The organism is Paracoccus sp. IB05 (assembly GCF_016405985.1).
Lineage (GTDB): Bacteria > Pseudomonadota > Alphaproteobacteria > Rhodobacterales > Rhodobacteraceae > Pseudogemmobacter.
The window spans coordinates 57,284-242,938 of the sequence record NZ_JAEFCF010000002.1; the positions used below are offsets into that span (position 1 = coordinate 57,284).

Consider the following 185,655-nt stretch of genomic DNA (forward strand, 5'->3'; position numbering starts at 1 on the left):
CGCGATGCTGGATCAGAGGCTGAAAAAGGGAAGCGTCAGGACCGGACGGTCCCGCATTGCCTGCAGATAGGGGGACTGGCGCTGTAAGTCAATCTTTCTGAGCAGAAAGGCTTCTCAGAGGGCGAAAGACCTCCTGTCAGGCACAGATCTGTGCAGGGTTCATAATATAATTAAGAGAAAGATATGAAGATTGATGATGTAGTAGGCCCTGAGGATAACAGGATAGCGGCAGTTCCGGGGCATTTTCCCTTGAGTTTTCCACCTGTGGACAGAAGTGGTAAAGATTGGGAAAAAATGCATGGTGTTTTGATTTATCTATTTATATCATGTTCTTAGAACAGCGTTTCCAGACATCTGCCTGTGGAGGAGAAATGTCACAGCCCGCGCAAAACCCCCGCGCGGATGGATGGTGGAAAACAGCATGCGCAGTGGGATAACCGGGGGTCGCGTGCCGGCGCTTTTTGAGGATATCCCGACCCAGGCCCTGAGGCATGGGATAACCGGCCGAGTCTTCCCCCGAACAAAACAGGATTATCCACAAGTGGCCTCTGATTTTTCCGAAGACGTTGCAGGCAAGAAAATGCCGGCTTTGGTGCTGGCTTCTGCCTCGGAGACGAGAATCGCCATGTTGCGGGCGGCGGGCCTGGAGTTTGAAAGCCTTGCCGCGCGGGTGGATGAAGACAGCATTCGCCGCGCTTTGGAGGCTGAGAGGGCAAAGCCGCGCGACATCGCCGATGCGCTCGCGGAAACCAAGGCGCTGAAAATCTCGGGCAAGCGGCCAGAGGCGCTGGTGATCGGCTCGGACCAGCTGCTCGAGCTGAATGGCCGGATCTTTGCCAAGCCTGCAAGCCCGGAGGCGGCGCGCGCCCAGCTGATGGATTTGCGCGGCAAAACCCACCACCTGATCTCGGCGGTGGTGGTTTGTCAGGGCGGTCAGCCGCTCTGGCGCCATGTCGGCGAGGCGCGGCTTACGATGCGGGAATTCGGGGATCTGTGGCTTGACGGCTATATCTCGCGCAACTGGGATAAAATCCGTCATTCCGTCGGTGGATACCGGCTTGAAGAGGAAGGCGTTCGGCTGTTCTCCTCGGTCCAGGGGGATCATTTCACGATTCTGGGGCTGCCCTTGCTTCCCCTTCTGAACTGGCTTTCGCTGAGAGGGGATATTCCCGCATGACTGACCATCCGCGTATTCCGCTGGCCGGTGTGATCGGCCATCCGATCGCGCATAGCCGCAGCCCGGCGCTGCATGGCTATTGGCTGAAGCGCTATGGTCTGGCGGGGCATTATATCCCGATGGATGTGGCGCCTCAGGATCTGGCGCATGTCCTGCGCACCCTGCCGCAGATGGGGTTTGTCGGGGCCAATGTCACCATTCCCCATAAAGAGGCGATCCTGAAGATCGCGGATATCATCACCGATCGCGCGGCGCTGATCGGTGCCGCTAACACATTGATTTTCCGTAAAGATGGCAAGATCCATGCGGATAATACCGATGGGTCCGGCTTTATTTCCAACCTGCGGCAGAACGCGCCTTTCTGGGATCCGACCGCCGGCCCGGCTGCGGTGCTGGGCGCCGGGGGTGCGGCCCGTGCGGTTGTCGCGGCGCTGATCGAGGTTGGCGCGCCCGAGATACGCATCGTCAACCGCACCCGCCCCAGGGCCGAAGCCATGCGTTCGGATTTCGGGGCGAAAGTGGTGGTCTGGGACTGGACACATGTCGGCGCGATGATCGAAGGTTGTGCCACGCTGGTGAATACGACCTCGCTCGGAATGACCGGCAAGCCGGACCTTGTCATTGACCTCGACCGGATCAGCCAGCGCTGCCTTGTGACCGACATTGTCTATGCGCCATTGAAAACCGGCCTGCTGATCGAGGCCGAAGAACGCGGCTGCACCGTCGTTGACGGGCTCGGCATGTTGCTGCACCAGGCCGTGCCCGGGTTCGAGCGCTGGTTCGGCAGGCGTCCCGTGGTGGATGAGGAGACCCGCCTCGCGGTTTTAAACGCATGAAAGCTATCTGCCTTGGCCTGACCGGCTCCATCGGCATGGGGAAATCGACCACGGCCGCGATGTTCCTCGATGCGGGTATCCCGGTCTGGGATGCGGATGCGGCGGTGCACCGGCTTTACGCGCCCGGCGCCAGGGGCACGGCAGCCCTGGCGGGGCCCTTTCCCGAGGCGGTTTCCGATCAGGGTGTTTCACGGGAAACATTAAAGGCGCTGCTGGCCGCCGATCCCTCGCGTCTGAAACAGCTGGAACAGCTGATCCATCCGCTTGTTGCGGAAGATCGGGCCGGGTTTCTGGCCCATACCGGCTCCGATATCCTGCTTCTCGATGTGCCGCTTCTGTTTGAGAAAGGCATCGACCGGGAATGTGACGCGACGCTGCTGGTCACCGCGCCCGCTGCTTTGCAACGCGCCCGCGTCCTTGCGCGGCCCGGCATGACCGCGGCGCAGCTTGATCTGATCCTCTCGCGCCAGATGCCCGACCAGGACAAGCGCGCCCGCGCCACCCATATCGTCGAAACCCTGTCAATCGACAGCACCCGGGCTTATGTACAGGCGCTGATCGCGCATCTGCGCGCAGGAATGGCGGGCCAGAATGCGTGAAATTGTCCTTGATACCGAGACCACCGGCTTTGACCCGGAACAGGGCGACCGCATCGTCGAGATCGGCGCGGTCGAGCTGTTCAACCACCTGCCCACCGGCAAGGTTTATCACCAATATATCAACCCCGAACGCGACATGCCGCAGGGCGCTTTCGAAGTGCACGGGCTCAGCAGCGAATTCCTCAGCGACAAGCCGGTTTTCGCGAAAATCGGCCAGGCATTTGTGGATTTCGTCGGTGATGCGAAACTGGTGATCCATAACGCTGCCTTTGATATGAAGTTTCTGAACTTCGAACTGAAGCGTATGGGGCTGGCCGATATTCCCTGGGCGCGCGCCATAGACACGCTGGCCATCGCGCGGCAGCGCTTTCCCGGCTCGCCAGCCTCGCTGGATGCGCTTTGCCGCCGTTTTGGCGTCGATAATTCCCGGCGTGAAAAACACGGCGCGCTGCTCGACAGCGAAATCCTAGCCGAGGTTTACCTTGAACTGGTCGGCGGTCGTCAGCCCGACCTCGTGCTGGCGCCGGTACAAAGCAACAGCCCCGCAAATGCTGGGCAGACGGACGGAGACTGGCGCCCCCGTCCCCGTCCGACCGCATTGCCTGCGCGGATCACCGCGGCGGAAACCGCCGCGCATGAGGCATTTGTTGCGAAACTGGGCGATGCCGCCATCTGGCTGAAGCGGAGCTGAGTCGCCGCAGATCTGGGCGTTTTCTGGACTATTCCCTAAAAATCATAACTTTAAGCCGTTCTTCACTCAGACCTGTGATCCTGGCCCCGGGTGAGCGAAAAGGGTGACGGGAATGGCCGGGCCAGGCAATGCGCCGCCAGTCATCATCAAGCGGAAGAAAGTGGTTTCGGGCGGCGGCCATCATGGCGGCGCCTGGAAAGTGGCCTATGCGGATTTCGTGACCGCAATGATGGCCTTCTTCCTGCTGATGTGGCTGCTGAATGCGACGACAGAAAAACAACGCAAGGGATTGTCGGATTACTTCAATCCGTCGATCCCGCTCAGCAAGGTTTCAGGTGGCGGTGACGGCACGCTGGGCGGTGAATCCATTTTCTCCGAGGAGGACCGGACCGCCATGGGCCGCGGCGGCCTCGCCAGCCAGACAGGTGCCGGCGAGGCCGAGGAAAAGGCCCAGGCCGAGATGGTGAAAACCGTCCAAGAAGCCCTGTTCGACCGTGGCGGCGAAAGCCGCACCATGGAACAACTGATGCGCCATGTTGTCACCCGGGTCACCGATGAGGGCCTTGTGATCGAACTGTTCGATCTTGAAGACGCCAGCCTGTTCAAAGGCCATACTGCCGAGCCGCAGGAGGTTACCGTTCATCTGGCTCGGATGCTGGCCGAGGTGCTCAATCTGACGGCGAATGGTCTTGCGGTGAACGCCTATGTGCAAAGCTATCCGGTGACGCTGGTTGAAAATCCGGGCTGGGAACTGACGGCCGGCCGCGCCCGTGCCATGCGCAGTCTGCTTCAGGGCGCCGGCATTCAGGCGACCCGGTTCAGCCGCATCGGGGGCTTTGCCGACCGTAAGCCCGCCGTGGCCGATCCGGCTTCACGGCGCAACAACCGGATCGAGATCGTGCTGCTGCGGCGTGACCGGTAATCCCGATAATTTTATCTGTTAGCGGAAAATTCAGCCCTCGGGGCCAAACCTGTCGCAAGCTCATTCAGAAGAAAGGTGCGACTGATGACGATTTCCTCCGCGCTCAATGCCGGCGTAGCCGGGCTCAGCGCCAACGCGACGCGGCTTGCGACGATCTCAGACAATATCGCGAATTCAGGCACTTTCGGCTATAAACGCGCCCATGCTGAATTCTCCAGCATGGTGATCACGAACAATCGCGGCTCTGGCACCTATTCGGCAGGCGGGGTTCGCGCCTCGACCATGCGGCTGATCGAAGAACGCGGCGGCCTTGTCGGCACTTCGCATCCGCTGGATATCGCGGTTTCCGGGCGCGGCATGCTGCCGGTGATCACCGAAGTATCTCTGGGGGTCAATTCCGTAGACCGCGCGCTTTTGATGACAACGACCGGCTCTTTCCGAACCGATGCGAATGGTGTGCTGAAAACCCAGTCCGGTCTGGTGCTGATGGGCTGGCCTGCCACGTCGGATGGCAGCATTCCGGTCTTCCCGCGGGATACGATCACCGGCCTGGTACCGGTAGTGATCAATGCGAACCAGACCGCCGGCGATCCGACCACCCAGATCACGGCGGGGGTCAACCTGCCGGCCACGGGTACCGAAGCCGGCGCCACCGGCGATCCGCTGCCCTTCGCGATCGAATATTTCGGCAATCTCGGCACCTCGGAATCTCTGGATTTCAACTTCACGCCGACCGTACCGGCCGCAGGCAGCCCGCCATCGAACACCTGGACCATGGTGATCCGCGATTCTGCCAGCAATAATGCGATCATCGGGGAATATGTTCTGACCTTCGACGATTCCCGCGCGGCTGGCGGCACACTCGCGACAGTTGTTGCGGTTCCGGCGGTTCCGGCCTGGCCGGCTTATGACGGTGCCACCGGAACTCTGCCGCTGACCGTGGCCGGCGGCCCGATGAGTGTCGCCATCGGCCGCGTCGGTGATCCGAACGGTCTGACCCAGCTATCCGATGATTTTGCGCCGGTGCAGATCACCAAGGACGGATCCCCGGTCGGCAATCTCACCACGGTCGAGATCAATCCGAACGGCTATATCATCGCGACCTATGATACCGGGTTCAACCGCGTGCTCTACCAGATCCCGCTGGTCGATGTGCCGAACCCCAATGGGCTGATCTCGCTGCATAACCAGACCTATCAGGTCTCGCCGCAATCGGGCTCCTTCTTCCTCTGGGATGCCGGTGACGGCCCGACCGGCTCGATTGAAGGTTATGCCCGTGAGGGATCGACCACAGATGTTGCGGCAGAACTGACCTCGCTGATTCAGACCCAGCGGGCCTATTCGTCGAATGCCAAGGTCATCCAGACCGTCGACGAAATGTTGCAGGAAACCACCAATATCAAACGGTAACGCAAAATGAGCATCACCTCGGCCCTCAATTCCGCGCTGACCGGACTGACCGCCACCTCGCGACAGGCCGAGGTGGTGTCCAACAATGTCGCCAATGCAACGACCTCGGGCTACGCGCGCCGTTCCGTCTCGCTTTCGGCTCTTAACCTCGGAGGATCGGGTCAGGGTGTGCGCGTGGTGGGCATCACCAGACATGCAGATCTCTATCTGATCAACGACCGCAGGGGCGCTCAGGCCGCTGCGGGTGACAGCGCGACCAAGGCAGGCTTTCTCAACCGGCTTGAAACCATTCTCGGCACAACCGAATCTTCGGGATCTCTGGTTTCCCGCGTCAGCACGCTGGACACCACTTTGCTTGAGGCCGCAAGCCATCCCGAATCCGAGGCAAGGCTTTCTGCCGCGGTTTCGGCAGCAAGATCCCTTGCCACCGGGTTGAATCAGGCGAGTGACGCCATTCAGGCTGAACGTCTCAAGGCCGAGAAAGGCATCGCTTCGGCTGTGGAAAGTCTGAACAGCAGCCTGCGCCAGGTTCAGGAGCTGAACCGGATGATCGCCTCTCACAGCGGCTCCGGTCGGGATGCCTCGGCATTGATGGATCAGCGTCAGCAGGTGATCGACAGCATTGCCAGCATCATTCCGCTGAAGGAAATGCCACGGGACGGCAATCAGGTAGCGCTGATCTCTGCCGGGGGCGCCCTTCTGCTGGACGGGAACCCCGTGAGCTTCGGTTTCACCGAAGTCCATACAATCGTGCCTGAAATGACCCAGGCCAGCGGAGGCCTCTATGGTCTGACCATCAATGGCAAACCGATGGCAACCACGGGCAGCAGCAGCATGATCCTTGGCGGAGAGCTCGGGGCGCTTTTCGCGGTCCGCGACGAACTGGCTGTTGAAGGCCAATCTATGCTCGACGCAATGGCGCGTGACATGATTGAAAGGTTCAGCGCAGCAGGTCTCGATCCCACTTTGCCCGCTGGCGCGCCCGGATTGTTCACCGATGGCGGCCTGGCCTTTGATCCCGCGGATGAGGTGGGCCTGGCTTCACGCATAGCATTGAATTTCTCTGCAGATCCTTTGAAAGGCGGAGAGGTCACGAGGCTGCGCGACGGGCTCGGCGCGCTCACGCCGGGCCCAGTTGGAAACTCCACGCTCCTCAATTCACTCTCCTCAGCGCTGAATACCAACCGCGCCATTGCATCACCGATCCCCGGCGGCACCAGAAGTCTCGCAGGCCTGGCCTCGGCCATTCTGTCCCGAACCTCCTCCCAGCGCGTCACACAAGAGACGGAACAAAGCTATACCGCCGCGAGATACACGGCATTGTCCGACATTGAGGCCGCATCGGGCGTGAACACCGATGAAGAACTGCAGTCACTGCTGGTGATCGAGAAGAACTACGCGGCCAATGCGCGGGTCATTCAGGTCGTGGACGAAATGATCAAAACTCTGTTGGGACTTTGACAATGGAACGCATTAGCTCAAACCCGTTTCTGACCCCGGCACTTCTGCGACAGTCGTCTGACCTTCGCGCGGGCCTGCAAAAGGCCACGCAAGAGATGACGACCGGTAAATTCTTTGATCAGGGTACAGCCTTGCGTGGCGACTTTTCAGCTCTGGCCGCGACAGATCATGCCCTTGCCCGGCTTTCCGGCTTTACCGCAGCCACCACCGAACTCACCCTGATGGGTGAAACGATGCAGCGCGCTTTATCCGTTATCTCTGACGCGACCACAGAGCTTGCAGCCAATCTGCTGCGAGTAACCAGTGGCGCGTCTGACACCCTGCTTTCCTCGATCCTGTCCACCGGTTCGCGCGATTTCAACACTGCCATTTCAGCGCTTAACACCCGCCTTGCCGACAAATCGGCTTTTTGGCGGCGATGCTTCTGACCAATCGGCTTTGCCCAATGCCGGGACGTTGCTTACTGCGCTCGAGACCGCGATCGCCGGTCTGGCGGCTGTTGACGATATTTCCAACGGGATAGATGACTGGTTCAACGGGACCGCCGGATATGAGGCATTATACACCGGAGGCCAGGGTCGGGCTGGCCTCACTGTGGCACCCGGCGAGACGGCGTCGCTTCCCTTCACCGCCCTTGACCCTGCAATCCGCACAACACTGGCGGGCCTCGCTAAGGCGGCCTTGCTTGACCGCGGCCTCCTGACAGGAGATCACGCCTCGCGGTCAGCGCTTGCGCTCAGGGCGGGTGAGACCCTGTTCAGCTCTTCCGAAGCGAGGACTGTCCTCGCCGGCAGGATTGGTACAGTTGAACAACAACTGTTCCAGGCACAAAGCCGGAATTCTGCGGAGAAATCGGCACTTGCCCTGACACGCAACAGCCTGACCGAAGCAGACCCTTATGAGGCTACGGTGCGCCTTAAGGATCTGGAAAGCAGACTGGACGCATTTTACACAATCACAGCGCGGCTTTCGCAACTCAGCCTGACGGGATATCTCCGGTGAAACCGAATATCTTTGCTAACGCCTTCTGTCGTCTGTTCCTGCTTCTTGTCTTGGGTCTCGCCCTGTCGATCCCGGCCATCGCGCAACCGGTTCGTATCAAGGACCTGGTCGAAATCGACGGGGTCAGGGGCAATGATCTCGTGGGATATGGTCTCGTTGTAGGGCTGAACGGAACTGGTGACGGCATCCGGAATTCACCGTTCACGGAAGAGATTATGGCAAATCTTCTGGAGAGGCTTGGTGTCAACGTCGTTGGTGAAGCATCGCGTCCAAAAAATGTTGCGGCCGTTTTCGTCACCGCAACTCTGCCGCCGTTTTCCCGGGCCGGCGCACGGATTGACATAACGGTTTCGGCCATTGGTGATGCGAAAAGCCTGCTTGGTGGAACGCTTGTGATGACACCTCTGAATGGGGCGGACGGCCAGATCTATGCGGTGGCTCAGGGGACCATCATTGCAGGTGGGATCTCTGCCGAAGGCGATGCCGCTCGGGTTGTCCTGGGCGTGCCAACGGCGGGGTCGATCCCCTCCGGCGCACGGGTAGAGCGTGAGGTTCCGTTCGATTTTAACCAGGTTTCAGTTTTGCGGCTTGCGCTGAAATCAGCAGATTTTACAACAGCCGCCAGAATTGAACGGGCCATCAATCAGGAATTTGGCTCACGTTCGGCGACGATGCTGGACGGGGGCACGGTTGCGCTCGATCTCGGCCGGATCGGTGGTGGTTCTCCGGCACATGCCATAGCCAGGATTGAAAGCCTGCGGATCGATCCCGCGACCAGGGCCAGGGTGGTGGTCGACCAGCGATCAGGTACAATCGTGATTGGCGCCGATGTCCGGATCAGCCGTGTTGCGGTGGCACAGGGAAATCTCACCTTGCGTGTGGAAGAGTATCCTATCGCGATCCAGCCCAACCCTTTCGCCGAGGGTGAAACCGTTGTGGTGCCCAGAAGCAATGCTGAAATAACCACTGAAGGCAGCGCTCTGGCGGAAGTCGCGGGCGGCACCAGCCTGTCCGAAGTGGTTTCCGGCCTTAACGCGCTGGGTGTTCAGCCACATGACATGATCGATATTCTCAAAAGCATCCATGCGGCTGGCGCCTTGCACGCAGAATTTGTCATCCAGTAGGAAGATGTTCGAAATTTCTCATAATATTCCTCGGTATTATGAGTTTCACAACAGGCTTCTGGTCTCATAAGGTCCGCGCGAACCAGGAACGCCGGATATATGCAAAACTTCATTCTCCCCCCCACCCCGGCGCTCGCCGCCCTGGAAGCCGCCGCCAGGCAGCGGATACTTATACTCGATGGGGCAATGGGTACCCAGATCCAGGGTCTTGGACTGACAGAAGAAGATTATTCGGGCCATGGCTCCGGTTGTGCCTGCCGGCACCATTCCGACCATCCGCAAAAGGGCAATAACGATCTTCTGATCCTGACCCAGCCAGAGGCCATCGAAGAAATTCACTTCAATTATGCCATGGCTGGTGCCGATATCGTTGAGACAAATACTTTCTCGGCGACGACCATCGCGCAGGCCGATTATGCTTTGGAAGCAGCGGTAGACGATCTGAACGTCCAGGGCGCGCGCATTGTTCGCCGCGCTCTGGACCGCGCCACCGCCATTGACGGCAAGCCGCGCTTTGTGGCCGGTGCGGTCGGCCCCACCAACCGGACGGCGTCGATCAGCCCCGACGTCAACAATCCGGGCTATCGCGCGGTGAGCTTCGACGACCTCCACAAGGCCTATGCCCAACAGATCCGGGGCCTGATCAGGGGCGGCGCCGATATCATTCTGATCGAAACGATTTTCGACACGCTGAACGCCAAAGCCGCGATCTTCGCCTGTCTCAGCGCCTTTGCCGAACATGGAAGCCGGCTGCCCGTGATGATTTCGGGCACCATAACCGATGCTTCGGGCCGCACCCTGTCCGGGCAAACGCCGACGGCTTTCTGGCATTCGGTGCGCCACGCGAAACCCTTCACCATCGGGCTGAACTGTGCGCTCGGGGCGAGCGCGATGCGTCCGCATCTGGTGGAACTCTCCACTGTGGCTGAAACCTTCACCTGCGCCTATCCGAATGCCGGCTTGCCCAATGCCTTTGGTCAATATGACGAGGGGCCCGAGGACACCGCCGCCCAGGTGGCGACCTTTGCCCGCGACGGGCTGGTCAATGTGGTTGGCGGGTGCTGCGGCACCACGCCCGGCCATATCCAGGCCATTGCAGAAGCTGTCCGCCCCCATAAACCGCGCGAGATCCAAAAATGAGCCGCTATCTTCGTCTCTCGGGGCTGGAACCCTTCATCCTCACGCCCGACATCCCGTTTGTGAATGTCGGCGAGCGCACCAACGTCACCGGCTCGGCCAAATTCCGCAAGCTGATCACCAATCGCGACTATGCCGCTGCGCTGGACGTGGCGCGTGACCAGGTGGAAAACGGCGCCCAGATCATCGACATCAACATGGATGAGGGGCTGATAGACAGTAAGGCCGCGATGGTCGAGTTCCTCAACCTCGTCGCGTCCGAGCCCGACATCGCCCGCGTGCCGGTGATGATCGACAGTTCGAAATGGGAGGTGATCGAGGCCGGGCTGAAATGCGTTCAGGGCAAGCCGATCGTCAATTCGATCAGCCTGAAAGAGGGTGAGGATCAGTTCCGCCATCATGCCGGTCTGTGCCTGGCTTACGGCGCGGCAGTGGTGGTCATGGCCTTTGACGAGACCGGCCAGGCCGATACGTTCCAGCGCAAGACCGAGATCTGTGCCCGGGCCTACCGCATCCTGACCGAGGAAATCGGCTTCCCGCCGGAAGATATTATCTTTGATCCCAATGTCTTCGCGGTCGCGACCGGCATTGAGGAACACAATAATTACGGTGTCGATTTTATCGAGGCGACGCGCTGGATCCGCCAGAACCTGCCGCATTGTCACATCTCGGGTGGTGTTTCGAACCTTTCGTTCAGCTTCCGCGGCAATGAACCTGTGCGCGAGGCCATGCATTGCGTCTTTCTCTACCATGCCATTCAGGCCGGTATGGATATGGGCATCGTCAATGCGGGCCAGCTCGCCGTTTATGACCAGATCGAGCCCGAGCTGCGCGAGGCCTGCGAGGATGTCGTCCTCAACCGCCGTGACGATGCGACCGAACGGATGCTGGAAATCGCGGAAAGGTACCGCGGTGGTGCGCGTGAGGAAAAGGTCCGCGATCTGCAATGGCGCGACTGGCCGGTGGAAAAACGTCTCGAACATGCGCTTGTAAATGGCATCACCGAGTTCATCGAAGAGGATACCGAGGTTGCGCGCCAGCAGGCCACCCGCCCGCTGCATGTGATTGAGGGCCCGCTGATGGCGGGGATGAATGTCGTCGGTGATCTGTTCGGTGCCGGCAAAATGTTCCTGCCGCAGGTCGTGAAATCGGCGCGGGTGATGAAACAGGCGGTCGCCGTGCTCCTTCCCTATATGGAGGAGGAGAAGGCGGCGCAGGGCGGCGAGATGCGCCGTTCCGCCGGCCGGGTGCTGATGGCGACGGTGAAAGGCGATGTGCATGACATCGGCAAGAACATCGTCGGTGTCGTACTGGCCTGCAACAATTACGAGATCATTGACCTTGGTGTGATGGTGCCGCCGCAGAAGATCCTTGAGATCGCGCGCGAACAACAGGTTGATGTGATTGGGCTTTCCGGCCTGATCACCCCCAGCCTTGACGAAATGGTGCATCTGGCCTCCGAGATGGAGCGCGAAGGGTTCAACATTCCGCTGCTGATCGGCGGCGCGACGACGTCCAAGGTGCATACGGCGGTGAAAATCGCGCCGCGCTACCATAAGGGCCAGGCGATCTATGTCCTTGATGCCAGCCGCGCGGTGGGCGTGGTCAGCCAGCTGCTCAGTGAAACGCAGAAAGAGCCCTATATCGCGTCAATCCAGGCCGAATATGTCGAGGTGGCCGAGCGTCACGAACGCGCCGAACTGGCGAAAAAACGTCTGCCTTTGGAAGCCGCCCGCGCCAATGCGCTGAAAATCGACTGGTCCGGCTATGCGCCCCCTGCCCCGCAATTCACCGGCCCACGGGTGATTGAGGACTGGGATCTTGCGGATATCGCGCGCTATATCGACTGGACCCCCTTCTTCCAGACCTGGGAGCTGAAAGGCGTTTATCCCCGGATTCTCGAAGATGAAAAGCAGGGCGAGGCCGCGCGCCAGCTGTTCGAAGACGCCCGGGCCATGTTGCAGCGCATCATCACTGAGAAATGGTTCCGCCCGCGCGCGGTGATCGGCTTCTGGCCCGCCAATGCGACCGGCGACGATATTCGTCTCTATACTGATGACGGCCGCGCAGAAACGCTGGCCATGCTGCACACGCTGCGTCAGCAGACGACCAAGCGGGATGGGCGTCCGAATGTGGCGCTTTCGGATTTTGTCGCCCCGGACGGCACGCCGGATTATGTCGGGGGGTTTGTGGTGACGGCCGGCCCGGAAGAGGCCGAGATCGCCGCGCGCTACGAGCGGGCAAATGACGATTACGGCTCGATCATGGTTAAGGCGCTGGCGGATCGTTATGCCGAAGCCATGGCCGAGATGCTGCATGAACGGGTGCGCAAAGAGTATTGGGGATACGGCGCGGCAGAGACCTTCCAGCCGCATGAACTGATCGGCGAGCCCTATGCCGGCATCCGCCCTGCCCCGGGCTATCCGGCGCAGCCGGATCATACCGAGAAACTTACCCTCTTCCGTCTGCTGGATGCCGAAAACAATACCGGCGTCACGCTGACCGAAAGCATGGCGATGTGGCCGGGCTCCTCGGTGTCTGGCTTCTATATCGGCCATCCCTCCAGCTATTATTTCGGCGTGGCCAGGGTAGAGCGGGATCAGGTGCTGGATTACGCGGCCCGCAAGGGGATGGATCTTACCGAGGCCGAACGCTGGCTGGCGCCGATCCTGAATTACACCCCTGATAATGGCGTAAAACTGGCGGCGGAATAGGCCCGACCTTGACCAGGGGTCAGGCATCGGCTAGCCCGCTGCCGACCCCATTCAAACGGAGCGCCCCGATGGCCAACCCCTCCCTCCTGATCCTTGCCGGTGACGGTATCGGCCCCGAAGTCATGGATGAGGTGAAAAAAGTCATCTCCTGGATGGGCACCGCCCGCGGCATCCATTTCGATGTCTCGGAGGATCTGGTGGGCGGCTGCGCCTATGACGCGCATGGCACGCCGCTGACCGATGCGACCATGGCAAAGGCGCAAGAGGTGGATGCGGTTCTGCTCGGCGCGGTGGGCGGCCCGAAATATGACAAGCTTGATTTCAGCGTAAAGCCCGAGCGGGGCCTGCTGCGGCTTCGCAAAGAGATGGACCTGTTTTCCAACCTGCGCCCGGCGCAATGCTTTGACGCGCTGGCCGATTTCTCGTCGCTGAAGCGTGACGTGGTGGCCGGTCTCGACATCATGATCGTGCGCGAGCTGACCTCCGGCGTCTATTTCGGCGAACCGCGCGGGATCTTCAAAGAGGGCAATGAGCGCGTCGGCATCAATACGCAGCGCTATACCGAGAGCGAAATCGCCCGTGTCGCGAAATCGGCTTTTGAACTGGCGCGGCGCCGGGGCAACAAGGTCTGCTCGATGGAGAAGGCCAATGTGATGGAATCCGGCATCCTGTGGCGCGATGTGGTGACCGAGGTGCATCAGCGCGATTACCAGGATGTCGAGCTCAGCCATATGTATGCCGATGCCGGCGCGATGCAGCTGACCCGCTGGCCGAAGCAGTTCGACGTCATCGTGACCGACAACCTGTTCGGCGATCTTCTGTCGGATCTGGCCGCGATGCTGACCGGTTCCCTGGGTATGTTGCCCTCGGCCAGCCTCGGCGCGCCGATGGCCAATGGCCGCCCGAAAGCGATGTATGAGCCGGTGCATGGTTCCGCCCCCGATATCGCGGGCCAGGGCAAGGCGAACCCGATCGCCTGTATCCTCAGCTTTGCGATGGCGCTGCGCTACAGCTTTGATCTTGGCGACGAGGCCACCCGCGTCGAACAGGCGGTTGAAAAAGTGCTCGCCGACGGGCTGCGCACCGCTGACCTTCTTGGCCCGGAGGGCGGATCGCCCATCGGCACCGCCGCTATGGGCGATGCGATCATCGCGGCGCTGAACGCTTCGGTCTGATCTGATTTGTCCCCACCTGATTTGTCCCCGGAGCCTTTGGGTCCGGGGACAACTGCTTCGGGCCTTTAGTCCCAGCCCATCTGCTTCAGATAGCCCTCGATCAAAGGCACGTCCGAGGGGTTGTTCAGCTCCCAGAATTTCGCGCCGGGGGCCGAGACCTCGACCACATCGACCGGATGGCCGTTTTCCAGAAAACGCAGCTGTTCCAGCCCTTCCAGCGTCTCAAGGGGTCCAGGCTGCCAGCTGCCATAGGCGGTCAGCGCGGCGGGGCGATAGGCGTAAAGCCCGACATGGTGGAAGACCGGCACCTGACCATCGACCACGCCTTTGCCATTGGTAAAGGGGATCACCTCTTTCGAGAAGTAAAGCGCCTGTCCCAGCCGGTTCGCCACCACGGTCGTCGCGCCCACCCGGCCCGCCGCGCGGTCGGCGATGAAATTCTGCACCGCTTCGGCGTCGCAGCGCAGGATTGGCGTGGCGATGCCGGTGGCCGGTTTCTCGCGCATATGCCGGATCAGCGCGGTGACGAAAGACGGCGGCGTCAGCGGCGCATCGCCTTGTAAATTCACCACGATCTCGGGCGAGAGCCCGGCGTTCTTCACTGCCTCGGCCACACGCTCGGTGCCGTTCCGCGCTGTCTCCGAGGTCATGATCACCTCGGCCCCGATCCGCTGTGCTTCCTCCGCGATGCGCGTATCATCGGTCGCAACATAAAGCCCGATAGCGCCGCCCGCCTCTTCAACCGCGCGGCGACCGGCAGTAACGGATCGCTCCAGCAGGCTGCGCCCTATGCCACCTGCGCCCTTCAACAGCGCCAGCGGCTTGGCCGGATAGCGGGTCGAGGCATAGCGTGCCGGGATGATGATGACCGTATCCATCGCGGGTTCCCTCACAGGCCTTTGGCCAGCGCGTCAAAGCTGCGCAACGTGCCGATCAGGGCTTTCAGCTGATCGACCGGCACCATATTCGGCCCATCTGAGGGCGCATTATCGGGGTCCTGATGCGTCTCGATAAAGAGGCCCGAGACCCCGACGGCACAAGCCGCCCGCGCCAGAACCGGCACATATTCGCGCTGCCCGCCCGAGGAATTCCCCTGCCCGCCCGGCTGCTGCACCGAATGGGTGGCGTCGAAAATCACCGGCCAGCCGGTCTCGGCCATACGCGGCAGGCCCCGAAAATCGGTGACCAGTGTGTTATAGCCAAAGGACGTCCCGCGCTCGCAGAGCATGATATTGCGGTTGCCGGTCGAGGCGACCTTGGCCGCGACATTGTCCATATCCCAGGGCGCAAGGAACTGGCCCTTTTTGATATTCACGGCTTTGCCCGTGGCGCCCGCCGCCAGCAAAAGATCGGTCTGACGGCTGAGAAAAGCCGGGATCTGCAGCACATCGCAAACCTCGGCGGCAGGTGCGCAATGGCCCGGCTCATGCACATCGGTCAGAACCGGCACGCCGAATTCGTCGCGGATCAGCCCGAGGATCTCGAGCCCCTTTTCCATCCCGAGGCCGCGCTTGCCGCCCAGCGAAGAGCGGTTTGCCTTGTCATAGCTGGCCTTGAAGATGAACCGCGTGCCGGTGGGCGCGCAGGCCTCAAGGATAAGGTTGGCCATCATCCGCGCATGGTCATGGCTTTCCAGCTGGCAGGGGCCGCAGATCAGCGCAATCGGGTTCTTTCCGCCGATGGCAATATCGCCGATGGTGACAATGTTCTGGCTCATCTGTGCTTCTCCGGCGCTGCGATCCGACAGAGTTATGGCATGAAATCCCGTCTTACTGCCAGATAGACCTGGACCGCGCGGGTGCAAGAGCGGGCCGCCGCTTGCCGCGTGACAAAGGCATGTTACCTCATTATACCAGTTGCATCGAGGAGGAGCCTACCATGACCCAGACGCTGAAGATCGCGCTGATCGGCGCCGGTTTCTTTGCCCGCAACCAGTTGTTTGCCTGGGCGGGGATCGAAGGCGCCGAGGTCGTGGCGATCTGTGACCGCGACCCGGCGCGGCTGGCGGCAGCGGGCGATGAATTCGGGATCGCGCGGCGCTATACCGACGCGGCAGAGCTGTTTGCCGATGGCGGATTCGACCTGGCCGATATCGCGACCACGGTGGCCTCACACCGGGCGCTGGTCGAAATGGCGGCCCACGCTGGCGTGCATGTGATCTGCCAGAAGCCCTTTGCGCCGACCCTCGCGGATGCGAAAGCCATGGTTGCCGCCGTGGCCGAGACCGGCAAAACATTGATGATCCACGAGAATTTTCGCTGGCAATCCGCCGTGCGTCATACGATCGACGCGTTGCGCGCGGGCGCGATCGGCGAGCCGTTCTTTGGCCGCGTCTCCTTCCGCTCGGGCTATGATGTATTCTCGGGCCAGCCTTACCTGGCCGAAGGTGAGCGGTTCATCATCGAAGATCTCGGGATCCATATCCTCGACATTGCGCGCGCTTTGTTCGGTGATGTGGCCCGGATCGCGGCGACCACGCGGCGGGTCAATCCCAAGATCAAAGGCGAAGATGTCGCCACGATGCAGCTTTTGCACAAATCGGGCGTGACCTCGGTGGTGGATTGTTCCTACGCGACCAAACGCTTCCCCGAGACCTTCCCCGAAAGTCTGATCGAGATTGACGGGACCGAGGGCACCCTGCGCCTTGATGCCGGATACAAGCTGACGATCCAGCGCGATGGCGGATCGAAGACCCAGGATGTCAGCCCGCCGCTTCTGCCCTGGGCAGAACGTCCCTGGCACAATATCCAGGAGAGCGTGCTGATCATCCAACAGCATTTCGTGGATTGTCTGCGCGAAGGTCGCCAGCCGGAAACCTCGGGCGCTGACAATCTTGAGACCTTTGCCCTGGTCGAGGCCGCTTACCTTTCCGCCGCTGAAGGCCGCTCGGTTGATCCGGGGTCCCTGTGATGGGCGCCCTTGCGCTTTATGGTACGGCCGAGCCGGTGGTTGAGGCGGAAGTCATCCGCCATGTCGATGTCAGCCTCGGGTTTCAGGATGGCGCCCTTCGCCATATCCGCGTCGGCGGCACCGAAATCATTCGCCAGATCGCCTTTCTGGTGCGCGACCGTGACTGGGGCACGGTGCGCCCTGAGATCGGCGCGGTGGGGCGTGAAACCAGGGGGGGTGACCTGCTGCTCCGCTTCCCGATGATCTTCCGCTCGAACGGCGCGGAACAGCATGTGAGCCTTTCGTTGACCATCGGCGCGACCAGCCTCACCTTTGCTGCTGAATCGAGAATTTCAGGCATGTTCGAGACGAATCGGACCGGTTTTACCGTGTTGCATCCGATCACCGGGGTCGCCGATGCGCCGGTCAGGGTGACCCATAGCGACGGGTCGGTGGACCACAGCCGCTTTCCTGATCTGATCGAACCATGGCAACCCTTCATGGACATCGCCCAACTGGAACATGAGGCAAATGGGCTGACGATCAGCTGCGCTTTTGCGGGCGATACGTTCGAAATGGAGGATCAGCGCCAATGGGGCGATGCCTCTTACAAGACCTATAACCGCCCGCTGGCCCTGCCCTGGCCCTATCAGTTGACCGGCGCCGATAGGCTGCGTCAGTCGGTCACGCTCCGCTGGAGCGGCGCGGGCATTGCCGCCAGAGCCAGGCCGGCTGTGATCCCGGCGGGCACCGTCTTCCCGGATCTGGCGCTGGTCGTGACCCCGGACGAGGCGCGCAACCCCGAGGCTGCTCAGATGCTGGCTCTGGTCGCGCCGCAACGCGTTCTCGCCCATGTCGATGCGACGCTCCCCGAACCGGTTTCAGGTCAGCTCGCCGCTTTTGCCGCTTTGCAGGTTGCTTACCCGGCGGCGCTTTATGATCTGGAACTGATCTGCCGTTTCCGCGGCGATCCCGCGCCGGAACTCACCTCGCATGCCAGGGATCTTGGCGCATCGGGCCTGGCTGTGGCGTCGGTTTTCGTCTGCCCCTCGGTTGACCGCCAATCGACGCCGCCGGGGTCGGCCTGGCCCGATTGCCCGCCGCTGGACGAGATCCATGCCGCCGCCGCCCGCGCCTTTCCCGGCATCAAACTTGGCGGCGGCATGGCCAGCTTCTTCCCCGAGCTGAACCGCAAACGCCCGCCTGCCGGGCTCGATTTCATCAGTCATGGCTTTTGTCCGATCGTCCACGCCTCCGACGATCTCGCAGTGATGGAGACGCTGGAGGCGGTGCCGCATATCGCGCGCTCGGCCCGTGCGATCATCGGGGCGGCGGAATACCGGATCGGACCGTCAACCATTGCGATGCGGCAGAACCCCTATGGTTCGCGCACCATTCCGAACCCCGAGGGCGGGCGCGTGGCAATGACCGATGACGACCCCCGCCACCGGGCGGCGTTCGGCGCGGCCTGGACCCTTGGCATGGCGACGGCGCTCGCACCTTTCGCGCCTGCGGTCTGGACCCCTGCGGCGCTTTTCGGCCCGCGTGGCCTTGGCGATGGCTCCTGGCCGGTTGCGGTTTTGCTGCGTGAACTCGCGGCCAGCGCCGGGCAGCCGGTCATTGCGGCACAGATCGAGGGCGGTGAGGCGCGGCTCCGGCTTGGCGCCCGGCTTTTCCGCGCCAATCTGACCGCTCTTCAGACCGGCGATCTGCCGCCCTTCGGCTGGGTCGTGACACCGGCATGAGCCGCACCATGGACGCGCGCGCCGTCTCTGCCTAAGAAGGGTTATGCGCCCAATGGACAGTCCCCCGATGAAGCCAGAGAAAGCACGCAGTCTGCATGAGACGCTGCTGACGAAATTTCATGGTTTCATCGTCAGCCAGGAATGGCCGCCGGGTTTTCAGCTGCCGTTCGAGACCGATCTGGCCGAGGCGCATGGCGTCTCGCGGATGACGATGAACAAGGTGCTGACGCAACTGACGCGCGAGGGCTATCTGGTGCGGCGACGCAAGCTGGGCACCTTTGTCGCGCAGCCGCGCGCGCAATCTGCGGTGATGGAGATCACCGATATCGAGGCCGAAGTGCGGGCGCTCGGCCTGGCCTGGCGGTTCCAGCTGATGTCACGGGCGCTGCGCCCTGCGGTGGAAGGCGAGATGCGTGAAGCGCGGATTTCTGACGCTGCGGCGCCGGTTCTGGCGCTGCGCGGGCTGCATTTCGCGGGCGATCTGCCCTTTTGTCTGGAAGAGCGGATCATCAATCCCACAGCCGCTCCGGCCGCGCTGGACCAGGATTTCAGCCATGAGGCGCCGGGCCACTGGCTGCGGCTGGAGATCCCCTGGACCTCGGCGGAAAACCGGATCCGGGCGGTCAATGCCTCGGAGGCGCTGGCGCGGGATCTGCGATTGCCCGCAGGCGAGGCCTGTCTGGAGCTGACACGGCGGACGGAACTCTCAGGCCAATGGGTGACGCTGGTGCGGCAAAGTTACCCCGGAGAGCGCCACCAGTTGATGGCTCAGTTCGAGCCGCGCGCCGAAGACTCCCGTCCTGCCTGAGTAAAGCGGACCGCGATGGCCAGGGTTCCGGCCAGGGCGCGGATCAGACCCGGCTGCTGCGTGAAATCGACAAGGTCGAGCCGCTGCAATCCGCCCCCGGGCGCCAGCAGCAGGGCAAGGTCGAAGGCATGTTCTTCCGGCAGCGCGCCCTTGCTGACGCTGGCCGCCAGCGGGCGGCGACACATTACGTTGAAATCGAGGAGCGCGGGGCCCAGCAGTCGCGCCGAAACCGGGGCCTCACCCGCAAAGGCGAAGGGGGGGCTGCTTTCATCGAGCTGCCGCGCCCCGTCTGGTGTGGTCAGCACCATCGGCCCGCCTTCGATCACGGTGAGCACGCGGTCGATGCCGGGAAATTCGGAAAACGGACCGTCAGATGCCACCCAGGCGGTGGAGACGCGCCAGAAAAACGTCTCTGACCCGGCGGAAACCGGCGAAATGGCGATCTCCGCCGTCTGCCCGCCGCCATTCTTCCAGGGCCGGAAAATCCGGCCTTCAGCGGGGTAAACGCCCCTCACTTCAATATGCCGGGCAGGCGCAGACCATGCAGGCGGGCGCAGTCTTTCGCCAGCTCATACCCGGCATCGGCATGGCGCATCACGCCCGAGGCCGGATCATTCCACAACACGCGCTCCAGCCGTTTCGCGGCCTCGGGCGTGCCGTCAGCGACGATGACCACGCCCGCATGCTGGCTGAACCCCATTCCCACGCCACCGCCGTGATGGATCGACACCCAGGTCGCGCCCGAAGCCGTATTGGTCAGCGCATTCAGCAGCGGCCAGTCAGAGACGGCGTCCGAGCCATCCATCATGCCTTCTGTCTCGCGGTTCGGGCTGGCGACCGAGCCGCTGTCAAGATGGTCGCGCCCGATCACGATGGGCGCCTTCAGCTCACCGCTGGCCACCATTTCGTTGAACATCAGCCCGGCGCGATGCCGGTCGCCAAGGCCGATCCAGCAGATCCGGGCGGGGAGGCCCTGAAATGCGATCCGCTCAGACGCCATATCCAGCCAGCGATGCAGGTGCGTGTTCTCGGGGAAGAGGCGCTTCATCGCCGCATCGGTTTTGGCGATATCCTCGGGGTCGCCCGAAAGCGCCGCCCAGCGGAAGGGGCCGATACCTTCGCAGAACAAAGGCCTGATACAGGCGGGGACGAAACCGGGGAAGGCGAAGGCACGCTCAAAACCTTCTTCTTTGGCCATCTGCCTGATATTATTGCCATAGTCGACCGTGGGCACACCGGCATCATGGAAACCGACCATTGCCTCGACATGGGCCCGCATCGAGGCCCGCGCGGCGCGCCCGACGCCTGCCGGATCGCTTTCCTGCCGCGCACGCCATTCGCCAACGCTCCAGCCGGCGGGGCAATAGCCATGCACGGGATCATGGGCCGAAGTCTGGTCGGTCACGATATCGGGGCCACCATTCGGCAGCGCCTCCCCGGCCAGCTGGCGGCGCAGCAGTTCGGGGAAGATCTCGGCGGCATTGCCCAGAAGACCCACCGATTTCGCCTCGCCCTTCGCCGTCCAGTCCGCGATCAGGGCCAGCGCCTCGTCCAGCGTCCGCGCTTTCGCATCGACATATTTCGTGCGGATGCGGAAATCGATCCGCGTCTCATCCACCTCGACCGCAAGGCAGGAGGCGCCCGCGAAAACCGCCGCCAGCGGCTGTGCGCCGCCCATACCGCCAAGCCCGCCGGTCAGCACCCATTTGCCGGTCAGATCGCCCTTGTAATGCTGGCGCCCCATCTCGGCAAAGGTCTCATAGGTGCCCTGAACGATGCCCTGCGCGCCGATATAGATCCAGGATCCGGCCGTCATCTGGCCATACATCATCAGGCCCTTGCGATCGAGCTCGTTGAAATGCTCCCAGGTGGCCCAGCGGGGGACGAGGTTGGAATTCGCGATCAGCACGCGCGGCGCGTCCGGATGGGTACGCACGATGGAAACCGGCTTGCCCGACTGCACCAGCAGCGTCTCATCCGCTTCCAGATCGCGCAGCGCGTCGACGATCAGGTCGAAATCCTCCCAGCTGCGGGCCGCCCGCCCAATGCCGCCATAGACCACCAGCTCATGCGGGTTCTCGGCCACATCGGGATGCAGGTTGTTCATCAGCATGCGCAGCGCGGCTTCGGCGCCCCAGGTCTTGCAGCTGATCTCCGGCCCGGTCGGCGGGTAGATGTCGCGGGTGTTGTGGCGGGTCATGGTCATGGCGGGAACCTCTCAGCGATTGGCCAAAGCGGGCGCGAGTTCGGCAAGTTTTTTGAGTATTTGTGCCAGGGTGAGACGCAAATGGGCGGCTTTCTGCGGATCCGTTGCGAAGGGGGGCGTTTCGGTCGCGAGATAGCTGCTTTGCGCCAGCTCCATCTGGATCGCGTGAACGCCTGACGCGGGCTCGCCATAATGCCGCGTGGTCCAGCCGCCGCGAAAGCGCCCGTTCTGCACCCAGGAATGGCCCGAGGCCCGGGCGATATCGACCACTGCCGCCTCAAGTTCCGGCGCACAGGTCACGCCGCCATCGGTGCCGATGTTCAGATCGGGCAGAACGCCCTCGAAAAGCCAGGGGATTTGCGACCGGATCGAGTGGCAGTCATAGACAATCGCCACGCCATGCAGCGCCTTCACCCGGGTGATTTCAGCCTGAAGCGCGGCGTGATAGGGGCGATGCACGGTTTCCAGCCAATGGGCGGTGTCGGTGGCGGTCGGACCGGCCCCTTCGCGCCAGATCGGGGTGTTGTCAAAGGTGGTCTCGGGGATAAGCCCGGTTGTGGTCTTGCCGGGATAGAGGCTGTTGCCATCAGGATCACGGTTCAGATCAATCACATAGCGCGAATGATTGCCGGTGATCGTGGTCAGACCCGGGATCAGATCGAAATAGAGATGCTGAATATGCCAGTCGGTATCGCGGCTGAGCCGACCCTCGTCATTCAGGCGCTGACCAACCTCATGCGGGTAGGAAAACCCGGCATGGGGAAAGCCGAGAATGATCGGGCTGTTGCCCTGCCGGAGGGTGAACGGGTCCATCAGCCCACCTCCGGCAAGAGGCCGGCCCCGGCAAGGTCGAGCGCGCCGGTGGCGATCAGCTCGCCCGCCGCCTCCATATCGGTTCCCATGAATCGGTCGGTTTCAAGCACCGGAATGCGCGCCCGGATCGCCTCGATTGCGGCTTCAAGCCGGGGAGAGGATTTCAGCGGCCCGCGCAGATGCACGCCCTGGGCTGCGATCATCGCCTCGGTGCCGATGATCCAGAACAGGTTCTGCGTCATGGCGAGCAACCTGCGCGCGCCGTGGCAGGCCATCGAGACGTGATCCTCCTGATTGGCGGAGGTGGGGGTGGAATCGACGCTCGCCGGATGTGCCATCTGCTTGTTTTCGCTCATCAAAGCGGCGGTTGTGACTTCGGCGATCATCATGCCGGAATTCAGCCCCGGCTTTGGCGTCAGAAAGCCCGGCAGCCCGTAAGACAGCGCGGGGTCAACCAGCAATGCGACGCGGCGCTGCGCGATTGCACCGATCTCGGCCACGGTCAGCGCGATCATATCGGCGGCGAAGGCCACCGGTTCCGCGTGGAAATTGCCGCCCGAGACCACCTGGCCATCCGAAAGGATCAGCGGGTTGTCGGTGGCGGCATTGGCCTCGATCTCTAGCGTCCGCGCCGCCTGGCGCAGCACATCAAGCGCGGCACCCGCGACCTGGGGATGACAGCGGATGCAATAGGGGTCCTGCACCCGTTCATCCCCCTCGACATGGCTGTTGCGGATCTGACTGCCTTCAAGCAATTCGCGCAGCGCACGGGCGACATCGATCTGGCCCTGATGGCCGCGCAGCGTGTGGATTTCCGCGGCAAAAGGCGCGGTCGATCCCATCGCGGCATCGGTCGACAGCGCGCCGGTGATGATCGCGGCCCGAAGCGCGCGCTCGGCCCGGAAGAGCCCCGCCAGCGCGAGCGCGGTCGACACTTGCGTGCCGTTGATCAGGGCAAGCCCCTCTTTCGCGGCAAGCGTGACCGGTCTCAGCCCGGCACGGGCGAGGGCCTCGGCGCCGGAAAGGCGGGTGCCCCGGTAAAACGCCTCACCCTCGCCGATCATCACCGCGGCCATATGCGCCAGCGGCGCCAGATCGCCCGAGGCCCCGACCGAACCCTTTTCAGGGATCACCGGAATCACGTTTTCAGCCAGCATAGAGCCTAAAAGGGCCACAACTTCGGGCCGCGTACCCGAGGCTCCGCGCCCCAGCGACATCAGTTTCAGCGTCATGATCAGCCGCACCACGGGCTCGGTCAAAGGCGCACCTACCCCACAGCAATGCGACAGGATCAGGTTCCTTTGCAGCGTGGCGACATCGCGGGCCTCAATGCGGATCGAGGCCAGTTTGCCAAAGCCCGTATTGACGCCGTAGACCGCCTCATTGCCGGCGGCGACTTCGGCGATCCGCGCAGCCGCGCGTTTGATGCCGGCATCGGCGACCAGATCGAGGCGGGGGGTGATCCCGTCCCACCAGATCCGGCGCAGGAGGGAGAGCGGCACCGCGCCCGGAATCAGGCTTTGGGGGATGAGGGTCTCGGTCATTGCAGGTCTCCCTGGAAGATGCGGGCGTGAAGCGGGTTAAAGCCGATCCGCGCCACCAGCTGCGCGGGGCGCGTGACATCCCAAAGCGCCAGATCGGCGGAAAGCCCGGGTCTGAGGCGCCCGGTCTCGGCGCTCAGACCAAGCGCGCTTGCGGCATTGGCGGTCACCGCCAGCAGGCATTCGGCGACGGTGAGGCGGAACAGCGTCGCGCCCATATTCATGACCATCAGGATCGAGGTCAGCGGTGAAGTGCCCGGATTGCAATCGGTCGAAAGCGCCATCGGGACGCCATGGTCGCGAAAAGCCTGGACCGGCGGCATCACCGTTTCGCGCAACATGTAAAAGGCACCCGGCAGCAAGGTGGCCACCATGCCCGATTCCGCCATAAGCCGCGCATCTTCCGCCGTCGCATGTTCCAGATGGTCGGCGGAAAGGGCATTGTAGCGCGCGGCTAAAGCGGTGCCGCCCTGATGGCTGAGCTGTTCCGAATGAATCTTAACCGGCAAGTCGAGGGCGCGGGCTGCATCAAAAAGCGGCTCTAACTCGGCCTGACTGAAGGCAATCCCCTCGCAAAAGGCGTCGACGGCATCAACCAGCCCTTCGGCAAAGGCGGCCTTCAGCCCGCCAATCGCGACCTCGTCAATATAGGCACCGGCCCTGCCCGCATATTCGGGCGGAAGGGCATGGGCGGCGAGCCAGGTCGTCCTGATCCGCACCGGCCGGATCTGCCCCAGCCGCCGCGCGGCACGCAGCATGTTCAGCTCGGCCCCGACCGACAGGCCATAGCCGGATTTGATCTCGACAGTTGAGACCCCCTCGGCCAGCAGATGATCGAGGCGCGGCAGGCTGGCCGTGACCAGCGCCTCGACGGACAGGGCGCGGGTGGCCGCCATCGAGGCTTTGATCCCGCCGCCCTGGCGCGCGATCTCTTCGTAAGGAACCCCGTCGAGCCGCATCTCGAATTCATTGGCGCGGTCGCCGCCGAAGACCAGATGCGTGTGGCAGTCAATCGGTGCCGGCGTCAGCAACCGCCCGCCACAATCGACGATCCGCCGCCCGTCACGCGGCAGCGCCCGGCCAAGCGCAGTGATGCGGGTGCCGGTCACTTCCAGCTCGAGCGCGCCGGGGTCAGGCTCGCGCGCAACCTCGCCGTCGCAGGTGACGATCCGCGCATTGGTGTAGAGCGTGGCGCCCATCTGTGTCTCCCTGTGCAAAGGGCGGGGCCGTTATGGGCTTTTCCCTTCCCCTGGATCTCTTTCAGGTATATACATAAAGAGATAAAAAGGGAAGCGGATTCTCGGATCGGGCAGGAGGGGTGAATGGCGATCCATGCAAAACAGGCGTTGCTGCCGGGCGGCTGGACCGAGGATGTCCGGCTGACGACAGCGGCAGGTCGTATCGTATCGGTCGAAAGCCAGGTGGCGGCGCGGCCAGGCGATCACTGTGCCGGGATTCTGTTGCCCGGCATGCCCAACCTCCACAGCCATGCGTTTCAGCGAGGGTTTTCGGGGCTAACGGAACTTCGGGGCGCCGGTCCGGACAGTTTCTGGACCTGGCGCGAGATGATGTACCGTTTCGCCCTCAGCCTGACACCGGATCAGATGCAGGCCATCGCAGCCATGGCCTGTGTCGAGATGCTCGAGGCGGGCTATACAAGGCTGGGAGAGTTCCACTACCTGCATCATGCGCCGGATGGCCGCCCCTATGCCGATCCGGCCGAGATGTCGGGCCGTATCTTCGCGGCGGCTCGGGATACCGGAATCGCGCTGACACATCTGCCGGTCTTTTACGCGCATGGGGGCTTTGGCCCGACCCCGGCGGGTGACGGGCAGCGGCGCTTTCTGCACAGCTATGACGCCTTCGCGCATCTGGTTGAACATTGCGCCCCCCTGAGACGCGAGCAGGATCGGGTGGGGATCGCGCCACATAGCCTGCGCGCGGCGAACATGGCTGAAATCCGGCGGCTGGCGGCCGATTTTCCGGATCGCCCCTTCCATATCCATATCGCTGAACAGGTGAAGGAAGTTGAGGATTGCCTTGGCTTTTGCGGCGCGCGCCCGGTGGAATATCTGCTGGCACAGGCGCCGGTTGATCCCTCCTGGTGCCTTATTCACGCGACACATCTGACCAGGGCCGAGACCAGTGCGATTGCGGCTTCAGGTGCGGTTGTTGGACTTTGCCCGCTGACCGAGGCCAATCTGGGCGATGGGATCTTTCCGGGATCGGACTATCTGACCGCGGGGGGGGCCTGGGGGATCGGCACTGACAGCAATGTCGAGATCACTGTCGCGGGGGAGCTGAAGCAGCTGGAATACTCGCAAAGACTGGCCTCGCGGGCACGCAATGTTATGACCCCTGGCGGCTCTGTGGGGACTGCCCTGTTTGCAGCGGCATTAAAGGGAGGGGCGCAGGCCCTGTCAGTTCCGGAGCCGCAGATCGCGCCGGGTGCAGATGCGGATCTTGTGGCTCTGACAGACCCGCTGGGCTCGGGTTTTGCCACGGGGCAAATCGTCGATCGCTGGATCTTTGGTCGCGACCTGAAGGTCGCCGATGTCTGGGCTTTTGGCGCTCATGTGGTGCAGGGCGGAGAACATATTTTGCGCGCCCCGGTTGCGGCGGCATATGCATCAGCGCTGCGCGCGGTCCTGGCCTGACCCTGTCACAGGGTGCTGTGAAGCGGGTCACGGGATGAACAGCGACTGCCGGCTGATTGTTCCGATGCTCAGCCCCAGCGTCCGGCCAACGGATTGCACGAAACTGCCCGCGAAATCATAGCTGGCTGTGATGACAATAATCCTGTCCGGGCCCTGAGGCGGACTGCACGAGATAAGCGTGAAATTCTCGGGATGCAGAAGCAGGCTGGCATTGACGAGAATTGGGACCGCGTCGCGTTCAAGGGTCGCGCAGAGCTGGTTCGCTTCGGGCCGGCCTGCATAGCGGTAGGAATAACGGGCAAGCTCATGCACGACCTGCTGCAGATCGCTGGCTGCAGAAATATACATGCTGATAAAGACGATAAGGAAAATCAGCGCCAGCACGAGTGGAAAGACAATCACGAATTCCGCCGTCACCGCAGCATCTGAGCGGGTGAGAAATCTTTGCAAGGGGCGCCAGGTCATAACACATCCCCCGGAATTGCCAGCGCCATCAAGGCTTTCTGCGGGGCAGAGATATATCGGCTGCCCCTGGTTGGGGGCATAACACCCTCCGGGCCTGCGATCATTTGTGCCAGGTTGCGGGCATTTACGCAGCTTATCTCCCTCCACCGGGCCCTGCAGATGGATATCGCGGAGAGCATGCGGACGACCCTGATAATGCCCTGACCCGAAAGCATCCCGGATCCCGGCAAACCCACATCAGCGACAAGGTCCAGGCGCGCGGGGCGGGACGCGGGCAAAGGCCGCATTTCTTTCCGGCATCCCGCCGTTACAGTCCTGCGGGCGGTTGGCACCAAGAAAACCAGGACGTCCTGGGGGCTCAATCCCGGCGTGGCAAGGAAATTGCGGGTCCCGTCGCGATTGGCGTCGTCGAGATGGTGGCTGCCCGGAGCGACGCGACAGGGCAGCATTGCCCCGACCGCTTCGCCCACCTGGCGTTCCGATAGCTCCGTAAGCCGCGGGTTGGCATATCTGGCCAGTACTGCAAAGGCGAGGTCCAGCGGTTTCCACATGATCCATCCCACCTTACTGCAGACTGAAGCCGCCACGGCGGCTGCGTAAGCTGATCCTGGTACCGGGCCTGATTCTGCGGATCATTTTTCCGGTCACCGCCTGTTCGATCCCGCTGCCCGGCCCGGACGTGGTGGTTGCGCTCCTCTGGTTCAGCGCGGGCGCATCGGCATTGCCGGCGCCGGCACGGTCGGTATCGCGCATATTGCTGGCGGGTTCCGGCCTGATCTGGGCCGTCTGCACGAACTCCAGCTTTACCCCGATTGGCTCAGGCTGACAGGCATCCAGATTGCTATAGGCCCGAACCGGAAAGAGTAATCGCCCGCCGGCAGGAAATTTCGCGGCTTCACCCGATCGCGTCGTCAGGTCCGGCGCTGAGAGAATGGCAGCAAACCTGTTTTGCGACCATGCATCCGGCAGGCGGTTGAAATCGCCAAAACCGCAGCCGCTGCCGAGGCAACTGCCGCCGCTCCTCTGGGGCGCAGTAAAGTCGCCGGTGCTGGCGCTCAGGCCGTTGCCGGGATCCTCGCTGATGCTGCGAGAGACCGTCGCGATCCGGACCTGAAGACTGACCTGCGCACGGGCCCCGGTATCGCGCTGGTTCACGATGCTGGAATTGTCGCCCAACAACACCGCGACAATGTCGCCCGGCCTGGCCGCCCCGCTTTTTGACCTGGCCTTTCTGTTCCGGACCACCGCGCCATTAAATGTCGAAACCGAAGCGTTGCCGCCCGATACCGCATGGCGTGCTACGGCCGAAAGCGCTGCCGCATCGACATCAGCCGCGATGGTCGCGCTGACGATCCTCTCATGATCCTCGCCCGGCATGAAGAGACTGGCGGCTCTGACCTCGCGACCGTCCGCATAAAGACGACGCGCCGACATCAGGTCGGGTTCGGCAATCGGAGGGTCTGACAGGAAAACTGCCGAGGCGGGCTTTTCAGGCTTTATGAATTTCGCCACGGCAACATTGGGGGTCAGCCAGCCGGACCCGACCGGCTCGGCATCCTGGCCAATCCCGGCAATGGGAGCCGGCACCGTCTGGAGATCGGCCGGCACATTTGCTGATAAAAAAGGCAACATCGGAATCGCTTTCCTGCACCTGGGACAGCCCCCATTCTGCGCGGCACAGCTTTACAGAATCTCAACGTCGCCAGGGTCATTGGCGGTCCGGTCTGGCAAAAAACGCGTCAACTTTTGTGAAAGGTGTTTAGCTTAAGGTCTCTTCAGCCGGCTGTGGCGCGCCGGAAAAGGGTGCCGGGCGGGATCGGGTGCAACGCGGAGAGAGAAGCTTTCATGACCAGATCGCATTACCTGCACATTATGTCTTCTGTTTTGCTGCCGGTACCAGTGTCACGCGCGCCCCCGAGACCGCGCAGCTGGCACAGACGGCCTGGTCGGTAGAGGAATACGACGAAGCGGGCCACTTCGAGCGCGCGGCAGCGGGGGGCTGCTTTGCTCAACGCTTTGTTGCGCATAGAAACATCCTATGAAGATCCGGGTAAGGGGGATGCCGGGACAAGGCTGGCCGAATTCCACGCCGCCCTGAAGCCACAGCGCGGCTGTCTCATCTTTCAGCAGCTGGCCGCACCCGGGCAAGGGCAGTCAGGCAAGCAGCGCGCCAAGCGCCGCCAGCACCTGGTCTCCATCTTCCGCAGTCCCGGTCGAAACCCGCAGCCAGTTCTCGTAACCCTTCTGTTTCCAGGGCTTTACGATGATACCGCGATCCAGCAGCCCCTCAGCAACCTGACCGGCAGGCCGCCCGCAATCGACAAAGAGAAAATTGCCGCGCGAGGCCAGGACCCGCAGTTCCAGTGACCGCAGCGCCTTTGCCATACGGTCGCGTTCCTGCACAGCGAGGCCAACGGCCTGGTGCATCGACGCGGTATGATCCAGCGCGGACCTTGCCGCGACCTGCGCCAGGAGATTCGTATTGAATGGCGTGCGGGCAAGATCAAAGCCGCGCTTCAGGTCTGCTGAGTTGGTCATGGCATAGCCAATCCGCAGACCCGCAAGACCCCAGGCCTTGGAGAAGGTCCGCAGGATCACCAGCGGGCCGGGATGGGTGGCAAGCCAGGGCGCGCCGCTGGCATAATCCGGCCCGTCACCGGGGGCCGAGGCATATTCGTGATAGGCCTCATCCAGACAGGTGATCGCGTCGGGATGAACAGCCGCAAGCACCGACCGCAGCCCGTCCGCATCAAGCCAGAGGCCGGCCGGGTTCATCGGATTGGCGAAAAGCACAAGGCGTACCGGCCTCGACACGGCCGCGAGCAAGGCCGGCAGGTCGATCTCTCCCGCAGCGGTCAGCCCGATTCGCGTGACTTTCGCGCCCATGGTCTGCGCATAATCCTCATGCAGCGGGAAGGAGGGAAACAGCGTCACCACCTCGTCCCCGGGCCGCAGAACCGCGCGGGCCAGCACTGCCAGCAGATCCTCAGAGCCGTTTCCAAGCGTGAAATGCGGGGGATCGAGCCCGTGAAACGCGGCCAGCGCGGCGATCAGATCGCGCCCCTCCGGATCGGGATAGGCCCCGATGCGACCCGCCGCTTCACGTACGGCCGCAATCACCCCGGGTGCCGGGCCGGCGGGATTTTCATTCGACCCCAGCTTTGCCACCCGTGTCACACCGGGGCGTGACGCGACTGCCGCCGGCGTCAGCCCGGCATTATAGGGGCTGAGCGCAGCCAGCTCGGGGCGCAAAAGTGAGACAGATCCGGTCATGGGTCCCTCAGGAAAGAGCGGTGGGCAAGGGCGGTTGACAGCCGGGTCGAAGCTATGTCTCTTGTATATACATGTAAAGAGTGCCGTCTGCTGTTCTCTCTTCCGGCCGGGATCGTTAATCTCACCGGCAATGAAAGGAAGCCTGCCATGCATACCGCGTCCAGTGTCACCGCGCTCTTCTCTCTTTCCGGCCGCCGTGCCCTTGTGACTGGCGCCAGCCGGGGTCTTGGCCAGGCCATGGCACTGGGTCTGGCGCAAGCCGGGGCGGATCTGGTGATTTCCGCCCGCAGCATCACTGCGCTTGAGGAGACCGCCGGGCTGATCCGCGACGCTGGCGGCAGGGTCACAGCGCTTGCACTGGATCAGCGTGAGGTCGGCGGCATCGAAGCCGCGCTTGCAGGCCTGGGGGATATCGACATCCTGGTGAACAATGCCGGGGTGGAAGAAATCCGTCCCTCGACCGAAGTGACCGAGGCGCTTTGGGACAAGATCGTCGACACCAATCTTAAGGGTGCGTTTTTCACCACCCAGGCGGTGGCAAAGGGCATGCTGGATCGCGGGCGCGGTGCGGTCATCAATCTTTGTTCGCTGACCTCTTATGTCGGCGTGCCCACCGCCACGCCTTACGGGTCGTCGAAATCGGGGCTTTTGGGCATGACGCGGGCGCTGTCAGCCGAATGGGCGGCGCGCGGCGTTAGGGTCAACGCCATCGCGCCGGGCTATTTCCGCACCGAGATGACGGAAGTGTTCTACCAGAATGAGGCCTGGGCGGGGGCGATGCTCGACAAGATCCCGCAGCGCCGCTTTGGCGAGGGTGCCGATCTGATTGGCGCGGTGATTTTCCTCGCCTCGGACGCTTCGGCCTATATCACCGGGCAATGTATCGGTATTGACGGCGGGTATCTGGCCTCGATCTGAGCCATCTGCCTGAAATACAGGCGTGATGCTGTAAAATCCGGGCCAAAACCCTTCTCAGGTATATACATTATGCCGGTTAAGGGGAAGAAAGACAGCGGAAGGCGCGATGCGATGGGTGAGGATCTACGGAAATGTCAGGCAGGAGCAACGCAGATATGAGCGGGACGGGCTCGTCTGACGCCGTGGTGGCGCGGAATGTGGATATGGATTTCGGCACCGGCGCGATGGCGGTGAAACAGGCCGGGTTCAGCCTCGCGCGCGGGCGGTTCCTGACCATTCTCGGCCCGTCGGGATCGGGGAAGACCACGCTTTTGCGGATGATCGCGGGCTTTCAGACGCCGACGCGCGGCGAGATCCTGATCGGCGGCAAGCCTGCGGATGCGGTGGCGCCGCATCGCCGCTCGGTGGGGATGGTGTTTCAGAAACTGGCGCTGTTCCCGCATATGAGTGTCGAGGAAAATGTTGCCTTCCCGCTGAAGATGCGGCGCTTCAACCCGCGTGAGATCCCGGGAAGGGTGGCGCAATATCTGGATCTGGTGCGGCTGGGCGGCTTTGCGAAACGGCGGATCAATGAGCTTTCGGGCGGCCAGCAACAGCGGGTGGCGATTGCGCGGGCGCTGGTATTCGAGCCCGAGCTTTTGCTGCTGGATGAGCCGCTGGCGGCGCTGGACCGCAAGCTGCGCGAAGAGATGCAGCTGGAATTTCGCCGCATTCAGAAAGAGTTGGGCGTCACCACGATCAATGTGACCCATGACCAGCGCGAGGCGCTGGTGGTCTCGGATGAGATCATCGTGATGGACCAGGGCGAGATTCAGCAACATGCTTCGCCGGTCGAGATGTATCGCCGCCCCGCGAACCCGTTCGTGGCGCATTTCATCGGCGTGTCGAGTTTTCTGGCGGGCCGGCGGACAGAAACGGGCCTGACCGTGAATGGCAGTGATTGCGCGGGCCAGGCGGTGGCGGATATTGCGCCGGGCGCTGAGGCGCGGGGTGCGATCCGGGCCGAACAGGTGCGGATCGCGGCGCCGGGGGACGCGCTTTCCGGTTGCGATACTGTGCTGGAGGGCCAGGTCAGTGACACGATTTTCGAAGGCGAGCGGCTTTTGTACTTTGTCACCCTGCCGGCGCTTGCGACGACAATTCAGGTTTTTCACCACGATCCGGCAGAACATGCGCCCTATGCGCGGGGCGCGACAGTTTCGGTCGGCTGGACTGCAAGAGACCTGCTGATCTTTCCCGCAAAAGACCGCTAAACAGGCGGCGAGCCATATCAACAAGGAGACCTGAGACATGTCGAACCCTGTTTATCGTCCCAATCGCCGTGCGCTCTTGCGCGGAACGGCTGCTGCAGGGGCAGCGGCGCTGATCGGATCGCTGCCGGCGCGCCGGCTGATGGCGCAGGACGCGCCGGCAAAACCTGCCGAGATCATCGTGCGGGCCTGGGGCGGATCCTGGGTTGAGGCGCTGAAGAAAGGCGTCTCGGACCCGTTCACCGCTGCGACCGGCATCCAGGTGCGTCACGATCTGACCGAAGATAACGAGATCCAGCCGAAGGTCTGGGCATCGGTCGCGCAAGGCCGCGTGCCGCCGATCCATATCAACTGGGACACCACCACCAATGCGACGAAATCGGCGCTGCGCGGTGTGACCGAGGATCTGTCAGATCTGGCGAATCTTGCGAATACGACCGATCTGGCAAAGCCCGTGGGGCTCGACGGCTATCCGATCGTGAATACCTATGGCTATGTCTATGTGCTGGCCTACCGGCCGGGGGCGTTCCCGGATGGTGCGCCGACCTCGTGGAAGGTGCTGCTGGATCCGAAATTCAAGGGGCGGATTGCGCTTTACAATGACGGGATCGGCTTCCACTTCCCGGCTCAGGTGGCGGGCGGCGGCAATCTCGAGGATATTCCGGGCAATATGCAACCGGCCTGGGATTTCATCACGCAGGTGAAACAGCAGCAGCCGCTGCTGGGCGAGGACCCCGATTTCACCGCCTGGTTCCAGAATGGTGAGATCGACATCGCCTGTACCATTTCGACCAATGCGCGCGAAGCGAAGAAGAACGGTGTCGATCTGGCCTGGACCGTGCCGGAAGAGGGCGCGAAGTTTGACACGGATGGGCTCTGGATCCCGAAAGGTCTGCCGGAGAATGAGCTCTACTGGGCGAAGGAATATATCAACTTCGCCATCAGCCAGGACGCGCAGCAGGTCTGGTGTGACGGGCTGGGACTTCCGGGCGTGGTGCCGGGGCTGACGCCGCCGGAGGATCTGGTGGGCGACCCGTCCTACCCGGATACGCCGGAAGAGATGGCGCATCTGATCCGCATCTCGACCAAGGTACAGGTCGAGAATGAGAGCGAATGGTTCTCGAAGTTCAAAGAGATCATGCAGGGATAACGAGGGGGGCTGACGGCTTTCCCCAGGCCTGAAGGCCCGGGGGCACCGTCAGCGCAGGCCGGGGGGCAAGCCCCCCGGACCCCCCATCCCGCGCCTGCCCGCCGGTGGTTCACCCGGCGGGTGGGGTGACCCTTCCGGATAGAACCGATGCCGAACCCCTCTCCCGAGTTTCGCTACCCGCTGCACTGGCGCCTGATGGATGCGGTGGAGCGGATCGCCGACCTGGTCTGGCCGCGCCGTCTGTCGCGCCATACCGGCTGGCTGTTTATCGCGCCTGCGCTTTTGCTGGTCGGGCTTCTGGTGCTGGGGCTGATCCAGATCGCGGATGCCTCGCTCAGGACGCTGGACACCTCGACCTTTCTGATGTCGGAGGACTGGTCGACAGAGAATTACCGCAAGGCGCTTTCGTCTTCCACCTATCTGACGGTGGCCTGGCGGTCGCTGTCGGCCGCGGTTCTGACCACGGTTCTGACGCTGATCCTCGCGTTTCCCTATGCCTGGGCGCTGGTGCGGGTGAAAAAGGCCTGGATCCGCAAGGCGCTGCTGATCACGCTGTTTTTGCCGTTTTTCATCGGCCAGGTGGTGCGCGCCTATGGCTGGCTGATCATCCTCGGGAATTCCGGCATGGTGAATGAGGCGCTTTCGCTGGTCGGCGTGACCCCGATGCGGCTTTTGTTCAATTACGGCGCGGTGGTCTTCGGCCTTGTGCAATATATGCTGCCCTTCGCCGTGCTGCTGCTGGTGCCGGCGCTGACCGCAATCCCGGAAGAAACCGAGACCGCCGCCGGGTCGCTGGGCGCGAGCTGGCCGCGCATTCTGTGGCATGTGCTGCTGCCGATGGCGAAGCCCGGGCTGATCGGGGCGGGGCTCGTGGTATTTACGCTGACGCTCACCGATTTCGCGGTGCCGGCGATGCTGGGCGGCGGCGGTCAGGATTTCATCGCCAATGCGATCTATGACCAGTTCTTTCGCACCGCCGATCAGGGGCTTGGCTCGGCGCTGGCGCTGATACTGGTGGCGGCAGGGTCGGTGCTGGTGGGGCTGGTGTTCATGATCTTCGGCGCCGGGACGCTGGCGATGGGAGGCCGCAAATGATGTCTTTCAGCCAGAAAATCACCGTCTGGAGCCTCGTCTGGTTCTCGATCATCACCCTGTCTTTGCCGACGCTGGTGGTGCTGGGGGCGAGCCTGACCGCCGGCAATATGGTCGCCTTTCCGCCGCAGGGGCTTTCGCTGCAATGGTATGAGAAGATCGCGCTGGCCCGCGATCTGCAGCAGGCCTTTCTGCGCTCGCTGATCGTCGCCGGGATCTGCACCCTCGTTGCGGTGCCGGTGGGGACGCTGGCGGGCCTTGCGCTGTCGCGGTTCCGCCTGCGCTTTACCACGGCGATCCAGGTCTATCTGCTCTTGCCCTTTACCGTGCCACTGATCGGATCGGGGATCGGGCTGATGCTGGTGTTCGGTGAATGGCATGTGCTGGGCAGCCTCTGGCCGGTGGGCATGGCCTGCGCGGTCATCAATCTGCCCTTCATCATCTGGTCGGTCTCGTCTTCGGCGGTGCTGCTGGACCCGGATCTTGAGCTTGCGGCGCAGAATTGCGGGGCAGGGCGGGTGCAGACCTTCCTTCATGTCACGCTGCCTGCCGTGATGCCGGGCGTGATCACCGGGGGGCTTCTGATGTTCATCCTCGCGATGAACGAATTCCTTGTGAGCCTCCTTCTCACGGATGCCCGCATCGTCACTTTGCCGGTGCTGATCTACAACTCGATCCGCTCGATCATCACGCCTGATCTGGCTGCCGTCTCGGTGGTGTTCATCGCGATTGCGCTGGCGGCGATCTGGTTGCTCGACAAGCTCGTCGGGCTGGAAATCTTTCTTAAATCCAAATGACTATGCGAGAGGGCCTGTCCATGGCTGAGGTCAATTTCAAAATCCTGGCCGATCTGTCGGCGGTCGAGCGCGAGGCGCTGTTCGCCCGGTCAGAGACCGATCTGTCGATGTTTCTGGAAAAAGTTCCGGCGATCATTGAGGCAGTGAAAACCCGTGGCGATGCCGCGCTGGTCGAGTTCGGGGTGAATTTCGACAAGGCCGAGGGGCTGACGGCGGACAAGCTGAAAGTGACCGAGGCCGAATTCGACGAGGCCTTTACCCTGGTCGAGCCCGAGGTGATCCGCGCGATTGAGCTAGGGATCGCGAACATCCGCTCTTTCCACGAAGAACAGGTCCCGGAGCCGATGACGCTGAAGGAGATCCGCCCCGGTGCCTTTGCCGGGGATCGGTTCATCCCCATCGATTCGGTTGCGCTTTATGTGCCGCGCGGCAAGGGGTCGTTTCCGTCCGTGACCATGATGACCGGCGTGCCGGCAGTGGTGGCGGGGGTGCCGAATATCGCCATCTTCACGCCGCCGATCCCGGGCGGCAAGGTCGATGCGGCGACCCTGGTGGCGGCACGACTCGCGGGCGTCAAGACGGTCTATAAGGCCGGTGGCGCCCAGGCGGTGGCTGCGGCGGCCTATGGCACGGAAACCGTGCGGCCCTGCCATAAGATCGTTGGCCCGGGCAGCCCCTGGGTGGTGGCGGCAAAGCGCCTCCTGTCGGGCGTGATCGACCCCGGCCTGCCCGCTGGCCCGTCGGAATCGATCATCTTCGCCGATGAAACCGTGCGTGGCGGCCTCGCCGCGCTTGATCTGCTGATCGAGGCCGAACATGGGCCTGACAGTTCCGCCTGGCTCGTGACCAATTCCCGCCGCGTCGCGGATGAGGCGCTGGCCGCGCTGCCGGACCACTGGTCGCGGATGAGCGAGCAGCGGGTTGGTTTCTCGAAAGCGGTGCTGTGCGGCAGCCATGGCGGCATCCTCGTGACCGGGACCCTGGCCGAGGCCTATGCCTTCATCAATGATTACGCGCCGGAACATCTCCAGCTCCTTTCGGAAAAACCCTTCGAGCATCTGGGCGAGATCACCGCCGCCGCCGAGATCCTGATGGGGCCATATACGCCGGTCTCGATCGGCAATTTCTGCCTTGGCCCGAATGCGGTGCTGCCGACCTCGCGCGGTGCGCGCACTTATGGGCCGCTTTCCGTGACCGATTTCATCCGCCGGTCCTCGGTCGGCTACGTCACTGCAAAGGGTTTCCCGGAACTGGCCGAGGCTGCCGGAACGCTGGCGCGCTATGAGGGGTTCGACAATCACGCCAATGCGGTCTCAGACATCCGCAAGCAGTATCTGAAGGGCTGAGATATGCGCGCCGTCCGCCTTTATGGCGCAAAGGATCTGCGGGTCGAAGACGTGGCTTTGCCGGAGCCTCCCGGCCCGGCAGAGGTGACGCTCAGGGTAACGGCGGCGGGGATCTGTGGATCGGATCTGCATAATTTTGCAACCGGGGCCTGGATCTCGCGCAGCCCTTCGGTTGCGGGGCATGAGTTTACCGGCGTGGTCACGGCAGTCGGGGCAGGGGTGCACCATGTTGCCCGGGGCGACACCGTTGCGGTGGACAGCCGCGTGACCTGCGGCAGCTGTGACAACTGCCAGGAGGGCCTCAGCCAGATCTGCGAAAAGCTTGGGTTTCTGGGCGAGGTGATCGATGGCGGCTTCGCGGAATACGTCACTATTCCGGCGAAAAACGTGGTTAAAGCCCCCGCCGGTCTGCCGCCGCGCCTGCTTGCCATGGCCGAGCCTCTGGCTGTGGCACTCCATGCCGCGCATCTTCTGAACGCACCATCCGGCGCGCCGGTTCTGGTCACGGGCGCCGGTGCCATTGGTGCCCTTTCGGCGCTTGTCCTGGCGCATAAAGGCCACCCGGTCAGCATCGTTGATCGCAACCGGATCCGCGCCACCCGTGCTGCGGCGGCCTTCGGCGGCGAGGTCGTGCAGCCTGATGACCTCGGCCCGAAACCGCCCCGCTATGCCATTGACGCGACCGGCAGCCCGGAGGTGATCGACAATCTGATCCGCTCCCTGCGCGGCGGCGGGGCGATTGCGCTGGTGGGGATCGGCGCGCGCCCGCTCAGCCTGAACCCGACGCTGCTGGTGGAACGCGAGATCCGGCTGTCCGGTTGTCATGCGTTCGGGGGGGAACTGCCCGAGGCCGTGGCGCTGTTCGACCTGCTTGGCCCACAGCTGGAACAGCTGATCGACGCCGAGATCCCGCTCGACGCGGTTCCCGATGCCTATGCGCGCCATCTTGCAGGCGAAGTGATGGGCGCCAAGACGATTATTCTGCCGGAGATGCAGCCATGACGCTGTCGCGCACCGCCGAAATCCGCGCCACTGCCGCCACCGATCCGGCCCGTGCCGAAGCGATGCTCGCGGCTTTTCTGGGCGAGACTTTTGCGATCACGGCCAGCGATGTCCGGATCAATCACGACCAGTATTCGCTGAACTCGCTGAACGGGTTTTTCACCTGCGAGCAGGGCGAGTGTTTCTTTAAATTCCACCAGGAGGAAGGCGAAGAGGATATGCGCGGCGAATATTACCGCGCCGATATCCTTGCCCGCGCCGGTCTGCCGGTGGACCAGCCGATCCTGTCCTCGACGCTCCCGGGCGAGCAGATCCTCGTCTATCGCCGCCGCAGTGACCCGCGGTTTTCAGATGTGCTGCGCGCGCTGGACCTCGCGCCCGATGCGCCCGCGATGGCCCGCGCGCTGGCGGCAGAAGGCGCGCTGAACGACCACCTGCTCGCGGTGGCAAAGGCCAGCCTGCATGAGATCACGCCGGATCAATCCGCCGCCGAACCGATCCACCGTCTGTTTTCCGAACGCCTGATCGACCCCGCAACCGGGCATTACCCCGGCGGGCGGCTGGCCTCTTTCTATATCGGCCAGGCCTTTGACCTTGCCGGCCAGAGCGCCTCCTGGGATGAGATCGCGCTGGCCCGTCCGGTGATCAATGGCGTTGAATATGACCGCCCCCTCGCCGTTCTGTTCGACGCGGCCCGGACCCGGCTCGCCCCCGCGCGGCTGGCGGATGCGGGCGGCATCGTGGCGCATGGTGACGCCCATAACGCCAATGTCTGGTATGAGCGCGGCGAAACCGCTGATCATCTTGCGTTTTTCGATCCGGCTTTCGCCGGCGAACATGTGCCCGCGCTGCTGGCCGAGGTGAAATCAACCTTCCACAATATCCTCGCCCATCCGCTCTGGCTTTATGACAGCGATATGGTGCCGGGGCGCTGGCAGGTCACGGCGCAGCTGGCGGAGGGCTGCCTTTTTATCGACAGCGACTGGGCGCCGGGCGTTCTGCGTGACGCGTTGCTGGCGGTAAAGGCCGAGAGCTTCTGGAAGCCCTGGCTCGCCCATCTGGCAGAGCGCGGCATCTTGCCCGCGGATTGGGAGGAGGTCCTGCGGCTTGCGCTGTTCCTGTGCCCGACTTTGGTGATGAACCTGCGCGCCGGCGCCGGGCGGCATAACCCGCAAAGCTCGGCCATCGGGCTGTCCCAGGCGATCCTCTGCGGTGCAAGGCCGCTGGCGGGCGAGGACCGGATGGTGCGGTTCTTCGAGTCCATCCGTCCGGAGCCGTAAGATGTCACGCGACCGCCGCTACCAGAATGTCGAGGATTTCCGCCGCGCCGCCTGTCGCCGCCTGCCGAAGATCTTCGCCGATTATATCGAGGGTGGTGCTTTTTCGGAAACCACGCTGGCCCGCAACCGGATGGGTTTTGACCGCTATGCCCTGTCGCAGCGGGTGCTGCAGGACCTTGCGCCGCAGCCGGATCTGAGCACGACCTATCTCGGCCGGCGCTGGTCCTTGCCGTTCTTTCCCGGGCCAGTCGGGTTTCTCGGGCTTTATCGCCGCGACGGAGATCTGCTGGTCGGGCTCTCGGCAAAGGCGGCGGGGGTGCCGTTCGGGCTCTCGACCTTCTCGATCAAAGGGGTCGCCAGCCTTGCGCCGCAGCTGGGCGAGAACCTGGCGTTTCAGCTTTATCTCGACCGCGATCCGGCGGTGAATGAAAGCTATCTGGCGGCCTGTCGTGCGGCGGGGGTGGAGACGATCTTCCTGACCGTCGATACCGCCATCACCTCGGTGCGGGAACGCGATAACCGCAACGGCTTTCGCGCGGTGAAACACATCACGCCGGGTCTGGCCTGGCAATTCGCGAAACGCCCGCGCTGGTCGCTGGATCTGTTGCGCAACGGCTTTCCGGGGGTGGAACTGGTCGATGGGCGGCCCGAATTCGGGCGTGGCGCGCTGGCCCAGGCCTCGGCCCTGTCATCACGGCTCGACAAGCACCTGACCTGGGACAAGGTGAAAGCCCTGCGCGATCGCTGGCCGGGGCGGCTGGTGATTAAGGGGGTTTCTGACCCGCGCGATGGCGAGATCGCGCGGCAAAGCGGGGTCGATGGCGTGGTGCTGTCGAACCATGGCGGGCGGCAGCTCGATCACGGCCATGCGACGATTGCCCAGGTCGCCGCGATGCGCGCGGCACTTGGCCCGGGCTGCGAGCTTATGGTGGACAGCGGCTTCCGGCGCGGCAGCGATGTGGTGAAGGCGCTGGCTCTGGGCGCGGATGCGGTGATGATGGGGCGGCCCTTTGCCTGGGCGGTCGCGGCCGAGGGCGCCTGGGGCACCGGGCGCCTGTTTGCGCTGCTGGCCGCGGAAGTCGGCATCACGCTGCAATTGATGGGGCTGAATTCCGTCGATCAGCTGAAGGCGGGGCCAGCGGGCGACTATATTACCGGCGGCCAGATCGGCGAGACCTGATCAGCCCGCGCCGCGCCGCGCCTCTTCGCGGCCGATCTCGACGGCCTTTTGCTGCAACCAGGCATTCGCGGCTGCGTCACCATCTTTCGAGCGCCGCGTCCAGAATTCCGGCTCCAGCTCCTGCAGGCGTGCCGTGACCCGGGCCTGACCGGCGGCATCAAGCGGGCGCGCGGCCGGCGCAGCAGGGGCCGCTGCCGCGACCGCCGCAGGGGCGGCGGGCTTTGCAGCCTGGCTTTCCACGCAGCCGGCAGCGCCGATGACACCGGCGCCAAGCAGGCTGACAATTGCGGTTCTGGTCGGGATCAGGGTCATTGAACCATCTCGCTTCACACTACATTCAACCGGTCGGGCCGGAGCGCGGCCTTCCGGCATTTGCCCGAAGGGCCGCCATGAAAGCCGCATCGAAAGCGGCGCAACCTGCCGTCAGACTGTCATGACGCGGCCTGTCCCGCAATGCGAGCACGCCGCATCGGCCTCACAGTGCCGTCAACAGATTTGTGAGCTGGCAAAGATATTCTCACCGTCCGCGCCGGGGCCTTTGCGATTGTGGCCCGAATGGGGCGTGAATGGGGCAGGGGGCAACATCGGCTGGTAGCCCGGGCGACCAGGGACACAACAGTTGGCGGGCGAAGGCATATTTCGCGTTCTTCCAGGGGTTGAAAGGCCGGATCTGAGGGTTGCCGAAAAGACCCACTTTGGGGCGAAAGTTGGGAAAAATTGCGGCCATGCATGTGAAGGACGCCTGATACCTACTGGAAATGAAAGTGAAACCCGGTTATTCAGATCGGCAATAGACGCCGGAAGTGCGTCAATAAAAACATGTCGGGCCAACGAGTCCGGCGGTATGAGGCGGAGTAGTAAAATGGCTAAGGCGATTCAATTCGTCGTCCGCGATTCTGCGGGCGGTACCTCGCGCGGTGCGGTTGCGGGTGATGCAGGCAATAATTTCATCCAGATGGGTTCGGGCGACGCGGTTTCGCTGAATCTTTCCCGGCAGAGTGTCGCCGGTTATGCGCGCCAGGGCGATGACCTTGTTCTGACGCTGATCGACGGCCGCACGGTAGTGCTTGACGGGTATTTCACCGCCGGCGCCGCCAACGAGCTGTATCTGTCGCAAAATGGCGAAGTGATCGCGGTTCAGCTTTCGAATTCCGCTGATGGCGGGCTTTACGCCAGCTACGGTCCGGTCGATGGCTGGGACAAATACTCCAATCTCGATGCGCTGCGTTTCTCGGAAGGCGATGATGTCGCTCTTGCCGGCGGTGCGGTGGATGAACCGGCTGGCATGGCCATGTTTGCGCCGGGCCTCGTGGGTCTGGGCGGGCTTGGTGCCGGGGCTGCGGGCCTCGGTCTCGTCGGCCTGGCCGCAGGCGGTGGCGGTGGCGGTGATGGTGGCGGCACCACGGGCCCGACCGGTCCCGTTGATCCGACCGGCCCGACCGGCCCTGTTGATCCGACCGGCCCGACTGGCCCCGTTGATCCGACCGGTCCCACCGGCCCCGTTGATCCGACCGGCCCGACCGGCCCCGTTGATCCGACCGGCCCGACTGGCCCCGTTGATCCGACCGGCCCGACTGGCCCCATTGATCCGACCGGCCCCACCGGCCCGGTTGAGCCCGAGCGCCGTCCGCCGACCGTTGACCCGAAAGACACCACCACGGTCATCATCGACACGCCCGACAAGGAGCTCGACGTCTCCGGCACGGGTGAGCCGGGCGATACCGTGACCGTCACCATCGGCACTGTCACCGAGACCACGGTGATCGGGCCGGATGGCACCTGGCATGTCACTTTCCCGGAAACCAACCTGCCGCCTGACGGCAGCTATGAGGCCGTGGTCGTTTTCGATCAGACCGATGGCGTGACCACCACGCTGCCGGGCCCGGATTTCATCCTCGACCTGACGCCGCCGGATGTGGATATCACGGAAGGATCGGAATCGGTCGGCCATGTCGAAAACGCAGCCGATTACACCGACGGCGTGCGGATCGGCGGCACGGGTGAGCCCGGCGCCTCGGTGACGGTTGTGATCGAAGGCCACAGCCATTCCACCGTGATTGCGGGTGACGGCACCTGGTCGGTGGTTTTCACCACCACCGAGATCCGTACCGGCGAATACACCACCGACATCACCGTGACCGCCCGCGATCCGCTGGGCAATACCACGGTGATCACCGACCGTCTCGTGGTGGATACGGTGCCGAACCCGATCGATTTCGACGCTGTGACCCGCGACAATGTGGTCAATAATGGCGAAAACACCCTCGGTTTCGCCGTGACCGGGACTTCGGTTGCCGGAGCGGTGCTGGTGGTGACGGTTCAGGCCGGCGCGACCAGCTACAGCCAGACCGTGACCACCCGTGCGGATGGCACCTGGACGCTGAACATTCCCGCCGGCACCCTGCCGGGCGGCGAGTATAACGCGACCGTCACCGCGACCTCGACCGATGCCGCCGGCAATGGCAGCAGCGAGACCCATACCTTCCGCGTCGACACCCAGGCCTCGGTTGCCTTCACCGGCACCGTGGCGGGCGACAATATCGTCAACGCCTCGGAATCGCGCAATGTGGTGCTGACCGGCACCGCAGAGCCGGGCTCGGTGGTCTCGGTCTCGTGGCAGGGCTCGACCCTTCCGGCAACGGTCGCCGCGAATGGCACCTGGTCGGTGATCTTCCCGGCCGTCTCGGGCAGCGCTGTGCTGACCGCCACCACCGCAACCGTCACCGCGACCGACGCCTACGGCAATACCGCGACCGACAGCCGCGTGATCTCGATCGACCTAGGCACTTCGGTGGCCTTTGATCCGGTCCAGGCCGGCGACAACGTGGTCTCGGGGGCCGAGCGTGGCGCCGGCGTCAGCCTTACCGGCACCGCGGAAGCCGGCGCAACCGTGGTGGTCCAGTTCGGTTCGGGCACCCGTACCGTGACGGTTGGCGCATCGGGCACCTGGTCGGCGAGCTTTACTTCCGCCGAGATCCCGACCGGCAACGGCCTGTCGCAAACTGCCACCGTCACTTCGACCGATGTGGCCGGCAATGTGGCAACCGCGAGCCATCTGGTGACCATCGATACCCTGGTCAGCCCCTTCGCCATCACCGGCAACTCGACCGGCGCTGACCATGTTCTCAACAATGCCGAGGCGGCCTCTGGCCTGACCATCACCGGCAGCGTCGAGGCGGGTTCGCAGGTTCAGGTCAGCTTTGGCGGCCATGGCCCTTATCCGGCAACCGTCACAGGCACCACCTGGACCGTGGTGATCCCGGCGGGCGTGATCCCGCCCGGCGAGACCACCGCCAATGTCGTCGCAGTGGCGGTTGACCGCTACGGCAATACGGCGACCCTGCCGACCGAGACCATCGTGATCGACCGCGTCGTGACCAATTTCGGGGCGGATGCCCGGATCAGCGGCGACGGCATGATCAACGCCCATGAACGCCTGAGCGGCGTGCCCTTCGGCGGCACGGCAGAGGCCTTCTCGCAGATCGAGGTTGTTCTCTCGAATGGTCAGGTTCTGCGCACCGCCTCGGATGCCAGCGGCCATTGGTCGGTCATCATCCCGGCAAGCTATCTGCCGGTTGGCGATGGCGTGTCGATGACGGCGACGGTCACCGCAACCGACCGCGCCGGCAATACGGCTGAACTGACACGCGAAGTGACGGTGGACACCGTGGCCCCGACCGCGGTTGATCCGCTCAAGATCGTGCGCGACGAGGGGGCGCTGACGGGTATCTTCACCGATACCAATGGCGAACAGGTCTCGATTTACCGGGTCGACAACACCGGAAAGCCAGTCGATCTGCACGCCACAGTCACCGAGGATATGCCCACCAGGGTCAATGGGTCGACGGTTGTCTCCGACTACTATGACCTGCAGGAAGGCGTTCCGGATGGCAGCTATCTGGTGATCCAGAATACCGATGCTGCGGGTAACGAGGCATCGACGCTGTTCATCGTCAACAACCGCTCGGATGTGGTCGTGAACCTGGATCGTGAGGGTCTGCAAAGCTTCGATTTCGCCTCCATCGATCTGACCATGTCCCAGGCAAAGCTGACCCTCAGCAACCATGACCTGCTGGCACTGACCGGAGGCGACAACGAGCTGATGATCCGCGGTGACAGCCTGGATCAGGTCCGTCTGCAGCTGACCAACACCACCCCGGTGGAGGTTCGCGAAATCGACGGTCAGCATTACAACGTCTATGCGATGGATGGTGGGACCGTCCTGGTGGATCAGGACATCAACACCACCTTCTTCTGATCCAGCATCCCGGAAACCACCCGGAGAACCGGAAATGGAAGCCCGCACCTGCAAGGCAGGCCAGGCAGAGCGACTTCGCTCTGCCGCTGCCCCCCTCATCTCTGGCGCTCTGGTCCTGGCGCTTGCGGGCTGCTTCGGCGGCCCCCAGGCAACCAGGTCCTCCGCATCGCCGGGTGATCCGGCAACAGCCGGAGAAACCGCTGCCCATCTCGACAGGAAGGGCGAGGTTGTGTCGGAAAAGATCGACCAGCTGAAGCTCAGACAGTCGATCCTGCCCGCCAACAGCAGCTTTGGCCGGGTCGGGGCTGCGGTCCTGAAAAGCAGCCAGGCCTCGGCTGAATCCCAGCTGCGCGTCAAACGCCTGAGCGCGCGGGCAAGATCGAAGAACTGGCTGCCGAAACTGGGGCCGGATGTCAGCCTCAGCTCGCTGTCGTCGATTGCGGCCAGCCTCGTGCTGGATACCGCGATTTTCGACCGCGGCCGACGCCAGGCCGAGCGCGATTTCGCGGCGGCCGATGTCGAGATGGCAGCGATTGGCCTTGTCCAGGACCTGAACAAAAAGGTCTATGACGGGCTGAAGCTGTATATCGAGGCGCAGCGCGCCGCCGATCTTGCGCAGATCACCGATGGTGCCCTGACGCAGATGGCGGAGTTCGAACGTATCACGAAGATCCGCGTCAGCGGGGGGCTGTCGGACGGCTCGGAATACCGGCTGGTCAGCCAGCGCCGCGCCGAGATCGAAGCGACCCTGATGTCTTACCGGCAGGGCGAGAAAAGCGCCTGGGCCGAGCTTGCGGTCATTGCAGGTGGCCCGATGGAAGCCGAGCGGGGTCTGACCTCGCTGCCGCCGGACAATGGAACGCCGGAACCTTTGACGGTGGTCTATGCCAAAGGCGAGGCCGCGCGCACCCTGGCCGAGGTGGCCGTGGCGAAATCGGGGCTGCTCGCAGGGATCGGGGCCGGGGCATCGGTCGGCAAGGATGGCGGCATCGACGGCGGGTTGTCGTTGAGTGGTGACATTCTCGGCTTTGGTCGTGCCGACAATCTGGCCTCGCTGGACGAAGCGATCGAAGTGACGCGGCGCAAGGTTGACGAGGCCGACCGCGAGGCAAATCGCAAGATCGTCTCGCTGACCCAGGAGATCAACATGCTGGCGCTGCGCGAGCAGGCCGATGGCGCGGTGATCGCCCAGATGGAAGGCAATATGGGTCTTTATACCGAACAGTATAAAGCCGGCCGCCGCAGCCTGATCGAGCTGACCGGCCAGTTCGAGACCCTGACCTCGATGAAGCGGGACCATGCTTCGCTGAAATACCAGATCGCGCTCGCGCGGCTGGATATCGCGCTGATGCGCGGAGTTCTGGTAGATGGAGGCGCAATGTGACCGGAAACAGGGTTATCGCTTTCGAGATGAATGCGGGCCAGGTGGCAACGGGCGCGCGCCCGGTCATCGCCGCCAGGCCGGCAAGCCAGCGCTTTACCAACCGTGCCAGGAACCGGGCCACGCTGGCCTCGGTCTATGCCGGGCTGATCGGGTCCGAATTGTCAGTCCCTGACCTGCTGGAACGGATCCAGAGCGCTTCCGATGTCTCGGGCACCGCGCCCGGGCTCGACGAGATGGGCCAGGCCCTGACGCAGGGCGGTCTCTCGACCCGCATCCTGCGTTCGGTCCAACTGCCGGTCGACGGCTATCCGGCTTTGGCCGAGACCACCAATGGCCAGGTCGTTCTGGTGCTGGGCGTCGATGGCGAGGGCGCCACGATCTATGACAAGACCGCGCATGACAACCGCGCGGAATTGCTGCTTTCCGACCTGAACAGTCTCTATGCAGGCCGGATCCTGCAGGCGCGCGCGCCGCTGAGCGAGCTGGAAGCCCGCCATATCGAGGTCAAGGCAAAGCCGCATTGGTTCTGGGGCGAGTTCCGCCATTTCCGCCGCCCCTTTGGAGAAGTCTCGGCCGCGTCGATGGTCGCGAATATCCTTGCCGTTGCGATCTCGCTCTTTTCGATGCAGATCTATGACCGCGTCATCCCCTATCAGTCGCAGCCGACGCTCTGGGTGCTGGGGATCGGTGTGCTTCTGGCGGTCTGCCTTGAAGCCACGCTGAAAATCGCCCGCGCGCTGTTGATGGACAATACCGGCCGCAAGGTCGAAATCGCCGTGCAGAAACGGCTGATGAAAAAGCTCCTCGGCATGAAAATGGGCCCCGGAGAGCGCAAACCATCGGAAGTCTTTGCAGCGATGCGGGAATTCGGATCGGTGCGCGAATTTTTCACCTCGGCCACGGTTGGCACCCTGGCCGATCTGCCCTTCCTTCTGCTGTTCCTGGCACTCGTGGCGACCATTGCCGGCAATCTGGTCTGGCTGCTGGTCATCGGCGGCATCCTGATGGTGCTGCCCGGGTTCCTGATGCGCAAAAAGATGATCCGCATTGCCGGGGAAACCCAGGGCGCCTCGATCAAACAGGCGAAACTGCTTTATGAGGCGGTGTTCGAGCATGAAACCCTGACCACGCAGCGCGGCGAGGACCGGGTCAACCGCATCTGGTCAGAGCTGGTCGCGGTCAATGCCGTGCAAAGCGCCGAACAGCGCAAGCTGACGACCTTTCTGTCCACCTGGTCGCAGGCGGTGCAGCAAATCACCTATGTCGCCACCGTGATCGCCGGCACCTATCTGGTCTTTGCCGGCCAGTTCACCGTCGGCACCATCATTGCGACCGGCATTCTGACCGGCCGCACCCTTGGGCCGCTGTCGCAGGTCTCGACCATGATGGCGCGCTGGAGCCAGGTGAAAATCTCGCTGAAAGCGCTGGAACAGGTGGCTGAATCGCGTCAGTCCGAAGAAGAGGGCCGCCGCTATCTGCGCCGCGACCGTATGGCCGGCAGTTTCGAGCTCCGGAACCTCGAATTCCGCTATGACGAGCAAAGCGCGCCGGTGGTCGAGATCAACGGCCTCTCCATTCCGCAGGGGCAGCATGTTGCGGTTCTCGGTTCGAACGGCTCGGGGAAATCGACGCTTCTGCGGCTTTTGGCCGGGCTTTACGAGCCGGGCAAGGGGCGGGTGCTGGTGGATGGGATCGACCTGAACCAGATCCATCCGCGCGACCTGCGCCGCGGCATCGGCTATCTCGGCCAGGAGGTGCGGCTGATCCAGGGCACCATCCGCGACAATCTCAATATGAACCAGCTGGAGCGCGACGACGACCGGTTGCTGCAGGCGCTGGATTTCGCAGGCCTCGGGCCGTTTGTCCGCAATCATCCGCGCGGTCTCGATCTTGAGGTCCGCGAGCTGGGCGAGGGGCTTTCCGTCGGGCAGCGCCAGTCGATCGGCTGGGCGCGGCTCTGGCTCCAGGATCCGCAGATCGTGCTGCTGGACGAGCCGACCGCCGCGCTGGATCAGACGCTGGAAACCACGCTGGTCAGCCGTCTGGGCGGCTGGCTCAAGGGTCGCACGGCGGTGGTCGCGACCCATCGTGTGCCGATCCTGCAACTGACCGAACGCACGCTGATCCTGCAAAACGGCAAGCTGGCGGTGGACGGGCCGAAAGAAGCGGTGCTGGCGCATCTGGCGAAAGCCCAGGGCGTGAAACTGGCAGGAGCGGGCGCATGACGGCAGTTTGGTCTGACGAATTCGAGAGCCGTTCGAAAAGCCCGTCGATGGTGATCTGGGCCATCGGGGCGGTAATCGCGGTCTTTGTCATCTGGTCGGCTTTCGCCTGGCTGGACGAGATCGTCAGCGCCGAGGGCACAGTCGTGTCCTCGTCGCGGCCGCAGATTATCCAGAACCTGGAAGGCGGCATCCTGGCCGAGCTGAACGTCGCCGAAGGCGATGTGGTCGAGCCGGGAGAACTGCTCGGCCGGTTGCAATCGACGCAATATCACGCGGCGGTGGATGATTACACCGATCAGCTGGCGGGCCTGTCGATCCGCCGCGCCCGGATCGAAGCCGAGATGCGCGGTGAGATCACCTTTACCGTGTCCGAAGACCTCGCGGCGCGGGTGCCTGATATTTTCGCTTCGGAATCCTCGCTGCTGAAGGCGCGGATCGACGATTTCACCGCCCGCAAGGAAGGGGCAGAGGCGATCCTTGAACAGGCGAAACGCGAACTGGATATCATGGAACGGATGCTGGCCCAGGAGGTCGCGCCCGCCATCGAGGTGACGCGGGCCAAGAAGGCGCATCGCGATGCCGAGAACCAGCTGTCTGACACGGTAACCAAGACGGAACTGGAGCGCGCCCGGGAATATGCCGATACCCTGGCCGAAGTGGCGACGCTGGAGCAGAAGCTGAAAGTGGCGCAGGATCAGCTGGGCCGCACCACTCTGGTCTCGCCCATGCGAGGTGTGGTGAACAAGATCGGCATCACCACTATCGGTGGTGTTGTGCGCCCGGGCGAAGAGATCCTGCAGATCATCCCGCTGGATGAGGAACTCTATATCGACGCCAAGGTAAAGCCGCGCGACATCGCTTCCGTGCGCGAGGGGCAGACGGCGGTGATCAAGCTCTCGGCCTATGATTACACGATCTATGGCTCGCTGAAGGGCGAAGTCACCTTTGTCTCGGCCGACACTTTCATCGACGAACGGTCACGATCGGCAGATGGTGACCCGCATTACATCGTGACGCTGAAAGTCGATATGGCGCAGCTGACCGAGCGGCAGAAGGATCTCGAGATCCGCCCCGGGATGCAGGCCAGTGTCGAGCTGGAAACCGGCGCCAAGACGGTGATGACCTATCTGCTGAAGCCACTTTATAAATCCAACGAGGCCCTGCGCGAGCGCTGAGGACCCGGCAATGTGACTGGCCCGCGCCCTTATCCGGCGCGGGCGGTTTCGTCTCTAACGCAGCGCTTTTGGCGGGTTTTGCGGCACGCCCGGCAACACGCAGAGCATCTCGTAAAGCAGGTTCGCCCCGATCAGCGCGGTATTGCCTGAAGGGTCATAGGGCGGCGAAACCTCGACCAGATCACCGCCGACAAGGTTCAGCCCGGCGCAGCCACGCACGATCTCCAGCCCCTGCCAGATCGTGAGCCCGCCCGGCTCTACCGTGCCGGTGCCTGGCGCGAAGGCGGGGTCCAGACTGTCGATGTCGTAAGACAGGTACACCGGCGTATCGCCGATCTGCGCCCGGATCTCTGCCATCAGCGGTTTCAGCGATTTATGCCAGCATTCCTCGGCCTGGATCACCGTCCAGCCATTCTTACGGCCCCAGTCGAAATCGTCGGGACTATAGCCGGTGCCGCGCAGCCCGATCTGGAAGACCTTGTCGTTCTGCAGGCAGCCATCCTCGAAAGCGCGGCGGAAGGGGCAGCCATGTGCGACCTTTTCTCCGAACATCGTATCGTTGATATCGGCATGGGCATCGACATGGATCAGCGCCACCGGCCCGTGCTTTTTGCGGATCGCGCGCAGGATCGGCCAGGTCAGGGTATGATCGCCCCCCAGCGTCAGCGGCAGCGCACCGGCGGCGAGGATCTGATCATAATGCGCCTCGATAATGCCGACGGATTTCTTCAGATCAAAGGTATTGATCGGCACATCTCCGATATCGGCGCATTGCAGATGGTCAAAGGGCGCGGCGCCGGTCGCCATGTTAAAGGGCCTGAGCATCCGGCTTTCGTCGCGGATCTGCCGCGGCCCCAGCCTTGTGCCGGGCCGGTTCGATGTGCCGATATCCATCGGAATGCCGCAAAATGCGACATCCAGCCCCTCGGCGGATGGCGCCGCGGGCAAGCGCATGAAGGTGACCGGCCCGCCGAAGCGCGGCATTTCATTGCCGCCGAGCGGTTGGTTGAACGGCATCACAGACCTCCTTGTTTTCCGGAAAGAGGCCACAGCTGCGCGGGTCAGGCAAGGGCTGCTTTCATCAGGTATAACTTCGGACAAGGGAGGCGGCGAGCAGGCTCCAGCCATCGGCCACCACGAAGAAGGCCAGTTTGAACGGCAGCGAGACCACGGCCGGCGGCACCATCATCATCCCCATCGACATCAGGATCGCCGCCACCACGAGGTCGATGATCAGGAAGGGCAGGAAGATCAGGAAGCCGATCTCAAAAGCGCGCTGGATTTCCGACAGCAGGAAGGAAGGAACCAGGACCGACAGCGGCGCCTCGGTGATCGCGGCAGGCGCGCGCGGCCGCAAGGCGTCGAGACGGGCGAATGTCTCCGGGTCCATCCGGGCCGCCATGAAGCGACGGAAGGGGGCCGATGCCTCGGAAAAGGCGGTGGGAAGGTCGATTTCATTGCGCGTGAAGGGGCCGATGCCGCGTGCCCAGGCCTCGGTGAAGACCGGGTCCATCACGAACCAGGTCAGGAACATCGCAAGCGTGATGATCAGCATATTGGGCGGGGCCTGCTGAAGCCCGAGGCCCTGGCGCAGAATAGACAGCACGGTCACGATGAAGGGAAAGCAGGTCACCATGATTGCCAGACCCGGCAGGACCGACAACACGGTGATCATCAGCAAAAGCTGCACCGAACGCGAGGCCAGCGTTTCTTCGCCGCCCAGATCCAGGGTGATCCCCTGGGCCAGCGCCGGCGGGGCCGAGAGCAGGCAAACCACCAGAACGGCAGCGATCAGGGCGGCGCATTTCCAGGCGGGGGCAGGGAAAAAAACGGTCACAATCCGCTCTTGAGATTGGCGACCTCGGTCAGGCGGACGGCAAGCTGCCCGGCCTTGTCGCCTTCCAGCTCGGTCAGCTCACCCCGTGCGATCAGCCGGTCACCGACATAAAGCTCGACCGGATCATCCACGCGGCGATCCAGTGGCAGGACGGTATCCTTGCCCAGACGCAGCAGCTCCTGCACCCTGGGGCGGGCGCGGCCCACCGAGATGGTGATCTCGATCGGGACCTGGGCAAAGGGGCTGGAGCTTGCGGGTTCATCCATCGGGGTTCTCCTGCGACAGGGTGAAAAAATCCTGAACGGACCTGATAATGCTCTCGGTGACACGGCTCAGATTGATGCTGACTTCCCGCGCTCCGAGGCGGAGGAAGACCTGGGCCTCGCCGAGACCCGGATCTTCGGAAATCTCGAAAAGCAGGCCCGGCCTGCGCGAAAGAAGCGCCTCAACCTGCGGGCGGGCGGCCGGGTGAAGGGTCAGATTTGCCGGTTGTTCGGCAGTTTCGGCCACCATTGGCATCAGTTGCCCGACGAGGATCGGGCCGAGCGTCTCGCGTGCCAGATCCGGCAGCAGCCGGTTGACGATCTCTTGCAACAGCGGCTCCATCGCGCCAAGGATATGTGCCCGTGCCTCTTGCCAGGTGAAGGCAAGTGTCATGAGGTTGCGCTCCAGCTCGGCCCTGACCCGGTCACCATTCTGCATATGGGCGGCCTCTGAATCGTCCCAGCCGGCGCGGTACCCCTGTTCCCAGGCGGCGGCACGGTTTTCTTCCACCGAAGCGGTGTCGGTGACGACCACGTCCCGCCCCGGACTGCGCCCGGCCTCGAAGACCTCAAGCTGCGGCAGTGGCATCAACTGCGCTCCTCATCCGGACCAAGCCAGCCGCGCAGGATCTCGATCGATTCCGCCTGACGTTCGCGGATCAGCCGCTGCAGCCGTTCCACCGGGTCCTCCTGCAGGGCGTCAGAGCCGCTGAAATCCACCATCGGGAGGTCAGGCAGGCTGAACCCATTGTCGATTTCCCCGTTCAGTACCGCGTCAGCCGAGCCGGCCAAGGCCATCCCGGGCAATTGCAACGGCAAAGGCGGCGCCGGCAGCGCCACTGCGCGGCCAGAGGCAAGGATCGGACGCAGCACGAAGAGCATGAGGATGAGAGCCACAATGGTAAGCGCGGCAATCTGGATCAGCGATATCGTGTCCAGCGGGCCAAAGCCTGAGAGGAAACCAGAGGAAGCCTCGGTGCCATCGGTCACAAGCGGCTGAAACTCAAGAGATTTAAGCGTAAGGCTGTCACCGCGTGCCGTGTCTATTCCCGCAGCCGCAGTCACCAGCTCATGCAGCGCAGAGAGTTCGCTTTCGCTGCGGGGCTCCCAGCTCTGGGTCCCGTCGGGCGCGGTCACGGTCTGGCCGTCGATCAACACAGCCACCGTCATCCGGCGAATGCCACCCGGCCCGCGCAACAGTTCGCGCTGCGTCTCGGAAATCTCGTAATTCACCCTTTCGCGGGTTTCATTCGTCTGCGACTGGCCGCCGGCGCCGGCACCCGTATCCCCTTCGGGCAGGTTGGACGCGACGGTGACATCACCGCCAGGCTCGCTGTTCTGACTGCTTTTCTCTTCGGTATCGGTTGAAATGGCGACCCGACCCTCCGGATCGAACCGCCTTTCCGTGATCTGTTCACGCTCGGTCTGCAGGTCCAGCGAGACCTCGACGACTGCCTTTCCGGGGCCGACCCGGGCGGCAAGCAGCCGCTCGACGCTTTGGCGGATTTCTTTCGCACGATCACTGGCGGAACCGCTGGCGCCGTCTTCTGCCGGAGACACCAGCCCGCCGGTGGTGTCGATCACCTGGACATCAGCCGGCGTCATCCCGCTGACCGCCGAGGCGACCAGATGTTTCAGGGACCGCGCCTGATCATCCGATATGCGCCCCGAGGCGGTTGTCACCGTGACGCTTGCCGTCGGGTTTGTTCCGCGCCGGAATGGGTCTGACGGGCCCTGAGATATATGGACCCGCGCTGCCCGCACATCCGGAACTGCCAGGATTGTGCGGGCGAGTTCGCCTTCTTTTGCCCGCCAATAGGCGGCATCGAACATCTGCGCGGTGGTGCCAAAGCCCGAAAGCGTATCCAGCAATTCATATCCGGCGCCACCGGCCGTGGGCAGACCTTCTCCGGCCAGTGACATCCGCAGCGAGTCGCGACTGGCGGAATCGACCCAGATCGAATCGCCCCGTACCTCGTAAGGGACGCCGCGCTGATCCAGTGCGGTGACCACTTCGCCCGCCGCCCGCCCATCCAGACCGGCATAAAGCAGAACCGATGGCCCGCCGCCCGAGAGGCGTGAAAGGGCCAGAACCGCAAGAAACACTGCGATTGTCGCGCCCGCAAGGATAAGCTTGCGCCGCAACTCCAGCCCATTCCAGATCGAGATCACATTCTGCACTTTTCTCTCCGCCGGAATTCTTTCCTGACGAGACCAGAAATGAAGGGTCTGGATTAACAATCGGTTAGTGCCCTTCGATCTATCTTCGTTCTCAAGACGAAACGGAGGCTGGCGTGTCGGATACTGCGATTCCTGAAGAGGCTGCCGTGGAGGGGGCTGGAAAAAAACGCCCGAAGCTGCCGCTGCTGATTGGCCTTTTATTGGCCACCGGCGCGGGTGGCGCGGGATTTTATGTCATGAAATCGGGCCTGTTGCCGGGCGGGGGGCACGATGCTCTGGCCGGGTCGCAGGTGCAGGGGCTCTCGGATATCGCCTATGTTCCGGTCGAGCAGATCCTGATTTCGCTGCCCCCGGGGGCGCCGGGGCGGCATTTGCGATTCGCGGCCCAGATCGAGGTGGCAAAGCCCCATGCGGCCGAGGTCACATTGCTGATGCCGCGCGTGCTTGATGTCCTGAACAGCTATCTGCGCGCGGTCGATCCCGCAGGTTTTGATGATCCGGGCGCGATGACGCGGCTCCGGGCCCAGATGCTGCGCCGTATCCAGATTGTCACCGGCGAAGGCCGGGTGCGCGATCTTCTGATCACCGAATTTGTCATGAACTGAGGGGCTGAAATGACCTTGATCGCCGATATTCTGCTGCTGGCCGCGACGCTCGGGGCGGCGGTCTATTGCTATGTTCTGGCGGGCCGCCTGCGGCGCTTTACCGCGCTGGAAACCGGGATGGGGGGCGCGATTGCCGTGCTCTCCGGCCAGGTTGATGAAATGACGCGGGCGCTGGAAAAGGCGCAGCAGGTGGCGGGTCAGTCCGGCCAGCGGCTTGCGGTGCTGACCAGCCGCGCGGAAGAGCTCTCGACCAGGCTCGAGCTTATGGTGGCCTCGATGCATGATATCCCGGCGGCTTCGCCTGGCGGCCTTGCGCTGCAACCATATGCCGTGGCCAAAACAGCGGAGGACAGCGAGGATCTGCGTCGCGTGCGGCTGGTGCGTCGACGCGGCAGCGTGATGGAAGCCGCCGAATGAGCCGTCGCGCCGGGCGCGGTACGTTGGTGCTGATCGCCTTTCTGTTCGCGGCATCCGGGGCGGTGAGGTTTGGCGATGGCCTTGGATCTTCGCTTGCCTGGGCGGCAGGCGCCGATTCCGTGCCGGAAGCCGTGTCTGCCGAAAGCTGTGATCCGCTGCCACAGGAGCTTGCCACTGCCCTCTCGGCGCGGGAGGCCAGGGTGACCGCCCAGGAAGCGGCGCTGGCGGATCGCGCAGCGGCTCTGGATCTAGCGAGTGAGGTCCTCGACGGCAGAATGGAAGCCCTTCGTCAGACTGAGACGGACCTGCGTGCGGCCCTCGCGCTCGCGGATGGTGCGGCGGAGGCGGATCTTGCGCGGCTGACCACTGTCTACGAAGCGATGAAGCCAAAAGATGCCGCCCTTCTTTTCACTGCGATGGAGTCGCAATTTGCCGCCGGGTTTCTGGGGCGCATGCGCCCCGATGCCGCTGCGGCGATCCTGACCGGTATGGCGCCGGACAAGGCCTATGCGGTCAGTGCCATTCTCGCGGGCAGGAATGCGGGTGCGCCGCGCGAATAGCTGCGGATCGTCGGGCTGACGGCTGGCAACCCTGGCGCTTTTTTAACGGCTTGCGTCCAGGCTGGCGTGAACCAAGGCAGGAATATCTCCCATGATCGGACTGATCGGCATTGCAGTGATCTTTATCATGGTCTTCGGCGGCTATGCTGCGGCTGGCGGCAAACTCGGGATCATTCTGAAAGCCCTGCCGTTCGAGCTGGCCATGATTGGTGGTGCGGCCGTCGGAGCCTTCCTGATTTCGAATGGTATGTCCGGTGTGAAACAGGCCATGCGGGACATTGGCAAAGTCTTCAAAGGCCCCAGGTGGAGGCCGGAAGATTACCGCGATCTGCTCTGCCTGTTGTTCGAGCTGGTGCGGCTGGCCAGGGCGAACCCTGTCGCCCTGGAGGAGCATGTAGAGAATCCCGGCGCTTCGGCCATCTTTGGCAAATATCCCCGCATTCAGGCGGATCACGACGCCGTTGATCTGATCTGCGACACGTTGCGTGCGGCCTCGATGAACTACGACGACCCCCATCAGGTGGAGGAAGTTCTCGACAAACGCATGGAGGTCCAGATGAACCACGCTCTGCACTCCAGTCATGCGATGCAGACCATGGCCGATGGCTTGCCTGCGCTTGGGATTGTCGCCGCGGTTCTTGGGGTCATCAAGACGATGTCCTCGATTGATCAGCCGCCCGAAATACTTGGCAAAATGATCGGTGGCGCATTGGTGGGCACCTTTCTCGGCGTGTTCCTGGCCTATGGGCTCATGGGGCCCTTCGCGGCGCGTGTCCGCGCGGTGGTCGAGGAGGATGGCCATTTCTACAATCTGATACGGGAGGTTCTGATCGCCAACCTGCATCGCCATCCGGCGAATATCTGTATCGAGGTCGGACGTCAGAACACCCCGCATCACATGCGCCCGGAATTCGGCGATCTTGAAGAAGCGCTGCGTGCTCTTAAGCAAGAGGCAGCATGATGCGCGCGTTTCGGATTGCGGCTGCGGTCTTCACCCTCCTGCTGCCGTCTGATTCTCAGGCCGAAATTGCCCGGATCCGTGGGGGCGAACATGATGAATTTACACGGATTGTGATCGAAACATCGTCGCTCGGCCAATGGAAGCTTGGCAAGGAGGAGCGGGGCTACGCCTTCAGGACTGAAGATCAGCCTGACGGGTATGATCTGAGCAAAGCCTTCGATAAAATCCCGAAATCCCGCATCCGGTCTCTTTGGCAGGACAAAGAGACCGGGGCGCTGCGGATGGATATTGGCTGCACCTGTCATGCAATCGCTTTCGAGGTCAGGCCGGGCATTGTTGCGATAGATGTCAGAAACGGACCCGCGCCTCCCGGATCTGAATTCGAGCGGCCCCTTGATCCCGGTGACCCTGCCCAAGGACGTCAGCCGTCGCAAAACCCTGAGGCCCTGATTATTTCTGCCCCGATTATCAAGCCGCCGAAAGCCTCTCCGGCGTCAGGAGTGGAGCAGAAACCCTCCTACAACTGGCTTGAAATCGCAGGTTTCGGTCTCCCATCAGAGCCTTCAATCCGCGATGAAGACGCCAGCGATGAAGTGCGTTTTCTGCTGAATCCCTTGCGCGATGCGCTCTTGCGGCAGATCAGTGTGGGCATCGTCGAAGGGGTTGTCGTGCCCGGCTCTCTCGCGGAGTTGCCGGCGGCGGCGAAATCCCCCCTGGCCGAAGCGCCTGGCGTGCGGATTGCGAATGGTGAGATGCCGGGAATACGCGCCGGAACCGACAGATCCCCGGGGCCAAACCTGACGGCTGACGGCAAACCCTGTCTTCCCGATCGCATGACAGATATTGGGGCATGGCTTCCGGACGAAGCGCCGCTTGCCGCGTTGAGTAAACTGCGTACGAATCTCCTGACAGAGTTCGACCAGCCAGTGGTCGAAAATCTGCTCGAGGCGGCCCAGGTTAATATTGCACTCGGCTTCGGCGCTGAGGCGAGGCAAATTTTCACACTTTTACCTGTGGAAGAGGCGGCTCAACGGGCAGCGCTTTACGATCTCAGTTATCTGGTGGATCTGGAACCTGGGCCTCGCGGAGCTTTTTCGGGGATGGAAAGCTGCGATTCCTATGCTGCTCTCTGGGCAATTCTTGCGCTTGCGACTGCAGGATCTGAGCGAATTGCGACTGCGCCAGATACGGCCGCGGTAACGCGCAGTTTCTCAGCGCTTTCTCAGGATCTGCGTTGCCACCTCGCACCTGTTCTGGTCAGCTATTTCATGGCGCAGGGCGACGAAACCACCGCCCGGCGATTGCGGGATGCTGTTCTGCGTGTGCCTGGACCGACAGGGCAGCAGGTCCAGTTAATGGATGCCGGAATTGAACTGGCAACCGGCAATGCCTACGCGGCCGCGGATATTGCGGAAGAAGTGCTCGCCGATCCGGGAGTTTCGGCTGCGGAGGCGGCAATTTTGCGTGCGGAATCTGCTTTCGGCGGGGATCGTCTGGTTCCGCCGGATCTGGCGGCGCAGCTCTCTGCATTGACAGCAGAACTGCGAGGGACAGACGGTTATCCACGCATCCGGCGGGCAGAAGTTCTTACTCTTGCCATGGCGGGCGATTTTCGGGCTGCGTTCGATCTCCTGCCGGAAGCCACAGACACAGTCGCAGACCTTTGGGAACTCGCCTCAGTTGCGGCTCCGGATGAAATCTTATTGGCAGAGGCGCTGAAGGTTTCTGTCCCACCGCGCGGAAAACCAGAAGTCAGCAGACAGGTTGCTCAACGGTTGCTGCGTTTCGGCTTTGCTCAGGAAGCGCTGCACTGGCTTGGGCCTGCCGATGGCCTGGAGGCGGAGGCCGACCGAATGCTGGCTGCTGAGGCCGCACTTGCGATCCGCGATGCCCGGCTTGCGGTTCGGACCCTTGCAGGCCTTGGCGGTACCGAAGCGGATGCCTTGCGGGCGCGGGCCGCGATACAACTGGGAAACGCAAATGCTGCCGCTGCTATTTTCCTGGCAAGCGGCGACAAGCGCAGAGCCCTGCGGGCGGAGTTCTGGGCCGGCGACTGGAGCTACATTGCCGATCAGGATGCGGCGGGCCTCAGTCCGGCGGCGGCGATGGTGCTCTCATCTCCGGCGGGCGGAGATTCCGAGGGGATTCTCGCGCGCGGCACAAGACTGGCAGGCGAAAGCGAGACTGCACGCGAGGCCATAGTCGAACTGATGCAGGCTGTTCCGGGGCAATTTCCGTAACCCTTTGGCAACCACCAATGCGCAATAGTCGAATTGTACCCTTCATCCGGAAATGATCCGGCTCCTGTGGATCAGACAGAATGTCACGATACAGCTTTTTGACTGGCCTTCCCCTTATCATGATCTGCGCATTTGGCATTCCGGCAACAGGTCAAAGTGTTGACTATGCCCGGCAATGTCTGGACGCAATTCACCGTGCGTCTCAGGTTTCCGGTGTGCCGCGTGACATATTGCTGGCAGTCGCAATGACTGAAAGCGGCCGTCAGGGCGTGAACGGACCGGAGCCCTGGCCCTGGGCGCTGAACCAGGCGGGCGACAGTAAATGGTTCGACAGCCGGGAGCAGGCGCTGCAATGGCTCAACACTGTCATCGCCCGGGGCGAGACCAATATAGATATAGGCTGTTTTCAGTTAAACTGGCGCTGGCATGGCGAAGCCTTTGCATCACCTGATGCGATGATAGACCCGCAGAAAAATGCCGATTATGCCGCCGGATTTCTGTCAGACCTGATGCACCAGACCGGTAGCTGGGAAAAAGCAGTTGCGGCCTATCACTCTTTCACTCCGGAACTTGCAGAGCGCTATATGAAGCGCTTCAGACCGATCCATGCATCCGTTCAGGGCCAGCCTTTCGACAGTGTTCTGCTGGCCGCCGATACCCCCCGCGAGAACAATTACCCCTTGTTGCAAACGGGAAAAGTTCTGAGCCCGGGTTCGCTTGTGACGGTTTCGGGCTCTGCGCGCCCGCTCTTTGGGGCACCGTGAGGAGGCCGAAATGGAGACTTTGAAAGCGCGCAACCTGTTCCATCCGACCGTCCTGATGGCCGTTGCCCTGATGTCTGTCATCGGCATGATGATCCTGCCGATACCTCCTGCATTGCTGGATATCGGCCTGGCATTGTCCTTCTCGCTGGCGATCCTGATGCTGACCGTCACGCTGTTTGTCGAACGGCCGCTGGACTTTTCGTCTTTCCCGACGATCCTTCTTGCATCCCTCCTGCTGCGGCTTGCGCTGAATGTCTCTTCGACCCGGCTGATCATCAGCCAGGGCCATACCGGCACGGCTGCGGCCGGCCATGTGATCGAGGGCTTCGCGAGCTTTATCATGGGCGGCAATATCGTGCTCGGCCTCGTGGTATTCACCGTCATCATGATCGTGAATTTTATCGTCATTACAAAAGGCGCGGGGCGAATGGCAGAGGTGGGCGCGCGCTTCGCGCTCGACGGGATGCCGGGGCGCCAGCTTGCGATTGATGCAGATATGTCCGCCGGCGCCATCACACATGATGAGGCGCGCCAGAGGCGTGAAACCGAGCTGGCGGAAACCACATTCTTCGGCTCCCTTGACGGTGCTTCGAAATTTGTGAAGGGCGATGCGATCGCCGGCCTGATGATCACCGCGCTGAACTTTGTGGTGGGCCTGGCCGTCGGTATCGGGATGCACGATATGGATGCCGCCCGCGCCTTCTCGACCTACGCGATTCTCACGGTTGGGGATGGTCTGGTGGGTCAGATCCCTGCGGTGATTATCTCGGTTGCAGCAGCTCTCCTTCTCGCGCGCGGCGGGACAAAAGGCGCCGTCAATATCAGCCTGGTCGAGCAGCTTGGGCGCTATCCCGCAGCCCTTGCAACCGTTGCCGGGCTGATGGCGGTTCTCGCGGTTTTGCCGGGCATGCCCTTCCTTCCGTTCATCTGCACGGCGGCAGGGCTTGCAGGGCTTGCCCGCCTGGTCTGGAAAAAGCCTGTCGAAAAGGCCGAGCCAGAGCTCAGCAATAGCCAGACCGCTGCAAAACACCATATCGGGGATGTGCTTGATTTTGACGAAATTCATATCGAGTTCTCGCCAAATCTCGTGGATATGGCGCTGGATCCTGCGACCGGTCTGGATGGGCGGATTGCCAGTATGCGCAATCATATCGCCTCGACCTATGGGCTTATTCTCCCCGAAATTCGCCTCACGGATGAGGCCATGCTGCCGGGCGGACACTACCGGATCCGCATTCAGGGAGTCGCGAAGGTGACCGACCGGCTGATTCCGGATTGCGTGCTGGTGCTGATGTCTGATGGTGCCAGCGCGCCTGAGGGTGAGGATGTCAAAGAGCCCGTCTATGGCGCGCCCGCCCGCTGGATCCGGCCGGAATATCAGGAGGATGCGGTTTTCTCGGGTCTGACGGTGGTGTCGCCGGCCGAAGTCCTCGCCACCCATTTGCTTGAAGTTCTGAAATCCAGCCTTTCGCGTCTGCTCTCGCTGCGTGGCCTGCGCCGTCTGCTCGATGAATTCACCGATCTCTCGGACCGGGGCAGGGCAGAGGCGAACCGCCGGCTGCTCGACGACATGATCCCTGAAAAAGTGCCGATGGATCTGCTCCATGCGGTGATGCGCCTGCTGCTGGAGGAGCGGGTTTCGGTCAGAAACCTGCCGCTGATTTTGGAAGCGGTCGCCGAGGCGCGCAGTTTCGGATCCCCCGAAGCGGTCTGCGAACATGTCCGTCAGCGTCTCGGTTTCCAGATCGTTGCCGAATTCCGCCGCGAAGACGGAACCGTGCCCCTGATCCAGCTTGCCCCCGAATGGGAGCGGACCTTCCAGGCCCATCAAACCGACGGGGATCGCGGATTGCGCGATGTCGCCCTCCCGCCGGATATTTTCGCAAAACTTGCCAATGGGATAGCGGAAAGAATCGGTCAGGCCGGAGAGAGTGGCGCCTCGCCGGCGATCGTCACCTCGGCGGCAAGGCGACGGTTCCTGCGGACCGTCATTCAGGCGCGGGGGCTCAGGGTTCCTGTCCTCTCCTATGAGGAAATCGGCGCTGACAATCGCCCTGCGCTTTTCGGTCAGGTCGCGGCATGACCGGTCTGATCGCGCAGCTCAGCAGCGTTTTCGGCATCGCGGAGGGGTTGATCTGGCAGGCGGCCCTCGTGTTTCCGCGCGTCGGCGCGGCGGTCGCATTGCTCCCCGGTTTCGGCGAAAGCTTCCTGCCACAAAAGATTAAAATCACCGCCGTAATGGTCATGACGGCGATTGTGTTTCCTGCCGTCATTGAGGCGCCCGCTGGCCTGCCCGGCGCTGACCCGCAAAGCGCGGTCATTACGCCCCTCACCGTGGCGGCCGAGGTTGTCGCGGGCCTGCTCCTTGGTTTCACGCTGCGCCTGATGATCCTTTGCCTGCAAACCGCAGGAACGATGATCGGTCAGTCGATTTCCCTGGCCCAGATGTTCAACGGAACCGGGCCTGAGCCCCAGCCCATCGTCTCCAATCTGCTGACACTTGGAGGGCTCGTGCTGTTTTGCTCTATGGGCGGGCTGGCACGATCTGTGGAATTGCTGGTCTATTCCTATGAGGTTCTGCCGCCAGGGCAGCTGCCTGATCCGGGCGAGATCTCGCGCTGGGCGCTGGGGCTGATTGCGCGGGCCTTCTCCCTCGCCTTCACGCTTTCTGCACCGTTCATCCTGGCGGCGTTGCTTTATAATCTTGCGCTCGGGGCGATCAACCGCGCCATGCCCTCTCTGATGGTGACCTTTATCGGCGCGCCGGCCCTGACCCTTGGCGGTCTGATCCTGCTTGCCCTGGCCAGTCCTTTCCTGCTGCAAAGCTGGCAGGATGCCCTGGGCCTCCGCCTGCTTGACCCGTTCGGACCCTGGTGATGTCAGGCTCCGACAGCGATCAGGATGAAAAGCAGTTCGACCCGACCCCCCGCCGGCTGGAAAGGGCGCGGGAAGAGGGCGATGCGATCAGATCCGAAGATATCCACGCCGCGCTTGCAGGTGCGGGCATTCTGCTGGCCGTCGCCATTTTTGGCAAAGCTGCCATCACCCGGGCCGGAGAGGTGGCGGCGGCCTTTTTTGATCAGGCCGACCGCCTGCCGGGGCCCGGTGATCAGGGGGCGGCGGCGGTGATCGGCAGGGCTGCCCTGGCGATGGCGGGGCCGGTCATCGCGCTGCTGCTGGTGCCGGCGGCATTGATCCTGATCTGGCTGATTGCGTCAAAAGGGTTCGTATTTGCGCCGTCGAAACTGAATATGAAGATGTCCCGCATTTCGATCATCAGCAATTTCGGGCAGAAATTCGGCCGCGGCGGCCTGGTCGATTTCCTGAAGAAATCAGCGAAAATGGTCCTGATTTCGCTGGCCCTGGCGCTGTTTCTGACCAGCCGCGCCGATCAGATCATTGGCAGCACCCGGCTCGAGGCCGGGCAGGTGGCCCTTTTGCTGGTCGGTCTGCTTGCCGGGTTCCTCCTGCTGGTGATTGCGCTCAACGCAGTTATCGGCGCGGTGGATTACCTCTGGCAACGGGCCGAATTCATGCGACGCAATCGGATGACACGGAAAGAGCTGACCGATGAGATGAAAGACAGCGAGGGCGATCCGCATATGAAGGCCGATCGCCGGCGTCGGGCGCAGGAGATTGCGACGCGGCAGATGCTTGCCGATGTGCCGGGCGCGGATGTGGTGATCGTCAACCCGACCCATTACGCCGTCGCGCTGAAATGGGACCGGATCAGGGGCGGTGCGCCGGTTTGTGTTGCCAAAGGCATCGATGAAATCGCGGCGCGGATAAGGGAACGCGCGCAGGAGGCCGGGGTGCCGATCCGGCGCGATCCTGCCACCGCGCGCGCGATCTACGGGATCACCGAGATCGGCCAGGAGATCCGGCGCGAGCATTATGCCGCGGTGGCCGCCGCGATCCGGTTTGCGGCCATGATGCGGGAGAAAGCCAGAAAGCGGAGGTGAGTGATGAAACGGGTCGAAAAACTGCATCGGCTGCGCAGGATGGCCGGCATGGTGCTTGACCTTCGGGCGGCCAGCCTCGCCAAAGCTGCGGCGGAGCGGGAGGCAATCAGGGAAAGGCTGGCGGCGCTGAACCGGGTTCCGGATGAGGCGGCGATGGCGGATATGACCGAGGCGCAGAGATTTCTGGTCTATGAGGGATGGGCGGCCGGGCGCAGGACAAAACTGAACCAGCACCTGGCGCGGCAAGAGGTGATCTGGCGCACAGAGCTCGCGGCGGCACGACAGGCCTTCGGAAGAGATCAGGTTCTCGCCCGGCTGCAAGATGGCAAGAAGAGATCCTGAACCGGCTGACTCCGGGAAGCGAGGCGCGCGATATAGCGCTCCGAGGCGGCCTGGTGCTGCCGGGCAAAAGCAATGGCCTGTCCAGGCGAAACCGGCAGGAAGGCGACCCTCTGACCCGGCGCCACCTGCGCAAAGGCGTCAAGGTCGCAATCGAGCACCGTCGCAATCCTGGGATAGCCGCCCGTCGTCTGATGATCGGCGGTGAGGATCGTGGCGACCCCGTCCCCCGCCACCTGGATCGAGCCGCGCGTGAGCGGCTCCGAGGCCATATCAAGCGGCGCAAGCGGTGCAATTGCGGGGCCGTTGAGCCGGGTTCCCATCCGATCCGCCGCAGTCGTCACCTTCCAGGGGCCGGCATAGAGCGCCTCGATGGATCTTTCGGGAAAGTAACGCTCCTGCGGGCCGGGCGTGACACGCAATATATGGCGGGGGCGCGCCAGGATCGGGCAGGGGATATGCGGCGACAAAGGCAGGCGCGGTTCGACAGGGGCAAAATGCAGCTTTGAGCCCGTGGCAAGTTTGCCGCCCCCGAAGCCAGAGGCCCCATGGGTCGCGGCGCTCCCCAGCCAGGTGGGTACCAGGCTTTGCCCGGCAAAGGCCAGGTAGCACCAGTTGCCCCATGTGCCTGGCCGGATCACCAGGGTTTCCCCGGCCCGCAGCAGCCCGCGTGACCAGGATCCCAGGCGCTTGCCGGCATGTTCCAGGATGAAGCCACCGCCGGTGAGGGCAAAGGCGATCTCACCCGCGTCACAACCGATCTGAACGCCGCCGCGCGAAATCTCGATCACCGGTGTGCCGGGCGCATTCCCGATGGCCGCATTCGCGGCCCGCATGGCGAGCCGGTCCATCGCGCCCGATTGCGGCACACCAAAACGCGCCCAGCCTGGTCTGCCCTCGTCCTGGATCGAGACATGCGGGCCGGCAAAGCGCAGGCAGAGTTCGGCCTCAGACATCGGTCAGTTCCGGGGCCATTTCCGGATCGTCATGGCGAATGCGGCGAAACTGCACCCGGTCGCCGGGATCGAAGAGAAAGGGGCGGGCCGTGTCAGCCGTGAGGATGCTTGTGGCCGAACGGCCAATGATCCACCATCCGGTCGGCATTTTAAGTGTCGAAACAATGCATTGCGACCCGGCAATCAGAACGGACCCGGCCGGGATGTCGCGGATGGCAGCGGATTTGCGAGGCAGGCGGATCGAATCTGGAACGCCGGTCAGATAGGCATAGCCCGGTGCAAAGCCGTACAGGCTGACCTGATACGCACCGCCAAGATGGGCGGCGATCACCGCCTCCGGGCTCTGCCCCGTCATCGCCGCAACCGAAGCGAGATCCGGAGAAAAGGGCGCGTCATAGCACACTGTAACCTCATGCAGCCGGCCTTCCGGCGCCTGCGGTCGCCCGGTGTCGAGCCGCTGGCGGATGTCTGCCTCGACCCTGGCATGATCGGTTGCCAGACAATCGAAACGCACCAGCAGACAGGCATTCCCGGGCACGGTTTCGATCATGGCCTGCGGTGGCGCGGCGTTCAGCGCGGCATCCAGCGCCATCACACGGTCATGCAGCGCCGCATTCACGCCCTCGCCGAATTCCACCAGCAGGCCATGTTCAGCGACGGGACGAAAGCGGGGCGCGTCATTCATCAGGGGTCAGCCGGGCAGGAAGGGGCGGATCGCGACGCCCGCCGCGCTCAGCCGCTGGCGCAGATCAGTGGCGAGATCGACGGCGCCCGGCGTATCACCATGGATGCAGACGGACTGCGCATCGAGCGCAATCGGCGCCGCGCCCGCAACCGGCATCATCCCGCTGTCGAGGAACCCGATCAGGCGTTCGGCAATCTCATCAGCGTCATGCAGCACGGCGCCGTCCTGGCTGCGTGGCATCAGCTGGCCATTGGGCAGATAGGCCCGATCCGCGAAAATCTCGGAATAAACGGTAAGGCCACGCGCGCGCGCTGTGCTTTCCAGCGCCGTTCCCGAGATCGCCAGCAATGCAAGGCGGCCCGGCAAAGCCGCAATCGCATCCGCGATGGCGCCGGCGATCACCGGATCCGCCGCGGCCAGGCCAGACAGCGCGCCATGGGGTTTGAGATAACGGATCTCGGCCCCGGCCAGCGCGGCCAGACCCTGCAAAGCGGCGGTCTGGGCCACCACCATCCGGGTGATTTCGGCCGGCTGCATCGGGATCACCCTTCGGCCAAACCCCTCGCGGTCGGCATAACCGGGATGGGCGCCGATCACGACATCGCGGGAAACCGCCAGCGACAGCGCGGTGAACATGGTTTCGGGATCACCGGCATGGCCGCCACAGGCCAGATTTGCTGAAGTCACAAGCTCAAGCATCCGGGCATCTTCGCCCATCGTCCAGGGCCCATAGCTTTCGCCGAGATCGGAATTGAGGTCGATCTGCCCCATGTTCAGCCCTTTGCGAGGAAATGCTGCGCCATCGAGATCAGCTCGGCCACCGAGCGGATTTGCAGTTTTTCCAGGATCCGCGCCCGGTGGTGATCGACGGTGCGCGGGCTGATCCCGAGCCTCGCGCCCACCTCTTTGCTGGAGGTCTCGGACGGGTTTGACACCATATGGCTGACGATTTCCATCTCGCGGCTGGTAAGCCGGTCGAATTTCGCCCTGAGCCGCTCGGTCCCGGCGCGGGCGGCGTGATGTTCGGCAACCAGCGCGAAAGCGGTCTCGATCCGTTCGATCAGCACCGACTGACGGAAGGGTTTCTCAAGGAAATCCAGCGCGCCCGCCTTAATCGCCTGCACCGATTCCGGCACGCCGCCATGGCCGGTGATGAAGATGATCGGCAGGTCATGGCCGGCCCTGGCCAGCCAGGCCTGCAATTCCAGCCCGTTCATCCCCGGCATCCCGTAATCGAGGATCAGGCAGCCGGGGGTCTCTCCATCATAGCGGAGCAGGAAATCTGCCGCCGAGGGGAATGTCTCGACCCGATAATCGCGCTTTTGCAGCGCACGGGCGAGCGAATTGCGGATCGCTTCGTCATCATCGACCAGAAAGACCGTCAGCCCGGCCACGGGGTCTTGCTGTGCAATCGACTGCTCTTTCATACCGCCTCCGCAGCTGTGTTCAGCGTGAAACAGAATCTTGCCCCCCGCGCCCCCGGCTTTTCATGCCAGAGCGTGCCGCCATTGGCCTCGATGATCGACCGGCAGATCGAGAGACCAAGGCCCATGCCTTCGGGTTTCGATGTGTCGAACTGGGTAAAAAGCGTGATGGAGTCGCTGACGCCAGGCCCGGTATCCTCGACCGTGACGAGCAGCATTTCGCGGCTGTCCTGCAGCAAAGGCCGCACGGTCACGGTCACCTGGCGCGTGTTTTCGCTGTCAGAGGCAATGGCTTCGATGGCATTGCGCAAAAGATTGACCAGCACCTGCGCCACCTGGATCCGGTTGCCCAGAACCGGCGGCAGCACGCCGAGATCCTCGACGATCCGCACGCCGGAATCGCTGGCCTCGGCATGGACGAGGCGCAGCGTCTGACCCAGAAGTTCAGCGAAATCAAAGGGCGAAAGCGTTCCTTCGTCCTTGCGGATAAAGCCCCGCAGCGCGCGGATGATGTCTCCGGCACGCAGTGACTGGCTTTCGATTTCGGTCAGAAGCTCGCGCAGCTCGATGTCGGTCCATTTGCCCAGTTGCAATGCGAGCAAGGCGGTATCGGCATTTTGCGAGATCGCGGTCAGCGGCTGGTTCAGCTCATGTGCGAGGCCGGCCGCCATCTGCCCCATCGTATTGCCGCGCGCCATATGTGAGAGGTCGCGGTTCAGCTGCTCGATCTTGCCGGCGCGGGCCTTTTCTTCGGTGATGTCATCGACGGTCAGCACGCCATGCAGGGGCTTGCCCGCCTCATCGCGAATGATGATCGAATTCAGCTTGACCCAGATCAGCGAGCCATCGCGCCGGAACCAGCGCATTTCCTGGCTGGACTCGGCTCCGCCGGTCTCATTCAGCTGCGAGCCATCGCCGCAGGCATAGGCGGCAACATCGTCAGGATGCGCGACATCCGTCACCTTGCGTCCGATCACCGCCCCGGTCGATGGGGCACCGACCAGTTCGGCGAACTTCGCATTGGCGCGGATGATCGAACCATCCACCGGCGAGATCTGCGCCATCGCACGGGTCGAAAGCTCGAAGGTCTGGCCATATTCGCGCTCTGCTTCGCGGCGGGCCACGATTTGCTGCATCAGGGTGGAATTGGCCTTTTCCAGCTCTTTATAGGTGCGCGGCGGCGGTTTTGTGGGGTCGACTTCACCCTGAGAAATCAAGGCATTGCGAACTGCAAAGGCGCGAACAGGGCGGTAGATGTAATCGGCCAGCAAAAGCCCGACGATGCCGGTGGTCGCGGCAACCAGCACCGCGATCCAGATATTCTGGGTCCGGTTGTCCTTAATCGAGGCCGTAAAATCGCTCTCGGGCGCATAGACGCCGATGGTCCAGGGCAGTTTGCCACTGATCGTCGGCATAACGGTCGAGACATAGGATTCACCTTCATAGGTGAATTGTGAGCGGGTGAGCTGGGCGATCTTCAACTCGCCGCTGCGTGCCAGCGGCGCAAAGGCGGCGCGCGCGATGGGGTCGTCGATCTCGCTGATACTGGCGAAGCGCAACGAGCCATCCTCGGCAGTGATCCGCAACAGGTCCATATCCGGATGCGCGATAACATCTCCGTTCTTGTGTATAATCAGTGCTTTGCCAGAAACTCCGATCTGCAGCCGCGACAGGAAATCCGAGATGCGGCTGATCTCGATATCGACACCGACCACGCCCCAGATGGATCTGCGCGCACCGCTGGCCCCGCGTTTGCCATTGACCGGACGCAGCACCGGCGCTGCCAGGGTGATGCCCGGCTGTTGCGATGAGAAAAAGATATAGGGGTCGGTCCAGACCGTGCCGAGACTGTTCTTTGCGAGGATAAACCAGGAGCGCAGGCGTGGGTCATAGGGATCGTCCGGGGTCAGCCGCCGCGCCATGATCGAGAAGTCATCGCGGCGCCAGATCAGCTCGATCCGGCGGACGCCGTTTTCAATGGTGATCAGCTTGGTGCGGAAAGGCCCTGCCTCATCTGGCGTGCGTGAGACCATGACGAAATTGCCATCCTCGCCGCCGAAATAGAGACCGGCAAATTGCGGCGAGATCTGCAATTGCTGGAACAGGAGCTGTTCAAGCCGCGCATGGTCATCGCTGGCAACCACCTGGTTCTGCGCCAGCCGTGCCGCGAGTTCAGCGGCGCCCTGGGCGGGGTTCAGGAAGCCCTTGGAATGTTCGATCGCATTGGTGCCGACATCGCGCAACAGGTGGCGCGCATGGGCGATCAGCGCCTTTTCAGAGGTGAAATATGACGAGAACACCACCGCCAGAACAGCGATGAGCTGCAGGCCGGCAAGGCAGAGTGCCAGAAGGATCCGCAGCGAATACCGCATCACCGGCCTCCGCAGGCCAGGCGCGGGCTGACGCAACGGAAGGCTGTCCCGGCGGGGCGGGGACAGCATAGGGGTGACGCAATTCTCGGGCCTGATTGCAAAATTTCTGCCTGTTATTGCAAGCTTCCGGGGCTGAGCCGGATCCGGGGCAGGTTAAGGGCTATGGTCGGTGAATGCCAGTGGCCCCGTAAATGGATATAGGCAGTTCTGCCTAGGCAACCACGCGAATTTAACTTTTACCGGACCCGTGGAATAAGCCTGTATGCCGGATCCGTAGAGTTCCAGTTTCAGACCACCGGCGGTCTGGGCCTTGGGCGGTCGTTGTGCACGAACGTTGCCAATGCACTTAACGAGTTGACGTGTCAGTCAGTAACCTGTCAGGCCGTCGGTTGGTGGTTGCCCGATATTGGCAATGTACCGGCGGACCAGTTGTCGGTGATCTCACCCCCGAAGTCCCCCTCGGCCTCGGGGGTGCTTTTATTTGGGGTTCTTTTGTTTTCGGGTCACTTCGCGCAGCCTGACCGACGACCGCCTGGCTTGATTTTATCTGCGATTTTATGTAGATAGGGCCGGATGCATCCCCCGATGGACCTGAACCCCCAGACCATGCTCGCCGCCGCAGACCAGGCGGGCGCGCTTCTGAAGGCGCTTGGCAACCGGCACCGGCTTTTGATCCTCTGCCACCTGGTCGAGGGCGAGAAATCGGTCGGCCAGCTGGCCGGGTATCTGGGGCTCCGCGATTCGACTGTCTCGCAGCATCTGGCGCTTTTGCGGCGCGACAGGATCATTGTCGGCCGCCGCGATGGCCAGACGATCTGGTACAAGATCGCAAGCGCGCCGGCATTGCGGGTGATGTCGGCGCTTTATGAGAGCTTTTGCCGCGATAAACCGGATCAACCCGGCTGAAATTGCGCGTCCGGATTGCGGACGCGCCAGGCTGTGGCGGATCAATCGCGCAGCATATAGCCGAAATCCCGCAGGCAGGCTGCGGAAAACAGCCGGTCGCGCTGCCCGAAAACGCGGGCCGCAGTGCCGCAGTCCCGCGGCAGCTTTTCGCGCAGCCCCTGATTTCGCAGGCAGTTTTCGGAATAGCCGCTGTACCCGCGGCGCCCGTCGATCTGCAGCGCGCAGACCCCGGGCAGGCGCAGGCGATGCGGTTTGTCCCAGCCGGGGCGCATGCCGCGTTTGCTGTCCACGTTCAGCACCTCCGGCAGAATGCCCGGACGGGCCGGCTCGCTCAGCTGATCGGGATAGCGCTGCCAGGCGGCTTCTGCCTTCGCGCCGACCGGCATGAACATCGACACCGCAAAAGCAAAGCCAATCAGACCTGCGGTGAGGCCGGGGCGTGCTGTTTTCCGCGGCTTGCCCGTCGCGCGGGCCTGGCCGAAATCGAAATCAGCGGGATGCGACTGGTTGCTTTGCCGGGCCGGAGCCGCTTCTGTCCTGTGATGCTGCATGAATGCCTCCTTGGGTCTTGTTGCGCCACTGTCCGTCGCTGCCGGCGACCTTGACCCCGATCTGAGTTCGGGAGGGCCGTCAGCGTCCTGCAGCGGATGACCCGACCTGGCTCGCAGCGGCCAGGTCGCGCAATAACGGCGCATGGCCAGGCCATAACAGCCGCATCTGATGCGCGTGATATGGGATATCACCGCCCTGAGACCTTGCTCGTTATTGAATATCCAGGCGGATTTCCGCAGATTGAGCGGAGAAATATAACGCCCCGTTAAGGGACGGGCAGTATTCCGACGATGGAGCCGGAGATGATCAGAACCATGCTTGCTGCCATATTGGCGCTGGCCCTTGCCGGGCCTGCGGCGGCTGATTGCTACGCAGATTACAAGGCCAAGAAAGATGACCCCTTGCAGCTCCACTATGGGGTGGCGCAGGTTTCCGATGGCAATTGCTCTCCGGGCAAGGCCGGAGCCGAGCTGAAACCCCGTCTTGCCGCCGGCGGCTGGACTTTGCTGAATGTCCTGTCCACTTTCGGGCCGGAGGGGCTGGATGAGAGGAAAGCGAATGCCGGGGCCTGGTTCCTTCGTTACTGACAGCCTGAAACAGGGCAACCGGGTTGTGACCTTCGGAATCGCCGGGATCGTGCTGATCCTGTTCGCGGCTGCCTTGCTTTTGTTCCTGAACCTGCCCGACGCCAACGCGTTCAATGCAAGGGTTGAGCGGATCTTTATCGAGAATGACGATCTGCGCAGCGGGGCCGAGATCCGGCTTCTTGAGATTCTGGCAGGGTCCGGAACCACCTTTTCCGAGGTTCTGACCAGCTATCGGATGGTGATTTTCGTGCTGCTGGTCTTTTCGTCTGCACTTCTGGTCGCGGCGCTGGTTTTCCTTGTGATGATCATCGTGCTGAACAAGAAGATCGGTGCGATCCAGCGGTCAGGCATCCAGGTCTCGTCGCTGATGATCTCGCGCGAGGCGAGGGCGGTCTATATCAACGATCTGGAATTCACCCTGACCGAGGCCGCGCTGGAGACGCTCTCTGTGCTGGCCGAGGCGCGGATGGATGATGAGGTGCTGACCGGGGTGCAGATCGAAGCGGTGATCTCGGGCCGGTCCGAGGCGGATTGCGAAGAGGCGGCAGGGGCCACGCGGGTCAAACGGCTCCGCGACGCGCTTGGCAATCAACTGGTGAGCGAGCTTCTGGTGAAGACCATTGCCCGGCGCGGTTATGTTTTGGCCGTTGGAAAGGAAACGATCCGTATGATCTGACCCGGGATTGTTGCCGTTTCCCGAGAGTTGGACCCAACAAATCACCTTGACGCCTTCTGGTTGTCTCAATCGGGCAGCAATCAGGAGGCGAACTATGTCAAAAGATACTGAAAATTGCCCGGAATGAAACGCTACCTGAACACGCTCCTCTCTTTCGTTTTTTTCACGCTTTTGGGCGGTGCGTTTCTGCTTGCCGCGCCGCGCTTCATCCCGGACTGGCAGCCAGCCACGGGACTGTCTCCGGTTCCTGGCCCCTCGGGCGGGGCGGATTTCACCGAAACCGTCAACGCGACGCTTGCCGCGCCACGCCAGAGCGCGGCGCCGGCCATCCCCGGCCCGGGCGTCAGCGCGCATATCCTCGAGGTGAATGGCGTAAGCCGGACATGGTACGGCTATGACGGGGCGAAATCCGGCCAGACCGCGCCTGTCGTGATCCTGTTCCACGGCTCGGGCCGCAACGGGCGCGATATGCTGGCGCCCTGGCAGGCGATTGCAAAGCGCGAAGGCCTGATGCTGATCGCACTGGATGCCGCCGACAGCCAGGCCTGGTCGGCCAGCCGCGATGGTGTCGAATTCCTTGAGGCGGTTCTGGCCGATGCCGCCGATCTCTATGCGATTGATCGCAGCCGGATTTATCTTTTCGGACATTCGGCGGGTGCCAATATGGCGCTTGCGCTTTCCGTCCGGCCGCCTTCGGGTGTGCGGGCGGTCGTGGCGCATGCAGGGTCACTTTTCGCGACCAGTCTGCCGGAGAATCCGGTGCCGGTCCGGATCTATGTCGGCGACCAGGATCGCCTGTTTCCGCTTGCCGAGGTGCGGCGTTCGGCGCAGCTTCTGGCCTCTGCCGGGCATCCGACCGACCTGGTGGTGATCCCCGGTCACGATCACTGGTTCTACGACGCGGCGCCCGCCATTGCCGCCGATGCCTGGGCCTGGTTCGCGGCAAAGTGACAGCTTTCTGTCATCCCGCCGTCATGGCCGGCGGGCTAAGCAGCACCGATGATGCTTGCATCAGAGGGCCTGCGGCCCTACATGGCCGTTCTGGCCGTGTGGCCGTTGGTTCTCTGCTGCAACCCGGGGGGATTCGATGATCCAGACGCCCTATTACCTGATCGATTGTGCCGCGCTGGCGCGGAATATGGCGATCATGGATGAGATTCGCAGCCTTTCGGGCGCGAAATGCCTGCTGGCGCTGAAATGTTTTGCGACCTGGCCGGTGTTTGACCAGATGGCGCGCCATATGGATGGCACGACCTCTTCCTCGCTTTACGAGCTGCGCCTGGGGCGTGAGAAGTTCGGCAAAGAAACCCATGCCTATTCCGTGGGTTGGGCCGATCACGAGATTGAAGAGGCGGTTGGTTACGCCGACAAGATCATCTTCAACTCGATCAGCCAGATGGAGCGGTTCGACAATCAATCGGCCCAGATCCAGCGTGGATTGCGGCTGAATCCACGGTTTTCGACGAGCGGCTTTGATCTTGCGGACCCCGCGCGGCCGTTTTCGCGGCTGGGCGAATGGGACCCGGCGAAGATCGAGCGGGTGATGGACCGGATTTCCGGCTTCATGATCCATTACAATTGCGAGAATCGCGATTTTGATCTGTTTGACCGCCAGCTCTCGCGGATCGAAGAAGAATTCGGCCCGCTTTTGCGTCGTCTGAACTGGATCAGCCTGGGTGGCGGTATTCATTTCACCGGCGAACGTTACCCGCTGAAAGCCCTGGCCGAGCGGCTTCGGGTCTTTCAGGACCGGTTCGGGGTCCAGGTGTTTCTTGAGCCGGGCGAAGCCTCGATCACCAACACGACCACGCTGGAAGTGACGGTGCTCGACGTGCTGAACAATGGCAAGGATCTCGCCATCGTGGATTCCTCGGTCGAGGCGCATATGCTTGACCTCTTGATCTACCGCGAAAGCGCCCGGATGGACGATACCGGGCCGCATCGCTTCATGGTTTGCGGCAAGAGCTGTCTCGCTGGCGATATTTATGGCGAGTATGGGTTCAAAGCGCCTTTGCAGATCGGCGACCGGATCTCGATCCCGGATGCCGCAGGCTATACCATGGTCAAGAAGAACTGGTTCAACGGCGTGAAAATGCCGTCCATCGTGGTGAAAGAGCTGGATGGCTCGCTCACCGTCGCACGCGAATTCGGCTATGCCGATTACCGGGACAGTCTCGGCTGAGGCCCAGACAGTCCCCCCTTCCCCAGCACTCAAGAGGAGGCGGTTTCCCCATGAAACGCAACGTGTTGATCATTGGCGCCGGTGGCGTCGCTCAGGTGGTGGCGCATAAGGCGGCGCAGCTGAATGACCGCCTTGGGGAGCTGCATATCGCCAGCCGCACGAAGTCCAAGGCTGAGGCGATCATTGCCTCAGTCCATGAGAAAAGCGCGATGAAAGTAGCAGGTCGCTTTGACGCCCATTCGGTCGACGCGATGGACAGCAAGGCGGTGGCGGCACTGATCCGCGAGACTGGCTCTCAGATTGTCATCAATGTGGGCTCTCCTTTCGTGAATATGACGGTGCTGGACGCCTGTATCGAGACCGGCGTCGCTTATATTGACACCGCAATTCATGAAGATCCGACTAAGATCTGCGAGACGCCGCCCTGGTATGGCAATTATGAATGGAAAAAGCGCGACGCCTGCAAAGCGGCGGGCGTGACGGCCGTTCTGGGCATCGGTTTCGACCCGGGCGTGGTTAACGTCTGGGCGCGTGCTGCAGCCGATATGATGGATAGGGTTACCGAGATCGACATCGTCGACATCAATGCCGGCTCCCATGGCAAGTATTTCGCGACCAATTTCGACCCTGAGATCAATTTCCGCGAGTTCACCGGCACGGTCTATTCCTGGCAGGGCGGTGCCTGGCAGGAAAACCAGATGTTCGAGATCGGGAAGACCTGGGATCTGCCGGTTGTCGGCCCGCAAAAGGCCTATATGTCGGGCCATGACGAGGTCCACAGCCTTGCCGCAAACTATCCCCAGGCCGATGTGCGGTTCTGGATGGGCTTTGGCGACCATTACATCAACGTCTTTACCGTATTGAAAAACCTCGGGCTTTTGTCCGAGCAGCCGGTAAAGACCGCCGAAGGTCAGGAAGTCATCCCGCTGAAAGTGGTTAAGGCCGTGCTGCCCGATCCGGCAACCCTGGCGCCCGGCTATACCGGCAAGACGCTGATCGCGGATTTCGTCAAAGGCGAAAAAGACGGTCAGCCGGTCGAGGTGATGATCTACAACACCGCCGACCACAAGGAAGCGTTTGAAGAGGTTGGCAGCCAGGGCATCAGCTATACCGCAGGTGTTCCGCCGGTTGCGGCTGCGGTTCTGATTGCCGAAGGGCTTTGGGATGTCGGCACGATGGTTAATGCCGAAGAGCTGGATCCGAAGCCTTTTATCAATCTTCTTAACGAAATCGGCCTGCCGACGCGCATCATCGACAAGGATGGTGACCGATTGCTCAGCTACTGACAGCCAAAGAAAAACCCCCGCGAAGCGCCTGCTTCGCGGGGGTTTTTCTTTATGCTTCGTTCAGAAATCGAGGTTCTCGACCGTCAGCGCGTTTTGCTGGATGAACTCGCGACGCGGTTCCACCACATCGCCCATCAGCTTGGTGAAGATGTCGTCGGCCTCGGCCACATCGTCGATCTTCACCTGCAGCAGCGTGCGGGCCTCGGGGTCCAGCGTGGTTTCCCACAGCTGTTCGGGGTTCATTTCGCCCAGACCCTTATAGCGTTGCAGCGAAAGGCCTTTCTCGCCTTCTGCGAGGATGGCTTTCAGCAGATCGCCGGGCCCATGGATCATCTGCTCGCGATCCTTGCGCACGAGGCGGGCCGGATTGCGATAGACATCGCGATGGGTGGCGGCGGATTGCGCCAGCCTGCGCGCTTCGCCCGAGCGCAGCACGGCGCCATCGAGCGTCCGCAGCTCTTCGACGCCGCGCAGAATACGCGACAGGCGAATGCCCTGGTCCTGGGTGATACGCCCCGACCAGCCACGCTCATATTCCAGCGCAACGAGGTCGAGCCGCCGCGCCACCTGATCCGCCACGGACTGGAGGTCACGATCTGCCGCGCCGGCCTCAAACGCCCCTGCCAGCGCCGCCTGTTCAAGGATCGGTCGCGGGTAGTGGGACGGGAAGGCATCAAGGATCCGGCGGAACTGACGGGCGCCGTCAAGCACCCGCGCCAGATCGGCGCCGGCGATTTCTTCGCCCGTTGCCAGACGCAGGACAGCGCCTTCAAGTCCTTGTTCCACAAGATAATCATCCAGCGCGGCCTGGTCTTTCAGATAGACCTCGGACTTGCCACGCGCGACCTTATAAAGCGGCGGCTGCGCGATATAGAGGTAGCCGCCCTCGATCAGCTCCGGCATCTGGCGGAAGAAGAAGGTCAGAAGAAGCGTCCGGATATGCGCGCCGTCCACATCGGCATCGGTCATGATGACGACTTTGTGGTAGCGCAGTTTGGCGATGTTGAATTCGTCACGACCGATGCCGGTGCCAAGAGCCATCACCAGGTTGCCGATTTCCTGGCTGCCCAGCATCTTGTCAAACCGCGCCCGTTCGACGTTCAGGATCTTGCCGCGCAACGGCAGGATCGCCTGGTTCTTCCGGTCGCGCCCGGTCTGGGCCGAGCCGCCTGCCGAGTCACCCTCGACGAGGAAGACTTCGGATTTCGACGGGTCTTTCTCGGTGCAGTCCTTCAGCTTGGCCGCGTTGAAATTCACATCCATCGCCGTTTTGCGCCGGGTCAGCTCGCGCGCTTTGCGCGCCGCTTCGCGGGCCAGCGCCGCTTCGAGGATCTTGCCAACGATCACCTTTGCAACGGCCGGGTTCTCTTCAAACCACTCGCTCAGCTTTTCATTCACCAGGTTCTCGACCGCAGGCCGCACCTCGGAGGAGACCAGCTTATCCTTGGTCTGGCTGGAGAATTTCGGATCCGGCACTTTCACGGAAAGCACGCAGGTCAGGCCTTCACGCGCATCATCGCCGGTAAAGTCGATCTTTTCCTTTTTCGCGATACCCGAGCTTTGCGCATAAGAAGTGATCGTCCGCGTCAGCGCGCCGCGGAAGCCCGCCATATGGGTGCCGCCATCGCGCTGCGGGATATTGTTGGTAAAGGGCAGGACGTTTTCGTGATAGGTGTCGTTCCACCACATCGCGACCTCAACGCCGATCCCGTTGCGCTCGCCGACGATATAGATCGGCTCGGCCATCACCGATTGTTTGGAGCGGTCGAGATATTTCACGAATTCCCGCACACCACCGTCGTAATACAGCTCGACATGCTGCGGCTCGGCGGTGCGCAGGTCATTCAGCTCGATCCGGACACCCGAATTCAGGAAGGCAAGTTCGCGCAGCCGGTGTTCCAGCGTTTTGAAGCTGTATTCGAGGTTGGAAAACGTCCCATCCGGGCGATTGACCTTGGCCGAGGCGAGAAACCGCACCTGAGTGCCACGTTTGCCGGGCGCCGGGCCCGCCTCATAGACATGCGTGGTGCATTCGCCGAATTCGAACCGGCCCCTATATTCCTTGTCGTCGCGCCAGACGGTCAGGTCGAGCCATTCCGACAGCGCGTTCACCACGGAAACGCCGACCCCGTGCAGGCCGCCCGAGACCTTATAGGCATTGCCGCTGTCATCGGTATTGTTGAATTTCCCGCCGGCATGAAGCTGGGTCATGATGACCTCGGCTGCCGAAACGCCTTCTTCCGCGTGGATGCCGACCGGGATGCCGCGCCCATTGTCGCGCACCGAGACGGAGTCGTCTTCGTGGATCGTCACCACCACTTCGGTGGCGTGACCGGCCAGCGCCTCGTCAATGCCGTTATCGACGACCTCATAGACCATGTGATGCAGGCCCGAGCCGTCATCGGTATCGCCGATATACATGCCGGGCCGCTTGCGAACGGCTTCCAACCCTTTGAGAACTTTGATGGAATCGGCACCGTATTCGGTGGTCTTACGGGCTTCGTCAGCCATACTCTCGTAACCCCTCAGATTGCACGCGAGTTATAGCGGTTCAGGCCGGGAATGTCACGCATATGCCACAAGATTTTGTAGTCAGAGAAAGGGGATAAGCAGGGCCACAAGGATCAGCATAACCCCTGCCGCGATGTTGAGCCGCCGCAGCGCGGACGGGCTTTGCAACAGCGCCCGCGCCCGGTCGAGAAACAGCGCAAGGGCAAGATTTCCGAGCATCGGCACGAAGGCGGAAATCGAGATGATCGCCAGAATGTCCCAGCGGTTCAGCTGATCAAGCGAGAAGAACCCTGGCAGCGCCCCCATGTAAAACAGGATCGCCTTGGGGTTGCCGATCACCGCCGCAAGGCCGACGGTAAAGCCTGCGATCAGCCCGGGCCGCGTGAGCCGGCTGTCGGCGGTAACGGCACCGCCGGGCGCGCGCAGCAGCATGATCCCCATCAGGAGGAAAATCGCCGCCGCCAGCCAGCGCAGGATCTCGAGAAACCCGCCATATTGGCTGAGGATCCAGCTCATCCCCATGATTGCGGCGAAGGGCCAGGCCAGATCGCCAAGCGCCACCCCCACCGCCAGCGGCCAGGCCGCCGCAAAGCCGCCCGAAAGCGCCCGCGCGAGCAATGCGACCCAGACCGGTCCCGGCACCGCCCAAAGTGCTGCCATCGCGCCGGCATAGACCAGCAATTGCCACAGGGTCACGGTCATGGGGTCATTCCGGTAAGGTCAGGCTGCCATCGGCATTCAGCGGCCAGAAAGGGTTCATCGCCACTTCCCAGACATGGCCATCCGCATCGGCCCAATAGCCGGAATAGCCGCCCCAGAACACACCTTCAGGCGCTTTCAGCGCGGTTGCGCCCGCCGCCAGCGCCGCAGCATAGGCCGCGTCAACTTCGGCCTCTGTGGCGAAATTCTGCGCCAGCGTCACCGCGCCGCTGCCAAGCGCGGCGCCGGGCCGCCCCTGATCTGCGGCCAGCGCCGCGCGCCCGAACAGCGCCAGCGCCAGACCGTTGATCTGGAAAAAGGCCACCCCCTCCTGGCTCTCGCCATGTTCCTGCCAGCCCAGCCGTGCATAAAAGGCCCGTGCTGCGGTCAGATCGGCCACGCCGAGGGTGATCAGGGTAACGCGTTGTGGTGTCATTGGCTCACTCTCGACCGGGTGCCGTCTGCGGCGACAACCAGTGTCTGCGCCCTTCCGTCAAGGCTGTCAAACAAGGATGCATCTGTCCCGGTCATCAGCGCCTGGGCGCCCAGTGCACAGATCTCGTCATAAAGCGCCGCGCGCCGGCCCGGGTCGAGATGCGCCGCCACCTCATCCAGCAGCAAAACCGGCGCGAAACCGGTCTCGGCCGCCAGAGCACGCGCATTGGCGAGGATCAGCGAGATCAGGAGCGCCTTCTGCTCGCCGGTAGAGCACATCGCGACCGGCACGCCCTTATCGCTGTAGACCGCCTCGAGATCGGCACGATGCGGCCCCGCCAGCGCCCGCCCTGCAGCCATATCCCGCCGCCGGCCCAATGCCAGGGCGGTGGCAAGATTGCCCTTGTCGTCTTCCGGGTGGCTCAGGCTGAGATCGGCTCGGGGAAAGGCCGAAACCGCCCCGGCCTGGGCCGCTTTGATCCGCTCCAGCACTGCGCTCCGGTTGGCGGCGATGATCGTGCCGGTCTCGGCCATCCGCGCCTCAAGCGCGGAATACCAGTGCGGGTCGCTGACATCGTCGCGAAACAGACGATTGCGCTGCCGCATCGCCTTTTCATAGGCCAGCGTGGCCTCGGCATGGTCGGGAAAAAACGACAAAGCCATGCGGTCGAGGAATTTGCGCCGCCCCTCGGCGCCTTCCAGCCAGAGCCGGTCCATCGCCGGCACCAGCCACAGAACCCGCATCACCTGACCAAGCGCCAGCTGGGTCGAGGTCTTGTCATCAAGCCGGACCTGCCGCGTCCCGCCCGGTTCGGCCCAGGTTTCCAGCCGGTGCAACCCGCCCGGGCCCGAAACATCCGCAGTGATTTTCCAGCCGATCGCTTCGGGCCGGCGGATGAATTCCTCAGACGTCGCCCCACGCAAACCGCGCCCCGGCGACAGGAGCGACACCGCTTCCAGAATATTGGTCTTTCCGGCGCCATTCGCGCCGGAAAGCGCCACCGGTCTTCCGTCAAATTCCAGCCGCAAAGCCTGGTGGCTGCGAAAATGCGACAGGCTCAGCGCAGTGACCCAAAGCCCGCTCATTTTCTGTCCCTAAATATCCCGGGGGTGTGGGGGCTGGCCCCCACGTTGCGGCCCGAAATCAGACGCGCATCGGCATCACAACATAGACCGCCGATGTATCATTGCCTTCGCGCATCAGCGTCGGATCGCCTGAAGAATTGAACAGGAACACCGCATTCTCACGATCCACCTGGCTGGCAATCTCCAGCAGGTATTTCGCGTTGAAACCGATTTCCAGCCGCTCATCGGCATAGGCGACGGCGAGCTCTTCCTCCGCCGCACCGCTGTCCGGCGCATTGACCGAAAGCACCAGCCGATCCTCGTCAAGCGACAGCTTCACCGCGCGCGAGCGTTCCGACGACACGGTTGCCACCCGGTCAACCGCCTTGGCGAATTCGCTGGCGTCAACCTCAAGCCGGCGGGTATTATGCTGCGGGATCACGCGGGTATAATCCGGGAAAGTGCCGTCGATCACTTTCGAGGTCAGCGTGATCGCCGGGGTCGCGAAGCGGATCTTGGTCTCGGAAACCGAAACCGCGATTTTCGCCTCATCATCATCAAGCAGCTTGCGCAGCTCGTTGACGGTTTTGCGCGGCACGATCACGCCAGCCATCTCTTCGGCGCCCGCCGGCAGCGGCGCATCGATCCGTGCGAGGCGGTGACCATCGGTCGCTACCGCGCGCAAGACCGGGCCATCATCGCCGGTCGAGACATGCAGATAGACGCCGTTCAGATAATAGCGTGTCTCTTCCGTCGAAATCGCGAATTTCGCCTTGTCGAACAGCCGGCGCAGATCGGTTGCGGGGGCCGAAAAATTCGTGCTGTATTCAGATGACGCCATCACCGGGAAATCTTCTTTCGGCAGCGTCGCCAGGCTGAAGGTCGAGCGCCCTGCCGTGATCGTCAGCCGCCCCGAGGCGCCATCCTCTGACAGGTTGACCAGCGCGCCATCCGGCAGTTTCCGCACGATCTCATGCAGCATGACCGCCGAGACCGTGGTTGCTCCGGCGCGTTCGACCATTGCATCGGTCCGGTCGACCACTTCGATATCCAGATCGGTCGCGCGGAAAGACACCTGGGCGCCTTCAGCCTCGATCAGCACATTGGCAAGGATCGGGATCGTATTGCGCCGCTCGACAACGGATTGAGCCTGAGCCAGCGCCTTGAGAAGCGATGCGCGTTCGATCGAGAGTTTCATTCGTCCAAATCCTCTTGCCCGCATTCAGGGCGCACGAAGCGGGCCGGGAAGCCCGGCTGCCTGTTTTGCCTGACTTTGCGAAGCTTTGCCAGTCTCGTCAAGACCGTGCCGTATCCATCTGGCGTAACCCGGAGTTTTTAAAAACTCCGGGCCGATTTCTTGCAAGAAATCGGGCGGTCAGCCTTGCAACAGTCGCTTGAGCAACTGGATGTCATCAGCAAGCTGGCTGTCGATGGCCGCCAGTTCCTCGATTTTCCTCACGCCATGCATGATCGTTGTATGATCACGCCCGCCAAAACGGCGGCCAATTTCCGGCAAAGAGCGCGAGGTCAGCTGTTTCGACAGATACATCGCCACCTGACGCGGGCGCGCGATGGTGCGCAGGCGCTTTGGCCCGATCATATCCGAGAGCCTGATATTGTAATGCTCGGCGACCTTGCGCTGGATCTCCTCGATCGACAGTTTGCGATCCGAGGCGCGCAGAATGTCGGCGAGACAGTCCTGCGCCAGTTCCAGGGTGATTTCACGCCCAACCAGCGAGGCGAAGGCGTAAAGCCGGGTCAGCGCGCCTTCCAGCACCCGCACATTGGTCGTGATACGATGCGCGAGGAACTCCAGCACGCCCTGGCTGATCGCAAGCCCGCCATATTGGCCACGGTAGAATTCGGCTTTCTGCTGCAGAATGCCGAGACGCAGCTCGTAATCGGTCGGATGCAGGTCAACCACCAGACCGCATTGCAGGCGTGATTTGATCCGGTCTTCCAGATCCTTGATCTCGCCCGGGGCGCGGTCGGCCGAGATGATGATCTGCTTGTTCTGATCCACCAGCGCGTTGAAAGTATGGAAGAACTCCTCCTGGGTGGAATCCTTGCCGGCGATGAATTGCACATCATCCACCATCAGCACATCGACCGAGCGGAACAGCGATTTGAAATCCATCACCTGTTTGTCGCGCAGCGCCTGGATGAAGCGATACATGAACTGCTCGGCCGAGAGGTAGAGCACCTTCAGATCGGGCTTCTGCTCGCGCAGCTCATGCGCGATGGCATGCATCAGGTGGGTTTTGCCGAGACCGACGCCACCATAAAGAAACAGCGGGTTGAAGGTGACTGGTCCGCCTTCGGCCACGCGGCGCGCGGCAGCATGGGCGAGCTCGTTCGGCTTGCCGACCACAAAACTGTCAAAGGTGAAGCGACCGTCCAGCGGAGCGCCCGGCAGATCATCGTCCTGGGTCGCACGGCCGCGGGTCTGTGGTGCAGGGGCCGCGACTGCCGGTCTGGTGCCCGCAGCACGCTGGGAAGACGCGGTCGCGGCAGAGCGCGGGGCATCAGTGCCGACAAGGAATTCAAGCCGCTCGACCAGAGCGCCGGAGGTCAGCAGCTGATTGCGGATATGGTCGCCATAGTTGCGTTGCACCCAGTCTCCGAAAAACGGGGTGGGGACCTCGAACAGCGCGACGCCGCCCTCCAGCTGTGACAGCCGCAGGGGTTCGATCCAGGTTGTATAATTATTTCGTCCGACCCGGCTGATGAGACCTTCGCGGATCTGCCCCCAAGTTTCATTCGTCATTCTAACCAGACCTGCCCAATCACCTCACCGCTCCGCCCGATGCGGCACGGTCGAATTCGCGAGACCCGACCTTTTGACCGCCGCACCGGAAAGGCTGCGAAGGTCAGAGGGTCATCCTCCGCCGCAGGGCAAAACATAAGACATGCCGGGCAGACCTGCTGCACCGGCCGGGCACCAGACAAAAGCCAGAGTGCTGGCTCTATCCGGTTGAACACAAACTGAAATCCCCGATCTTATTGGCTGGCAGCCCAAGGTGTCGGTTGTGATTTCAGGTTTGCGACATTTCCCTGTCCCCCAGGGCGAAGTGAATCGCCTGGTCAAAGTAGCAAGCCGCGCGCGCGCTCTGCAACTGAACAACTCGCTTGACACAGAGTCCGTCGGGGCGAATCCTGAAGAGGCGGCAGAAGCGCTACGTTCTCTGGCTGTCTGAGGCCATGTCAGCGGCAAAATCCCGCCCGAAATCCGACAGTGCGGATATTTTTCCCGCGCGGGATTGACCCCTGTACGGCGCCTGGGGAATCGCTTTGTTAACGCGGCATGGCGGGGTCTTCTCGCCGCGCCTGCGCCGGACTGGTTCCAGACTGGTTCCAGACTGGTTCCAGACTGGCTCCGGACCGGGAGGCAGGGCACGGAAAAGGGCGCGATCCCTGCGGATCGCGCCCTCAGATTTCCCCGATACGCCGGGACGGTGAACCGAATTCAGGCGGTTGCGCCGGTGGTTTTCACACGGGCCGAGAGGCGCGACATTTTGCGCGCAACGGTGTTCTTGTGCAGAACGCCCTTGGTCACGCCACGTGCCAGCTCGGGCTGAGCGGCTTTCAGAGCGGCGGCCGCAGCAGCCTGGTCGCCCGAAGCGATGGCTTCTTCAACTTTGCGCAGGAAGGTGCGGATGCGCGAGCGGCGGGCTTTATTCACGTCATGACGTGCTTCGGCCTGGCGGGCGCGTTTTTTCGACTGGGCGGTATTTGCCATGGGCTTTGTCCTTCGGATATCAAACTTTAAATGCACGAAACCCGATGGCCCCGCCCATATGGCCAAAACTGGCCCGGAGGACGGGAATCACAAATGCCTAAGCGGGCCCACGCGCATGTCTGACGGGGCCTATACGCGAAAGGCCCCGGCTTTGCAAACGGGAATCAGCGGTCGCGGAATTGCGGCTGGCGCTTTTCCAGGAAGGCGGCCATGCCCTCTTTCTGGTCTTCGGTCGCGAAGGCGGCATGGAACATGCGGCGCTCGAACAGGAGCCCTTCGGAAAGGCTGGTCTCTTCGGCGCGGTTCACGGTTTCTTTCACGATCATCGCGGTGATCATCGACTTTTCGGAAATCTTTGCCGCAATTTTCAGCGCCTCTTCCAGCAGGGTTTTCGCCGGGAAGATGCGGCTCACAAGGCCCGAACGCTCCGCCTCGGCAGCCTCCATGAAGCGCCCGGTCAGATGCATATCCATTGATTTCGACTTGCCCACGAGGCGCGTCAGACGCTGGGTGCCGCCCATGCCGGCGCAGATGCCCAGATTGATCTCGGGCTGGCCGAACTTCGCGGTATCCGCGGCGATGATGAAATCGCTCAGCATCGCCAGCTCGCAGCCGCCGCCCAGGCAATAGCCCGACACGGCCGCGATGACAGGGGTGCGGCAGCGCATGATCGCCTCGGCCTCGGGGCCGAAGAGATTGTCGAAAAATACATCGGTAAAGCCTTTGGAGGCCATTTCCTTCACATCGGCGCCGGCCGCAAAGGCCTTTTCGCTGCCGGTGATCACGATGCAGCGCACCTTGTCATTCTTGTCTGCGGCGGTGACCGCCTGCGCCAGCTCTTTCATCAGCTGCGAATTCAGCGCGTTCAGCGCATCGGGGCGGTTGAGACGGATGAGGCAGGTATAATCCTCGATCTCGACGATCAGGGTTTCATAGGCCATCGCGGGGTCTCCGGTTAACAGGTCCGTGACTCCTGCCACCTGAGGGTCAGGAAGGCAAGCTGAGCCCTTATCGCTGGCAGTCCGGACAGAAGAAGGACGATCTGCCTGCCTGCACGATCCGCGCAATGCTGCCTTTGCAGCCAGGTGTGGTGCAGGCACCGCCCTCGCGGCCATAGACGCGGAAACTGTGCTGGAAATAGCCAAGCTCGCCATCGGCCTGGCGGTAATCTTTCAGAGAAGATCCTCCGGCCTCAATCGCCTCTGACAGCACTTCGCGGATCAGCGGCACAAGGCCCTGGGCCTGTTTACCGGTCAGATCGCCCGCAAGCCGGTCGGGGGCGATACCGGCGCGAAACAACACCTCACAGACATAGATATTGCCCAGACCCGCGACGATCCGCTGATCCAGCAGCGCCGATTTCACCGGCGTCTTCCGCCCCGCAAGCCGCGCCGCCAGGTACGCGCCGTCAAACGCATTCCCCAGCGGCTCCGGCCCGATCACGGCGAGGAGCGGATGCGCCTCGGCACTCACGGTGTCCAGAAGATCCATCGCGCCAAAGCGGCGGGGATCGTTGAAGGTCACACGCGCGCCGCCCGCCATATCGAAGACGACATGGTCATGTTTAGCAGGCGCCGGATGGTTGTGATGAAAACCGCCAACCTGGGCACCCGAAATCAGCATCCGCCCCGACATGCCAAGATGGATCAGCAGCGTCTCGCCGGTTGAAAGATCCGCAAGGATGTATTTCGACCGCCGCCGCAGCGCGTTGATGCGCGCGCCGGTCAGCCGTTCTGCCATGCGCGGCGGAAAGGGCCAGCGCAGATCGGGGCGGTTCACCTGCGCGGCGAGGATCTGCTGCCCCTCCATCACCGGCTCAAGCCCGCGGCGCACGGTTTCCACTTCGGGCAGTTCCGGCATGATCATCTTCCCCTGGATTCGCAGGCGAAACCTAAGCGCAAGACCGCCCCGCTCCAAGAGGCTGCGCGGTTTGACTGGTTTCCCTTTGCGCTCTTGCGGTATATCCCCGGTGCAGAGCCGTTATCCGCGGCACAATCCGGGCGAAAACCATGTCAGATCAGGACAAAACCACTCATTTCGGCTTTCGCGACGTGCGGGAGGAAGAAAAAGCGGGCCTGGTTCATGGCGTGTTTTCCTCGGTCGCCTCGAAATATGACGTGATGAATGACCTGATGTCGGTTGGCATCCATCGGATCTGGAAGGATGCGATGATGGACTGGCTGGCGCCAAGGCCAGGGACGCGGCTGCTGGATGTCGCGGGCGGCACCGGCGATGTGGCGTTTCGCTATCTGAAGCGCGCGCCGGGTGCCTCGGCCGTGGTCTGCGACATGACCGAGAACATGCTGATCGCGGGCCGTGAGCGGGCCGAGGCCAGCAGCATGGCCGATCATCTCGACTGGGTGGTCGGCGATGCGATGGCGCTGCCTTTTGCGTCGAACAGCTTTGACACCTATACGATCAGTTTCGGCATCCGGAATGTGACGCGGGTCCAGGACGCTTTGTCCGAGGCTTACCGCGTGCTGCGCCCTGGCGGGCGGCTCATGGTGCTGGAATTCAGCCAGATCCCGAATGATCTGATGCAAAAGGTTTACGACCTTTATTCGTTCAACATCATCCCGCCGATGGGCCAGATGGTGACGGGCGACCGCGATTCCTATCAATATCTGGTGGAATCGATCCGCAAATTCCCCGAACAAGAGGTCTTTGCCGAGATGATCCGCAAGGCCGGGTTCGATCTGGTGAAATATCGCAACCTCTCGCTTGGGATTGCGGCGCTGCATTCCGGCTGGAAGGTCTGAGATGCGCGGCCCGCATAATATCTGGCGGCTGATCCGCACCGGCGCGACCTTCGAGCGCACCGGCGCAATGGTCGTGGCGCTCGAGGCGATGGAGGTCTCGCCGCGGCTGCGTTTTGCGGCGCGGCTGCTGGGGCGGCCGTTCCGCTTTCTCGGGCTGAAGGGCGATCCGGCGCTGCCGCCGGTGACGCGCGCGATCACCGCGCTTGGGCCTGCCTATATCAAGCTGGGCCAGGTGCTCTCCACCCGCCCCGATATTGTTGGCGCCGAGCTGTCCGAGCAGTTAAAATATCTGCAGGACAAGCTGCCGCCCTTCCCGATGGAGGAGGCGCGCCAGATCATTGCCGCAGAATTCGGCGCCCCCGCCGATGCGCTTTTTTCCGAGCTTTCCGAGCCGGTTGCGGCGGCCTCAATCGCCCAGGTTCACCATGCGCGCCTGCGAGACACAGGTGCCGAAGTTGCGGTGAAGGTCCTTCGCCCGGGGATCGAGCGCGCCTTCCGCAGGGATATCGACGCCTTTTACTATGCGGCGAAATGGATGGAGCGACTGGCGCCGTTTTCGCGCAGGCTGCGGCCTTCCGATGTGGTCGCGCATTTCGATGGCGTGGTCCAGGGCGAGCTGGATCTGCGGCTGGAATGTGCCGAAGCCGCTGAATTTGCAGAACATACGGCCAAAGATGACCGGCTTGTCGTGCCGCGCCCGCATTGGGGGCTCTCGGGCCGGACGGTGCTGACAATCGACTGGGCCGAGGGGATCGGGCTGAACGAAATTGCCGCAATTGACGCCGCCGGGATCGACCGGGCGGAGCTTGGCCGGCGGGTGCTGGTGCTCTTCCTGTCGCATGCGCTGCGGGACGGCTTTTTCCATGCCGATATGCATCAGGGCAATCTGAAGGTCGCCCCGAATGGTGATCTGATCGTCTATGATTTCGGGATCATGGGGCGGATCGACGAATATACCCGCCGTGTCTATGCCGAGATCCTGATGGGCTTCATCCAGAAGGATTATCGCCGCGTTGCCGAAGTGCATTTCGAGGCCGGCTATGTGCCGCCCGACCGCAATATCGACGAATTCGCCCGGGCCCTGCGCGCGGTCGGAGAGCCGATTTTCGGTATGGAGGCGAACCGGATCTCGATGGCAAAGCTGCTGGCCTATCTGTTCGAGGTGACCGAGCGCTTTGGCATGGAAACCCGGACCGAGCTGATCCTGTTGCAGCGCACCATGGTCGTGGTTGAAGGCGTGGCACGAAGCCTCGACCCACATCTGAACATGTGGGAGGTCGCACGGCCGGTGGTCGAATCCTATATCCGCACCAGCATCGGGCCCAAAGCGGTGCTGCGTGATCTCTGGCGCACCAGTCGCGTTCTGGCGCGGTTTCTGCCCCGGCTTCCGGCTTTGGCAGAGGCAAGGCTGGTTGCCCTGGACGAGCGCAGCCAGATGCAGCGCCCGGTTCAGGGGTTTGGCTGGGGGACTGTCCTGCTGCTCGCGGCCGCGATGACGCTGGGGTCGCTGGGGGCGGCGGTGCTGATTGCGAAACTGTTCTGAGGGGTCAGTTCCGGGCAAGGCGCAAAGCGGTGACCGAACCGGAGGGGACCTCGATCCCGCCTTCGAAAACCAGAACCGTCCCATTGGCTCCGCCCCTGGCCTCCACGACGCGGCCATAATATTCGACAGACTCTTCGGCAAGCAGCGATCCCTCCCGCCAGCTTTCAAGCGTCAGGATATAGCGGCCATCCGGTAGCCGGTTGCCGGCTGCATCGCCCCCAAGCCACTGATAGGGCTCGGCCGCAACGGGCAATTCCTCGCGCGACACCAGATTGCCATCTGAGTCATGTACAACCAGCACAACCTGATCCGCCGTCGAGGCCGGATTGGGTGAGAGTGTCACCGGGTTGCCAGAGAACCAGACGACATCTGCCGCGGCCCTCGCCTCCTGGCCGACCCAGCCCGCCAGCTGTGCCATCCCCATCAGCGCAAACTCACCCGACATTGCGCTGAGCAGCTGATTGGTGCGCACCTGTTGTTCCACGCCGGAAAAAGTCGCGAGCTGGACCGCGAAATCCGTGGATTCCATCGGGTTCATCGGGTCCTGGTTTTGCATCTGAACGGTGAGCATCTTCAGGAATGTCGTGAAATCCGACGAGAGGGCCGAAGTTTCAGACGACGCCTGAGAGGCTCCGTAGGCGGAATTCACCGCATTGACCTGCATGTTTTCTCCTACAATCTGAGATAAAGTGAAGCTTGCGGACCGGACCTTGTATCCGGCGCCGAAATGGGGGTCGCGGCTGGAATTGCCGCCTCGGACACCTCCCGGACTGGGGTTTCCGGGCCGGGTTGTGGGCCGCCCTGATCACCGGCGGAAAGGTTCCCGAAGCCCAGGTTCATCTCGCTGAACCCGGCTGCCCTGAATTCCGCCACCAGGCGATCCGCATGGCGGCGGAGGAGATCCAGCGTCTCGGGACGTTCAGCCAGCAAGGTGACCGTCACCTTTTCGCGTTCGGTTTTCACTTCGATCCGGACCGTCCCGAGCTCTTCCGGCGAAAGCCGCAGCTCGGTCACCGGACCGCTGGCACTTATGACGGCCTGACTGATCTGCGCCGGTACCTGTGCCGGCATTTCGGGGCGTGTGGCCGGTGCCATATGATGCGGCGAAATCTCGCGTCCCGTGGGCATATGATGCGCGCCGGGCGGCGCCGTGTCAGGGTCGAACTGGCTTGTGCCGGCGGGCAGCGGAACTTCAACGGGGAGGGGGTTGATCCGGGTTCTGGCCAGGGCGGATGCCGCCGGTTGACCCGAAATTTTTCCAGTATTTGCGGCGTTTCTGACGTATTCGGGACCATCCGGTTCAGCCGGCCCGGCTTGGCGCCCGGGAACCGCAGATCGCGCTGCAACGGCTTTGACCGGCATGACACGAGGTGGCGCTTCTGGCCTGGTGCCCCGCGATGGGGCGAGGTTGTCCGGCTGCACCACTGGCGGGGACGGCTCGGAACCGCCCTGCAGTGGCGTATCTGCTGCATCTGCGGGGCGGAACTGACCGGTCAGGGAGGTGAAGGGTATGCCGCCGGTTGCGGTCCCCGCAATTTGCGACTGTTGTGAGGCTGCGAGATGGGCAGGTTCAGGCCCGATCCGGGGAGGGGGTTCCTCTGTGTTCACGTTTGGACCAAGCGGAGACAAGGCCTGACGACCAGGCTCTGACCCCGGCAGTGGCGGCGGATATCGCTGCTCGGGCAAGGCCCGCGAGCTTTCAGCACGGGGCATGCGGGCAGATGGTGGTATCGCGATTGCCTGGGGATCACCCGGTGCGAGGCGCCGCTCGGGGAAACTATTGGCAGGTCTGAATGGTTCGATCGGGAAGGGGGCCGGCGCCGCGGCGGCCCGATCCGGAATGCGGGGCTGCGCCTCGCTTTCAGGACTTGCTTCAGAGGTCACGTCGGGAGAAGGATTTGCGGGTTGCAAAAGGCTCTGACCGCGCTGCGCCAATGGAAGGTTGCCGGCGCCGTTAACCTGCCCGTCAGGCCCATTTGGCACTGCGGGCGAGATCGGTTCGGGTAACTTACCGGAAGCGTTCGTCGCCGCCGCGAAGATGGCCCGCGGTCCAGGCTCATCCGGCAGGGATATGGGTGCGGGTGTTGCGAGACCTCCGACCCGCGCGAAATCACATACTGCAGCCTGCTTCGTCTCGGTCGGATGCGGCGGCGCCGGAGCCGGCTTGTCGTCCGGCGGCAACTCTTCGGCTTCAGGATCACTGCCGGAATGGGCCAGGCTAAATTGCGGTGTGAGCGCGAAGGCGAAGCCGCTATTCCGCTTCGTCTGATCCGCCTCATGCCCGCCTGTGGCGAGGGGCAGGTCACAAGTCTCTTCGCTGTCGGCCAGATCGGGACCCTCAGGCGCTTCTTCCGAAAGCGCGACCGTTGGCGCGGAGACCTGCGGCGGCGCGTCTGTACCATCAGAGACAAGGTCGAGCGAGAACAGATCCGCCGCTGGCGGATCACCGGCACCGGGGCCCGGTTTCGTCCCCGCCAGGCTTACGCCGGCAGAGATTGGCAGGCGGAGAAGTGGCAGGCTGATCTGAACATTCTGCATATGCGGGAATCTCTTCTGAGTCCCGTCGTTTTTGCCAGCATCGGGTTACCGGATGTTTACCGACATCGCGCCAAAGTCGAAAAATTCAACATAAAAGGACTCGATCTGATGACAGAAATCCAGATCCGGCCGGCCCATATACCGGCGATGAATCGGGCGCCCGATCCGCATCTCCTGATGGAGAAAGCGCAGGAGATGGAGGCGGTTTTCCTGACGGAGATGCTTGCGCAAAGCGGGCTTGGCACGACCTCCGGGAGTTTTGGCGGAGGGATCGGCGAAGAGCAGTTCGGGTCTTTTCTGCGCGCCGAACAGGCGAAACTGATGGTGGCGCGCGGGGGAATCGGTCTCGCTGAAACGCTGTTTCGGGCGATGGGAGGAGATGTGAATGAGCTCTGAGACCCTGATTGATCTGCTGGAGCAGACACGTCGCGCCCTGCTGGAAGGTGATTTCGCAACACTTGATGAGCTGGCCCGGCACACCGGGGCGGCCCTGGCGGCCCTGCCTGGCGCAGATCCCGAATCGCTGGATCTCATCCGAGAGATGGCCGCGGCGAATACGGCGCTTTTCGAGGCCGCAGCGCGGGGGATCGCGGCGGCAAAAGGCCGGCTGAACCGTCGGGCATCGTTTTCCACCTATGATTCCCACGGTCAGCGCGGCGCTGTGCAGGCTGACGAACCGGGTAAAGCGAGGCGGCTTTGAATTTCACCAGGAAAAGCGGGCCGGTCCGAAACCCGGCGGCATCGGGGATGATCGGAAGCAATCTCGTAAAATCCGCTTATTTTCGTGGCAAAACTGACCTGTCGCATTAACAAATTGGCAGGGATGAACTGCAAAGCTGTACCTGCATCCCGATGTGGGGATGGCGCTGAGGGTTGATCCCCGGCAGCGGCCAGAACGCCGGAATTGCCGCCTGCAAGGGCGGCGCTTTCGCCCCCGTGCAAAGCACCCAGGGCAGCCAGAGGAAAACAAAATGTCGTCCATTCTGACGAATTCCAGCGCAATGGTCGCGCTGCAGACCCTCAAAACCATCAACGGCAATATGAACAAGGTCCAGTCGGAGATTTCCACCGGCAAGACTGTCGCCACCGCGCGGGATAACGCTGCTGTCTGGTCGATCTCGAAGGTGATGGAATCCGACGTCAAAGGGTTCAAGGGGATTTCCGACAGCCTCGCGCTTGGCTCCTCTTCGCTCTCGGTCGCGCGCGAGGCATCTGAGAAGATCCAGGGCCTGCTCAACAATATGAAAGAAAAGATCGTTTCGGCGCAAAGCGAGAATGTGCCGCGCGAAAAGCTTCAGACCGATATCGACGCATTGCGCAATCAGATCGCCGGCATCGTCAGCGGCGCGCAGTTCAGCGGGCTGAACCTCGTCTCCGGCACCGATGATGTGAAATTCCTTGCCTCGCTGGACCGCTCGGATTCTGGTGTCACCACGTCGGACATCACGGTTGCGCGTCAGGATCTCAGCGCGGGCAACGGGACTTTGGGCGTTGCTACCGGCTCGCCCCAGATCCTCGCAGGTGTTGCGGTGATCACCGGAAACATCACAGCGCCGGTCGATATGGCCGGGGCTGCGGTGACCAGCATCACGAATGGCGCGAATGCGGCGCGGCTGGCCGGTGCTGCCCTGGCGATCGGGGCCTCTGCAACGCTGAAGATCAACGGTCAAACCGTCACCTTCACCAATGACAGTGGTGTTGCGATGACGGCGGCAGAATCGGCAACCCGCATGATCAGCGAGGTCAACAAGCTTGGCCTCGACGGGGTGACGGCGGTTCTGAACGGCACTGCTAACGTTGATATCCAGTCGAGCCGGGCTTTCGAACAGGTCACCGTCGAACATGTCGCCGGTTTTGCGGCCCCGACCATTCCGACCGCGGGTCAGGGTACGGTCACCGGTTCGGTTGCCACGATTGCCCAACGTGCCGAAACCTATGTCTTCGGCGGCAATGCGGTCAAGGATGGCGACGGCTATACGCTCAGTGTCGGAGGCGTGGCTTACAGCTATATCGCCGGCAAAGGCGAAACCACTGAGGATGTGGTGCGCGGCCTGAAAATCTCCATCGACGCCGGCAATGTGCCCGGACTGTCCACCAGGGTCACCCAGAGTTCGACCGGCGCATGGCAGCTCAATATTGACAACTCCTCCGATACCACCCGCGCAATTGCGGCCAGCTCCGGCACTGTCAATGGCAAGGCTTCGGGGGGCCTCTTCGGGCTCGATGCTATCGACGTTACCACCGTCGCCGGCGCGCGCTCCGCGCTGACCAATATCGAAACCATGATCAACAAGGCCATTGATGCCGCTGCCGAATTCGGCTCGGCTCAGGGCCGGATCGATACCCAGACCAGCTTTGTGTCATCTCTGACCGATGCAATGACGGCGGGTATCGGTACGCTTGTCGACGCCGATATGGAGGAAGCTTCGGCCCGCCTCCAGGCGCTTCAGGTCCAGCAACAGCTGGGCATCCAGGCGCTTTCCATCGCCAACCAGCAGCCACAGAATCTGCTGTCCCTGTTCCGTTAAGGCCCGAGGCCGGGGCCTCCGGGCTCCGGCCAGCTTTTTAAACTATCTCAGCTACGGAACATGTCAGAATGACTCTCAGCTCCAGCCTTGCCTATGCGCAACCGACAGCGCCAATTCGCACCCCGCGCATGGCCGAATACGAGGTTATCGCACGGATCACGCAACGTCTTGTCGCCGCAGATCAGCGGCGCAACGAAGATCGCAGCGGATTTCTCGAGGCGGTTTTCCACAACGAAAAACTGTGGTCGACACTCGCAGCCGATGTAGCGGAACCCGGAAATGGGCTGCCTGAAGCGCTTCGTGCGCGGTTGTTCTACCTTTATCGCTTCACTGCAGACCATAGCCGGAAGATTCGCCAGAAAACCGCCGATGCCGGCGTTCTCATCGAAATCAACAAGGCGGTCCTGAAAGGATTGCGTGGCGAAGGAGCGGCCACATGACGGGGCTGGTTCTGAAACTCGGCCCGCATGAAAGGGTCCTGATCAATGGTGCGGTGATCGAAAACGGCGACAAGCGGTCACGGCTTGCGGTTATGACGCCCAATGCGAATATTCTCCGGCTGCGCGATGCTCTGCATCCGGATGAAGCCAATACGCCGGTGCGGCGGGTTTGCTATATCGCCCAGCTGGTCCTTTCCGGTGATGCCGCCCCGGGCGATACCAGGTCGCAACTGCTGCGCGGGATTGAACAGCTCAGCCAGGTTCTGACGGATCCCGACAGTCGTCGCCTGCTGACGCTTGCCAGCCAGGCTGTCCTGGAGGATCAGCATTATCAGGTTCTTAAGGCGCTTCGCGGCCTTCTTCCCCGCGAGACACGCCTTATGGCAGCGGGAGGAAACTGAGATGAGTTTTCAGCCAGTCCTCCCTGCTAGTGGCTATGGCGGCTGGCTTTTGCTGAAGCGAACAATGCCGGCGCAAGAGAAAGCTTTTCAGCAGGCGCCGGTAAATCAGCGAGACGCGCAGTATTTTCGCGATAAAATCGGGACCGTGACCTCGGCCGAGGACCTTGTATCTGATCGCAGGTTGCTAAAGGTCGCGTTGAGTGCGTTTGGCCTGGAACAGGACATAAATGCGAAGGCTTTCGTAAAAAAAGTCCTGTCAGATGGAGTCGATTCCCCAGAAGATCTCTCCAATCGACTTGCGGATAAAAGCTACCGGGCGTTTGCGGCAAGCTTTGGTCTGGATGGAACTCAGCTGCCAAAGACCCTTGGCGAGGGGTTCGCTGATGCTCTGCTTGATCAATATTACGCGCGTCAGTTCGAGGCGGCAGTCGGAGAGCAAAATGACTCTTTCCGGTTCGCTTTGAACGCGGAAAGAGAGATCGGGAAACTGGCGGCCTCCCCGGCAAGCGAGGATACGAAATGGTTTACCATCATGGGAAACAAGCCATTGCGGCAGGTCTTTGAAAAATCCTTCGGACTGCCGAGCGGGTTTAGCAATCTTGACATTGACCAACAGCTTCGTGTGCTGAAATCCAGGGCGCAAAGCCAGTTTGGCGCCCCGACGGTGCGCCAGTTCAGCGAAAGTGCAAAGATGGAGAAGCTGGTCAGAAACTACATCGTGCGGGATTCTCTGACAACCATGAGCAACTCCCCGGCACAGAATGCCCTTATGTTGCTGGCAGCACGTCGCGGCACCGCAAAATAGAAACCGAGTTCTGGCCTGGCCAGGATCGCGCTTCGGTTTGGTCCTGACCTCGGACGGGTCCGCGGCGGGCAGGCGGATCGCGGAGGAGGTGGCAGGTCTATCGATCCCAGCGGCATCCGCTCAGATTAAGCTTCTGATCTGAATTGCTCTTCTGGCCTGCACATGGCAAGTGGCTGATACGGGTGTCGGGTTTTGTGGAACAGGATCCAGTCGCCGATGGCGCGGGCAGCAAGCTGGCTACTCTCAACGCGGCGGCGATGAACGCATTTCTCCTTCAGCATTCGGATGACCCGTTCCATCATTCCATTCTGGTATGCGGGCGATGCACCGTGATGACCTCCTGCCGGAGGCAGTTGCTTTGGACCAGGGCAGTATAGTCGACCTGGTGAGGAGTGAGCCGGCGAGGGCGACACCAGTTCAGGCCTGGTTGCCAACGCCATTTGCGGCTCGCGGCAGGAACGCGTGGCAAACGCGTCCAGGCGTGCCGAAGCGGCTGATCGCTAAAAGTTCCATGGCGCGGAAGGCGGTTGTTGCCGTTGCGGTGCGTGACAGGTGCCAGCCGCGAAGTTTGTTTATGTGACAATCGACGACGAAGACACGCGAAGCTCATCCCTCCCTGCCCTCCCGGATCCGGCAGATGTAGGTGGTGCAGCGCGCGTTTGGCGCCATGGCGATGGATGGCATCTCCTGGATGCGGGGGCGCATGCCGACTGCGCGTGCTCGTATGAACCGGGCGCTTTCGCCGGGGGAGACCCAGGAAACGATCCGGGGATAGTAGTCCCGACGAAGCGGCCAGCGCTTCGGTTGGATCGAAGCCCTGAACTGTCCCTGATCCGACGACCATCGCTCAGGCCGCCGCATCGTGTTCCTTTTGAAGCCCGGCAGCGGCGCCACCATGCGGCAGCCGAACGATGGGGTCTCTCCGATCATGGTCTTAACAAGGGCTGCGACTTGGGGATCAATCTTCGGCGCAGCCCTGATCGGTTTGTAACAAACCGTCCGGAGCGGCATCCCGATATGCGATTCCGAAGGGGGCAAAGACCTTGATGCATCCCCCTTCGACCGGCCTTTTCACGGATGTGGACGACATGCCAGAATTCGACCTTTCCACGCTTATCCCCGCAATGGTGGTGGCAGAGGGCATCCACAATCCGCCGCTGTCGCCGCCGCATTTGCGGGTGGCGCAACAGATCGGCAGCCTTGTCGAGGACGGGTTGCGGCTGCTGGTGTTCAGGGCGTGATTTGGATCAGATACCGGAGCGGCCCTGACGCGATCCGGCGGAGATGTGGCAGGCGCTCATGAACGCGAAGCCGCGTTCTCAGCCGGTCGCGGAAAAGTCGTTTCAGGGGCATCCCTTGTTGTCATATCGGTATGTGTATTTTTCAACATTTTTTACAATTATGGTAAAAAATGAAGAAATTTCTGTAGACAAGCCCGGCGTCACACAGCAGGCTGATCGCGAATTCACTGCGAAAGGGCGCGAGTCATGGCTGTCAGGGACCTGCTTTTGCGCGGTGATCTCGGGCTGACGCCCTCCGAGGAAAAGATCGTCCGCCAGATCCTCGCGGAGTTCCCGGCGGCGGCGCTTGGCACGGTCTCGGGACTGGCGCGCAAAAGCGGGGTCAGCGATCCGACCGTGGTGCGGCTGGTCGCGAAACTGGGCTATGATAGCTTTGCCGCCTTTCAGGCCGCCGTGCTGGCCGAGATCGAGGCGCGACTGCATTCGCCCTTGCAGATGCTGGAATCGCGGCGCGGCCAGAGCGAGCGGGGCGATGCCTTTTCGGACTATATCTCTTCTGCCGCCTTCGCGCTGAGCCGAAGCGGCGAGGGCACCCCGGCGCAGAGTTTCGAGCGCGCCTGCCGCATGCTGGCCGAAACGAAGGGCCGCATCCATGTCATCGGTGGCCGCTTCAGCCGCAATATCGCGCTGATCCTCGCGGGTTACCTCGCGCATCTGCGCCCGGGCGTTGTCGCGCTGCCACCGCTTTCGGCGCAGGAATTTGACCTTCTTGCCGATATTGGCCGCAATGACGTGATCGTTGCCTTTGATTACCGCCGCTATCAGCTCGACGTGATGTCTTTCGTGCGCGATGGCGTGGCGGCCGGCGCGCGACTGATTCTCTTTACCGATCAATGGCTTTCGCCACTGGAGGATAGCGCCGATGTCGCCCTTGTCAGCCAGACCGAGGTGAATTCGCCCTTTGACACCCTGGTGCCGGCGCTCGCCCAGGTCGAGGCCATCGTGACCCGGATGCTCGACATCATGGGCGAAGGCGCCGCCAGCCGGATGGAGCGGATCGAAGAGCTTCGCGACCGCCGCCAGATCACCCTCAACCAGAGTTCCGGCGCGGCCGGAACCGGATCACCCCTGCCCGAGGACCGTTCCCTATGACCGCTGACCGCCTGCCCGCCCGCGATGCCCCGTTTCGCAAAGGCGAGACCGCTCTCCTGATCGTCGATATGCAGCGCATCTGGCTGGAGCCGGGGCTTGACCCGCATCACCCCGAGCGCGGGCCGGATCACCATTTCTACAAAACCACGCGCGAAATCGCGATCCCGAACACCGAGCGCCTGCTGAAAGCCGCGCGGGGCAATGGTGCCGAGGTGCTGCACACCATCATCCAGAGCCTGACCGAGGATGGCCGCGACCGCTCGCTTGACCATAAGCTGACGCCGATTCATGTCCCCCCGAGCCTGCCCGAGGGCCTGCCCCCGGCCAATCTGGCGCCGCTGGGCGATGAGATCATGCTGCCGAAAACCTCGTCCGGGGTCTTTAACTCGACCAATATCGACTATGTGCTGAAAAACCTCGGGATCCGGCAGCTGATCGTCTCCGGCTGCCTGACCGATCAATGTGTCGATATGACGGTGCGCGATGCCGCCGATCGCGGCTATCTGGTGACCTGTGTCGCGGATGCCTGCGCCACCATCACGCCCGAACGGCAACAAAATGCGCTGAACGCCTTTGGCGGCTATTGCTGGCTTACCGATACCGCGACCGTTGTGGCCCGCCTCGAAGAAATGGGGCGGCAAGCATGAACGAACGCCCGAAAGGCCAGTCGCTGGTCGGCCTTGTCACCACCGATTTCTCTTCGATCACCCGGGGCCGTTTCGTCACCGCCGCGCGGCTGGAAAAGACCAGCCAGACCGGCGTGGGCTGGGTGAACGCCAATATCTCGCTCGGCCCGTTCAACGCGATTGTCGGCGAAAGCCCCTGGGGGTCTTCGGGCGATCTGCGGCTGATCCCGGATATGGCAGCGCGCTACACCACGCATCTGACGGGCCGCGCCACGCCATTTGATGTGGTGATGTCGGATATCACCACGCTTGAGGGCGAAGCCTGGTCCTGCTGTTCGCGTACGATGCTGCGCGAGGCAGTGGCGGATTTCACCCGCGAGACCGGGCTGACCGTCACCGGGGCGTTTGAGCATGAGTTTCACCTTGATGCCCCCGATCTGCCGCCGGCGCATTCCTTCGGGCTCAGCGCGCTGCGCCGCACCGAGCCCTTTGCCACCAACCTGGTGCAGGCGCTGGAAGAGGCCGGGATCGAGCCCGAGGTGATCATCGCCGAATATGGCGAGGATCAGTTCGAGTTGGCAAATGGCCCGGCGGACGCGCTGACCGCCGCCGACCGTGCCGTGGCCTTGCGCGAAATCACCCGCGAGATGGCCGAGGCCCTGGGCTGGAAGGCAAGCTTCGCGCCCAAGGTCTCGCCCGATGGGGTCGGCAACGGGGTGCATATCCATTTCAGTTTCACCGCGCCGGATGGTGGTGCGGCGGCCTATGATGCCGACGCGCCGGGGCGGCTCTCAAAGGTTGCGGGCGCGTTTTGCGCCGGTATTCTACGCCATATGCGGGCGCTGACCGCGCTGACCGCGCCTTCGGTGCCGTCTTATTATCGTCTTCAGCCGCATCACTGGTCGGCGGCCTGGACCTGGCTCGGCGACAAAGACCGCGAGGCCAGCCTCAGGATCTGCCCGACCGTGACGATCGGCGGCAAAGACCCGGGCCGCCAGTTCAACGTCGAATACCGCGCCGCCGATGCCTGTGCGAACCCCTATCTTGCCTTTGCCGCGATTATCCGCGCGGGGCTGGAAGGCATCCGCGCCGGCCTGCCGACGCCGCCCTTGTTCACTGGTGACCCGGAGCTGCTGACGCCCCGCGAACGTGAGGCGCTGGGGCTGTACCGCCTGCCGCAGACCCTCCCCGAGGCGCTGGAGGCGCTGGAGGAAGACAAGACCGTCTGCGGCTGGTTCGCGCCGGAATTCCTTGCGACCTATCTGGGGCTCAAGCGCGACGAGGTGGCGAAATTCGCCGCGACCGATCCGAAAGAGATCTGCGAAACCTGGGCGAGGGTGATCTGATGACCGCCGCCCCGGGTTTTCATACCGCCGCTTATGACTGGCCTGTCTCGCAGGACTGGCCAGAGCCGGTCTCGCTGATCAACCCCGAAGGCGCGTCGGATGTGGTCCTGATCTGCGAACATGCCTCGAACCATATGCCGGCGGAATATCAGGGGCTTGGCCTCGAAGAGCCGGATCTGACCCGCCATATCGCCTGGGATATCGGCGCCGAGGATGTGGCGCGCCGCCTCTCGGCCCGGCTCGATGCGCCCTTGTTTGTGGCGCATTACTCGCGGCTGCTGATTGACCTCAACCGACCGCATGCGGCGATGAGCGCGTTCCCGGAGCTTTCGGAAAGCACCGTGATCCCCGGCAATGTTGCACTGGATATGGCCGAACGAACCCGCCGCATCGCCCGGATCTTCACGCCGTTCCATGCCCGTATCGCGGGGGTTCTGAACCAGCGCCAGGCCACCGGCCGTCCCACGCTGCTGATCTCGATCCACAGCTTCACGCCGGTCTATAAAGGCGTGACGCGGCCCTGGCATATCGGCATTCTCTATGGCGAGGCCGCGCGCGCGGGCGAGGCGATGGTCGCACAGCTGGCCGCCGATCCGGCGCTGTGTGTCGGCACCAATGAACCCTATCAGATCGAGACCGACAGCGATTACGCGATCCCGGTCCATGGCGATCAGCGCGGCATTCCGGCGCTGCTGGTAGAGCTGCGCAATGATCTGATTGCGACCTCTGCCGGGGCCGAGGAATGGGCCGACCGCCTCGCCGCCGTTATCCCGGCGCTGGCAGCGGAGGCACGGTCATGACCGGGAGCCTCAACGCACGCGACGCAAGGGTGATTGCCGAAATCGGCAGGCTCCGGTTTTCACCGCTGAGCCTGATCGGCGGGCGTGGCAATCGGCTGATCGAAGAGGGCGGGCGCGAGCTGCTTGATCTCTCCGGCTCGGCCGGGGCGGCGATCCTCGGCTACAGCCATCCGGCGGTGGCGGCGGCAGTGGCAAAGGCTGCGGGAGATATGGCGGGGGCGAGCCTGCTGCTTTACCCCAATGAACCCGCGGTATCGCTGGCGGAAAAGCTGCTGGCGATCACGCCCGGATCCGGAGAGCGCCGCGTCTGGTTCGGCCATTCCGGCTCCGACGCCAATGACTGTGCGCTGCGCGTGCTGACAGCGGCGACCGGGCGCAAGCGGTTCATCTCTTTCGTCGGCTCCTATCACGGCAATCTCACCGGCTCGATGGGGATCTCCGGCCATACCGCGATGACCCATACCCTGCCGCGCCCCGGCGTGCTTTTGCTGCCTTACCCCGACCCCTACCGCCCCGAATTCAGCGCCGACGAGGTGCTGAAGCTGATGGATTTCCAATTCGCCACCACCTGCCCCCCGGACCAGGTCGCCGCCATGTTTCTGGAGCCGATGATGTCCGATGGCGGCATCATCACCCCGCCGCCGGGATTTCTGAAAGCCGTGCAGGACCGCTGCCGCGCGCATGGGATCCGGGTCGTGGTCGATGAGGTCAAGGTTGGCCTTGCCCGCACCGGGCGGATGCATTGCTTTGAACATGAAGGGCTGGAGCCGGATCTGGTGATCTTCGGCAAGGGCCTGGGTGGCGGGCTGCCGCTTTCGGCCGTGATAGGCCCGGCGGAGATCATGGACCACGCGCCTGCTTTTGCCCTGTTGACCACCGCAGGCAATCCGGTGGTGACGGCGGCGGGGAATGCGGTGCTTGACACCATCGCCGCTGACGGTCTGGTGGCGCGGTCTGCCGCGATGGGCGACGAGCTTGCGGGGCGGTTCCGCGCGCTGGCGGAAAAGCATGAGATCATCGGCGATGTGCGGGGCCGCGGCCTTGCGATCGGCATCGACCTTGTGAGCGACCGCGAAACCCGCGCGCCGGTTCCGGCGGCGACCACCGCGAAGATCATCTATCGCGGCTGGCAGCTGGGCGCGGCCTTCACCTATGTCGGTCTCAGCGCCAATGTGCTGGAATTCATGCCGCCTTTGACCCTGACGCCAGGCGAGGCCGAAGAGGGCGCGGCCATCGTCGGTCAGGCCATCAGCGATGTGGCGGCGGGCAAGGTCTCCGACGCCGATATCGCCCGTTACATGATGTGGTGAGAGGACAGCAAAAATGAGCACCGGCTGGACGTCTATCCCCGAAAAATTCCAAGCTTTCATCAAGGAACAGCCGATGTTCTTCGTCGCCACGGCGCCGATGGACGGGCGGGTGAATGTCTCGCCCAAAGGGCATGACACTTTGCGGATCCTGGATGCGAAAACGGTGGCCTATCTCGACCTGACCGGCAGCGGCAACGAGACCGCCGCGCATGTCACCGAAAACGGCCGCATGACGATGATGTTCTGCGCCTTTACCGGCGAGGCGGTGACGCTGCGCCTTTATGGCCAGGCCGAGCTGATCCGCCCCGACCATCCCGAATGGGATACTCTGCTGCCCTTGTTCCCGGTGCTGCCGGGGCGGCGTCAGATCTACCGGCTGAATGTGGCGCAGGTGATGACCTCCTGCGGCTGGACGGTGCCGGATATGAGCGGCGCGACCGAACGCGACGAGCTGCTGAAATGGTCTGCCGCCAAATCGGATGACGAGATCGAGGCCTACCGGCTTGCCAATAATGTGGTCAGCATCGACGGGCTGCCGACCGGCTATGTCTCGGACGATTTCTGATGGCGGGGGATGCGATCAGGATCACGTTTGCCGATGGGGAGCCGGTGGAATTCCTGCCGCTGCCGGGCGATTCTGTGTTGGTGGCGGCCGAAAAAGCCGGTGTGAAACTCGCAAGCAATTGCCGCGCCGGCACCTGCGGCACCTGTCACGCGACCGGTCCGGGCGGGGCCGAGACCGCGCTTTGCGTCACGCCCTGCGCGCCGGGGCAGGAGTTTGCGCTCAGCTATAACCGCGCCGATCTGGTGCCGGCGAGCCTGCGCCGCGCCAAGATCAACAGTTTCTCGCGCATCTCGGCCGGGGTCTGGGAAATCCGATACCGGATGCAGTTCCCGCTGCCGTTCCTGCCCGGCCAATATGTCGATTTCACCTTTCCGGGCATCGATGATCCGCGCCATTTCTCGATGTCGAATCCGGAGGGCCAGGGCGAACAGGTGATCCATGTCCGCGACCTTCCCGGCGGCGCGATGGCCGAATTTCTGGAGACCCGCGCCAGGCCCGAACTTGCCTTCAGCCTGCGCGGCCCTTTCGGGATTTTCTATCTGCGCCGCAACCCGCGCCCCAAGCTGTTTGTGACCGGCGGCACCGGTCTGGCGCCGGTCCTCTCTATGCTGTCCTCGCTGACGGCAGAGACGGCGGCGCCGATGATCCTGATCGCGGGCTTTTCACGAGAGGCCGATGTCTATGGCCGCGCGCAGCTTTCGGATCTCGCCGCCCGGCTGCCTTTGCGGGTGATTTTCGCCTGCAGCCGGGCCGCGCCAGGCTTTGACGGCGTGGCGCAGAATCCGGTTCGTCTGCTGGAGGATCCTGAAATCGCCGGTTTTGCCGCCGGGGCCGAGGCCTATCTCTGCGGTGCCCCCGCCATGGTCACCGCCATCCGCGCGCGGTTGCAGGAGATCGGCACCGATATGCGCGCCGTTTATCATGAAGAGTTCAGCCATGTGGTGCCCGTGTGATGGGCAAAACCTGAGAAATCTGACCCTGGCTCCTGGTCATTCAAGAAATAAGATTGACTTTTTTAACATATGTAACGGTTACTGTAATAAAATAAACAAACGCTTCTTCGCAATCTGACCCACCTATCTGACCCACGTAAAGGCCCAGTTCCCGCCATGACAAAGTGCCTGCCATGAACGCGCGGATCCTTCCAGGTTCGTTCCGCACCGCCGCTTTTGACAGCCTCGCGATGATCGCAGTGCTGGTCGTGATCGCGGTGCTGGTGGCGGCATTCGGCTCGAACGGAATGCAGCGGGTGGTGACCGGCGCCGCGATCACCCTTACGGCGGTGATGGGGTTGCAGGTGTTCTGCGGCAATACCGGGATCGTGTCCTTCGGCCATTCCGCCTTTGTCGGCATCGGTGCCTATGTGACCGGCATTCTGACGCTGCCGCTGGCGGTGCAGAAGACTGCGCTGGGCCAGTTGCCGGCTTTTCTGGCGGGGTGGGAGCTTTCGCTGCACGCAGCGCTCATCGCCGTTATCCTCGTGCTGCTGGTCATGGGGTTCCTGAGCGGGCTGCCCTTGCTGCGGCTGAACGGATCGGGCGCGGCGATCATGACGCTGGCTTTCCTGATCATCATCTATACCTGCCTTGTCGCCACCCGCGACATTACCCGGGGGGCGCAGCCATTCTACGGGGTGCCGCGCAATGTCGGGCTCTGGGGCGCGGTGGCGCTTGGCGCGGCCTCGATCGCGGTTGCGCGGTTCTGGCGCGACAGCCGCCAGGGCCTCAGCGCCCGCGCCTGCGCCGAGGATGAGCGCGGCGCCAATGCCGCCGGCATCGATCAGCGCGGCCCGAGGATCTCTGCCTGGGTGCTGAGCGCGGTGCTCTGCGGCCTTGCGGGCGGCATGAAGGCGCAGTTTATCGGGGCATTTTCGCCGGCGGATTTCTATTTCAGCCTCAGCTTTACCCTGCTTGCCATGCTGATCGTTGGCGGCATGGGGTCGGTTCTCGGCGCGTTTTCCGGCGTCATCCTCACCACGCTGATCATCGAGATCGTGCGCCGGTTCGAGGGCGGGTTCGAGGCCTTTGGCCTGAAGATCCCGGCAATGTTCGGCCTGACCGAAGGCGCGCTGGCCATTGCGATGCTTCTTGTGATCCTGCGCAGACCTTCGGGGCTTTTCGGCGCGCGCGAGCTGTTCCTCGGCCGCCCGCAAGACCCGGCTCTGCCCCCCGCCACCCCCGCCCCCGCCGCCCGCCCGCGTGAGGTGGAGGGCGAGATTGTGGTGAAAGATCTGCACCGCCACTATGCCGGGGTCGCGGCGGTTGATGGCATTGATCTGCGCTTTGATGCGCGCCAGATCACCGGGATCATCGGCCCGAATGGCGCCGGCAAGACCACGCTTCTCAACCTGATTTCGGGCGACGCGATCCCCAGCCAGGGCAGCGTTTCGCCCGGCGTCCCGATCTCGGCGCATAGCGCCTGCGCCTTTGCCCGCGCCGGTATCGCGCGCACCTTCCAGAATCTGCGCATCTTCCCGTCGATGACGCTGCTGGAAAATGTCATGGTCGCGGCCCTGACCGTCGAGCCGACCCTCGCCGCCGCAGAAGCGGCCGCTTTGCGCGAGCTGGACCGTATGGGCCTGCGCGCCGATGCGAGCCGCATTGCCTCGACGCTCGCTTATGGCCCGCGCCGCCGGCTTGAGATCGCCCGGGCCCTGGCGCTGAAGCCGCGCTTTCTGTTGCTGGATGAACCCGCCGCCGGCATGAACGCGGTCGAGACGGCGGAGCTGGTCGCGATCCTGTCGCAGGTCCGGGCCGAGCGCGGCATCGGCATCATCCTGATCGAGCATGATATGCGCCTCGTGATGACGCTTTGCGAACGCATCATCGTCGTCGCAAGGGGCCGGGTCATCGCCGATGGCGTCCCCGCAGATATTCAATCCGACCCGGCGGTGATCGAGGCCTATCTCGGCAGCCGTCGCAAAAGAAAAACACAAGAAATCCAACAACAGGGAGTTTGAAAATGACCGGAAGAAAGACGCTTCTCGGGATTGGCACCGTGGTCGCCATGATTGGTTTCAACACCGCAGCCCAGGCCGAAGAGATCCTGATCGGGGTCGCAACCGCGCAGACCGGCGGCCTCGCGCCCTTTGACCAGCCCTCACTGAAGGGCTTTGAAATGGCGATTGAAGAGCTGAATGCCAAAGGCGGGCTTGGCGGTAAATATACCGCGAAGCTTCTGATCAAGGACACCCGCACCGATATGGCGCAGACCGCGACCGTTGCGCAGGAACTGGTCGATGCCGGCGTGAAAATCATGATCACGCCCTGCGACGCAGATTCGACGATTGCCGCCAGCCAGATCACCGCACCGCTCTCGATCCCGACGCTGACCTTCTGCGGCACCGCACCGATCCTGACCGTGGCCGTGCCGGAACATGCCTATGGAACCTATCCCGCCGACAATCTCGCCGCGACCGCCGTGGCGGATTTCGCGCTGTCGGAAGGCAAGAAGACCGCCTATCTGCTGATCTCGCCGGATGCGGCCTATACCGCCAACCTCCCGGAATATTTCGCGAAAGTCTTCGAGGCCAAGGGCGGTAAGATCGTCGGTCGCGGCAGCTTTACCATGGGCCAGCCGGATTTCTCGGCCGAGGTGACGAATATCCGCGGCCTGGCGGAAAAGCCCGATATGATCATGACCGGCGCCTATGAGCCTGACTTCCCCGCCTTCCTGCAACAGCTGCGCGCGGCGGGTGTCGACACGCCGGTCTATGGCGCAGATGCGCTTGGCACACCGACCATCCGCGATCTGGGCAAGCTGGTGGACGGCGTCGTCTACACCGCTTCGGGCTATGCGGAGCCGGGGTCCAAACTGGCGAGTTTTGACGAGGCCTTCACCAAATATGCCGGTCACGCACCGGAATCGACCTATGAGGTGAATGGCTATGAGATCGGCCTGATCCTGGATGAGGCGGTCCGTGTGGCGGATTCGGATGACAGCGCCGCCATCAGCGCCGCGATCAAGGGCCTTGATCATTTCGAAGGCATCACCGGCGAAATCACCTATGCCGGCACCACGGGCATGCCCGCCCGCGCGCTTGCGCTGATGCGCTACGAGAATGGCGAGGCTAAGCACATCGCCACGCTGACGCCCGACGCCGCTGACGTTCCGGCACCGTAACCCATGCTCAGCGTCAGCTCCCTTTCCGTGGTCTATGGCGAAGTTGAAGCGGTCTCCCGCGTCGATTTCGCGCTGGAAAAAGGCCAGGTCCTGGCCCTTGTCGGTGCGAATGGCGCCGGCAAGAGCTCGACCCTTGGTGCCATTGCGGGTCTCGTGCGGCCGGCGGGCGGCGCCATCCGGCTGGACGGGCGCGATATTGCCGGCCTTCCGGCCGAGCAGATCGCGCGGATGGGGGTGGCGCTGGTCCCTGAGGGGCGGCGTATTTTCCAGAGCCTGACCGTCGCCGAGAACCTGCGGCTCGGCGGCGCGGTCCATCAAAGCGCCGCCGATCTGAAAGAGCGCATGGCCGAGATGCTGGATCTTTTCCCGATCCTGCGGCGCTATTTCCAGAACAAGGGCGGCAATCTTTCGGGTGGCGAGCAGCAGATGCTGGCCATTGCCCGCGCGCTAATGTCACGGCCCCGGCTTTTGCTGCTGGACGAGCCCTCACTCGGGCTGGCGCCGCAGGTGATCGACGCGGTTTTTGACCTGATCGAGCAACTGAAACACAGCGGCCTTACGATCCTGCTGGTCGAGCAGAATGTCTCGCTGGCGCTGGATGTGGCCGAACATGCGGTGGTGCTCGCGAATGGGGCGGTGGCGCTGACCGGGCCTGCCGCAGAGCTGGCCAATTCGGACCTGGTGCGCCAGGCCTATCTGGGGGGATGAGGCAGCTATGATTGCGCAACAGATCATCAACGCGATCTCGCTGGGCGGTGTCTATGCGCTACTGGCCCTCGGCCTTGCCATTGTCTTCTCGATCATCGGTCTGATCAATTTCGCCCATGGCGAGCTGATGACCGCCACCGGCTACGCGCTTCTGGGCAGCCTTCTGATGGGCGTGCCCTTTCCGCTGGCCGTGATCGTGGCGATCTGCTGCGGCGGCCTCGCCGCAATGGCGATGGAACGCGTGGCCTTTCGCCCGATGCGGGGGGCGAGTGTCACCAGTCTGCTCTTGACCAGCTTCGCGGTCTCAAGCCTGCTGAAAGTTCTGTTCCAGAACGGGGTTTCCGCCCGACCGCAAACCATCCTGATGCCCGACTGGATGACCAGCGCCGTGACCATCGGCGACATCACGCTGCGGGTCGGCCCGGCGATCTCCATCGCGATTTCCCTTCTCGCGCTTTTGGGGCTGGAGCTGTTCCTGCGCCGCACCGTGATGGGCACCGCCATGCGCGCCGCCTCGGAGGATTTCGCGGTGGTGCGGCTGATGGGGATCCCGGCCAACCGGGTGATCGCCACCGCCTTCTTCATCTCGGGGATCTTCGCCGCGCTGGCAGCGCTGTTGTGGATCGCGAACCGTGCCTCGGTCGATCCGCTGATGGGCTTCACCCCGGTGCTGAAAGCCTTTATCGCCGCGGTGATCGGCGGCCTCGGGAGCCTGCCGGGCGCTGTGGTCGGGGGCTTCCTTCTCGGCGTGACCGAGGTGCTGTTGCAGGCCGTCTTGCCGCCCGAACTTGCGCCCTACCGGGATGCGATTGTGCTCTCGGCGGTGATCCTTGTCCTTCTGATCCGCCCGCAGGGCCTGATCCCCGCGCGCCGGGTTCAGCGCAGCTGAGCGCAGAAAGGCCTCCCATGCCCAATGCTCCTTTGTCCGTCTCCGCAGAACCCTCGGCCCTCGCCCGGGACCCCTGCGTCTCAGATGCGGCTTTATGACAGCGACCCGGCGGCGCGGACGAAATGCGCCGCCAATCTGCGCAGCTTCGGGCTGGATGTGACCGATTGCGCCACGGCGGAAGAGGCGATCCCCGGCGCGCATGTGATCACGACCTGCACCTGATTGTCCGTCCAGAATTGTCGTTAGCTGTTCGGTCCCGGCCTCTGGTGGATCGGGTTCAGGATCACTCTGTCGGGCTCTGATGTCCATATCTTGCAGATGTATTCGCAAGGCGTGAGGCCGCCGGGTGTCTTGAGCCTTTGCGCCAGGTTGTCGGCTGCCATGAACTCTGCGAGGCGCTTTCGCAGCTGGTCGTGGCTGTCGCAATGGCAGCGCCTGACGGTGGCCTCTTTGATCCTGCCGTTCATCCGTTCGCCCTGGCCGTTCGACCTGACCCTTGGCCCAGGGATGGTCGGGCCAGGTCAGCCTGTGCTCAATCCCGCCTCGCCACGCTCGCCCGGACCGGTGGCGCGACCATGGCCCGATCTCACAGATCATGTCGAGGCGCATCGGGCGGGAGGTGATGGTGTTCCGGTTCCGGGGCTGTTCCGCAAATTGAATACCGTTGTCGGTGAGAATGGTGTGAGCCCGGGTCAAGGTACGGCTTCAGGCATGGCGACCGGAATTCCCAGGCGGTCTTCCGGTCGGCTCTGTCGACGAGCTGGGTTGCGGCGAACTTGCTCGTGCGGTCGATGCCGGTGAACAAATAGAGCCATTCGTCAGGAAAACCTATTCGCAGGGCATTCGATCCCCCGGATCGAATCCTGACCCTGCTTATAACCGGAGCGTTTTCTGATCCTCCTCATAATTCAGCGATCTGCACCCCGGCGATGTCGATGTGGATGTGGATGTGGATCGGGATGGCGAGGGCCGATCGGGTAGCGTTTGAATTTCGACCGCTTCGGCTTGTCCCCTTCGATATCAGGCAGGCGCGAGATGCCATGCCGCCGCAAACACCGATGCAGCGCGGATCGCGTCAGGTGGGGGATGGACGGCTGCAGGGCATAAAGGCACTCGTCCAGTGGCAGCTGCAGGCAGAGCCTCCTGCGGCCGTGCAAGCCCTGCCAAAGGGGCGCAGGCGGCAGTCTCTGCCGCCACCCCGATCCGATGGAGACAATGGCTTCGACCCGGGATCCCGGCATCCGGATCTCCGTGTTCCGCGATCGGAGGATCTCTTCCTCCACCGCTGGCTTTTTGCCAGAGCACGCCCGTATCCACCACCAGCGCTGCACAAATCGTCGGGGGCGCATTCCTGGCGCATGTGCGGCCCCGAAAGCGAATTCCGGTTCCGCTCATTCCCGGAACGTTTTCTGTTCTGCCTCATACCTGTGGCCCGCCTCATTGCTCTGGCGGTTCGCGCTCCTGATCGCCGCGTTCACCAAGATCAGCAAATGCCGGGCTGTGGCGGCCCGATTTTGCGGCGGCGAGGTCAGGGGGGGGGGAGGTACACAAACACGCAGGCCGGGCAGGGGGTTGACCGCCTGGCAATGTCACCCGTCAGCCGCGTTCCGACGCTGGTCTGGGGCGATGCACCTGGAATTACGCCCGGCCGGATCCAGCCTATCTGTTCATATCTTCAGGTTGAGTGAATTTAAAGTTAATGCAATCGCAAAGAGATTTCCGGGTGACGAACCGGACAAACGATATGAGGCAGATCCATGAAATATCCGGCGGTATGGCTCCTTGCTTTGACCATGCTCGCGGGCTGCGGCGGCGGCGGCGGCGGCAAGGATTTGCCACCAGGCAAAGGTGTCGATGTTGCAGCATTTGAAACTTATCAGACACAGCATAACGGGCGGAACCGTGTGCGCTCGCGCATCAGTGTGACCGAGGCCGAGCAGAAGGCTCTCGACGCGTTCGATTCTCCCGCCGGCGGCCCCGCAGGCTATCTCAGCCTGATCGACCTTACTGACAGCCCCTATGCGCAGCATATGACGATAGAGGTGATTGCCGAGGTCGGATCCGGCACCGGGAAAGCGACGCGCCTCTTGCGTCTCACCGCTGACCAGTCGCAATTCGACAATGAACGCAATGGCAGGCTGATCGAGGCCACGGGGAAATATTACTTCCGGGGGCAATCCTATTCCTGGGTCACCATCGATGACGGCGCGCTGCTGTCGGGTCACCACGCTCAGGGGCTGGAGAATCTCGTGCTTGATTTCGATGCTCAGACAGCGTCGATCAGCCTGCGCACCGGCACCGATAACGGGTCAGAAACATGGATCGAGCTGAGGGGCGAAAACCTGCCCTTCAATATCCGCAGCGGGGCCTATGGCGGGGATGTCAGCATCGAGCTGCGTCACCCGGCGCTGGAGGGGACGATTGCGGGTTCCCTGCGCGGCAATGTCGGCGGCACGCCGGGCTATAGCAACAGCCAGCATGGCATGACGACCTCGGGGCTTTATACCGGCAGCGGCACCCTGACCAGTAACCAGGGCAGCCATGATGTTTCGGTGGACGGGGTCTTCTTTGGCCGCGATCCGAATGCCACGCCGTAAATCGCTGCGGGGCCGGATCCGCGCGGCTTTCGTCGGGATCTGCCTTGCGGGTCTCGCAGCGGGGCAGGCGGCAGCCGATTCTTCCGATCTGATGCGCAACGCTTTTCTCAGCGGCTCTGAACGTCTTCGCCTGCGGGCCTTTGGCACCGCATTTGAGGCCGGGCACCTGGGGGCGACGGAAACCCTGTTCATGCGCCGCGAGCTTCTGGCTCAGGGCTATGGGGTCGGGCCGGGGCAGCTGGCTCTGACGGCGCGGCGTCTGAGCTTTGCGCCGGTGCTGGGCTGGGACGGCAATATCAATGGCGGCGTTTTGCAGGACCGGCTGACCATTGGCGGCCTGGTGCTTGAGGCGGACCCGGCGTTTCGCGCGAAGGCCGGGCTGGTCTTAGGTGGCGCGGGCGGGGCGATGGCCCGCTTTGCCTGGGGGCCGGGGCGGGTGATCGAGCTTACTGCCGGCGGGGAACTGGCCTGGTCGCCCCGTCATGAGATCGTCCGCGCAGATGCTGCATTCAGCCTCTGTTCGCGCAACCATGTGCAGGACTGGGTGTTTCTCGACCTCTGCGCGCTTGGCACCCGCAGCTGGCGCGAGCTTGATACCAGCAACGCCCATCGTCTTTCAGCAGAGCTGTCCAAGGTCTTTGCCACAGGCAGGAGCGTCCAGGAGGCCGGGTTGAGATATGAAGCTGTCTCGACCTCCGGCGGAATGCAGGACCGGCTCCGCCTGTCGCTGGAGCGGATCGGACGCGCCGGTGTCAGCGATATCGCGCTGACCCTGGGGGCCAGAGTCGAAGGGACAACCGTCCTGCGCCAGCGCATCGAGGCGGGCTATTCCTGGGCCCGGGCGGGGCGCGACTGGCGGGTTGATCTCTGGCATCAGCGGGCGGAGGGCGGCGCCTTCCTTGGTCAGCCGCGCGCAGATCGCAGCCATGGCTTTGGTGTTTCGGCCTCGCTGCGCCCCGGGGTAATGCTGCGGCTCGGGGTGATGTCCAGCCGCTCTACCGCTGCAATTGCGGATTACGACCAGATCACCTTTGACATCCGCTTCAGCAATCTGCTGCGTTAACCGGCGTTACTCTGCCACGATGCAGCGGTTACGGCCAGTCGTCTTGGCGGCGTAAAGCGCGTGATCCGCGCGCGCCAGCCAGGCGTCACGGCTCTCGCCCGCCCGGTGGTCGGCGATCCCGATGCTGAGCGTCACATTTGCGCCGGCGATCTCTGCCAGCTTGCGGGTGGCGATCTCGTTGCGCAGCCGGTCGGCAAAGGCCAGCGCGCCAGTGGCATCGGCGCCAGGCAGCAGCACGGCAAATTCCTCGCCCCCAAGCCGCCCGAGCGCATCGCTTTTGCGCAGGCTGGACTGGATCGTGGTCGCCACGGTTTTCAGCACGATGTCACCCACCGGATGGCCGAATGTGTCATTGACCAGTTTAAAGCGATCAAGGTCGATCATCAGCAGGGAAACCGGCTCTTCGTGACCGGCCAGGCGGTCCATGCGCTCCATAAAGGCGCGGCGGGTGAGACTGCCGGTCAGACTGTCCTGACGGGCGATCAGCCGCAGCTCGAATTGCGACATCACCACTTTGGCGAAATTCTCCAGCACCGTCTCATCGGCATCGCTGAACTTGCGCAATCCGGTGTCAAAAACACAAATCGCGCCGATATTGTATCCGTCGGGGCTGGTCAGCGGCACACCGAGGTAAGATCGGATACTCGCCTCGCCGGTCACGAAAGGATTGTCGGCAAACCGGCTGTCGGCGGAAGCATCTTCGACCGCCAGCGCGCTGGTGCCGCGAATCGTATGATCGCAAAAGGCATCGCCCCGGCCACATTCCAAAGGCTCCAGCCCGGCGGCGGCTTTCATCCATTGCCGCTCGCTGTCGATCAGATTGATCGCGGCATATTTCGTGTTGAAGATGGATTTAACCAGCGCGACGATATCGGCAAATTCCGTCTCGGGCGCGCTGTCGAGAATCTCATAGCGGCGCAGCGCGGCGAGGCGCCCGGCCTCGTCATCCAGCCTGAACACTGGCTTAATCGTCATTTTTGGTCTCCAGGGCCGCAATGAGATCTGCGCCATAGCTGCGCAAAAGCTCTGCCACAAGCTCGCGGATATCGTTGCTCTCCCGGCCTGCGGCGCGCAAAGAGGCGGCGAGGCCGACAAGATTAGCACAGTGGCGTTCAAGCGCCGGGCGAAGGGCGTCAGGCAGATCTTTCCAATGCGGCAGGCCACGATCCAGCTCTTCGGCCACCATCTCGCTTGCTTCCATGGATAATCTCCTGTCCTGCGCGTTATTGTTGATTAATTTCCTGAATAGCTCAACCCTGCGATGCAATCGACAAAGATTTCTGGTCTTGTCCGCCGGCCAGGTGCCACACCTTCCGGCAAAAGTTAACCAGTGCGTTGCCTTTTCGGTTGAAATCAGATCATCCTGAGGTTGTGGGATCGTGGGGGCGATCCTGAAAACGATAATAATGTCCTGATCCGGCCCGGAAGCATGACGAAGAGAGCAGACTATCCCCGCATCGGCAAAATGATCGCCGGAGCATTCCTCTGCGCCCTGTTGACGGGCTGCGGATATGAAACTGATACCTTCGGTCTGACGCAAAAGCAGATCGAGGATCGTGAGTTATTTCATCCGGTTCCGGCCAGGCAGGCATGGGCCAACCCGCAGGGGATGACCTTTGTGATGCAGCGCGGCTTGCTGGGCGGGTCTGAGCAGCGGATCGGGCTGCCAAACAACGTGGCGGTGCCCGGCGATAACCTTTTGATTCTGCGCACGCGGTTGGGCCATCTGGCGGCGGCGCGCTTCAGGTTTGAGGAATTCGTGACCCGGATCGGCGGTGCGCCTGCGCCGTTCACTTCGGTAAAACCGGGTGCCCTGATGACCGGCGAGGACAGTCTCGGCCTCTATTTCTGGACCGAAGAGGCGGTCGGGCCCAATGTGACCTGCGTTCTCGCGCTCAGGCGGCTGACCCAGGCCGAGCGTGGCCTGCCGCAGGGCGCGGGGGTGATGGATGTGATGCTGCGCAATTGCATCGCCGGGACGGCCGCCGAGGCGCTGGTGCCAGTGCTGGATGCGAGCATTGGCTATGGCGCGGTGGCGGGCAATACCGGCGGCGGCAGCACAAGGATGCTTTCCCCGCTCGCGGCGCCCGGCGCCGATCTGGAATGGAAATGAGACGATGCGCAGGGTGACCCAACAGCACAAGGCCGAGGGCGCCTATGAGCTCTGATCGTATCCGCAATGGCGTCCTGCTTCTCCTTTGGCTGATCGGTATGACGCCGGTTCTGGTGCTGGCCTCGATCCCGGTCTCGAATGCGGCCCAGGCCATGCTGGGGCTTGCCGCGTTGCTGCTGGTGATTTTGCTCAAGCCCTTTGCCGGGAATATCATCTGCCGCGTCGCGATGATGAGCGTCGCCAGCGTCCTGGTCCTGCGCTACTGGATCTGGCGGCTGACTTCGACGCTGCCCGATCCGGGGCTGACGGTCTCTTTCGTGCTGGCCATCGCGCTGCTGCTGGTCGAAACCTATTCCATCCTTGTCTTCTTCCTGAACGCCTTTATCACCGCCGATCCGGTCGAGCGCGCCCTGCCGCCGCGCGTCGAGCCCGAGAACCTGCCCAGCGTCGATATCCTCGTGCCGTCTTACAATGAGCCGACCGAGATGCTGGCGGTGACCCTGTCGGCGGCGCGCAACATGATCTACCCGGCGCGGCTGCGCACAGTGGTGCTGTGCGATGACGGCGGCACCGATCAGCGCTGCAATTCACCTGACCCCGAGCTGGCCGCGAAATCAAAGGCGCGGCGCGCCGAATTGCAGGCGCTCTGCGCCGAACTCGGCGTGGTTTATTCGACCCGGGCGAAAAACGAACATGCGAAAGCCGGCAATATGAGCGCGGCGCTGGCAAAGCTGAATGGCGATCTGGTGGTGGTGTTTGACGCCGACCATGTGCCGTCGCGCGATTTTCTCGCCCGCACGGTTGGCTATTTCGTCGAGGATCCAAAGCTCTTCCTCGTCCAGACCCCGCATTTTTTCATCAATAAAGACCCGATCGAGCGCAATCTTGATCTGAAATGCCCGCCCGAGAATGAGATGTTCTATGGTCGCATCCATCCCGGGCTTGATCGCTGGGGCGGCGCGTTCTTTTGCGGCTCGGCCGCCGTTCTGCGGCGCAAGGCGCTGGATTCGGTGGGCGGCTTTGCCGGTGAGACCATCACCGAGGATGCCGAAACCGCACTGGAGATCCATTCCAAAGGCTGGCGCAGCCTTTATCTGGACCGCGCGATGATCGCCGGGCTGCAGCCCGAGACTTTTGCGTCTTTCATCCAGCAACGTGGTCGCTGGGCCTCGGGCATGATGCAGATGTTCATGCTGAAAAACCCGATCTTCCGCCCGGGGCTGCGGCCGTTCCAGCGGCTGTGCTACCTGAATTCGATGGCCTTCTGGCTGTTCCCGCTGGTCAGGATGACCTATCTTCTGGCGCCGCTCGCCTATCTGTTTTTCGGCGTCGAGATCTTCGTCACCACCTTCCGCGAGGCCATGGCCTATACGCTGAGCTATATGGCGGTGAGCCTTCTGGTGCAGAATGCCATCTTCTCGCGCTACCGATGGCCGCTGATTTCCGAGGTCTATGAGGTCGCCCAGGCCCCCTATCTCGCCAGGGCAATCATCAGCACCATCCTCAGGCCGCGCGGCGCGAAATTCAACGTGACCGCCAAGGATGAGACCCTCGTCGAGGATTACATCTCGCCCATCGCGGCGCCGCTCGTGGGATTGTTCTTTCTGATGCTGGCGGGGCTTGTCGCGCTTGTCATTCGCTGGATCGCCTTTCCGGGGGATCATTCGGTGCTTTCCGTGGTCGGCGTCTGGGCGGTGATCAACTTCCTGCTGGTTGGCCTCTCGCTGCGCGCCGTGTCCGAGAAACAGCAGCGCCGCAGCTCGCCGCGTGTCGAGATCCGCGAAGAAGGCACGGTCCGCTGGGAAGGCTCGGGCGAGAAAGCGCTGCCGGCCGAGGTGTTTGACGTCTCGACCAGCGGGTTGAAGATGCGGCTGACCGGCCTGCCGCAGGGCGCCGGCAGCCGTATGGTGGTCAAGGGCGACGAGGTCGTGTTCCGCCCGCGCTTCCCCCATGCGCCGCATCTGGAACGCGAGGTCCGGGCCGTGGTCCGCGCGGTGTTCAACGAGGCCGGACACGGCATTGCCGTCGGGGTGCAATTCCTGCCCGATCAGCCAATGATCGTGCGCGAGGCGGTGGCGCAGCTATTGTTCGGCTCGTCGGAAAACTGGCTGGCGATCCGTCAGAACAGCCGCCGGGGCAAAGGCCTGCTGATGGGGCTGGGCTATGTGTTCTGGCTCTCGCTCAGCTCTTTGCCGAAGACGCTGGGCGATTTCCTGCGCGAACCAGGCCGCCGTCGCCGCGCGGCCCTCTTTGCCAAGCAGAGCCCGAAACCCGCGCATCTGGTCACTTTCGGCGCCGATTTCGATGCCGAGGAATACCGGCTGGACCAGACAAAGCTCGCTCCCGAGGCCTTTATCGGTGTGGAGAAAGCGCAATGACCGCGCCGCTGATCACAGACGCCGTCGGAAGAGGGAGGCTGATCCTGGCCTCGCTGGCCCTCGCCGTCTTTGCGGCGGTTGGCCCGGTAAGGGCCGAGGCCCCGCAGATCGCGTTGCCTTCCCCCCTAGCGGAAAGCCCCGCCGAAGCCCGGGCCGAAACCCCCGCTGAAACCCTGCCCGTAAATCAGACGGAAGCGCCGGATGACGGGATCATCCGCCTGCCAGCGCCGGTGCAAACCGAAGCAGAGGCGGAGGTTCCGGAAGACGCGCCCGGCGAAGAGGCCGCGATCGCCCAGATACCGGTTGACCGTGACCGCAGCGCGGGCAGCGCCACTGCCAGCACGGGCTGGCTGATCCGACCCCGGCCTGCGACCCTCCTGCCCGATGGGGTGCAGGTGGGGGCGAGCCTCACGGCGCCCGGCATCATCCGGCTGACCGGCGAAACCGCCGGGGTGGATCTGCGCCTCGACCTGCCTGCCGCGACTGTTCTGCCCGAAACACTGCAGTTTACCCTGCATTCCAGCGTCAATGTCCTGCCTGATCAGGCCATGATGCAGATCGTGGTGAATGATGCAGATCCGGTTGGGATCAGGCTTGATCAGCTGGGGGATTTCACCGGGGTCACGGTCGAGACTGCGGCGCTGATCCATGGCAGCAACCGCATCAGACTGTCTTTGCAGCAGCCGCACCGGATTTTCTGCGGCCCAGAGGCCACCTTCGGCGTCTGGACCGAGATCGACCTGACCAATAGCGGTGTCTTGATTGATGACAGCGCATTGCCTGCGGATGCGGCGGGCTTCGCGCTGGCCGCGCAAAGCGAGACCGCCGGCGGGCGCAACCTTCTCTTGCTGGCCGATGAGGCAACGGACCCCGCGCTGATCCGAAGCCTGTCTGAACAGCTGGAACGGGCGCTCGGGCCGGGGGGAGGCGTCGCTCAGGCCTCTTTCTACAGCCTGGAGCCACGGGAAATCGCCTCAGTTGCTCTGATCCCCTCGGATCGGCCGAATGCGCTGGTGCGGCGCGGCGCCGGGCGCGGGCTGGTGCTTCAGGTGGAGTATCAGGACGGCACCCTGCCCGATCTGACCCCCTTCCTGGCCGCCTTCCCGCCGGCACTGCCCGAAAGCGCGCCCGCGATCCGGCCTGGGGAAAAGACCCTGCTTTCCGATCTGGGAATCGCAGATGTGGTTGGCAATACCCATTATTTCCGCCGCGATCTTCCGTTTTCGCTGCCCGCAGACTGGTTGCTGATGGCCAATCAAAAGGCCCGCCTCGACCTGCATTACGGCTTTGCCCGCAATCTGCCGCAGGGCGCGATCCTGCTTGTGAAGGTCAATGATGAGACCATCCGGCTTTTGCCGCTTGACCAGAATGGCGGCGAAGTACTGCCGGTGCTGCCGGTAAGCTTCAACGCCAATCTGCTGCATCCGGGCCGCAACACGCTGTCCTTTGAAATGATGGTGCCCGGCAATCCCCCGGACGGCGCCTGCCCGGTCCGCCGCGCGGATCTTCTGGCGGTGTTAAACGACAGCAGTCTGACCATCCCGCCATCTCCTTCTATGGTGCTGCCGGGGCTTGCCGCCGTATTGTTGCGGCTGGACCCGTCGGGCGTGATCGCGCCCGAAGGCGCCATCGAGTATAAAAAGCTCGCGCAGGATGCGATGCGGATCGCAGCCGAACTGGCCCCTGCGACGGAAATGTCGGGCACGGTCAGGCTGCAGGTCGTCGGGTTGAGTGATTTCGGCCTGGTGCCATTCGAGAAAACCGATCTCAGCCTGAACACCGTGCAGCGTGTGCTTTTTCCGCTGAACGATCCGCCGCAGGTCGCCGCAGAACCGGCCCCTGGCGGCACGCCCGCAACCAGCAGTCGCGCGACCAGTACCCCTGCCTTCACCCTGGTTGAAGACGCGGATCCCGAGGCGCCCGGGCAGCCGGAGGATCCCGCCGCAGCCGGGAGCTTTGTCCGGGACCTCTGGCAGAGCTTTTCGCCCTCTGCTCTGATTGCGCACGAATACAGGCTTTTGCGTGAAAGCTCCTTCGTCGGCACCTCGCAGAGCCTGCCGGACTGGCTGGAGGGCCGCCGGGGCCAGGCCCTGCTGCTGCGCCCCGACTACACTGAACGCGGCGAGCTCTGGCTGATGCTGGGGCCGGGTGTGGCCCCAGAGGCGATCGGTGAGGCGCTGAACCGTCTGCGTGTGGCGTCGATGGCCCAGGGAGAGGCCGCTTTGCTCCAGGCGGATGGCAGCTGGCAGGTCTGGACCCCGATCCGCCCGCCGCGCATGCTGACGGTGCCGGATGCAGGCGGGATGCGGACGGCTCTGGGCAATTACGCCTCCTGGTCGCCGCTTTTGTTTACACTTGCGATGCTGGGGCTGACACTGCTCTCGGCGATTCCGGCCCTGCTTTATGTGTTGTTGAGCCGACGGGGGCGCGAGGACCGATGAAGCGCAGATCCTTTCTGGGTGCAGGCTTGGGGACGGGACTTGGGGCAGCGCTTTCGATGCCGCTTTTACCGCATACCGCCATGGCCAGTGTCAGCGCCTTTGCACCGGATCATCCGTTGCAGGAAAGCTGGCGGGCCTGGAAAGCCCTCTGCCTCGCGCCGGATGGTCGGGTCGTGGACGGTTTTCAGGGCGATGCCAGTCATTCCGAAGGTCAGGGCTATGGGCTGACCCTGGCCGCCCTGTTCGGCGATGATGCGGCGGTGACGCAGATCATCCGCTGGACCGAAACCAATCTCGCCATCCGCGAGGATGAGCTGCTGGCCTGGCGCTGGCGGCCCGATGCCACCCCGCATGTCACGGATCGCAACAATGCAAGTGACGGCGATCTCTTCTACGCCTGGGGACTAAGCCTTGCGGCAGTGCTGAGCGACAGCAAAGCCCGGCTTGCGCGCGCGGTGGCCATTGCCGGCGATCTGGCGCGGCGCTGCATCGCCCCCTGTCCGGACGGGTCCGGCAGGCTGATCCTTCTGCCCGGCACAAGTGGTTTCCGGCGCGATGAAGGGATTGTCGTCAACCCTTCCTATTACATGGCGCGGGCGCTGCGTGATCTCGCGGCCCTTGCCTCGCTTCCCGATCTTGCCCGGCTGGCCACAGATGGAGACACGCTGATCGCGGCGCTGGCCGCGCGCGGCCCGGTGCCGGATTGGGTCATGGTAACGGCTCAGGGCGTGGCCCCGGCTCCGCAACCCTTTTCCGGGGTTTCGGGCTACGAGGCGGTGCGGGTTCCGCTTTTCGCACTCTGGTCGGATCAGCCGCAAAGCCCGGCGGTGCGCGCCTATGCGTCGCGGATGGCGGCGGCGGGGGATGTTGGCGGCGTTGCCACGGTTTTCGATACCGCCGGCCCTGGCGTTTTTGAACGCAGCGCCCATCCCGGCTATGCAGCCCTTGGTGCGCTGGCCGATTGCGTGACCAGCAATGCGGTCGGCTCGGTGATGCCGGGCTTTACCGACGATCAGCCCTATTATCCGGCCACGCTGCATCTGATGGCGCTGGTCGTCCAGGCCTCCAGCTTTCAAAGATGTGTGCCGATATGATGCGTTCCCTTCTGCTTTGCGCCCTTTTGCTGACGGCAGCCGGCCCGGCTGCGGCCCAGGAGGTTTCTGCGCCCGCCCCTGATGAGCTGCTGGCGCTCAGCTTCTATGTGCAGCAAAAGGATCAGGCTTCGGTAGAGGCCGAACTGCGCCGGTTGCAGTTGAAATACCCGGCCTGGAAACCGCCTGCGGATATGAGCAGGCTGACGGTGACCGGCCCCTCGACCGAGATTGATGACATTTTTCGCCTGATCGCGGCAGGGCAGATCGACCAGGCCCGCGCGCTGATTGCCGCGACACGCGCGGAATTTCCGTCCTGGGAGCCGCCTTCCGCGATGACCGATCTGCTGGCGATTGCGGATGGCCAGATGCGGTTTGACGCGGCGCTGACGGCGGGAAATCTCAGCCAGGCGGTCTCGGTGGCCTCGTCGGTGCCGGGGCTGTTGCGCTGTGACCGGATCAACAACGCCTGGCGTATCGCCGAGGCCCAGGCGGCGGCAGGGTGGGCAGCGGATGCGCTTGGCACCTATCGCGCGGTGGCGGGAACCTGTGTCGTGGCGGCGGATCTGATCGCAACGCTGGAAAAGGCCAATGCGGTTGCAAGCGAGGCCGAGATCCTCGCCCTTTTGTCGCAGGTGGGCCAGCGCCTGCCCGCCATGGATCCGGAATTGCAGGCGCTGCGCAGCCGTTTGCTTGCCGGGCGTGGCCATGACGTGACCGCGCCTGCGGCTGTGGTGACCGCGCCCGGGGCGCCGCCGAAGGCCGGGAAGACGCCGAAAGCAACACCGGCCCCGGCATCTTCTGACGAAACGGTACCCGCGCGACCGGCGGCCAAAGCGCCGGCTGCTCAGGGCGGGGCCGGCAGCAGCGGCTTTCAGGCCGCCGTGGCGGCAGGGGACTGGCCGCGCTGTCTTGCGCTCTCCTCCGGCTCGCGCGTGGCTTCGGTGATCTATCAGCGCGGCTGGTGCGCCTATAATCTCGACCAGCCGATGGAGGCGGTGCAGAGCTTCAAAGCCGCACTGAAGGCCGGGCTGAAAGCGGATCAGCGCCGGGATGCCGCCTATGGCCTGGCGCTGGCCCATCTGAAAATGCAAATGCCCGAGGAAGCCTCGCGCATCGCGGCCTCGACCGATTTCACCCGGAAACAACGGCTTGATATCGAGCGCCAGATCCTCGATCAGCGGGGTGTGAATGCCTATAAAAACAAGCGTTACAAACAGGCGATTGCCTATTTTGACGCGCTTGAACAGCTGGGCGGCGGTCTGCGCCGCGACCTTGCCATCCTGCGGGCCTATGCCTGGCTGAACCTCGGGGACCGCGCCGAGGCGCGGCGGCAGTTCCAGAAACTCAATGGTGAGCTGTCGACCGACGAAACCCGCCGCGGCCTGCGTGCGACCAGTGGCGGTTAGGCGGGCGATCCGGGGATTCGGGTAGCAAAGGCCACGCAAAGCCCGTCTCTTCGACGATCAGGACGGAAGAGAACCGGACTGATTGCAAGGGCTGGCCGGAGTGCAGTGCCTCATGCTTGCGATCATCGGTGACGCCAACAGCGGCAAGCGCGATCGCGGCGCTAAGGGCGTAACGGGAGCGCCAGGTGGGCGAAGAGCCCGAAGCGGACATGGCGCTGATGAGCATCGTTGACTTCTATTGTCCGAACAACGACCAGTGCAGGCGCATCGTCTGCGCGTCAGCTCTGGGCAAGAGGGAGAAGGCGACCAGGGATGACCGATACCTGCCCCTGACCCTTGAACCGATCCGCCGCCGACAGGCAGCTGAGGCGCAACGCATCGCGTTCAAGCAGGCCAGTGACGGTGCAGGCAGGGGCATCGCTGCCATGCCCCCCGTCCATGGACATCAAGGAGATGCACCGCGGCCTCGTTTATATCGCTGCCGAAAAGCCGATGATCCTCTTCCGCGACAACCTCGCCTTGCAGTTGCCCCGCCGGGCATATCGGCGCCGCTCAGGCATAACACGACGAACATCATCACCCCAGAGGGCGTGCCGGCCACCTCGACCTTCGGCATCTGACTGGGCGGCGACAGGCGCATGGTCGCCTCCACCCTGACCGTCGATCCAGGCACCGGGGAGCTTTGCACCGCAGAGGATGGCCGGGACGCCCTGAATCTGTGGAAACCGCGCCCCATGCTGCGCCTCAGGATTGGCAACAGCGCCTCGGCATCTTCCTCGACCATATCGCCTTCCTGATCCCCGCCGAAACGGAACGAAACAGGTTCCCTGATTGGCTGGCGCATATCGAGCAGCAGCCGGGCGTCCTGCCGCTCAACCATTACCTGATGATCGCCACGCAGCAGGGGTCGGGCGGAACTGGCTCGCGGCGCTGCTCGCCCATGTCTGGTCGGGCAACGTCGCCACGGACTTCGACCTGAAGTCCAGTCTTGCCAGCGGCTTCAACGGCCAGCTTTCACGCAAGCTGATGTGGTGCAGGTCCAGAAGTTTGAAAACGCTCTGCATGACGCGGCGGGAAAAGCCCCCGATGCCCTGGCCGGTGAGGCGTTCAAGCTCGGTGACAAGCTCGGGCATCAGGATCAGGTCGCGGGGTTTGTCACCGAAGAAGGTGGAGGTCCGGGCGGTCATTCGTCGCCACCCGCGCCCCGCCACCGCCTCCCGATTGCGCCAGCTTGCTGCACAGCCAGCTTGAGAGGGCGGTCGGTGCTCCTCCCCACAAGGTCAAGGCGCTGCGCGATGCCAGGTCCAACGCCGACAAGGCGTTCCAGCAGTGATCCCGCGCTGATAATCAGAGAGGACCGCGTATGTCGGAAGAATCCGAAAACACGCGGCCGCCCGGTAAATGGGTGCGAGGCTTGGCATCGCCCAACCCGGCGGGCAGACCGAAAGGCGCAGCCGCCCGCAAGCGCGAACGCATTGTGCGGGCGCTGAATGACGATGGCCCGGACGTTGTGCGCGTGGTCATCGACAAAGCGCTAGAAGGCGACATGACCGCCGCCGGGCTGGTGCTGTCGCGCCTCACGCCCCCGGTCAGGGCACAGGCGGAGAAGATCCGGTTCGATTTTGCCCCCGGACTGCCCATCGGCAGGCAGATCGAGGCCGTGCCGGCGGCAGTGGCCGCTGGTGAGGTGCCGCCCGATCTGGGGCAGCAGGTGATCAGCATGATCGGCACCCTGTCCAACGCACGCGCCACCGAAGAACTGGCGGAGCGGCTGGCAATTCTTGAAGCAAGGGCGATCTGATGGCGATCATCACCACGAAACGGAACACGGTTTACGCCTGCGAACCGCTGCCCGACGACAGCTTCGTCCAAATCTGCCTCGGTCGCCCTGCCGGGCGGAACCTTCTGGGCACACGGGGAAGCGACGCCTGCCAGTTGGCAGTGAAATGGGCTGTGGGTATCGCCGACCAGATGGCACAGCCGATCACCATCATGCCGATCAGTGCTGCCGAGTTCGTCGCAGAACACGGCGGGCAGCTTGCAAAGCTCGATCCGGAGCAGCGCGAGAGGCTGCGGCGGGTTGCTGCCGCGTCAATGCTGGATGTGCTGCGCGACTGCCAAGACCCCAAGGTGCGCCGTGACGCACTGTCCCTTCTTCACGAGATGAGGACCATCCAATGACTGCCCCCAAAGATGACAGCACTCCCGTCAAACCGCAGCCAGTTGTGGGTCCGCTCAGCGCTGGCCCGGCGAACTGCTCGGCCATGCGAAGCGCGTGCAGCAGGGTGAGACGCTGACCGCCGCGCTCGATGCGATTCAGCGCCATCGCACAGGAGAACCGGAATGATGCGCCCCTTACGACCCCGAAGGCCGCAATGGCCATGGGTGCGAACCGCGCGGCTGAAAGCCGTGAAGAGCAGATCGCGGAACTGATGGACCTCTGCCGCTCGACCGTGCATCGGGTCGTGGAACTGACGGATCCGGTGGCCGACCTGCAAGAGGGGGTGGCCAAGCTGGAAGCGCGGTAGCGATGTCGAACGTGCGCGGGATGCTGGCGCGGGTCGCCAAGCTGAAGCGGCCCGGCAAGCTCCCGTGTCACCCTTCATCGCGCTCTACGGCTCAGTCGATGGATTCGCTGCTGATGCCGAGGGGCTGGACCGAACCGGCTTTCCACAGGTCCTCACCGCTCTGCATCGCTGGGAACGTGATCGGGTCTGGGAGAACCGTCACAGGCCTTATGGCGTCTGGCAGCCACAGAACTGACGAAAACCCTTCGTGCAGATGCGCGATGGGTGCGGGTGTTGATTGCCACCCGCCGAGGCAAAGGGAACCGACCCTCGTTAAACCTTCGGTCTCAACAACGGGCCTGTCTCTCCTTCCGGGCAGAGTTGGAAGGTGACGCCGCGACGTGCCCGGCCAATAGGGGCGTCACCGCTCATTCAACACCCTCGTCTTCACGGGCGGGGATGTTCTCGCCTAACGCCCTATCATCGTTGAATGAACCAGCCCGGCGCGGCATTGATGGCTGGCGGCGCAGTCAATCCTGCCCGTGGGGCGTGGAATTCCCTTCGATGCGTAGCTCGGTCGATTTCTCGGCCGGGTGACCGTTGCGCCTGTCCAGGCACTCGCTGAAGGCAGCGGTGCCTCGGGCTACGCACGGGGATTCCAACACCCGGCTTTGACCCGGGCAGCCTCTCACCTTTCGCAGGGGCTGCGCCTGTGACCGGGATGACCACACCGTGCCAGAAACGCCAAATCACCGGCAACGCCGGGCTGAACGACGCCGCATGGCAGCTCTCGCGGCGGGGCTGGCACGTCATGCCGACCATCCGCAATGCCAAGGGATCGGACCGGTTCATCACGAATGAGGGCGAGACGGCCTTCTTCGGAGTGCAGTCCAGGGCCCTGAGCAAGCGCGATGCTGTATCGCTTCACATGGACCTTAGCGAGTTGCGGTCGGACTGGTGGATTATAACGACCTTTGCCAACCCGGACGCACCTGTTTGCTACATCCTTCGGGTCGACGAGCTTCGCGCCCATGCGTCACAGAACAAGAATGGCGGGAAGTGGTGGCTGGAACCCAAGGCCTATGATCGCGACGAGTTTCGAGACGCATGGCATAGGCTTGGCAAAGCCGACTGATTCACCCGAAGGGCCTGCCCGGCTTGAGATTTGCTTACCGAACAGGTCCAGGCGCTAAGATGCGCGACATTGACCCAATGTAAGTGGCTGCAATTATTCGGGAAATTGGTCGGAGCGAGAGGATTCGAACCTCCGACCCCCTGCTCCCGAAGCAGGTGCGCTACCAGGCTGCGCTACGCTCCGACCATTGGGGCGGGATAGCGCCAGAGCAGGGGTTTTGCAAGGGGCATTCCGGCTCTTTGCAGGAAATCAACGCGAAGCGGGCGGCGGGCGGGTTTCGGGGGCCATCGCGGAGGAGAGCCGGGGCGGGGCGGGTTGTGGCCCGGTATCGGCCGGCGGCCCGCTTATTGCAGGATAGAGGTTCCGCAACTGTAGTCGTCAAGGATGAGATCTGCCTGGGCCACGCTGATCCCCAGGAGATCCAGCAGGGCCTGCACGATGGCATCCACCCCCAGCGAGGCGAGGAGCGAGGAAATGCTGCTGATCAGGCCACTGAGCACCGAAAGCAGGGCGGAGACCGTCGCATTCACCACTGTAAACAGCGGGCAGGCGAGCAGGGACAGCAACCCTCCCTCGCAGGCCCTGGCATTGACCTGGGCCTGCAGATCGTTTCGGACCGAATCGAGGAAAGTGCTGACATCGGCGACCAGGCGGGACAGGGTCAGCGGGTTGCGCACCGGCACCGGCTTGCGAAACTGGTCGAGGCGGATCGGCACATCCTTAACCCCGCGCGCGAGCCTGACACGGTTCATATCGGCGGGCGCGACATTGGCACGGGAATCGAGCAGCCCGACCCTCAGTGCCAGCTCGACCGGCGCAGTCTCGGCCCGGAAGAGTGCGAGCTGATCCGAGGGCTGGCTCGCGCCGCAATTGAGGCTGAGCGCGACGGCATCTGCTGTCCCCAGACCGACATTCAGAGCGACCCGCAAGAGTGCGGTATTCCCGGCGCTGATCGTATCGGCGCCAAGCGCCACATCGACCTGCGACACCGAGGCACGTGGCGGCGGGGTGTCTCCGATCCGGCCAATGCCGATCACCGGCGGGCGCACCAGGCCGATCTTCAGCCCGACATTGGCCAGCGGCGCGAGATTGAGCCCGGTGCCGATATCCAGCCGCTCTTCGGGATCGGCGGCAAGACCGAGGAAGGCCATCATCAGATCAAACGCATTCACCGTTACATCGGGCAGCACATCCCCGATCCTGGCATTCAACAGGCTGGGCGAGATGTTCATCACCTCGGCCAGGGTCACCGGCTGACCGCCATGCGCCGCCGCCGGCAGGGCGCCCGCCGGCAGACCTCCGGCCTGTACGAGCCCGGCAAAAAGGCGCGGCCCGGTCAAGGGCAGATGCAGCACATCGTTGAAGGTGAAGACCTCGGTTGCGAGGCCAAGCGAGACCAGTGACAGGAGATCCTCGACTTTGACCCTGGTATTCGCCAGCCCTTCATAGCTGAGAACCGACACGTTCAGCCCGATCCCAAGGCCCGAGAGCACCGGATCGAGGATCGCTTCGCGGGTGTTCACCCCGAGCAGGCGGTTGCGCAGCGTGAAGACCACCACAGCCTCTTGCCCTGCCACGGCCGAGCGCCTGATCACCACATTCTCATCGCGCATGACCGGGCCAAGAAGCAGCGGATGGTAGCGCGAGGGCACCTTTACCATCACCGCGCTGGCGCCGGTCGGACTGGCCTGGTTCGCATGTGGCACAAACTGGCCTTCCGCGCTGTAGCTGCCGAGCAGGATATCCGAATTCTGCAATTCGATCTCGCCATAGAGCCTGTTCACCGCCACCACCTTGCGGGCGATGGCACGCACCTTCACCGGATCGGGCAGGAACCGCGCCGCGCTTTGGGCGGCCAGGTCAGCCTGAGACTGGGTATAGCGTTTCTGCGCATTGAGCCGCACGGCATCTGTTGCCAGGCCACCGATCAGCATCAGGATCGGAAAGATCACCACGAAAAAGATCGTCACGCTGCCGGTGGTATCGGCAAGCCAGCGGCGCAGGGCGCCAATATGTGGGAAACGGATCATTTCGGGTGGCATTGTCCGGAAGAGCTGCGGCCGTGGGTGCACTTTCCCTCACTGTGACCGCAGCTCTTCCTTCCACCAAGAAGATTAAGCCTCTGTTTCTATTAAACTCTTACAGACATACTCACGCCGTTTCAGACCGGCGGACGCGGACCTTGTCTATGGCGCGGCCATTCATCGCGACGATCTCGAATTCCAGCCCGTCGAATACCAGCTTTTCTCCTTCGACCGGCATATTGCCATGCCGCCAGAGGATATAGCCGGCAAGGGTCGAATAGCGCTCGGTTTCATCCTCGAGATCGGCCTCGAACAGCGCGCTCGCGCGGCGGATATCCATCCAGCCATCGACCAGCCAGGACCCATCTTCGGCGCGTTCCTCGGTCAGGGGCGCTTCATCCTCGTCGGGGAAGTCGCCGGCAATCGCCTCCAGCACATCGGTGGGGGTGACGATCCCTTCGAGCGATCCGAATTCGTCAACGATCACGGCAAGCTGCACCGGGGCGCGGCGCAGCTGTTCCATCAGGCGCAGCACCGAGACGCTTTCATGCAGCACCAGCGGTTCGCGCACCGAACGCTCGACGCTGATATGACCATCCGTCAGCAGATCGCGCATCAGATCACGCGCCAGCGCCACGCCGGAAAACTCATCCAGGCTGCCGCGTGCGATCAGGAAACGGGAATGCTTCTGATCGAGGATCTGTTCGCGGATCTTCGCCTCGTCGGAGTCGAGATCAATCCAGTCGATCTCGTTCCTCGGTGTCATCACCGAGGTCGCAGGCCGGTCGGTGAGACCCAGAACACCCTGGATCATCTCTTTCTCTTCCTGCGCGAACAGCGCCTGCTCGGCCGAGCGGTCGGCGATCACATCGGCAGTGCCGCCCAGATCCTCGCCCTTGCGCCCGCCCAGAAGCCGCAGCACCGCCTCGGCCGTGCGGTCACGCAGGTCGCCCGAGGTGATGTAGCGTTCGCGATTGGCGCGGCCGATCTGGTTCAGCGCCTCGATCCCCACCGAGAAGCCGATGGCGGCATAGAGGTAGCCCTTCGGGATGTGGAAGCCGAAGCCCTCAACGATCAGCGAGAAGCCGATCATCATCAGGAAGCCAAGGCAGAGGATGACCACGGTCGGGTGTTTCGACACGAAATTCATCAGCGTCTTCGACATCAGAAGCATGACCGCCATCGCGACGAGCACGGCGATATACATGATGGAAAGATGCTGAACCATGCCGACGGCGGTGATCACCGAATCCAGCGAAAACACCGCATCCAGCACCACGATCTGCAAAAGGACCTGCCAGAAGGCGACCTGGACGACAGAGCCCTCTTTTTGGCCGGAATGCCCCTCCAGCCGCTCATGCAGCTCCATTGTGCCTTTGAACAGCAGGAACAGGCCGCCGAAGATCAGGATGAGATCGCGCCCCGAGAAACCGTGTCCGAATATGGTGAACAGGTTTGATTGCAGCGTCACGATCCATGCGATCGAGGCCAGCAGTACAAAACGCATGATCAAAGCCAGCGACAGGCCGATAATGCGGGCGCGGTCGCGCTGATGCGCGGGCAGCTTGTCGGCGAGGACGGCAATGAAGACGAGGTTGTCGATCCCCAGGACGATCTCAAGAACGATCAGTGTCGCGAGGCCGGCCCAGGCGGCCGGGTCAGACATCCATTCAAATAACACGAGGCTTGGCTCCGAAGTGAGAAAGCCGCGCCGGGATCATCCCGGCGCGGTTGGCGTAATGGTTGGCGTGACTGCCCGCAAAAGGGCAGGGCAGGGGGATCAGAGGTAAGAGGGGCCTTCTTAAGAAGGTTTCCCTTCGTCGGGGCGCGGGGGGCTGGGCGTCGAGACTTCGCCCTATACTGCCTGAGCCCTCATCCGAGGCGCCCGGCGCGGCGGCCGGTTCGGCAGAAGAGGTGCCACGGCCTGCGGCTGTGGCAACCCTGTTGCAGGTGCCCCGCGATCTGGCGGGGGCGCGGCAGGAGATGCCGACTGACCTGCGCGTCTGCCGCGCTTTTACGTGACCGAATTTCACCCGTGTTCCCATAATTGCCGGCCCGGAGCTGCGATCGGGCGATTGTCCCGCCTTCGCGCCCCCCCCGGTGCAGCACCAGTTTTCTTCATGTCTGCGTCAGCCGCAAGCACTTCTGCCGAAATCAGGCGGATTTGCCGGCGGAATGGCGCCAGGGCCATGATCCTGGCGCTGAGCTTCCATGAAAACTGTGAAGATTTTATAGTCATCCGGCGTTGAAACCGCGCCACCGGCACGCGAACGCGCAAAGAAAAAGGAGGGCCGGAGCCCTCCTTTTCGATGTGTCTTGCCGGCTCAATGTGCCGGGCTGGACCCGAATTGCTGCTCCACCTGCCGTTTGTGCAGGGCGTAAGCGGCGTCTGAGCGCGAGATCAGCGTGTAGAACATCGGCACCACGAAGAGGGTGAAGAGCGTCCCGATCAACAGGCCGGTGAAGATCACCAGACCCATCGCCTGCCGCGCTGCGGCCCCCGCGCCTTCCGCGATGATCAGCGGCACCACGGCCAGAGCCATGGCCGCCGTGGTCATCAGGATCGGGCGCAGACGGGTTTTCGCCGCCGCGACAATCGCCGCGCGCCGCGACAGCCCGTGATCCTCACGCTGCTGATTGGCGAATTCCACCATCAGGATCCCGTGTTTCGTGATCAGACCTATCAGCGTGATCAGACCCACCTGGGTGTAGATGTTGAGCGTGCTCGCCCCCATATACAGTGGCAAAAGCGCACCGAAAATCGACAGCGGCACGGACATCATGATGATGAAGGGATCGCGGAAGCTTTCGAACTGCGCGGCCAGAACCAGGTAGATCACGATGATTGCCGCCCCGAAGGCCAGCATGATCGTGTTGCCTTCGGTCTTTTCCAGCCGCGACTGGCCGGAATAGTCGATGAAGAAGCCATCCGGCAGCACTTCTGCGGCAATCTCCTCAAGCTTTGCCAGTGCGGTGCCGCTGGACACGCCGGGCATCGCCATAGCCGACAGCGTGGCCGAGTTAAGCTGGTTGAACTGTTCGATCGACGAGGCTGCGACGCCCGGGGCAAGGTTGATCACCGCAGACAAAGGCAGCATCGCACCCGAAGAGGACCGCACGAAGAAGTCGTTCAGCCGCTCGGGGTTGTCGCGCCATTCAGACGGGACCTGGGTCACGATATCATAGCTGTTCGAGTCGCGGTCAAACTGCGCCACTGCGCCGCCACCGACCAGGAGGCCCAGCGTGGTGCCGATATCCGAGACCGAAACGCCGAGATTGGCCGCACGGTCGCGGTCAATCGTCACCCGCACCTGCGGGGCATCAAACGACATCGAGTTCTGCACGACGATAAAGAGGCCGCTGGCCATCGCCTTCTGGTAGATCTCATCGGCGACTTCGACCACGCGTTCGGGGGCGTGAATCGACTGGATCACCATCGAGATCGGCAGCCCACCGCCCGCGCCGGGCAGAGAGGGCGGGGCAAAGACGAAGCTCTGCATCCCCGGCGCATTGTCGAGAACGCCCTGGATCTGCTGTTTGATCTCTTCCTGGCTGCGGCTGCGATTGGCCCAGTCCTTCAGCGCCCAGATATAGAAACCGGTATTCGGTGTCCCCATGCCCGCGACCGAGAAATAGGTCTCGACCTCTTCGATATCTTTGGTGCGGTTGGTGATTTCCGTGGCAAAGGCCTGGGTGTAATCCAGCGTCGCATAGCGCGGCGCATTCATCAGCGCGAACAGCGCGCCCTGATCTTCTTCGGGTGCCAGTTCTGACGAGGTGTTCATCAGCATGAAGCCCGTCGCACCCAGCAACGAGACCACCATCAGAAGGGTCACGGGCCGGTAATCCAGCGACGAGGAGATGCGCCGCTCATACCAGTTCGCAAGCCCGTTCAGCGTCTTGTCGACGATCCGCTGGAAGCGCCCCGGCTCGCCATGGGTCAGCAGACGTGCCGACATCGCGGGGGTGATGGTCAGCGCGATGACCCCCGAAATGATCACCGACCCGGCGAGTGTCAGTGCGAATTCGGTGAACAGCGACCCGGTCAGGCCGCCGGTAAAGGCCAGCGGCGCCAGCACGGCGGCAAGCGTGATCGTCATTGCGATCACCGGGCCTGTGATCTCTTTCATCCCCAGAATTGCGGCTTTGGGTGGCGAAAGACCCTCGTCGATATGGCGGTGGATGTTTTCCACCACGACGATGGCGTCATCCACCACAAGGCCGATCGCCAGCACCATCGCCAGAAGCGTCAGCAGGTTGATCGAATAGCCAAGCGCCAGCATGATCGCGCAGACCCCGATCAGCGACAGGGGAATGGTGACGATCGGCATCAGCACCGAGCGGAACGACCCAAGGAACAGCAAGATCACCACCACCACGATGGCGACCGCCTCGGCAATGGTCTTGAACACTTCGGAAATCGAGGCGGCAATGGTCTCGGTGCTGTCATAGACCATGGTGATTTCCATGCCCCGGGGCAGCGTGGCCTGCAATTCGGGCAGCGCCTCAAGCACATTCGAGGCCACGTCGAGCTGGTTCTCGCCCGGTGCCGGAATGATGCCGATAAAGGTGCCGGGCTGGCCCTTGAAGGTCACGATCCCCTCCGGCTCGCCCGAGGCCAGTTCGATCCGCGCGACATCGCGCAGCTTCACAACGCCGTTCTCACCCGACACCAGGGGCAGCTCGCCAAAGGCTTCGGCATCCTGCAGCGTCGAGGCAAGCGTCAGTGAATAAACGAAATATTCGTTCTCGGTCTTGCCCGGTGCCGAGAGGAAATTCGACGACCGGATCGCCCCCAGAACCTCGGCCGCCGTCACGCCGCGCGACGAAAGCTTCAGCGGATCAAGCCAGACCCGCATGGTGAATTCCTGGCCGCCCAGAATATCCATCTGAGCCACGCCCTGGATATTGGTCACCCTGGGGCTGATCACGCGTTCCAGATATTCATTCAGCTGTTCGGACGACATATTCGGGTTCTGCGCCGCCAGATACATCAGCGCGAAGGTCTGGCCGGTGCCTTTCAGGATCACCGGATCATCGGCGTCGGAAGGCAGATTGCCGCGCACCTGGTTGACCTTGGACATGACTTCGGTCAGCGCGATATCCGGGTCGGCGCCCAGTTTCATCTGCACCGTGACGGTGGAGACAGACTGCCGCGAGGCGCTGGTGATGTAATCCACATTCTCGGTGGTCGAGACCGCCGAGGCGATGGGCGAAGTGATGAAGCCCTGGATCAGTTCGGCATCGGCACCGGCATAGACGGTGCTGATGGTGATAACCGATTCCTCGACTTCGGGATATTGGCGCACCGGCAGGTTCACCACCGAAGCAAGGCCGATAAACAGGATAAGGGCGCCAAGGACCGTCGAAAGGACCGGGCGTCGGATGAAGATCTCAGAAAAATGCATCCGTTTCCCCTTATTCAGCCTGGGTTTCGGCTTTGGGCATCAGATCGACCGAATTGTCGACCTTGACCCGCGCGCCCGAGGTCAGACGGTTCTGACCCGAGGTCACGATCAGGTCTCCCGCCTTGATCCCTTCGACCACTTCGATCCGGCCGCCGGCGCGGCGACCAAGCTTCACGAAGACCTGCTCGACTTTCTGCTCTTCCGCCGTCTCGCCGCTCTGGATCACATAGATCGTATCGCCATAAAGCGAAGAGCTGACCGCCGTTTGCGGCACCGCGATCACGCCTTCCTCTTTCGGAAGCGTGATGCGCACGCGCAGGAACTGCCCCGGAACCAGCCCGCCCGAGAGGTTTTCAACCTCGGCCCGGACCGAAACCATGCGGGTATTCGGGTCAACGCGCGGCTCGATTCCCGTGATGGTACCAGTGGCGGAAAAATCACCGACCTCCGAGGTGACCGTCACCGCGCCGCCCATCTTCAACACGGCAAGCTGTTGTTCAGGAACCGAGAAATCGACCCGCATCCGGCTGAGATCCTGCAGCGTCGCATAGATTTCGCCGGCCGAGACATATTGCCCGACCTCGACCCGCGGGATGCCGATCACCCCGGCGAAGGGGGCTTTCAGGGTCTTGCGGTCAAGCGCGGTCTGCGCGATGGCCACCTGCGCCGCAGCACTTTCGACCTGGGCCTCGGCGCTTTCCAGCGTGGTCGCGGCACCGACACCGCGATCCGACAGGGTGCGGGCGCGGCTTTCCTCGGCGCGGGCGACTTTAAGCGCCGCCTCGGCAGATCCGAGCTGCGCCTTCTCGCTGTCATCATCGATCAGGATCATCATCTGACCTTCGGTGACCTTGTCATTGGCGGCAAATTGCACCGCGCGGATCAGCCCACCGCTCTCAATCGCCAGATCGACCCCCTGGCGCGACAGCGAAGTGCCGATGGCGTCGATGCCCGGCTCCCAGGTCACAGGCTGCACCGGTTCGGCATTGACCGCGACCGGCGGCGGCACCATGCCCCCGAGGAATTGCGCAATCATCTCGTCACGAAAGAACTTGAACCAGACGATGCCTCCGACGACTATTCCCAAAAGAATGACTGCAATTATGAGCCGCTTGATCATCGGTTACTCCTGCTGGCGCGGTTCTGTCGGATGCCGGCACTATTCCGGTCTTGAACCGTGTTTAACTGAACTTTCCGGTCCGAGGGGTCAATCTGACAAAGCTGTATCGGACCGACCGCTTTCCCGGGTCTTCGGCGGCAATGCTTATTTGTTCTTGTGCGGATCACAAGAGCGGCGATGCGCGGCCAGGCCTTGATTTCATATTTTCTCTCATGTTAGCCCTTAGGAGTTCTCAGGGCGGGGTGAGATTCCCCACCGGCGGTTATAGCCCGCGAGCGCTTCTCCCGCTGGGAGAGGGTCAGCAGATCCGGTGAAATTCCGGGGCCGACGGTATAGTCCGGATGAAAGAGAACCTGTCTGATGGGAAACCCGGCTTCGCCGGTCTGTCAGGCGGGCAATGCTCTGGGGCCGAAAACGTTAACTCAACGGATAGGTTCCGAAATGACTGATAAATCCTCCTCCAAATCCCCGCGCATCGCGTTCATCCGTGCCCGCTGGCATTCTGAAATCGTCGATCAGGCGCTGAAGGGCTTTACCGAGCGCGCCGAGAAAGTGCTGCCCGGCACCGGGATCGACGTCTTCGACGTGCCCGGCGCGCTTGAGGCGCCGCTGGTGGCGAAAAAGCTCGCGAAAACCGGCAAATATGAAGGTATCGTTGTCGCGGCCCTGGTGGTCGATGGCGGCATCTACCGCCATGACTTTGTCGCAGGTGCGGTGGTTGACGGCCTGGTGCAGGTTGGGCTTGAGACCGAAGTGCCGGTCTATTCCGTCTCGCTGACCCCGCATAACTTCCAGCCGGTCGAGGTGCTGGAAGGCTTCTACCATGCGCATTTCGTCAAGAAAGGCGCCGAGGCCGCAGAAGCCGTCAAGGCGATGCGCGACCTCGAGGCCAAAATCAACAGCTGATCATTTCAGCCGCAGGCGGTTGCGGGATTTCAGATCCTCCCGCGCCCGCTCTACTTCCATGGCCCGCCGCGCCTCATCCCAGTTGAGCGCGGCGGCAGCCACACCCGCCGCCTGTTCAAGACTGGCATCGGTCAGCACTCCGGTCACCGACAGCGCCGTGCGGCGTTTGACCAGATCCTCCAGATGCACGACCTGTTCGTTGCGGAGGATCCAGCCCAGTTCCTGCAGGGAATAATCCGGTGCATCCGAAAGCGTGATCGGGCGCGCCCCTTCGGCCTTTGCCACCGCGCGTGCGGTGGTGCCGTAGCGCGCAAACAGCGCCTTTACCCTGCCCTGGCCGGCCCCGGTCTCGCTTGCGACCTGCGCCACCCAGGCCGGTTGATCCGCCGGATAGTCGCGCCCGCCACCAATCGGCAGACCTTCGGTTGAGACTTTCCGCCTCTGCCCGAGCCGTTTCAGCACCACATCCGCCACCTCTTCCGAGAAGCCCCGGAAAGTGGTCCATTTACCCCCCACCAGCGAGATCACCGGCCAGGTCCGCGCGCCTTCGGCTTCGATCACCGGCGCCGAATGGTCGCGGCTGATCAGCCCGGGATTTGCCGCATCCGAGGCCGGCAGCGGCCGGATCCCGGCATAGGCATAGACGATCTGGTCCTTCGAGAAGCTCAGCCCCGGCAGAAGCGAGGCAATCGCCTGCATGAAATAGTCGATCTCGTCCTCTTCACAGCGCACATCATCGGGATCCGCCGCGCGAATATCGGTCGACCCCACCAGCGCCCGGCCAAGATAGTCGAAGACAAGGCAAATCCGCCCGTCATCGGCCTCGAAATAGATCATCCGGCCTTTCAGCGCGGCAATGACTCCGGGGTGATCCAGCAGGATATGCGAGCCCTTGGTGCCGCCGATCAGTTTTGTGGTCAGGCCCAGCTGCGCATTGACCCGGTCGATCCAGGGCCCGCCTGCGTTCAATACGATCCTCGGGCGGAAGGCACGCGCGGTGCCGCTTGCGTCGGTCAGGCGGATCACATCGCCCGCAGTGGCAAGGCCAGTGGTGTAGTTCAGCACCTCGGCATTCGGATTGGCGCGTTTGCCATCCATGAGGAGTTCCAGCACCAGGCGTTCTGGCATCCGCACGGTCGCATCATAATAGGTGCCTGCCGCGACGATCTTCGGCGTCAGCGGCGGGATTTCCTTCAGCGCGCGCTTTTTCGACCAGAGGCTGTGCTTCGGCATCACCCGGCGTTTCGCGCCATAGAAATCATAGAGGCTGAGGCCGATTTTCATCAGCACCGCCCCCCGTGACCGGGGTGCGGTGGTCGATCCGAACAGCGTCCGGATCGCCGCCGGGATGCCTTTGAACCAGGAAAAGATCGGGATCACCGTATGCAGCGGATGCACCGCATGTGGCGCGTTTCTGAGCAAAAGGTTCCGCTCCAGCGTCGATTGCGCAACCAGGCCGAATTCGCCTGTCTCAAGGTATTTGATGCCGCCATGGATCAGCCGCGACGGCGCCGCCGAGGTGCCCGAGCTGAAATCACCCTTATCCGCGATCACCACGCTCACGCCCTGTTCCGCGAGGTCGCGGAAGGTGCCGGCGCCATTGACGCCAGCTCCAAGGATCAGCACGTCAATATCTTGTATGTCAGTCATTCTCATCCACCAGGATCAGGGGAACACCCGCCGCACGTAAATCGCGTTCCGTGTCGGGGGCAAGGCCGCGATCCACATAGACCGCGTCGAATTCGGTGAGATCGGCAAAGCGGTGCAGCGCCAGTTTGCCGAATTTGGTATGGTCGAGCAGCAGGACACGCCGCGCCGCCGCTTTCAGCATCGCCTGTTTGACCCGCACCGCCCGCGCGTCCTGGATCAGCGCCGTGGCCCCCGAAACGCCAGAGGCCGAACAGATCGCCAGATTGACATGCAGCCCGGCCAGCGCGGTCTCGCACAGATGGCCGATAAAGGCGTTATAGGTCGGGTGATAATCGCCGCCCAAAGCGATCAGCTGCGGGCCCTCTGGCCCGGATAGCCGCTGCATCATGCCAAGGCTGTTGGTGATCACCGTCAGCGGGTCGATCTGGCCCAGATGGGGGCCAAGTGCTGCGACCGTGGTGCTGTCGTCAAGGATCACCGCCTGGCCCGGCTGGATTTCCGCCAGAACAGCGCGGGCCAGCGCGGCTTTCGCGCCGGCGGCATGGGTCTCGCGCCAGGCGATCAGGCTTTCATAGACACCCGAAGGCTGGGCCGAGACCGCGCCATGCAGCTTGCGCAAAACCCCCTGCCGCGCGAGATCCTCGATATGGCGGTGGATCGTCATGCGCGAGACGCCGAAGGCCTGGACCAGATCGTCGATCCGGACCTCGCCTTTCTCGATCACCAGCGCGGCGATCTCGTCGCGACGCCCCGGTTTTCCGGCGGGGCTGCTCATGCCAGCGCTTCCAGCCGCGGCCAGAGCGGTGCGAGCGAGGCCGCCAGATCGCAATGCAGCCGGTAGCGCGCGTCCATCTCAGCGCGGCGACCCGGGTCAGGCGCCCAGGTCTTACCAAGCGCTGCAAGGTCACGCGGATCGGCGGTCGGGCTGTCAAAAAGCCCCACGCCCGAGCCCGCGCAAAGCGCTGCCGCCCAGGCAGCGGGTTCCTCGGTCGCGGTGACGGTGACCGGCAGGCCAAGCACATCTGCAAAGACCTGCGCGAAAAGCGGATTGCGCGAAATCCCCCCGGTCAGGAGCGCGGTTTCCGGCTGAAACCCATCGCGCAAAGCATCGACATGAATACGGTGGTTGAAAGCGATCCCCTCGATCACCGCGCGCAGCATATCGCCGCGGTCATGCCAGCCGCGCAGGCCGAGAAAACTCGCCGAAGCCCCCGCACCATGCGGCGAGCCGAAGAGATAGGGGTGGAACATCAGGGTCGAAGGGCTTTGAAACGCGGCTTCAATCTCGGGCGTGATCAGCGCGTGAAAGCTCTCGCCTGCCGCCTCGGCCTTTGCCCGGTCACCGCCACAAAGCGTGTCGAGGAACCAGTCGTAATTCGCCGCCGAGGCCGGCGAGATCGACATATTGTTCCATTCGCCCTTCCTGAGCCCGTTGCGGCAGAACCAGCGTGCATCAGTTTTGGCCGTATTCGAGACGGTTTCATTGATCGAATAGGTGCCGGCGACAATCGCCACGCGCCCCGCACCATGTCCGCCAATCCCAAGCGCCGAGGCAGTCACATCATGCAGCCCCGCGACCACGGGCGTGCCTTCGCGCAGGCCCGTCAGCTGTGCTGCGGCAGCGGTGACCTGGCCCACGATCTGATCGGGCAGCGCGACCGGCGGCAGCGCATGTGACAATGCCTCCAGCCCGAAAAGTCTCAGGATTTCGGGGTCATAGTCCTGGCTTTGGACATTGGTGAAACAGGTGCTCGCCTCGGTCAGATCGGTGCCGATCACCCCTGAAAGGCAATAGCGCAGCCAGTCCTTGCAGGCGAGGATATGGCCGATCTTCGCGAACCGCTCCGGCTCATGCGCCTGGATCCAGGCCAGAAGCGCGGTTGGCGCCGAGGCATGCGGCATCTGGCCCGAGAGATCCAGCGCGCGGGCCGAGACGCCATTCGCCTCCCATTCCGCCACCTGATCCGCCGCGCGGCTGTCGAGCGACAGAACCCCGGGCCCAAGCGCCGCACCGTCTCGGTCGAGGAGATAAAGCCCGTCCCCATGCGCCGTTGCTGCCACTGCCGCGATATCACCGGCCCGGCCCGAAAGCGCCAGCGCCTCGGAAATCGCCTCGGCCGTCGCAGCCCAAAGCTGGTTCATATCGCGTTCGACATGGCGGGGGCGGGGCATAAGCTGCGGCAGGCGGCGGCGCGCCACGGCAAGCGGGCGGCCCATTGCGTCAAACACGACCGCCTTGGTCACTGTCAGCCCATTGTCGATGCCGAGAAGGCAGGGACCGTGATCAGCCATGAAACAGACCTCCCGACCGCACGACATGGGCGGTTCCACGGAAGACACCATCTCACGATGTTAATATAACATCAAGTGACGTTACATTGCCGGATCATCGCCCGCGACCGGCGCGAGTTTCAGCCGCACCCCCTCGCGCAGGAGATGGCTGGCAAGTGCGGGGTCCAGCCCGTCATCCACGATCACCAGGTCGAAGTCCCGCAACCCCGCCATGGAATGCAGCGCGCGGCGGGTGAATTTGGAATGATCGGCCAGCAGGATGCGGCGATCGGCGCAGTCGAGCATGGCGCGCTTGATCTCGGTCATCTCGGGGCTTTGGTGAAAGGCCTGGCCATCGGTGATCGCAGCGGTGGACATGAAGGCGAGATCGGCGCGGAGCGCGCGGATACTGGTCGCGGTCACCGGCCCGAGAAAGGCATTGCACCAGTTGTGCAATTGCCCGCCCAGGCCGAGCAGGGTGATATCCGGCGTCGAGCGCAGCGCATTCATCAGCGTCAGGGAATTGGTGATCGCAGTCAGCGGCACGCGGGTGGTCAGATGCGGCACCATCTCGAACACGGTGGTGCTGTCATCGAAAAACGCGGCCTGGCCGGGGTCCAGCTCCATCGCGGCCATGGCGGCGATGGCGCGTTTCTCGGCGCCCTGGCGGGCCGTGCGCCACAGATCCGAGGCCTCGATCAGGCTCGTCGGCGCAGCCGAGACCACGCCGCGCATCTTGCGCAAAAGCCCGCGCCCGGCGAGGTCATCGAGATCGCGATGCGCGGTCATCAGGCTGATGCCGAAACGCGAGGTCAGATCCTCGATCCGCATCGAGCCCTCGGCGATCACCGTCTCTGCAATCAGCTGGCGCCGCGCGATCTGGCGGGCATGGCGGCTGTCAGACGGAATCGCATCGCTGCCCAGAAGATCGGGGCGCGGATCCTGAATCGGATCGGACCAGTATTTATGCTCGGACATTTGGGCCTCCCGCCAGCCGGTTACTGCATTTCACCTGAAAGGCAAACGACGGCGATGTTCAGCGGAGGGAAAGCCGGGCCGGAACAATCCGGCACCGGCAAAAGGCAAAAGCGGCGGGCCGGGAAACCGGCCCGCGCCAGGTCTTACTCCGACAGAACGAAGGGAGCGGTGTATTTGTCGACATTGTCTGCGGTGATCAGCAGGCAGTCAAAGAGCTGCTTTTCCGATGCCGCGCCGGTTTCGCCGGTTTTGATGAACTTGTCGGCCTGGACCACAGCTTCGCGCGAGAAGATCGCGACCGGCTGAAGAACGGTGTATTGCAGCTCACCGGCCTTGATCGCCTCGACCGCGTCGGGCGAGCCGTCGAAGCCACCGACCTTGACCTGAGCCAGCTTGCCGGCCTCTTTCAGCGCGGCAATCGCGCCAAGCGCCATTTCGTCATTGCCGGCGATCAGGCCGATGACATCCGGGTTCGCCTGCAGGAGCGACTGGGTCTTCTGGTAGCCCTGGGTGCGGTCCCAGTTCGCCACTTCCTGACCGGCTTTCACCAGATCCGGATATTGGGTGATGACGGTTTCATAGCCATTCGAACGGGTCGCGGCATTGTTGTCTGCCGGGTTGCCGAACAGCTCAACGAACTTGCCCGCATCGCCAACGGCTTCGACCCATTGCTGGGCACCCAGAGCTGCGCCCTGAGCGTTGTTCGAAACGAGCTGACCCTTGGCCAGGCCTTCCTGGTTGATCTCGGCATTCACGAGGAAAACCGGGATGCCCGCATCAACAGCCTTCTGCACTGCGCCAATCGAGCCATCGGCATTGGCCGGGTCGAGGATGATCGCGACCGATTTGTTGGTGATCGCGGTATCGACGAGGGTGCTCTCGGTATTGGTGTCGCCCTTATGCGAGGAGACATTGGCGGTGTAGCCAAGCTCTTCTGCGGTCGCTTTGGCGACTTCGCCCTCGGTGAACCAATAGGGGTTCGCCGGGTCATTGACGATGATGGTGATCAGGCCTTCGGCCGATGCGGCAAAAGCCATCATCGGCAGAGCGGCGGCAGCACCCATCAGCGCGCGGCGGGTCAGTTTAAGCATGTGTAATCCTCCCAGGGGTTGCATGCAGTCTTGCGGTCTTTGCCAATGGCGCGCGGGGCTATGGCCCAGGCGCCCCGGCGAAGGGGGGTGGCTCAGGCTTTCCTGCCGCCTTTGCCGGTCTGGATCGAGTTCATCAGCACGGCGAGCACAATCACGCCGCCGGTGAAAACGGTCTGCCAGTAAGACGAGACGCCGGTGATCACGAGGCCCGCCGACAGGAAGCCGATCACGAAAGCGCCGAGCATGGTGCCAAGCACCGTGCCGCGCCCGCCGGTGAGGGCGGCGCCCCCGATCACCACGGCGGCAATTGCGGTCAGCTCGTAAGTCGTGCCTGCGGTCGGGCCAGCCGAGGTCAGCTGCGACGACAGGACCAGACCCGCCACCGCCGAAAGCATCCCCGACAGCGTATAGACGGTGACCTTGACGAATTTCACCGGCACGCCCGACAGCTCTGCCGCGCGCTCATTGCCGCCCGAAGCATAGAGCCAGCGGCCAAAGGCGGTGCGGCTGAGGACCAGCCAGGCGACGATCGCGCAGAAGGCCAGCACCAGAACCGAGATCGGCACGCCGGCAATCCGCTCGGATCCCAGCCATTTGAAGCCGGTATTGCCCAGATCAGGCGAGCCTGCGAGCCGGTTATAAGTCAGGCCATTGGTCATCAGAAGGGCGACGCCGCGTGCCACATACATCACGCCAAGCGTGGCGACAAAGGCGGGAACTTTCAGGTATGCGACCAGCACGCCATTGACCGCGCCGACCAGCGCGCCCACGACCAGGGTGATCACCACCACGGCCCAGACCGGCGGATAAAGGATCACGCCGAGCGCGTCGATCTCGACGCCCTGCATCAGCGCGCCACCGATCACGCCGCTCAGCGCAAGGATCGAGCCGACCGACAGGTCGATGCCGCCATTCAGGATCACCAGCAACATGCCGATGGCCAGCAGGCCGAAAATCGCGACCTGGCTTGCCATGATCAGGAAATTCGAGGTCGTGAAATAATTCGGCGACAGATATGAAAAGACCGCGACAATCACGATCAGAGCGAAGAAAGCCCGGCCTTCAAGCAGAAGCTTCAGCAGGCTGAAACCTTCGCTCCTGGTGGCGGGGGCGGGTTTGGTGGTGTCGGACATTGTTCTGTTTTCCCCGAACTTCGCTCTTAAGCCGCGTGCTGTTCGCCAGAGGCGGCCATGATCATTTCTTTGGTGGCGTCTGCGCCGAATTCAGCCGTGATACGGCCCTTGTGCATGACGATGATGCGATGCGCGATCGACAGGCATTCGCTGACTTCCGATGTGGTGTAAACCACGGCGAGGCCGCGTTTCGCGCCTTCTGCCAGCAGGCGGAACACCTCGGCCTTGGCGCCGATATCGATCCCGCGCGAGGGCTCGTCCAGCAGGATCACCTGCGGATTGGTCGCCATCATCTTGCCGATGACCACCTTTTGCTGGTTGCCGCCGGAAAGCGAGCCAATCGCCGCATCCGGGCCAGAGGTCTTGACGGTCACGCGTTTGATCGAATCGGCGATCAGTGCCTTTTCCGCCCTGCGCGAGGTGAAAAGCCCGCGGGTAAAGGCGGTGATCGAGGCGAGCGACAGGTTCTGCCCCACCGACATCGTCTGCACCAGCCCGTCGCGCTGCCGGTCTTCCGGCACCAGCGCAAGCCCGCGCGCGATCCGCTGCGCGATGGAAAGATGCGAGATCTCTTCGCCTTTCAGCTCGATCCGGCCCGAGGCCGCATGCAGCCGCCCGGCCAGCGTCTCCATCAGCTCTGACCGCCCGGCGCCCATCAGCCCGTAGATACAGACGACTTCGCCGGCCTTCACCTCAAGCGAGAGGTTGTCGACCACGTTATAGGCATTGCCGCCCGGATCGGGCACAACCATGTTTTTAACGGCAAGCGCGGTCTGGCCGAACTCATACCCGTCCGGCGGCGCGCCGAGATTGTAATTCTCGCCCACCATATTGCGCACGATCCAGTTCAGATCGATGTCAGCGCGCGGCGCCCAGGCGGTCATCGCGCCATCGCGCAAAACCACAGCGTGATCGGTGATCAGCAGGGCCTCTTCCAGGTGGTGCGAGATATAGACGATCGACACGCCCTTAGTGGTCAGGTCATTGATGACCTTGAACAAAACCTCGACCTCGGTCGCGGAAAGCGCCGAAGTCGGCTCGTCCATGATCAGGATGCGACTGTCGACGGAAAGCGCGCGGGCGATTTCCACAATCTGTTGCTGACCAAGGCGCAGATCCTCGACCGGGGTGAGCGGGTCGATATCCTGCTCCAGATCCTGCATCAGCTTGCGGGCCTGGCGCTCTTCCTCGGCGAAATCGACGCCCAACGGGCCTTTGATCTCGCGGCCCATGAAGATGTTATCGCGCACGGAAAGATTGGGGGCGAGGCTCAGCTCCTGGTGGATGATCGAGATGCCCAGATCGCGGGCATGGGTTGAATTCTGGAAATGGACCGGCTGCCCATCCAGGATGATCTCGCCCGAGCTCGGCTGGATGACCCCGGAAAGGATCTTCATCAGCGTTGATTTGCCGGCGCCGTTTTCGCCGAACAGCGTGGTGACCTGGCCGCGATGAATGTCGAAATTCACGCCCTTCAGGGCATGAACTGCGCCGTAGGATTTCGCCACATTGCGCGCGGCAAGCACCACTTCGGCGGTGTCGAATTTGGCTGTCTCAGTGCTCATCACTGCACCGTCACGCTGACGGGGGTGATGCGCCACATTTTGGCATTGATCAGGGTGAAGGCACCGGTCACCTCCAGCGTCTTGCCGGTCAGGTTCGCTGTGTCGATCCCGTCCAGAACGGCGGTCTTCATCGCGCGGTTGATCGCCGAACCGGCATCCTGATACTCGATCTGGTTCTTGAAGGCGCCGAATTCGATATCGCCGGGCGCGTCACGCAGGTCGGTGCCATTGATCGCCGGCCCGGTCTGAAGCCGGACGCTGATCCCTTCCGGCATCCCGTCAATCGCCATTTCATAGACGCCCGATTTCGCCTCGCCCGCGACGCCGGTGAATTTCACCATCATCACGGTGCCGGTGGTCGCCGGGGTGCCATATTCCTTCGCTGCCGCCGCCTTATCGGCCTGGACGGCCTGGGCGAGCGTCACCACATCCACCGCTTTCGCGATCACGGCGTCTTTGATGCGGGGAAACTCGGCCTGGCCATAAGTGTCGGGCGAGAAGGCCTGCTGGCGGGTATCCGAGTCAGAACCGACCCGTACCACGGTGGTGTCGAGCGCGATTGCCGCGATCACGGCCAGAACAATCGCGCCGGCGATCCAGATCCTGCGACGGCTTTCGCTGCGCGGCGCGGCTGCGGTTTCCAGGCTTTGGCTCATGATTTGGTTCCCGGGAGAGTGATGTCTGAGAGAAGCGGCAGGCGGGGCATCAGGGGGCCAGTGCCAAAGCGGGCATGGCCGCCGGCGGCGAAGGCCAGAACGTCCGTTTGCATGCCTTTAACTCCTCACCTTGCGACGGTCCCGGGTGTCACGCTCCTCAACGCGCTGGCTTTGGACCAGGGGACTTTCGCCTTCGTTTGCGGCCTTTGTGATATTATAGTGATATTTAATCCGTCAAGTAAGATATGAAATGAGGCGGCTGCAGGCTTTGAAATTTCCGGGAAGGGCGGGCTGATCCGGCCGATTCCTTCGGTTGAGACCTGGATGGCAATCCGCACGGCCGACATGCTGCTATAGCAGCCGATTCGCGCTGCAATACAGCGAAATGACATCTCAATATATTGATTTAATGTGACTTGTGAGCGGATATTGCCGCGGATCCACCTCTGGTTGCGCTGTGGCGGTCTGACGGTAATGGCCAGCCTTCTCCATGTGGTCCGCTGGGAAAAGGACTGTCCGGAGGCGGGAGCCTGTCCGGAAGACTATATGAAATAAATTACTTTGTCCGTAAAAAAATTCATTCACTATGGTATGATTGTGGGATATATCTCGCGCAGGGCTGCATGGCGAAATGCGGGCCTGGATTATTCAGCCGAAACGGGGGAGGTCGCGGATGCGACCGGATCGGCGGGAGGGATGGATTGCATATCGGCTTTCATATCGGGCGGCAGAGAGATCTTGCTCCGGCATCCCTGCGGGTCCGCACTGGCGTGACCGCCGCAAGGGCTGTCATGGCGGCTGGGGGAGGGTCCGGACATGGCCGGCACTGAGATTCTGATCGGAATTGACGCGGGCACTTCGGTGATCAAGGCGGTGGCCTTTGATCTCGCGGGGCGGCAACTGGCCTCGGCTGCGGTGCCGAATCGCTACGCGACTGCCGCTGACGGATCGGCGACGCAGCCCCTGGGTCAGACCTGGGATGATTGCGCCCGCGCCTTGCGCGAGTTGGGCGAGCTGGTCGAAGGGCTGGCGGGGCGCACCGCAGCGCTGGCGGTGACGGGGCAGGGCGACGGCACCTGGCTTGCCGGGGCGGGGAACCGCCCGGTCGGCGATGCCTGGCTCTGGCTGGATGCCCGCGCGGCGCCGACGGTCGAGCGGCTCGCCCATTGTGCTGAAAACCGCGCGCGGTTCGAGGCCACCGGCACCGGGCTCAACACCTGCCAGATGGGCAGCCAGATCGCCCATATGCAAAGCTTCCGGCCCGAATTGCTGGCGGCAGCCGAGGTCGCGCTGCATTGCAAGGACTGGCTTTACCTCAACCTCACCGGCGTTCGGGCAACCGACCCGTCAGAGGCGAGTTTCACCTTCGGCAATTACCGCAACCGTCAATATGATGACACGGTGATCGCAGCTTTGGGGCTTGAGGCGCAGCGCCACCTGCTGCCGCCGATCGTCGAGGGCACCGAGGTCACGCATCCGCTTTCGCCCGAGGCGGCGGCGGCGACTGGCCTGCTGGCCGGAACGCCGGTCAGCCTCGGCTATGTCGATATGGTGATGACCGCGCTTGGCGCCGGGGTCTATGGCGGCGGCGGTCAGGATGTCGCCTGTTCGACCGTGGGCTCGACCGGGGTGCATATGCGCGCAGTCAGATGGCAGGATGTGCATCTGAACGAGGAAGGCACCGGCTATGTGATCTGCCTGCCGGTCCCCGGTGTGGTGACCCAGGTGCAGACCAATATGGCGGCGACGCTGAATGTCGACTGGGCGCTTGGCCTGGCCGGAGACGCGCTGAAAGCCTTTGGCCATGAGGTCAGCCATAAAGAGCTGGTCTCGCGCATCGACGCCTGGCTTTCCGAAAGCCAGCCCGGCCAGATCGTCTACCACCCCTATATTTCCGAGGCCGGCGAGCGCGGGCCTTTCGTCAATGCCCAGGCCCGTGCGGGGTTCACCGGGTTTTCGCAATATCACGGCTTCCCCGATCTCTTGCGCGCGGTGACCGAGGGCCTCGGACACGCCATGCGCGATTGCTACGCGGCGATGGGCAAACTGCCCGGAGAGTTGCGGCTGACCGGGGGCGCGGCGCGGTCGGGCGCTTTGCGTAAGATCTTTTCGGCTTCGGTTGATGCGCCTGTCCGGGTATCAGCCCGCGATGAGGCCGGGGCCGCCGGGGCTGCGATGATGGCCGCCGTTGCCATCGGTGCTTATAAATCCATGGATGATTGCGTCAGTGAATGGGTGATCCCGCTTTTGGGCGCGCCCGAAGCCCCCGATGCGGGCCTTGTTGACGCCTATCACCGCATCTTTCCCGCCTATCAATCGGCGCGGCAGGTTCTGGTCCCGGTCTGGGATCAGCTGTCCCGCGCCCGCCGCCCGTCAGGAGAATGACATGACCGATATGATCGACCTCTTTGTGATCGGAGGCGGCATCAACGGTGCCGGTATGGCGCGCGATGCAGCCGGGCGCGGGCTCTCGGTGGTGATGGCGGAAAAAGACGACCTCGCGCAGGGGACATCCTCGCGCTCGGGCAAGCTGGTGCATGGCGGGCTGCGCTATCTGGAATATTATGAATTCCGCCTGGTGCGCGAGGCGCTGATCGAGCGGGAGGTGCTGCTGAACGCCGCGCCGCATATCATCTGGCCGATGCGTTTCGTGCTGCCGCATTCGCCGACCGACCGCCCGGCCTGGCTCGTCCGGCTTGGCCTCTTCCTTTACGATCATCTGGGGGGCCGCAAAAAGCTTCCCGGCACCCGGACGCTGAACCTGCATCGCGACCCGGAAGGGGCGGCGATCCTGGATCAGTATAAGAAGGGCTTTGAATATTCGGATTGCTGGGTCGATGACGCGCGGCTGGTGGCGCTGAACGCGCTTGGCGCCGCGGAAAAGGGTGCGACGATCCTGACCCGCTCGCCGGTGACCTCAGCCGTGCGTGAGAATGGTGGCTGGACCGTGACCGTCCGCAATCACAAGGGCGAAGACCAGGTCTTCCGCGCCAAATGTATCGTGAATTGCGCCGGTCCCTGGGTCTCGGACGTGATCCAGAATGTCGCCCATACCAAATCGACGCGCGGCGTGCGGCTGGTCAAGGGCAGCCATATCATCGTGCCGAAATGGTGGGCGGGGCAGAATGCTTACCTGGTGCAGAACCACGACAAGCGCGTGATCTTCATCAACCCCTATGAGGGCAATATGGCGCTGATCGGCACCACCGATATTCCCTGGGAGGGCCGCGCCGAAGATGTCGAGATCAATGAGACCGAGATCGACTATCTCCTGAAATGCGTGAACCGCTATTTCAAGGAAAAGCTGCGGCGTGAGGATGTGGTCCATGCCTATTCCGGCGTGCGGCCATTGTTTGACGATGGCAAGGGCAACCCTTCGGCTGTCACCCGTGACTATGTGTTTGACCTGGATGAGACCGGCGGCGCGCCGATGCTGAACGTGTTTGGCGGCAAGATCACCACCTTCCGCGAGCTGGCCGAGCGCGGGATGCATAAGCTGAAACATGTCTTCCCGCAGATGGGGCCGGACTGGACCGCGACAGCGAAACTCCCCGGTGGCGAGATGCCGAACGCGGATTACGAGAGCTTTATTGAGACCCAGCGGGAGGCCTTCCCCTGGATGCCGCGCGCGCTCATCCTTTACTATGCCCGCCGCTATGGCAGCCGGATGAAGGATCTCATCGGGGGGGCAACCTCGGTCGAGGGTCTTGGCCGGCATTTCGGCGGCGATCTTTATGAGGCCGAAGTGAAATACCTGGTGGCGAAAGAATGGGCGATGGAGGCGGAAGACATCCTCTGGCGCCGCACCAAGCACAAGCTGCACCTGACGGCGGAACAGATCGAAGGCTTCACCACCTGGTTTGACGGCTGGAAAGCGGGGGCGCGCGCATGAAACTGACGCTTTCCCTGAACACCAACCCGCTGGTGAACCGTTTCGCGGAACCCTCGGACCTGATCGAGACCGTGGCGCGCGATCTGAAGATCCGCGACCTGCAGCTGACGCATGAATTCATCAACCCGTCCTGGCCCGCCCCGGTGATCCGCCGTCTGACGCGCGAAATGCAGGCGGCTCAGGCCCGCACCGGGGTGCGGGTGACCTCCGGCATGACCGGGCCCTACGGGCGGCTGAACCATTTTGGCCACCCGGACCCGGACGTGCGCCGCTATTATACCGACTGGTTCAAGACCTTTGCCGATATCACCGCCGATCTGGGCGGGGTCTCGGTCGGCACCCAGTTCGCGATCTTCACCTATAAGGATTTCGACGATCAGGCGCGGCGCGAAGAGCTGACGCAGATCGCCATCGACCATTGGGCCGAGGTCGCGGAACATGCCAAAGGCGCGGGCCTGAAATATGTCTATTGGGAGCCGATGTCGGTGGGCCGCGAATTCGGCGAGACGATCCGCGAGGCCATCGCGCTGCAAGACCGGCTGACGGCGGCGAATATGGCAGTGCCGATGTGGATGATGGCCGATATCGACCATGGCGATGTCACCAGCCCGAACCCCGATGACACCGACCCCTATGCCTGGGCGCGGGCGGTGCCGAAGCTTTCGCCGATCATCCATATCAAACAGTCGATGATGGACAAATCCGGCCACAAGCCTTTCACCGCCGATTTCAACGCCAAAGGCCGCATCCAGCCCGAGCCGCTGCTCGCCGCCTTCCGCGAAGGCGGTGCGGTGGATAACGAGATCTGCCTTGAACTGAGCTTCAAGGAGCGGGAGCCGAATGACCGCCAGGTGATTGCGCAGATCGCGGAAAGCGTTGCCTTCTGGGCGCCGCATATCGACACCGGTGTGCAGGACTTGCATATCTGACGCCGCCTTAACCCCAGGGCAACAGCCTTAACCCCAGGACGACAATGGCACCGCGCCGCGACATTGATCCAGAAGACAGCCTCGCGATCCGCGCGGCCTGGCTGCATTACGCAGGCGGGCTGACCCAGGCCGCGGTGGCGAAACGGCTGGGGCTCGCATCCGTCAAGACCCATCGGCTGATTGCAAGGGCGGTGCTTGAGGGCGCGGTCAAGGTCACGATTGACGGCGACATCGTCGAATGTGTGGAATTCGAAGACCAGCTGTCGCGCCGCTACGGGCTGGATTATTGCGAAGTGGCGCCGGATCTGGGCGAAGAGGGGATGCCTCTGCGCGCGCTCGGCATGGCGGGCGCCGGGTTTCTGCGGCGCGAGATCGAACGGGGCGAGACGCCGGTGATCGGTCTGGGCCATGGTCGGACCATGCAGGCGACCGTGCGACAATTGCCCAGGATCAATGCGTCCGGCGTCAGCTTTGTCTCGCTTTTGGGTGGGCTTACGCGCAATTACGCGGCCAATCCGCATGACGTGATGCACAGCCTTGCGGAAAAAACCGGCGCAATGGCCTTTGTGCTGCCGGTGCCGTTCTTTGCCCGCTCGGTCACGGATCGTGAGGTTCTGCTGTCGCAGCCCGGCGTGCGCGAGATCTTTGATCTTTCCGCCGGGGCCGGGCTGAAACTGGTGGGGATCGGCACGGCGGATGCCGGGGCGGGGCTGGTGGCCTCGGGCATGATCGAGCCGCGCGAGATTGAAGAGATCACCGCCACCGGCGGCGCGGGCGAGATGCTTGGCCATTTCTTTGACGCGCTCGGGCGCGAGGTGGAAACCGGCCTGACCGCCCGCACGCTTTCGGTCGGGTTCCGGCCCGGGGGGGACCGCATCGTCGCCATCGCTGGCGGTGCCGACAAACACCACGCCATCCGGGCCGTGCTGGCCAGCGGCCGGCTGAGCGGGCTGATCACAGATGAGCCGACAGCGCGCGCGCTGCTGGACTGAAGAGGAAAGAGAATGGCACAAGAGACCTGGACCGGGAAAACCTGGATCGGCACCAACTGGAAGATGCATAAGGACTGGGCCGCCGCAAAGCGCTTTGCCGAGGGCCTGATCGCATCAGACAAAGATCGCGACCCGCGCATCCAGCGTTTCATCATCCCGCCTTATCTTTATGTGCGTGAAATCAAAGCGATGCTGAAGGACACGTCGGTCAGGGTCGGCGCGCAGAATATGCATTGGGAAAGCGAGGGCGCCTTCACCGGCGAGATTTCCCCGATGATGCTGAAAGATGCGGGTCTCGATATGGTCGAACTCGGCCATTCCGAACGCCGCGAGATGTTTGGTGAAACCGATGAAGGCGTCGGGCTGAAGACCGAATCCGCGATCCGCCATGGCCTTTTGCCGCTCATTTGCATCGGCGAGACACTGGAGGACCGCAATTCGGGCCGCGCGTCCGAGGTGCTGGCGAAACAGACCCGTTCTGCGCTGGAGCGCCTTTCCCCTGAACAGAAACAGGCCGAAATCCTGTTGGCCTATGAGCCGGTCTGGGCGATCGGCGTCAATGGCATCCCGGCGAAAGCCGATTACGCCGATGCGCGTCAGGCTGAAATCATCGCCGTCGCCACCGAGGTTCTGGGCCGCCGCGTGGCCTGTCTTTATGGCGGCTCGGTCAATCCCGGCAATTGCGAGGAACTGATCCAGTGCCCGCATATTGACGGTCTTTTCGTCGGTCGCTCGGCCTGGGAGGTCGAGGGCTATCTGGGTATCATGGCGCAAGTCAGCGCCAAACTGTGAGGGAAGACAGATGAAACTTGCAATCGCAGGCGACAGCGCCGGTGAAGGTCTCGCCAAAATCCTGGCCGACCACCTGAAAGGCAAATTCGAGGTCTCGGAAATCTCGCGCACCGATGCCGGCCCGGATGCGTTTTACGCCAACCTCTCGGACCGCGTCGGCTCCGAGGTCATGGCGGGCAAATATGACCGCGCGATCCTCGTTTGCGGCACCGGCATCGGCGTCTGCATCGCGGCGAATAAAGTGCCGGGGATCCGCGCGGCGCTGACCCATGACACCTATTCCGCGACCCGTGCGGCCCTGTCGAACAATGCCCAGATCATCACCATGGGCGCCCGCGTCATCGGGCCGGAACTGGCGAAAGCCATTGCCGATGCCTGGCTCTCGGAAACCGAAAACTTCGACGCCGCCGGCAAATCCGCCAGCAATGTCGATGCCATCGATGCGGTCGGCGCGAAATATAACGCGAAGCTTTCGGGCGGCTGATCCCTATTGAACAACAAGCCCCCGGGGTCTATCCCCGACGGGGCTTGTCGGGGCGCGACCTCCTCCTCCTCTCGCGCCCCACCTTATTTGCGGAGTTGCTGATGCTGACCCTGCCCGCTGATCACGCGCCTGACGGCATGCGTCTTGAAGATCACCTGACCGGCAAATCCGGCCCGGTTTCCGTGATCCGGGCCTTTGCAGAGGCGCTTCCCGGGATTGCGGCGCGGCTGGCGGCGGGGCGGCTTTATTCCGATCCGGCGGCGGTGATCGGCATCAATGAAAGCGGCGATAAGCAAAAGGCGATGGATGACGCGGCGCATCACTATGTGCTGCCTTACTTGCGCGATGCGGGCGTCCGGCTGGTGCTGTCTGAAGAGGCCGAGGATATCGTCACCCTGAACCCGGACGGGCTCTGGGATGTGGCGATGGACCCGATTGACGGGTCGAACTCCATCGGGATCGGCGCGCCTTTGGGCATGTTCTTCGCGGTCTTCCCGGCCAAAGGCGCGGATTTCCTGCGCCCGGGCAGCGAGATCGTGGCGGCGGGCTATGCGTCGATCGGCCATTCGCTGGATTACGGCTTCACGCTGGGCGAGGGCGTTCAGATCTTTGGCTACGACCCCCAGGGACGCGATTTCCGCCAGACCCATGCCAATGTGCAGTTGAAGCCGAAAGCCTCGACCATTGCCTATAACGCCTCGAACCAGCGGCATTGGGCGCAAGGTTTGCAGGACTGGGTCTGCGATATGGAACTTGGCCGCGACGGCCCGCGCGGGCGCGATTTCAATATGCGCTGGCTCGCGGCGGCGGCGGGGGAACTCCACCGCATCCTGATCGAGGGCGGCGCGTTTCTGTATCCTGCCGACAGCCGCAAAGGTTATGAGAACGGGCGCTTGCGCACGCTTTATGAGGCCTTTCCCATTGCCTTCCTGATCGAACAGGCGGGCGGCAAGGCGACGGATGGCGTCAACACGATCCTGACCCGCCTGCCCGAGGCGCATCACGAACACATTCCGCTGGTCTTTGGCGCGGCGGAAGAGGTCGATATCATCCGCGATTATCTGACACGCTGAACAGAAGCCGGGGCCTCAGAACACGGACCAGCCCATCCGCTGCGACAGCATCTCAAGCGCTTCCGCGCCCAGGAGCGAATTGCCATTCGCGTTCAGCCCCGGCGACCAGACAGCAATCGAGGCCACCCCTGGCACCACCGCGAGGATCCCGCCTCCGACCCCGCTTTTCCCGGGCAGGCCAACGCGGTAAGCGAAATCGCCCGATCCGTCATAATGGCCGCAGGTCAGCATCAGCGCATTGATCCGCCGCGCCCTGACGCCTGAAATGACCGAGCGCCCGGTCACCGGGTTCTTGCCGCCATTGGCCAGATAGCCCCCGGCGCGGGCCAGTTGCGCGCAGCTCATGGTGACGGCGCAATGGTGGAAATAGACGCCCAGCACATGGTCGGGCGGGTTGGTCAGATTGCCCCAGGAATGCAGGTAATTCGCGAGCGCCGCATTGCGAAAACCGGTCGCCTTTTCGGCGCGCGCCACCGCCGGATCGGCGCTGATCGTGTCATCATCCGAGATGAAGCGCAAAAACCGCAGGATTTCGCCGATCGTTTCGCGCGGCGCCCGGGCATGTGCCAGCAGCGCATCCGCCACCACCAGCGCGCCCGGATTGATGAACGGGTTGCGCGGGATGCCCTTTTCCTGTTCCAGCAGCACGATGGAGTTGAAGGCGCTTCCCGAAGGTTCGCGCCCGACGCGGCGCCAGAGCGCATCGCCATACATCCCAAGCGCCAGCGTCAGGGTGAAAACCTTGGAAATCGACTGGATGGAGAAAGGCAGATCCGCCTCGCCGGCGGTGAAAAGCCCGCCCTCATTCAGCGCGACCGCGATGCCGAAATGCTTCGGGCTGACATGGGCCAGCGGCGGGATGTAATCGGCGGGATGCCCGCGCTCTTCGCGGCTCGCGAGCGTGGCGGTGATCTCGTTCAGGATATCTTGCAGTTTGTCCATCACGCCAGCCTGCCCGCCACGCCCCCGCGCTGGCAAGTCCCTTTCAGACTGACCGCATTCAGGCTGCCCCTGTCAGCGCCGCACCAGCACGCGCCGCCGCTTGGCGCCCGGATCGGCGGCCAGATCGGCGGGCAATCCAGTGCGGAACGCCATCACCGGCGGGGCGCAGCCAAGGCCAGCGGCCAGGCGGGTGAGCGAATGCTCCATCGCCGGGATGGCGATTTCCCCGACTGTCGTGTCGAGCCAGACCGTCAGCCGCCCCGCCTCTTCAATCACCCGGTAATCCCTCACCGGCACCGGCAGGGTCGCCACCGCCTGGCGGATCGCGTCCGAGGGCACCATGCGCGGCCTGCCATCCGCGCCGGCCCACCAGAGGATATCATCAGCGCGCCCTTCAATCCGGTTCAGCCGCTGGCTCGCACAGCCGCAGGGGCAGGGCTCCGGATCGGGGATCAGCACATCATCGAGCCGGTAGCGCAGGATCGGCAGGCTCTGCCGGGTGAAATCGGTGATCACCGGGCAAAAGGCGCCGGTCGCTTCGTCGATCACATCGCGGTCGAAATGGATATAGCGCTCGTTCAGATGCAGCGATCCATGGCGACAGGTATAGCCCAGAACACCTTCGGTGCATTGGTACGCCTGATCCGGACGCAGGCCGAAAACAGTCTCTATTACCGCGCAATCTTCGGGAGAGAGCACTTCGGCGACCGAGATGATCCGCTTTGGATGAATGCGGATCTGCCCCATCGCCTGCGCCTTTGCGATCAGGCCGAGGATCTGCGCCGGGGCGATCAGAACGGTCGGCTTCTGCTGGTTCAGCACGGGCAGATGCGCCGCGAACTCAGACAGAAGATCGTAGAAACGAAACTGCATCAGCGGGTTCGAGAGGCTTTCATAGAGTGCGTTATTCGCACGCAGGAAAAACGCGATCCGCTGGCGCGACAAAAGCGGCGCGGGCCAGAACCGGCCGCACATCACCGCAGCCCAGAGCGCGCGCTCGCGTCTGTCGCTCAGAAACAGCCCGCGCTGCCCCGAGGTGCCGGTGGAAAGCCCCACTGCAACCTCGCCGATCATTGGGGAAAAATCGCGGCTCTCTTCGGATTTCAGCGCTATATCCAGGGCCTGATCGCGATGAATGCCACAGGTGTTGATGCCAGTAAAATGCTCCATCAGCCGGGCCTTGTTCATCATCGGCCATTCCGCAATGCGCCTTGCAGCATAGGGCGCGTGAAAGGGCGAGCGCGGCATGATCTGCTCGCGCAGGCGGCGCAGCCCGGCGGCCTGCCAGGCGATGATTTCGGCGCGCGAGCGAAAGCCGCGGCCATAACGTGCGGCCAGAAAGGCAGTGAGGGGCGAGGGGGTCACGCAAAGGCCTCCGGGCAATGGGACGGCCAGAAGGTGATGTCGGGCCGGATCCGGGCGAGATCGGCCAGCGCCGAGAAGGTGGCGAGATAGGCCGCCGCATCGCCCAGGCGGCGCAGGGTGTAATCGGGCGGCGGGCAGCCATCGCGCAGCGCCTGGCGGCTCCAGGCCGCATCGGCAATCAGGAAGGCCGGTCCGCTGATGGTCTGGGGCAGGTAAAGGCCGAACTGGCCATGACCATGGCCGGGCAGGGCCACTGCAAGCAGGCTGCCAGTGCCGGAAATGTCGTGAAACGAACCCAGGGCGCTGCCGCCATCCGGGGGTGCGGCCTGTGGGAAATCTTCGAAAAACTGCGGTGTCAGAGCCTGAATCCGCCGCCTGAGCCCCTCGGGGCAGCCCGCTTTCAGCGTGGCGATGCGGCTGCCCTGGTGCAGATGATCCCAGGCTTTGCGCGAGGTGAGGACGGGCGGGACCGGATTGATCCCGAACAGCCCCGCGACATGATCGGCATGGAGATGCGAGAGCACCACCTGCCGGATCTGCGCGCCGTGGCGGTCGAGTTGCACGGGCAGGCGCTGGTCTGCATCCAGATGCGCCGGCGTGAGCCAGCGGTAAAACCGTTCCGGAAAGGGGCGGGTTGCCTCGAAAAAGGCAGGTCCGTAGCCGGTATCGAAGAGGATATCGCCGAAGCCGGGATGGCGGATCAGCATGACGCCGGCAGGAAAGCGGATCGGCCACCAGCCCGCATCCCGGCGCGACAGCCGTGCGGGCGCGCTGCAATATCCGACGCGAAACGGGATGATTTCAGGCAGCATAGTCACGGATCCCTTCGGCAAGGGTCACTTGCGGGCAATATCCCAGATCGGCCCGCGCGGCAGAGATGTCGAGCGTCAGGCTGCGGCCCAGCGAGACCACGGCCTGGCGGGTCAGCACCGGCTCGACATCGGGGCGAAACAGGTGATGCAGGGTCTCGAACCCGCTTGCGAGCGCCATGGCGACCCCATAGGGCAGGTGCCTGCGGCGTGGGGCGAGACCAAAGAGAGCCGCCGCCGCATCGGCAAGCTGCGCGAACCGCCAGCTCTCGCCCGAGGTGATGTTGAAGACGCGCCCGCCGACATCGTGAGCGTGATCTGCGGCCAGAACCATCGCGCGCGCCGCATCCGAGACATGGGTGACATCAATCAGCGCTGCACCGCCCGAGATCAGGGGCAGCGTCCCGCGCCGCATCGCCGCCAGGAGACGCGGCATCAGCGCCCGGTCGCCGCGCCCATAGATCGCGCGGGGCCGCAGGGCCACCACCCGCATCGCGCCGGGCTGGTCATAAGACAGTGCCAATGCCTCGGATTCCGCCTTGGTGCGGGCGTAATGGGTGGCAAAGCGCGCGGGAAGGGGCGCGTCCTCGGTCAGATCCAGCCGGTCGGTGCCATTGGCATAGATGCTGGGGGAAGAGGCGAAGATGAACCGCTTCACCCCGCTGTCGCGCGCCGCGTCCAATAATCTGCGGGTTGCATCCACATTCAGCGCCTGGAAATCGCGGGCGCCCCCCCAGGCCGAAGACAGGGCGGCACAGTGAAAAACAGTCTCTGTGCCGGCTAAAACCGGCGCCAGCGGCGCCGGATCGCAAAGATCAAGCGGCAGAAATTCTGCGCCCAGTTGCTCCAGCTCTGCCCCGGCCCTCAGGTCGCGGCCCTGCGCGGTTACCCTGGTGCCTGCCGCCAGCAACTGGCGCGCGATACCGCCGCCAAGGCACCCGGTCGCCCCTGTGATCAGAACCGCCATCAGTAGCGCACCACCATGCCACCGAGCGACAGCCCCGCCGAGGTGCCGATCAGCATGGCAAGCCCGCCGCGCTGCAGGCGCCCCGATGTGATCGCGTGATGCAGGGCATTCGGGATCGAGGCCGCGATCTGATTGCCCAGCTGACCGAAGGTCCGGACCACCTTTTCGGGCGGTATCCCCAGCCGCGCCAGCCCGTGATCCAGCGCCGGGCCAGAGGCCTGATGCGGCACGATACAGGCCAGATCGTCGTAGCTGACACCCGCCTCGTCCATGAGCGCCCGGAGGAAACGCGGCAGATAGCGCGCCGAGATGCGGAAGGCGGTCTGCCCATCCATATGAAACACATTGGTGCGGTCGAGCAGCTCCGGATCGCGGGCACCGCCGTAACGGGTGCCGCCGCCCTCGAGAACACAGGCGGCCTGGCCTTCGGAATAGGTTTCAAACCGGCTTGCCAGCACGCCCTCGCCCGCATCTGCGCCCAGAACCACCGCCGCCGCGCCATCGCCAAAGATCGCCGCCGTATCGGGTTCGGACCAGTCCAGCCCGACCGAGGCGATATCGGCGGAAAACACCAGCACCCGGCGCGCGCGCCCGGCGGCAATCTGCATCGCGGCCAGATCCAGCGCCTGGACAAAACTCAGACAGGTCGCATTCACGTCATAAGAAGGAATGCCCGATTTCCCCAGCCCCAGCCGGGCCTGCACCAGCGTCGCGGTCGACGGGATCGCCTGTTCCATCACCCCGCAGGCGCCAAGGATCAGATCGAGATCGCCCGCGCGGATCCCGGCCACTTCAATCGCCTGGCGCGCCGCTTCGGTCGCCATCATCGATGTGCTTTCCTCTGGCCCGGCAATATGGCGGGCGGCAAGCCCATAGCGGTGTTCGGTGGTGCCCGCAGCCCAGCCGAATCGCTGATCTATCCCGGATGAGGCAAGGCGCTGTTTCGGCAGATATATACCCGTTCCGAGAATCCGCATCGCAGGCGGGCTGTTCCGATGGGATGTACTCTGCATGATGCACCTTATTGAACGTTGTTCACTAACCCTTGACCTGGGCCGGGCTTTGCGTCAAGAATTTTTTGAACGACGTTCATTATGCAAAACCTTACGGAGGCGAATATGAGCCGACCCCAGCGTGTGCCACGGGCAGAGCTGCGCCAGGCCATCCTTGATTCTGCGCGCGGAATCCTGGATCGCGAAGGTGCCCCGGGTCTCTCGGCCCGCGCGATTGCGCGTGAGGTCGGGTATACCGCGGCCTCGATCTACAATGTCTTCGGCTCGATGTCGGATATCCTGATGGAGGTGAACCGCGAGACCTTCGCCCGGCTCGAACAGCTGTTCGACTCGCTCCCCGAAGCCGGAACCCCTGCCGCGCGGCTGCATCTGATCTGCCAGAGCTATATCTCTTTCATGCGCCGCAACCCGGCTTTGTGGAGCGCGCTCTTCGGCGGCATGCGCCAGCGCGAGACTTTCCCCGCCTGGTATGGCGAGGCGGTCCGGGGCCTGATGGGGCGTCTGACAGAGTTGCTCCGTGAACATGCGCCCGATCTGGATGGCAATCGCGCCATGCGGCTGACCGAACAGCTTTATGTCGCGGTGCATGGCGCGGTGGCGCTGGAGGTGGACCGCCGGCTCGACATCCTGACCACACAAAGTGCCGGCGAAATCGCGGCCTCGGTGCTGGATGCGATGCTCAGCCGGCTGAAGCCGAAGGGCTGAAAGATGGCGGGGGCGTTCATTCTTGGATCGGCGCGCTGCGGATCGACGCTGGTCTCAGATCTGATCCGGCTGCATCCCGAACTGCTCAGCCTCTCTGAGGTGTTTTCCACGGCCGGCGCGCGGGCCTTCCCGCCCGGTCAGCTTTCGGCGCGGGACTTCTGGCGCGGCCTCGCGGAGCCGACCCGGATCGGGTCGCTGGCCGGCAATCCGCTGCGGGCGCCGCGCGAGTTTCTCTATGGGCGCCAGGAGGGCAACCGCCATGACCCGTTTCGCTGCCCGCCGCTCCTCCAGGTGGCGCTGCCGCATCTGACTGACGCGCCCGACGACCTCTTCGACCGGCTGGCGGCGGAGGTTGCGGCTCATCCCCGGCAAGGCGTTGCGGATCACTATCGCCAGCTGTTTGGCGCAATGGCCATGGCCCGCAATCGCCGGCTGTGGGTTGAACGCTCGGGCGGCTCGCTGGTGGCGACGCGGACGCTGGCACGCCTGTTTCCCGAGGCGCGCCTTGTCCTGCTGACGCGGAGCGGCCCGGAAACCGTGCTCTCGATGAGCGACTATCCCGCCACCAGGCTGGCCGCGCGGATGTGGCAGCGGATGCGGGGCTTTGGCATCGACCTGCTTGACCCCGACAGCCATTACGGGCGCGGGCGGATCTGGCGGGCCCTGCAGGCGCTGAGCATTGCGATGCCGGTTGCGCCTATGCTGGATCGGCCCGCCGATCCGCTGCTGCTGGCGCGGTTCTGGTCGGCCATGATGATCCGGGGCGCGCGCGCGCTTGCGACCCTGCCACGGGCGCGCTGGCATCACCTTTCCTATGAGGCGCTGATCGCGGCGCCAGAGCCCGAACTGGCGGCGCTGGCCTTGTATCTGGGCGTGTCGGCCCCGGCCGGCTGGCTGCGCGAGGCGGGGGCCCGGCCGGCGCAACGCCCGTCTCGCGCGGACCGGCTTGCCCCCGCTGAGAGGGCGCGTCTTATCGCGGCCTGCGCCCCGGGCGAGGCCGCGCTGGCCGCCCTGATCCGAGGCTGACCGGGCGGCTGCTCGGGCGGCAGTTCCGGGCGCGTTTCCCGCGCGGGATCTGGCACCTCCGGGGAGGTAAGAGCTAATTTTAATGTTTCGAATGCCCCCGGCCCCCGCTGGGAAAACCTTGTCTTAAGCACGCCTCTGCTTTGCTCCTCTTCGCGACGGGTGAGGGTTGGACGATCAGATGATCCCGCCGCCAAGGTGGAAAGGGGTTCGTCATGAAACATGTCTCGGCCCGGATGCGGGTGGGCTTTGCAGTCCTGTGCTTTTCAATCGCCAGCGGAGCAATGCCGCCGCTCAGTCCGGGAAAGGCCGTGGCGCAGATGCGGCCGGCCCATATCGGCACGATCAAGGTGGTGCGGGCCGACCCCGGCGGTCTGCTCGCGGTCAGGGAACGCGAGGTCCGGCGCCTGCGGGTCAGCGGCGACCGCGTCGAGCTGCGCGGCACCTGCAATTCGGCCTGCACGATGTATCTCGGGCTCGACAATATCTGCGTCCACCGCCGCGCGAGCTTTGGCTTTCATGGCCCGAGCTTTTACGGCAAGCCGCTGCCAAAGCCGGAATTTGACCACTGGTCGCAGATCATGGCGCAGAATTACCGCGAGCCGCTTCGCAGCTGGTTCCTGGAAACGGCGCGCTACACGATCGACAGCCCTCTCCGGGTGAGCGGGGCAGAGCTGATCCGCCTCGGCTATCCGGAATGCTGATCGGGGGGACCCGGCAGATCAGCTGATATCCACCGCCCGGCGATAGGCGCGCTGGCCGTAAAGCAGGGTCGCGGGGTCTTCCGACAGGGTCACACCGGTGACATGGCCGACAAAGATATGATGGGTTTCCCAGTAAAGCGCGGTGGCAAGGCGGCATTCAAACACCGCCGTCGCCCCCGCGATTTTCGGCTGGCCAAGACTTCCGGGCTGCCAGGGCATCTGGGCAAAGCGCGCGTCATGATCGGCCATGCCGCTGCGGCCGGCAAAGATATTGGCGATCCCGTGCTGGCCCTCATGCAGCAGATTGGCGCAAAAGGCGCGGTTCTTCAGGATCGCCGTCGCGGTCGAGCTGCGGTGATGGATACAGGCCAGCAGCGAGGGATGGTCGCCATCCGCTGAAACCGAGGTCAGCGAGGAAATCGTCACGCCAAAGCGCCCGCCTTCGCCATCCGTGGTGGCGACGGCGACAAAGGTCGCAGCCCGGCTCATGCCTTCGACAAAACATCTGCGCAGTTCCGGGTCCATGGAAGGGCCTCCTGTACATTAGTACAAATTTATTGCATTGAGCGGGCAGGAAATGCCAGCGAAAAACGTGCTTCAGCCCGGGTCTTTGGCAATGCGGTCCTGCCAGAACGGGCGCTCCAGCCGGAACACATCGCGCGTGCGCACATAATCCGCGCCAAAAGACCGCCCGACGAGGTCAAGCCCGGGCGTATCGACATGGCCGCGCGCCTCATCCAGCACGAAACGATCCTCGATATGGATCGACAGCACCTCGCCGACGATCAGCATCTGCCGGGGCCCGGTCGCCACCCGCTGCAGGAGGCGGCATTCCAGGGCCACGGGGCTCGCGGCTATCCGGGGCGGCGCGATTTTGACCGAAGGCGTCAGCTCGAGCCCGGCCAGTTCCGCCTCGCTCACGCCTTCGGGTGCGTCGATCGAGGTCAGGTTCATTGCCCCGGCCAGCGCGAAAGGCACCAGGTTCACGACGAACTCGCCGCTGTCGAGGATGTTCTGTGCGGAATGTTTCAGCCCGCCATCGCGGCCGGGGCTGATCCCCAGTACGACGGTGGGCGGCTCATCCCCCATCACGTTGAAAAAGCTGAATGGCGCGGTATTCACCACGCCGGCGGCGGATTTCGTCACCACCCAGGCGATGGGGCGCGGCATGACCGTCGCGACGAGCAGCTTATAGGCGATCGCTGCCGCGCTACTTTCCAGATCGAAATGCAAATCTCAGTCCTCTTCCTTGCGCTGATGTGCCAGCGCAGCGATCAGATCGGTGCGGGTGACGATGCCCAGGATACGCGTGCCTTCGAGCACCGGCACCGCATCATTCGGCCCCTCGGCCAGCAACGGCAGCAGATCATGGACCGGCGTGCCGGGGCTGCGGGTCGGCACATGGGGGTCCATCACCTCCCGCGCCCGAACGGTACGCCCGCCCGCGGCGCCCAGCAATCGCGCAAGGTTTGCGGTGAAACGGGTGCCGCTCAGCCGCGCGTCCTCGGCGCCGCGCCGGATCAGATGGATCTGAAAGATCACGCCCAGATAGCCGCCATCCGCCGCCACCACCGGCAGCGAGGTAAAGCCCCGGTCGCGAAAGATCGCGCCAACCTCGGTCAGGGGCGTCTCGGGGCCAACGGTCACCAGGTTGCGCGACATGATCTCGCCGCAGGTAATGCCCTCGGTCTGATGCCGCGCGGCCAGGAGTTCGGCGGCCGAAATCAGCCGGGCGAGGTCTTCGACGCCGATATTGGCGCTTTGGTGAAATTCCTGCAGCAGCCCGGCCAGTTCCGCGCGCGAGACGCCGAGCCGGTCAAGCGGGCGCGGATCGGGCTCGCCGGGCGCGGCGGTGGCAGGCTGGCGGAACGGATAGCGCCGCCCGGTCAGTGCCGCCACCAGTGCGGCCACCGGCACCAGCGCCAGCGTGCCAAGCGCGACCGGCACCAGCACGTAGAGAAAGCCGAGCTCCGCCGCCGCATGCGGGGCAAGCACCGTCGCCAGCGCAACCGCTCCTCCCGGCGGATGCAGGGCGCGGCTCAGATGCATCGCCAGCACGGCAAGCGCCGGGGCCAGCACGATCCGCAGCTCCGGTGCCTCGATGGTCAGAACCAGCGCCACGCCGACAAGGGCCGAGACCGCATTGCCCACCACAGCCGACCAGGGCTGCGCCAGCGGGCTGTTTGGCACAGCGAATAAAAGCACCGCGCTGGCGCCAAAGGGCGCGATGACGAAGAGCCCCCAGGCCGAGGCGCCCGGGTCGGGGCTGAGAAACAGGATCAGCGCCGCCATGCCGACAAACATGCCCGCCGTGGCGCGCAGGGTTTCGGTCCAGCCGGTAAAGCCCATCGCGGGGCCGGCATGGCGCAGTGTCCGGCGCAGATATTGTCCCATGGCGGCCTCCTGTTGCGGCGTGTCACTCTGCCCGATCAGCGGGCGAGCGCAAGCAGCCCGTCACAATCGAGATGGGTTTCCATATGATCGGCAAGGCGGTCAAGGATGCGCTCCACTTCGGCGCCGTATCGGGTTGCGCCGGCGGTGATGCCGAAATCCTTCAGCCAGGCGGCGCGGAAGGTGTCACTGGTGAAAAGCCCGTGGAGATAGCTGCCCTCGACCCTGCCATCGGGCGAACGCGCGCCTTCCGGCTGGTCGCCGAGATACGCAAAGGGACGGGCGCGGTCAGGGCCTTCGGTCCGTCCGATATGGATCTCATAGCCGGTCACATCGAGGCTGGTGGCAGCATGGCGGGCCGTGACCCGCGCCAGCCGTTTGTCACCCGACATCACCGTTTCCACATCCAGCAGACCTAGCCCCGGCGTCACCCCGGGCGCGCCTTCGATACCGTCGGGATCGGCGACCGAGCGGCCCAGCATCTGATAGCCGCCGCAGAGCCCGAGGATCCGCCCGCCGCGCCGGTGATGCGCGAGAATGTCGATATCCCAGCCCTGTTCGCGCAGAAACGCCAGATCTCCGCGCGTCGATTTCGACCCGGGGATCACCACAAGATCACTATCGCCGGGGATCGCCTGACCGGGGAGGATCATCGAAACCGTCAGGTCCGGCTCCAGTTTCAGCGGGTCGAGATCGTCGAAATTCGCGATCCGGCTGAGCGCAAGACAGGCCACCTTCACCCGGCCGGTGCCCGATGGCGCCAGGTCGAGCGCATCTTCCGCCGGCAAAAGCCGGGCATCGCGGAACCAGGGCAACACGCCGAAACCGCGCCAGCCGGTACGGGTCCCGATCAGCCGGTAGCCATCATCGAACAATGAGGGATCACCGCGAAAGCGATTGATCAGAAAGCCCGCGATCTGCGCGTTGTCGCCTGCGTCCAGCACGGCCTGGGTGCCGACGATCTGCGCGATCACGCCGCCCCGGTCGATATCACCCGCCAGCACCACCGGCACATCGGCCGCCAGGGCAAAGCCCATATTGGCGATGTCATTCCGCCTCAGATTGACCTCGGCCGGGCTGCCGGCGCCTTCGACAATCACGAGATCCGCCTGGGCTTTCAGGCGCTGAAAGCTCTCCTGCACTGCCTCGGCGATCTTCGGTTTCAGGCCCGCGTAATCCTTTGCGCGCACCGAGGTCAGCCGACGCCCCTGCACCACCACTTGCGCGCCGGTATCGGTTTCAGGCTTCAGCAGGACCGGGTTCATATCGCTATGCGGCTCCACCCCGCAGGCCAGCGCCTGCAGCGCCTGGGCCCGCCCGATCTCGCCCCCGTCCACCGTCACAGCGGCATTGTTCGACATGTTTTGCGGCTTGAACGGCAGGACCGAAAGCCCCCGCCGCCGCGCCACCCGGCAAAGCCCCGCGACCAGCAGCGACTTGCCGACATTCGAGCCGGTGCCCTGGATCATCAGCGCGCGGCCAGGGGTCTGGCCAGACATCAGAACTCCACCCCGGCCTGGGCCTTAACCCCGGCGCGGAACGGATGTTTCACCATCGCCATTTCCGTCACCAGATCGGCCATTTCCACCAGGTCCGGCTTTGCATTGCGCCCGGTCAGCACGACATGGGTCATCGGGGGTTTCTCATCGCGCAGAAACGCAAGCACCTCTGCCAGATCAAGGTAGTCATAGCGCAGCGCGATATTGATCTCGTCCAGCAGCACCATGCGGTTCCTCTCGTCCCGGATCAGCTCTTTCGCCTTTTCCCAGGCCCGCGCGGCGGCGGCGCGGTCCCGCTCCAGATCCTGGGTCTCCCAGGTAAAGCCCTCGCCCATCGTGTGGAACTGGCAGAGACCTCCGAAATTCCGCAAGATCAGATCGCGCTCGCCGGTCGACATCGCGCCTTTGATGAACTGCACCACGCCGCAGGGCATCTCATGCGCGATACAGCGCAGGATCATCCCGAAGGCAGACGAGCTTTTGCCCTTCCCTGGCCCGGTATGGACGATGATCAGCCCCTTCTCGCCGGTCTTTTCCGCCATCATCCGGTCGCGCGCGGCTTTGATCTTCGCCTTTTTCGCGGCGTGGCGGACGGCATCTTCCGCAGGATCTGCGGCGGGATCGGGAGCATCGGTCATTCCTGGCCTCGCTTGACATTCGGTGGGTCTGGTGGCTTGGCTGTGGCCATCGCTGGTTCCTGCCATACAGCAGGCGAAGAGGGAATGCGACAGGCCGCAAGGCCCAGGCGCAGCCGCCCCCGCGACCGTGACCGGAAAGGTCGCCCAACTGCCACTGGCCACCCGGCCGGGAAGGCAGGGCGCCCGCAGGGGGATCCCCCGAAATCCGCAAGCCGGGAGACCTGCCAGCGCCGGTGCGGCCCTTCGGGGCGCGCATCATTCGTAACGGGCGGCCGGGGTGAGCCGCGGGTCTGGCGGTGCATTTGCCCGCCACCTGTTCCCCGCGCAGCCACAGCCATGCCGGAGGGGCAAATGGCCGGAGAAACCGAGCTTGTGGTCTGTACCACATGCAGATTGCCGGGCAGCAGCCCCGAGGCCATACGCGATGGCGCGCGGCTTTCTGAGGCGCTGACCGCCAAAGGTGTGGCGCATCGCCGTCAGGAATGCCTGTCCGCCTGTTCCAATGGCTGCGCCGTGGTGTTTCGCGGCCCGGGCCGCTGGACCTATGTGCAGGGCCATCTCGACCCCGATCTGCATCTGAACGACCTCGTCACCATGTATCACGCCTTTGCAGCGACGCCCGATGGCATCGTCCCCTGGCGTGCGCGGCCCGAGGTCATCCGCAAGAACACAATCGCCCGTATCCCTCCGATGGAGCTTTGACATGTCCGCAGACAAATCCCTGGAAAAAACCCCCGTCACCGTGATCACCGGCTTTCTTGGCGCCGGGAAAACCACGCTGATCCGGCACCTGCTGCAAAACCCGGGCGGGCGGCGCCTCGCGGTGCTGGTCAATGAATTTGGCGATGTCGGCGTCGATGGCGACCTGATCCGCGACTGCGCCGATGCCAATTGCCCGGAAAGCTCGATTGTCGAGCTCACCAATGGCTGCATCTGCTGCACCGTCGCCGATGAGTTCATCCCCTCGATCGAGAAACTGATGGCGATGGAGCCGCGCCCCGATCATATCGTGATCGAAACCTCGGGTCTTGCGCTGCCGAAACCGCTGCTGAAGGCGTTCGACTGGCCGGCTTTGCGCTCGAAAATCACCATCGACGGCGTGGTGGCAGTGGCTGATGCCGAAGCGGTCGCCGCCGGCCTTTTCGCGCCGAATCCGGCACAGCCCGGCGCGGCAGAGGCCGATCACGAGACGCCGCTTTCCGAGGTCTTCGAAGATCAGATCGCCTGCGCCGATATCGTGCTTTTGTCCAAGGCCGATCTCGCGGGGGATGCCGGTATCGCAAAGGCGAAAGCCGTGATCGAGGCCGAGGCGCCGCGCCCGCTGCCGATGCTGCCTTTGACCGAAGGCGTGATCGATGCGCGTGTCGTGCTGGGGATCGGCGCGGCTGCCGAAGACAGCCTGAATGAGCGCCCCTCGCATCACGATGGCCACGATGATCACGATCATGACGATTTCGACACGATCGTGGTCGATCTGCCCGAGATCACCGACCCGGAGGCGCTGGCGGCAAAAGTCTCGGCCCTGGCAGCCGCGCAGAACATCCTGCGCGTCAAAGGCCATGTGGCGGTCGAAGGCAAGCCGATGCGCCTTCTGATCCAGGCCGTCGGCCCGCGTGTGCGTCATCAGTTCGACCGGCCCTGGGGCAACCAGCCCCGCCGCTCGCAGCTTGTCGTGATCGCGGAACATGGCAATATCGACGCGGCCGCCGTTCGGGCCGCTCTGGGGGCATAAGGGGCCTGATGCACGTCCTCTTTCGCGAAAGCCACGGTCTGGAAGAGACCGACATGCCGCAGGATCTCGGGCAGACGCCCGGGGATCTTGTGGTGCTGTCGTTTTCCGACAGCGACCTCGGGGCTTTCGCGGCAGGGTGGAAGCGGGGGCGCGAGACGCTGCCCTCCCTCAGGCTGGCAAACCTGTCGCGGCTGACGCATCCGCTTTCGGTCGATACCTGGATCGGGCAGACGCTGACCGGGGCGAAAGGCGTGCTGATCCGGCTGATCGGCGGGGTGAATTACTGGGCCTACGGCGTCGAACAGGTCTCTAACATCGCCAGATCACGCGGGATTGCGCTGGCGCTCCTGCCGGCGGATGGTCGCCCCGACCCTGCGCTGGATGCCGCCTCGACCCTGCCGGTGGCCACGCTGCGGCGCCTGTCCACGCTGTGCGATACCGGCGGTGCGGTCGCAGCCCAGGGCGCGCTGGCGCAGCTCGCGCTTGCGGCGGGTCTCTATGCCGGGCCGGTGCCCGGGGCAAAATCGCTGCCGGGCTTTGGCTTTTGGCACCCGTCAGGCGGCGTGATCCGTGACCTGCCACATGGCGAGACGCCGCTTGTCCTGATCCCCTTCTACCGTGCCTGGGCCGCCGCCGGCGACACCGCCGCCATCGACGCCCTGATCCTGGCGTTCGAAGCCGCAGGCTTTCGGGCATATGGCGCTTTCCTTCCCAGCCTCAAGGACGAGGCCGCTGCCCGCTGGCTGCGCGAGACCCTCCCGGCGCCTGGACTGAAAGCGGTGGTCAATGCCACCGCCTTTTCCGCCCGCGCTGCCAGTGGCTCACCGCTGGAGGCCGCCGCTGTGCCGGTCTTCCAGGTGATCCACGCCACCTCCACCCGCGCCGCCTGGGAAGGGGCCGGGCGCGGCCTCTCCCCCGCCGATCTGGCGATGCATGTGGCGCTTCCCGAGGTCGATGGCCGCATCACCGCCGGCGTGATTTCATTCAAGGACGAGGCGCCGCGCGACCCGGATCTGCAATTTTCCCGCACCAGCCACGCGCCTGACCCCGAGCGTATCGGGGCCGTGGTTGCGAAGGTCAAAGCCTGGACCCGCCTCGCGGCTGAGCCCCCGGCCAGCCGCCGCATCGCGATGGTCCTCTCGACCTATCCGGGCAAATCCTGGCGTATGGCCCATGCCGTGGGCCTTGACGTTCTGGCCTCGGCCGAGGCGATGGCCGAGGACCTCAGCGCCGCCGGTTTCAACATTCAACCCGGCGCCCCGCTTGACCTGGCGCTGCAATCCGAGACCATCGCCTGGCCGCTTTCGGCCTATCGCGAGGCGCTCGCCCGACTGCCGGAACCCCTGAAAACCGCCATAACAGAGACGCATGGCCGCCCCGAAGACGATCCGGCGATCCGGGCCGGCGCCTTCCATTTCCAGGCGACGCGGCGCGGCAATCTTCTGATCGCCCTGCAGCCCGAACGCAGCCGCTGCCCGGATCGTGACGGCGAATATCACGATACCGGTCGCATCCCCGGCCACGCCTATACCGCCTTCTATCTCTGGCTGCGGCAGGGCACAGACGCGCTTCTCCATATCGGCGCCCATGGCACGCTCGAATGGCTGCCCGGGAAGGCGGTAGCCCTCTCAGCCGCCTGCTGGCCCGAGGCACTGGTCGCGCCGCTTCCCGTGATCTACCCGTTCATCGTCAATGACCCGGGCGAGGCCGCCCAGGCCCGCCGCCGCATTGGTGCCGTCACGCTTGGCCATCTGACCCCGCCGCTGGCGGATGCCGCAATGCCCCCGGCGCTGGCCCGGCTCGAGCGCCTGCTTGACGAGTATTCCACCGCAGACGGCCTTGATCCTGCCCGCCGTGACCGGCTGATCGCCGCGATCCGGGACGAGGCGCGTCTTGCCCATGTCGAACAGGATCTCGACATCCCGGAAGAGGCCTCCCCCGCCGAGGCGATCCCGAGGATCGACCGTTTCGTCTGTGACCTGAAGGAAAGCCAGTTCGGAGAAGGCCTCCACATCTGGGCGCGCGGCACCCCTCATTTTCTGTCTGAAAATATCCTCGGGAGCCACCCTTCCGGGCCCGGGGGGGCAGAAGGCCCCCGGCCAGGGGCCACAGGCGATCCCGCCTCCCTGGCCTCCGAACGCGATAACCTCATCGCCGCGCTGAACGGCCAGCCTGTCCCCCCCGGCCCCTCCGGTTCCCCCTGGCGGGGACGGGCCGATGTGCTGCCGACCGGGCGCAATCTCTTCGGCACCGACCCGCGCGCCGTGCCGTCGCGCGCGGCCCATGCCCAGGGCATCAGACTGGCCGAAGAACTGGTGCGCCGCCACCTCCAGGATCATGGCGATTACCCGCGCGGCCTTGTCCTCAACCTCTGGGGTTCGGCCACGATGCGCACGGCGGGCGAGGAATTCGCCATGGCGCTGCATCTGGCCGGGCTGGAGCCGATCTGGGACGAAGGCTCCGACCGCGTCACCGGTTTTGGCATCCTGCCGCTGACCCTGATGGACCGCCCCCGGATCGAGGTCTCGATCCGCGCATCCGGCCTGTTCAGAGACGTCTTTCCCGATCTCGCCCGGCTTTTCGACGCCGGCTGCGAGGCGCTGGCCGAGCGTGATGAAGCCGCCGATATGAACCCCTATACCGCCGCGCCGCGCGGGGCGCGGGTCTTCGCGCCGGCGCCTGGAAGCTATGGGCTCGGGATCCGCGAGGGGGATTATTCCGACGGCGCCCGCAAGGCGGCAGGCGAGGCCTGGCTTGCGGCTTCGGACCATACGGCCCAGGGCGCTCCTGCGCGCGATCTGCTTGAAACGCGGCTTCGGGCGGCGGACGCCTTCCTCCATACCCAGGATATGCCGGAAACCGATCTTTTGCTCGCGATGGATTACGCCAGCCATGAAGGCGGTTTCGCCGCCGCGATGGAGCGGCTTGGGGCTGAAAAGCCCGCGCTCTACCATCTCGACGCCACCCGCCCCGACCAGCCCCGCGCCCGGGCGCTGACCGAGGAAATCGCCCGCGTCACCCGCGCGCGCGCCGCCAATCCGGTCTGGCTTGCCTCGATGACACGGCATGGGTTCCGGGGCGCCGCCGAGATTGCCGCGACACTGGAACATCTCGCGGCTTTCGCCCATCTCGCCCGTGTTGTGCCGTCGCATCTCTTTGACCTTTACCGCGAGGCAACGCTCGGTGACCCGGCGATCCGGGCTTTTCTCGAGACCGCCAACCCCGATGCCCTTGCTGCGATGGAGGACTGTTTCCGCGCCCTGGAAGCGGCGGGGCTTTGGCTAAGCCGCTCCAATTCCCGCGCTGCAAGGATGTCGTCGGAGGGGGTGGCATGAGCGGGCAGGTTCAGGGCCAGATCCGGGGCTGGTGTCCGGGTGCGCTGCGGCCGATGATGTCCGGCGACGGCCTGGTGCTGCGCATCCGCCCCCATGCCGGGCGGTTGCTGCCGGAACAGGTGCTGGCGCTGGCGGATCTCGCGGAAACCCATGGCAATGGTCTGATCGACCTCGGCTCACGCGCGCATCTGCAATTGCGCGGCGTCACCGAGGCCGCGCTGCCGGCGCTGCATCAGGCTCTGATCTCGCTTGATCTCCTTGATTTCAGCGCCGAGGCCGAGGCGCGGCGCAATATCCTCACAACACCCTTGCACCGCGCGGGCGATGAGACGCTGACGCTGGTCGAAGGCCTGGAAGAGGCACTGCGCGATGCGCCGGTCCTTCCCGCAAAATTCGGCTTTGCCGTGGATACCGGGGCCGCGGCAATCCTTGGGGGCGCTTCGGCGGATCTGAGGATCGAACGCGCGGCTCAGGGCCTGATCCTGCGCGCCGAGGGGATGGACCGGGGCGAGCCAGTGACCCAGGACACTGCCATTCCCCGCCTGATCGAGGTGCTGCACTGGTTCCTCGCGCAAGGAGCTGCAACCCGGATGGCACGGCTTGCGGCCCGCCCGCCGCTGAACGCGACCGAACTGCCGATGACCGGCCCGGCGCTGGTCCCGGGCAGGACTGCGGCGGGGCTCTGCCTCGCGCTGCCCTTTGGTCAGATCGGGGCGGCGAAGCTCAGGGCGCTGGCGGTTGCACCGCTGCGGCTGACGCCCTGGCGGTCGGTGATCGTTGAGGGCATCACCCGCGCGCCGGTCACCGGCCTGATCGAAGACCCCCATGATCCGCTTTTGCGCGTGGCGGCCTGCACCGGCGCGCCCGGTTGCCTGTCTGCTGAGGCGCCGGTGCGGGGCCTTGCCCGCAGCCTGGCGCCTTTGGTGCCGGCGGGCGCCTTGCTGCATGTTTCGGGCTGTGGCAAGGGCTGCGCCCATCCAAGGCCCGCCCGCCTGACCCTTACTGCAAGACAAGGCCGCTTCGATCTGATTGAAGACGGCACTGCCAGTGCCAGTCCCGCCCTGCGCGGGCTTTCCCCCGATGACCTTCCTGCGATTTTGCGAGGCCGCCTTGACCCATCTTTATGAAACCGACGGCGCGAAGATCTATCTCGCAAGCTTTGCCACCATCCGCGCCGAGGCCGATCTGGCGCGCTTTACCCCCGAGGAAGAGGTGGTCGCGGTGCGCATGATCCATGCCAGCGGCATGGTCGAACTCGCGCCTTATATCCGCTTTGCGCCGGGCTTCGCGATCGAGGCCCGCGCGGCGCTGGAGGCGGGGGCACCGATCCTGTGCGATGCAAAAATGGTCAGCGAGGGCATCACCCGTGCCCGTCTTCCGGCCGGGAATGAGGTGATCTGCACGCTCCAGGACCCGTCTGTGCCGGAACTGGCGGCGCGGATCGGCAATACGCGTTCGGCCGCGGCGGTGGAGCTCTGGCGCCCCTATCTTGCGGGCGCCGTGGTGGCGATCGGCAATGCGCCGACTGCGTTGTTCCATCTGCTGAACCTGCTGCAGGACCCGGATTTCCCGCGCCCGGCGGCGATCATCGGCTGCCCGGTCGGCTTTATCGGCGCGGCGGAATCGAAAGTGGCGCTGGCAGAGGACAATCCTTTGCCCTGGTGTGTGGTGGATGGCCGCCTCGGCGGCTCGGCGATCACGGTGGCGGCGGTCAACGCGCTTGCCAGCCGTAAGGAGTGAGCATGGCCAAGGTTACCTGTATCGGCCTCGGACCGGGCGATCCGGATCTGATGAGCGTCAGGGCGCATCGGCTGCTGACCTCGGCGCGGATCGTCGCCTATTTCCGCAAGCCCGGTCGCGAAGGCCAGGCGCGGCGGATGGTCGAGGGGCTGATCCCGGCAGGGGCCGAGGAATGGCCGATGGAATATCCGGTCACGACCGAGATCCCGGTGCAGGATCCGGGCTATAATGCCGCTTTGGCGCCGTTTTACGACCATTGGGCCGCGCGGCTTCGGTCGGCGGATGCGGATGTTGTGGTGCTGTGTGAAGGGGATCCCTTTCTCTACGGCTCGTTCATGCATCTGCAATCGCGGCTGCCTGCGGGGATGGTCGGGGTGGTGCCGGGAATCCCCGGCATGGTCGGCTGCTGGCATGCGACAGGCCAGCCGGTGACCTGGGGGGATGATGTGCTGACGGTGTTGCCGGCGACCCTGCCCGAGGCGGAGCTTGCGCGGCGGGTGGCGGATACCGATGCGCTGGTGGTGATGAAGATCGGGCGCAACCTCGCGAAGCTCAGGCGTGTGCTGGCGGCGGCGGGGCGCTTGCCCGAGGCCTGGCTGGTGGAACATGGCACCATGCCCGCCGAGCGGGTGCGGCTGCTGGCGGAGGTGGGCGAGGAAGCGCCTTATTTCTCGATTGCCATTATTCATGGGAAAGGGCGGCGGCCGTGACGGATGCAGAGGTGGGGGCCCTGCCCCCACACCCCCGGAGTATTTCGGTCAAGAGGAAGGGATGGGTCGTCGTGGCGGGTCTCGGGCCTGGCGCGGAGGCGATGGTGACGCCGGAGGTGGCGATTGCGCTGGCTGAGGCGACTGATGTGATTGGCTATATCCCCTATGTCGCCCGGGTGGCGGATCGCGATGGGCTGGTGAAACATCCCAGTGACAACCGGGTGGAACTGGACCGCGCGCGCCATGCCTTTGAGCTGGCGGCGGCGGGGCGGCAGGTCGTGGTGGTGTCTTCGGGCGATCCCGGGGTCTTTGCCATGGCTTCGGCCCTGTTCGAGGCGATGGAGACGGGGCCGGAGGCCTGGCGGGAGCTGGATCTGCGGGTTCTGCCGGGGATCACCGCCATGCTGGCGGCGGCGGCGGCGGCGGGGGCGCCTTTGGGACATGATTTCTGCGCGATCAATCTGTCGGACAATCTGAAACCCTTTGACCTGGTCGAGAAACGCCTGCGTCTGGCGATCGAAGGGGATTTCGCGATGGGGTTTTACAACCCGCGTTCGAAATCGCGGCCGGGGCGGTTCGAACGGGTGATCGAAGTGCTGCGCGAGGGCTGCGAGCCATCGCGGCTGGTGGTGCTGGCCCGTGCGGTCTCGACCCCCGATGAAGAGCTGCTTGTGGTTGAGTTGCGGGATCTGCAACCGGAGATGGTCGATATGCGGACCATGGTTCTCGTGGGGTCGTCACTGACGCGCCGGGTCGGGCGGTTCGTCTATACGCCGAGGTCGGCATGAAGCCGGGCGAGGATTTCCGCAGGATCAGAGACGGTTTCTGCGGGTGGCAGCAGGGGGCGGTCGATCAGCCAGACCGGCAGGTCGAGCGTGCGCGCGGCCTCGAGTTTCGCATCCGCGCCCTGGCCGCCGGAGTTCTTGGCGATGATCAGATCGCTGCCATGCCGCCGCAAAAGCGCGAGGTCGCTGGCGAGATCAAAGGGGCCGCGTGCGATCTCAACCGTGACGCGGGGCAAGGGCAGCGGCGCCTCGGGCGGATCGACAAGGCGCAGAAGATAGTCATGCTGCGGCTGGCCGGAGAAGACCGCCAGATGCAGCCGTCCGATGGCGAGAAACACCCGGCGCGGTGCCGCCCCGAGCCGCAGGGCGGCGGATTCGAGATCGGGGAGGCGTGTCCAGTCATCACCGGGCGCGGGCGTCCAGGCCGGGCGCATCAGCCGGATCAGGGGCGTGCCGGTCAGGGCCGCCGCCATATGGGCGTTATGGCTCATCTGCGCGGCAAAAGGATGCGTGGCGTCGATCAGATGGGTGACCTGATGCTGGCGTATCCAGGCGGCAAGCCCCTCAGCGCCGCCGAAACCGCCGGTTCTGACCGCGACGGGCTGGGCGCGCGGCGTCTCTGTCCGGCCAGCATAGGACAGTATGGCCCTGATCCCGCGTTCCGCGACCAGGCGGGCGAGCTGGCTCGCCTCGGTGGTGCCGCCAAGAATGAGAAGGTTCGGGGTCATGGCTGAATGGCTTTCCATCATCGGTATTGGTGAAGATGGCGCGTCTGGCCTGCCGGATGCAAGCCGTCAGGCGCTGGCGGCGGCGGATGTCGTGTTCGGGGGGCCGCGTCATCTGGCGATGATCGACCATTCCGACAAGCGGCCCTGGCCCGTGCCTTTCGCGCTGGCACCGGTTCTGGCTTTGCGCGGGCAGCGGGTCGCAGTTCTGGCCTCGGGCGATCCGTTCTGGTTCGGTGCGGGCGGCAGTCTTTCGCGCGCGCTTGAGCCGGGTGAATGGCGCGCCTTTGCCGCGCCTTCGGTCTTTTCGCGGGTTGCGGCCCGCAAGGGCTGGCGGCTGGAGGAAGTCAGTTGCCACGGGCTTCACGCAGCGCCGCTGTCGCGGCTGCGCCCAGGCCTCGCGCCAGGGGCGCGGCTGATCGTGACCTTGCGCGATGGCAAGGCCCCGGCGGCGCTGACGGCTTACCTCGTGGAAACCGGTTTTTCTGCAAGCCTGGTGACGTTTTTCACCCATCTCGGCGGGCCGGAAGAGCGCGTGATCGCCACCACCGCCGGTGAGTTCGACGGGGCGGTGACGGAGGATCTTGTCGTCGCCGCGCTGGAGATCCGGGGCGCGGGCCGGGCGGCGACACTTGCCACCGGGCGCGCGGATGAGCTTTTCGAACATGACGGCCAGATCACCAAGCGCCCGGTCCGGGCGCTGGCTTTGTCAGCGCTCGCGCCGCGCGCGGGCGAGATGCTCTGGGATATCGGCACCGGGTCGGGGTCAGTCGCGATCGAATGGCTGCTGTCGCATCCCGCCATGCGGGCGATCGGCGTCGAGGCGGATGCCACCCGCGCTGGCCGCGCGCGTGGCAATGCCGCCCGGCTTGGTGTCGACCGGCTTGAGATCCGCGAGGGGCGGGCGCTGGATGTGCTGCCCGCATTGCCGCGCCCGGATGCGGTGTTCATCGGCGGTGGTGCCGATGACAACCTCCTGAACGCGCTCTGGGCCTGCCTGCCGCAGGGCGTGCGGGTTGTGGCGCATGGCGTGACGCTTGAAACCGAGGCGTTGCTCGCGGCCTGGCATGGCGCCAAAGGCGGCCAGCTTTTGCGTATTGAGCTGGCCGAGGCGGCGCCATTAGGGCGCAAGCGGGGGTGGAAATCCAGTTTTCCGGTGGTGCAATGGAGTGTGACGCGATGATTCCGCCCCATATCAATCCGTCGCGCATTGCCGGCATCGGCTTTCGCGAGACTGCCCAGGTCGACTCGATCCTTGACGCGCTGGAGCGCGCCGGCGCCGCTGACCTGCGCCATATCGCGCTGCCGGCAGTCAAGGCGCGCCACCATGCCGCGCAGCAGCTGGCGCGGCTGGGCTATCACCTGCATCCGGTCACCGCCGCTGCGCTGACGGCACCGGCGACCCTGACCGACAGCGCCGCCTCGCGCAAGGCGCATGGTACGGGGTCGGTGTCAGAGGCCTGCGCGCTGGCCGCCTTTGGCCCCGGCGCCCGCCTCATCGCGCCGCGTGTGATTTCCGCGGATGGCAAGGCCACTGCCGCCATCGCCATCGCCCAAAAAGACCTGCCGCAAGGAGCCGCCCCATGACCGTTCATTTCATCGGCGCCGGCCCCGGTGCGCCCGACCTGCTGACGCTGCGCGGGCGCGACCTGATCGCGGCCTCGCCTGTCTGCCTTTATGCCGGCTCGCTGATCCCCGAGGCGGTGCTGGCCCATTGCCCGCCCGACGCAAAGATCGTCAACACCGCGCCGCTGGATCTGGACGCGATCATCGCCGAGATCCGTGCCGCGCATGCGGCGGGCCTTGATGTCGCGCGGCTCCATTCCGGCGATTTGTCGGTCTGGTCGGCTATGGGCGAGCAGATCCGCCGGTTGAAGGCTGAAGGCATCCCCTATGATGTGACGCCGGGTGTGCCCTCTTTCGCCGCTGCCGCCGCGACTTTGGGGATGGAACTGACGCTGCCCGGCCTTGCGCAGAGCCTTGTCCTGACCCGCACCCCTGGCCGCGCCTCGGCGATGCCGGAACGCGAAAAGCTGGAGGCCTTTGCGGCCACGGGGGCGACTTTGGCCATCCACCTCTCGATCCACCGGCTGGACGAAACGGCCGCCGAACTCACGCCGCATTACGGGGCTGACTGCCCGGTGGCAGTGGTCTGGCGCGCCTCCTGGCCGGATGAGCGGGTGGTGCGCGGCACGCTGGCGACCATCGCCGGGCTGATCGGCGATACGATGGAGCGGACCGCGCTGATCCTGGTCGGCCCGTCCCTGGGGCAGCACTCGGAGGGGCAGGAGGGGTTCATCGAATCGAGCCTTTATTCCACCGATTATGACCGCCGTTTCCGTGCGGGTCGGGCTGATGCGGTGAAGCTGTGACCAAAGGGCTGATCATATCCGCGCCGCGCTCCGGCGCGGGCAAGACGACGGTGATGCTGGGGCTGTTGCGCGCATTGCGGGATGACGGCGTGGCGGTGCAGCCCTATAAATGCGGCCCCGATTACATCGACCCGGCCTTTCACCTCGCGGCTTCAGGGCGGTCGAGTTTCAACCTCGACAGCTGGGCGATGGCGCCCGGGCTGATCGGGGCGCAGCTGGCGCGGGGCGGCGAGATGGCGCTGGCCGAGGGCTCGATGGGGCTGTTTGACGGCGTGGCATTCCCGGGCGAGACCGGAACCGGCGCCAGCGCCGATATTGCGGCGCTGACCGGCTGGCCGGTCGTGGTGGTGCTGGATGTCTCGGGCGCGGCGCAGACGGTGGCGGCTATGGCGGCGGGGATGGCGGCCTATCGCAAGGATGTGAAAATCGCGGGCGTGATCCTGAACCGCGTCGCCTCGCCCAGGCATGAACGACTCTGCCGGCTGGGGATGGAGGCGGTCGGGCTGCCGGTTTTCGGCGCCTTGCCCCGGCGCGGCGATCTGACCCTGCCAGAGCGGCATCTGGGCCTGGTTCAGGCGGTTGAACATCCCGATCTGGAACGCGCCATCAGTGACTATGCCGGTTTTCTGCGCGACCATACCGATCTTGCTTCTCTGCGCGTGGCAGCGGCGGGCGCTGTGAGCACCCCGGCGGGAAAGTTGCCGAAACCGCCCGGCCAGCGCATTGCGCTGGCGCGGGACGAGGCGTTTTCCTTCACCTATCCGCATCTGCTGGATGCCTGGCACGCGCAGGGCGCCGAGATCCTGCCATTCTCGCCCCTGGCCGATGAAGCGCCGCCCGAGGCCGATCTCTGCTGGCTGCCCGGCGGCTATCCCGAGCTGCATGCGGGCCGGATCGCGGCGTCATCAGGTTTTCTTGCCGGTCTCAGGAGTTTCGCGGCGGTAAAGCCGGTTCATGGCGAATGCGGCGGCTATATGGTTCTGGGCGAGGCGCTGGTCGATGCATCCGGCACCCGGCATCAGATGGCCGGGTTGCTGGGCCTCGTGACCTCATATGAGAAACGCAGGATGCATCTGGGCTACCGTCTGGCCGCGCTTTCCGCGCCGATCCCGGGCCATGCGGCGGGCGCGAGGCTGCGCGGGCATGAGTTCCATTATTCGACTATCGTCGCCCAGCCCGATGCGCCGCTTGCCAGCGTGACTGATGCCGAAAGCGCGCCGGTCCCCGAAACCGGATCGCGCAAAGGCCTCGTCACCGGCACATTCTTCCACCTGATCGGAGCCGCCACATGAGCGAGATCGTCAGCTTTGTCTCCTCCGGCCCGGGCGATCCCGATCTGCTGACCATGCGGGCCATCAAACGGCTGCAGGCGGCGGAGGTGGTGCTGTATGACGACCTTTCCGCCGGGCCGATCCTCGATCTGGCGGCGCCGGAGGCCGATCTGATCTCGGTCGGCAAGCGGGCGGGGCGCGCCTCGCCGCGCCAGGACCATGTCAGCCGGCTGCTGGTCGATCATGCGCGGTCGGGCCTGAAGGTGGTGCGGCTGAAATCCGGCGATTCCGGCATGTTCGGCAGGCTTGAGGAAGAGATCACAGCTTTGCGCGAGGCCGGGATCGGCTACGAGATCGTGCCCGGCGTCACCGCGCCCTCGGCGGCGGCGGCGGCGGCGGGGATCCCGCTGACGCGGCGGGTCAATGCGCGCCGGGTGCAATTCGTGACCGGCCATGACGTCACCGGGGCGCTGCCCGAAAGCCTGAACTTGGCGGCTCTGGCCGATCCGCAGGCTGTCACCTCGGTCTTCATGGCGCGGGCGACATTTCCGCAGCTCGCGGCAAAACTGATCGCGGCCGGTTTACCGCCCGGGACACCCGCTTTGATGGCGCAAGGCGTCTCGACCCCGGCGCAGGCTTTCCGCCGTGATACGGTCGCGGGTCTGGCCGCACATCTGGAAGGTGCCGCCCCCGACCCGGCACCGACCCTCATCCTTTTTGGTGCGCTGGCGACCTGACTGGCGTGTCCTGACCGGGTGTGACTTGACCGGGCGTCACGCGCCTGTCACTCTCGATATCGTGAAGGTGCCGGGCGACCGGCATGGGAACAGGGCGGGGGAGACCCCGACCCGACCGCCCCCGCGACTGTGCGCAGCGAGCCGACCCCGTTAACCACTGTGGAGCAATCCATGGGAAGGAGGGCAGAGGCTGTGACCTGCAAGTCAGGAGACCGACCTTCGCATTTGATGGAACCGCCGTCGGGGATGACGGCAAGGAGTAATTCATATGTCCACCATTGCCCGCTCTGGCGAAAAGGCCGATGTCAAACTGGCGAATATCCTCGTCGTGGCGCTTTTGGGTGCTGCGCTGATCTTCGTCGCCGGCCTCGCCCAGTCGGAAACCCTGCATGACGCCGCCCATGATGTGCGTCACGCGGTCGGATTCCCCTGCCACTGATATGTTGCAAAGACTGCTGACCAGCGCGTTGATCGCTGGCGCTGCTGCGGGGCTGATTGCCGCCCTGCTGCAGCTTGTTTTCGTGCAGCCCGTGCTGCTTCATGCCGAGCTTTATGAGGGCGGAGAGCGCACCCATTTCGCGGCGGCCTCCGACCATCATCACGGTGAAGAACCAGCGCCGGAAGCCGTAGAGCCCCAGACAGCGCCGACGACAGAACCTGCCGCCGAAGCGGGCCATGACCATGGGCCTGAGGCTGCGCATGACCATGGCGAGGCGGCAGAGATCCCGGGTATCGGCTTTGACGCAGGCCGTGACGGGCTGTCGATCCTGTTCTCGATCATGGTCTATGCCGGCTACGGGCTGCTGCTGGTCGCGGCGATGGCCCTGTCCGAGAATAATGGCAACCGGGTCACCGCGCGCCAGGGCCTGCTCTGGGGGATCGCGGGCTTTGTCGCAGTGCAGATGGCGCCGGCCTTCGGCCTCTCGCCCGAGCTTCCGGGCATGGCGGCGGCAGATGTGAATGCCCGCGCGATCTGGTGGGTGGCGACAGTGATTGCGACCGGCATCGGTCTCTGGCTGATCGCATTCGGCAAAAACTGGGCGGTCTGGGCGGCGGCAATCCTGCTGATCCTTGCGCCCCATATCGTCGGCGCGCCGCATCCGCATGAGTTCACCGGCCCGACGCCGCCCGAACTGGCCGCGCAATTCGCCGGCCGCGCCATCGGGGTCGGTCTTGCGGTCTGGACACTGCTCGGCCTTTTCGCAGCCGCGCTCTGGAGCCGTGGCCGCGAGGCATAAACCAGCTTCCCGGCGGCTTATGCCGCCGGGGATGTCCGGTCCAGAATATAGATATCCATGAGCCAGCCATGCTCTGCGCGTGCCGCCTCGCGCCGCGCGAGGATACGCGGCCCCGCCTCGGCCAGCGGGCCGGCTTCGGTGATCTCATTCGCCATGCCGACAAAGGCGCCCCACCAGATCGACAGGCCTTCGGGCGCCAGATCCTGAAAGGCACAGCCGCCATCCAGCATCACCACCAGCCGGTCGACGCCTTCGGGCCAGCCCTCGTCGCGCAGCCGCCGCCCCGTCGTCACCAGAAACGGCGCGCCAAGCCCGTTCAGCGGAATGCGATGCGCGGCGGCCAGCACCTGCGGCGACATGATCCCAGGCACCACCGAGACCGAGACTTCGCGCAGCCTGCCCAGCCGTGCGGCAATCCGCAGGGTACTGTCGTAAAGCGATGGATCACCCCAGACCATCAGCGCCACCCGCTTTGCGCCGGGATGCGCGTCAATCGCCGCCGCCCATGCCCCGGCAATCGCATCATGCCAGTCATTCACCCGCGCGAGGTAAGAGGGGTTGGCCGGATCCCGCACCGGCATGGCAAAGCCCGCCAGGATCACCCCGGGCCGGGTCACGAGATCCTCGCAGATCGTCCGGCGCAGATCGGCAAGATCGGCTTTGTCCTCACCCTTCTCCGGGATCAGGATCAGATCGGCCGCATTCAGCGCCTTCACCGCCTGCAAGGTGAGATGGTCCGGATTGCCGGTGCCAATACCGACCAGAATAAGTTCCAAAGCAGCCCCCGCATCCATTCCCGCGCCAGAAACCAGCTTCGGCCCGGAATGAAAAGCCTGCCTGCCCGCTTCCTCCTGACCAAAATACTCCCGCCGGAGGCATACGCCGCCCGCCAGAGCCGCCTGCCAGAGCCACCGGCTTCAGCCCTTCAGCTCCGATGTCACCCGGACCGGCCCCACCGTCCCGCGCAGTTTCGCGCGGTAGATCACCACGCCTTCAACCACCCGCATCACATAGGTTCGGGTCTCGCCGATCGGAATCATCTCGACCCAGTCGACCACATCCACCTCCGGCAGGCGCGGGTCTCCAAGCTCGCCGATCCAGCGGCGCGGCCGCCCGGGCCCGGCATTATAGCCCGAGGCGATCAGCGCAATCGAAGGCCCGAATTCCTCGACCATCTTCGCCAGATAGGCCGAACCGACCTGGGTGTTGAACCCCGGATCGTAAAGCTTCGACAGCGAATATTCCAGGCCCAGCCCCTTAGCCATCCGCGCGGCGGTCTCGGGCAGAACCTGCATCAGCCCGCGCGCATCCGCTCCCGAACGCGCCATCGGCTCGAATTCACTTTCGCGCCGCGCAATGGCAAGCGCCAGCGCGCGGCTGACATGCAGCCCGTCCGGCACGAGGTCCGGCACCGGGTAATAGGTGCGGGGCAGGATCGCGCCCCGCTCTGCCGCCTGTTTCGCCAGCACCAGCGCGATATGCGGCTGACCCATTTCCAGCGCCATCTCGGCAAGCTGGGCGACGCCCCTTGCGTCCTGCCCCTCGGCGAGATGCAGGAGGAACCGCTTGCCCTCGACCCGGTTCCCGGCCGAGAGCATAAGCCGCCCCATCGCCAGAACCGAAGACCCGGCGAAAGACGATTGCCGCCAGCCCGAGGCAGGCGCATCGTTCAAAAGCTGAGGATCCAGCGACAGCCCGAGTTTTTCTGCCGATAAAAGCCCGTAATAGGCGGTCTGATGTTGCGCCGCGCGCTGGAAATGAGCCTTTGCGCTCTCGGCCCGGCCGGCGGCCTCGTCGGCGCGGCCCTGCCAGTAATCGGCACGCGAGACTGAGATCGCGGTCGAAACCCCGGCCCGCAGATGTGCGAAATGTTTCAGCGCGGTCTCGGGATCGTTCAGCTTCCTCAGCGCGATAAAACCCGCCAGAAATTCCAGATCGGCGTAAGCGCCGCCCGATGTCATCCCGTGCCGCGCCGCCACGCGATAGGCATCCTGCGCGCGCCCCTGGCGCATCAGCCAGCGCGCCAGCAGCGCGCGCCGCGGCGCCCATTCCTCGGGGCGGCCAAGATTTTCCGGCGCGACCGACAGGATCAGCTCTGCCGCTTCCGCATAGAGATCCCGCTTCATCCGCCACAAGAACCGCTCATAGCTGAGGCCCGGGTCAGATTTCAGCGCATCGGGCACCGCCTGAACCAGCCCGTCGACCCCTGCCTGACCGGCGCGCAAGGCAAGCCGCGCCTCGGCGAGTTTGCGCTTTGCCTCCGGCACCCGGGGCAGCATCCGGAGCGCCTCGGCACGCCGCCCCTCCCAGAGCAGGTTTTCCAGCCGCAGATCATTCACCATCGCCACCGCGTCGGGCATCAGGACCTGCAGCTCGGCCTCCTGATCGGCGGTGAGCGAAAGCTCCGCCCAGGCCCGCATCGCTTCGGTTTCGGCCATGCCGATCTGGCCAAGCGCCTTATAGGCCCGCACCAGGGCCACGGCGCCGGTGCCACTGCGCGGTGGCGAGGCGCGGAAATACCCGGCCACCCGCGACGGCGTCTCAGACCTGGCCACCGCCTCCTCGCCCTTTTGCCGCAAGAGGGCAAGACCCGGCCAGTCGCCCCGCCGCGCGAGGAAGGCTTCGTAATCGCCTAAGCGGCCATCGCCGTCCCGCAGCTGGCTCCAGAGGACAAAATCCCGCACCAGACCGTCCTGAGAGGCTGCAAGCGCCCCAGGCCAGTCTTTCTTGCGCACCAGGTCAAGCGCGCTGCGCATCTCCTGCACCTGATCGGCGCGGGCCGCGGTCGGGAGGATCAGGGTTGCGAAGATCAGAACCGGCGAAAGCAGAGCCGGGAGAACCAGGGTCAGGATACGGAGGCGGCGGATGAGAAAGGTCATGGGGCGGAGTCTGCCAAAGAGGCCGGATCGCCACAAGCCACGTTCCTGTCAGCAGCGGCCCGACACCGGCGGCCCGGCACCGGGGGCGCATGTCAGAGCCCGCCTGCCAGAAAGGGCGCCGTCCTGGCCCCGGATCTGTCCCCGAGCCTCTCCTGCCGGCGCCCTCATGCAGTGCTTGGCAAGGCGCAATTGCAAGGGTAAGGAAAGTCCGTTGCAGCCAGGGGCGAAAAGGGCCCCCAGATGAGGAGACGCGTGCCATGATCCAGGGGTCGATTCCCGCTTTGGTTACGCCGTTCAAGGACGGCGCCGTGGATATGGACATGCTCAAGAAACTTGTCGACTGGCAGATTGCCGAGGGTTCGACCGGGCTTGTCCCCGTTGGCACCACCGGCGAAAGCCCGACGCTGAGCCATGAAGAGCACGAGGCCGTGGTCGAGGCCGTGGTGACATTCGCGGCCGGCCGGGTGCCGGTGATCGCGGGCGCCGGCTCGAACAGCACGGTCGAGGGCATCCGGCTGATCCGCCATGCCGAGCGCGTCGGCGCCGATGCCGCTCTGGTCGTGACCCCTTATTACAACAAGCCGAACCAGGCCGGGCTGATCGCGCATTACAAAGCCCTGCATGAGGCCAGCAATCTGCCGATCATCATCTATAATATTCCGGGTCGTTCGGTGATCGACATGTCGCCGGCGACGATGGGCGAGCTGGCAAAGCTGCCGCGAATCGTCGGCGTGAAAGACGCGACCGGCAATATCGGCAAGGTCAGCCAGCAGCGCGAGACCTGTGGCGCAGATTTCATCCAGCTGTCCGGCAATGACGATACAGCGCTGGCGTTCAACGCCCATGGCGGCTGCGGCGCGATTTCGGTTACGGCCAATGTGGCGCCGAAGCTCTGTGCCGAATTCCAGGCGGCCACGCTGCGCGGTGACTTCCGCACGGCGCTGGACTACCAGGACCGGCTCTTCCCGCTGCATGAAGCGCTGTTCATCGAGCCTGGCCTTGTCGGCGCGAAATATGCGCTCTCGCTGCTGGGGCGGTGCAGCGAAGAGGTCCGGCTGCCGCTGGTCGGTCTGAGCGATGACACGAAAGCAAAGATCCGCGCGGCCATGACCCATGCCGGTCTGCTCAACTAGCGCCCGGTTCCTGCACAGGAACCGGCCCGGAGTTTTTATAAAACTCCGGAGTCGCGCGGGATGACCGAGGGCATTACGCCAAATCTGCGGGGCGCGGCCCTGATGACGCTGGCCATGGCGGGCTTTGCGGTTGAGGATCTCTTTATCCGCAAGGCCTCTGCCCATGTGCCGGTCGGCCAGGTCATGGCGATCATGGGCTTTGGCGGCGCCATGGTCTTCGCGCTCATGGCGCGCGCCGCGCGCGAATCCGTCTTTCCGCGGGTTTTTCTGTCTTCCGCTATGCTTGTGCGGTCAGGATTCGAGATCGCGGGGCGGCTTTTCTACAGTCTCGCCATCGCGCTGACCTCCATGCCCACCACGGTTGCCATTCTTCAGGCGACGCCGCTGGTGGTGCTTGCCGGTGCGGCGCTTATCTTTGGCGAAAAGGTTGGCTGGCGGCGCTGGTCGGCGGTTGCGGTTGGGTTTCTTGGCGTGATGATCGTGCTCAGGCCCGGGCTCGACGGCTTCTCGCCGATGTCGCTCCTCGCGGTGGCGGGCATGGCGGGCTTTGCCGGGCGCGATCTCGCCACCCGCGCCGCGCCGAAGACCATGTCGAACCGGCAGCTCGGGATCCTTGGCTTCTCGATGCTCGGGATTGCCGGGCTGATCGTCCTGTCTTTCACCGGCGGCGCCCATTGGCCCGACCCGACCGGAGCCGGTCTGATCCTCGGCGCCACGCTTTTCGGACTTCTGGGCTATAATGCGCTGACCGCCGCCATGCGCACGGGCGAGGTCTCGGCCGTAACCCCCTTCCGCTATACCCGCCTCGTCTTTGCGATGATCCTTGCGGTGATCTTCCTTGCCGAGCGGCCCGATCACCTGACCCTGCTTGGCAGTGCCATTATCGTCGCGAGCGGGCTTTATACCCTGATCCGCGCGCGCAAAGGTGCCACAGCGGCATGAAAGCGCGCGCCGGAGAGGGGCGCGCTTCTTTACTCAGCGCCCGCCATCCCCTATCTCTGCCCGACCATGCAGAAGAAACACGATCCCAATTCCAAACTCATCGCTGACAACCGCCGGGCGCGGTTCGAGTATCATATCGAAAGTGACCTCGAAGCCGGGATCATCCTCCAGGGCTCCGAAGTCAAAAGCCTGCGGATCGGTGGATCGAACATTGCCGACAGCTATGCCTCGGTCGAAGGCGGCGAGCTCTGGCTGATCAACGGCTATATTGCGCCTTACAAACAGTCGAATGCCTGGGACAGCCATGACGAGCGTCGCCGCCGCAAGCTGCTGGTGTCAAAGAAAGAACTGTCGCGGCTCTGGAATGCGACCAGGCGCGAGGGGATGACCATCGTGCCGCTCCGGATGTATTTCAACGAGCGTGGCATGGTGAAGATCGCGCTCGGTGTGGCCAAGGGCAAGAACAATGCCGACAAGCGCGATACCAGCGCCAAACGCGACTGGGACCGCCAGAAGGCGCGGATCATGAAACAGGGTCACCAGCTCTGATCCGCCAGAAGGGGCGATCTTGTAGCCAGCGGCCCCTTTCATACAACATTTGCCAGGATGGGAAGGATCAGGCAGTATTCCCCCTGCCCGGTAAGCAAGTCTACGCCATTTTCCGGGTGTGAGGCCGGATCACACCGGCCCTTTGTAGGGATAGTCATCATGGATATGTCACTTATCATCCAGCTCGTCGCCGGCCTTATCGGCGGCAATGCGGCCGGATCTGCGTTGAAGAACCTCAACATGGGTCCGATCCTCAATTCGGTGGTCGGTCTTCTCGGCGGCGTCGGCGGCGGGCAGATCCTGTCCATGCTGGGCCTCGGCGGTGCAGGTGAGGCCGCGGCGGCTGCGACGTCTTCCGGGCTCGACATCTCGTCCATCCTCCAGAGCGTGGTCGGCGGTGGCGCCGGCGGCGGCATCCTCGTGGCCATTGTCGGCGCGATCAAGAAAGCGCTGGTGAAGTAAGCCGGAGGCGGGCGCAAGGCAGATTTTGCCTGACCGCCAGCCTTTCCGGGGTCGTGATCCTGAAACCATCCCGCCCGGATCGCCTCCGGGCGGGATTTCTTATTCCCGGGAAATGTCCGGTGCGAAGCCCGGGGGAAAAATCTGCCGGTCCAGGTTTGCCGGTTCAGGTCTGTCCGCCCAGGTTTGCGGCCAGAAATTCCCGGCAAAGATCACCCGCTCTGGCCTGAGCCGGGCAGAGCGGGGTTGCACGCGCATACAGGCGGGCTATAGGAAACTGACCGCTTTTGGTCCGCCTGTTGATCCGCCCCCTTTGACCTGAGGCCGCCATGTCGCTGACCCCCGCCCCGAAGGATGACCCACATACCCTGGTCTCGACAGACTGGCTTGCCAGCCATCTGAAGGACCCCGATCTGCGTTTGCTTGATGCCAGCTGGTTCCTGCCCCCGTCTGAGCGCAATGCGCGCGCGGAATATGAGGCGGCCCATATCCCGGGCGCACGGTTCTTCGACCTTGAGGAAATTTCGGATCACCGCTCGAACCTGCCGCATATGGTGCCGCCGGTCGAGAAATTCATGTCACGGATGCGGGCGATGGGAGTCGGCGACGGGCATCAGGTGGTGGTCTACGATTCGACCGGTATCTTTTCGGCGCCGCGGATCTGGTGGACCTTCCGTCTGATGGGCAAGAATGATGTCGCCGTGCTGGATGGTGGCCTGCCGAAATGGCAGGCGGAAGGGCGCGAGACCGAAGACCTGCCGCCGGTGATCCGCGATCGCCATATGACCACGCAGCGCCAGAACCACCTGGTGAAAGACGTGACCCAGGTGGCCCATGCCGCGAAGCTGAAACAGGCAGTGGTGGTTGATGCCCGTGCGCCCGCGCGCTTTGCCGGCGAGGCGCCGGAGCCGCGCCCCGGTCTGCGCGCAGGACACATTCCCGGGTCGCGCAACCTGCCCTGGGGCAATCTGCTGAACCAGGATGGCACCATGAAAGACCCCGCCGTCCTGCGGATGATTTTCCAGGAGGCGGGGATCGACCTTGCGCAGCCGGTGATCACCAGCTGCGGCTCGGGCGTATCGGCGGCGATCCTCGCGCTCTCGCTGGAGCGGATCGGGCATCGCAACTGGTCGCTCTATGACGGCTCCTGGGCCGAATGGGGCATGTATGAGGATTTGCCGGTCGAGACGGGCCCAGCTGCATAAGGCAAGGCCGCCGGAACGGGCGCAATGGGGCCGGGGACCGGCCCGCTGATGTGAGGAAGACATGCTTGAGGCTTTGACCCAGCAGCCGCAGGACAAGATCCTGCAACTGATCGCGATGTTTCGCGAGGACAAGCGGGACGGCAAGATTGATCTTGGCGTTGGTGTTTACAAGGACGCGACCGGGCTCACCCCGGTGATGCGCGCGGTCAGAGCCGCCGAAAAGAAGATCTGGGAAGCCGAGACCACCAAGACCTATACCGCGCTGGCCGGTGAGCCCGCCTATAACGCGGCAATCACCGCGCTGATCCTTGGCGATGGGTTCGGGGATCGTGCTGCCTCGATCTCGACCCCCGGCGGCACCGGCGCGCTGCGTCAGGCGTTCGAGCTGGTCAAGCTTGCGCGGCCCGGGG

172 protein-coding genes, 1 tRNA gene, 1 pseudogene and 3 riboswitches are annotated in these 185,655 nt (G+C 63.6%); of the genes and pseudogenes, 111 read left to right on the forward strand and 63 right to left on the reverse strand.

Annotated elements, in window-relative coordinates:
- Positions 1-580 precede the first annotated feature (580 nt).
- From JC607_RS01840 to leuB, 13 genes are all read left to right on the forward strand, one after another.
- On the forward strand, positions 581-1,177 hold the full coding sequence (locus JC607_RS01840; RefSeq protein ID WP_198835406.1) for a nucleoside triphosphate pyrophosphatase: 597 nt from the start codon (positions 581-583) through the stop codon (positions 1,175-1,177).
- A complete protein-coding gene (locus JC607_RS01845) occupies positions 1,174-2,013 on the forward strand; it encodes a shikimate dehydrogenase (RefSeq protein ID WP_198835244.1) in 840 nt (279 codons plus the stop codon). Before JC607_RS01840 ends, JC607_RS01845 begins: the two co-directional genes overlap by 4 nt.
- Positions 2,010-2,612, forward strand: a complete 603-nt coding sequence (coaE, locus tag JC607_RS01850; protein ID WP_198835245.1) for a dephospho-CoA kinase — start codon at positions 2,010-2,012, stop codon at positions 2,610-2,612. Before JC607_RS01845 ends, coaE begins: the two co-directional genes overlap by 4 nt.
- Positions 2,605-3,303: a DNA polymerase III subunit epsilon gene (gene dnaQ / locus JC607_RS01855; RefSeq protein WP_198835246.1), complete on the forward strand. Its 699-nt coding sequence runs from the start codon at positions 2,605-2,607 to the stop codon at positions 3,301-3,303. The genes coaE and dnaQ overlap by 8 nt, the downstream gene beginning before the upstream one ends.
- A 112-nt stretch (positions 3,304-3,415) precedes the next feature.
- Positions 3,416-4,225, forward strand: a complete 810-nt coding sequence (locus JC607_RS01860; protein ID WP_198835247.1) for a flagellar motor protein MotB — start codon at positions 3,416-3,418, stop codon at positions 4,223-4,225.
- A gap of 84 nt (positions 4,226-4,309) precedes the next feature.
- Positions 4,310-5,635: a flagellar hook protein FlgE gene (locus JC607_RS01865; protein WP_198835248.1), complete on the forward strand. Its 1,326-nt coding sequence runs from the start codon at positions 4,310-4,312 to the stop codon at positions 5,633-5,635.
- Between the two features lie 6 nt (positions 5,636-5,641).
- A complete protein-coding gene (gene flgK / locus JC607_RS01870; protein WP_198835249.1) occupies positions 5,642-7,096 on the forward strand; it encodes a flagellar hook-associated protein FlgK in 1,455 nt (484 codons plus the stop codon).
- 95 nt (positions 7,097-7,191) lie between these two features.
- Positions 7,192-7,524, forward strand: a complete 333-nt coding sequence (locus JC607_RS01875) for a hypothetical protein (protein WP_198835250.1) — start codon at positions 7,192-7,194, stop codon at positions 7,522-7,524.
- A gap of 28 nt (positions 7,525-7,552) precedes the next feature.
- Complete coding sequence (locus JC607_RS01880; RefSeq protein ID WP_198835251.1) at positions 7,553-8,098, forward strand: flagellin; 546 nt, start codon at positions 7,553-7,555, stop codon at positions 8,096-8,098.
- Between the two features lie 32 nt (positions 8,099-8,130).
- The gene (locus JC607_RS01885) at positions 8,131-9,222 is read left to right on the forward strand and encodes a flagellar basal body P-ring protein FlgI (protein WP_198835407.1); all 1,092 of its coding nucleotides are present in this window, start codon (positions 8,131-8,133) and stop codon (positions 9,220-9,222) included.
- 99 nt (positions 9,223-9,321) lie between these two features.
- Positions 9,322-10,362: a homocysteine S-methyltransferase family protein gene (locus JC607_RS01890; RefSeq protein ID WP_198835252.1), complete on the forward strand. Its 1,041-nt coding sequence runs from the start codon at positions 9,322-9,324 to the stop codon at positions 10,360-10,362.
- Positions 10,359-13,073, forward strand: coding sequence for a methionine synthase (metH, locus tag JC607_RS01895; RefSeq protein ID WP_198835253.1), 2,715 nt, complete (start codon positions 10,359-10,361; stop codon positions 13,071-13,073). Before JC607_RS01890 ends, metH begins: the two co-directional genes overlap by 4 nt.
- A gap of 68 nt (positions 13,074-13,141) precedes the next feature.
- Positions 13,142-14,248, forward strand: coding sequence for a 3-isopropylmalate dehydrogenase (gene leuB / locus JC607_RS01900; RefSeq protein WP_198835254.1), 1,107 nt, complete (start codon positions 13,142-13,144; stop codon positions 14,246-14,248).
- A 65-nt stretch (positions 14,249-14,313) separates the two neighbouring features.
- Here the strand turns inward: leuB and JC607_RS01905 are convergent, their stop codons facing one another.
- A complete protein-coding gene (locus tag JC607_RS01905) occupies positions 14,314-15,126 on the reverse strand; it encodes a 3-deoxy-manno-octulosonate cytidylyltransferase (protein WP_198835255.1) in 813 nt (270 codons plus the stop codon).
- Positions 15,127-15,137: 11 nt separating this feature from the next.
- Entirely contained in the window at positions 15,138-15,965 is an 828-nt protein-coding gene (gene kdsA / locus JC607_RS01910; RefSeq protein WP_198835256.1) for a 3-deoxy-8-phosphooctulonate synthase, read from the reverse strand.
- Between the two features lie 161 nt (positions 15,966-16,126).
- Between kdsA and JC607_RS01915 the strand changes: the two genes are divergently transcribed.
- The 3 genes from JC607_RS01915 to JC607_RS01925 all read left to right on the forward strand — a co-directional run bounded on the left by JC607_RS01915 (position 16,127) and on the right by JC607_RS01925 (position 19,690).
- On the forward strand, positions 16,127-17,158 hold the full coding sequence (locus JC607_RS01915) for a Gfo/Idh/MocA family protein (protein ID WP_198835257.1): 1,032 nt from the start codon (positions 16,127-16,129) through the stop codon (positions 17,156-17,158).
- A complete protein-coding gene (locus JC607_RS01920) occupies positions 17,158-18,882 on the forward strand; it encodes a hypothetical protein (protein WP_233092559.1) in 1,725 nt (574 codons plus the stop codon). The genes JC607_RS01915 and JC607_RS01920 overlap by 1 nt, the downstream gene beginning before the upstream one ends.
- A gap of 67 nt (positions 18,883-18,949) precedes the next feature.
- Entirely contained in the window at positions 18,950-19,690 is a 741-nt protein-coding gene (locus tag JC607_RS01925; protein ID WP_198835259.1) for a UTRA domain-containing protein, read from the forward strand.
- On the opposite strand, the gene JC607_RS01930 is transcribed toward JC607_RS01925, so the two are convergent.
- Genes JC607_RS01930 through hutI form a run of 5 tightly spaced genes read right to left on the reverse strand, consistent with a single transcriptional unit; the run spans position 19,651 to position 25,449 of the window.
- Positions 19,651-20,205 (reverse strand): HutD family protein, encoded by a 555-nt coding sequence (locus JC607_RS01930; RefSeq protein WP_198835260.1) that lies wholly within the window; start codon positions 20,203-20,205, stop codon positions 19,651-19,653. The genes JC607_RS01925 and JC607_RS01930 overlap by 40 nt on opposite strands.
- On the reverse strand, positions 20,202-21,896 hold the full coding sequence (gene hutU / locus JC607_RS01935; RefSeq protein ID WP_198835261.1) for a urocanate hydratase: 1,695 nt from the start codon (positions 21,894-21,896) through the stop codon (positions 20,202-20,204). Before hutU ends, JC607_RS01930 begins: the two co-directional genes overlap by 4 nt.
- Positions 21,897-21,908: 12 nt before the next feature.
- Complete coding sequence (gene hutG / locus JC607_RS01940) at positions 21,909-22,709, reverse strand: N-formylglutamate deformylase (RefSeq protein ID WP_198835262.1); 801 nt, start codon at positions 22,707-22,709, stop codon at positions 21,909-21,911.
- Positions 22,709-24,253 carry a histidine ammonia-lyase gene (gene hutH, locus JC607_RS01945; protein ID WP_198835263.1) on the reverse strand — a complete coding sequence of 515 codons (1,545 nt, stop codon included), beginning with the start codon at positions 24,251-24,253 and terminating at the stop codon, positions 22,709-22,711. Before hutH ends, hutG begins: the two co-directional genes overlap by 1 nt.
- Positions 24,250-25,449, reverse strand: coding sequence for an imidazolonepropionase (gene hutI / locus JC607_RS01950; protein WP_198835264.1), 1,200 nt, complete (start codon positions 25,447-25,449; stop codon positions 24,250-24,252). Before hutI ends, hutH begins: the two co-directional genes overlap by 4 nt.
- A gap of 123 nt (positions 25,450-25,572) precedes the next feature.
- Here hutI and JC607_RS01955 point away from each other — a divergent pair, with 123 nt between their 5' ends.
- A complete protein-coding gene (locus tag JC607_RS01955) occupies positions 25,573-26,907 on the forward strand; it encodes a formimidoylglutamate deiminase (RefSeq protein WP_198835265.1) in 1,335 nt (444 codons plus the stop codon).
- Positions 26,908-26,934: 27 nt separating this feature from the next.
- Here the strand turns inward: JC607_RS01955 and JC607_RS01960 are convergent, their stop codons facing one another.
- Positions 26,935-27,372, reverse strand: coding sequence for a TadE/TadG family type IV pilus assembly protein (locus tag JC607_RS01960; RefSeq protein ID WP_198835266.1), 438 nt, complete (start codon positions 27,370-27,372; stop codon positions 26,935-26,937).
- 564 nt (positions 27,373-27,936) lie between these two features.
- Positions 27,937-28,548 (reverse strand): hypothetical protein, encoded by a 612-nt coding sequence (locus JC607_RS01965; RefSeq protein ID WP_198835267.1) that lies wholly within the window; start codon positions 28,546-28,548, stop codon positions 27,937-27,939.
- Here JC607_RS01965 and JC607_RS01970 point away from each other — a divergent pair.
- Complete coding sequence (locus tag JC607_RS01970) at positions 28,538-28,735, forward strand: hypothetical protein (protein WP_198835268.1); 198 nt, start codon at positions 28,538-28,540, stop codon at positions 28,733-28,735. The two genes, JC607_RS01965 and JC607_RS01970, sit on opposite strands and share 11 nt — an antisense overlap.
- A gap of 791 nt (positions 28,736-29,526) precedes the next feature.
- Here the strand turns inward: JC607_RS01970 and hisC are convergent.
- Positions 29,527-30,645 (reverse strand): histidinol-phosphate transaminase, encoded by a 1,119-nt coding sequence (gene hisC, locus JC607_RS01975; protein WP_198835269.1) that lies wholly within the window; start codon positions 30,643-30,645, stop codon positions 29,527-29,529.
- A gap of 147 nt (positions 30,646-30,792) precedes the next feature.
- Between hisC and JC607_RS01980 the strand changes: the two genes are divergently transcribed.
- From JC607_RS01980 to JC607_RS02020, 9 genes are all read left to right on the forward strand, one after another.
- Entirely contained in the window at positions 30,793-31,563 is a 771-nt protein-coding gene (locus JC607_RS01980) for an SDR family NAD(P)-dependent oxidoreductase (protein ID WP_198835270.1), read from the forward strand.
- Positions 31,564-31,718: 155 nt separating this feature from the next.
- Positions 31,719-32,816 (forward strand): ABC transporter ATP-binding protein, encoded by a 1,098-nt coding sequence (locus tag JC607_RS01985; RefSeq protein ID WP_233092561.1) that lies wholly within the window; start codon positions 31,719-31,721, stop codon positions 32,814-32,816.
- A gap of 37 nt (positions 32,817-32,853) precedes the next feature.
- Positions 32,854-33,963, forward strand: a complete 1,110-nt coding sequence (locus JC607_RS01990; protein ID WP_198835272.1) for a PotD/PotF family extracellular solute-binding protein — start codon at positions 32,854-32,856, stop codon at positions 33,961-33,963.
- 147 nt (positions 33,964-34,110) lie between these two features.
- Positions 34,111-35,058 (forward strand): ABC transporter permease, encoded by a 948-nt coding sequence (locus JC607_RS01995; RefSeq protein WP_198835273.1) that lies wholly within the window; start codon positions 34,111-34,113, stop codon positions 35,056-35,058.
- Entirely contained in the window at positions 35,055-35,852 is a 798-nt protein-coding gene (locus tag JC607_RS02000) for an ABC transporter permease (protein WP_198835274.1), read from the forward strand. The genes JC607_RS01995 and JC607_RS02000 overlap by 4 nt, the downstream gene beginning before the upstream one ends.
- Positions 35,853-35,872: 20 nt before the next feature.
- Positions 35,873-37,198, forward strand: a complete 1,326-nt coding sequence (gene hisD, locus JC607_RS02005; RefSeq protein WP_198835275.1) for a histidinol dehydrogenase — start codon at positions 35,873-35,875, stop codon at positions 37,196-37,198.
- A 3-nt stretch (positions 37,199-37,201) separates the two neighbouring features.
- A complete protein-coding gene (locus JC607_RS02010; protein WP_198835276.1) occupies positions 37,202-38,200 on the forward strand; it encodes a zinc-binding dehydrogenase in 999 nt (332 codons plus the stop codon).
- Complete coding sequence (locus JC607_RS02015) at positions 38,197-39,480, forward strand: hypothetical protein (RefSeq protein WP_198835277.1); 1,284 nt, start codon at positions 38,197-38,199, stop codon at positions 39,478-39,480. Before JC607_RS02010 ends, JC607_RS02015 begins: the two co-directional genes overlap by 4 nt.
- Position 39,481: 1 nt before the next feature.
- Entirely contained in the window at positions 39,482-40,660 is a 1,179-nt protein-coding gene (locus tag JC607_RS02020; protein ID WP_198835278.1) for an alpha-hydroxy acid oxidase, read from the forward strand.
- On the opposite strand, the gene JC607_RS02025 is transcribed toward JC607_RS02020, so the two are convergent.
- Entirely contained in the window at positions 40,661-40,972 is a 312-nt protein-coding gene (locus tag JC607_RS02025; protein ID WP_198835279.1) for a hypothetical protein, read from the reverse strand.
- A gap of 550 nt (positions 40,973-41,522) precedes the next feature.
- On the opposite strand from JC607_RS02025, the gene JC607_RS02030 reads away from it, so the two are divergent.
- Genes JC607_RS02030 through JC607_RS02045 form a run of 4 tightly spaced genes read left to right on the forward strand, consistent with a single transcriptional unit; the run spans position 41,523 to position 49,702 of the window.
- Positions 41,523-44,918, forward strand: coding sequence for an Ig-like domain-containing protein (locus JC607_RS02030; protein WP_198835280.1), 3,396 nt, complete (start codon positions 41,523-41,525; stop codon positions 44,916-44,918).
- A 34-nt stretch (positions 44,919-44,952) separates the two neighbouring features.
- Positions 44,953-46,302, forward strand: coding sequence for a TolC family protein (locus JC607_RS02035; protein ID WP_198835281.1), 1,350 nt, complete (start codon positions 44,953-44,955; stop codon positions 46,300-46,302).
- Positions 46,299-48,527, forward strand: a complete 2,229-nt coding sequence (locus JC607_RS02040) for an ATP-binding cassette domain-containing protein (RefSeq protein WP_370584731.1) — start codon at positions 46,299-46,301, stop codon at positions 48,525-48,527. Before JC607_RS02035 ends, JC607_RS02040 begins: the two co-directional genes overlap by 4 nt.
- A complete protein-coding gene (locus JC607_RS02045) occupies positions 48,524-49,702 on the forward strand; it encodes an HlyD family efflux transporter periplasmic adaptor subunit (RefSeq protein ID WP_198835282.1) in 1,179 nt (392 codons plus the stop codon). Before JC607_RS02040 ends, JC607_RS02045 begins: the two co-directional genes overlap by 4 nt.
- A gap of 54 nt (positions 49,703-49,756) precedes the next feature.
- On the opposite strand, the gene speB is transcribed toward JC607_RS02045, so the two are convergent.
- From speB to fliF, 5 genes are all read right to left on the reverse strand, one after another.
- The gene (gene speB / locus JC607_RS02050) at positions 49,757-50,722 is read right to left on the reverse strand and encodes an agmatinase (protein WP_370584732.1); all 966 of its coding nucleotides are present in this window, start codon (positions 50,720-50,722) and stop codon (positions 49,757-49,759) included.
- Positions 50,723-50,783: 61 nt separating this feature from the next.
- Positions 50,784-51,539: a flagellar type III secretion system pore protein FliP gene (fliP, locus tag JC607_RS02055; RefSeq protein ID WP_370584733.1), complete on the reverse strand. Its 756-nt coding sequence runs from the start codon at positions 51,537-51,539 to the stop codon at positions 50,784-50,786.
- Positions 51,536-51,805: a FliM/FliN family flagellar motor switch protein gene (locus JC607_RS02060; protein WP_092900232.1), complete on the reverse strand. Its 270-nt coding sequence runs from the start codon at positions 51,803-51,805 to the stop codon at positions 51,536-51,538. The genes fliP and JC607_RS02060 overlap by 4 nt, the downstream gene beginning before the upstream one ends.
- Positions 51,798-52,391, reverse strand: a complete 594-nt coding sequence (locus JC607_RS02065; protein WP_198835284.1) for a flagellar biosynthesis protein — start codon at positions 52,389-52,391, stop codon at positions 51,798-51,800. The genes JC607_RS02060 and JC607_RS02065 overlap by 8 nt, the downstream gene beginning before the upstream one ends.
- Positions 52,391-53,983 (reverse strand): flagellar basal-body MS-ring/collar protein FliF, encoded by a 1,593-nt coding sequence (gene fliF, locus JC607_RS02070; protein WP_198835285.1) that lies wholly within the window; start codon positions 53,981-53,983, stop codon positions 52,391-52,393. Before fliF ends, JC607_RS02065 begins: the two co-directional genes overlap by 1 nt.
- Positions 53,984-54,096: 113 nt before the next feature.
- Here fliF and fliL point away from each other — a divergent pair, with 113 nt between their 5' ends.
- The 10 genes from fliL to JC607_RS02120 all read left to right on the forward strand — a co-directional run bounded on the left by fliL (position 54,097) and on the right by JC607_RS02120 (position 63,834).
- A complete protein-coding gene (gene fliL / locus JC607_RS02075) occupies positions 54,097-54,588 on the forward strand; it encodes a flagellar basal body-associated protein FliL (protein ID WP_370584734.1) in 492 nt (163 codons plus the stop codon).
- A gap of 9 nt (positions 54,589-54,597) precedes the next feature.
- The gene (locus JC607_RS02080) at positions 54,598-55,005 is read left to right on the forward strand and encodes a DUF6468 domain-containing protein (protein ID WP_198835286.1); all 408 of its coding nucleotides are present in this window, start codon (positions 54,598-54,600) and stop codon (positions 55,003-55,005) included.
- The gene (locus JC607_RS02085; protein WP_198835287.1) at positions 55,002-55,565 is read left to right on the forward strand and encodes a MotE family protein; all 564 of its coding nucleotides are present in this window, start codon (positions 55,002-55,004) and stop codon (positions 55,563-55,565) included. Before JC607_RS02080 ends, JC607_RS02085 begins: the two co-directional genes overlap by 4 nt.
- Before the next feature lie 91 nt (positions 55,566-55,656).
- On the forward strand, positions 55,657-56,526 hold the full coding sequence (gene motA / locus JC607_RS02090; RefSeq protein ID WP_198835288.1) for a flagellar motor stator protein MotA: 870 nt from the start codon (positions 55,657-55,659) through the stop codon (positions 56,524-56,526).
- Entirely contained in the window at positions 56,523-58,766 is a 2,244-nt protein-coding gene (locus tag JC607_RS02095) for a hypothetical protein (protein WP_198835289.1), read from the forward strand. Before motA ends, JC607_RS02095 begins: the two co-directional genes overlap by 4 nt.
- Positions 58,767-59,011: 245 nt before the next feature.
- Entirely contained in the window at positions 59,012-59,530 is a 519-nt protein-coding gene (locus tag JC607_RS02100; protein ID WP_233092563.1) for a transglycosylase SLT domain-containing protein, read from the forward strand.
- A 10-nt stretch (positions 59,531-59,540) separates the two neighbouring features.
- Positions 59,541-61,613, forward strand: a complete 2,073-nt coding sequence (gene flhA / locus JC607_RS02105; RefSeq protein WP_198835291.1) for a flagellar biosynthesis protein FlhA — start codon at positions 59,541-59,543, stop codon at positions 61,611-61,613.
- Positions 61,610-62,407: a flagellar biosynthetic protein FliR gene (locus JC607_RS02110; RefSeq protein WP_198835292.1), complete on the forward strand. Its 798-nt coding sequence runs from the start codon at positions 61,610-61,612 to the stop codon at positions 62,405-62,407. The genes flhA and JC607_RS02110 overlap by 4 nt, the downstream gene beginning before the upstream one ends.
- Positions 62,407-63,492, forward strand: coding sequence for a flagellar biosynthesis protein FlhB (locus JC607_RS02115; protein ID WP_198835293.1), 1,086 nt, complete (start codon positions 62,407-62,409; stop codon positions 63,490-63,492). The genes JC607_RS02110 and JC607_RS02115 overlap by 1 nt, the downstream gene beginning before the upstream one ends.
- Before the next feature lie 3 nt (positions 63,493-63,495).
- On the forward strand, positions 63,496-63,834 hold the full coding sequence (locus JC607_RS02120) for a hypothetical protein (protein WP_198835294.1): 339 nt from the start codon (positions 63,496-63,498) through the stop codon (positions 63,832-63,834).
- Here the strand turns inward: JC607_RS02120 and JC607_RS02125 are convergent.
- From JC607_RS02125 to JC607_RS02145, 5 genes are read right to left on the reverse strand one after another with little or no spacing between them, the layout of a single operon-like run.
- Positions 63,792-64,787, reverse strand: a complete 996-nt coding sequence (locus JC607_RS02125) for a biotin-dependent carboxyltransferase family protein (RefSeq protein WP_198835295.1) — start codon at positions 64,785-64,787, stop codon at positions 63,792-63,794. The genes JC607_RS02120 and JC607_RS02125 overlap by 43 nt on opposite strands.
- Positions 64,780-65,472 (reverse strand): allophanate hydrolase subunit 1, encoded by a 693-nt coding sequence (locus tag JC607_RS02130; protein ID WP_198835296.1) that lies wholly within the window; start codon positions 65,470-65,472, stop codon positions 64,780-64,782. The genes JC607_RS02125 and JC607_RS02130 overlap by 8 nt, the downstream gene beginning before the upstream one ends.
- 6 nt (positions 65,473-65,478) lie before the next feature.
- Positions 65,479-66,243 (reverse strand): LamB/YcsF family protein, encoded by a 765-nt coding sequence (locus tag JC607_RS02135; RefSeq protein ID WP_198835297.1) that lies wholly within the window; start codon positions 66,241-66,243, stop codon positions 65,479-65,481.
- Positions 66,244-66,245: 2 nt separating this feature from the next.
- Entirely contained in the window at positions 66,246-66,899 is a 654-nt protein-coding gene (locus tag JC607_RS02140; protein ID WP_198835298.1) for a response regulator transcription factor, read from the reverse strand.
- Positions 66,896-69,268, reverse strand: coding sequence for a cache domain-containing protein (locus JC607_RS02145; RefSeq protein ID WP_198835299.1), 2,373 nt, complete (start codon positions 69,266-69,268; stop codon positions 66,896-66,898). Before JC607_RS02145 ends, JC607_RS02140 begins: the two co-directional genes overlap by 4 nt.
- Positions 69,269-69,853: 585 nt before the next feature.
- Between JC607_RS02145 and JC607_RS02150 the strand changes: the two genes are divergently transcribed.
- The gene (locus tag JC607_RS02150) at positions 69,854-70,174 is read left to right on the forward strand and encodes a helix-turn-helix transcriptional regulator (protein WP_233092564.1); all 321 of its coding nucleotides are present in this window, start codon (positions 69,854-69,856) and stop codon (positions 70,172-70,174) included.
- Positions 70,175-70,215: 41 nt separating this feature from the next.
- Here the strand turns inward: JC607_RS02150 and JC607_RS02155 are convergent, their stop codons facing one another.
- Complete coding sequence (locus JC607_RS02155; RefSeq protein ID WP_198835301.1) at positions 70,216-70,725, reverse strand: hypothetical protein; 510 nt, start codon at positions 70,723-70,725, stop codon at positions 70,216-70,218.
- Between the two features lie 303 nt (positions 70,726-71,028).
- Here JC607_RS02155 and JC607_RS02160 point away from each other — a divergent pair, with 303 nt between their 5' ends.
- The 5 genes from JC607_RS02160 (at position 71,029) to JC607_RS02180 (ending at position 75,457) form a co-directional block, all read left to right on the forward strand.
- Positions 71,029-71,313, forward strand: coding sequence for a hypothetical protein (locus JC607_RS02160; RefSeq protein WP_198835302.1), 285 nt, complete (start codon positions 71,029-71,031; stop codon positions 71,311-71,313).
- Positions 71,285-71,989: a response regulator transcription factor gene (locus JC607_RS02165; RefSeq protein ID WP_092900198.1), complete on the forward strand. Its 705-nt coding sequence runs from the start codon at positions 71,285-71,287 to the stop codon at positions 71,987-71,989. Before JC607_RS02160 ends, JC607_RS02165 begins: the two co-directional genes overlap by 29 nt.
- 123 nt (positions 71,990-72,112) lie before the next feature.
- Complete coding sequence (locus JC607_RS02170) at positions 72,113-72,940, forward strand: PHB depolymerase family esterase (RefSeq protein WP_198835303.1); 828 nt, start codon at positions 72,113-72,115, stop codon at positions 72,938-72,940.
- A gap of 136 nt (positions 72,941-73,076) precedes the next feature.
- Positions 73,077-74,171 (forward strand): carboxynorspermidine decarboxylase, encoded by a 1,095-nt coding sequence (locus JC607_RS02175; protein WP_198835304.1) that lies wholly within the window; start codon positions 73,077-73,079, stop codon positions 74,169-74,171.
- Between the two features lie 50 nt (positions 74,172-74,221).
- On the forward strand, positions 74,222-75,457 hold the full coding sequence (locus JC607_RS02180) for a saccharopine dehydrogenase family protein (protein WP_198835305.1): 1,236 nt from the start codon (positions 74,222-74,224) through the stop codon (positions 75,455-75,457).
- Positions 75,458-75,517: 60 nt separating this feature from the next.
- On the opposite strand, the gene gyrB is transcribed toward JC607_RS02180, so the two are convergent.
- The 9 genes from gyrB to mutM form a co-directional block, all read right to left on the reverse strand.
- Positions 75,518-77,968: a DNA topoisomerase (ATP-hydrolyzing) subunit B gene (gene gyrB / locus JC607_RS02185; protein ID WP_198835306.1), complete on the reverse strand. Its 2,451-nt coding sequence runs from the start codon at positions 77,966-77,968 to the stop codon at positions 75,518-75,520.
- A gap of 81 nt (positions 77,969-78,049) precedes the next feature.
- Entirely contained in the window at positions 78,050-78,670 is a 621-nt protein-coding gene (locus JC607_RS02190) for a LysE family translocator (RefSeq protein ID WP_198835307.1), read from the reverse strand.
- A 4-nt stretch (positions 78,671-78,674) separates the two neighbouring features.
- The gene (locus JC607_RS02195; protein ID WP_198835308.1) at positions 78,675-79,103 is read right to left on the reverse strand and encodes a VOC family protein; all 429 of its coding nucleotides are present in this window, start codon (positions 79,101-79,103) and stop codon (positions 78,675-78,677) included.
- The gene (gene recF, locus JC607_RS02200; RefSeq protein ID WP_198835309.1) at positions 79,100-80,188 is read right to left on the reverse strand and encodes a DNA replication/repair protein RecF; all 1,089 of its coding nucleotides are present in this window, start codon (positions 80,186-80,188) and stop codon (positions 79,100-79,102) included. The genes JC607_RS02195 and recF overlap by 4 nt, the downstream gene beginning before the upstream one ends.
- Before the next feature lie 58 nt (positions 80,189-80,246).
- Positions 80,247-81,365, reverse strand: a complete 1,119-nt coding sequence (dnaN, locus tag JC607_RS02205) for a DNA polymerase III subunit beta (RefSeq protein ID WP_092900182.1) — start codon at positions 81,363-81,365, stop codon at positions 80,247-80,249.
- A 177-nt stretch (positions 81,366-81,542) separates the two neighbouring features.
- Positions 81,543-82,934, reverse strand: coding sequence for a chromosomal replication initiator protein DnaA (gene dnaA / locus JC607_RS02210; protein ID WP_198835310.1), 1,392 nt, complete (start codon positions 82,932-82,934; stop codon positions 81,543-81,545).
- 699 nt (positions 82,935-83,633) lie between these two features.
- Positions 83,634-83,906 (reverse strand): 30S ribosomal protein S20, encoded by a 273-nt coding sequence (rpsT, locus tag JC607_RS02215; protein WP_198835311.1) that lies wholly within the window; start codon positions 83,904-83,906, stop codon positions 83,634-83,636.
- A gap of 164 nt (positions 83,907-84,070) precedes the next feature.
- A complete protein-coding gene (locus tag JC607_RS02220; protein ID WP_198835312.1) occupies positions 84,071-84,847 on the reverse strand; it encodes an enoyl-CoA hydratase in 777 nt (258 codons plus the stop codon).
- 67 nt (positions 84,848-84,914) lie between these two features.
- A complete protein-coding gene (gene mutM, locus JC607_RS02225) occupies positions 84,915-85,766 on the reverse strand; it encodes a bifunctional DNA-formamidopyrimidine glycosylase/DNA-(apurinic or apyrimidinic site) lyase (protein WP_198835313.1) in 852 nt (283 codons plus the stop codon).
- Positions 85,767-85,915: 149 nt separating this feature from the next.
- On the opposite strand from mutM, the gene ubiE reads away from it, so the two are divergent.
- Together ubiE and ubiB are read left to right on the forward strand one after the other, a co-directional pair.
- A complete protein-coding gene (gene ubiE, locus JC607_RS02230; RefSeq protein ID WP_198835314.1) occupies positions 85,916-86,665 on the forward strand; it encodes a bifunctional demethylmenaquinone methyltransferase/2-methoxy-6-polyprenyl-1,4-benzoquinol methylase UbiE in 750 nt (249 codons plus the stop codon).
- A 1-nt stretch (position 86,666) separates the two neighbouring features.
- Positions 86,667-88,208, forward strand: coding sequence for a 2-polyprenylphenol 6-hydroxylase (ubiB, locus tag JC607_RS02235; RefSeq protein WP_198835315.1), 1,542 nt, complete (start codon positions 86,667-86,669; stop codon positions 88,206-88,208).
- Between the two features lie 4 nt (positions 88,209-88,212).
- Here ubiB and JC607_RS02240 read toward each other — a convergent pair whose 3' ends face one another.
- Both JC607_RS02240 and JC607_RS02245 read right to left on the reverse strand, forming a co-directional pair.
- Entirely contained in the window at positions 88,213-88,872 is a 660-nt protein-coding gene (locus tag JC607_RS02240) for a flagellar hook capping FlgD N-terminal domain-containing protein (protein ID WP_198835316.1), read from the reverse strand.
- An 8-nt stretch (positions 88,873-88,880) separates the two neighbouring features.
- On the reverse strand, positions 88,881-89,336 hold the full coding sequence (locus tag JC607_RS02245) for a flagellar hook-length control protein FliK (RefSeq protein ID WP_198835317.1): 456 nt from the start codon (positions 89,334-89,336) through the stop codon (positions 88,881-88,883).
- Between the two features lie 1,557 nt (positions 89,337-90,893).
- Here JC607_RS02245 and JC607_RS02250 point away from each other — a divergent pair.
- The 19 genes from JC607_RS02250 to JC607_RS02340 all read left to right on the forward strand — a co-directional run bounded on the left by JC607_RS02250 (position 90,894) and on the right by JC607_RS02340 (position 107,901).
- Positions 90,894-91,142 carry a rod-binding protein gene (locus tag JC607_RS02250; protein WP_233092572.1) on the forward strand — a complete coding sequence of 83 codons (249 nt, stop codon included), beginning with the start codon at positions 90,894-90,896 and terminating at the stop codon, positions 91,140-91,142.
- Complete coding sequence (locus tag JC607_RS02255) at positions 91,132-91,446, forward strand: hypothetical protein (protein WP_198835318.1); 315 nt, start codon at positions 91,132-91,134, stop codon at positions 91,444-91,446. The genes JC607_RS02250 and JC607_RS02255 overlap by 11 nt, the downstream gene beginning before the upstream one ends.
- Before the next feature lie 271 nt (positions 91,447-91,717).
- Positions 91,718-93,274, forward strand: a complete 1,557-nt coding sequence (locus JC607_RS02260) for a flagellin (RefSeq protein WP_198835319.1) — start codon at positions 91,718-91,720, stop codon at positions 93,272-93,274.
- Between the two features lie 68 nt (positions 93,275-93,342).
- Complete coding sequence (gene flaF, locus JC607_RS02265) at positions 93,343-93,714, forward strand: flagellar biosynthesis regulator FlaF (RefSeq protein WP_198835320.1); 372 nt, start codon at positions 93,343-93,345, stop codon at positions 93,712-93,714.
- Complete coding sequence (gene flbT / locus JC607_RS02270; protein ID WP_198835321.1) at positions 93,711-94,115, forward strand: flagellar biosynthesis repressor FlbT; 405 nt, start codon at positions 93,711-93,713, stop codon at positions 94,113-94,115. The genes flaF and flbT overlap by 4 nt, the downstream gene beginning before the upstream one ends.
- Position 94,116: 1 nt before the next feature.
- On the forward strand, positions 94,117-94,920 hold the full coding sequence (locus JC607_RS02275; protein ID WP_198835322.1) for a DUF1217 domain-containing protein: 804 nt from the start codon (positions 94,117-94,119) through the stop codon (positions 94,918-94,920).
- Between the two features lie 1,088 nt (positions 94,921-96,008).
- Complete coding sequence (locus JC607_RS02280) at positions 96,009-96,161, forward strand: hypothetical protein (RefSeq protein ID WP_198835323.1); 153 nt, start codon at positions 96,009-96,011, stop codon at positions 96,159-96,161.
- A 246-nt stretch (positions 96,162-96,407) separates the two neighbouring features.
- The gene (locus JC607_RS02285; protein ID WP_198835324.1) at positions 96,408-97,313 is read left to right on the forward strand and encodes a MurR/RpiR family transcriptional regulator; all 906 of its coding nucleotides are present in this window, start codon (positions 96,408-96,410) and stop codon (positions 97,311-97,313) included.
- Positions 97,310-97,960: a cysteine hydrolase family protein gene (locus tag JC607_RS02290; RefSeq protein WP_198835325.1), complete on the forward strand. Its 651-nt coding sequence runs from the start codon at positions 97,310-97,312 to the stop codon at positions 97,958-97,960. Before JC607_RS02285 ends, JC607_RS02290 begins: the two co-directional genes overlap by 4 nt.
- Positions 97,957-99,285: a glutamine synthetase family protein gene (locus tag JC607_RS02295; protein ID WP_198835326.1), complete on the forward strand. Its 1,329-nt coding sequence runs from the start codon at positions 97,957-97,959 to the stop codon at positions 99,283-99,285. Before JC607_RS02290 ends, JC607_RS02295 begins: the two co-directional genes overlap by 4 nt.
- Positions 99,285-100,085 (forward strand): N-formylglutamate amidohydrolase, encoded by an 801-nt coding sequence (locus tag JC607_RS02300; RefSeq protein ID WP_198835327.1) that lies wholly within the window; start codon positions 99,285-99,287, stop codon positions 100,083-100,085. The genes JC607_RS02295 and JC607_RS02300 overlap by 1 nt, the downstream gene beginning before the upstream one ends.
- Positions 100,082-101,395, forward strand: a complete 1,314-nt coding sequence (locus JC607_RS02305; protein WP_198835328.1) for an aspartate aminotransferase family protein — start codon at positions 100,082-100,084, stop codon at positions 101,393-101,395. The genes JC607_RS02300 and JC607_RS02305 overlap by 4 nt, the downstream gene beginning before the upstream one ends.
- 13 nt (positions 101,396-101,408) lie before the next feature.
- Positions 101,409-101,960 carry a pyridoxamine 5'-phosphate oxidase family protein gene (locus JC607_RS02310; protein WP_198835329.1) on the forward strand — a complete coding sequence of 184 codons (552 nt, stop codon included), beginning with the start codon at positions 101,409-101,411 and terminating at the stop codon, positions 101,958-101,960.
- Positions 101,960-102,913: a 2Fe-2S iron-sulfur cluster-binding protein gene (locus tag JC607_RS02315; RefSeq protein WP_198835330.1), complete on the forward strand. Its 954-nt coding sequence runs from the start codon at positions 101,960-101,962 to the stop codon at positions 102,911-102,913. The genes JC607_RS02310 and JC607_RS02315 overlap by 1 nt, the downstream gene beginning before the upstream one ends.
- Before the next feature lie 173 nt (positions 102,914-103,086).
- Positions 103,087-104,919: an ATP-binding cassette domain-containing protein gene (locus JC607_RS02320; protein ID WP_198835331.1), complete on the forward strand. Its 1,833-nt coding sequence runs from the start codon at positions 103,087-103,089 to the stop codon at positions 104,917-104,919.
- 2 nt (positions 104,920-104,921) lie between these two features.
- A complete protein-coding gene (locus JC607_RS02325; RefSeq protein WP_198835332.1) occupies positions 104,922-106,082 on the forward strand; it encodes an ABC transporter substrate-binding protein in 1,161 nt (386 codons plus the stop codon).
- A 3-nt stretch (positions 106,083-106,085) separates the two neighbouring features.
- Complete coding sequence (locus tag JC607_RS02330; RefSeq protein WP_198835333.1) at positions 106,086-106,790, forward strand: ABC transporter ATP-binding protein; 705 nt, start codon at positions 106,086-106,088, stop codon at positions 106,788-106,790.
- A gap of 7 nt (positions 106,791-106,797) precedes the next feature.
- A complete protein-coding gene (locus JC607_RS02335) occupies positions 106,798-107,679 on the forward strand; it encodes a branched-chain amino acid ABC transporter permease (RefSeq protein ID WP_198835334.1) in 882 nt (293 codons plus the stop codon).
- A gap of 84 nt (positions 107,680-107,763) precedes the next feature.
- Entirely contained in the window at positions 107,764-107,901 is a 138-nt protein-coding gene (locus JC607_RS02340; protein ID WP_370584736.1) for a hypothetical protein, read from the forward strand.
- 20 nt (positions 107,902-107,921) lie between these two features.
- Here the strand turns inward: JC607_RS02340 and JC607_RS02345 are convergent.
- Positions 107,922-108,806 (reverse strand): annotated as a pseudogene (locus JC607_RS02345) (hypothetical protein); the annotation flags it as partial.
- A gap of 630 nt (positions 108,807-109,436) precedes the next feature.
- Between JC607_RS02345 and JC607_RS02350 the strand changes: the two are divergent.
- Together JC607_RS02350 and JC607_RS02355 are read left to right on the forward strand one after the other, a co-directional pair.
- The gene (locus tag JC607_RS02350) at positions 109,437-110,276 is read left to right on the forward strand and encodes a viral aspartic protease (RefSeq protein WP_198835336.1); all 840 of its coding nucleotides are present in this window, start codon (positions 109,437-109,439) and stop codon (positions 110,274-110,276) included.
- Positions 110,263-111,339: a hypothetical protein gene (locus JC607_RS02355; RefSeq protein ID WP_198835337.1), complete on the forward strand. Its 1,077-nt coding sequence runs from the start codon at positions 110,263-110,265 to the stop codon at positions 111,337-111,339. Before JC607_RS02350 ends, JC607_RS02355 begins: the two co-directional genes overlap by 14 nt.
- Positions 111,340-111,345: 6 nt before the next feature.
- Here the strand turns inward: JC607_RS02355 and JC607_RS02360 are convergent, their stop codons facing one another.
- Both JC607_RS02360 and JC607_RS02365 read right to left on the reverse strand, forming a co-directional pair.
- Positions 111,346-112,314 carry a sensor domain-containing diguanylate cyclase gene (locus tag JC607_RS02360; RefSeq protein ID WP_198835338.1) on the reverse strand — a complete coding sequence of 323 codons (969 nt, stop codon included), beginning with the start codon at positions 112,312-112,314 and terminating at the stop codon, positions 111,346-111,348.
- Entirely contained in the window at positions 112,304-112,540 is a 237-nt protein-coding gene (locus tag JC607_RS02365) for a hypothetical protein (protein ID WP_198835339.1), read from the reverse strand. Before JC607_RS02365 ends, JC607_RS02360 begins: the two co-directional genes overlap by 11 nt.
- A 417-nt stretch (positions 112,541-112,957) precedes the next feature.
- Here JC607_RS02365 and JC607_RS02370 point away from each other — a divergent pair, with 417 nt between their 5' ends.
- From JC607_RS02370 to JC607_RS02395, 6 genes are all read left to right on the forward strand, one after another.
- Complete coding sequence (locus JC607_RS02370; RefSeq protein WP_198835340.1) at positions 112,958-113,452, forward strand: hypothetical protein; 495 nt, start codon at positions 112,958-112,960, stop codon at positions 113,450-113,452.
- A 44-nt stretch (positions 113,453-113,496) separates the two neighbouring features.
- Positions 113,497-115,830: a UDP-forming cellulose synthase catalytic subunit gene (gene bcsA / locus JC607_RS02375; RefSeq protein WP_198835341.1), complete on the forward strand. Its 2,334-nt coding sequence runs from the start codon at positions 113,497-113,499 to the stop codon at positions 115,828-115,830.
- On the forward strand, positions 115,827-118,271 hold the full coding sequence (locus JC607_RS02380) for a cellulose biosynthesis cyclic di-GMP-binding regulatory protein BcsB (protein WP_198835342.1): 2,445 nt from the start codon (positions 115,827-115,829) through the stop codon (positions 118,269-118,271). Before bcsA ends, JC607_RS02380 begins: the two co-directional genes overlap by 4 nt.
- A complete protein-coding gene (locus JC607_RS02385; protein ID WP_198835343.1) occupies positions 118,268-119,365 on the forward strand; it encodes a glycosyl hydrolase family 8 in 1,098 nt (365 codons plus the stop codon). The genes JC607_RS02380 and JC607_RS02385 overlap by 4 nt, the downstream gene beginning before the upstream one ends.
- Complete coding sequence (locus JC607_RS02390) at positions 119,362-120,771, forward strand: hypothetical protein (protein ID WP_198835344.1); 1,410 nt, start codon at positions 119,362-119,364, stop codon at positions 120,769-120,771. The genes JC607_RS02385 and JC607_RS02390 overlap by 4 nt, the downstream gene beginning before the upstream one ends.
- 185 nt (positions 120,772-120,956) lie before the next feature.
- Entirely contained in the window at positions 120,957-121,391 is a 435-nt protein-coding gene (locus tag JC607_RS02395) for a hypothetical protein (protein WP_198835345.1), read from the forward strand.
- 252 nt (positions 121,392-121,643) lie between these two features.
- On the opposite strand, the gene JC607_RS02400 is transcribed toward JC607_RS02395, so the two are convergent.
- On the reverse strand, positions 121,644-121,958 hold the full coding sequence (locus JC607_RS02400; RefSeq protein ID WP_198835346.1) for a hypothetical protein: 315 nt from the start codon (positions 121,956-121,958) through the stop codon (positions 121,644-121,646).
- A gap of 176 nt (positions 121,959-122,134) precedes the next feature.
- On the opposite strand from JC607_RS02400, the gene JC607_RS02405 reads away from it, so the two are divergent.
- The 4 genes from JC607_RS02405 to JC607_RS02420 all read left to right on the forward strand — a co-directional run bounded on the left by JC607_RS02405 (position 122,135) and on the right by JC607_RS02420 (position 124,413).
- Positions 122,135-122,572, forward strand: a complete 438-nt coding sequence (locus JC607_RS02405) for a DUF5681 domain-containing protein (protein ID WP_370584737.1) — start codon at positions 122,135-122,137, stop codon at positions 122,570-122,572.
- Positions 122,572-122,952 carry a hypothetical protein gene (locus JC607_RS02410; RefSeq protein WP_198835348.1) on the forward strand — a complete coding sequence of 127 codons (381 nt, stop codon included), beginning with the start codon at positions 122,572-122,574 and terminating at the stop codon, positions 122,950-122,952. Before JC607_RS02405 ends, JC607_RS02410 begins: the two co-directional genes overlap by 1 nt.
- Before the next feature lie 194 nt (positions 122,953-123,146).
- Complete coding sequence (locus JC607_RS02415) at positions 123,147-123,299, forward strand: hypothetical protein (protein WP_198835349.1); 153 nt, start codon at positions 123,147-123,149, stop codon at positions 123,297-123,299.
- Positions 123,300-123,990: 691 nt separating this feature from the next.
- Positions 123,991-124,413, forward strand: coding sequence for a hypothetical protein (locus JC607_RS02420; RefSeq protein ID WP_198835350.1), 423 nt, complete (start codon positions 123,991-123,993; stop codon positions 124,411-124,413).
- A 106-nt stretch (positions 124,414-124,519) separates the two neighbouring features.
- Here JC607_RS02420 and JC607_RS02425 read toward each other — a convergent pair.
- The 5 genes from JC607_RS02425 to JC607_RS02445 all read right to left on the reverse strand — a co-directional run bounded on the left by JC607_RS02425 (position 124,520) and on the right by JC607_RS02445 (position 132,965).
- Positions 124,520-124,596: transfer RNA gene (locus tag JC607_RS02425), tRNA-Pro, on the reverse strand.
- Positions 124,597-124,757: 161 nt separating this feature from the next.
- Entirely contained in the window at positions 124,758-126,443 is a 1,686-nt protein-coding gene (locus JC607_RS02430) for a pilus assembly protein TadG-related protein (protein WP_198835351.1), read from the reverse strand.
- Positions 126,444-126,564: 121 nt separating this feature from the next.
- Positions 126,565-128,103: a TerC family protein gene (locus tag JC607_RS02435; protein ID WP_233092565.1), complete on the reverse strand. Its 1,539-nt coding sequence runs from the start codon at positions 128,101-128,103 to the stop codon at positions 126,565-126,567.
- A gap of 658 nt (positions 128,104-128,761) precedes the next feature.
- Positions 128,762-131,845 carry an efflux RND transporter permease subunit gene (locus JC607_RS02440; RefSeq protein ID WP_198835353.1) on the reverse strand — a complete coding sequence of 1,028 codons (3,084 nt, stop codon included), beginning with the start codon at positions 131,843-131,845 and terminating at the stop codon, positions 128,762-128,764.
- 10 nt (positions 131,846-131,855) lie between these two features.
- Positions 131,856-132,965: an efflux RND transporter periplasmic adaptor subunit gene (locus JC607_RS02445; RefSeq protein ID WP_198835354.1), complete on the reverse strand. Its 1,110-nt coding sequence runs from the start codon at positions 132,963-132,965 to the stop codon at positions 131,856-131,858.
- 224 nt (positions 132,966-133,189) lie between these two features.
- A riboswitch (FMN riboswitch) is annotated at positions 133,190-133,322 on the forward strand.
- An 84-nt stretch (positions 133,323-133,406) separates the two neighbouring features.
- Here JC607_RS02445 and JC607_RS02450 point away from each other — a divergent pair.
- A complete protein-coding gene (locus tag JC607_RS02450; RefSeq protein ID WP_198835355.1) occupies positions 133,407-133,871 on the forward strand; it encodes a 6,7-dimethyl-8-ribityllumazine synthase in 465 nt (154 codons plus the stop codon).
- On the opposite strand, the gene JC607_RS02455 is transcribed toward JC607_RS02450, so the two are convergent.
- From JC607_RS02455 to JC607_RS02490, 8 genes are all read right to left on the reverse strand, one after another.
- The gene (locus JC607_RS02455; RefSeq protein ID WP_198835356.1) at positions 133,872-135,521 is read right to left on the reverse strand and encodes a glycerol-3-phosphate dehydrogenase/oxidase; all 1,650 of its coding nucleotides are present in this window, start codon (positions 135,519-135,521) and stop codon (positions 133,872-133,874) included.
- Positions 135,514-136,296 (reverse strand): DeoR/GlpR family DNA-binding transcription regulator, encoded by a 783-nt coding sequence (locus JC607_RS02460; protein ID WP_198835357.1) that lies wholly within the window; start codon positions 136,294-136,296, stop codon positions 135,514-135,516. The genes JC607_RS02455 and JC607_RS02460 overlap by 8 nt, the downstream gene beginning before the upstream one ends.
- The gene (locus JC607_RS02465; RefSeq protein WP_198835358.1) at positions 136,293-137,813 is read right to left on the reverse strand and encodes an FGGY-family carbohydrate kinase; all 1,521 of its coding nucleotides are present in this window, start codon (positions 137,811-137,813) and stop codon (positions 136,293-136,295) included. Before JC607_RS02465 ends, JC607_RS02460 begins: the two co-directional genes overlap by 4 nt.
- A gap of 81 nt (positions 137,814-137,894) precedes the next feature.
- Positions 137,895-138,770 carry a DeoR/GlpR family DNA-binding transcription regulator gene (locus JC607_RS02470; protein WP_198835359.1) on the reverse strand — a complete coding sequence of 292 codons (876 nt, stop codon included), beginning with the start codon at positions 138,768-138,770 and terminating at the stop codon, positions 137,895-137,897.
- 143 nt (positions 138,771-138,913) lie between these two features.
- Positions 138,914-139,861, reverse strand: a complete 948-nt coding sequence (locus JC607_RS02475) for a D-ribose ABC transporter substrate-binding protein (RefSeq protein ID WP_092900116.1) — start codon at positions 139,859-139,861, stop codon at positions 138,914-138,916.
- 92 nt (positions 139,862-139,953) lie between these two features.
- The gene (locus JC607_RS02480; protein ID WP_198835360.1) at positions 139,954-140,994 is read right to left on the reverse strand and encodes an ABC transporter permease; all 1,041 of its coding nucleotides are present in this window, start codon (positions 140,992-140,994) and stop codon (positions 139,954-139,956) included.
- Positions 140,995-141,020: 26 nt separating this feature from the next.
- The gene (locus JC607_RS02485) at positions 141,021-142,559 is read right to left on the reverse strand and encodes a sugar ABC transporter ATP-binding protein (protein WP_198835361.1); all 1,539 of its coding nucleotides are present in this window, start codon (positions 142,557-142,559) and stop codon (positions 141,021-141,023) included.
- Positions 142,559-143,215, reverse strand: coding sequence for a DUF2291 family protein (locus JC607_RS02490; protein WP_198835362.1), 657 nt, complete (start codon positions 143,213-143,215; stop codon positions 142,559-142,561). The genes JC607_RS02485 and JC607_RS02490 overlap by 1 nt, the downstream gene beginning before the upstream one ends.
- Positions 143,216-144,031: 816 nt before the next feature.
- Here JC607_RS02490 and JC607_RS02495 point away from each other — a divergent pair.
- The 7 genes from JC607_RS02495 (at position 144,032) to JC607_RS02525 (ending at position 151,377) form a co-directional block, all read left to right on the forward strand.
- Positions 144,032-145,600 carry an FGGY-family carbohydrate kinase gene (locus JC607_RS02495; protein ID WP_198835363.1) on the forward strand — a complete coding sequence of 523 codons (1,569 nt, stop codon included), beginning with the start codon at positions 144,032-144,034 and terminating at the stop codon, positions 145,598-145,600.
- Position 145,601: 1 nt separating this feature from the next.
- Positions 145,602-147,107 carry a glycerol-3-phosphate dehydrogenase gene (locus tag JC607_RS02500; RefSeq protein WP_198835364.1) on the forward strand — a complete coding sequence of 502 codons (1,506 nt, stop codon included), beginning with the start codon at positions 145,602-145,604 and terminating at the stop codon, positions 147,105-147,107.
- A complete protein-coding gene (locus JC607_RS02505) occupies positions 147,104-148,036 on the forward strand; it encodes a sugar phosphate isomerase/epimerase (protein ID WP_198835365.1) in 933 nt (310 codons plus the stop codon). Before JC607_RS02500 ends, JC607_RS02505 begins: the two co-directional genes overlap by 4 nt.
- 44 nt (positions 148,037-148,080) lie before the next feature.
- The gene (locus tag JC607_RS02510) at positions 148,081-149,028 is read left to right on the forward strand and encodes a sugar-binding transcriptional regulator (protein WP_198835366.1); all 948 of its coding nucleotides are present in this window, start codon (positions 148,081-148,083) and stop codon (positions 149,026-149,028) included.
- A 12-nt stretch (positions 149,029-149,040) separates the two neighbouring features.
- Positions 149,041-149,820, forward strand: a complete 780-nt coding sequence (locus JC607_RS02515) for a triose-phosphate isomerase (RefSeq protein ID WP_198835367.1) — start codon at positions 149,041-149,043, stop codon at positions 149,818-149,820.
- A 10-nt stretch (positions 149,821-149,830) separates the two neighbouring features.
- Complete coding sequence (locus tag JC607_RS02520) at positions 149,831-150,304, forward strand: RpiB/LacA/LacB family sugar-phosphate isomerase (RefSeq protein ID WP_198835368.1); 474 nt, start codon at positions 149,831-149,833, stop codon at positions 150,302-150,304.
- Between the two features lie 101 nt (positions 150,305-150,405).
- Positions 150,406-151,377, forward strand: a complete 972-nt coding sequence (locus JC607_RS02525; RefSeq protein WP_198835369.1) for a class 1 fructose-1,6-bisphosphatase — start codon at positions 150,406-150,408, stop codon at positions 151,375-151,377.
- 15 nt (positions 151,378-151,392) lie between these two features.
- Here JC607_RS02525 and JC607_RS02530 read toward each other — a convergent pair whose 3' ends face one another.
- The 5 genes from JC607_RS02530 to JC607_RS02550 form a co-directional block, all read right to left on the reverse strand.
- Positions 151,393-152,319, reverse strand: a complete 927-nt coding sequence (locus tag JC607_RS02530) for a glutaminase (RefSeq protein WP_198835370.1) — start codon at positions 152,317-152,319, stop codon at positions 151,393-151,395.
- Positions 152,320-152,391: 72 nt separating this feature from the next.
- Positions 152,392-153,684, reverse strand: a complete 1,293-nt coding sequence (locus tag JC607_RS02535) for a F390 synthetase-related protein (RefSeq protein WP_198835371.1) — start codon at positions 153,682-153,684, stop codon at positions 152,392-152,394.
- Positions 153,681-154,496, reverse strand: a complete 816-nt coding sequence (locus JC607_RS02540) for an MBL fold metallo-hydrolase (RefSeq protein ID WP_198835412.1) — start codon at positions 154,494-154,496, stop codon at positions 153,681-153,683. Before JC607_RS02540 ends, JC607_RS02535 begins: the two co-directional genes overlap by 4 nt.
- Positions 154,486-155,460, reverse strand: a complete 975-nt coding sequence (locus JC607_RS02545; RefSeq protein WP_198835372.1) for an NAD(P)-dependent oxidoreductase — start codon at positions 155,458-155,460, stop codon at positions 154,486-154,488. Before JC607_RS02545 ends, JC607_RS02540 begins: the two co-directional genes overlap by 11 nt.
- Positions 155,460-156,473, reverse strand: a complete 1,014-nt coding sequence (locus JC607_RS02550) for a 3-oxoacyl-[acyl-carrier-protein] synthase III C-terminal domain-containing protein (RefSeq protein WP_198835373.1) — start codon at positions 156,471-156,473, stop codon at positions 155,460-155,462. Before JC607_RS02550 ends, JC607_RS02545 begins: the two co-directional genes overlap by 1 nt.
- Positions 156,474-156,578: 105 nt before the next feature.
- Between JC607_RS02550 and JC607_RS02555 the strand changes: the two genes are divergently transcribed.
- The 3 genes from JC607_RS02555 (at position 156,579) to JC607_RS02565 (ending at position 158,905) form a co-directional block, all read left to right on the forward strand.
- A complete protein-coding gene (locus JC607_RS02555) occupies positions 156,579-157,178 on the forward strand; it encodes a TetR/AcrR family transcriptional regulator (protein WP_198835374.1) in 600 nt (199 codons plus the stop codon).
- Positions 157,179-157,181: 3 nt separating this feature from the next.
- Complete coding sequence (locus tag JC607_RS02560) at positions 157,182-158,204, forward strand: sulfotransferase (protein WP_198835375.1); 1,023 nt, start codon at positions 157,182-157,184, stop codon at positions 158,202-158,204.
- Between the two features lie 212 nt (positions 158,205-158,416).
- Positions 158,417-158,905 (forward strand): hypothetical protein, encoded by a 489-nt coding sequence (locus JC607_RS02565; protein WP_198835376.1) that lies wholly within the window; start codon positions 158,417-158,419, stop codon positions 158,903-158,905.
- Between the two features lie 18 nt (positions 158,906-158,923).
- On the opposite strand, the gene JC607_RS02570 is transcribed toward JC607_RS02565, so the two are convergent.
- The 5 genes from JC607_RS02570 to cobO all read right to left on the reverse strand — a co-directional run bounded on the left by JC607_RS02570 (position 158,924) and on the right by cobO (position 163,433).
- Positions 158,924-159,430: a flavin reductase family protein gene (locus JC607_RS02570; protein ID WP_198835377.1), complete on the reverse strand. Its 507-nt coding sequence runs from the start codon at positions 159,428-159,430 to the stop codon at positions 158,924-158,926.
- 72 nt (positions 159,431-159,502) lie between these two features.
- A complete protein-coding gene (locus tag JC607_RS02575) occupies positions 159,503-160,138 on the reverse strand; it encodes a flavin reductase family protein (RefSeq protein WP_198835378.1) in 636 nt (211 codons plus the stop codon).
- A 3-nt stretch (positions 160,139-160,141) separates the two neighbouring features.
- Complete coding sequence (locus JC607_RS02580) at positions 160,142-161,299, reverse strand: HPP family protein (protein ID WP_233092566.1); 1,158 nt, start codon at positions 161,297-161,299, stop codon at positions 160,142-160,144.
- A gap of 35 nt (positions 161,300-161,334) precedes the next feature.
- Positions 161,335-162,795, reverse strand: a complete 1,461-nt coding sequence (locus JC607_RS02585) for a cobyric acid synthase (RefSeq protein WP_198835379.1) — start codon at positions 162,793-162,795, stop codon at positions 161,335-161,337.
- Positions 162,795-163,433 carry a cob(I)yrinic acid a,c-diamide adenosyltransferase gene (gene cobO / locus JC607_RS02590; protein WP_198835380.1) on the reverse strand — a complete coding sequence of 213 codons (639 nt, stop codon included), beginning with the start codon at positions 163,431-163,433 and terminating at the stop codon, positions 162,795-162,797. Before cobO ends, JC607_RS02585 begins: the two co-directional genes overlap by 1 nt.
- Positions 163,434-163,469: 36 nt before the next feature.
- Positions 163,470-163,677, forward strand: a riboswitch (cobalamin riboswitch).
- 107 nt (positions 163,678-163,784) lie between these two features.
- On the opposite strand from cobO, the gene JC607_RS02595 reads away from it, so the two are divergent.
- From JC607_RS02595 to cobJ, 7 genes are all read left to right on the forward strand, one after another.
- A complete protein-coding gene (locus JC607_RS02595) occupies positions 163,785-164,135 on the forward strand; it encodes a DUF1636 domain-containing protein (protein ID WP_198835381.1) in 351 nt (116 codons plus the stop codon).
- A 1-nt stretch (position 164,136) separates the two neighbouring features.
- The gene (cobW, locus tag JC607_RS02600) at positions 164,137-165,165 is read left to right on the forward strand and encodes a cobalamin biosynthesis protein CobW (protein ID WP_198835382.1); all 1,029 of its coding nucleotides are present in this window, start codon (positions 164,137-164,139) and stop codon (positions 165,163-165,165) included.
- Positions 165,166-165,173: 8 nt separating this feature from the next.
- Positions 165,174-168,500 (forward strand): cobaltochelatase subunit CobN, encoded by a 3,327-nt coding sequence (gene cobN, locus JC607_RS02605; protein ID WP_198835383.1) that lies wholly within the window; start codon positions 165,174-165,176, stop codon positions 168,498-168,500.
- Positions 168,497-169,627 (forward strand): hypothetical protein, encoded by a 1,131-nt coding sequence (locus JC607_RS02610; RefSeq protein ID WP_198835384.1) that lies wholly within the window; start codon positions 168,497-168,499, stop codon positions 169,625-169,627. The genes cobN and JC607_RS02610 overlap by 4 nt, the downstream gene beginning before the upstream one ends.
- On the forward strand, positions 169,611-170,240 hold the full coding sequence (locus tag JC607_RS02615) for a precorrin-8X methylmutase (RefSeq protein ID WP_198835385.1): 630 nt from the start codon (positions 169,611-169,613) through the stop codon (positions 170,238-170,240). The genes JC607_RS02610 and JC607_RS02615 overlap by 17 nt, the downstream gene beginning before the upstream one ends.
- Before the next feature lie 2 nt (positions 170,241-170,242).
- On the forward strand, positions 170,243-170,950 hold the full coding sequence (gene cobI / locus JC607_RS02620; protein WP_198835386.1) for a precorrin-2 C(20)-methyltransferase: 708 nt from the start codon (positions 170,243-170,245) through the stop codon (positions 170,948-170,950).
- A gap of 71 nt (positions 170,951-171,021) precedes the next feature.
- Entirely contained in the window at positions 171,022-171,738 is a 717-nt protein-coding gene (cobJ, locus tag JC607_RS02625; RefSeq protein ID WP_370584738.1) for a precorrin-3B C(17)-methyltransferase, read from the forward strand.
- On the opposite strand, the gene JC607_RS02630 is transcribed toward cobJ, so the two are convergent.
- Entirely contained in the window at positions 171,717-172,463 is a 747-nt protein-coding gene (locus JC607_RS02630; RefSeq protein WP_198835387.1) for a cobalt-precorrin-6A reductase, read from the reverse strand. The genes cobJ and JC607_RS02630 overlap by 22 nt on opposite strands.
- Between JC607_RS02630 and cbiE the strand changes: the two genes are divergently transcribed.
- The 7 genes from cbiE (at position 172,462) to JC607_RS02665 (ending at position 178,078) form a co-directional block, all read left to right on the forward strand.
- Positions 172,462-173,643, forward strand: a complete 1,182-nt coding sequence (cbiE, locus tag JC607_RS02635) for a precorrin-6y C5,15-methyltransferase (decarboxylating) subunit CbiE (protein WP_198835388.1) — start codon at positions 172,462-172,464, stop codon at positions 173,641-173,643. The two genes, JC607_RS02630 and cbiE, sit on opposite strands and share 2 nt — an antisense overlap.
- Positions 173,640-174,047 carry a cobalamin biosynthesis protein gene (locus tag JC607_RS02640; RefSeq protein ID WP_198835389.1) on the forward strand — a complete coding sequence of 136 codons (408 nt, stop codon included), beginning with the start codon at positions 173,640-173,642 and terminating at the stop codon, positions 174,045-174,047. Before cbiE ends, JC607_RS02640 begins: the two co-directional genes overlap by 4 nt.
- On the forward strand, positions 174,044-174,832 hold the full coding sequence (gene cobM, locus JC607_RS02645) for a precorrin-4 C(11)-methyltransferase (RefSeq protein WP_198835390.1): 789 nt from the start codon (positions 174,044-174,046) through the stop codon (positions 174,830-174,832). Before JC607_RS02640 ends, cobM begins: the two co-directional genes overlap by 4 nt.
- The gene (locus JC607_RS02650) at positions 174,829-176,124 is read left to right on the forward strand and encodes a cobyrinate a,c-diamide synthase (RefSeq protein ID WP_370584739.1); all 1,296 of its coding nucleotides are present in this window, start codon (positions 174,829-174,831) and stop codon (positions 176,122-176,124) included. The genes cobM and JC607_RS02650 overlap by 4 nt, the downstream gene beginning before the upstream one ends.
- Positions 176,121-176,840, forward strand: coding sequence for a uroporphyrinogen-III C-methyltransferase (gene cobA, locus JC607_RS02655; protein ID WP_198835391.1), 720 nt, complete (start codon positions 176,121-176,123; stop codon positions 176,838-176,840). Before JC607_RS02650 ends, cobA begins: the two co-directional genes overlap by 4 nt.
- 48 nt (positions 176,841-176,888) lie before the next feature.
- Positions 176,889-177,076, forward strand: a riboswitch (cobalamin riboswitch).
- 32 nt (positions 177,077-177,108) lie between these two features.
- Positions 177,109-177,279: a CbtB domain-containing protein gene (locus JC607_RS02660; protein WP_198835392.1), complete on the forward strand. Its 171-nt coding sequence runs from the start codon at positions 177,109-177,111 to the stop codon at positions 177,277-177,279.
- Between the two features lies 1 nt (position 177,280).
- Complete coding sequence (locus JC607_RS02665) at positions 177,281-178,078, forward strand: CbtA family protein (RefSeq protein ID WP_198835393.1); 798 nt, start codon at positions 177,281-177,283, stop codon at positions 178,076-178,078.
- A 17-nt stretch (positions 178,079-178,095) separates the two neighbouring features.
- Here the strand turns inward: JC607_RS02665 and cobF are convergent, their stop codons facing one another.
- Both cobF and JC607_RS02675 read right to left on the reverse strand, forming a co-directional pair.
- Positions 178,096-178,872 carry a precorrin-6A synthase (deacetylating) gene (gene cobF / locus JC607_RS02670; RefSeq protein WP_198835394.1) on the reverse strand — a complete coding sequence of 259 codons (777 nt, stop codon included), beginning with the start codon at positions 178,870-178,872 and terminating at the stop codon, positions 178,096-178,098.
- Between the two features lie 123 nt (positions 178,873-178,995).
- On the reverse strand, positions 178,996-180,957 hold the full coding sequence (locus JC607_RS02675) for a lytic transglycosylase domain-containing protein (RefSeq protein ID WP_198835395.1): 1,962 nt from the start codon (positions 180,955-180,957) through the stop codon (positions 178,996-178,998).
- A gap of 257 nt (positions 180,958-181,214) precedes the next feature.
- Between JC607_RS02675 and dapA the strand changes: the two genes are divergently transcribed.
- The 6 genes from dapA to JC607_RS02705 form a co-directional block, all read left to right on the forward strand.
- Complete coding sequence (gene dapA / locus JC607_RS02680) at positions 181,215-182,090, forward strand: 4-hydroxy-tetrahydrodipicolinate synthase (protein WP_198835396.1); 876 nt, start codon at positions 181,215-181,217, stop codon at positions 182,088-182,090.
- Positions 182,091-182,150: 60 nt separating this feature from the next.
- Positions 182,151-183,032, forward strand: coding sequence for a DMT family transporter (locus tag JC607_RS02685; RefSeq protein WP_198835397.1), 882 nt, complete (start codon positions 182,151-182,153; stop codon positions 183,030-183,032).
- A gap of 66 nt (positions 183,033-183,098) precedes the next feature.
- On the forward strand, positions 183,099-183,581 hold the full coding sequence (smpB, locus tag JC607_RS02690; protein WP_198835398.1) for an SsrA-binding protein SmpB: 483 nt from the start codon (positions 183,099-183,101) through the stop codon (positions 183,579-183,581).
- Positions 183,582-183,740: 159 nt separating this feature from the next.
- The gene (locus tag JC607_RS02695; RefSeq protein WP_198835399.1) at positions 183,741-184,043 is read left to right on the forward strand and encodes a hypothetical protein; all 303 of its coding nucleotides are present in this window, start codon (positions 183,741-183,743) and stop codon (positions 184,041-184,043) included.
- Positions 184,044-184,369: 326 nt separating this feature from the next.
- Positions 184,370-185,245, forward strand: coding sequence for a 3-mercaptopyruvate sulfurtransferase (gene sseA, locus JC607_RS02700; RefSeq protein ID WP_198835400.1), 876 nt, complete (start codon positions 184,370-184,372; stop codon positions 185,243-185,245).
- A gap of 61 nt (positions 185,246-185,306) precedes the next feature.
- Positions 185,307-185,655, forward strand: a 349-nt coding sequence (locus JC607_RS02705) for an aminotransferase class I/II-fold pyridoxal phosphate-dependent enzyme (RefSeq protein ID WP_198835401.1), incomplete at its 3' end; no start/stop codon positions are given.

Excerpts from the sequence above, each read along its gene's own strand:
- JC607_RS01840 (WP_198835406.1), top strand. The coding sequence starts at position 581 with ATGCCGGCTTTGGTGCTGGCTTCTGCCTCGGAGACGAGAATCGCCATG.
- JC607_RS01845 (WP_198835244.1), top strand. The coding sequence starts at position 1,174 with ATGACTGACCATCCGCGTATTCCGCTGGCCGGTGTGATCGGCCATCCG.
- coaE (WP_198835245.1), top strand. The coding sequence starts at position 2,010 with ATGAAAGCTATCTGCCTTGGCCTGACCGGCTCCATCGGCATGGGGAAA.
- dnaQ (WP_198835246.1), top strand. The coding sequence starts at position 2,605 with ATGCGTGAAATTGTCCTTGATACCGAGACCACCGGCTTTGACCCGGAA.
- JC607_RS01860 (WP_198835247.1), top strand. The coding sequence starts at position 3,416 with ATGGCCGGGCCAGGCAATGCGCCGCCAGTCATCATCAAGCGGAAGAAA.
- JC607_RS01865 (WP_198835248.1), top strand. The coding sequence starts at position 4,310 with ATGACGATTTCCTCCGCGCTCAATGCCGGCGTAGCCGGGCTCAGCGCC.
- flgK (WP_198835249.1), top strand. The coding sequence starts at position 5,642 with ATGAGCATCACCTCGGCCCTCAATTCCGCGCTGACCGGACTGACCGCC.
- JC607_RS01875 (WP_198835250.1), top strand. The coding sequence starts at position 7,192 with ATGACGACCGGTAAATTCTTTGATCAGGGTACAGCCTTGCGTGGCGAC.
- JC607_RS01890 (WP_198835252.1), top strand. The coding sequence starts at position 9,322 with ATGCAAAACTTCATTCTCCCCCCCACCCCGGCGCTCGCCGCCCTGGAA.
- metH (WP_198835253.1), top strand. The coding sequence starts at position 10,359 with ATGAGCCGCTATCTTCGTCTCTCGGGGCTGGAACCCTTCATCCTCACG.
- leuB (WP_198835254.1), top strand. The coding sequence starts at position 13,142 with ATGGCCAACCCCTCCCTCCTGATCCTTGCCGGTGACGGTATCGGCCCC.
- JC607_RS01905 (WP_198835255.1), bottom strand. The coding sequence starts at position 15,126 with ATGGATACGGTCATCATCATCCCGGCACGCTATGCCTCGACCCGCTAT.
- kdsA (WP_198835256.1), bottom strand. The coding sequence starts at position 15,965 with ATGAGCCAGAACATTGTCACCATCGGCGATATTGCCATCGGCGGAAAG.
- JC607_RS01915 (WP_198835257.1), top strand. The coding sequence starts at position 16,127 with ATGACCCAGACGCTGAAGATCGCGCTGATCGGCGCCGGTTTCTTTGCC.
- JC607_RS01920 (WP_233092559.1), top strand. The coding sequence starts at position 17,158 with ATGGGCGCCCTTGCGCTTTATGGTACGGCCGAGCCGGTGGTTGAGGCG.
- JC607_RS01925 (WP_198835259.1), top strand. The coding sequence starts at position 18,950 with ATGAAGCCAGAGAAAGCACGCAGTCTGCATGAGACGCTGCTGACGAAA.
- hutU (WP_198835261.1), bottom strand. The coding sequence starts at position 21,896 with ATGACCATGACCCGCCACAACACCCGCGACATCTACCCGCCGACCGGG.
- hutG (WP_198835262.1), bottom strand. The coding sequence starts at position 22,709 with ATGGACCCGTTCACCCTCCGGCAGGGCAACAGCCCGATCATTCTCGGC.
- hutH (WP_198835263.1), bottom strand. The coding sequence starts at position 24,253 with ATGACCGAGACCCTCATCCCCCAAAGCCTGATTCCGGGCGCGGTGCCG.
- hutI (WP_198835264.1), bottom strand. The coding sequence starts at position 25,449 with ATGGGCGCCACGCTCTACACCAATGCGCGGATCGTCACCTGCGACGGC.
- JC607_RS01955 (WP_198835265.1), top strand. The coding sequence starts at position 25,573 with ATGGCGATCCATGCAAAACAGGCGTTGCTGCCGGGCGGCTGGACCGAG.
- JC607_RS01960 (WP_198835266.1), bottom strand. The coding sequence starts at position 27,372 with ATGACCTGGCGCCCCTTGCAAAGATTTCTCACCCGCTCAGATGCTGCG.
- hisC (WP_198835269.1), bottom strand. The coding sequence starts at position 30,645 with ATGACCGGATCTGTCTCACTTTTGCGCCCCGAGCTGGCTGCGCTCAGC.
- JC607_RS01980 (WP_198835270.1), top strand. The coding sequence starts at position 30,793 with ATGCATACCGCGTCCAGTGTCACCGCGCTCTTCTCTCTTTCCGGCCGC.
- JC607_RS01985 (WP_233092561.1), top strand. The coding sequence starts at position 31,719 with ATGAGCGGGACGGGCTCGTCTGACGCCGTGGTGGCGCGGAATGTGGAT.
- JC607_RS01990 (WP_198835272.1), top strand. The coding sequence starts at position 32,854 with ATGTCGAACCCTGTTTATCGTCCCAATCGCCGTGCGCTCTTGCGCGGA.
- JC607_RS01995 (WP_198835273.1), top strand. The coding sequence starts at position 34,111 with ATGCCGAACCCCTCTCCCGAGTTTCGCTACCCGCTGCACTGGCGCCTG.
- JC607_RS02000 (WP_198835274.1), top strand. The coding sequence starts at position 35,055 with ATGATGTCTTTCAGCCAGAAAATCACCGTCTGGAGCCTCGTCTGGTTC.
- hisD (WP_198835275.1), top strand. The coding sequence starts at position 35,873 with ATGGCTGAGGTCAATTTCAAAATCCTGGCCGATCTGTCGGCGGTCGAG.
- JC607_RS02010 (WP_198835276.1), top strand. The coding sequence starts at position 37,202 with ATGCGCGCCGTCCGCCTTTATGGCGCAAAGGATCTGCGGGTCGAAGAC.
- JC607_RS02015 (WP_198835277.1), top strand. The coding sequence starts at position 38,197 with ATGACGCTGTCGCGCACCGCCGAAATCCGCGCCACTGCCGCCACCGAT.
- JC607_RS02020 (WP_198835278.1), top strand. The coding sequence starts at position 39,482 with ATGTCACGCGACCGCCGCTACCAGAATGTCGAGGATTTCCGCCGCGCC.
- JC607_RS02025 (WP_198835279.1), bottom strand. The coding sequence starts at position 40,972 with ATGACCCTGATCCCGACCAGAACCGCAATTGTCAGCCTGCTTGGCGCC.
- JC607_RS02030 (WP_198835280.1), top strand. The coding sequence starts at position 41,523 with ATGGCTAAGGCGATTCAATTCGTCGTCCGCGATTCTGCGGGCGGTACC.
- JC607_RS02035 (WP_198835281.1), top strand. The coding sequence starts at position 44,953 with ATGGAAGCCCGCACCTGCAAGGCAGGCCAGGCAGAGCGACTTCGCTCT.
- JC607_RS02045 (WP_198835282.1), top strand. The coding sequence starts at position 48,524 with ATGACGGCAGTTTGGTCTGACGAATTCGAGAGCCGTTCGAAAAGCCCG.
- JC607_RS02060 (WP_092900232.1), bottom strand. The coding sequence starts at position 51,805 with ATGGATGAACCCGCAAGCTCCAGCCCCTTTGCCCAGGTCCCGATCGAG.
- JC607_RS02065 (WP_198835284.1), bottom strand. The coding sequence starts at position 52,391 with ATGCCACTGCCGCAGCTTGAGGTCTTCGAGGCCGGGCGCAGTCCGGGG.
- JC607_RS02080 (WP_198835286.1), top strand. The coding sequence starts at position 54,598 with ATGACCTTGATCGCCGATATTCTGCTGCTGGCCGCGACGCTCGGGGCG.
- JC607_RS02085 (WP_198835287.1), top strand. The coding sequence starts at position 55,002 with ATGAGCCGTCGCGCCGGGCGCGGTACGTTGGTGCTGATCGCCTTTCTG.
- motA (WP_198835288.1), top strand. The coding sequence starts at position 55,657 with ATGATCGGACTGATCGGCATTGCAGTGATCTTTATCATGGTCTTCGGC.
- JC607_RS02095 (WP_198835289.1), top strand. The coding sequence starts at position 56,523 with ATGATGCGCGCGTTTCGGATTGCGGCTGCGGTCTTCACCCTCCTGCTG.
- JC607_RS02100 (WP_233092563.1), top strand. The coding sequence starts at position 59,012 with ATGACTGAAAGCGGCCGTCAGGGCGTGAACGGACCGGAGCCCTGGCCC.
- flhA (WP_198835291.1), top strand. The coding sequence starts at position 59,541 with ATGGAGACTTTGAAAGCGCGCAACCTGTTCCATCCGACCGTCCTGATG.
- JC607_RS02110 (WP_198835292.1), top strand. The coding sequence starts at position 61,610 with ATGACCGGTCTGATCGCGCAGCTCAGCAGCGTTTTCGGCATCGCGGAG.
- JC607_RS02115 (WP_198835293.1), top strand. The coding sequence starts at position 62,407 with ATGTCAGGCTCCGACAGCGATCAGGATGAAAAGCAGTTCGACCCGACC.
- JC607_RS02120 (WP_198835294.1), top strand. The coding sequence starts at position 63,496 with ATGAAACGGGTCGAAAAACTGCATCGGCTGCGCAGGATGGCCGGCATG.
- JC607_RS02125 (WP_198835295.1), bottom strand. The coding sequence starts at position 64,787 with ATGTCTGAGGCCGAACTCTGCCTGCGCTTTGCCGGCCCGCATGTCTCG.
- JC607_RS02130 (WP_198835296.1), bottom strand. The coding sequence starts at position 65,472 with ATGAATGACGCGCCCCGCTTTCGTCCCGTCGCTGAACATGGCCTGCTG.
- JC607_RS02135 (WP_198835297.1), bottom strand. The coding sequence starts at position 66,243 with ATGGGGCAGATCGACCTCAATTCCGATCTCGGCGAAAGCTATGGGCCC.
- JC607_RS02140 (WP_198835298.1), bottom strand. The coding sequence starts at position 66,899 with ATGAAAGAGCAGTCGATTGCACAGCAAGACCCCGTGGCCGGGCTGACG.
- JC607_RS02145 (WP_198835299.1), bottom strand. The coding sequence starts at position 69,268 with ATGCGGTATTCGCTGCGGATCCTTCTGGCACTCTGCCTTGCCGGCCTG.
- JC607_RS02150 (WP_233092564.1), top strand. The coding sequence starts at position 69,854 with ATGGACCTGAACCCCCAGACCATGCTCGCCGCCGCAGACCAGGCGGGC.
- JC607_RS02155 (WP_198835301.1), bottom strand. The coding sequence starts at position 70,725 with ATGCAGCATCACAGGACAGAAGCGGCTCCGGCCCGGCAAAGCAACCAG.
- JC607_RS02160 (WP_198835302.1), top strand. The coding sequence starts at position 71,029 with ATGATCAGAACCATGCTTGCTGCCATATTGGCGCTGGCCCTTGCCGGG.
- JC607_RS02165 (WP_092900198.1), top strand. The coding sequence starts at position 71,285 with ATGCCGGGGCCTGGTTCCTTCGTTACTGACAGCCTGAAACAGGGCAAC.
- JC607_RS02170 (WP_198835303.1), top strand. The coding sequence starts at position 72,113 with ATGAAACGCTACCTGAACACGCTCCTCTCTTTCGTTTTTTTCACGCTT.
- JC607_RS02175 (WP_198835304.1), top strand. The coding sequence starts at position 73,077 with ATGATCCAGACGCCCTATTACCTGATCGATTGTGCCGCGCTGGCGCGG.
- JC607_RS02180 (WP_198835305.1), top strand. The coding sequence starts at position 74,222 with ATGAAACGCAACGTGTTGATCATTGGCGCCGGTGGCGTCGCTCAGGTG.
- gyrB (WP_198835306.1), bottom strand. The coding sequence starts at position 77,968 with ATGGCTGACGAAGCCCGTAAGACCACCGAATACGGTGCCGATTCCATC.
- JC607_RS02190 (WP_198835307.1), bottom strand. The coding sequence starts at position 78,670 with ATGACCGTGACCCTGTGGCAATTGCTGGTCTATGCCGGCGCGATGGCA.
- JC607_RS02195 (WP_198835308.1), bottom strand. The coding sequence starts at position 79,103 with ATGACACCACAACGCGTTACCCTGATCACCCTCGGCGTGGCCGATCTG.
- recF (WP_198835309.1), bottom strand. The coding sequence starts at position 80,188 with ATGAGCGGGCTTTGGGTCACTGCGCTGAGCCTGTCGCATTTTCGCAGC.
- dnaN (WP_092900182.1), bottom strand. The coding sequence starts at position 81,365 with ATGAAACTCTCGATCGAACGCGCATCGCTTCTCAAGGCGCTGGCTCAG.
- dnaA (WP_198835310.1), bottom strand. The coding sequence starts at position 82,934 with ATGACGAATGAAACTTGGGGGCAGATCCGCGAAGGTCTCATCAGCCGG.
- rpsT (WP_198835311.1), bottom strand. The coding sequence starts at position 83,906 with ATGGCAAATACCGCCCAGTCGAAAAAACGCGCCCGCCAGGCCGAAGCA.
- JC607_RS02220 (WP_198835312.1), bottom strand. The coding sequence starts at position 84,847 with ATGGCCTATGAAACCCTGATCGTCGAGATCGAGGATTATACCTGCCTC.
- mutM (WP_198835313.1), bottom strand. The coding sequence starts at position 85,766 with ATGCCGGAACTGCCCGAAGTGGAAACCGTGCGCCGCGGGCTTGAGCCG.
- ubiE (WP_198835314.1), top strand. The coding sequence starts at position 85,916 with ATGTCAGATCAGGACAAAACCACTCATTTCGGCTTTCGCGACGTGCGG.
- ubiB (WP_198835315.1), top strand. The coding sequence starts at position 86,667 with ATGCGCGGCCCGCATAATATCTGGCGGCTGATCCGCACCGGCGCGACC.
- JC607_RS02240 (WP_198835316.1), bottom strand. The coding sequence starts at position 88,872 with ATGCAGGTCAATGCGGTGAATTCCGCCTACGGAGCCTCTCAGGCGTCG.
- JC607_RS02245 (WP_198835317.1), bottom strand. The coding sequence starts at position 89,336 with ATGCCCACGGGACGCGAGATTTCGCCGCATCATATGGCACCGGCCACA.
- JC607_RS02250 (WP_233092572.1), top strand. The coding sequence starts at position 90,894 with ATGAATCGGGCGCCCGATCCGCATCTCCTGATGGAGAAAGCGCAGGAG.
- JC607_RS02255 (WP_198835318.1), top strand. The coding sequence starts at position 91,132 with ATGAGCTCTGAGACCCTGATTGATCTGCTGGAGCAGACACGTCGCGCC.
- JC607_RS02260 (WP_198835319.1), top strand. The coding sequence starts at position 91,718 with ATGTCGTCCATTCTGACGAATTCCAGCGCAATGGTCGCGCTGCAGACC.
- flaF (WP_198835320.1), top strand. The coding sequence starts at position 93,343 with ATGACTCTCAGCTCCAGCCTTGCCTATGCGCAACCGACAGCGCCAATT.
- flbT (WP_198835321.1), top strand. The coding sequence starts at position 93,711 with ATGACGGGGCTGGTTCTGAAACTCGGCCCGCATGAAAGGGTCCTGATC.
- JC607_RS02275 (WP_198835322.1), top strand. The coding sequence starts at position 94,117 with ATGAGTTTTCAGCCAGTCCTCCCTGCTAGTGGCTATGGCGGCTGGCTT.
- JC607_RS02280 (WP_198835323.1), top strand. The coding sequence starts at position 96,009 with ATGCCAGAATTCGACCTTTCCACGCTTATCCCCGCAATGGTGGTGGCA.
- JC607_RS02285 (WP_198835324.1), top strand. The coding sequence starts at position 96,408 with ATGGCTGTCAGGGACCTGCTTTTGCGCGGTGATCTCGGGCTGACGCCC.
- JC607_RS02290 (WP_198835325.1), top strand. The coding sequence starts at position 97,310 with ATGACCGCTGACCGCCTGCCCGCCCGCGATGCCCCGTTTCGCAAAGGC.
- JC607_RS02295 (WP_198835326.1), top strand. The coding sequence starts at position 97,957 with ATGAACGAACGCCCGAAAGGCCAGTCGCTGGTCGGCCTTGTCACCACC.
- JC607_RS02300 (WP_198835327.1), top strand. The coding sequence starts at position 99,285 with ATGACCGCCGCCCCGGGTTTTCATACCGCCGCTTATGACTGGCCTGTC.
- JC607_RS02305 (WP_198835328.1), top strand. The coding sequence starts at position 100,082 with ATGACCGGGAGCCTCAACGCACGCGACGCAAGGGTGATTGCCGAAATC.
- JC607_RS02310 (WP_198835329.1), top strand. The coding sequence starts at position 101,409 with ATGAGCACCGGCTGGACGTCTATCCCCGAAAAATTCCAAGCTTTCATC.
- JC607_RS02315 (WP_198835330.1), top strand. The coding sequence starts at position 101,960 with ATGGCGGGGGATGCGATCAGGATCACGTTTGCCGATGGGGAGCCGGTG.
- JC607_RS02320 (WP_198835331.1), top strand. The coding sequence starts at position 103,087 with ATGAACGCGCGGATCCTTCCAGGTTCGTTCCGCACCGCCGCTTTTGAC.
- JC607_RS02325 (WP_198835332.1), top strand. The coding sequence starts at position 104,922 with ATGACCGGAAGAAAGACGCTTCTCGGGATTGGCACCGTGGTCGCCATG.
- JC607_RS02330 (WP_198835333.1), top strand. The coding sequence starts at position 106,086 with ATGCTCAGCGTCAGCTCCCTTTCCGTGGTCTATGGCGAAGTTGAAGCG.
- JC607_RS02335 (WP_198835334.1), top strand. The coding sequence starts at position 106,798 with ATGATTGCGCAACAGATCATCAACGCGATCTCGCTGGGCGGTGTCTAT.
- JC607_RS02340 (WP_370584736.1), top strand. The coding sequence starts at position 107,764 with ATGCGGCTTTATGACAGCGACCCGGCGGCGCGGACGAAATGCGCCGCC.
- JC607_RS02350 (WP_198835336.1), top strand. The coding sequence starts at position 109,437 with ATGAAATATCCGGCGGTATGGCTCCTTGCTTTGACCATGCTCGCGGGC.
- JC607_RS02355 (WP_198835337.1), top strand. The coding sequence starts at position 110,263 with ATGCCACGCCGTAAATCGCTGCGGGGCCGGATCCGCGCGGCTTTCGTC.
- JC607_RS02360 (WP_198835338.1), bottom strand. The coding sequence starts at position 112,314 with ATGACGATTAAGCCAGTGTTCAGGCTGGATGACGAGGCCGGGCGCCTC.
- JC607_RS02365 (WP_198835339.1), bottom strand. The coding sequence starts at position 112,540 with ATGGAAGCAAGCGAGATGGTGGCCGAAGAGCTGGATCGTGGCCTGCCG.
- bcsA (WP_198835341.1), top strand. The coding sequence starts at position 113,497 with ATGAGCTCTGATCGTATCCGCAATGGCGTCCTGCTTCTCCTTTGGCTG.
- JC607_RS02380 (WP_198835342.1), top strand. The coding sequence starts at position 115,827 with ATGACCGCGCCGCTGATCACAGACGCCGTCGGAAGAGGGAGGCTGATC.
- JC607_RS02385 (WP_198835343.1), top strand. The coding sequence starts at position 118,268 with ATGAAGCGCAGATCCTTTCTGGGTGCAGGCTTGGGGACGGGACTTGGG.
- JC607_RS02390 (WP_198835344.1), top strand. The coding sequence starts at position 119,362 with ATGATGCGTTCCCTTCTGCTTTGCGCCCTTTTGCTGACGGCAGCCGGC.
- JC607_RS02400 (WP_198835346.1), bottom strand. The coding sequence starts at position 121,958 with ATGACCGCCCGGACCTCCACCTTCTTCGGTGACAAACCCCGCGACCTG.
- JC607_RS02405 (WP_370584737.1), top strand. The coding sequence starts at position 122,135 with ATGTCGGAAGAATCCGAAAACACGCGGCCGCCCGGTAAATGGGTGCGA.
- JC607_RS02410 (WP_198835348.1), top strand. The coding sequence starts at position 122,572 with ATGGCGATCATCACCACGAAACGGAACACGGTTTACGCCTGCGAACCG.
- JC607_RS02415 (WP_198835349.1), top strand. The coding sequence starts at position 123,147 with ATGGCCATGGGTGCGAACCGCGCGGCTGAAAGCCGTGAAGAGCAGATC.
- JC607_RS02430 (WP_198835351.1), bottom strand. The coding sequence starts at position 126,443 with ATGATCCGTTTCCCACATATTGGCGCCCTGCGCCGCTGGCTTGCCGAT.
- JC607_RS02435 (WP_233092565.1), bottom strand. The coding sequence starts at position 128,103 with ATGTCTGACCCGGCCGCCTGGGCCGGCCTCGCGACACTGATCGTTCTT.
- JC607_RS02440 (WP_198835353.1), bottom strand. The coding sequence starts at position 131,845 with ATGCATTTTTCTGAGATCTTCATCCGACGCCCGGTCCTTTCGACGGTC.
- JC607_RS02445 (WP_198835354.1), bottom strand. The coding sequence starts at position 132,965 with ATGATCAAGCGGCTCATAATTGCAGTCATTCTTTTGGGAATAGTCGTC.
- JC607_RS02450 (WP_198835355.1), top strand. The coding sequence starts at position 133,407 with ATGACTGATAAATCCTCCTCCAAATCCCCGCGCATCGCGTTCATCCGT.
- JC607_RS02455 (WP_198835356.1), bottom strand. The coding sequence starts at position 135,521 with ATGACTGACATACAAGATATTGACGTGCTGATCCTTGGAGCTGGCGTC.
- JC607_RS02460 (WP_198835357.1), bottom strand. The coding sequence starts at position 136,296 with ATGAGCAGCCCCGCCGGAAAACCGGGGCGTCGCGACGAGATCGCCGCG.
- JC607_RS02465 (WP_198835358.1), bottom strand. The coding sequence starts at position 137,813 with ATGGCTGATCACGGTCCCTGCCTTCTCGGCATCGACAATGGGCTGACA.
- JC607_RS02470 (WP_198835359.1), bottom strand. The coding sequence starts at position 138,770 with ATGTCCGAGCATAAATACTGGTCCGATCCGATTCAGGATCCGCGCCCC.
- JC607_RS02475 (WP_092900116.1), bottom strand. The coding sequence starts at position 139,861 with ATGCTTAAACTGACCCGCCGCGCGCTGATGGGTGCTGCCGCCGCTCTG.
- JC607_RS02480 (WP_198835360.1), bottom strand. The coding sequence starts at position 140,994 with ATGTCCGACACCACCAAACCCGCCCCCGCCACCAGGAGCGAAGGTTTC.
- JC607_RS02485 (WP_198835361.1), bottom strand. The coding sequence starts at position 142,559 with ATGAGCACTGAGACAGCCAAATTCGACACCGCCGAAGTGGTGCTTGCC.
- JC607_RS02490 (WP_198835362.1), bottom strand. The coding sequence starts at position 143,215 with ATGAGCCAAAGCCTGGAAACCGCAGCCGCGCCGCGCAGCGAAAGCCGT.
- JC607_RS02495 (WP_198835363.1), top strand. The coding sequence starts at position 144,032 with ATGGCCGGCACTGAGATTCTGATCGGAATTGACGCGGGCACTTCGGTG.
- JC607_RS02500 (WP_198835364.1), top strand. The coding sequence starts at position 145,602 with ATGACCGATATGATCGACCTCTTTGTGATCGGAGGCGGCATCAACGGT.
- JC607_RS02505 (WP_198835365.1), top strand. The coding sequence starts at position 147,104 with ATGAAACTGACGCTTTCCCTGAACACCAACCCGCTGGTGAACCGTTTC.
- JC607_RS02510 (WP_198835366.1), top strand. The coding sequence starts at position 148,081 with ATGGCACCGCGCCGCGACATTGATCCAGAAGACAGCCTCGCGATCCGC.
- JC607_RS02515 (WP_198835367.1), top strand. The coding sequence starts at position 149,041 with ATGGCACAAGAGACCTGGACCGGGAAAACCTGGATCGGCACCAACTGG.
- JC607_RS02520 (WP_198835368.1), top strand. The coding sequence starts at position 149,831 with ATGAAACTTGCAATCGCAGGCGACAGCGCCGGTGAAGGTCTCGCCAAA.
- JC607_RS02525 (WP_198835369.1), top strand. The coding sequence starts at position 150,406 with ATGCTGACCCTGCCCGCTGATCACGCGCCTGACGGCATGCGTCTTGAA.
- JC607_RS02530 (WP_198835370.1), bottom strand. The coding sequence starts at position 152,319 with ATGGACAAACTGCAAGATATCCTGAACGAGATCACCGCCACGCTCGCG.
- JC607_RS02540 (WP_198835412.1), bottom strand. The coding sequence starts at position 154,496 with ATGCTGCCTGAAATCATCCCGTTTCGCGTCGGATATTGCAGCGCGCCC.
- JC607_RS02545 (WP_198835372.1), bottom strand. The coding sequence starts at position 155,460 with ATGGCGGTTCTGATCACAGGGGCGACCGGGTGCCTTGGCGGCGGTATC.
- JC607_RS02550 (WP_198835373.1), bottom strand. The coding sequence starts at position 156,473 with ATGCAGAGTACATCCCATCGGAACAGCCCGCCTGCGATGCGGATTCTC.
- JC607_RS02555 (WP_198835374.1), top strand. The coding sequence starts at position 156,579 with ATGAGCCGACCCCAGCGTGTGCCACGGGCAGAGCTGCGCCAGGCCATC.
- JC607_RS02560 (WP_198835375.1), top strand. The coding sequence starts at position 157,182 with ATGGCGGGGGCGTTCATTCTTGGATCGGCGCGCTGCGGATCGACGCTG.
- JC607_RS02565 (WP_198835376.1), top strand. The coding sequence starts at position 158,417 with ATGAAACATGTCTCGGCCCGGATGCGGGTGGGCTTTGCAGTCCTGTGC.
- JC607_RS02570 (WP_198835377.1), bottom strand. The coding sequence starts at position 159,430 with ATGGACCCGGAACTGCGCAGATGTTTTGTCGAAGGCATGAGCCGGGCT.
- JC607_RS02580 (WP_233092566.1), bottom strand. The coding sequence starts at position 161,299 with ATGGGACAATATCTGCGCCGGACACTGCGCCATGCCGGCCCCGCGATG.
- JC607_RS02585 (WP_198835379.1), bottom strand. The coding sequence starts at position 162,795 with ATGTCTGGCCAGACCCCTGGCCGCGCGCTGATGATCCAGGGCACCGGC.
- cobO (WP_198835380.1), bottom strand. The coding sequence starts at position 163,433 with ATGACCGATGCTCCCGATCCCGCCGCAGATCCTGCGGAAGATGCCGTC.
- JC607_RS02595 (WP_198835381.1), top strand. The coding sequence starts at position 163,785 with ATGGCCGGAGAAACCGAGCTTGTGGTCTGTACCACATGCAGATTGCCG.
- cobW (WP_198835382.1), top strand. The coding sequence starts at position 164,137 with ATGTCCGCAGACAAATCCCTGGAAAAAACCCCCGTCACCGTGATCACC.
- cobN (WP_198835383.1), top strand. The coding sequence starts at position 165,174 with ATGCACGTCCTCTTTCGCGAAAGCCACGGTCTGGAAGAGACCGACATG.
- JC607_RS02610 (WP_198835384.1), top strand. The coding sequence starts at position 168,497 with ATGAGCGGGCAGGTTCAGGGCCAGATCCGGGGCTGGTGTCCGGGTGCG.
- cobI (WP_198835386.1), top strand. The coding sequence starts at position 170,243 with ATGGCCAAGGTTACCTGTATCGGCCTCGGACCGGGCGATCCGGATCTG.
- cbiE (WP_198835388.1), top strand. The coding sequence starts at position 172,462 with ATGGCTGAATGGCTTTCCATCATCGGTATTGGTGAAGATGGCGCGTCT.
- JC607_RS02630 (WP_198835387.1), bottom strand. The coding sequence starts at position 172,463 with ATGACCCCGAACCTTCTCATTCTTGGCGGCACCACCGAGGCGAGCCAG.
- JC607_RS02640 (WP_198835389.1), top strand. The coding sequence starts at position 173,640 with ATGATTCCGCCCCATATCAATCCGTCGCGCATTGCCGGCATCGGCTTT.
- cobM (WP_198835390.1), top strand. The coding sequence starts at position 174,044 with ATGACCGTTCATTTCATCGGCGCCGGCCCCGGTGCGCCCGACCTGCTG.
- cobA (WP_198835391.1), top strand. The coding sequence starts at position 176,121 with ATGAGCGAGATCGTCAGCTTTGTCTCCTCCGGCCCGGGCGATCCCGAT.
- JC607_RS02660 (WP_198835392.1), top strand. The coding sequence starts at position 177,109 with ATGTCCACCATTGCCCGCTCTGGCGAAAAGGCCGATGTCAAACTGGCG.
- JC607_RS02665 (WP_198835393.1), top strand. The coding sequence starts at position 177,281 with ATGTTGCAAAGACTGCTGACCAGCGCGTTGATCGCTGGCGCTGCTGCG.
- cobF (WP_198835394.1), bottom strand. The coding sequence starts at position 178,872 with ATGGATGCGGGGGCTGCTTTGGAACTTATTCTGGTCGGTATTGGCACC.
- JC607_RS02675 (WP_198835395.1), bottom strand. The coding sequence starts at position 180,957 with ATGACCTTTCTCATCCGCCGCCTCCGTATCCTGACCCTGGTTCTCCCG.
- dapA (WP_198835396.1), top strand. The coding sequence starts at position 181,215 with ATGATCCAGGGGTCGATTCCCGCTTTGGTTACGCCGTTCAAGGACGGC.
- JC607_RS02685 (WP_198835397.1), top strand. The coding sequence starts at position 182,151 with ATGACCGAGGGCATTACGCCAAATCTGCGGGGCGCGGCCCTGATGACG.
- smpB (WP_198835398.1), top strand. The coding sequence starts at position 183,099 with ATGCAGAAGAAACACGATCCCAATTCCAAACTCATCGCTGACAACCGC.
- JC607_RS02695 (WP_198835399.1), top strand. The coding sequence starts at position 183,741 with ATGGATATGTCACTTATCATCCAGCTCGTCGCCGGCCTTATCGGCGGC.
- sseA (WP_198835400.1), top strand. The coding sequence starts at position 184,370 with ATGTCGCTGACCCCCGCCCCGAAGGATGACCCACATACCCTGGTCTCG.